Genomic DNA, 230062 nt, shown 5'->3' with positions numbered 1-230062 from the left:
TCAGAGGGGCAATGCGACCGCAGCCGATTCCAGCCGCCGCTGCCCCGGGGAGCCTGACCATTGACCAGCCTACCATTTTATCAAGCCCGCGGTGGCGGTGGCGGAAACAGCCACCGTTGCCGCCGCCGACAAGGCGGAGGCCATCACGGCGGTAAAGATCGTAACCGAGACATCGACGCCGCCGGCCACCTTCTCCAGATCCTCGTCCGACAGCTCGTCCAGATCGATTTGCGGCTTGGCCGGGATGACGAAGTGGATGGCGTCGGCGGTTTCCTCGTGCGCCGTCATCACCAGCGTTTCGGGGAGCTTGGTGCCCAGATGCTCCTCGAACATCGCCTTGGGGTCGGCGAGGAACTTCGCCTTGAACTCGTCGTCCGACCAGGCGCGGGCGACGATCTTCGCCTCCAGGTCGCGCCGGGTCATCGGGGCGGAAGATGGCGTTTGAGTTGTCATCGGCGGATCAATCCATTTCGTTGGGCAGGGCTGGTCAATCGACCCTTGCCTGCGTTGATGACGAAGAACGACGGCGGGCGCGATGCGTTGGCGCTCTGCGGCATAGTTGGCGGAAACAGCCCACGTTACTGTTGTCGCAAACGCGGTGGTGAAGGCAGAGAGGGGCACGGCGGAGAGGATCTCAACCGGAGCATCCACTCCGCGACATCCACGCCGCCCGCCACCTTCTCGAGATCCTCGTCCGACAGCTCGTCCAGATCGCTCCACGGCTTGGCCGGGATGACGAAGTGGAGGGCGTCGGCGGTTTCCTCATGCGCCGCTATCACCAGTGTTTCGGGGAGCCTGGTCCCCAAATGCTCCTCCAACATCGCCTTGGGGTCGGCCAGGAACTTCGCCTTGAAGTCCTCGTCCGACCAAGCGCGGGCGACGATCTTCGCCTCCAACTCGCGGCGGGTCATGGATGTGGACTGGGTTTGGTCTGTCATGAGCGGTACCGTCCATTGTCTTGAGCAGGGAGACCGGGTTGTGCGGCACCTGCGTCGACAGCGATGGGAAAAGCTGGCAGAAGGCGTCCTGCGCGACGATCAAAAGCGGGCTCGGGCAGCTTGGCGTACTAGCCGGGAAAATTCATGAGGGTTGGCGGGTGTAGCGGCATCCGTTGAGCGGCCGTAGGATTTGGGTGCTGACGCCAACTCCTGCCGTTTCCGGAGCGCCCACCCGCCATGGTTGATCATACCCTGCCGCTGCCCGGCCTGTCACCCGTTGCTGGAAAGCCGGTGATCGGGCGCTTTGATGGCGGCCGCCTGTCCTCCGATGGCGGGCTGCTGGTGCTGCGGGAGGTGGCGAAGCGGCTGCGGATTGCCGATCGGCTGGCCGCCTGTATTGAGGACCCGCGCGATCCAACGCGCACCGTGCATTCGCTGGCCGACATCATCGGCTTTCGCCTGCTGGCCATCGCGGCGGGCTACGAGGACGGCAACGACGCCGGCAGCCTACGCTCCGACCCGCTGTTCAAGATGGCCCTGGAACGCCTGCCGTCCGAGCGTGACCTTTGCTCGCAAGCCACCATCTCGCGCCTGGAGAACCTGCCGGATACCCGCGCACTGCTGCGCATGGGCCGAGCCATGGTCGATCTCTACTGCGCGTCCTTTCGCCAGGTGCCCAAGCGCATCGTGCTGGATGTAGACGACACCTTCGACACGGTGCATGGCGGTCAGCAGTTGCGCCTGTTCAACGCCCATTATGACGAGTACGGCTTCCAGCCCATCGTTGTCTTCGACGGCAACGGCCGCTTTGTCACCGCTGTGCTGCGCCCAGCCAAGCGGCCCAAGGGGACGGAGATCCGGACCTTCCTGCGTCGCCTGCTCCGCGCCATTCGGGCAAACTGGCCCAAGACCGAGATCCTGCTGCGCGCCGACGGCCATTACGCCTGCCCGGAGGTGCTGGACTGGTGCGAGGCGGAGGGGCTCGACTACGTGCTCGGTCTGCCGACCAGCAGCACACTGCGCCGTCACGTCACCACGCTGGAGGCCAGCACCGCGGCGCGCTTCCAGGCCATGCCCGGAGCCGACAAGGTGCGCCGCTTCAAGGAATTCTATGACGGGGCCAGCACCTGGAGCCGGGTCCGCCGCATCGTCGCGCGCGTCGAGGCAGGAGACCAGGGCACCGACAGCCGCTTCATCGTCACCAACCTACGCCACGGCACGGGTCGCTGGCTGTATGCCGGCCTGTATTGCGCGAGGGGACAGGCGGAAAATCATATAAAAGCCTGGAAATCCCACCTTGCCGCAGACCGGACCTCCTGCACCAAGGCGACGGCCAACCAGTTCCGCCTGTTCCTGCACGCCGGGGCGTACTGGCTGCTGTGGAGCCTGCGCTCGCTGATGCCGAAACGCTCCCGCTGGCGCACGGTGCAATTCGACACCTTGCGGCTGCGCTTGGTGAAGACCGCCGCGCGTATCGTGGAGATGAAGACGCAGATCAAGGTGCACCTGCCGACCAGCGCGCCTGATCAGGCGATCATCCACCTCGCCCTCGGCCGCATGCCCCGGCTCATCTGCTGAGCACCGGGGCAGCGTGCCCCAGCCGTCACCCAATCCCCTCCACCACCAACTCCGACACCGTCACGCCGCCGTCAGCGCGGCGGCCGACGACGCGCGCCCATACAGCCCAACGTTGATCATCTCAACGCGGCGACCAGACCGCTCGCCACCCTGGTGAATAAAGGCGGCTAGCCCTTCTCTAGCATGGCATTCACAGCCACCCGCGGCGTTCCGGGCGAATGGGTTTCGACCCGCCTACCATTTTCTGGGAATGGCCAAGCCTCCGAGGAGCGATCCAATTGATGCCACCCCGGCACTCAGTCCGGCGGTTATCGCGACGGTTGCCACAAATACGGTAAGCGAGACATCCACGCCGCCGGCCACCTTCTCCAGATCCTCGTCCGACAGCTCGTCCAGGTCGATCTGCGGCTTGGCCGGGATGACGAAGTGGAGGGCGTCGGCGGTTTCCTCGTGAGCGGTCATCACCAGCGTCTCAGGAAGCTTGGTGCCGAGATGCTCCTCGAACATCGCCTTGGGATCGGCCAGGAACTTCGCCTTGAAGTCCTCGTCGGACCACGCGCGGGCGACGATCTTCGCCTCCAGTTCGCGGCGGCTCATCGGGGCGGTTTGCGTTTCGGTTGTCATGGGCGGATCACTCCATTGTCTTGCACAGGGCGACCGGGCTGTTCGTTGCCTGCGTCGGCAACGATGAAAAAAGCTGGCAGGAGGCGTCCTGCGCGACGACCACAAGCGGTTCGGGGAGTTTGGCGCCCCAGTCCTTTTTCAACCATGGCTTTCACAGCCACCTGCCTCGCTCCGGGAGCAGGAGCATCCGCCCGCCTACCACGGCTTTTTATTTAATTTTAAGTCGAGATACATCGATATCTGCATCGCGCTGAGGGTGGCTAGCATGCCGGCGGCAGTAGCGACGATGGAGACGGCGCAAGCCGTCACCACGAGATCCACGCCGCCGGCCACCTTCTCCAGATCCTCGTCCGACAGCTCGTCCAAGTCGATCTGCGGCTTGGCCGGGATGACGAAGTGGAGGGCGTCGGGGGTTTCCTCGTGCGCGGTCATCGTCAGCGCCTCAGGAAACCTGGTGCCCAGATGCTCCTCGAACATCGCTCTGGGGTCGGCCAGGAACTTCGCCTTGAAGGTGTCGTCCGACCAGGCGCGGGCGACGATCTTCGCCTCCAGTTCGCGGCGGGTCATGGGCGTGCCGGCCAAATCATTGCTCATGCGGGTTCCCCTGTCGCTGCGAATCCCAAGGATATTGTAAACAAAAATACCTATGGTCAAGGACAGATTTGATCTGTACCATTGAAATCAACAATCATCAAGGCAAATATCCCGCTCAACTTTCTCGTTTATTGTCGGAAACGATCATGATAAATCTGTTTAACCATGGATAACAGGACTACTAGTTTCAAAATTTCAGGCAATACCTGAAACTATGTTTGAGATTCCGTGCAGGGTTTTTGAGATTCTGTGCAGGTACGCAGGCAGCAGTCCAAGGGAACGGGGGCGATGCGCATAACCGATATTTTGCGAAAAATGCCGGGCGATACCGAATGGACGGCGATGTTCGACCTTTCGGAAATTGACAAAATTGCTGATCCGACGATCGGACAGGCAATGTTCTTCCTGCCGGAGCCCCCGTCGGCGGCTCGGTTCAGCCATGTGGCGCTGACACCGGCAGGCCCCATTCTCGCTCCGTCGGAGGAAGGCGCGCTGACCGCTGCCGACGGCTCGGCGCTGGCGGAACCCGACGGGCCGACGCTGGCCGACGCCTATGGGCCGCGTCTCGACCACCTCGACCACCAGGGAACGGTGTGCGTCGGTTTGGGTCGCCTCGCGCCGTTCGGGCCGGTCGTCCTGGCGGTGACGGGCGACGCAAGCGGCGAGGTCGTGGGCGCGGCCCTGTTCGACGCCATCCCCACCGGCCGCCATTTCGAGCTGCTGGGCGCTTGCGGCGTCCGCTTCCTTGGGGCGGAGCGGCGCGATGGGCAGGTCGTCGCCCGGTTCGGCAACACGCTGTCGCGCCATGTGCTGAGCGGTCTGCTGGCGGGGTTTTCGCGAACCGGCGCCTGCAACCGCTTCTTCCTGCGGCACGCCGACATCGACGCGGATCTGGAGCGTGGTCTGGTCGCGGCCGGGCATGCGCGGGTGGGGGCCGGACGGCGCACCGCGCTGGCGACGCTGATCGGCATGGCCGCGACCGCCCGCCGCTCGCCGCTCGCCATGACCTGCCGGCCGCCGCCAGCCGAAGCGCCCCATCCCTATGGCGATCTCGTTCCGCTCGGCTTCGCGGCCTGCGCGCTGGCCGCGGCAGCGGAGCCGGAGCCCCGCGCCGCCGCGGAGCTGCTGCGCCGTCATCTGAACGCGCGCCGCCAAGATGGGCTGTGGGCCTTCCACACCGGACGACTGGTCACCGCCACCGATTCCGCGCTGATCCTGATGGGCATGAACGACCCGGCGGCGGTGGGCGCGGTGGATCGCTTCACCGACGGGATGGGCGGCATCCTGCCCCAGCTGTCCAGTGACGACGATCGCCCCGGCCATATGCGCCGGAGCCCGGAGACCCGCCACTGGTGTCAGGCCGATTTCGGGACGACGGCGCTGGTCCGCGCGCTGCGCCGCCGCGCCGGTCTCGCGGAGACCACACCGCTGTCCTGGATCGCGGAGCGGTTCGCGACGCGGGGCAGCCTCTATTTCGCCAACCCCTACCTGACCGACTGGGTCACCGCGCTCGCGCTCGCCGATGTGCCGGGAGAGGAGGCCGAGGCCCTCCGCACCCGGCTCGCCGACGAGGTCGCCGCCTCGATGGACGACCGGCACGGGTTCGGCATGTTCGACCCCGCCTTGTCAACCGCGCTTGCCATCCTGACCCTGGCGGCTGCCGGACGCAGGGGGCGGCTGGTGCGCTGCGCCCAGATCCGGCTGCTGGATCTGGTGGGGGATGCCGGACAATGGCCGGCGAGCACGCCCTTCTACTCGACCCTCGATTTGGGCGGGCGGGGCATTCTGGCGCCCGGACTGATCCGGGCCGGCGGTTCGTGGCACGCGCTGTCGCTGTACGAGGACAGCCATGGCCTGATCGGAACCGCGCTGGCCGCCATGGCCCTGTCCCAACCCTGCGATCCGATGCGGGCGGATCTCCCCGACGCGGCGGAGCGGGCGGCGGCGCACCCCCGCTACCGTACGCGGGGACTTGCCGATTACGTCGCGCGGTTCGCGCTGGCTCCCTACACGAACGGCACGATCATGGAGAATCCGCGATGAACGCCCCGACCTTGGCCCCCCATGCCGAGGCCGCGCTTCTCGCCTTGCGTGAGCCGGGTTTGGTCGGCGCCGAAGCCCGTGCCCGCATCCGGACGGTCGCGGAGCAATTGCCCGCCGCATGCAGCCGATTCTTCGGGTTTGAATGCAACCTGGGGCGGGAGGAGGAGACGGCCGATTTCCTCGCCTGCATCATGGGCGAGGAGCCGTACCGGACGGCTTGGCTGACCGCGCTGTCCGACGCGGTCTCCAACGGCGGGCTGGCCGGCGAGGGGGGCGCCGCCGCCGTGTGGACCCGGCTTGCCCGCTTCGTGCGGCGTTGGGCCGATCCCGGCGATCCGCTGCACAGCCGCGTGCGCAACATGTGGGTGGAGTTCGACCTGGACCGCCCGCCCGAACGGCCGGCGGTGCCCAGCCTTTTCATCGGCGCGGAGCGGCTGGGCCGTGGAGACGCCGCGCCGCCCGAGCATGCCTGGCTGATCGGCGCGGTGGAGGACCTCACCGGACTGGCGATGGATGACGGACGCCGGGCGGGTCTCGCGGCCTGTCTGGAGGCCCTGCCCGAGGGGGCGGAGCTGTTCCAGATCGGCATGATGCTTTCGCGCCCGCTCCCCCTGCTGCGGCTATGCGCGACGGGCCTGCCGGCCGAGGCCATCCCCGCCTATCTGGACGCCGCCGGCTGGCCGGGCGACCGGAACCGGCTGCGCGGCCTGCTGGACGATCTGACGCCGCTGGCGGAGCATTTCGCCGTCGATATGGACGTATCGACCGGCCTGCACGCCAAGCTCGGCCTGGAATGTTATCTGGATGCGGGGCCGGATCTGGGCGTGCGGATGACCGCTCTGCTCGACCGGCTGGCGGCCGATGGGCTGTGCGTGCCGGCCAAGCGGGCGGCGCTGCCGGCGTGGTACGGCCTGACGCACGAGAAATGGCGTCGCGACGCGTGGCCCGCCGACCTGAAGGCGGCCGCCGACCGTCCCGGCCCCGGCCACAGCGGCGGCTTCCTGCGCACGGTCAACCATATCAAGATCGTTCTGGACCCGCCCGCTCCGCTGTCGGCCAAGGCCTATCTGGCGGCGCGGTTCTGCTGGATCGACGACCGGGCGCTGAAGCGCGCGCTGTCCGGAGCGACCGGACCATGAGCGACCGGACCATGAGCGCGCCGATGACCGCGACCGCCCCGAAACCCGCTCGCCCCGTGGTGTTCCTTGGCCCCAGCCTGCCGCGCGACGACGCGGCCGCCATCCTGGACGCCGACTGGCGCCCGCCGGCCCGGCGCGGCGACATCCACCGCGCCGCACGCGACGGCGCGCGGGTGGTGGTGCTGATCGACGGCGAGTTCCACGGGTCTCCCTCCGTCTGGCCGCGGGAAATCGTGGATGCGATGGCCGACGGCGTCGCGGTTCATGGCGCGTCCAGCATGGGCGCGCTGCGCGCGGCGGAACTCCATACGCTCGGCATGGTGGGCCATGGCCGCATCTTCGAATGGTACCGCGACGGCGCGATCGAAGCGGACGACGAGGTGGCGCTGACCTATGGCCCGGCCGAACTGGGCTGGCCCGCCCTGTCGGAACCGTTGGTGAACCTGCGCGCGACCCTTGCCGCGGCGTTCACCGGCGCGGCTCTGACCGGCGCGGCGGACCCGGACGATCTGCCATCGCGGACCGAGGCGGACGCGGCACTGGCCCACGCCATCGCTCTTCCCTTCGCCGAGCGCAGCATGGACGCGGTGGCGCGGGCGGTCGGCTCTCCCCGGCTGGCCCGCTGGCTCACCGCCCGCCGCATCGACCAAAAGCGCCTGGACGCGGAAGAGGCGTTGCGCACGGTCGCCGCCGCCTCTCTCGCCCCGCCCCCGCCAAAGATCCGGCGCGCTCCGGATCCGTGTTCTCCCTGGGCGCGTCGGCGTCTCGCGGCGGAGCTGGGGATCGACCGGCCGGATGGGCTCGAGCTGGAGACGGTGGCGCGGCGGCACGGCGTGACCGGCGCGGAGCTGCCGGAGCTGCGGCGACGCCTGTCCCGCCGGTTCTTCGAGGACCGCGCGAGGGCGGAGGGCGCCGCCGATCTCGGCGCATGGATCGCGGACGCCGGCATCCGCCGGTCGGGGTTGGCGGGCGACGCGCTCGCCGATTGGCTGGTTGCCGCCGGACCGGCCCATTTCGGTTATGCCGGCTGGTGCGAGGCCGCGGCGCTCGACGAGCTTCTGCGCGGAGAGCGCCCATGAGCCCGCAAGCCTCGACCGCCCTGACGGTCCGGCACGCCGAGGGCGCCCAGCGCCTCGTCTCGCCGGAGGAGACCCTGGCCCGCGTCATCCCACATCTGCCAACGATCGGCGTCACACGGGTCGCCGACATCACCGGGCTGGACCGCATCGGCATCCCGACCTTCTGCGCGGTCAGGCCGCTGGCCCGGCTGGTCCAGGTGACCAACGGCAAAGGGCTGACCCCGATCGCGGCCCGTGTTTCCGCCATCATGGAGGCGCTGGAGCACGCGCACGCCGAAGATCCGCCGGCCGCGCCGCGGCGGGCGTCCATGGCGGAGCTGACAGCCGAACGCGCCGCGTTCCTGCCGGCGCAGGCGCTGCCGAATTACGTGCCGGGCCTGCATCTCGACGACCATCTGCGGCTTCCCTGGCTGGAAGCCCGCTCTCTCGGGCCGGCGGACAGCGGGGCCACGGTGCTGGTTCCCGCCTGCTCCGCCGTGCCGGTCGAACCGCTGCACGCGATGGTGTCCACCAACGGACTGGCGTCCGGCAACCACATCGTGGAGGCCACGCTCCACGCCCTGTACGAGTTGATCGAACGCGACGCGGTCACCCGGTTCAGCCGGGCCGGGCTGCGCAAGAGCGTGGACGGGGCGTGCATGGTGGATCTCCGCCGGCTGCCGCCCGGCCCGGTGGCGGAACTGGCTGGCAGGGTGGCCGCCGCCGGCGTCGAACTGGTGCTGATCCGGGTCGCGTCGACGGGACCGGCGACGACGATGTGGGCGGTGTTCCTCGATCCGCTCGCGGATCAGGCGTGCTCGCGGGTCAACATGGGCTATGGCTGCCACCTCAGCCCCACCGTGGCCGCCGTCCGCGCGATCACGGAGGCGGCGCAGAGCCGGCTGACCTACATCCATGGCGCGCGCGAGGATTTGTCGGCCGACTCCTACATCCTCACGCCGGCGCACGAGCGGCTTGCCCGCTTCTTCACCGGCCGGCGGGGGGAGCTGGCGTGGGACGAGCTGCCGGATCGGTCCTCCGGCGATCTGGGCCGCGACCTCGACCTCGTGCTGTCGGGGCTGGCCGGGGCCGGGTTCGGCCGGGTGCTGCGGGTCGATCTGACCCGCGCCGCGGTGGGCGTCCCGGTCGTCAAGCTGATCGTTCCAGGGCTGGCCTATCTGGGCGGCTTCCTCGCCAACCACCACGCCCGATAGGCCGCCCCATGCCGTCACATTTCCGATCAATCGTAGCGGAACACCACCTTGCCCAGCCGGTCGCGCGCCAGATAGGTGCGCTCCAGGAAGGCCGCGGTATCGGTCCCCGACAGCACCCGGTCGATCCGCACCGGCAGCCGCCCCGCCGCATGGTCGGCCAGGGCGCGCTCCAGATCGTCGGTCGATCCGATGCAGTTGCCGATGATGGACAGGTTCCTCATCATCACCGTCATCATCAGCCAAGGGCCGACCGGCACCGCGCTGCGCGGAGCCTCGCCGCCCACGACGTCCATGTACTGATCGTAGAGGCCGCAGGTGACGTAGCGCCCGCCGGCCGCCATCAGCAACGGCATGTGCGGAAGATAGAGGTCGAAGTACGGGTCGATCACCCCGTGAAAGCCGCCGGCCTGCGCAACCTGCCGGATGACGGGATGCTCGACCAGCGGCGCTACGGTGGGATCGGCGACCACCAGCGCCCGGATGCCCAACCCTTCAAGCTCCGCGGCGAAGCGGTCGGAGGTGCTCTGGGCGTAGACCTCGTAACCGCGGCCGGCAAGCGCCGCCAACGCGAACAGCGAGGTGTTCGACTTCGCCGCCGTCACCAGGACCCGCGCGCCGGCGGGAAGCTCCAGCTTGCGGATCATGCTGTAGGTGGTCTGCCCGCCGATGCTGAAGGCCGCCGCCGCCTCGTCGGTCATGGCGTCGGGCACGCGCGCGACCTTGCAGCGGTGCAGCACCTGCCGCTCGCGCGAACCGTGGTTGGACGGCACGCCGGCGGCGATGCCCGGCACGCCGGACTCCGGATAGGCGTTGTCGCCGATCACCCGGTCGCCGGGCGCGAGGTCCGTCACGTCGGCGCCCACCGCCTCCACCACCCCGCAGAATTCCGAGCCGATGGCATAGACGGCGCGCGGGCGATCCGTCGTGGCGGCCCGCAGGATCAGGCTCTTGTCCCGATAGTTGCAGGAGAAGGCGATGACCCGCACCAGGACATGCCCCCGATGTTCGGCGTCGGGCAGAAACACCGGATCCGGCCGCTCCAGGATGCCGCACCGCACGGTCACCCCTTCGATGGTGACGGCGCCGAAGCTCCTGTTCCCCGGCTGAGAAGACGCTACATCAGGCCCACATATAAAAAACCCTCTCATGTCCACTCCAGGAAACAAAATATCATGAATTCAGCGATAACACAAAATATTGATGAAATCAAAACAAATAATATTTATGATTTTTGATTGAAGGGAAGAGAATGTCTGGGCGGATAATTACTGAAAATTTGGCATCTCCATCCATTTTCTCGGATGGAGATCTTCGTATCATGGCCGCCCGGGCAAGCCGTCCGGACGAACGGGGCGATCCCTGCTGGCGCGCGGAAGACGTGGTCGGCGCGCCGGATCGGCTGGCGCTTTGGCGCGACGCGGTCGCCAAGGGCAACGAGGGCGTGTTCCGCACGGTAACGGGCTGGCGCGGCATCGACGTCGAGATCCAAGCCGCCCGACTGGCCCCCGTCCGTCTCGTCGAGGGCGCGCCGCTTCCGGACTGGGTGCATCGGTTCCTGGCTCTCCTGGACGATTCGGGCGTGCTCGCCGCGGAGACTCCGTCAGAGATCGTCGAGCGTTTGGCCGCCCACGCCTGCCGTCGGATCGAGGCGCAGAGCGCCGTAGCCGGTCTTGCCGCGGACGCCGTCGCCTGCTTGAGACGGCAAGCGGCGGCCGGCATCGACAGCCTGTTGCGTCCCTCCGCCCAGAGCGTTCAGCCGCCGCCGGGACCGGACGGGTTCGGCGTGCTGTTCCGGCGCTGCCCGGTCCTGGCGCGGCTTCTGGTCGAGTTTCTGGAGCGCTGGACCACCGCCACGGCGGAGACGCTGGATCGGCTGGCGGCCGACCGGCCCTCGATCGTCGCCACCCTGTTCGAGGGCCGGGATCCCGGCCCGGTGACGGCGGTGTCCGACGACAACGCCGACCCCCACGACGGCTGCCGCCGGGTTCTGGCGATCACCTTCGCGGATGGGCGCCGGCTGGTCTACAAGCCGCGCTCGCTGGCGGTGGACGTCGCGGTCGCGGCGCTGGTGGAGTGGTTGGCGGCGCGCGACCGCGGCTTCGACCTGCGCGTGCCCCGCGCCCTGAACCGCGGGACCCATGGCTGGTGCGCCTTCATCGCCCACCGTCCGGCCGCGGATTCCGAGGAGGAAGGCGCGTTCTACCGCCGCTGCGGGCGGCTGCTGGCGCTGTGCTACGCCATCGACATCAACGACCTGCATTACGAGAACATCATCGCCCAGGGCGGCTGGCCGGTGCCCATCGACCTGGAGACCGCGCTGACCCCGCTCCTCGGCGGACCCGACGCGCTGGCGGCGGAGGAGAAGATCAATGAGGCGCTGGGGGCGCTGGCGTTCGGCGTGCTGCGCACGGGTTTGCTGCCGAGCTGGATGACGGCGGGGAGGATGCCCATCGACATGGGCGGCATCAGCGACCCCCGCGACCCCGCCGCCGCCCGCCTGCACCGTCCCACGGCCGGACGCATCGAACCGATTCTCGCCCGGCATGCCCGCGCCATCGCCGATGGATTCCTGGCCGGCTGCCGCACCATGCTCGACCGCCGCGCAGAGCTGCTGGCCCCGGATGGACCGCTGGCCGCGCTGTCGGACGCGCCGCTGCGCTTTCTGTTCCGCAACACTCAGCTCTATGCGCAGCTCCTGCGGCGGTCGCTGATGGTCGACGCCACCGGCGACGCCGCCGATCGCGACATCGTGCTGGAGAAGGTGGCCCGCGCGCTGTGCCTCAGCGTGGAGCGTCCGGCGCATGCCGGGCTGGTGGACGCCGAGAAGCGCGCGCTCGAGGCGCTGGACGTGCCGCGCTTTCAAATTCTGGCGGATGGCCGGACGCTTTTCGATCACACCGGGCCGCTGGGTGAGGTGCCGGTCGCGGCGACGGCGCTGGAACGCGCCCGCACCCGCCTGCAACGCATGACGGAATCGGCCGTCGCCCGGCAGGAGCGGATCCTTGTGCTGGCCCTTCAGGCGCGGGTGGCGGCGACGGCGGACGCGCTGCCGCCGCTTCCGGTGCCCCAGACGGACGAAGCACAGGCGGACCAAGCGCCGGCGGACGCCCGCGTCGCTGCGGCCGTCATGCTCGCCCGTCGCACCGAGGCGGACGTCTTCTTCAAGAGCGACGACGGCATGGTCTGGACCAGCCTGTTTCATTGGGCGGAGCACGATCTGTTCCTGCCCCGCGGACACGATTCCTCGCTGGGATATGGCGGGATGGGAACGGCGCTGCTGTTCGCGGCGCTCCATCCGCTCGACGCTGGCCATCCCTGGGCGGATCGGTGTCGGGCGGCGCTGCGTCCGATCATCGCCGGCCTGGACCTTCCCGCCGCGGCGGAACGCTACCGCAAGGTGCGGCACGATCCCGGATTGATCAGCGGCGTCGCCGGGATCGCCGGCGGGCTGGCGCGGGCGGGCGCCCTCATCGCCTGGCCCGAAGCGACGGACGCGGCGGAGCGTTTGGCGCGGCGTCTTCTCGGCGACAGGGCGCTCGCGGACTACGACGCTCTCGCGGCGCGCGACGGGCTGGCCGGCGCGGTGCTTGGCCTGTCGATGCTGGAAGACGCGCTGCCCGGTCGCGGCTGGCTGGAGGCGGCGATCGGAGCCGGGCAGGTCCTGGACGCCCGCGCCACGCCCGTCGGGCTCGCCGCGCTTGCGACCGCGCGTGGCCGCGCCTCGGCAGGCGTGCCGGACGGGCCGGCGGGGGTGGCGCTGGCAGCCCTGGCCCTTTTGAAGCGGACGGGCGAAGCGGTCTGGGGCGATCTGGCCATACGCGCGCTGAAGGCCGCGCCGGCGGCGGATGTCCTCGCCCGCTGGGACCGCGGCGGCGGCGCATTGGCGGTGCGCGCCATGGCGGTCGATGCCGGTCTTCCCGTCTCGCCGCCGGAGGAGGCCGCTCTGGCCGGACTGGTCGCGGTGGATACGCTGGCCGATCCGGTTCTCCATGGCCGGGCCGGAGCCGCGGCGATTCTGGAAATCGTCGGCGCATCCATGGCGCGACCCGATCTCTCCGCCAGGGCCGCCGCTATCGACGCCGATCTGGCGGCCCGCGCCATGGCCGATGGGCTGCGCCTGTTCCGTCACGATATCCAGGGCGGGGCGCCGGCGGGGCTCTGCCATGGTCGCGCCGGAATCGCGCTCCGCCTCCTGCGCCACGTGCCCGGCGGCATGCCCGACCCGCTTTTCGGGTCCGCCTTTGCCTTTGCGCCGGCCAACCCGAGGGACCATCGATGATCGACACGCGGTTCGCGCGCCATTCCGGCGCGATCGCTGCGGGCGCTTGCGCATTGGCGCTCTGGCTGTGCGCCGCCCCGGCTCCGGCGACCACCATTCAGGAGACGCTGACTGAGGCGTATCGCACGAATCCCGAGTTGAAGGCCGCCGTGCAGACGCTGCGCGCCACCAACGAACTGCATCCGCAAGCGTTGGGTTCGTGGCTTCCCGACGTCAGCGCCAGCGGCGACGCGACCCTGCGCCAGGTGACCCAGCCGCAGGGCAGCGCGACGCTGCGCTATGGCCAGGCTTCCCGCGGGGCTCAGGTGGGGTTCACCCAGCCGATCACCCGGGGCGGCGCCGAGTTCGCGCAGTTGCGGCAAGCCGAGAACCGTATCCGCCAGCAGCGGGCACTTCTCGTCTCCACCGAACAGCGGGTTCTCCAGCAAGCCGCGGAAGCTCATGTGACGGCGCTGGCCAACCGCCAGATCGTCGAGGTCCGGCGCGGCTACCGAAACGCGCTTGGCCAACTGATCGATCTGGCGCGCCGCCAGCTCAATCTCGGTGACCGCACGCTGGCCGACGTTTCCCAGGCCGAGGCGCGGGCCGCCCAGGCCGATGCCGAGCTGGCCGCCGCCGAGGCCGATCGCGACAACGCCGAGGCCCTCTATCGCCAGGTCGTCGGAACCCGGCCCGACCGGCTCCGCCCCGCTGGACCGGCGGTCAACCTGCCGCCCGGATTGGACGCGGTGGAGGATCTGGCGTGGCGGTCCAGCCCTCCGGTGATTGCCGCCGCCTTCGGCCTTGAAGCGGCGGCGGACGAGGTGGACGTGCGAACCGGCGGATTGTTGCCCCGCCTGTCGCTGGAGGGGACCGTGCGCTGGGACGAGCAGCGCTACACGCTGGACGGCTTCCCGTCCGCAGGCCACCAGCGCAACGCCAGCATCGGCATGCGCCTGACCATTCCCCTGTACCAGAGCGGCATCGCCGAATCCCAGGTGCGCGCCGCCAAGTATCGGGCCGGGCAGGCGCGCATGGACCTGGACGCCGCGCGGAGCCAGGCGATCCGCACCGCGGTGGACGCCTACAACCGCCACCGCTCCGCCGCCGTCGCGCTGAAGGCGGTGCGCGCCCAGGTCGCCGCCGCCACGGTGGCGGTGAACCAGCTCCGCCGCCAGGTGGACGCCGGCTTCAGCACCATCCCCGAACTGCTCACCGCGCAACGCGATCTGATCGAATCGCAGGTGTCGCTGGCCCGGACCGAAGGGGCGCTGGTCACCACCAGCTATGAGGTCCTGGCGGCCGTCGGCAGCCTGACCGCCCGCTCGCTGGAACTTCCGATCGCCTATTACGACGTCGAAGGCGAGTACACGCGCACGCGGTGGCGGTTGTTCGGATTGTCGGTGGAGTGATCCCGATCCTGATCGGTCACGGCAGGGCGAGGTTGCGGACCCAATGCCCCAGCCTGAGATCCTCAACGTCCTGAAACGACGCGAAGGCGGGACCATTGACCCCGGCGCGGAACTCGCTGGGCGAAAGTCCGTATACGGCACGGAAGGCCCGGCTGTAGGACCCTTCCGACCGGAACCCCCATTTGAGGGCGATGTCGGCGATCCGCTCCGCTTCCAGCGGCGCCCGCAAGTCGGCCAGGCTCCTGACCAGCCGACGCTTGCGGATGTACGAGGCCACGCCGCCCGCCGCTTCGTACATGCGGAACAAGGTCGCGCGCGACACGCCCAGCGCGGCGACGATGATTTCCGGCCCAAGCTCCGGGTCGTGCAATTGCTGCTCGATAAACCGGCGAACCTGGATGGATAGAGCCGCCCGAACCTTCCGCCGCTCGCCGCTGCGGGACGCGGCATCCTGAAGGCAACCGGCGACAAAGGCCATCGACCGGCCGCCGACCGCCATCGCCTCGTCCGCCCGCAATCGGCCCGCGGCGCGGAACAAGGAAAGCAGGTGATCGGTCAGCAGAATCCCGGCGGCCGACTGCGCCGGCAGCACCAGACCATGCAACGCCTCGGGATCCTCGACCAGCGGTTCCAACGCCGAGCGCGGAAGGCAGAAGGTAACGTTGCTGAACTCGGTCGACAGGGTCGCGCACGGCCTCGACAGGTCGAAAATGCAGATGTCGCCGGCGCCGATCTCGAACTCACGCTCGTCGGCCGCGCCGCGAAAGCCGCCTTTGGCATGCGCCTGGATCAGAAAATGGTCGATGCCGCTGCGGGCGATGGTGCGGTGGGTGCGGGTGAACCTCTGCCGACCCGACACCGTTTTCGTCAACAGCAAGCCGCCGAGATGAAAGGTCTCCAGGCTGCCGCGGAAACGCCGCTCGAAATCATAGTTATCGACGGTTGTGTCGAAGACCACCGACAGTTCTTCCCGCCAACGGAAAAACGCCTGTTCCGGCGCCAGGGCCGCGCTGTCGAATTTCAGTGAGTTTAGCGTCTGACCCAAGGCAGATTGTTCTGTAAGGTGATGACCGTCCATAGCCAGACCGTAATCCGAAAAGAAGGGCTATATCCTTTGGAATGTAGTATCCACACCTCGGCGACTGCAACAGCTCTGTTGCAAAGTTGGCCGGCAGGCGCGAGATGATGGTTACGGGCATCACCGCCGACGCTATGCGTCCTGGAAGTTCGAGCCGCTGGCTGATGAGCTGAACGGCCTCGGCGAGCACGCAGGGTCCGACATTGAAGCCGGGTTCGCTGATTCCCACCAAGGGCGCGGTGATTCCGGCGGCGGTCGGGGTGGATAGCCCCCCTTCACGTAGCACCCAAGGAGAACGAAGGTGATCGAGATCGATGGCGTGGAAGGTGAGGGCGGCGGGCAGGTGCTGCGCACCGCCCTTGCCCTGTTGCTGGCCGACGGCCCGTCGCGTCTGGTTCTGGACGGCGGCACCGACAATCCGCACGCGCCGCCGTTCGACTTCCTGGACCGCAGCCTGTTGCCGCTGCTCGGGCGCATGGGCGTGCCGGCCGAGCAGGTCGGCGGCCGGGCGGCGACGCGTATGGCGGGCTACCTGGCCTCAGGCGCCTTCGCCGGCCCCTAACCGGCCGACCAATTGCTGGTGCCCATGGCCTTGTCCGGCGGTGGCCGTTTCACTACGGTCAAGCCACCACGCCTCGGGACACGATCGGCTGGATCGTGGGAGGCTCAATCATCCGCTCTGGTGATCGGCTCATATCTGCGGGTTTGACGGATCAGCCAATCGCGGAACAGAATGACGTTGGGCTGGTGGGCCTTGCGCTCCGGATAGACCGCATAATAGGAGTCGCCGGAGCGGATAGGCTCGCCAAAGGGCATGTGCAACTCGCCTCGCGCCACTTCCCGCTCGATGTAGCAAACCGGGATTACGGCAATGCCGATGCCGTGGACGGCTGCGTTGATCAGCATGTCGTTGTGGGCGAAGCGGTTGCCTTGGATCCGTCCATTATAGTCCAGCCCGGCCACGCGCAGCCAGTGCAGCCACAGGCTGGGGCGGCTGGCGTTCTGGAGCATCGGGAATTTGGCGAAATCCAGCGGATCCAGCCTTTCACCCGCCGCGATCAGGGTGGGTGAGGCGACGACCACCAGCTTTTCCTCGAACAGCTCGATGGATCGGGTGTGCAGCCAGGTGCCGGCACCGCGCAGGATGGTGATGTCGAGCCGCGTCGTGTCGAAATCCGTGGTCGGCGGTGCCGGCGAGACCTCGATCGGTATATCGGGGTGGGCGGCAATGAAGGAGCCCAGCCGCGCCGGGAGCCAGCGCGAGGCAAGCGTGTGGTGGGTTCCAATCATCAACGAGGACTCTATGCTGCGCCCACGCACGGCGTCGATCGAGATTTCCTGGAGCTTGTCGAGCGCCAGTGCCAGATCGCGGTAATAAGTGGCGCCGACCTCCGTCAGAACCAGGCGGGGGCCGGATCGGTGGAATAGGGTAACACCAAGAAAATCCTCGAGATTCCGTATCTGCCGGCTGATTCCGCTCTGGGTCAGACCAAGATCCTCGGCCGCCTTGGTGAAGTTCATGAACCGCGCCGCCGCTTCGAAAGCGTGCAGTGCCGAAAGGGAGGGAAGATATCGCCGCATGGTCGCCCGCCTGCCAGAGCATGAATAAAAATCATGATAGACCTATTTTTCAATGTTTTTTCCAGCGTGCGTTCTGCGTCATCAAATAGTCTTATCAACGGAACGTCCCGCCCGATGGAAGATGGCCAGGACTGCGGAAAGAAAGCCAGTCCGCTGCCCGGCTGCCGCCTCTGGTTGAATGGATTCCGGCAATATTGAACGGACAGGGGATCGAGATGGTCAGCAGACGGGAGTTCGCCGGACTTGTCGGGATTGCCGCCGCCGGAGCGGCCACGCTGGGGGCGGGCACACTGGCGCTTTCCACGCCGGCCCTGGCCCAACAGCCGGCCGCCGGATCGACCTTCGACCGGGTCCGCGGCACGAAGAAGCTGCGCGTCGCCGGCATCGTCGGGACGGAGCCCTATTATCACAAGGACATCGCCACCGGCGAATGGTCCGGCTTCTGCATGAGCATGGCGCGCGATCTGGCCAAGTCGCTGGAGGCGGAACTGGAGATCAGCGAGACCACCTGGGGCAACGCCGTCCTGGATCTGCAAGCCAACAAGATCGACATCATGTTCGGCCTCAGCCCCACGCCGTCGCGGGCGCTGGTGGTGGAGTTCACGCGGCCGATCATGCAGAACACCTTCACCATCATCACCAAGAAGGGGTTGGAACCGAAAAGCTGGGAGGAGCTGAACAAGCCGGACATCCGCGTCGCGGTGGACATCGGGTCCACCCATGACCTGTTCGCCCGCCGCGTTCTGCCGAAGGCGACGCTGGTCGCCCTGAAGACCCCGGACGAGGCCACGCTGGCCGTCCAGACCGGCCGCGCCGATCTGGTCATCCAGGTCGCCATGCTGTCGCTGGTGACGGTCAAGAAGAACCCGAATGTCGGGAAGATCGTCATCCCCGGCCCGGCCATCCGCCAGCCGACCTGCGCCGGCGTGCGGGCCGAGGACAGCCCGCGTTTCCGCACCTTCGTGGACAATTGGCTGGAATACAACCGCTCCTCCGGCGTGGTCACCGACTGGATCACCTCCAGCCTGGAACTGGTCGGGGTGCGCAAGGAGGACATCCCGTCCGAACTCCAGTTCTGACGGCGGCTGCGGCCTTCCCGCCCCCTGTGGGCGGCTTTCGGCGAGGAGATCAGGGAATGGCCCGACCGCTTGGCATCATCATGCTCGACACCGCTTTCGAGCGGCCGGTCGGCGATGTCGGCAATGCCGGCAGCTGGCCCTTTCCCGTTCTCTATCGGACGGTCTCCGGCGCATTGCCGCGCGATGTGGTCGATGGACGCGAGGGCGGGCTGATGGATGCCTTCGTCGCGGCGGGCGAGGAGCTGATCCGCCAGGGAGCGGGAGCGCTTCTGACCTCCTGCGGCTTTCTGGTGCTGCGCCAGCGCCCGCTCGCAGCCCGGCTGTCGCGGCCGCTGGCCACATCGAGCCTGCTGCAACTGCCGCAGATCGCCGCCATGCTGCCGGCCGGCCGGAAGATCGGCGTCGTCACCTATGACGCCGGCTCGCTGACGCCCGCCCATTTCCACGAGGCCGGCGTGACGGAGTCGTCGGGCCTGCCGCCCGTCGCCGGCCTGCCCCGGGGTGGCGCCTTCCATCGGCTGATCGAGAAGAACGAGCCTTACGACCGGCCGCGCCTGGAGGCGGAACTGATGGCGGCGGTGGAGGCGTTGGTGCGGCGGGAGCCGGCCATCGGCGCCATCCTGCTGGAATGCACCAACCTGCCGCCTTTCTCGGCCGCGATCGCCGCCCGCTTCGGGCTTCCGGTCTTCGATGTCCTGACGCTCGGCCGCTGGCTGCATGCCGGAATCCCGGCGGGCTGACTTCGGAACGGCGGAATTCCGGCCGGACCTCACACACGGGATCGATAGATGCAGTATCAATGGGATTTCGGTTTCCTGCTGCAATACAAGGGTCTGATCGGGGTCGGCGTCCTTTATACGCTTGCCTTCACCATCGGCACGGCGGCGTCCGGACTGGTGGTGGGATGCATGATCGCGCTGGCCCGGCTGTCGAACATGCGCATCGCCACGGCGGTGGTGACCGGCGTCATCGAGATCTTCCGCTGCACCCCTGTTCTCGTACAGCTGGTCTGGGTCTATTATGCGCTGCCGATCCTGACCGGTATCGAACTGAGCCCGTCGGTCGCCGCCTTCATCACGCTGACGCTCTACGGCGCCTCGTTCTTCGGCGAGATCATCCGGGGCGGCATCATCTCCGTCGATATGGGGCAATGGGATGCCGGCCGGGCGCTGGGCATGCGCCGGCACCAGCTGATGGGCGGGGTGATCCTGCCGCAAGCCTTCCGGCGCATGGTGCCGCCACTGGTCAACCAGACGGTGCTCCAGTTGAAGAACACCTCGCTGCTGTCGGTTCTGGCGGTGCCGGACCTGCTCTATCAGGGGCAGTTGATCACGTCGGCAAGCTACCGGCCGCTGGAGACCTACACCATGATCGCCGTCATCTATTTCATCATCCTGTTCCCGCTGACCCGCTTCGCCCACCGGCTGGAAGCGCGGATGAGCCACTGACGGCACGCCACCTGTTGCGGGAGTGAAGAAGACATGTCCGCCCAGAAAATGATCGAGCTTGTGGGGGTTCGCAAATCCTTCGGTAAGGTCGAGGTGCTGAAGGACATCACGCTCAGCGTCGCCAGGGGCAGCGTCGTGGCGCTGATCGGGCCGAGCGGATCGGGGAAATCCACCCTGTTGCGCAGCGTCAATTTGCTGACGGTGCCGGATCAGGGCTTCATCCGGGTCGGCGAACAGGCCCTGGATTTCACCCGCGGGCACCGGTTGCCGGGCGACCGTGAACTGTCGGCTTTCCGCGCCAGGACCGGGATGGTCTTCCAGACCTTCAACCTCTTCCCGCACATGAGCGTGGAGGAGAATGTGATGGCGGGCCCGGTGAAGGTCCTGCGCATGCCCAAGGCCGAAGCACGGACCATCGCCCATGGACTGCTCGCCAAGGTCGGGCTGGCCGACAAGGCCACGGCCCGTCCCGACACGCTGTCGGGCGGGCAACGGCAGCGGGTCGCCATCGCCCGCGCCTTGGCGATGAAGCCGGAGGTGATGCTGTTCGACGAGGCGACCTCGGCGCTCGACCCTGAACTGGTGGGCGAGGTGCTGGCCGTCATCCGCTCGCTCGCCGCGGAGGGCATGACCATGCTGCTGGTGACGCACGAGATGGCCTTCGCCCGCGATGTCGCCGACCGCGTGGTGTTCATGCGCGACGGCTGCGTCATCGAGGAAGGCCCCGCCCGGCAGGTGATCGAGACCCCGTCCCAGCCGGCGACACAGGCGTTCCTCAGCCATTTCCACAACGGGCTGGGGCCGTCCTGATGGCGGTTCCCCTCCCGTCGGGCTGAGCGGCCCGCTTTCTCTTCATCGCGACCATCCGGCTCCGGCTCGTTCACGGGCTGCGGTGAAGGGCGTCCCATGCCCGGTGATCGGTCGCGCGCACCATCGAATTGTCTCAAGACCTGCCTCGGAGGAGGCGCGAAAGGGCGGCAATGCACGTAGTTGTCTCAGGGGCGGGGATCGTCGGCGCCAGTTGCGCGCTGGAACTCGTCCGTGATGGTCATCGGGTGACGATCCTCGAACCGGCTACCCCAGGCGGAAGGCAATCGGCCAGCTATGGTCACGGCTGCTGGATCAGCCCGGCCTCGGTGGTGCCGATGTCGATGCCCGGTCTGTGGCGGCAGGTGCCCGGATATCTGTTCGATCCGCAGGGGCCGCTGGTCATCCGCTGGGGTCATCTGCCGCGGCTGGCCCCCTGGCTGTTCCGCTTCATGATGGCGGGTGCCACCGTCGGCCGGGTCGAACGGACGGCGGCGGCGCTGGCGTCGATCCTGGCCGACAGCCCCGGCCGGCATCTGGCGCTTTCCAGCGAGGTGGGGTGCGGCGAGTTGATCCGGCAGGACGGGCTGCTTTACGCCTATCCCGACCGGCGGGCGTTCGAGGCGGAGGCGCTGTCCTGGCGACTGCGGCGCATGACCGGCTTGAAATGGCGCGAACTCGACCGTGCGGGGTTGGAAGCCCGTGAACCCGGCTTGTCCGACGTCTACCGCTTCGGCGTGCTGGTGGAGGAGGGCGCGCATTGCCGCGATCCGGGGCGCTACGTGTCGGCGATCGTCGCGCATGCGGTGGCGTTGGGCGCCCGGCTGGTGCCTGCCCGTGCCACCGGTTTCGCCTTCGATGGCAGCCGGCTGGCGGCGGTGGAGACCGATGGCGGCCCCATTCCCTGCGATCGGGCGGTGATCGCATCGGGCATCCGATCCAAGGCGCTGGCCGTTGCGGCCGGCGACCCTGTCCCGCTGGAGGCCGAGCGCGGCTATCATGCCGTCGTGGAGGACGGGTCGGCCGGCCCTCTCCATCCGGTGATGCCCAGCGACGGCCGGATGGCGAACACGCCGACCGCCGATGGATTGCGTCTGTCGGGGCAGGTCGAACTGGCGTCCATCGACGCCCCGCCCAACTGGAGGCGCGCCGACATCCTGGTCGACCATGCCAAGAGGACCTATCCGGGACTGCCGGGCGGGGCGGAGGCGGTGCGCGATCGCTGGATGGGACATCGCCCCTCGACGCCGGACGGCCTGCCGGTGATCGGTCCGGCGTCGCGTTCCTCCGACATCATCCATGCCTTCGGCCATGGCCATGTCGGCTTCGCCAGCGGGCCGATCACCGGCCGCATCGTCGCCGATCTGATCGCCGGCGCCAGTCCGGTCCGCGATGTGGCTCCGTTTGCCGCCAGCCGTTTCGCCTTTGGCCGGACCTAGGTCCCGCCCTCACCCCTCAAGATAGATTTCGCTTCCAAGGAGAAGATCACGATGCGTGGCGCGGATATCCTGGTGGAGATGCTGATCGCCTATGGGGTCGATGTCGTGTTCGGCGTTCCGGGCGACACCAACGTGCCGTTCTACGAGGCGCTGCAAGAGCGCGAAGGGCGGATCCGCCATGTCATGGCGCGTGACGAGCGGTCCGCCGGATACATGGCCGACGCCTATGGGCGCTTCACCAGCAAGCCGGCGGTGTTCGAATGCCCGTCGGGCGCCGGCGCCATGTATTCCCTGCCGCCCGTCGCGGAATCCAACGCCTCGTCCGTGCCGGTGATCCTGCTGACCATCGACATTCCCCTGCCGGGAGAGGGGCGCGGCGTCCTGACCGAACTTGACTGCGCCCGCCTGTTCGAGCCGATCACCAAGATGTCGGTGCAGGTGAAATCGGCCGAGAAGCTGCCGGAAATCCTCAGGCGGGCCTTCCGTGTCGCCTGTTCCGGCAAGCCGGGCGCCGTCCATCTGCAAATCCCGGAGGACATGCTGCGCGCCGAGGTCGATCCGGCCCGCGTGTCCTTACATGTCGAAGAAGAGTGCGCCAGCTTCCCGGCCTTCCCGACACTGCCGACTCCGGACACGCTGCACCGGCTGATGGCGCTGTTGTCGGCCAGCGAGCGGCCGCTGATCGTCTCGGGTGGCGGGGTGAACCGGTCCTGCGCCGGGCCGGAGGTGACGGCGCTGGCCGAGCGGTTGAACATTCCGGTCTGCACCACCATGACCGGCCAGGGCACCATGCCGGACGATCATCGTCTGGCGGTCGGGGTGATTGGCGACAACGGCTTCCATCCTCATGCCAACTGGGCGCTGGAGCATGCCGACTTCGTGCTGTTCGTCGGCTCGAAGATGGGATCGGTGGTGACCATCGGCTGGACTTTCCCGAAGATCACGCTGAACAAGCGCGTCGCCCAGATCGACATCGATCCGGAGATCATGGCGAACAATTACGAGAATGTCCTGTCGGTGCCGGGCGACGCCAAGCTGACGCTGGCGCAGCTGATCGACCTTGCCCCGGCCGACCACGATCGCGGCAAGACCCAGCCCTGGGTCGATGAACTGAACGGGCTGCGCGCGGAGTTCTGGCGCAACGCCGAACCGCTGCTGAATTCGGACTCCCTTCCCTTGCGGCCGGAGCGGGTGGTGCGCTGCTTCAACGAGGCGCTGGAGGCCCATGGCAAACCGGCGCACATCTATTCCGATGCCGGAACGCCGACCCCTTACATGACCCGCTTCCTGAAACTGAAGGACCGCCGCACCCGCTTCGCGATTCCGCGCGCCTTCGGCGGCCTCGGCTCCGCACTGCCGGCCACGGTCGGTGCCTGGTTCGCCGACAAGGAGCGCCGTCCCATCGGCATGTTCGGCGACGGTTCCTTCGGCATGGCGGTGGGCGAGCTGGAAACGCTGGTCAGGTTGCAGGTGCCGGCGATCCTTCTGCTGTTCAACAATGGCACCTTCGGCTGGATCAAGGGGCTTCACCGGCTGCGCGGCCACAACCAGTGCTTCAGCGTGGATTTCATGCCGCCGCAAGGTCAGGCCATCGCCGAAGCCTTCGGGGTCAGGGCGTGGACGGCCCGGACATCGGTGGAATTGGACAAGGCGCTGGCGGAAGCCTTCGCCTACGACAGCGGCCCCTGCCTGATCGACATCCATGTCGAATCCATCGCCGATCGGGTGCCGCCGGTCTATTCCTGGCTGTCCAAGCGCGGCCGGGATCCGCTCGCGGTCGAAAGCGAGGAGGTCCGGTACGCCTGACCATTCATGATGTCCTGTTCCGGCGCTGTCCCGTGGCACGGGTCAGCACCGGTACCAGTCTTGGGCGCCCGCGTTCTTCGCCCAAGCCGCCGATGTCGAACCAGGGCGGGTTGCTTACGCTGGCGTTCCTCTCCGCACTCAGAAGCCGGAGTCGGGCCGGGCCTTGGCGGCAGTGAGGGTGTTGCGCAGCAGGCAGGCGATGGTCATAGGGCCGACGCCGCCTGGAACCGGCGTGATGTGGCCTGCCACGCCCAGTGCGGCATCATAGTCGACGTCTCCGACCAGACGCGACGTGCCGTCCGGACCCGCGGCGCGGTTGATGCCGACATCGATCACGGTGGCGCCCGGTTTGATCCAGTCGCCCTTGATCAAGCCAGGACGGCCAACCGCGGCGATCAGGATGTCGGCCTGCCGGCATTCCTCGGCGAGGTCGCGAGTGTGGGAATGGGCGATTGTGACCGTGCAGTTCTCCTGCAGGAGAAGCTGTGCCATAGGCTTGCCGACGATGTTCGAACGGCCCACCACCACGGCTCGCAGACCGGACAGGTCGCCGAGGACGTGCTTCAGCATCAGCAGGCAGCCCAGCGGTGTGCATGGCACCAGTGCGTCAAGTCCGGCGGCGAGGCGGCCGGCGTTGACGACGTGGAAGCCGTCGACATCCTTGGCCGGATCGATGGCGTCGATGACGGCATTCGTATTTATGTGGGCAGGCAGGGGCAACTGCACGAGGATGCCATCAACCGCCGGATCGGCATTCAGCCGCCTGACCAGCGCGATGAGGTCGGTCTCCGCGGTGTCGGCAGGCAACCGGTGCTCGAAGGACCGCATGCCTGCGGCAATGGTCTGCCGGCCCTTGTTGCGGACGTAGACTTGGCTGGCGGGATCTTCGCCGACCAGGACGACGGCGAGGCCCGGTGCCCGTTTGCCGGCGGCGCTCAGACCGGCCACCTCAGCGGCGATGGCTTCGGTAAGGGACGCTGCGAAGGCTTTGCCGTCGATGATCGTGGTTTCAGGTTCCGACACGGTCGGTGCCATGGACATGCGCATGGTGATCCCCATCGCTTTTACGGTTGGGCGTCTATGGGAAAGCCGGTTCGCCGCGACGCCGCTGCGGGGGCCCGGCTGCGCGACCGGCGGACCACTATCCCGGCGGCATCGGCATTGGCGATGGCTTGGGGTTTCTCGATGCGGATGCGGACGGCCAGGATACGGGTGTCCAACAGCAGATCCCCGGCAATCTCGTGTGCCAAACGCTCCACAAGGTTGATATGGCCACGCGCAACCACCGTCCGCACCCTGTCGGCCACCGCCGCGTAGCAGACGACCTGCGCAAGATCATCGCTTGCGTCGCCCCGGTCGGCGACCGTCAGGTCGAGGTCCAAACGAATTGGTTGGCGCCGACCTCGCTCCTGCGGCCAAGCGCCGATCTCCGCTTCGATGACGAGCCCGCGGATGAACAGGCTGGCGCAATGTCCGTTGTCGCTGGTCAAGGCGCGGAGTGGGCGGTGGTGCATGGATTTGGCTCCGCCGGTCAGTCGCGGAAGACCACGGTCTTGTGGCCGTTGGGAATCACCCGGTCCTGGAGATGCCAGGCGATGGCGCGGGCGAGGACGCGGCGTTCGATGTCACGGCCCTTGCGCACCAGATCCTCGGCGGAATCATGGTGGCTGATGCGCTCCACATCCTGTTCGATGATCGGGCCTTCGTCGAGGTCGGCGGTGACATAGTGCGCCGTGGCGCCGATCAGCTTCACGCCCCGCTTGTGCGCCTGGTGATAGGGCTTGGCGCCCTTGAAACCGGGCAGGAAGGAATGGTGGATGTTGATGCAGTGGCCCGCCAGCTTGGCCGACAGATCGTCGGACAGAACCTGCATGTAGCGGGCGAGCACGATCAGCTCGGTCCCGGTTTCCCGCACCAGCCGCCAGATCTGCGCTTCCTGTTCGAGCTTGCTGTCCTTGGTGACCGGCAGATGATGGAAGGGGATGTCGCCGAAATCATGGTCGGCATAGGTCTCGCGCGGGTGGTTGGAGACGATGGCGGTGATGTCCATCGGGATCTCGCCGATGCGCCGGCGATAGAGCAGGTCGGCGAGGCAATGGTCGAACTTCGACACCAGCAGCATGACGCGGCGGTGCTCGCCGGCCGGGCGCATGGTCCAGTCCATGCCATAGGTCGCGGCGATGGCGGCGAAGCCCTCGCGGATGGCCGGAAACAGGCAGGTCTCGTTCACCTGATTGAAGACCAGGCGCATGAAGAAACGGCCGGTTTCGACATCGTCATACTGGTGCGCCTCGCCGATGTTGCACCCTTGCTCGAACAGGTAGGTCGAGACGCGGGCGACGATCCCCGGCTGGTTGGGGCAGGACAGGGTCAGGACGGCTTGGGTGACGGGCATGCTGGGGATTCCTGAAGGCATGGGGGGCCGGCCGCGGTCTTCGCCGCGGGGGCACGCCGGTCGTTGGATTGGGGTTCCGTGGTGGAGGAAGGTGCTGGCCGCGCTGCCGGTCAATCTCGGCCGGCGGCCATCACCTCGACGCCATATTCGGCGGCGCTCGCCAGAAGCCAGTCGATGAAGCTGGCGGCATAGCTGCGTGCCACGGCGAACCGGTAGACGGGTGCGTCGCCAATGTCGTCAATCCGCCAGAAGCTGGCGCCGATATGGCCGACCGGCGTGGTCGCGGCGTCGCCGATGCGGAAGACGCCGGGGTGCAGGTCCACCGCCACTCCCTTGGCCAGCGCCCGGCGCACCTGCGGGCCGGACAGGTCGAACAGCAGGAAGGCGTCGCTCTGGTCGCTCACCGCGCCGAGACCGGCCGCCGCCTCGCGCAGCATGGCCTCGAAGGCGGCGCCATCGGCGCCGTCGCCCAGAACCAGCCAGCGCCCCGGCCCGACGCCGATGAAACCGATGCCGGCGCCGGTGGCGTGGCCTGGCCGCAGCGGCGGGCGCACACCGAAGCGGCGGTCCAGCGCGTCGGCAAGCGCGTCGGCCCGGTGGCGGCCGGCGACCAGCGTGGCGAGGGCACTGGGGGCGGCCGGCGCGACGGTCACGCCCGCCGGGCCGGTGGCGGTGCCATGGGCGGCGCCATGGCGGCCGGGTTTCAGCAGGGTGTCAGACACGGAGCTTCTCCCCTTGCGGATCGACGAAGACGGGGTTGCAGATCTCGACCTCGATGTCGGCGCCGCGCAGCAGGTCGACGGCGCGCACCCGCTCGCCGAGGCGGCTCTGGCCGTTGGCGAGGAAACCGAGGCCGATGGAATGGCCGAGCGTCGGCGACCACGCGACGGAGGTGAGGTATCCCTGGTCGTTGGCCGCCTCCGCCACCGCGCCCACCGGGATGAGATGGGCGCCGGCCCGCAGCTGCTGGGCGCGGTCGAGCGGGCGGAAGCCGACCAGGACCGGGCGCGCCGGATCGGTCAGGCCCGGCCGGTCGCTCATCACCCGGCCGATGAAGTCCTTCTTGGTCGACATCATGCGGCCGAGGCCGAGGTCGCGCGCCGTGGTCTGGCCGTTCAGCTCGTTGCCGGCGGCGTGGCCCTTCTCGATGCGCAGCACGCCCAGCGTCTCGGTGCCGTAGGGGGTGATGCCGAAGTCGGCCCCCGCCTCCATCAGGGCGCGGACCAGCCGGTCGCCCTGGCCGGCGGGGACGGCGAGCTCATAGGCCAATTCGCCGGAGAAGGAGATGCGGAACAGGCGGGCGCGCAGGCCGCCCAGCACCGTCAGCTCGCCCGCCGCCATGAAGGGAAAGGAGTCGTTGGACAGGTCGAACGGCGCGTCGACGATGCGGGCCAGCGTGTCGCGCGACTTCGGCCCGGCAACCGCGATCTGCGCCCACTGGTCGGAGACGGAGGCGATCTGGGCGTCGAGATCCGGCCACAGCACCTGGAGCGCGTGTTCCAGATGTTGGAAGACCTTCACCGCGTTGGCGGTGGTGGTGGTCATGACGAAATGGTTCGGACCGAGACGCGCGGTGGTGCCGTCGTCCATCACCATGCCGTCCTCGCGCAGCATGACGCCGTAGCGTGCCTTGCCGACGCCCAGCGTCGACCAGGCGTTGATATAGAGGCGGTCGAGCAGCGTGCCGGCGTCCGGCCCCTGGATGTCGATCTTGCCCAGGGTGGAGACGTCGCACAGCCCGACGCCGGTGCGCACGGCGGTCACCTCGCGGTTGACGGTCTCCAGCCAGTCGCGCTCGCCGGGGCGGGGGTAATATTGCGCGCGCAGCCAGGGGCCGGTCTCGACGAAGACGGCGCCCCGCTCGGTCGCCCAGGCGTGGGTCGGCGTCAGGCGGGTCGGGCGGAAGTCCTTGCCGCGATGATGGCCGGCGAAGGCGCCGATCGCCACCGGGGTGTAGGGCGGTCGGAACATCGTCGTGCCGGTCTCGGGGATGCCCTTGCCGGTCAGCGCCGCCATGATCGCCAGCCCGTTGACGTTGGCGGTCTTGCCCTGGTCGGTCGCCATGCCCAGGGTGGTGTAGCGCTTCAGATGCTCGACCGCGCGGAAGCCCTCGCGGTGGGCGATGGCGATGTCCTTGGCGGTGACGTCGTTCTGCTGATCGACGAAGGCGGCGCCCTTGGACTCCGCGACATGCCAGAAGGCGGTGACGCGCGCCGGCTCGTCGTCCGCCTGCGGCAGGGCGGGGGTAGGCACCGCGAAGCCGAGGTCGCCAAGCGCGGCGGCGGCGCATTCCGCGCCGTCCCTCAGGCAGGCGGCGAGGCCGTAGTGGCCGGCGGCGGCGCCGGCCACCCGCAGGCCGGGCGGCAGGGCCGCGCCGGGCACGAAGGCGACGAGGGCCTCGTTCCACACCGGGCGGTTGCCCATGTGGCAGGTCAGGGAGACATTCGGCGACCAGCCGCCCGACATCGCCAGCGTGTCGACGGCGAGCGTGGTCCGCTTGGAGCCGGTCATCACCTCGATGGATTTCAGCCGCTTGCCGGCGGTCTCCACCACGCGGGAGCCGAGGAGGACGCGGGCGCCGGCGGCGTGCAGCGGGGCGGTCAGCGCCGGATCCACGCTGTCGCGGACATCAATCACCGCCTCAACCCGCACCCCGGCGCGGAGCAGATCCCGTGCGGCGCTCCAGGCGCCGTCATTGTTGGCGAAGACGGCGACGGCGCGGCCGGCGGCGGCGGCGAAGCGGTTGGCGTAGGCGCGCACCGCCCCGGCCATCATCACGCCGGGCCGGTCGTTGCCGCCGAAAACGATGGGACGTTCGATGGCCCCGGCGGCCAGCACGGCGCGGTGGGCGACGATGCGCCACAGGCGCTGGCGCGGCGCATGGGGCGGCGGTTCGGCCAGATGGTCGGATACCCGCTCCACCGCGCCATAGGTGCCGCCGTCATAGACGCCGAACACGGTGGTGCGCGGCATCAGCGTGACGTCGGGGAAGCTCGCCAGCTCGGTCACGGCGGCGGCGGCCCAGTGGATGCCGCCGGTCCCGCCGACCTCGCACGCCTCGGCCAGCAGCCGGCCGCCCAGGCGGAAATCCTCGTCGGCGAGGATGACGCGAGCCCCGGCCCGCGCGGCGGTCAGCGCCGCCATCAGCCCGGCCGGACCGGCGCCGATGACCAGCAGGTCGCAATGGGCGGTGGCCTTCTCATACTGGTCGGGATCGGCGGCGTCGGCGGCGCGGCCCAGCCCGGCGGCGCGCCGGATCATCGGCTCGTAGAGCTTTTCCCAGAACGCCGCCGGCCACATGAAGGTCTTGTAGTAGAAGCCGGCGCCGAACAGCGGGGCGGCCAGCCGGTTGACCGACAACAGGTCATGCTCCAGCGACGGCCAGCGGTTCTGGCTGGCGGCGGTCAGGCGGTCGTACAGCTCCACCATGGTGGCGCGGCTGTTCGGCTCGCGCCGGGCGCCGCTGCGCAGCTCGACCAGGGCGTTCGGCTCCTCAGAGCCGGCGGTCAGGATGCCACGCGGCCGGTGGTACTTGAAGGACCGCCCGACCAGCGTCACCCCGTTGGCCAGCAGGGCCGAGGCCAGCGTGTCGCCGGCGAAGCCGGTATGCTCGCGGCCGTCGAAGGTGAAGGACAGCGGGCGGGCGCGGTCGATCAGCCCGCCGCCGGACAGGCGCGGCGGTGCCGTGGGGGAAAGGGGGCCGCTCATGACGGATCCTTGGCGACGCTGGGGGCGGAAACGCTGGAATCGGCGGCGAAGCGCGCGCCGGTGATGGCGTGGGTCAGGGTGTCGCGCGTCACCCGCAGCCAGCCGCGGCAGCCGCCGCCGTGGTACCACAGCTCCTCGTGTGGGCCGGCGGGGTTGTCGCGCAGATGCGCATAGGCGTGGAAGGCCGCCGCCGCGTCGGGCGCCGCCGGGTCGGGGCGGGTGACCGTGGCGTCGCCGAGATAGGTGAATTCGTGGGCGTCGCGGGGACCGCAATAGGGGCAGGGAATGCGCATGTCAGTGCAGATTCGGCTGGGCGCCGACCCCCTTCTCGTTGATCAGATGGCCGGTGGCGAACCGGTCGAGGCGGTAGGCGGCGGCGGCCGGATGCGGCTCGTCCTTCGCGATGGCGTGGGCGAAGCACCAGCCCGACGCCGGGGTCGCCTTGAACCCGCCATAGCACCAGCCGGTGTTGAGGTAGAGGCCGGGCAGGGGGCTGCGGTCGATGATCGGGCTGCCGTCCATCGACATGTCCATGATGCCGCCCCAGCCGCGCAGCAGCCGCAGCCGGCCGATCAGCGGCATCAGCGCCATGCCCCCCTCGCACACATCCTCCACCACCGGCAAATTGCCGCGCTGGGCGTAGGAGTTGTAGCCGTCGATGTCGCCGCCGAAGACCAGCCCGCCCTTGTCCGACTGGCTGACGTAGAAATGCCCGGCGCCGAAGGTGATCACGCCGGGGATCAGCGGCTTGATGCCCTCCGACACGAAGGCTTGCAGGACGTGGGATTCGATCGGCAGCCGCAGCCCGGCCATGGCGGCGAGGCGGGAGCTGTTGCCGGCGACGGCCAGCCCGACCTTGCCGGCGCGGATGGGACCCAGCGTGGTCTCCACCCCGGCGATGCGGTCGCCGTCGCGGATGAAGCCGGTGACTTCGCAGTTCTGGACGATGTCCACGCCCAGCCGGTCGGCGGCGCGGGCGTAGCCCCAGACCACGCCGTCATGCCGGGCCGTGCCGCCGCGCCGGTGCAGCAGCCCACCCTGGATGGGGAAGCGGGCGTTGTCGAAATCAAGGAAGGGCAGCATCTCCCGCACCTGCTCCCGGTCCAGCAACTCGGCGTCAACCCCGTGCAGACGCATGGCGTTGCCGCGCCGGGCATAGGCGTCGCGCTGGGGATCGGAATGGTAGAGGTTCAGGATGCCGCGCTGGCTGACCATCGCGTTGTAGTTCAGCTCCCGCTCCAGCCCTTCCCACAGCTTCATCGACCATTCATAGAAGGGGATGTTGCCGGGGAGGCCGTAATTGGAGCGGATGATGGTGGTGTTGCGGCCGGCATTGCCCGATCCGATCCAGCCCTTCTCCACCACCGCCACGTTGCGGACGCCATGCTTCTTGGCGAGGTAATAGGCGGTCGCCAGCCCATGGCCGCCGCCGCCGACGATGACCGCGTCGTAGGCCGGCTTCGGTTTGGCGTCGCGCCAGGCCGCCGACCAGAGTTTCTGGCCGGTGACGGCGTTGGCGAGCAATGAGAGGAACGAGTAGCGCATGGCTCCGCTCGGTAGTCGAAGGAGGAAGGGGCGGATCGGTTATCCCTGGATCGGCAGGGCCCGGATCAGCAATCCAGGGTGTTGTCCCGCTCCCACTGGGTCAGGTGGCGGGCGTAGGCGTTCCACTCGCCTTCCTTCAGCTTCAGGAAGGCGGCGATCACCGCGTCGCCCAGCCGCGCGCGCAGCACGTCGGAGCGGTCGAGGACGCGCAGCGCGTCCAGCAGGTTCAGCGGCAGCTTCCGGCCATCGGTGACCTTGTAGCCCTCGGTGTACATGTTGATGTCGAGGCGCGGTCCCGGATCGGCCTTGCGCGCGATGCCGTCCAGCCCGGCGGCGAGCACGGCGGCCGGCATCAGGTAGGGGTTGGCGGCACCGTCGGGCAGGCGGAATTCGAAACGGTTGCCGTTGGGGATGCGGATCATGTGGGTGCGGTTGTTGCCGGTGTAGGTGACCGTGTTGGGCGACCAGGTCGACCCCGACACCGTGACCGGCGCGTTGATCCGCTTGTAGGAATTGACCGTCGGGTTGGTGAGGGCGCAGAGCGCCGTCGCCTCCGCCAGCAGGCCGGCGATGAAGTGGTAGCCGATGGCCGACATTCCCAGCGCGCCCGTCGGATCGCGGAACAGGTTGACGCCGTCGCGCCACAGCGACAGGTGCATGTGGCAGCCGCTGCCGGTCAGGTTGATGAAGGGCTTGGGCATGAAGGTGGCGCGCAGGCCATGCTTCTCGGCGATGGCGCGGGCCATGTATTTGAAGAAGGCGTGGCGGTCGGCGGTGACCAGCACGTCGTCATACTCCCAGTTCATCTCGAACTGACCGATCGCGTCCTCATGGTCGCTCTGGTAGGGCTTCCAGCCCAGTGCCGACATGGCGTCGGAGATCTCGGCGACCACGTCGAAGCGGCGCATCAACGCCTGCTGGTCGTAGCAGGGCTTGGTCGCGGTGTCGGCGCTGTCGGCGATGCCCTTGCCGTCGGGGGTGGTCAGGAAGAATTCGCATTCGACGCCGGTCTTCAACTGGAAGCCCTGCTCGGCCGCCGCCGCGATCATCCGCTTCAGCGTGTTGCGCGGCCCCTGTTCGACCGGCTGGCCGTCCATCCACAGATCGGCGGCGACCCAGGCGACCTCCGGCTTCCATGGAAGCTGGATCATGCTGTCGGGATCGGGCATGGCGAGCAGGTCGGAATCGGCGGGCGACAGGTCGAGCCATGTCGCGAAGCCGGCGAAACCAGCGCCATTCTCCACCATTTCGGCGATGGCGGCGGCGGGAACCAGCTTGGCGCGCTGGGCACCGAACAGGTCGGTGTAGGACACCAGAAAGAATTTGATGCCGCGCTCTTTGGCGGCCTGCTGGAGGTCGATGGCCATCGGAAACCCCTGTTCTGGGTAAAAGCCGGTTTTGGTCTGGTGGCTTTTTTCTTATGGTCGCGTTTTTTTGGTCTTTTGGGGACGTCCGCCCGGACGCCGCCTCGTTGGACGGCGTGTCGGGCATAGACGCTCAGTAGGTGCTGCGGCCGGGGATCCAGTCGGTGCCGGCCAGCGGAACCTTCGCCATGGCGGCGGCCTCGATGGTCAGGGAGACCAGATCCTCGGGTTCCAGATTGTGAACGTGGCTCTTGCCACAGGCCCGCGCGATGGTCTGCGCCTCCAGCGCCATCACCGATAGATAGTTGGCGAGCCGGCGCCCGGCCTTCACCGGGTCGAGGCGGGCGGCCAGCGCCGGGTCCTGGGTGGTGATGCCGGCCGGGTCACGCCCGTCCTGCCAGTCGTCATAGGCGCCGGGAACCGTGCCGAGTTCGGCGTATTCCGCCGCCAGCGCCGGGTCGTTGTCGCCCAGCGCCACCAGCGCGGCGGTGCCGATCGACACCGCATCGGCGCCCAAAGCCAGGCATTTCGCCACGTCGGCGCCGTTGCGGATGCCGCCGGACACGATCAGCTGGACCTTGCGGTGCATGCCCAGATCCTGCAACGCCTGCACCGCCGGGCGGATGGCGGCGAGCAGCGGGATGCCGACATGCTCGATGAAGACCTCCTGCGTCGCCGCCGTGCCGCCCTGCATGCCGTCCAGCACCACCACGTCGGCGCCGGCCTTCACCGCCAGCGCGGTGTCGTAATAGGGCCGCGCCGCGCCGACCTTCACATAGATCGGCTTTTCCCAGTCGGTGATCTCGCGCAGCTCCTGGATCTTGATCTCAAGATCGTCCGGGCCGGTCCAGTCTGGATGGCGGCAGGCGGAGCGCTGGTCGATGCCTTCCGGCAGGGTGCGCATGCCGGCGACGCGGGCCGAGATCTTCTGGCCCAGCAGCATGCCGCCGCCGCCCGGCTTGGCGCCCTGGCCCACCACCACCTCGATGGCGTCGGCCTTGCGCAGGTCGTCGGGATTCATGCCATAGCGGGAAGGAAGATACTGGTAGACCAGCTTGGAGGAATGGCCGCGCTCCTCCGGCGTCATGCCGCCGTCGCCGGTGGTGGTGCTGGTGCCCATCGCCGAGGCGCCGCGCCCCAGCGCCTCCTTCGCCTGGGCCGACAGCGAGCCGAAGCTCATGCCGGCGATGGTGATCGGGATCTTGATCTCGATCGGCTTTCTGGCGAAGCGCGAGCCGAGGACGACATCGGTGCCGCACTTCTCGCGGTAGCCTTCCAGCGGGTAGCGGCTGATCGAGGCGCCGAGAAACAGCAGATCGTCCAGATGCGGCAGCTTGCGCTTGGTGCCGGCGCCGCGGATGTCGTAGAGGCCGGTGGCCGCCGCGCGCCGGATCTCCGACAGGGTGTAGTCGTCGAAGGTCGCCGACTTGCGGGGCAGGGTGCGCGGGATGTTGGTCTGGTCCATGGTGGGCGCTTCCCCGGTCAGTAGACGTTGTCGACGTGGAAGTGATAGAGGCTGCGGGCCGAGCCGTAGCGGCGGAACTCCGACACATCGACCTCCCCGGCCAAGCCGGCGGCCTCCAGCCGGGCGTGCAGCAGCGCCTTGTGCTCGTCGCGCATCTCCTTCTCGACGCAGTCGGCGCCGAGGCTGGCGACCGAGCCGCGGATGAACAGCCGCGCCTCATACAGCGAGTCGCCCAGCGCCTCGCCGGCGTCGCCCAGCACGGTCAGGGTGCCGGCCTGCCCCATGAAGGCGGCCATATGGCCGATGGAGCCCTTCACCACGATGTCGACGCCCTTCATCGAGATGCCGCAGCGGGCCGAGGCGTTGCCGTCCACCACCAGCAGGCCGCCATGGGCGGTGGCGCCCGCCGCCTGGCTGGCGTCGCCGCGGACATGGACGACGCCCGACATCATGTTCTCGCCGACGCCGACGCCGGCGTTGCCGTTGATCAGCACGGTCGCGCTCTTGTTCATGCCGGCGCAGTAATAGCCGACATGTCCGTCGATCTCGACGGTGACCGGAGCGTTCAGCCCAACCGCGATGGCGTGCTCGCCGCCGGGGTTCAGCACCCGCCACAGCCGCTCCCGCGTGTCGTGGTCAAGGCCGTGCAGGGCCTGGTTCAGGTCGCGCACCGCGGCGGTGGCGAGGTCGAAGCTGCGGGCCGTCGTGGTCATGCCGGGCGCTCCCAGGAATAGACGGTGGCGGGTTTGGGCTCCCAGACCTTGGCTTTGGCGATGCCGGGAAGGTCGGCCAGCGCGCGGTATTCGGAACCGAAGGCGACATAGTCGTCGGTTTCCGCCATCACCGCCGGCTTGCAGGCGATGGGATCGCGCAGCACGGCGAAGCCGGATTCGGTGCCGACCACGAAGGTGTAGAAACCGTCCAGCGCGTCGAGCGAGCTGGTCAGCGCCTCCTTCAGCGTCTCTCCCTGCCGCATCCGCCAAGTGAGATAGCCGGCAGCCACCTCGCTGTCGTTGTCGGTGGTGAAGCGGATGCCGTCGCGGGCCAGCGTCCGGCGCAGAACGTTATGGTTCGACAGCGAGCCGTTGTGGACGAGGCACTGATCGACGCCGGTCGAGAAGGGATGAGCGCCGGCCGTGGTCACCGCCGATTCCGTCGCCATGCGGGTGTGGCCGATGGCGTGGGTGCCGGCCATGCCGGCAAGACCGAAGCGGCGCGCCACGTCGGCGGGCAGCCCGACCTCCTTGTAGATCTCCATCCGCTGGCCCGACCCGACCACCGCGATGTCCGGATGCTTTGCCGCCAGCGCCGCGCGCACAGCCGCCTCGCGCGCCACCGGAACCGCCAGGATGGCGTGGCTGGAGCGGATCGTCAGAGGGATGGTTTGTCCAGCGTCGGAGGCGAGGCTGGAAGCAATGGCGGCAAAGTCGGTGTCTTCATTTCCACGAATGGAAACCTTCACGCTGGAGTCATCGCCATGACCATAGATAGAAAAACCGGCGCTGTCCGGTCCCCGCCCAGTCATGACTTCGAGCATGCTGGACAGCATATGTCCAAGATCTGATTCTATTTTCGGATTTTTGATGAACAATCCGACGATGCCGCACATATGGGGCTCCGGGGTTCAAAGTCTGTGTGTCTCTTCTATACCTCCGATCTTTCTGCGTCGTCAACTTGTAAGAAATATATTTTCGTAATAGGAAACTTCTGCGCGGCCGTTCCGCCTCCACCGCAAAGCGCGGGCCAACAGCGGGCGGGCATGAAAAAACCCGCTCCCCTGAAGGAGCGGGCTTCGCGAAAATCCACCCGTCCGCTGGGCGTTCAGCGTTCCTCGCGCGGATAGATGATGATCGACAGATAGACTGCCGGCAGCGAGATCAGCTTTTCCGGTCCATGCGGGGCGCCGCTGTCGAACATCATCGAATCCCCCGGACGCATCTCATAGCTGCGGTCGCCGTGGCGATACAGCAACTCGCCCGACAGCATATAGAGATACTCGACCCCGGCATGCTGGAAGGCGGTGAAGGGGGCCGCTCCCTCGCGCAGGGTGATCAGGAACGGCTCGACCCCGATGTCGCCACCCAGGGAATGGCCGAGCAGTTCATATTGATGCCCGCTCTTGGTGCCGCGCCGTTCGATGCCCACCCCCTGGCCGGCGCGGACATAGGAACAGCCGCGCTTCTCCTCGAACGACGCGAACAGGGCGGTGATCGGTACGTTCAGGGCGCCGGCCAGGGCCTGGAGCGAGGCGAGCGACGGTGAAATCTGGCCGTTCTCGATCTTGGACAGCATGCCGGTGGAGATGCCGGCGGCGGCGGCCAGATCGGCGACGGTCAGGTCGAGATGCCGGCGCAGCGAGCGGATCTGTACGCCGAGCGCCTGTTCCAGCGTCCGGGACGCGGCGCCGGGCGCGCTGGAGCCGGTGACGTATTCTTCCGCGGGCTGCTCCTCCGTCGCCGGGGGATGCTTGTCTGTGCTCTTCACGGTCGGCGATTCCTCGATGTCCGCCTTTGGGTCCGCCTCTGGTGATGACGGGCGGTGATCTTACCAGCTCCCCGGCGGCGACATGGAGAATTTCGCGGAGTTGCGGATTTCGCCGCAGGTGTCGGCCTTCCGGGTTGCGGCCATTTTGCGCGCAAGATCATCAGACTGTGCAAACTGATCGAAATTTAAGCAATTCACCGTCCCGATGCTCCACCCGCCTGCGGGATTTTCCGCCGAACTGGTAGGCGGCACGCATCCTGCATAAAAAATATTTCCTGACACGAAAAGTTATGGCGGCCGACTTCGAAGGGCCGCCGCGTATCGTCCAGCCTCGCCAGTCCATCCGGTCGCGTGCCCCAATCGCGGAATCCAGCCGCAAAATCCAATCGTAAAGCAAGGAGGGTTGTTGATGGGACTCCCGCGTCGTTCAGCGCTTTCACTCGGTGCCGCCTGTGCCTGGGCGGCCACCACCTCAACCGCCTTCGCCCAGGCGGCGCCATCCGTTCCGGAACTCAGCGGGGCTGACACGGCGTGGATGATCACCGCGTCGATGTTCGTGCTGATGATGTTCGTGCCGGGGCTCGCCCTGTTCTATGGTGGCATGGTGCGCAAGAAGAATGTGCTGTCGATGCTGATGCAGAGCTTCTTCAGCGCCGCCTTGCTGACCGTCCTCTGGGTGGCCGCCGGCTACAGCCTGACCTTCACAGAGGGCAACCCGGTCATCGGCGGCGTCGGCAAGCTGATGCTCGCCGGCATCAAGGTGGACGGCCTGTCGGGGACCATCCCGGAGCTGGTCTTCGCCATGTTCCAATGCACCTTCGCCATCATCACCCCGATGATCATCATGGGCGGCCCGGCCGACCGGATGAAATTCTCCTCGGCGATGGTGTTCCTCGCCATCTGGATGCTGCTGGCCTATGTGCCGGTGGCGCATATGGTGTGGGGGCCGGGCGGTTTCCTGATGAATGCGGGCGTGCTCGACTTCGCCGGCGGCACGGTGGTGCACATCAACTCCGGCGTCGCGGGGCTGGTCGCCGCCATGGTCGTCGGCCGTCGCCGGGGCGCGGGGGCGGAGCCGATGGCGCCGCACAATCTGGTGCTGACCATGATCGGCGGTTCGCTGCTGTGGGTCGGCTGGTTCGGTTTCAACGCCGGGTCGGCGCTGACCGCCGGGCCGCTGGCCGGTCTCGCCCTGATCAACACCCAGATCGCCGCCGCCGCGACGGTGTCGTGGGTGGCGGCCGAATGGATGGTGAAAGGGCGGCCGAGCCTGCTGGGGGCGGTGTCCGGCGCCATCGCCGGTCTGGTCGTCATCACCCCGGCCTGTGGCTTCGTCAGCCCGGGCAGCGCGATGATCATGGGGCTGGCCGGCGGTGTGGTCTGCTATTGGGGCGCCACCGGGCTGAAGAAGTTGATGGGGGTCGATGACGCGCTGGACGTGTTCGGCGTCCATGGCGTCGGCGGCATCCTCGGCGCCGTGCTGACCGGCGTTTTCGCCAGCGCCGCCTATGGCGGCGAGGGCAAGTCCGGCTGGCTGGACGGCAATTTCGCCCAGGTCGGCCTTCAGATCGAAGGCGTGGTTGTCACCGTGCTGTGGACCGCCGTGGTGACGGTCGTGGCGCTGAAGGCCATCGACATCGTCATGGGGCTGCGGGTCGATCAGGACGTCGAGGTGGACGGCCTGGATCTGGCCCTGCATGGCGAAACCATGCACAGCTGAACGGAGTAATGGCGATTCCCCTCCGATTTTCGGAGGGGACATCCCCGGATGGGTAGGAATTCATCCAAGGCACCATTCGGATTCCGGGATAGGCTGAGCCAATTGCAAAATAATATTTCTGGCGGCCTGCCTCCGATGTTTCACTTGGCACGGCCCATATTCGCCGGATCAGGCTTTGGGATATGAGGTTTCGTTGAGCTTGGGGGCAGGCGCGCCGAATTTCAGGTGAATCATGACCTGCGGTTGCGGATTTCAACCGAAGAAGCGGCCAATACGCCGCTGGGGACTACCGCAAGGCACTGACGAACAACGCTGTCGTGCAATCGAGGAGCCGCAAAGGCAACTGCGGGGAATCCGAAGGGGCGGCGCAGCTACAACGCCCCGATGGAAAGCTTCTTCGGCAGTTTGAAAGCGGAACTCGTCCATGGCGCCCGCTATCCAACGCGCGACGCCGCTCGCAGGGACCTGTTCGCCTACATCGAAGGCTATGACAATCGCCAGAGACTGCACTTGGTTCTCGGCTGCATCACCCCGGACCAGGCCGAGCTTCGAGCCGCTTAACCCGGTGTCCTTTCCGTCGGGGGAAGGTCAGTCATGGCTTTGTCCATTGGAATTTCCTGGCGAAGCACTTGAAGCGCGATTGTTCCGGCTTCCTTGACATGTGCCAAGCAGGTCGCCTCGGCCTGGTCGGCATCCCGCGCTCGCAGGGCGGCGAGAATGCGTTCCAACTCCGTAGGGCCGTTCTTGTTGCGGCCGGTCGAACTGATCGTCATAGCCCGCAGATAGGTTATGCGCGCGTTCAGCGTCTGCACGATGTCCCATGCGACGTCCTTCCCGCCGCTGAGGAACATGATCTCGTAAAAGCGTGTGGTGGCGTCGAGGATCTGTTTGATATCGTGCCGTTCATACCCTAGCCGGATGTCCTGCAAGGCCGCGTCAAGGCGTACGAAGTCGTGGTCCGATGCGCTTTCGGAGCAGGCCCGGGCCGCCGCCCCTTCGAGAATTGACCGCAGTTCATAGATTTGCCGCGCGGTCGACTCCGTCAGGCGGGCGACCATCGGACCCTGATGCGGAATATTCTCGACCAGACCCTCTGTTTCGAGGTGCCGCAGCACCTCGCGGACGACGGTCCGACTGACGCCCAACTGCTCGACCAGCGCGCGCTCGACCAGGCGGTCGCCCGGCTTGAATTGCATGCTGACGATGGCGTCCCGCAGCTTTTCAAGGGCTAGCGTGCGCAGCGTCCGGATCTCGCGGTCAACTTTAAGGGACGGCGATGCATCGCTCATCGGGTTGTTCTCTCGTCTGTCCAGCCACGCTGCCATAACACGGAATCCATGCCTCGTTCAAAAAATGGCTGAGGCGGTCGGGAAGCCGTCGCTTTTCGGAATACCATAATACCATAATATCAAATTACAAGGATCTGCTGGAAGGCAGGGGGGCCCTCTGGCTGGATCGTTGGGGCTTCGATCCCTCCGCTATCTCAGTTTGGGTGCCTGAAACTCCAGCGGTTGGACACTTCGCGAATCCAGCTTGAACCACGCTCCAGTATGATGGTATACCATAATACGAGATGACGAAGATCGACGCGCGACGTTAGGCCTTCATGGAGACCGACATGGTTTTGGAAGTTCGAAAGACCGTCCTTTATGTGGAAAACACGCTGATCGAAGGCGGACGCAAGGCCGAGAAGCCCCTCACGCTGATCGCAGCGGCGGCCGTCCTGAAAAACCCATGGGCCGGTCGCGGGTATGTTGAAGATCTGAAGCCGGAAATCCACGCGATGGCGCCGGTGCTGGGCGAACTCCTTACCTCAGAGATTCTGAAGGCCGCCGGCGGTGGCGAGGTGGTGGAAGGCTACGGCAAGGCGGCGGTCGTCGGCACGTCTGGTGAGATCGAACACGCCTCGGCCCTGATCCACACCCTGCGCTTTGGCAATCACTATCGGAACGCGGTCGGGGCGAAGAGCTATCTCAGCTTCACCAACACCCGGGGCGGTGCGAACTGCCCGGTCGTGATCCCGCTGATGCACAAGCATGACGAGGGGATGCGCTCGCACTACCTGACCATACAGTTCTCGATCCTCGACGCCCCCGCCCCCGACGAGGTGGTGGTGGCGCTGGGCGCATCCATCGGCGGCCGTCCACATCACCGGATCGGCGATCGCTATCAGGATCTCAAGGACCTCGGCGGCACCAGTGCCTGACCCGGTCTGGGAGAGGGAGGCCGTCGGGACGGCGGCCCCCCCGGCGGCGAACTCCCCGATGGCTGGAGTGACCGCCTACCGTGACATCGGGCAAGGGGGCGGGCAAGGGGGCGGGCAGAGAGCGCCGCTCGTCTTCATTCACGGTGTCGGCCTGTGCAAGGAGGTGTGGGAACCTCAGATCGCCGCCTTCGCCGGCACCCGGCGGGTCATTGTCTACGATATGCTGGGCCATGGCGCCAGCGGGCTGGAGGCCACCGATGGCGGGCTGGACTCCTTCGTCGCCCAGCTGGCCCGGCTGCTCGATGATCTTGGCATCGATGCCGCCGACATCGTCGGCCATTCGATGGGCGCGCTGGTGGCTCTTGGCTTCGCCGTCGCCCATTCCAAGCGGGTCCGCCGGCTGGTCGCCCTGAACGCCGTCTATGACCGCTCCGACGAACAGCGGGTCGCCGTGCTCGCCCGCGCCGCCGAGATCGACCGGGTCGGTCCGCGCAGCGCCGCCGATCGGGCGCTCGGCCGCTGGTTCGGCGACACTCCGGCCCCCGATCTGGTCGCGAAGGTGGAGATGGTGCGGGATTGGCTGGAGAATGCCGATCCGGTCGGCTACGCCCGCGCTTACCGCATTTTCGCGTCGGGCGACCGCGCTCATGTCGGACGGCTCAACACACTGACCATGCCCGTCCTCTACCTGACGGGCGATCTCGACCTGAATTCATCCCCGGCCATGTCCCGTCGCATGGCGGCTGAAACGCCGGACGGGCGCGCGATATCGCTGCCCGACGAACGTCACATGATGGCGCTGGTGTCGCCGGACCGGGTCAACGCCGTGCTGCGCGACTTCCTCGACGCCGCCGTTCCATGAACCCGTGCGAAGCCCGACATGCATCGAGGCGCCCAACACGCCAGAGGAGGAAAGTCTGCCCATGGACAGCATCGATGTTCGCGAACTGCGCAACGTGCTTGGCGCCTTCGCCACCGGCGTGACAGTCGTCACCACCATCGACGGCGGCGGCCAGCCGCGTGGTTTCACCGCGAACTCCTTCACCTCCGTGTCGCTGGACCCGCCGCTGGTGCTGGTCTGCCTCGCCAAGACCGCCGCGACCCGCCCGGTGTTCGAGGCCGCGGCGGGATACGCCGTCAATGTCCTGGCGGAAGACCAGCGCGACGTGTCGCGGACCTTCGCGTCCAAGGTCGAGGACCGGTTCGCGACGGTGGATTGGCGGCCCGGCCCGGCCGGGAACCCGGTCTTCGCCGGAACCTCCGCCTGGCTCGACTGCTCGATGCATCAGATTGTGGATGCCGGCGACCATGTGATCCTGATCGGCCGTGTGCGCGGCTGCGGCCATGCCCCCGTGAACCCGCTGGGGTATTGCCGGGGCGCCTATGTCACCTTCGGCCTGGAGCAGAAGGCGATGGAGACGCGCGGCCGGCAAACGCTGGTGGGCGCGATCCTGGAACGGGACGGTGAAATCCTGCTGGTCGAGACCGCTGACGGCGGCTTCGCCTTGCCGACCGCCGAGACGCTGGGCAAGCCTGGCCGTTCCGACGGGCTGCTGCATCGGCTGGCGGGGCTGGGCGCCACCGCCGATCTCAGTTTCCTGTTCGCCGTCTTCGACGAGGACAACGACCGCCGGGTGTCGATCTATTACCGCGGCAAGCTGCTGGACGGGCCGTCGATGGGGCAGGGGGCGGGGCAGGGGGCGGGGCAGGGGGCGGGCGCGCGGCTGGTCGGCTTTGACGAAATTCCCTGGGCGAAGCTTCCCGGCGACGCGGTGCGCAGCATGTTGCAACGCTATGTCGCCGAACGGCGCGAGGACGAGTTCGGCGTCTATGTCGGGGACGAGGTGTCGGGAACCGTCCAACCCCTGTCGCGCGCCGTCTGACCGAGACCGAAGAACGCGCCAAACACCATCCGAACAGCGAGAGCCGATATGAAATTCTCTCTCTTCCTTCATATGGAGCGGAACGACACCGCCAAATCATACAGCCAGCTCTTCGACGAGCTGACGGAACTGGTCCAGATCGCCGAGGAGGGGGGATTCGAGACCGCCTGGATCGGCGAGCATCACGGGATGCAGTTCACCATCGCGCCCAACCCCTTCATCAACATCGCCTATCTCGGCGCCAGGACCAGCCGCATCCGGCTGGGGACCGGCACGGTGATCGCGCCGTTCTGGCATCCGATCAAGCTGGCCGGCGAGGCGGCGCTGGCCGACATCGCTACCGGAGGCCGGCTGGATGTCGGCATCGCGCGCGGCGCCTACTCCTTCGAATATGAGCGGTTGATGCCGGGCCTGGACGCCTGGGGCGCCGGCCAGCGCCTGCGCGAAATGGTGCCCACCGTCCGCAAGCTGTGGGAGGGCGATTACGCCCATGAGGGTGAATTCTGGTCCTTCCCGTCGACCACCTCGGCGCCCGGACCGGTGCAGAACTATCCGCCGCTGTGGATCGCGGCGCGAGACCCCAATTCGCATGATTTCGCGGTGTCCAACGGCTGCAACGTTCAGGTCACGCCGCTGGCCGCCGGCGACGGCGAGGTCGCCAGCCTGATGGAGCGCTTCAACACCGCCTGCGCGGCGCATCCGGAGATCCCGCGCCCGCAGATCATGCTGTTGCAGCACACCTTCGTCGCCGATTCCGCCGAGGAGACCGAGCGGCTGTCGCGCGATCTGAGCGACTTCTATTGCGCGTTCGGCGCCTGGTTCAAGAACCAGCGGCCGATCCGCCAGGGCTTCATCGAACCGCTGAGCGCCGAGGAAAAGGCCGAGATGCCGATGTACTCGCCGCAGAACATGCGGGAGAAGCTGGTCATCGGCCAGCCCGACGAAGTGATCGCGCGTCTGTCCGGTTACAAGGCGCTGGGCTATGATCAATACAGCATGTGGATCGATGCCGGCATCAGCCATGAACGGAAGAAGAAATCGCTGGAACTCTTCATCCGCAACGTGATGCCCGCCTTTGCGTAAGGCAACCTGTGGGGGAAAGATCATGCCGCTGCCGCGCTTCCAAGCCTATATCGACGGCGTGTTCGAACCGGGCGAGGCGACCTTCGACAGCATCGATCCGTCCACGGGATCCGCTTGGGCCGTGATGCCGGCGGCGACGGCGGCGGAGGTCGACCGCGCGGTCCGCGCCGCCCACCGTGCCCTGACCGATCCGGCCTGGGCCGGCCTGACCGCGTCGGCGCGTGGCGCCCTTCTCAACCGGCTGGGCGATCTGGTGGCCGAACACAGCGGCCGTCTCGCCGAGCTGGAGACCCGCGACACCGGCAAGATCATCCGGGAAACCAGCGCGCAGATCGGCTATGTCGCCCAGTATTACCGCTATTACGGCGGGCTTGCCGACAAGGTGGAGGGGGCGTATCTGCCGGTCGACAAGGCCGACATGGAGGCCTTCCTGCGCCGCGAGCCGATCGGTGTCGTCGCCGCCGTGGTGCCGTGGAATTCGCAGCTGTTCCTCTCCGCCGTGAAGCTGGGGCCGGCGCTGGCCGCCGGTTGCACGGTGGTGCTGAAGGCGTCCGAGGATGGCCCGGCGCCGTTGCTGGAATTCGCCCGGCTGGTGGAGCGGGCCGGCTTTCCGAAGGGCGTGGTCAACATCGTCACCGGCTTCGGCGACGAGTGTGGCCGGACGCTGACCAGCCATCCGCTGGTCTCGCGCGTCGCCTTCACCGGCGGGCCGGCCACCGCCCGGCACGTGGTGCGCAACACGGCGGCGAATCTCGCCTACACCACCCTGGAACTGGGCGGCAAGTCGCCGGTCATCGTCTTCGGCGACGCCAATCTGGAGAGCGCGGCGAACGCCGTGGTGGCGGGCGTCTTCGCCGCCTCCGGGCAGAGCTGCGTCGCCGGCTCGCGCCTGCTGGTGGAGCGCACTGTCCACAGCCGTCTGCTCGAGGTCCTGACGCGCAAGGCCAAGGAGATCCGCATCGGCAACCCGCAGGATCCGGTCACCGAGATGGGGCCGCTGGCGACCGCGCGGCAGATCGCGCATATCGAAGACGTGGTGGCCCGCAGCCTGGAGGCCGGAGCCCGGCTGGTCACCGGCGGGCGGCGGCATGACGGACCGGATGGCGCCCCGGGCGACGGCTTCTACTATGAGCCGACTATCCTGGCCTGCGCCGACCAGAGCGTCGCTTGCGTGCGGGAGGAGCTGTTCGGCCCGGTTCTCAGCGTCATTCCCTTTGATGGGGAGGAGGACGCGGTGGCCAAGGCCAACGACAGCGAGTTCGGTCTGGCGTCCGGCGTCTTCACCAACAACCTGACCCGCGCCCACCGGATGATCCGGCGCATCCGGGCCGGCGTGGTCTGGGTCAACACCTACCGCGCCGTGTCGCCGATCGTGCCGTTCGGCGGCTACGGACTGAGCGGCCTGGGTCGGGAGGGCGGTCTGGAGGCGGTGCTGGATTACACCCGCACCAAGTCGGTGTGGATCCGCACCTCCGACGAGCCGATCGCCGATCCCTTCGTGATGCGCTGAGGAGGGCGGCGATGATCTACGAGATGCGGACCTACCGGCTGAAGACGGGGACGGTTCCGGCCTATCTGAAACTGGTCGAGGAAGAGGGGATCGCGATCCAGCGGGGCCATCTTGGCACGTTGGTCGGCTATTTCTTCTCGGAAATCGGCCGACTCAACGAGATCGTGCACATCTGGGCCTATGCCGATCTCAACGACCGCGAGGCCCGGCGCGCTGCCCTGGCGGCCGACCCGGCCTGGCAGACCTTCCTGCCCAAGATCCAGGCGCTGATCGAGGAGATGGAGAACAGGATACTGAAGGCGGCGCCGTTCTCGCCGCTTCGTTGACCCGTACGCGTCCGAAAGTCTGGTTGAACGGCCGGAAACACCGGTACCGCTCATCGAAAACAGGGAGAAAAAGAAATGAGCAAGCTTTTGTCCGTGGGCGCTCTGTTCGGCGCCGCCATTCTGTGGTCCACACCGCTGCTCGCCAAGGACATGGTGTTCACGAGCTGGGGCGGCACTACCCAGGATGCCCAGAAGGATGCCTGGGCCAAGCCCTTCGCCAAGCAGTCCGGCATCAACGTGTTGCAGGACGGCCCGACCGACTATGGCAAGCTGAAGGCGATGGTCGAGAGCGGCAAGCCGGCCTGGACCGTGGTCGATGTCGAGAACGACTTCGCCGTCAAGGCGGGCAAGGACGGGTTGCTGGAGCCGCTGGATTTCTCCGTCATCGACAAGAGCAAGCTCGACCCGCGGTTCGTCACCCCCTATTCGGTCGGCAGTTTCTATTACTCCTTCGCGCTGGGCTACAACCGTGACCAGTTCAGGAAGAAGACGCCCAAGAGCTGGAGCGACCTGTTCGACCTGACTGGCTTCCCCGGCAAGCGCACCCTCTACAAATGGTCGGCGCCGGGCGTGCTGGAACTGGCGCTGTTGGCCGACGGCGTGGCGCCCGACAAGCTCTATCCGCTCGATCTCGACCGCGCCTTCAAGAAGCTCGACACCATCAAGCCGCAGATCATCTGGTGGTCGGGCGGGGCGCAGTCGCAGCAGCTGCTGGCTTCGGGCGAGGCGCCGATCGGCATGTTCTGGAACGGCCGCATCGACGCCATCCGGCGCTCCGGCGTCGATGTCGGGATTTCGTGGGACCAGAACCTGACGGCGGCCGACGCGCTGGTCGTGCCCAAGGGGACGGTCGACAAGGAAGCCGCGATGAAGTTCATCGCCTTCGCCACTGGCGCCCAGGCCCAGGCCGACTTCGCCCTGCTGACCGGCTATGCGCCGACCAACACCGGGTCGAAGGATTTGCTGAAGCCCGATGTGCGGGCGACCCTGCCCGACGAACACACCCAGGGCCAGGTCAATCTGGACATGGCCTATTGGGCGGAACACCGCGATGAGATCGCCAAGCGCTGGTACGACTGGCAAGGCAAATAATGCGTCGCGTCGACCGTGGGGAAAGGGACGGGGGAACTGGAAGCCGGCGCGCCCGGCTTTCCGGTTCCCTCGCCGGATGCAAGCCGGCCGGATGCGGCCGGTCAGGGTGCGTATTCGGCCAGACGAGGAATTCGGTATGACCTCAGTGTCCATCGTGGAACGTGGCGGCGGCCCTCCCCAGCGCCGACGACGCGGCGGCGGCGGTTTCTCCCACGTCCTGCCGGCGCTCGTCCTGCTGCTGCTGGTGTTCGTCCTGCCGGTTCTGCTCCTGCTGTTGCGCAGCGTCACGGAGCCGGCGCTCGGGTTGCAGAATTATGCCGAGCTGGTGGAATCGGCGACCTATGGCCGCGTTTTCCTCAATACCTTCCTGGTATCTGCGGTGGTGACGGCGATCACGGTCGTGATCGGCTATCCCATCGCCTGGCTTCTGGTCATTCTGCCCCGGCGCTGGGCCGACCTGCTGTTCGGGATCATCATCCTGTCGATGTGGACCAACCTGCTGGCCCGCACCTATGCCTGGATGGTGCTGTTGCAGCGGACCGGCGTCATCAACAAGACGCTGATCGGGCTTGGCATCATCGACGAGCCGCTGACGCTGGTTAACAATCTGGTCGGCGTCACCATCGGCATGACCTACATCATGCTGCCCTTCATCATCCTGCCGCTGGTGACGACGATGCGCGGGATCGAGCCTGATCTGCTGCGCGCGGCGGCACTGTGCGGGGCCGGGCGGCTGGACGCCTTCCGCCGCGTGCTGCTGCCGCTGTCGCTGCCGGGCATCGCAGCGGGCGGGCTGATGACCTTCGTGATGTCGCTCGGCTATTTCGTCACGCCGTCGCTGCTCGGCGGCACGTCGAACATGATGGCGGCGGAACTGATCGCCCAGCTGATCCAGTCGCTGCTGAACTGGGGCATGGGCGGAGCGGCGGCCTTCGCGCTTCTGGTCCTGACCCTGGCGCTCTACGCGCTGCAACTGCGGCTGTTCCGACGCGCACAAGCGGGGAGGGCGTGACATGTTGCTGGATTTCCACCGGCTGGGCGGGCTGAAATGGGTGCTGGTCGGCATCGGCCTGTGCGTCGCCGCCTTCCTGCTGCTGCCGATCCTGTTCACGGTCGCGCTGTCCTTCGGCTCCTCGCAATGGCTGGTCTTCCCGCCGCCGGCCTGGACGCTGCGCTGGTACGAGGAGCTGTTCGCCGATCCGCGCTGGATCGACTCCACCCTGACCAGCCTGCAATGCGCGGTTCTGGTGACGATCCTGTCGGTCGGGCTCGGCCTGCTGGCCAGCTTCGGTCTGGTGCGCGGCAGCTTTCCCGGACGCGAGGCGGTGCGGGCGATGTTCCTGATGCCGATGATCATGCCGGTGATCGTGGTGGCGGTGGCGCTCTACGCGTTCTTCCTGCGCATCGGTCTGGGCGGCACGCTGGTCGGTTTCGTCCTGGCCCACACGGTCATCGCGCTGCCGCTGGCGATCACCTCGATCTGCAACGCGCTGGAACGCTTCGACAAGGCCATCGAGGATGCCGCCATCCTGTGCGGGGCCAACCCGTGGGAGGCCAAGCTGCGCATCACCATCCCGGCGATCCGCGAAGGCCTGTTCGGCGCCGCCGTCTTCGCCTTCCTCACCTCGTGGGACGAGGTGGTGATCGCCATCTTCATGGCCAGCCCGACCTTGCAGACGCTGCCCGTCCACATCTGGGGAACGTTGCGCCAGGATCTGACCCCGGTGGTCGCGGCGGCCTCGACCCTGCTTCTTCTGTTCACGCTGGCGCTGATGCTGGTCGCCGCCTGGTTTCGTGGGAGAACGAAATGATGCCATTCCTCGACATCCGCAACATCAAGAAGTCCTATGGCGGCACGGTCGCGGTCCATGACGTGAACCTGACGGTCGGGCGCGGCGAGTTCATCACCTTCCTGGGGCCGTCGGGCTCCGGCAAGAGCACGACGCTCTATGTCATCGCCGGCTTCCTCGACCCGACCGAGGGCGACGTTCTTCTTCAGGGGAGGTCGATCCTGTCCGTGCCTTCGCACAAGCGCAACATCGGCATGGTCTTTCAGCGCTACACCCTGTTCCCGCACCTGACGGTGGCGGAGAATGTGGCCTTTCCGCTGCGGGTCCGCCGGATGGCGTCGGCCGACGTCCAGGCGAAGGTTGCCGAGATGATCCGGCTGGCGCGGCTGGAAAAGGTCCAGGACCGTCTGCCCAGTCAGCTGTCCGGCGGTCAGCAGCAGCGTGTCGCGCTGGCCCGCGCGCTGGTCTACAATCCGCCGGTGCTGCTGATGGACGAACCGCTGTCGGCGCTGGACAAGAAGCTGCGCGAGGAAATTCAGTTCGAGATCAAGCGCATCCACCAGGAAACCGGCGTGACGATCCTCTACGTCACCCATGACCAGGAGGAATCGCTGCGCCTGTCCGACCGGATTGCCGTGTTCAGTCAGGGGCGGATCGACCAGATCGGCACCAGCACGGAACTGTACCAGAACCCGGCCACCCAGTTCGTCGCCGGCTTCGTCGGCAATTCCGACTTCCTGTCCTGCCGGATCGACCGGGTGGACGGGCATCACGCACAGATCGTTCTGCCCGACGGCGCCATCGTCGGCGGCGTCCGTTCCCACGGCAGCGTCAAGGCGGGTGCTGCCGGCACCCTGATGCTGCGGCCCGAGCGCGTCCGCATCCGTGCCTGCACGGGCGATGGCGGCGATGCCGGCATGGCGGTGACCATCCGCGACATCACGTTCCTCGGCGACAACACTCACTTCTCGGTCGAGACCGACTGGAAGCAGAGCATGGCGATCCGCGTCCCTTTCGGCCGCTCCGGCGCCGAGGGGCTGGCGGTGGGCGGACGGGCGCGCATCGACTGGGTGGCCGAGGACGCGCATGTGTTCGACAGTGCGGCGCAGGCGTGAAGAACCGGATTGATCCTGCCCCAACCAACCGGGGCAAGATCAATCCGCGTCTTGGATTTGCCGCTGGGTGGCAAGCGGTCTAGCCGGATCGGCGGTCTGGGGGCCTGCCGGGTGAGATCCTTCAGGCGGGCCTTTATGTCGTTCAACGTCTTTTTGGCGGCGAACAGCCGCTCGTCTGTGAATCGGCTCGGAAGCGGGCGCCCAGATCGTGCCCCTGAGCGTGGTGTAGGACCTGGGTTGCTCATCATGTTCTCCGCCCATTCCTTTCGCCTGTCCAATCCACAAGCCGCCAATCCCATAAAATGAAACGACGTTGCATTATGCGCGGGCCACCTCTATGGTTCGCCTCAACGAATGTCGCGTCATGACACAAAACAAGGATGGGAGAAGGCGCATGGGAAGCGCGTCCGCTGCCGCAACGGCACCGGCGATCGACATCGAGCCGACGATGAAGAGGGTGATGCGGCGCATCATTCCGTTCATTTTCGTCTGCTACGTCGTCAGTTATCTCGATCGCATCAATGTCGGCTTCGCCGCCCTGCAAATGAACCGCGATCTCGGCCTGACGCCGTCGCAGTTCGGCTGGGGAGCTGGTCTTTTCTTTCTGGGATATTTCCTCTGCGAGATTCCCAGCAACCTGATGATGCAGCGGGTCGGGGCGCGCCTGTGGATCGCCCGCATCATGATCACCTGGGGCTTGCTGTCCACGCTGACATGCCTCATCACCGGGCCGGTGAGCTTCTCGGTGATGCGCCTGCTGCTCGGCATGGCGGAGGCGGGCTTCACGCCGGGCGTCTATCTCTATTTCACTTACTGGTTTCCCGGCGCCTGGCGCGGGAAGGCGACCGCGGCCTTTCTTGTCGGTATTCCTGTCGCCAACATGATCGGTTCGCCGATCTCCGGCGCCTTGCTGACGATGGATGGCTTCGGCGGTCTTGCCGGATGGCAATGGCTGCTCATCATCGAAGGATTGCCCGCGGTTCTGCTGGGAATCGCCTGTCTTTTCGTCCTTTCCAACGGACCAGCCGACGCCAAATGGCTGGAGGACCAGGAACGGCGGGCGCTTGGTGAGCAGTTGGCGGCCGAGCAGTCGCTTCTCGCGGCCCGCCATGGAAACAAACTGCGCGACGCCTTCGCCAATCCGAAGGTCTTCGTGCTCGCCCTGGTCAATTTCTGCGGCATCGGCGGCTCGCTCGGGGTTGGGCTCTGGATGCCGCAGATCGTGCGCGGCTTCGGCGTCAGCTATGTCGCGGTCGGCTTCATCTCCGCCGCACCCTATGCGCTCGGCGCCGTCTGCATGCTGCTGTGGGCGCGTTTCGCCAACCGGTCGAACCACCGGCTGTGGTTCGTCTGCGGCGCGTTGGCGGTGGCCGGTCTGGCACTGTCGGTCAGCGCGACCTTCACGGCGCCATTGCCGGCCATGCTGGCATTGACCGTGACGGTGGTCTGCATTCTGTCGTTCCAGGCGACCTATTGGGCGATCCCGTCCAGTTTCCTGACCGGACGGGCCGCTGCCGCCGGTCTGGCCCTCATCGTATCCATCGGCAATCTCGGCGGTTTCGCCGGCCCCTACATGATCGGTTACCTGCGCGAGGCGACCATGAGCTTCTCGACCCCGCTCTATGTGCTGTCCGCCATTCTTCTCACCGGGGCGGCGGTCATGGCCGTTCTCGGCGATCCCGGCAGCGACAAGTCCAGCCCGAAGGAGGCGGCATGATCACCCGGCGCACTCTCATCGTCGGCGGCGTCGCAGGGGGAGCCTGCGCGTTCGCCGCCACCCGCTCCTCGGCTCTGGCCCAGACCGTTCCGAACTCCGCTGGGACCGAGCCGCCGGCCCTGAAGGCCCCGGCGAACGCCTGCGACAGCCACCATCACATCTATGATGCCCGCTTCCCGGTGTCGCCGCACTGGCGCGGCGGCCGGCCGGCCGGGGCGACGGTCGCCGACTACCGGTTGTTGCAGAAGAAGCTGTCGATCACCCGCCATGTGATCGTGCAGCCGTCGACCTATGGCGTCGACAACCGCTGTCTGCTCGATGCGCTCGAACAGTTCGGAAGCGAAGCCCGCGGCATCGTCGTCATCGACGAGAACACGACGGATGCGGAACTGCGGCGGATGAACGATCTCGGCGTGCGCGGCGTGCGGGTGAATTTCCTCACCCCGCAAAGCTGGGGCGTCACCACGCCGGAGCGTCTGGTCGAGACCGCCGCCCGTATCGCCCCTCTCGGCTGGCATGCCCAGCTTCTGATGTCGGGCGACCAGATCGCCCGTTTCGAAGACGTGCTGACCGGCTTGCCGGTTCCGGTGGTGTTCGACCATCTCGGACGCATTCCGCAGCCCGATGGCCTGTCGCATCCGGGGGCACAGGCAATCCTGCGCATCGTCGGCAAAGGCCGCGGCTGGATCAAGCTGTCCGAACCCTATGCCGACACCAAACTGGGTCCGCCGGCCTATGCCGATACCAGCGCGCTCGCCCGCGCCTATGTGCAGGCGGCCCCCGAGCGGGTCATCTGGGGAAGCGACTGGCCCCACCCGACCGAAAAGGAAAAGCCGGACGACGCCGTGCTGTTCGACCTGCTGACGGGCTGGGCGCCGGATGCTGCGACGCGCGAGCGGATTCTGGTCGCGAACCCGGCCACCCTCTTCGGCTTCACCTGATCGCCGGCCTGCCTTTCGGGCGTGACGCCGGCATTCTTGCTGCCAACAAAAAAGGAGTGACCACGATGGTCACTCCTTTTTCATGAAAGCCGCGGCGGGTCAGGCGTGGGAGTACATCGGCAGGCCCGGCGTTTCGAGATCGGCGCGCAGGATCGTGCCGGTTCGGCTTTCGGTGATGAACAGGCTGCGGTTTCCGTCACCGCCGAAGGCGAGGTTGGTGGTTCCCACCCCGGCACAGGACACGATGCGGTCGAGCGGCTCGGCAACCGGCGACACGCGCCAGACCGAGCCGAACCCCGTGTGGCAGATCAGCAGATTGCCGTCGCGGTCCAGCGCCAGACCATCCGGCCCGCCCGGCCCGCCATGCAGGTTCACGAACACGCCCACCTTGGTGATGAGGCCGCTTTCGGGCAAAGGAATGCGCCAGACCTGGTTGGCCCGTGTCACCGCGACCAGCAGGAAGGTCTCGTCGGCATCGACGACGATGCCGTTCGGGCTGGGGATGGTATCGACGAGGCAGGTCAGCCGCCCGTCGGTTCCCAGCCGCCAAACCCGGCCGGTCGGGTCGTGCATGCCGGTCTGGCCCTGGTCGGTGAAGTAGATCGCGCCCGACCGTGCGAAGACGAGATCGTTGACGCCCTTGAAGCTTTCGGTCGCCGCCGTCTCCAGCAGTGGCGTCACCCGCCCGCTGTCCGGGTCGAGCAGCATCAGCCCACGCTTGTAATCGGTGATGACGATCCGGCCGTCGGCATGAATCTTCAGGCCGTTCGGCCAACCGTCATACTCGGTCACCTGTGTCCATTCGCCGTCCGGATCGATGCGGAACACCCGTCCATAGGGAATGTCAGTGACATAGAGGCGGCCGGCGCGATCGAAGGACGGCCCTTCGAGGAAGCTGTCGATCTGTCGGCCGCCTTGGTTGCCATCGGCCCAGGCGGTGCGCCGCGCCTGCCGGAAGCGATCCGGAAGCCGGGTGAACACGCTGGTCTCGACGCGGCGGGGAGGGGCAAACCAGCTCATTTCGGGAATCCGTAGAGGTCCGCGGGATTGTCGACCAGGATCCGGTGCAGTGTAGCCTCGTCCGGCATGGCATGCGCCATCAGATCGAACAGCTCGGCATCGTCCGGCTTGTCGTCGGGCTTGCGGGTCGGGTGGGGCCAGTCGCTGCCCCAGACCATCCGTTCCGGTGCGGCCCGGACATAGGCCGCCGTGATCGCCGCGCTTTGCGTGTAGGGCGACCGGCTGGTGAGATAGGCGCCGGACAGCTTGACCCACGTATTGCCCTTGTCGAGCAGCCGGCGGATGATCGCATAGGAACCGCTTCCCAGGCCCTCCGCCGGCAGCGCGCCCAGATGGTCGATCACGATGCGCGACGGCAGGGCCATCAGCAGATCCCGCGTCTCGGCCAGTTGCTGCGGCCGCATGTTGATCTCGCAATGCCATCCCAGCGCGGCGAGCCGGGGCGAAAGCTTTTCGAGCGAAGACACCGACAGCGGTCCGGGGAAGGGCAGGTTGAACCGCACGCCGCGCACCCCCAGCGCGTCGAGCCGTTTCAGCTCCGCATCCGCAACATCCTCGGCGACGACGGCGACCATCCGGAAATTGTCGGGTCCGAGCGCCTGCATGGATGCCAGTTGCAGGCTGTTGTCGGTGCCGTAGGTCGACGGCGTGACCAGAACGCCGCGCGTCGTCCCAAGGCGTCGTTGCAGCGCCTTGTAATCCTCCGGCAGCGCGTCGGGCGGGGTGAGGGACGCGCCGGGAGCGGTCGGATAGCGGGAGTCGTAGGTGTGGAAATGGCAGTCGGTCGCATTGGCCGGCGCCTTCGCCGCCGGTCGCGCCGTACCGGCGGACCAGCGAACGACATCTTCGGACTGTGCCGCGCCCTGGGCCGCGCCCTGGGTCGCGCCTTGGGCCTTCGCGATTGCGGGCAGCACCGGGAGCGCCGCCGCCGCGGCGGCGCTGGCCAGCAGTGTCCGGCGCGTCATCCTGTCGTGTCGCGGCATTTCAGGCCTCCTTCGCGGTGGCCGCGGTCGCCGTGGCGTTGGTCTTCTGACGGCTGATCACCAGAACCAGCACCGCGCCGGTGACGGCGACCAGGGCGACCGGCAGCAGCGCCAGCGCATAGTTTCCGGTCGACTCCAGAACGGCGCCGTAGACATTGACCATCAGACCGCCGCCGATCAGGTTCGACACGGCGTTGATCATGGCGAGTCCGGCGGCGGCCGACCCGGCGCCGAGCCAGCCCGACGACAACGCCCAGAACGGTCCCTTGAAGGCATAGGCGCCGACCAGCACCATGCTGAGCAGGACGACGGTACCGATCAGAGACTGGATGGCGAAGGCGCCCAGGAAGCCGGTGGCGATCAGCAACAGCGTCAGCGCGGTGTGCCAGCGCCGCTCCTTCGTCCGGTCGGAATGGCGGCCCCACAGCACCATCAGCACGCAAGCGACGCCGTAGGGAACCGAATTGATCAGGCCGGTCTCGAAATTCGTCAGACCAAAGGATTTCAGCAGCTGCGGCTGCCAGACGCCGAGCACCGACCCCGCCGCCGACGCGCCGGAGCAGGCGAGCGCCATCGCCCAGACGGTGGGGTTGCGCAGCAGTTCCGCGAAGGACCCCCAGCCGGTCTTCCGGGCTGCGGCCGGGCGGCCGGCCTTCTCGCGGTCGAGTTCACCACACAGCCAGGACCGCTCGTCATCGCGCAGCCAATGCGCCTGTTCGGGCCGGTCGGTCAGGAAGAAGAAGCAGACGACGCCGAGCAGGATGGTGGGGACGCCCTCCATCAGGAACAACCACTGCCATCCGCGCAGGCCGAGCATGCCGTCGAGACCAAGCAGGATGCCACCCAGCGGGGAGCCGATGAAGGTCGCCGCCGGGATGGAGATGCCGAACAGGGCGATCAGACGGCCGCGATAGCCGGCCGGCAACCAGTAGGTCAGGTAGAGCAGAACGCTGGGGAAGAAGCCGGCTTCTGCCGCGCCGAGAATGAACCGCATGACGTAGAAGGAATTCTGCCCCTGGACGAACGCCATGCCGGCCGAAACCAGACCCCAGGTGACCATGATGCGGGCGATCCAGCGCCGCGCGCCGAAGCGCTGGAGGGCCAGGTTGCTCGGCACCTCCATCAGGAAGTAGGAGAAGAAGAACAGGCTGGCGCCGAAGCCGAACACCGCCTTCGACATGCCGAGATCCTGGACCATCTGCAAGGACGCCATACCGACGTTGCCGCGATCCAGGATCGCGAACAGGTAGCAGATCATCATGAACGGCATGATGCGCCACGCCACCCGGCGCATGGTCCTCTGTTCAAGCGCGTTGGGCGCTTCGTTCGCTTGCGGCATTGGTTCCTCCCGGAGCTGTTGTCTTGGATGGCGCGTCGGTCAGGCGACGCGGAGTTGCGGCGCGTTGACCATCGCGCGCGGATCGGCGCCCTTGCCTTCGAGCACGTTCATGACGTGGTCGAGCGCGATGAGGCCCATCGCGTCGCGCGCGGCCTGGGTGCTGGCGCCGGCATGCGGGGTGGCGATCAGGTTGGGAAGCGTCAGCAACGGATTGGCCGGGTTCACCGGCTCCTCCGCGAAGGTGTCGAGACCGGCGCCGCCGATCCGGCCGTCGCGCAGGGCCTCGAACAGCGCCGCCTCGTCGATCAGGCCGCCGCGCGCCGTGTTGATCAGGATGCCGCCCGGCCGCATGGCGGCGATCTGTTCGCGGCCGATCATGTTGCGGGTCTGCGGGGTCAGCGGGCAGTGCAGACTGATGACGTCGCTGGTGGCGAGCAGCTCGTCCAGGTTCGCCACACGCTCCGCCCCCTCGATCCGGATGTCGGCGGGCATGTAGGGGTCGAAGACGCGCACGGTCATATGCAGGGGCTGCACCAGCCCGACGAGAATGCGGCCGATCTCCCCGAAGCCGACGATGCCGAGGCTGCGCCCGCGAAGCTGCAGGCCGGACGTCGTGGCCTTGTCCCAGAAGCCGGCCTTCATCCGTTCGTGAAGATGGGCGAGATGGCGTGCGACCCCGAACATCAGCGCGAAGGCGAGCTCCGCCACCGATTGCGAGTTGGCGCCACGCGCGACCAGGACCGGAATGCCGCGACGGGCGGCGGCTTCCGCATCGATGTTGTCGTAGCCGACGCCATGCTTGGCGATCGCCCGGAGCTTGGGCGACGCGGCGATCACCTGTTCCGTGATCTTGCCCTGGCGCACGATGATGCCGTCGATCGCTTCCTTCGCGGCGACCGTGGCGAGCTCCTCGGGGCTCGCATAGGCGGCGCCGATGGAAACGAGGCGCGCGCCGCGCCGTTCAGCGACTTCGGCGGCTTCCGGCGTCAGCGCCGGGCCGGTGACCAGGATCGTATAGGGCATGCCTGTCCCTTTCTGATTTCAAGCAAGCGCCTGCCGGTGCCGGAGCATGACGGTGCACGCTGCCAGCCTGGGCCGTGGCGGGTCGGTGGTGTCGCCAACCGTTGCTTTTTAAAATTGCAACGGCGTTTCATTTTTTGGTACCTATTGCATCGGCGGCTCGGATTGTCAACCGTGCGTCGGATGGTCCGGCCGCAGAACCAACGTCAGAGAATCAACGCCAGTCAGGCAGGAGCGCCCAGATGACCGCCGGTTTCCGCATCTATCCGAACCCGAAGCAAAAGGCGTCGCCAGACCTCGTGGAGCGCTTCCGCAAGCTCCCGGTCGCCAATGTCAGCGACAGCATGTCGCGCATGGCGGCGGCCGGACCGCGGCTGCGCCCGATGCATGGCGGCGGCGTGCTGGCCGGCCCGGCCATCACCGTGAAGTCGCGTCCCGGCGACAATCTCATGCTGCACAAGGCCATCGACATGGCGGAGCCGGGCGACGTCATCGTCGTCGATGCCGGCGGCGATCTCACCAACGCGCTGATCGGCGAGTTGATGGTCGCGCATGCCGAGCAGCGCGGCGTCGGCGGCATCGTCATCAACGGTTCGATCCGTGACGCCGCGACATTGCGGGAGGGCCGCTTCCCGATCTTCGCCGCGGGCGTCACCCATCGCGGCCCCTACAAGGACGGCCCCGGCGAGATCAACGTGCCGATTTCCATCGACGGCATGATCATCACGCCCGGTGACCTGATGCTTGGCGACGATGATGGCTTGGTCTGCGTCGCGCTTGCCGATGCGGAGGCGATCTACGCTGCGACCAAGAAGAAGCATGATGCGGAAACCGCCCAGATGGACGCGATCCGGGCCGGGCGCAACGATCGCTCCTGGGTCGATGTCGAACTGGCGAAGCGGGGCGTCGAGTATATGGGCTGACGACAAGCGATCCGGCGGATGAAATTCGCGCCGGGTGCCTGTATATCGTCCTGAAATGGCCGCCCGACGGGCGGCCTCTTCAGGAAGCCGGATGTGACGACCGATCAGACCAAGACCAAGAAGTCCGCCAAGGCCGAGGCGCCGTCCGGATTGCAGGGCGTTTCAGCCGTCGAGCGTGCCTTGACCCTGTTGACCGCCTTCCAGCGTGGCGATGGTGTGGTCAGTCTGGCCGAACTCACCAAGCGCACCGGCTTGGTCAAGACGACGGTCATGCGCATGGCCTTGTCGCTGGAGAGCTTCGGGCTGATCAAGCGCGTTGACGACGGCGGCTATCGTCTCGACGCCGAGGTGATGCGGCTCGCCGCCTGCTATCAACATGCCTTCGGTCTGGCCGACCATGTGACGCCGGTGCTGGAGCGGCTGGCGCGCTCGACCGGGGAGACGGCCTCCTTCTACACACGGCGCGGCGAACAGCGGCTTTGCCTGTTTCGCGTCGAAAGCGCCAGCCCGATCCGCATGCATGTGCAGCCCGGCGACCTCCGCCCGATGGACAAGTCAGCGATCGCCCAGGTGCTCCGCCATTTCGACGTCGGTCGCGCCGCGCCGAAGATCGATGTGCCGATCTATACCTGTGGCGTCACCGATCCTCATGCCGCGGCACTGGCGACGCCGGTATTCGGCCCGGGTGGCAGCCTTCTCGGAGCTCTCGCATTGTCGGGGCCGGTTACCCGGCTGACCGCGGACTATGCCGGAAAAATCCGGTCGGACCTGAAAGCGGCCGGGGATGAGCTGACAAAGTCCTGCGGCGGTTGAGCTCCGGTTCCGGACCTGAGCAGCATGTCCCTGCCACCTTGTTCAGCGCATTAAAAATAAAAATGCGTCCACTTGGTGTTTGTTTCTTCGTATCACCTATAATCTATTGCGCAACCGCTTTGCCGGTAGCACCATGGACCGATCACCCGCTCCAGAGAACCGGCCTGAGGGCGAGTTGATCAGAGCCCTTAAAGGCTTGTCAGGGGCGGGGACTCTGTCGGTTCCGAATGGTCGGCTTTGGCTTTCGTGACGTCAGAACGGCCGGTAGCGGTTCATTGGCGAATTCCACATTCGAGGAAGAAGAACTCAGCGCCGTGCGCTCAGATCAGCTGTGAGATGTCCGTGTGAACCGGAGGGCAGGCATGCCGATTGCGGTCAAAGCTCGTGCCAACGCCGATGACGTAATGCTCGCCTGGAAGCCTGATCCCTGGTCGGACGACTGGGCTGGCTTTGCGATCGAGCGACGGGACGAGGCAACCGGCCAAGTCGCGATGCTCGCCAATCGGATCCCGCCCCAACCCGGCTCCGGGCCAGTGCGACCGGGCGGGGTATCGTCCGCCCTCTCCCCGATTCGGCGCTGCATCTGGATCGACCACGGCGTGCCGGCTGCCTCGAGGATGTCGTACCGTGTCACTCCGGTGCGGCGTGCCGCCGCTGGAGGATTCTCGCTCGACAAGGATGGAGCCTCGGACTGGAGCGCGACGGTGATGATGTCCGGTGATGCCGGAGATGGGCTCGCCGCCTACTTCAACCGTGGGACCCTGATGTCGCAAGTCGTCAGCCGCTTCGTCAGGGGCGACATGAGCAGGGAGTCGTTGCACCGGTTCCTGGCGGATCTCGCGAATCCGGGCTTCGCGGCGCGACGCTACCTCTCAGGCGAGGCGCGGCATGAGATCCTGAGCTTCATCGCCGAAGCCGACCGCCGCGGCAGCACGATCCACATAGCCATCTATGAGATGAATGACCGCGAACTGGTCGAAAGCTTGAAGCCTTTCGGTGCCCGCGGACATGTCCTGCTCGGCAACGGCGGCGCGACGGAGGACTGGGTCGAGCGCGAGCTTGCCGACGCCGGCCTCGACGTGCGCCACCGCGACCTGTCGCATGCCGGGCGGTCGAGCCCAAGCGTACACAACAAGTTCGTCATCGAGAGCGATCCGGCCGGACGGGCGCTTCGCGTGCTGACCGGCAGCATGAACTGGACGACCACGGGACTTTGCACCCAGCTCAACAACGTGCTGATCATGGATCGCCCGACAATCGCCGCCCGCTACCTCGACCAGTGGGAAAAGCTGGTTGCCGCCGGTGACGCCATGCCAACCAGCCTAAAGACGTCAAACGGTTTCCCGACCAAGGACGGTGGTATTGCCCTCTTCTTCGCTGCGACGCAGGGCGAGGCGGAGTTTCAACCGGTTCTCGAACTGATCCGTGGAGCGGAGCACGGCGCGCTCTTCCTTATGTTCACGCCGGGCCAGTCGCCGCTGCTCGGCGCCCTGCTGGACCGGGCCCGCGAGAATCGGATCTATTTGCGTGGCGTCGTGTCACGCATCCAGGCGTCGGAAAGCGGGGACATCGTCCGTGTCGGCGGTGAGGTGGTGAAGTCCGGAGCCTCCCCGGACGAGTTCCACCACGACGTCGTGCTTCCGGCCGAAATCAGCGAGGCGCGGCGCCCCAGTTGGGCGGAAGCCGAATTCAACGTCCGTGAAATGCTTTCGGAGCACCTGATGGCCATCGTCCACTCGAAGGTCATCGTGGTCGATCCGTTTTCCGACAAGTGCGCGGTTGTGACGGGATCGCACAACTTCTCTCCGGCCGCTTCACAGAAGAACGACGAGAACCTCGTCATTGTGCGTGGCAACAGAAAGCTCGCACAGGCCTACGCCTTGCACATCAATACTGTCTACGATCACTACTCCTGGCGCGCGTTCCTGGCCGCAGGCGGCAATCCGGATCAGATCTATAAGCCGCTGGACGGCTGGAAGCCTGGCGGTTCCCGTGCGAGGGAATTGGATTTCTGGATGAGCTAGCCGCCTTTATTCACCAGGGTGGCGAGCGGTCTGGTCGCCGCGTTGAGATGATCAACGTTGGGCTGTATGGGCGCGCGTCGTCGGCCGCCGCGCTGACGGCGGCGTGACGGTGTCGGAGTTGGTGGTGGAGGGGATTGGGTGACGGCTGGGGCACGCTGCCCCGGTGCTCAGCAGATGAGCCGGGGCATGCGGCCGAGGGCGAGGTGGATGATCGCCTGATCAGGCGCGCTGGTCGGCAGGTGCACCTTGATCTGCGTCTTCATCTCCACGATACGCGCGGCGGTCTTCACCAAGCGCAGCCGCAAGGTGTCGAATTGCACCGTGCGCCAGCGGGAGCGTTTCGGCATCAGCGAGCGCAGGCTCCACAGCAGCCAGTACGCCCCGGCGTGCAGGAACAGGCGGAACTGGTTGGCCGTCGCCTTGGTGCAGGAGGTCCGGTCTGCGGCAAGGTGGGATTTCCAGGCTTTTATATGATTTTCCGCCTGTCCCCTCGCGCAATACAGGCCGGCATACAGCCAGCGACCCGTGCCGTGGCGTAGGTTGGTGACGATGAAGCGGCTGTCGGTGCCCTGGTCTCCTGCCTCGACGCGCGCGACGATGCGGCGGACCCGGCTCCAGGTGCTGGCCCCGTCATAGAATTCCTTGAAGCGGCGCACCTTGTCGGCTCCGGGCATGGCCTGGAAGCGCGCCGCGGTGCTGGCCTCCAGCGTGGTGACGTGACGGCGCAGTGTGCTGCTGGTCGGCAGACCGAGCACGTAGTCGAGCCCCTCCGCCTCGCACCAGTCCAGCACCTCCGGGCAGGCGTAATGGCCGTCGGCGCGCAGCAGGATCTCGGTCTTGGGCCAGTTTGCCCGAATGGCGCGGAGCAGGCGACGCAGGAAGGTCCGGATCTCCGTCCCCTTGGGCCGCTTGGCTGGGCGCAGCACAGCGGTGACAAAGCGGCCGTTGCCGTCGAAGACAACGATGGGCTGGAAGCCGTACTCGTCATAATGGGCGTTGAACAGGCGCAACTGCTGACCGCCATGCACCGTGTCGAAGGTGTCGTCTACATCCAGCACGATGCGCTTGGGCACCTGGCGAAAGGACGCGCAGTAGAGATCGACCATGGCTCGGCCCATGCGCAGCAGTGCGCGGGTATCCGGCAGGTTCTCCAGGCGCGAGATGGTGGCTTGCGAGCAAAGGTCACGCTCGGACGGCAGGCGTTCCAGGGCCATCTTGAACAGCGGGTCGGAGCGTAGGCTGCCGGCGTCGTTGCCGTCCTCGTAGCCCGCCGCGATGGCCAGCAGGCGAAAGCCGATGATGTCGGCCAGCGAATGCACGGTGCGCGTTGGATCGCGCGGGTCCTCAATACAGGCGGCCAGCCGATCGGCAATCCGCAGCCGCTTCGCCACCTCCCGCAGCACCAGCAGCCCGCCATCGGAGGACAGGCGGCCGCCATCAAAGCGCCCGATCACCGGCTTTCCAGCAACGGGTGACAGGCCGGGCAGCGGCAGGGTATGATCAACCATGGCGGGTGGGCGCTCCGGAAACGGCAGGAGTTGGCGTCAGCACCCAAATCCTACGGCCGCTCAACGGATGCCGCTACACCCGCCAACCCTCATGAATTTTCCCGGCTAGCCCGGCTTCGTCACGGCAACTGAGGCGGCAAGTGGAACTGTTCCCGTGACAATGCCAGCCGCCCCTATACCCGCCCGCCCACCCTCCGGACCGGCACCGGCCGGGCCTTCTTGCTCCAGCGCTGTGCAGCGGGGCTTGAGCAGGACGCTGGCCAGGACGGCGATGCCGGCGCAAACCACCATTGCGGCGGGTACCGCCTGCTCCACCGGCACGCCGATCGAAGGTGCGATCAGCGAGCCGGCAGCCCCGCCCAGAAGCTGCACGATGCCGATCATCGAGGATGCCGCCCGGCGCGGTCGCCGAAATCGCTCATCGCCTGGGCCGTCACCACGGGAAGAACCAAGCCCAAACCGGTGTTGAACAGGATCGTCGCTCCCAGGATATAGGGCGCCGAGATCGGAACCTGTGCCATCATGACCGCACCCAGCACGGCAATGACCGCGCCGAGCAGGACCAGCCGATGCCGCGGCATGCGTCCTGAGAGGGAGCTCGCGCCGATGGTGCCGAGAAGCAACCCAACGTCAGGGTGGGGAAGGCACCGACCAGGACCGGACTGAGCTTGAGAAGCCCGACGGGGCCGGCGATTTCCTCCAGTTGCGGATGGCGGTATTGAGGCCGGCAGCCGATGCCCGCGTGCCGGCCTGTTTCCGAAGTGGGATAGCTCCGCCGGTTGACGCCTCGCGGATAGCGTTCCGGTTGTCGGCGAGGCGTCGGGTCCGGCTGATCGATGCCCCTGGGATGGTCCTGAACGGCAAAACGGATGCAGGTCCCTCAAGACCGGACTATCTACATATCATTGAAAATTATATGGAATACCTATATTATCGGGATTGTTGTGGAATCATTGTCGCCTTTTGGATTGAGCGGGATGGTGGGAAGGCAAGGTCTCCTTTCGAGGCTGGATAAGGATCGAGAGTGATATGAGACGGAAACCCCTGTGTCTGTCGGGCATGACAACAATTGAACGGCATCGCGCCATCGCCGCCGTTTCCGATGCGATCTCCGCCGGTGGTGGGTGGATAGTCGATCACACCCTGTTTTCGAACATCATGGCGACGATCCGTTTCGCCATCCCGTTCGAGGGGCTGGAAGTGCTGAAAGAGCGCTGCAACGCCGCGGGAATCAAATTGGATGCCGACACGCCTGCCGAATTGGAGCAGGCCGGTACCGCAAAACCGCGCGCCCAGGGGGAGATCAACGCGTCGCTGACTCTCACCTTCGTCCACAATGAACCAGATCTTCGCATCGAGATTCCAGCCGTTCCAGGCTGAGTGGCGCCCATCTGATGCTCATGTGGCGCCGATGCGCAATTCGCATGGCCCCGCCGTCATGTCCGGAAACCTTGACGACGGGCCGATGGGCCTATTCGGACAAACAGCCAGTTCTCTTGGCTGCCCCAGCAGCGGCGTGGCAGGCGGCATGTGAAAGTGAAAATAGGGGCGGCTGGCTGGCCGCCCCTTTGCTGGTAGACAACGCGCTCTTATCGCGTCTTGCTCCTGCTCCGGTCCCGCAACCGCCTCAGGCCGGATCGCCGATGGTCAGCGCGATGGTGCCGACTGAGGCGATGGAGCCTTCGATCCGATCGCCGGCCTTGACCGCGCCGACACCTTCCGGCGTGCCGGTATAGATCAGGTCGCCGGGTTGCAGGTGATACAGCGTGGAGAGGTGGGCGATCAGCTCCGGGATCGACCAGATCAGCAGGGTCAGGTCGGTGGACTGTTTCGTCTCGCCATTGACGCGCAGCTCCAGCCTGCCGCTGGTCGGGTGGCCGCACTGCGCCACCGGAACGATCTCGGCCAGGACGGCGGACTCCTCGAAATCCTTGCCGATGTCCCAGGGCCGCTGCTTGGCGCGGGCGGCCAGCTGCAAGTCGCGCCGGGTCATGTCGAGGCCGCAGCCATAGCCGTAGACCACGTCGAGCGCCTCTTCCTTGGCGATGCGGAAGGCCGGCTTTCCGATGGCGACGACCAGTTCCATTTCATAGTGATAGTTCCCGGTCGCCGGCGGATAGGCGACGGTCGCGCCGGTCGGGACATAGGTGCCGGGCGATTTGGTGAAGTAGAAGGGCGCCTCGCGGTCGACCTGCACGCCCATCTCACGGGCATGGGCCTCGTAATTGCGGCCGACGCAGAAGATGCGGTTGATCGGGAAGCGGGCGTCGGTGCCGCGCACCGGGGCGGCGGGGATGGCGGCGGGGGCGAAGACGTAGTCGGTCATCTCAGGGGTTCCTCCGATGTTGAAAGCGGTCATTCGGCGTCGGGCTGGCGGCCGGGCTCCGCGGCCTGGAAGGCGGGCAGGGCGCCCGCCGCCGCGGCGATGCGGCGGATGGTGGGGTAGTCGTCGAGCGGGCAGCTCATCCGGGCGGCGTTGAAGACCTGCGGGACGAGGCAGATGTCGGCCAGCGTCGGTTCGTCGCCGAAGCAGAAGACGCCGACGCGGTCGTCGCCGGCCAGCATCGTCTCCAGCCCGCGGAAGCCTTCCGCCACCCAATGGGCGTACCAGCCGTTGCGGGCTTCTTCGTCCTGGCCCAGCGCGTCACGCAGGTGATTGAGGATGCGCAGGTTGTTGACGGGGTGGATGTCGCAGGCGACGGCCAGCGCCAGCGACCGCACCCAGGCGCGGTCCAGCGGATCGCGCGGAAGCAGCGCCGGGGTCGGATGGGTCTCGTCCAGATACTCGATGATGGCGAGCGACTGGGTCAGCGTCCGGCCATCCACCTCAAGCGCCGGCAGCAGCCCCATCGGATTGACCGCGAGATAGCCGGGCGCGCTTTGCTCCTTGCGGCGCAGATGGATGAAGTGCCTTTCGGCTGTGAGCCCCTTCAGGTTGAGGGCGATCCGCAGCCGGTAGGCCGCCGAGGACCGGAAGTAATCATAGACCTTCACGCGGGTGTCCTCCTCAGAGTCGGTTCTTTTGCGGAATGGGTGTTCCGTGACCGGCCGCCGCGCTATGGTGCGGCCCCTCCGGTCGATCGGGGATCGGGCCGATCGGGCACGGGGCATAGCGATCGGGGCGACGGACGGGACGGGTGGCATGACGGCGAAGCGCAAAGGCATCCAATCGGTGGAAATCGGCATGGGCGTGCTCGACGCCCTGGTCCGGTTGGGACGGCCGAGCAGCCTGACCGAGATCGCCAAGGCCAGCGACATGTCGGTCAGCCAGGCCCATCGCTATCTCGCCAGCTTCGTCAACACCGGCTTCCTGCGGCAGGATCAGGCGACCTCCCTTTACGATCTGCACAGCGGAGCGCTGCGGCTCGGGTTGGCGGCGATGGCGCGGCTCGACGTGTTCGAACAGGCCAGCCAGATCGCGCAGTCCCTGGTCGAAGCCACCGGCCGCACGCTGCAACTGGCGGTTTGGGCCGATCTCGGGCCGACCATCGTGCGCTGGTATCCCGGCTCCCCGCCCATCTACACCACGCTGACCATCGGCTCGCGCCTGCCGCTGACCCAGTCGGCGACCGGCAAGGTCTTCCTCGCCTTCCAGAACGAGACCTTCGTGTCCGACGTGCTCCAGCGCGAACTGGTGCGCGACCGCACCGACGGCCCCGTCGACATCGACGCCATCCGCCAGCAGGTGCGGCGCGATCTCGTCGCCGGTGTCGACGGCACCACCGTGCCTGGGCTGCGCGCCTTCGCCGGGCCGGTCTTCAACCTCCAGGGCCAGCTGGTGATGGTGGTGTCGGTCATCGCCTCGCAGGCCTTCAAGACCGGCGAGGACGCGGCGGTGCGGGGCCAGCTGCTCGACGCCTGTCGCGAGATCACGCATCGACTGGGCGGGCGCTGGCCGCGGACGGCGTGAGCAGCGCGCGGGCGGCCCGCGCGTCGAACTGCGCGGAGTCCAGCAGGGCGGCGGGCAGCCGGACCCCGGCGGTGACCAGCCGGCGGCAAATGCTCATGTCGCGGCCGGCGTTGATCGCCGCGGCGCCGACCAGCCGGTCACCCGCGAGCATCAGATAGAGCCGTCCTTTGCCGCCCGCCCCGGTGCCCGCCGTTCGCTGTTCCACCACCCGGCCGTTGTCCAGTCCGCCGGCCATGGTGTTGCCGGTCAACTGCACGTTCAGGTCATACTGGTCGGTCCAGAACCAGCTCGCCTCTCCCGCCGGAATGGCTTCGCCCAGGATGGTGGCGACCGCCCGTTCGGCGGTGACGTTGGCGTTCTGCCAGGTCTCGCACCGCATCGGCCGCCCGTCCGGACCCGGAATCGCCGCCATGTCGCCGACCGCCAGGATGGCGGGATCGGAGCTGCGCATGTCGGCATCCACCACCACGCCATCGTCGGTCACCAGCCCGCAATCCTGGGCCAGCACCGTGTCGGGCGTGATGCCGATGCCGACGACCGCGAAGTCGGCGGTGACGGTGGAGCCGTCGGACAGGGTGGCGTGCAGACCGCCGGCATCCTCCTCGACCTTGCGGATCCGGACACCGGTCCGCAGCACCACCCCTTCCGCCGCATGGCGTTCGGCGATCACCGCGGCGACCGGCTCCGGGAAGTTGCGGCCGAGAAGGCGTGAGCCGACCTCCACCACCGTCACCGCCAGTCCGCGTTTGCGCAGGGTGGCGGCGGCCTCCAGCCCGATGACGCCGCCGCCGACGACAAGGACGCTGGAAGCCGTCTCCGCCCGCGCGGCGATGGCGCGCACATCCCCGATGCTGCGCAAAACCTGAAGGGATCGCAGCGCGAACGGCAGCTGTCGCGGCCGTCCGCCGGTGGCGAGCACCAGCCGGTCATAGGGCAGGGTGCCACCATCGTCCATCGTCACCCGCCGGCGGCCGCGATCGATGGCGGTGACGCTGCAGCCCAGCCGCAGCGAGATGCCGAGCCGCTCGTACTCCTCGGTCGGCGCCAGCACCGGCAGCGGGTGCGACGGGTCGGCCAGCATCTCCTTCGACAGGGGCGGGCGCTCATAGGGGGGGAGGGGCTCCGCGCCGATCAGCGTCACCGGGCCGTGATAGCCGCGCTGGGCGAGCAGCAGGGCCACCCGTCCTCCGGCCTGTCCGGCGCCAACGATGACCACGCCCGCATTCGTGCCTGCATCCATGCCCGCGTCCTCCTTCCTGCTGCGGGATCCCGTCGTCCGGGGGCGGTGGGATCCTCGTTCGGGCGAACTGTCAATAACGCTGATCATTCGCGCTTGACGCATCGTCCTTATTGCGCAATATACAAATCATCGCACGATATGCAATACGCATTGCCAACGAGATGCGCGGAGGAGCGATGATCCCCGACACCACACAGCTCGAACGCCCGGCCGCCGATCGGCAGGAGGCTGGAGCCAAGCAGGCCGGACGGCGCTGGGCCGCCGATGGAGCCTCCCAGGTTCCCTATTGGGTCTATTCGGACGAGGAGACCTACCGGCGGGAGCTGGAGCGGATCTGGTATGGCCCGCACTGGCTCTATTGCGGGCTGGAGGCCGAGATCCCGGCGGTCGGCGACTTCAAGACCACCACGCTGGGCGAAAAGCCGGTGATCGTGGTGCGCAGCGCCGAGGATGAGATCAGCGTGGTGGAGAACCGCTGCGCCCACCGCGGCGTGAAGTTCTGCCAAAGCCGCTCCGGCCGCACCAAGGACCTGCTCTGTCCCTATCACCAGTGGGCCTACGACCTGCGCGGCGAGCTGATCGGCGTTCCCTTCCGCCGCGGCGTGCGGCGCCAGGGTGGCATGCCGGCCGATTTCGACCCGGCGAAGCACGGGCTGCGCCGCCTGCGGGTCGAGGTGGTCAATGGCGTGGTGTGGGCGACCTTCTCCGACGACACGCCGCCCTTCCGCGAATATCTCGGCGAAAAATTCTGGAAGCACTACACCCGCGTCTATGACGGCCGGAAGCTGGAGGTGCTCGGCTACAACCGTCAGCACATTCCGGGCAACTGGAAGCTGATGATGGAGAACATCAAGGACCCGTACCATGCGGGCCTGCTGCATGTCTTCTTCGTCACCTTCGGCCTGTTCCGCGCCGACCAGAAATCCGCCGTCGACATCGACGAGACCGGCCGCCACGGCATCCTGATCAGCCGCAAGGGGGCGCAGGAGGTCAACGACGTCACCGCCGACATGCGCAATTTCCAGGGTGACCTGACGCTGGCCGATCCGCGCATCCTCGACGTGGTGACCGAGTTCCCCGGCGATGAGACGGTCGGCATGATCACCGTCTTTCCCAGCGTCATCCTGCAACAGCAGGTCAATTCGCTGACCACGCGCCAGATCGTGCCGACGGGGACCGGCGGCTTTGATTTCCACTGGACCCACTGGTGCTACGCCGACGACACGCCGGAGATGAGGCTGCGCCGCACCCGGCAGGCCAACCTGTTCGGCCCGGCCGGCTTCGTGTCGGCCGACGACGGCGAGGTGATCGAGATGTGCCAGCAGGGTTTCACCGCCTCGCCCGACGCCGAGGCGCTGGTGACGATGGGCGGGCACGGCATCGCACCCACCGACCACATGGTCACCGAAACCGCGATCCGCGGCATGTACCGCTACTGGCGCGAGGTGATGGGGCTATGAGCGCGCTGACGATGGACCGCACCGATAGGGCTGTGGACGCGGCGCTGCGCGCCCGTGTCCGCGATTTCTACGACGCCTATTACGAGGCGCTCGACGATGTCCGCCTGGAGGAATGGCCGGACTTCTTCACCGAGGAGTGCCTGTACCGCGTCATCCCGCGCGAGAACCATGAACGCGGCTACATGCTCTGCACCATGCAGGCGGAAAGCCGCGGCATGTTGCGGGACCGCGTCACCGGCCTGCTGAAGACCCAGATGTACGCCCCGCGCTACTACCGCCGCTTTCCCGGTCCCCTGCGGGTGACCCAGGGCGCCGACGGCATCCGCGCCCGCCACAACCTGCTGATGGTCCAGACCCTGATCGACCAGCAGCCCAACATCGTGCTGTGCGGTGTCTGCCATGATCGGCTGGTCGAGGCCGATGGGCCCCCGCCTCTGGCCGGCCTGCGTCTGGTGGAACGGGTGGTCGTCTTCGATTCCGAGATGATCGCCAACAGCCTGATCTACCCGGCCTGAGGAGCATTCCCATGACCGTGACGAACTCTGAATCGGCCCTCTGGTACAAGACCATCCCGGCGGCGGACGTCGAGCGGGACGGCGTCGCCCGCGCCCAGGCCGGCGGCCGGCGCATCGCGCTCTATGCCGTGGAGGGGGAGTATTTCGCCACCTCCGACGTCTGCACCCATGGCCAGGCCTTCCTGTCGGACGGCTATCTCGACGGGCATCTGATCGAATGTCCGCTGCACCAGGGCCTGTTCGACGTCCGCACCGGTGCCGCGGCCGGCGCCCCCTGCACCGTGCCGGTCCGCAGCTTTCCGGTGAAGGTCGAGGACGGCGTTCTCCACGTCCAGATCGAGGAGGCGTGACGCCATGGCACCCGACACCCAGACCCTGCTGAGCAACGATGCCGACAGCCAGTTGCGTCAGCTCTACGAGGACATGCGACCCCGGCATCTCTATCCCTTGTGGGAGGTGCTGGGCGCGCTGGTCACCCCGACGCCGCGCGGGCCGGCGCTGGCGACGAAATGGGACTATGCCGGCGCGCGGGCCCATCTGATGCGGGCCGGCGACCTGATCAGCGCGGAGAAGGCCGAGCGTCGCGTGCTGATCCTGGAGAATCCGGGAACGCCCGGCACCGCCGGCATCACCACCAGCCTCTATGCCGGGCTGCAACTGATCCTGCCCGGCGAGGTGGCGCCCTGCCATCGTCACAGCCAGTGCGCGCTGCGCTTCGTGATGGAGGGGCACGGCGCCTACACCGCGCTGGACGGCGAGAAGGCGGTGATGGCTCCCTTCGACCTCGTCCTGACGCCGAACTGGCAGTGGCACGACCACGGCAATACCACCGACAAGCCGATGATCTGGCTCGACGGGCTGGACATCCCGACCGTGCGCCATTTCGACGCCAGTTTCGCCGAGCATCTCGGCCAGCCCGCCCATCCCGAGACGGTGCGTCCGGGTGACAGCCTCGCCCGTTACGGCCACAACATGCGGCCGATGCGCGGCACCGCCGCCGACCGCCGGCCGGCGCATCAGCCGCTGTTCCACTATCCGTACCCGCAATGGCGGGCCGGCCTCGACGCGCTGGCGGCGGCGGAGACGCCGGATCCGTGGGTCGGCCACGCGCTGGAATTCATCAATCCGGCCGATGGCGGGGCGGTGATGCCGACCATCTCCGCCCATGTCCGCCTGCTGCCGAAGGGGTTCGAGACCAGGCCGCGCCGCTCGACCGACGGCACCGTCCTCGTCGTGGTCGAGGGTCACGGCCATGCCCGGATCGGGGACAAGGAGTTCACCCTGTCGGAGCGTGATGTCGTCGTCGTGCCGAGCTGGCACGAGGTGACGATCCAGGCCGGCGGCGATCTGGTGCTGTTCGGCTATTCCGACCGCACCGCCCAGGAGAAGCTGGGCCTCTACCGCGAATTGCGCGCCTGACCCGTCACGGCGCGGCCAAGCCCTTCAGCGAAAGGGCGAACGGCCGGCGGTCCCGAGACAGCCGCCGGCCGGCCGGACAACGATCCGGACCGGACACCGAACATCATTGGGAGGGGCACATGCCCGGACAGCAGCACGTCATCGACGTGACCGCGGCGATCGAACGCGCGCGGTTTGGCCGGTTCCAGTTCCTGATCACCGCGCTGTGCGCGCTGATCGCGCTTCTGGACGGCTTCGACACCCAGGCCATCGCCTATGTGGCGCCGGTCATCGCCGAGCAATGGGGGATGAACGTCGCCGGCTTCGGCCCGATCTTCGGCGCCGGCCTCGCCGGCCTCACCGTCGGCGCCTTCATCCTCAGCCCGGCCGCCGACCGTTTCGGGCGCAAGAGCATCATCCTGCTCTCCATGCTGATCTTCGGCGTCTTCTCGCTGGTGACCGCCTGGGCCGGCACGATGAACGAATTGCTGCTCTATCGTTTCCTGACCGGCGTCGGGCTGGGCGGGGCGATGCCCAACATCATCGCGCTGACCTCCGAATATGCCCCGGCACGGCTGCGGGCGACGCTGGTCACCGTGATGTTCTGCGGCTTTCCCTTCGGCTCCACCGTCGGCGGCGTCATCAGCGCGCCGCTGATCGGTGCCTTCGGCTGGCCGTCGGTCTTCATCATCGGCGGCATCGCCCCGTTGGCCGTGCTGATGGTTCTGATCGCCTTCCTGCCGGAGTCGGTGCGCTATCTGGTCGCCAGCAACGCCCCGCGGGAGCGGATCGCCGCGATCCTCCGGCGTCTCGACCCGGACAACGTCCCGCGCATCGAGGCGGCCAGCGGCTTCGTCCTGCATGAACCGAAGGCCGCCGGCTTCACCGTCGCCAAGCTGTTCCAGGATGGGCGGGCCCGCACCACCCTCCTGCTGTGGGCGGCCTTCTTCATGAACCTGCTGGTCATGTATTTCCTGGTCAACTGGCTGCCGTCGCTGCTGCGCGCCAGCGGCATGCCGATCGGTACCGCGATCCTGTCGACCGCCGTGCTGAATCTCGGTGGTGTGGTCGGTGCCATAGCATTGGGCCGCATGATCGACCGGATGAACCCGTATCTGGTGCTGGGCAGCGCCTATGCCGCCTCGGCCCTGTTCATCGTCGGTGTCGCCTTCGGCGCGCATGACCTGTGGCTGTTGATGCCGGCGGTCTTCCTGGCGGGGTTCGGCGTCGTCGGCGCCCAGATCGGCATGAACGCGCTGGCCGCCGGCATCTATCCGACGGCGATCCGTTCGACCGGCGTGGGTTGGGCGCTCGGCATCGGCCGCATCGGGTCGATCATCGGCCCGGTCGCCGGCGGCGTGCTGCTCGGGGCCGGCTGGAGCGCCCAGGGCGTCGTGCTGGCCGCGGTCGCGCCGGCCCTTCTGGCGTCCCTGGCGGTCTTCGCCCTGCGCAGACACCGGATGCCGATGGGCGCCCTGGCGGTGTCCGCCACTCTGGCGCACTGAACGACGATCCTCCCCGATCGAAGCGATGGACGGCCGCCATCGGCGCGGCCGTCCATCTCATCGCCTCGCCTGGAACGTTCGGCGCGTTCCGGTCATGACTGTCGGCGGCTTTCCAGCGCCGCCAGGACCGCGGCGCTGGGAGCGGTCCAGCCGACGATGCCGCCCTGGGCGCGGATCATCGCCAGGGTCGCCGCCTTGAAGGCCGGGAAATAGCTGTCGGTGGCGTCTTCGACCAGCAGGCAGTCGAAACCACGGTCATTGGCCTCGCGCATGGTGGTCTGCACGCAGACCTCGGTGGTGACCCCGGCGAAGACGAGATGGCTGGTGCCGAGTCCGGCCAGCACGTCCGCCAGCGGCGTGGCGTAGAAGGCGCCCTTGCCGGGCTTCTCGATCACGATCTCGCCCGCCAACGGGGCCAGTTCCGGGATGATGTCGCTGCCGGGCTCTCCCGCAACCAGGATGCGGCCCATCGGCCCGGCATCGCCGATGCGCAGCGGCCCGCCGCCGCGGTTGAGCTTGGACGGCGGGCAGTCGGACAGGTCGGGCCGATGGACCTCCTTGGTGTGGATGACCGGCAGCCCATGGGCGCGGAAGGCGTCGAGCAGCGCGCGGGTCGGCGCCACCGACGGGCGCAGTTGCGTCACGTCGTTGCCCAAAGCCTCGCCGAAGCCACCGGGCTCCAGGAAATCGCGCTGCATGTCGATGACGATCAGCGCCGTCCGCGCCAAGGGAAAGCTGAAGGGGCAGGGCTGGGCGGGGAGCGTCAGCATGGCGGCGGTTCCATCCATAGTCAGTCCGTCATATCATCATCATGCTCAGTGGCCGGCCATGCGGCGTCCGATCACCGTCAGGTCGGCCGCGGCCGGGGTGGTCTCATGGACGATGGCGCCATGCGACATCACCACCAGCCGGTCGGACAGTTCCAGCAGCTCGTCGAGATCCTCGCTGACCAGCAGCACGGCGGTGCCGCGGTTGCGCGCCTCGACGATCTGGGCATGGATGTCGGCGACCGCGGCGAAGTCCAGGCCGAACACCGGATTGGCGGCGATCAGCACATCGACCTCGCGCGACAGCTCACGGGCCAGTACGGCGCGCTGGACGTTGCCGCCGGACAGGGTGGCGATCGGCGCATCCGGCCCGGTGGTCTTCACCCGGTAGCGGGCGATCAGGTCGAGCGCCGCGCGGCGCATCGCCGCCGGATCGAGCCACCAGCCGCCCAGCCAGCCGCCACCCCGGGTGATCGGCGGCTCGTCGAAGCTGCGGAAGGCCATGTTCTCCGCCACGCTCATGCCGGGCACGCAGGCGTTGCGCAGCGGCTCCTCCGGCAGGCAATGGACCTTGTGGCGCCGCATCTCCTCCCGCGTCGCCCGGTAGGGCTCGTCACCGACCTCCACGCTGCCGGCGGTGGCGGCGCGCTGGCCGGCCAGCACCTGCACCAGCTCGACCTGCCCGTTGCCGGACACCCCGGCGACCCCGACGATCTCGCCCATGCGCACCGTCAGATCGACGCCATGCAGCGCCGGCAGGCCGCCGTCGTCGTCGGCGCGCAGGCCGGATATCCGCAGCCGCGCCGCGCTTCCGGGCGGGCCGCGGCGTTCGACCGGCGCCGCCGTGCCGCCGTCGCCGATCATCAGCCGGGCGAGGCTGTCGGGCGTGTGGTCGGCGACCGCGCCCGCCCCGGCGAGCCGGCCGCGCCGCAGCACGGTCACATCGTCGGCGAAGGCCATCACCTCGCGGAACTTGTGGGTGATGATCAGCACGCTGAGCCGTCCGGCCAGCGCCATGCCGCGGATCAGCCCCAGCGTCTCGTCGGCCTCGTCCGGGGTCAGGACCGAGGTCGGCTCGTCGAGGATCAGCACGCGGGCGTCGAGGTAGAGCTGCTTGACGATCTCCGCCTTCTGCTTGTCGCCGGCGGCGAGCGTGGCGACCGGCGCGTCGACGTCGATGGTGAAGGGCATGGTGTCGAGGAAGGCGGCCAGCCGCCGCCGCTCCGCCCGCCAGTCGATCACGGCGGGGACGCTGGCCCGCGCCATCACCAGATTTTCCAGCACCGTCATGCGCGGCACCAGGGTGAAATGCTGGTAGACCATGCCCAGCCCGTGGATCTGGGCGGCGCGCGGGTCGCCGATCACCACCTCGCGGTCACCGACCACCACCGCGCCCTCGTCCGGCCGATGGAAGCCCATGATGCACTTCACCAGCGTGCTCTTGCCGGCGCCGTTCTCGCCGAGAAGGGCATGGACGGTGCCGGGGCGCAGCTTCAGTGACACGGTGTCGAGCGCGGTGAAGGCGCCGAACCGCTTGGTGATCGCAACCGCCTCCAGTCCGGGTGCCGGCGGGCCGTCGCTGGCAAGGCCAACGGGGATGGCGGGCGGCGACGGGACGATCCGGGACATCACGGTCATGGCAGCGCCTCGATCAAATCGCGGGAGTTGGCGACGGCGCCGAAGACGCCGCCCTGCATCGTCACCATCCTGACCGCCGCCGCGTGGTTGCCGGGATCGGTGGCGCCGCAGCAATCGGCCAGCAGCAGGCATTCGAAGCCGCGGTCGTTCGCCTCGCGCATCGTCGTGTGGACGCAGACATCGGTGGTGATGCCGGTCAGCACCAGATTGCGGATGCCGCGCGTCGTCAGGATCAGCTCCAGGTCGGTGGCGCAGAAGCTGCCCTTGCCCGGCTTGTCGATCACCGGTTCACCGGGCAGCGGCGCCAGGTCGGGGATGATCTCCCATCCCGGTTCGCCGCGGACCAGGATGCGGCCGCAGGGGCCGGGGTCGCCGATGCCGGCGCCGATCCGCCGCGACCGCCAGCGCTTGTTCGCCGGCAGGTCGGACAGGTCGGGCCGGTGCCCCTCGCGGGTGTGCAGGATGTGATAGCCGCCGGCCCGCATCGCCGCCAGCAGCGCCCGGATCGGCTCGATCGGCGCGCGGGTCAGGCTCAGATCGTAGCCCATGCTGTCGACATAGCCGCCGGTGCCGCAGAAGTCCGTCTGCATGTCGATGACGATCAGCGCGGTGTTGGCCGGCGTCAGGTCGCCGTTGTAGGGCCAGGGATAGGGGGCGGCCGGCACGAAACGTTCGGTCATGGCGGGTCTCCTATCGGGTGACGGACAGTTCGGCCGGCGCGCCGGCCAGCCGGTGGCGCGAGGACGAGGTGGCGATCATGATGGCGAGCGTCAGGACATAGGGTGCGGCATTGAACAGGTGGTAGCCCTGCGTCACCCCGACCGATTGCAGCGCAGGCCCCAGCGCCCCGGCTCCACCGAACAGCAGGGAGGCCCAGATGCACAGCACCGGGTCCCAGCGGGCGAAGATGACCAGCGCCACCGCGGTGATGCCCTGGCCGCTCGACAGCCGTTCGTTCCAACTGCCGGGGTAGGACAGCGACAGGAAGGAGCCGCCGACCCCGGCGAGGAAGCCGCCCGCCGCCGTGGCGAGCAGGCGCACCCGGTTGATCGGATAGCCCATGGCGCGGGCCGCCTCGGCGCTCTCGCCGACGATGCGCAGCACCATGCCCCAGCGCGTGGTGCGCAGCCCCCACAGCAGCAGCGGCGCCAGCGCCAGACCGGCCAGGAACAGCGGGTTGATGTCCAGCGCGGATCGCACCTGCGCCGAGCTGCTCCACCAGCCGAACGGGATGGACGGCAGTTGCGGCGCCTGTGGCTGGATGAAGGGCTTGCCGAGGAAGAAGGCGAGCCCGGTTCCCAGCAGCATCAGGGCGATGCCGACCGCGATGTCGTTCACCCGCTCCAGCGCGCAGATCGCCGCGTGCAGCGTGCCGAGCAGGGAGCCGGCCAGCCCGGCGACCAGCACCCCGGCCCACGGGTTGCCGGTCAGGTAGGCGGTGGCGTAGCCGCTCATGGCGCCCATCACCAGCGTGCCCTCCAGGCCGAGATTGATGCGGCCGCTCTTCTCCGTCAGGCATTCGCCGAGGCTGACGAACAGGAAGGGGGTGGAAACGCGGATGGCCCCGGCCAGCACCGCCAGCGGCACCCCCCACCATCCCAGCGACACTTGGTCCATGCTCAGGCCTCCTTGGGGGTGGGGTTGGCGGTGCCGGTGGGAAGGGCGAACAGGCGCAGGCGGCCCCGCATCGCCTCGCTCGCCAGCAGTACGACGAAGATGATGCCCTGAAGCACCAGGACCGAGGCGTCGGGCAGATCCAGCCGGCGTTGCAGCAGGCCGCCGCTGGCGCCGATGCCGCCGAACAGCACGGCGACCGGAATGACGGCCAGCGGGTTCTGCCGGGCGAGGAAGGCGACCAGGATGCCGGTGGAGCCGTAGCCGGCGACCAGCGAGGCGCTGGCCCGGCCATGCACCGCCGCGACCTCCACCATGCCGGCCAGCCCGGCCGCCGCCCCGGCCAGCGCGGTGGTGACGACCAGCAGCCGGCCGACCGGCAGCCCGGCCATCCGCGCCGCGCGCGGGTTGCCGCCGACCATGCGGGCGGCGAAGCCGAAGGTGGTCCGCCGCATCAGCACCCAGGCCGCCACCGCGCAGACGATGCCGACCACCAGCCCCCAATGGACGCTGCTGCCCGGCAATGTGCCGATCATGTAGGCGTCGGCCAGCGGCGGGGTGGAGGGCTTGTTGAGGCTGGACGGGTCCTTCAGCGGCCCTTCCACCATGTGGTTCAGCACGGCGATGGCGATGTAGGTCAGCAGCAGGCTGGAGATCGTCTCGTTGACGCCGCGCCACTGGCGCAGCGCCCCGGCCCCGCCGATCAGCAGCGCGCCGCCGGCCATGCCGGCCAGCGCCATCGCCGGCAGCACCAGCGCCGCCGGCGCGCCGTTCAGCGCCATGCCCGTCGCCGCCGCCGCCAGCGCCCCCAGCACCAGCGCGCCCTCGCCGCCGATGATCACCAGCCCGAGCTGGGCCGGCAGCGCCGTGCAGAGCGCGGCCAGGATCAACGGTGCCGCGCGGGTCAGCGTGTTCTGCCAGGAGAACCAGGTGCCGAAGGCGCCCCGGTACATCAGCTGGTACATCTCCACCGGATCGACCCCGGCCAGCGCCACGAAGGCGCCGAACAGGGCGAGCGACACCGCCACCGCCGCGACCGGCACCGCCAGGGCTGACAGGGTTGCGGACAGTCTGGTCACGGCACCGTGCAGGAACGGTCGCATCGGCGGCACTCCCGGCTATTCTGCTGCGGTCAGGAGAGGGCGGTCAGGAGATCGAGCCGGTCACGCCCTCGACCAGCCAGTTCATCGATTCCAGCGCGATGTCGGTCTGGCCGTGGCTCTTTCCCTCGGCGATCACGCTGTTGCCCTTGTTGTCCTTGATCGGTCCCTTGTAGATGACGAAGCTGCCATCCATGAATTTGGCCTTCACCTCGTCGGCGTGCTTGCGCGCGGCGTCGGACACCGCCGCACCATAGGGGGAGGTCTTGATGATGCCCTCCTTCAGCCCGCCGCGCACGAGGTTGGGCGGCGCGATCCCGCCCTGCGCCATCTTCACGAAGTCGGTATAGACCTTGGCCCAGTTCCATTCGGCGCCGGTCAGATAGCCCTTGGGCGCCAGCGTCGCCTGGCTGGCATGGTAGCCGGTGCAGAAGACGCCGCGCTTCTCGGCGGTCTCGACGATCACCTTGGGGCTGTCGACATGGCAGGTCAGAACGTCGGCGCCCTGGTCGATCAGGCTGTTGGCCGCCTCCGCCTCCTTGACCGGCATCGACCAGTCGCCGGTGAACACCACCGCCGTGGTGATGGCAGGGTCGACGGAGCGGGCGCCCAGCGTGAAGGAGTTGATGTTGCGCAGCACCTGCGGGATCGGCTTGGCGGCGACGAAGCCCAGCTTCTTCGACTTGCTGGCATAGGCGGCGACGATGCCCGACAGATATTCGGCCTCGTCGATGTAGCCGAAATAGCTGCCGACGTTGGTCGGGTGCTTGCCCGGCGTCCACAGCCCGCCGCAATGCAGGAAGGTCAGGTCGGGATGCTTCTTCGCCTCCTTCAGAACATAGGGGTCGAAATAGCCGAAGGAGGTCGGGAACAGCAGCGAGGCGCCGTCGAGGTTGATCATGCTCTCCATGCTGTTCTCGACGTCGATGGTTTCGGCGACCTTCTCCTCCTCCAGCACCTTGACGCCGGGCATCGCCTTGACGGCGGCGGCCCCTTCGGCATGGGCCTGATTGTAGCCGTAATCGTCGCGCGGGCCGACATAGAGGAACCCGATCACCAGGGTCTTCGCCATCGCCGGCGTCCAGGGCAGACCGGCGCCGAGCGCCCCCAGCCCACCGGCCGCCGTCATCGTCTTCAGGACGGAGCGGCGGGAAAAGCGCAATGCGTTGCCCATGGTGCATACCCCTTGTCGTGTGGTGCAGGTTTGCCGGGAGCATCCGCAAAACCTGTGCCAGGGGAGGGCGGGGCGGTGACGGTGGCTGGAATCCGGCCAGATTGCATTCAAGAACGCTGTTTGGTCAGCCTATGGACGCGTTCGCCTGCCTGTTTTTAACGTCTTTACATCGGAATCTGCCTGCAAAACGATCAGTACCGTCCCATTCCCATTATCATCGGGCAGTGTTGCAGGCAGTGACGAATCCATATAATGTTGATTTATATTGATATTTTCTGGGTTATCACTCTGTCTGGTTTGCATGCATTCGTGCATGCAAGATGGCGTATACACCGCCCGGTCAGCCGGCCGATCGTCCGACATATCCGGCCGAGGCGTCGCCGACCGTGGTGACGTGCAGGCGCAAGGCGTGATAGGCCGCCTCGCCGTCGCGATGCAGGATGGCGCGCACCACCGCATCATGCTCCAGCCAGGACAGCGACAGCCGGCCGGTGACGCGGAATTGGGCACGGCGGAACGGGCGCAGGCGCTGGCGGATCGCCTGGGCGGTCTCCTGCATGTAATCATTGTGCGCCCCGGCATAGATGGCGGAATGGAACCGGGTGTTCATGCCGTCATAGCCCTCGCGGTCGCCGGCGCGGGCCAGTGCCCCGGCCTCGGCATGCAGGGCGGCCAACCGCCCGCGCTCCTCCTCCGTCATCCGCAGTGCCGCGAACCGGGCGCAGGCCGCCTCGATCTCGCCCATCACCTCGAACATCTCGGCCAGCCGTTCCGGGGTGATGGAGGTGACGACGACGCCCTTGTTGGGGCGCACCTGGACCAGCCCGGTCGCGGCCAGCAGCTTGAACGCCTCGCGCACCGGGGTGCGGGAGACGCCGAAGCGGGCGGCCAGTTCATGCTCGTCCAGGCGGATGCCGGGCAGCAGGCGGCCATCCAGGATGTCGTCGGCCAAGTGCCGCCGCAGGGTTTCCGCCAGCGTGCCGCGCGACTGGCGGTCCAGCGGCTCGGCGGCATCGTCCTGTTCCAGGCGTAAACCGGGTTCAGCCTGCAAGCTCATGACTGGGTGTATCCTCGTCCCGCGGATCCGGCGCCCGGACGCCGTCGTCCGGGTGCGCCGCCGTGGTATACATGGGATGCGCGCGATGGTTCCAGCCTTGCGTATCGCCGCAGCCAGTCCGTGCGGCGCAGGGGACGGCGCAGGGGGCGGCGCGGTGCCGGAGGCCGGGCCGTCAAGGCGCCGGTTCCAGGCTGACATGGGCGGCGACGATCCGCCAGCCCTCGGCCATCCGCACCCAGCTCTGGCTCTGCCAGCCGACGCGGCCGGTGGCGGTGCGGCGATAGGCGCACAGCGCGGTGGCGAAGCGGTCGCCGAAGCTGGTGATCACCACGCTCTCCAGCACGCGGGCGAGGCCCGATACGTCGCGCCCGCTGCGGAAGGCGGCGATGGCGTCGAAGCCGTAGGCCGGACCGTCGGCGCCGAAGCGTACCGTGCGCGGATCCCGCCAGAACAGCGCGTTCAGGGTGGCGACGTCGTTGGTCATCAGCGCCGCCTCGTAACGCTCGAACGCCGCCGTCACCGCGGCGACCACCTCGGGCCGGTTGACCTCCATATCGTCCATCGCGCTGTCCTGCGGATCCATGATCATTCGTCCTTTCCATCAGCAAACAGGTGGCGTCCCGCCATATTGCATGCAAGACTGCATGCAAGCCAGCTTCGGCCACCCCACTCATCGCATTTGTCCCAGCGCTCTTTCGACGGGAGTCCCTGCCGCATGACCGATCCCGAGTTCGACCCGCTTCGCCATATGGAGACGATGGCTCCCGCCTGCGGGCTGGTTATCGCCGACGCCCACAAGCCGGGGGTGGCGGCTTTCCTGACGCTGGCCCGCGGCATGGCCGCGGCGCTGATGGCCGCCCCGCTGGCCGACGACGCGCTCGACCCCGCCCCGGTGTTCCGGCCCGGCCCCGCGGCGTCGGGTGACGCATGAGCGCCGGCATCCTGGCGCGGCCCGCCTGGGAGATCGCCGCGGCGGTGCGTGGCGGCGGCCTGTCCGCCACCGCCGTCACCGAGGCGGCGCTGGACCGCATCGCGCGGCTGAACCCGGTGCTGAACGCCTTCACCGACGTCACCGCCGACCGCGCCCGGCGGGAGGCGGCGGAGCTTGACGCGCGCATCGCCGCCGGGGCCGATCCCGGCCCGCTCGCCGGGGTGCCGGTGGCGGTCAAGAACCTGTTCGACATCGGCGGGCTGCCGACCCGCGCCGGCTCGCGCATCAATCGGGACCGTCCGCCGGCCACGGCCGACGCCGTGCTGCTGCGACGGCTGACGGCGGCCGGCGCGGTGCTGGTCGGTGGCCTCAACATGGGCGAATACGCCTATGACTTCACCGGCGAGAACGCCCATGACGGCGCCTGCCGTAACCCGCATGACCCGTCGCGGATGGCCGGCGGCTCGTCGTCGGGTTGCGGCGCGGCGACGGCGGCCGGGCTGGCGCCGCTGTCGCTGGGGTCCGACACCAACGGGTCGATCCGGGTGCCGTCCTCGTTCTGCGGCATCTTCGGGTTGAAGCCGACCTACGGGCGGCTGACCCGGCATGGCAGCTTCCCCTTCTGCGACAGCCTGGACCATCTCGGTCCCTTCGCCCGCTCGGTGCGCGATCTGGCGCTGGCCTATGATGTGCTGCAAGGGCCGGCCGAGGGCGACCACGCCTGCGCCGGCCGGCCGGTGGAGCCGGCGCTGCCCGCGCTCGACGCGTCCGGCCTGGATGGGCTGCGCATCGCCGTCGCCGGCGGTTATTTCGCGCGCGGCGGCCAGCCGGAGGCGCATGACGCCGTGGCGCGCGCCGCCCAAGCGCTCGGCACCGACCGGGTGGTCGAGTTGCCGGGGGCGGAGCTTGGCCGGGCGGCGGCCTACATCATCACCAACGCCGAAAGCTCCGCCTTCCATCTGGAGCGGCTGCGGACGCGGGCCGGCGACTTCGATCCCGACACCCGCGACCGCTTCCTCGCCGGCGCCTTGCTGCCGGCGGCCTGGTACGTCCAGGCGCAGCGGGTGCGGCGCTGGTATCATGACCGGGTGATGGCGCTGTTCCGCGAGGTCGACGTGCTGCTGGCCCCGGCCACCCCCTGCACGGCGCCGCTGGTCGGGCGGAAGACGATGGTGCTGGACGGCCGCGAGATGCCGGTGCGCCCGCATCTCGGCCTGTTCACCCAGCCGATCTCCTGCATCGGCCTGCCGGTCTGCGCCGTGCCGATGGCGCCGCCTGGCGCGCCGCCCATCGGCATCCAGGTCATCGCCGCCCCCTGGCGCGAAGAGACCTGCCTGAGGGTCGCCGCCGAACTGGAACGGCTCGGCCTTGCCCAGGCACCGCTGGCCGAGCCTGTCGGCCTCTGAACCGTCACCTGTCCGCCCACCGATCCAGGAGCTTTCCCATGTCCACGCTCGCCCCCAGCGCCGCCGACGGTCGCGGCCCCCTCCGTCTCGATCTCGCCTCGCTGGGCGCGGCATACCGTGACGGGACGCTGACACCGGGCGTCGTCGTCCGCGCCGTGCTGGACCGCATCGCGGCGGCGGGCGAGGATCATGTGTGGATTTACCGGGTGCCGGACGCCGACCTGCTGGCGCGGGCGGCGGCGCTGGAGGCGCTGACACCGGCGGAGCGGGCGGCGCTGCCGCTCTATGGCGTTCCCTTCGCGGTGAAGGACAACATCGATGTCGCCGGCCTGCCGACCACCGCCGCCTGTCCGGAATACACCTACACCGCGACCGACACGGCGACGGCCGTGCAACGCCTGCTCGACGCCGGGGCGATTCTGGTCGGCAAGGCCAACCTCGACCAGTTCGCCACCGGGCTGGTCGGCGTCCGCTCGCCCTACGGCGTCGCGCGCAACCCGATCGACCCGCTGTGCGTTCCCGGCGGCTCCAGCTCCGGATCGGCGGTGGCGGTGGCGTCGGGGCTGGTCGGCTTCGCGCTGGGCACCGACACCGCAGGGTCGGGCCGGGTCCCGGCCGCCTTCACCAACATCGTCGGGCTGAAGCCGACCAAGGGGCTGGTCAGCACCGCCGGGGTGGTCCCGGCCTGCCGTTCGCTGGATTGCGTATCGGTCTTCGCCCTGACGGTGGAGGACGCGATGGACGTGCTGGCGGTGATGGCGGCACCCGATCCGCTCGACGCCTACAGCCGGGCGGCGCCACCGGTCCCGGCCGCCCTGCGCGCGCCCTTCCGCTTCGGCGTTCCGCAGGCCGACCAGCTCCGCTTCTTCGGCAACGTGGAGGCCGAGCGGCTTTACCGCGAGGCGCTTGACCGGTTGACGGGGCTGGGCGGCGTGGCTGTGCCGGTCGACTTCGCCCCCTTCGCCGAGACGGCGGCCCTGCTCTACAGCGGCCCCTGGGTGGCGGAGCGTACGGCGGCGGTGGGCGAGTTTCTGGCGGATTACACCGATGCCGGGCTCGCGGTGACCCGCGGCATCATCGAAGGCGGCCACAAGCACGACGCGGTGGACTGCTTCCGGGCCATGTACCGGCTGGAGGCTCTGCGCCGCGACACCGCGGCGGTGTGGGACGCCATCGACCTGCTGGCGGTGCCGACCACCGGAACGATCTACACGGTGGCGGAGGTGATGGCCGATCCCGTCGCGCTCAACACCAACCTCGGCACCTACACCAACTTCACCAATCTGCTGGACCTGTGCGGCATCGCCATTCCCAGCGGCTTCCAGGCGGATGGCCGGCCGGCCGGGCTGACGCTGCTCGCCCCCGCCTTCCGCGAAGCCGCCGTCGCCACGGTGGCGGCCGCCGCGCACCGGGCGGCGGGGGTGGCGATGGGGGCGACCGGGCTGCCGCTGCCGCCGGCCCGGCCGCCGTCCCATGGTGGGGCGGGGCTGCTTCCGTTGCTGGTGGTGGGAGCGCATCTGAGCGGCCAGCCGCTGAACCGGCAACTGACAGACCTCGGCGGACGGCTGGCCGGGACGGTGACGACGGCGCCGCACTACCGCCTCCACGCCCTGCCGGGGGAGCCGGCGCGGCCCGGCATGCTGCGGGTGGCGGCCGGCGGCCGGGCCATTGCCGGCGAGCTGTGGGAGTTGACGCCGGAAGCTTTCGGCCGCTTTGTCGCCGGGCTGCCGCGGCCGCTGTGCATCGGCTCGGTCGAACTGGCCGACGGCCGCAAGGTCAGCGGCTTCCTGTGCGAGGCGGCCGACATCGCCGATGCCCCGGAGATTTCCGAATATGGCGGCTGGCTGGCCTATCTGGCCCGGTGATCCGGGGCCGGTGGCATGCTTATGTCAGCGGCCGGAACCGCGGCGGGCCAGCGTGATGCCGGCCAGCGCCAGCCCGCCGCCGAGCCACTGGAGCGGACCCAGGGCCTCGCCGAACAGCATCCAGGCCAACCCTGCCGCCGCGACCGGTTGGATCAGCAGGCCGATGGAGGAGAAGGTGACCGGCAGATGGGCCAGCGCATGGGTGATCAGGCCCTGGCCGATGACATGGCAGGCGACGCCAAGCGCCAGGACCACGGCCCAGCCCCAGGCGGTGGCGGGCAGCAGCGGGCCGCCTTCGATCCAGGCGGCGGCCGCCAGCACCAGGGCGGCGGCGGCGCTCGATCCCGCCATGATGACGCTGGTCGAATGGCCGGCCCGCAGGCGCTTCACCGCCATCAGGTAGACGGCGTAGAAGGCGGCGGTGCCGACCGCGACGGCGTCGCCGCGCCATTGCCCCTCCGCCGCACTTCCCACCGGCGCGACCAGCCCGCCCTCGACCAGCCCGCCCCCGATCAGCAGCGCCATGCCGGACAGCGACACCGCGAGGGCGACGATCAGGCCGAGGCCGATCCGCTCGCCGAACAGCAGCCAGCCGAACAGGGCGACGAAGACCGGCGCGCAGTTGTTGAACAGCGTCGCCTTGGCCACCGAGGTCATGGTGATGCTGAGATGCCAGAGTGCCAAATCTCCCGCCAGCATCATCCCGGCCAGCCCCATCAGCGCCATGTCTGCGGGGGTGACGGGCCTGCCTGCGGCTGGTGTGCCTGCGGCTGGTTTGCCTGCGGCTCTGGGCGCCTCGCGTTCGGCGAGCATGCCGAGCCAGAAGAAGGGCAGCGCGATGACCAGACGGTGGAAGGCGGTGGCGACCGGCTCCAGTTCGCTGACCCGCACCAGGATGGGGGCGAGCGCGATGGCGAGCGCGCCCGCCAGCAGGGACGCCAGCGCCGGGTTCGTCCCGGCGCGCGACGGACCGGCGGTCACGATGGAAGTGGTGGGCATCGAAAACGCTCCTGCGTCTGTCCTGGTCAGGGGCGCGCATCCACCGGCCCGATGGGGATGGTCGGGTCCTGTTTTGAAACCATGGGCGGGGTGGAGCGGTTCACTGCGTCGTGGTGAGCGGACTGTAGCGTCATTCGGGTGGTCTTAAATTTCTAATTCCGCCACCGGATTTGCCATGATGGAAAATTGACGATGGGAGGCGCGCCCCCCATAAGTGTGAAATCGCTTCGCACGGGCAATCGCCTCATGCCGGACATCGAACTCGACCGTATCGACCGCAAGATCATCAAGCTGCTTCAGGGGAACAGCCAGATCACCAACCTGGAGCTTGCCGACGCGGTCGCGGTGTCGCCGCCCACCTGCCTGCGCCGGGTCCGGCGGTTGCGCGAGGCCGGGGTGATCACCAGGGATGTCGCGATCGTCGATCCCGGCAAGCTCGGCGGCCATATCCAGCTGATCGTCAGCGTCGAGCTGAAGGGTGATGACCGGGTGTTGATGGATGCCTTCGAGAAGACCATCCACGCCCAGGACTGCGTGATGCAGTGCTATCTGGTCACCGGATCGACCGACTATGTTCTGGTGCTCTGCGTCAGGAGCATGACCGAATTCGAGGAATTCGCGCGGACGGCGCTCTACGCCAGCCCGCTGGTCCGGCGCTTCATCACCCACACGGTGATCAGCCGGGTCAAATACGAGACCAGAATCCCCATCGACGACTGATCGGGGGCTGATTGGTGGTGCCGATCGGGGTGGCCTGACGCCGTCGCCGACGGATGGTGTCGGCCGCCGCACAAGGCGAAACAAGACGAAGCAAGGCGGGCGTGAAGCCTGACATGTCAGACTTCACGCCCGATGGTTCGGCGCGGAACATGGTCCCTGGAGACCGGGGCCTCGGGCGTCCGCTCTTACGCCTCGGTCAGGACCATCGGCTGCCGGGCCTGGACTTCGCCGGAGAGATCCGGGCGGGTCGGCCGTTCGACCCAGGAGATGCGCAGGATGTTGGTCGATCCCGGCATGCCGAACGGCACGCCGGCGGTGATGACCAGCCGCTGCCCCTCCTCCGCCAGCCCATGGACATAGGCCAGCCGCGCCGCCTTGTGCACCATGTCGGAGAAGTTCTGCACATCCTCCGTCAGCACGGCATGGACGCCATAGGCCAGCACCAGGCGGCGGGCGATGGTGGGCCGTTCGGTCAGGCAGAGGATCGGCACTTCAGGCCGCTCGCGCGCCGCCCGCAGCGTGGTGGAGCCGCTGGTGGTATAGGTGGCGATGGCCGCCGCCTTGACCGTGTGGGCGACCTGACGGGCGGCGGCGGTGATGGCGTCCGAGTCCGTCTGTTCCGGGTCGGCATGCTGGGCGTCCATCATGGTGCGATAGAGCGGATCGCCCTCCACCCGCCGCGCGATGCGGTCCATGATCGACACCGCCTCAACCGGATAGTCGCCCGAGGCGGTCTCCGCCGACAGCATCACGGCATCGGCGCCGTCGAACACGGCGGTGGCGACATCCGACGCCTCGGCCCGTGTCGGGGCGGGGGCGGAGATCATCGATTCCAGCATCTGGGTGGCGACGATCACCGGCTTGCCGGCCAGACGGGCGGACCGGATGATCCGCTTCTGGATCGACGGCACATCCTCCGGCGGCATCTCGACGCCCAGATCGCCGCGCGCGACCATGACGCCGTCCGACATCTCGACGATGCGGTCCAGATGCTGGATCGCCTGCGGTTTCTCCAGCTTCGACATCAGGGCGGCGCGGCCGTCGATCAGCTTGCGCGCCTCCGCCACATCCTCCGGCCGCTGGACGAAGCTGAGCGCCACCCAGTCCACCTCCTGGCCGAGGGCGAAATCCAGGTCGGTGCGGTCCTTGGCGGTCAGCGGCGACAGCGGCAGCACCACGCCGGGGACGTTGACGCCCTTGCGGTCGGACAGTTTCGTCCCCGAAACCACCACCGTCTCGGCGAAATCGGCGCCGCAGGCGGTCACCCGCAGCCGCACCTTGCCGTCGTCCAGCAGCAGTTCGGCATCGGGCACCAGGGCGGCGAAGATCTCCGGATGGGGCATGCCGACGCGGCGGGCGTCACCCGGCTCCGCCAGCAGGTCGAGGCGGAAGGACTGGCCCGGGGTCAGCGTCACCGGCCCCTCGGCGAAGCGGCCCAGCCGCAGCTTCGGCCCCTGCAGGTCGGCCATGATGGCGACGGGGCGGCCGGTCTCCTCCTCCAGCGCGCGGATGGCGCGGACGCGCTCGCCATGGTCCTGGTGGCTGCCATGGCTGAAATTCAGGCGGAAGACATCGACGCCGGTCTCGAACAGGCGGCGGATCATCTCGGGCGAGGAGGAGGACGGACCCAGCGTGGCGACGATCTTCGTCTGCCGGTAACGGCGGATCGGCTTGGCGATGCTCATGACGGAAGGGACTCCGGGGGGAAGAGGAAGGGGAGCGTGCGGGACGGGCAGGGGGAGGGTGGCGGGCGCGCCGCCCTATCAGGCCACCCCGAAGCGGTAGACGATGGACCCGGTGGTCCATTGGCCGGGACGCAGCACGGTCGAGGGGAAGGAGGTCCAGAAGGAGGGAATGTTGACGGAATTCGGGAATTTCGACGGTTCGGCGCAGAAGCCGCTGTGTTTGGTGTAGAGGATGCCGCCCTTGCCGACGTCGCGTGGGGCTTTGCCCTCCAGGAAATTGCCGGTGTAGAGTTGCAGGCCGGGTTCGGTGGACAGCACCTCCAGCGTCCGGCCGCTGGCCGGGTGCAGGAAGCGCGCCTGCAGGACCGGCGCCTGTCCGGTGGCGCCCTCCGCCGGCCCGTCGGTCACGTAATGCAGGTCATAGCCGTGGCCCTGCCTCAGCATGCGGTCGTCGGCGCCGATACGGGCGCCCAGCGCCGTCGGGGCGCGGAAGTCGTGCGGCGTGCCGGCGACCTCCACCATCTCGCCGGTCGGCACCCCACTGTCGGACAGCGCCAGATAGCGCCGGGCCGGGATCGTCGCGACATGGTCGAGGATCGACGACCCGAGATCGCCCGACAGGTTGAAGAAGGTGTGGTCGGTGAAGTTGGCGATGGTGGTCCTATCGGCCGCCACTGCGGTCCAGGCGATGGTCAGGGCGTCGTCGTCGCCGAGGCTGTAGACCAGCCGCAGCGGCAGGGTGCCGGGAACGCCCTCCTCCCCATCCTGGAAGACATAGGTCAGTTCCAGGCTGGCGCCGTCGATCTGGCGGGCGTCGAAGACGCGGAAGCGCGATCCGCGCTGGCCGCCATGCAGGGTGTTGGGCGGACTGTTCACCGCGGCCTGATGGGCCACCCCGTCGAGCGTGAAGCGCCCGCCGTCGATGCGCCCGCAATAGCGCCCGATGAAGGACCCCATGGAGGCCTGCCCGCCCATCACGCCGGCGATCCCGTCATAGCCCTGGACTACGTCGCCCAGCGCGCCGTCGCGGTCGGGGACCAGGATCTGTTCGATCTTGGCGCCGTAATTGGTGATGCGCGCCACCATGCCGCGCCCGTTGCGCAGGGTGAACAGATCCACCGGCTTGCCGTCGATGGTGGCGGAGAAATCCTCGCGCCGGAGGTCGGTATGGGTCACCATGGTCCAGGCAGTCCTGTGGGAAAAAAGTTAGCAAAAGCCGAGAAGCAGCAGCCCCAGGATCAACACCGCGCGCAGGAGCAGCGCCGTCTCCAACGGGTCCGCGGTCATGGCTCGGCCTCACCGGATGGAAGATGAGGTTATTATATTAATATATCAGAAGAAGCGCAAACTGGTTCGGGGGAGCGCGGGGGGTGCGGACAGTATGCCGCAGGGCGTGTGGCCCGGATGCGGACCGGCGCCGACAGGCGCGAAGCCTGTATGGAACGCGGCGGTCAGACCTTTTCCGACAGCGTGTGAGTGGTTCGGCGGACATGGTGCTGCCGTCGTCCAGCGGGTCGTTCTGTCCGAATTCCGATAATAAATTGCTATAATGCAGGGGTTTTTGTTTTTTTATGGCGGATCCTTTGCTACCCCCGCGCAATTGTTGAAGAGTCTGAAACATTCAATAAGTTATGCGACTGATTCTTGCTCGGGGCGGGCTATGGATATCCTTCTTGCTACCAATCATCTGCATGACTTTACCGGATCCGAAGTCATAATTCTTGAATTTGCTGAATATTTTCAGTCTCTCGGCCATCGCGTGCGGTTATTTGCCAATTGGGTCGGGCAGCCAATGCAGGGGGAGCTCGAACGTCGGCTGGGTGTCACGGTGGAAAACGAGCCGGCGCGAATCTTTCCGTTCGATTATGATCTCGCCTACATGCAGCATCAGGTTGCTGGTCTCTTCAATTATCGATTACATGGTGAGTCCAAGGAAAAGACATCCTTTGTGTTCGGCCGTCTCTCGCGTCGTTCGTTTCTTGAAAGCGGCGGGTGGCTGCACGATCGTCTTCTTGCCGACCGCATCCTCGCCAACTCTGTTCTGACGGCGGAGCATCTTCGGCTGACCGGGGGTCAGATTCCGGTGTCGACCTTCCATAACGCGGCTCCGGCGGCGTTCTTCCGCGATCGCCCCTCCGCCTCCGGCACGCTGAGGACGATCACGATCATCACCAACCACGCGGACCCCTCACTGATGGCCGCGGCTGGAATATTGTCTTCGCGTTTTCAGGTGCGCCATATCGGCAAGTCCGGATCGGAACAGCGGCTGGTGACGCCGGAGATGGTGCATGGCAGCGATCTGGTGATATCGATCGGCAAATCGGTCCAGTACGCGCTTGCCGCCCGAACGCCGGTCTTCGTCTACGACCATTTCGGCGGGCCCGGCTATCTCGACGGGTCGAACTTTCACAACGCGGCGTCCTTCAGCTTTTCCGGGCGCTGCTGTTCCCGCAAGCTGGATGCCGATGACCTCGCCGAAGAGATCGTACGCGACTATGCGAAGGGGATTGCGTTCGCCAACGCGGACAACGATGCGATGTTGCGAACCTTCTATCTGCCGGACCATCTCGACCGCTCGTTGACCCTGGAGCCCATGTCCAACCGGGAACGGCAGGGCCTGATGGGACGAAACCTGTTCCTGATTCAAGAGCGCATGATGGCGGAGTATGTGCGCAGCACCTACATCGAGAAAATCATGCTGCTCGATGCCATACGGTGTGGTGAGTGAGCCTTCGGGGTGAAGCGCCGTCCGCGTTCCTTTGTCGGGATTGACCAAAGCGCCGAGCGACATCGCCTTCGGCCACTCGATCGACCGCCAGTCTCATGGTGACGCGATCTATCAATTATCTGATGCGTAATATCAAGACAGAGACAATCTTCAGCTATATGAACAATCGGTTGCGCGCATCGGATGTCATGCGACACACTGATGGCATGATGCATGCAGTGGGATGTCGGCCTTTCCGGCATGCCGGTTGGTGTGTCCCTGCAAATCCCCGCTTTGCCGGCCTGTGAAGCGGGCCTGCGGACCGATTGAGATCCATTTGTCTGCTGGAGGGGCTTCTTTGCTGAACATCCCGCCCAATCCTTCGGCAACGGAGCCTTTTCCGTCGCAAGCCCGGCAGCAGGATCATGCCCGATCCCGGGTGACGACGGTCCGCTCGTCCGACGCCGGCGAACATGCGGGCAAGGCGCGCGGGTGGACGATGGAGTTCGCGCAGCTGTCCGCCGGCCGTTTCGACGGCAGGCTGGTCGATGTCCAGCTCGATCGCCTGCAAATCCTGCGCGATGTCGCCAATGCGGCGCTCGCCAAGCGGGGGCGGGTCTGGGATGGCGCCGTGCTGTTCAATCTGCCGATGAATGCCGAGGGCGATGGCCGCTTCGCCGGACGGCCGCTGACCTTTCCCGCCTGCCTGGTGTCCGATGGCCGCGAGTTGCCGGAGCTGTGCACCCCACGCTCCCTCGATCTCGCCTGTATCGCGGCGGATCGGCAATGGCTGCTGGAAATGGCTGAAACCCAGGGGCGCGACTTGGCGTTCCGCCGGCTGCGCACCCTGCGGCCGAGGCTGTACGACTGCACCCCGGAGATGATGAGACTGAAGGACGCCATCGCCAACATCTTCGAAAATTTGCCGTTCCTCTCCCGCGCCATGGATCAGGACGGCAGCCGGAGCGCGCTGGAAAGCGAGATCGCCGACCTGCTGCTCGACGCCCTGGTGGCGGACGAGGGGGAACCGCTCCACGCCACCCCGCCACAGAAGAAGGTGGCGGACAAGGCCCGCAGTTTCGTGCTCGACCATGCCGAAGGGCAGCCGACGGTCGACGACATCTGCCGGCATGTCGGCGTCAGCCGTCGCAAGCTTCAGAACTGTTTCCAGGACAGCTTCGGCTTCAGCCCGACCCAGTTCCTGCGCATCACGCGCCTGAACGGGGTGCGGCGGGATTTGCGCGCCGCGCGGGAAACGGCCGCCGCCGGGCCGGTGTCGATCGGCGACATCGCCGCGCGCTGGGGCTTCTGGCACTGGAGCCGGTTTTCCAGCGAGTATCGCGCCCTGTTCGGGGAACTGCCGTCGGAAACGCTTCGCCGCCCGCGCGCCTGAGCCCGGGCGGCGAAGCCGCTTTCACAAACCTTGGAGCGCGTTGATCGGCGGCACCCGGTCGCGCCAGGGCTGGGCATCCTCCAATTGTCCGGCCAACGCGAACAGCAGGGATTCCTCGCCGAAGGGGGCGGCGAACTGCGTGCCGATCGGCAGGCCGGCGTCGTTCCAGTGCAGCGGGACCGACATCGCCGGCTGTCCGGTCGCGTTGAACAGCGGGGTGATCGGCGAGAAGCTGTGGAACAGGTCGATCAGCTCGGGCAGCGTCTGCGTGTCCTCCATGTCGAGCGCGCCGATGGTGACCGGCGGCTTGGCAAGGGTTGGCGTCAACAGCACGTCGAACCTGCCGAACAGCCCGGCCATCCGCCGTCCCAGCGCATGGATCGAATCCACCGCGGCGGCATAGGCCGCACCGCTGACCCCGCCTTTGGCGCGCAGCAGGACGCGGGTGCGCGGTTCCAGCACGCTCTCGTCCGCCGGGCGGCCGGTCATGGCGCCGACCACCTCCAGCAGATGGCGGGTCTGGGCGCCGATGATGGTGAAGATGGCGTCGTAGAAGTCGGCGGCGCTGACCGGCAGTTCGGTCTCCTCCACCCGGTGCCCCAGGCTTTCGCACAGGCGGACGCTGTGGTCGACGGCGGCGAGGCAGTCGGGATGGGTCGGCCAGGGGGCGAGCGACCGCACCAGACCGATGCGCAGCGGCTTCGGCGGCCGCGTCACCGCGTCGAGGAAGCGGCCGTCCGGCGTCGGCGCGGCATAGGGATCGCCGGCGCTGTAGCCGGCGGTGGCGTCCAGCAACGCCGCGCTGTCGCGTACCGACAGGGTGATGGCGTGGGTGACGCCCATGCCGGCCCAGCCCTCGCCGATCATCGGCCCGAGCGGAACCCGCCCGCGCGTCGGCTTCAGACCGAAGACACCGCAGCAGGAGGCGGGGACCCGCAGCGACCCGCCGCCGTCATTGCCATAGGCGAAGGGCACCACCCGCGCCGCCACCAGGGCCGAGGCGCCGCCGCTCGACCCGCCGGGTGTGTGGTCGGGCGACCAGGGGTTCCGCGTGGCCCCGAACAGCTGGGATTCGGTGGCGAAGGAGGTGCCGAACTCCGGCGAGGTGGTGGTGCCGGCGATGACGATGCCGGCTTGGCGCAATCTTTGGACGAAATCCGCGTCGACCGGCGCCCGCACGGGCTCGAACAGGCGCGAGCCGTTGGTCATGCGCGCCCCGGCCACCGGCATGAACAGATCCTTGATGAAGGTCGGCACCCCGGCGAAGGGGCCGTCGCCGGACGTCCGCCGGCTGGCGGTTTCGCGCGCCGTTTCGAACAGCGGTTCGACGACGGCGTTCAGTGTCGGGTTGACCCGCTCCAGCCGCGCGATGGCATCATCCAGCGCCTCCAGCGGGGTGACCTCCCCGGCTTGGATCCGCTCCGCCAGATCGAGGCCGTCGCGCCACGAGTCGTGCCATGGGGCAATGGATGTCGTTTGTCGCATGGGATGAACTCCAGGAAACGATGGGAAAAGTGAAGAGACCGAATTGATGGGGTCAGGCCGGTCCGGCCTCGCCGGCCGGCACGCCGCGGCGAAGGCCGACGACGAACCAGACCGCGGCCACCGCCAGAAGGGCGAGGCTGAAGATGCTGATCGCCGCCGGAACGCCCTGAGCCGGCCCGGCGATCGCCGCGATCACCAGCGGGCTGCCGAACTGGCCGAGATAGAGGCAGGAGGTGAATCCGCCGACTCCGCGGGCACGGGCGACCTCCGGCAGATGTTCCAGCAGCGGGGCGAGCGCGTTGGGCACCAGCAGGCCGACGCCGGTGCCGCCGATGACCACGGCGACCAGAACCAGCTCATAGCTTTGGCCATGGACCAGAATCCACAGCCCGACCGCCATCAGCGCCAGCAGCAGGGCGTTGACCATCCGGGTTCCGATCAGCCGGCGCAGCGGCGGCCACAGGATGGACCCCAGCAGCGAGGCGAGGAGCCCAAGCCCAGCGGCCAGACCGATCAGCGTCGAGGAGGTGATGCCGAGGGCGACGACGATGCCGGGGGTCTGCACCGGCACGACATTGGCGCCGAGCATGCCGACGAACACCAGCGTGCAGGCCACGACCATCATCCGCCGGCTTTCGCGGTCGAACGCCATTTTCGGACGGTGCGAGCGTGACGCGCGCACCGGCTCCCACAGCACCAGCGCCATCGCCGGCAGCAGCAGAAGCGGCAGCAGATAGAGCAGGAAGGGAGCCCGCCACGAGCTTTCACCGGCCGCACCGCCGATGACGAAGAACAGCGATCCGACCACGCCGATGGTCACCACCTGCCGGCCGATGTAGCGGGACCGTTCCGTCCCGCTCCAGTAATCGCCGACCAGCGTGGTGCAGCAGGTCATCACCATCGCCTCGGCGCAGCCGAAGACCAGACGGGACAGCAGGATCAGCGACAGGTCGTCCAACTGGCTGGGCAGCGCGCCGAACAGGGCGTAGAGCAGCGTGCCCAGCATCAGCATCGATTTGCGCCCGACATGGTCGGCCAGCCAGCCGGCGACCGGCGCGAACAGGGCGATGGCCAGCGCCGGCCCGGCGACCACCAGCGGCACCAGCGCGTCGGCCTGCGGCGTGACCGGTCCGAATTCGGCACCGATCTTGGGCAGAACCGGGGCGACCATCACCGCGCCGACGATGGTCAGGCTGCTGCCCAGCAGGATCACCGCCCCTTGCCGCGCCGTGGCGCGGCGGGGTTGCTGGGGCAGGGGAGTGGAGTGGGACGATTCGGTCATTGTTTCAGCGCCCCTCAGAACGAGTAGCCGATGCGCAGCGCGGTGGCATAGCCCTGCGCCCGGTTCCGCGCCCCGAATTCCTTGTAGGCGTGGAGGGCGATCAGCGGCATGCCGGGTTCGAAATAATTGACCGCCGGTCCCAGTCCGAAGACGCGGGCCCGCCGGCCGTCGCCCGACCCCGGCCCGTGATCGTCGCTGACCTGTTGGTACCAATAGCCGCCGAGACCGGCCACCACCGGGCCGAAATGCTGGCCGGCGGCGAATTCATGCTTGAACTCCATGCCGCTGCGATAGTCGGTCTTGTGGTTGGTGGTGTTGATGTCGAGTTCGAAATTGGACGAGACCTCGAACCCGCTGTCGGTGATGTAGGTGGCGGCGACCACCGGGGCGAAGGACCAATGGTTCGATCCCGGATTGAACAGCCGTTTCACGTCATAGGAACCGGTCGGCGCCTGGACCTGGGCGTAGGCGTTGACGAACAGCGATTTCGCCTTCCATTGCAGCATCAGCGGGTAGACCTGGATATCGCCCAGCTTGAAGGTCTGGCTCTTCAGCGTCAGCGGCCCGCCCGGCGTCGGCACGGTCAGGTGGCCGCCCATGTCGAGGAAGGGCAGGACGCCGCCGAAGCCGACATTGGCGCCCAGCAGTTCCAGGTCGGTCATCTTGACGTAGGCGCCGGCGATCGACAGCACATGCATGCCGAAATCCGACGTCCTGGTGTTGCCGGCGCCATCCTTGACGGAGCTGGCGGAATAGAAGTTGGTGCGCAGGCCAACCGTGCCGTAGGGCGTCGGTGGCGGCAGGATGCCGGCCCCGAATTCGAACACGCCGAACGGGGTGGTCGGCCCGCCATTCTCGGTGGCGAGCGCCGGAGAGGCGGCCAGGCCGGCCAGGATGGTCGCGGCGGCGGCAATGGGTCTCCAAACCCGGTCCATCGACTGGGAGATGATCATGATGCTTCCCTGTATTTTTTGGATTGCTTTGTAGGGAAAGCGTAACCATCCGCCCCACGGCGCGGTTATCCGGATTCGGCACAAATCAGCGTGCCGGCCACACCATCGGCGTGATCGGGCAAGCTGTTGATATTGAATATGAAAACAGCGAAAAGCCGCCCCGGGGCGGGACGGCTTTTCGGCAGGTGGGGCGGTTTCCGCCCCCCTTGTGGATGTCGGTATCGAGGTGGCGGCGGACCGCCTGTCCGTCGCCTCTCCGCCGTCCGGTCAATCGAAGACGCGGCCGAGATTCTCGTACAGATCGGGCTTGCACAGCCGGATCACCCGGGCCAGCACCAGCCCGCCCAAGCCGAAGGCCAGCACGATGACGGGGAAGGACTGGACGATGTGGCTGTCGCTGCCGGTCAGCAGTTCCAGATTCTCCGTCACCAGGAAGAAGGCGCCGATCAGGCCGACCAGGGCGAGGATTGGCATGATGAACGTGGTGACCAGGCTGTGCTCGCCCCGATGGTTGCGTCGGAAATAGGCGACGATCGCCATCGACACCAGGATTTGCACCGCCAGGATCCCCAGCACCGCCAGGGCCGACATCCAGGAGAACACCACGGCGAAACCGTCGGCGCCGCCCAGGACGAAGGCCGCCATGATGGCGCCGGCGGACAAGGTCTGGAGGTTGCCGGCGACGTTCGGCGAGCCGTGGACCGGATGGATCGATGCCAGCTTGTGCCACGCCACGCCCTCACGGCCGAGGGCGAAGAAGTAGCGGTTCAGCGTGTTGTGGAAGGACAGCACGCAGGCGAAGAAGGACAGCACCAGCAGGCCGTTCATCAGGGCGACCGACCAACCGCCGAGCACCTTCTCGGCGGCGACGAAGAAAAGGGCCTCCTTGTTGTTCATCGCCTCCTGCTGGATTTGCGCGGCGCCGTAATATTGCGCGATGGCCCAGGTGGAGAAGGCGTAGAACACGGTGATCAGCAGCACCGCGAGATAGGTGGCGCGCGGGATGGTGACGGCCGGATTGCGGGCCTCCTCCCCGAAGATCGCCGTCGATTCGAAGCCGATGAAGGAACCGACGACGAAGACCAGCGCGATGCCCAGACCCGGACCGAACACCACCGAGGGGGCGAAATTGTGCAGGCTCAGCCCGTCCGGCCCGCCGCCCTGGATCACGATGCCGACATCCAGCATCGCCAGGATGACGAATTCCAGGATCATCGCGACGCCGAGAATCTTGCCGGAGAAGGAGATGTTGCGCTGGCCGCACAGATGCACCAGGAACAGCATCACGAAGGACCAGACGAACCAGGGCAGGCTGACGCCGAAACCCTCCATCGTTCCGGCAATGAACACGCCGGCCAGGGCATAGACGGCGATCTGCACCGAACTGTAGGTCAGCAGCGAGATCAGCGCGCCGCCGACGGCGAGATGCCGGCCGAGCCCCTGGGCGATGTAGACATAGAAGGCCCCGGTTCCGCCGACATGATGGCTCATTGCGGTGAAGCCGGCGGAGAAGATGATGTAGAGCAGCCCGGCCAGCACGAAGGCGCCCGGCACGCCGGCGCCGTTGCCGAAGGCGAAGGCGGCGGGGGAGGCGCCGACCACCGCGGTCAGCGGGGCCGCCGCGGCGACGACGAAGAAAACGATATGGGCGAGGCCGATGGAATTGCGCGACAGGCGCTCTCCATTCGGCGCGTGCGCCGTTGCGTCGAGGGACATGAGATTGACTCCCTGCGTAGGTTTTTTTGTATGTCTGAACTATGACGGTATTTTGCCGCACACCCATTGTATTTGGCGCCATAATTCCGATAAAATGCGCCAAACACTTTCCTTGGTGGACCGACCCATGGCCTCCTCCAATACTCTACCACCAAAGCGGAGAGCCGCCCTGATCCGGGCGTCTGCACTTGCGCCGCTCTTCAGCCACCTGTCCCGTTACAAGGTGGATCTAGCTGGTTTTTTAAGCAGGCATGGCCTGAATCAAGGCACCGTGACCAATCCCTATTCAATGCTGCCGCTGGCGCAATATGTCAGGTTGTTCGAGCGGGCGGCCGCCGAATTGAACGAGCCGAACCTGGGCATCCTGCTGGGGCAGAAGATCAGGCCGGCGGATATCGGTCCAATGGGGGTGCTGTTCTCGTTATCTCCCACTGTGAGGGTCGGATTCGAACGGCTGTCGAGCTATGTGAAGGCCCTGCAGGGCGGAACCCAGTCGACCCTGTTCGAGGTGGGGGAGGATCTGGTCTGGAGCTACCGCATCGCCGATGCCGAACTTTGGCCGCGCCGCCAGGACGCCGAATACACGCTGGTGGCCAATTGCCAGCTCGTCCGCTCCTGCTTCGCGTCGGACTGGCGGCCGGTCGAGGTGCATTTCGAACATGCCGAAGATGGCGACACCGCCCTTCTTCAGCGGATCTTCCGCGCGCCGGTGCTGTACCGGCAATCGGGAAACCGCTTCGTCATGCGGCGCGAGGACGCCTCCCAGGTTCATCGTACCGAGGATCGCGGGCTGATCACCATCCTCGAACACCACATCGCCGACCTGATCGGGCAGGACAACGACGAGGATTCGATCACCGATCAGGTGCGCGCGCTGATCGGTCTTTACATCGGACAGAAGGCGATCACGCTGGAAACGCTTGCCCGTGATCTGCGGATGTCGCCGCGCAGTCTCCAGCGCCGGCTTGGCGAGGAGAACACCAGCCTGCGCGAGTTGCTGACCCAGCACCGCCGGGAGATGGCGCGCGTCTATCTGACCCAGAAGGGCGCGCGCGTCTCCGAGGTGGCGAGCGCGCTGGGATATTCCGATGAAACCGTGTTCTGGCGCGCCTTCCGCGGCTGGACCGGAATGGAGCCGAGCGCGTTCCGCCGTCTGGCGCTCGCGACCGGATCGATGCCGGACGATGTTGCCGCCGAGGCCGATACGGAGACCGGTTCCCAGGCCGGAGTCCGGGGCGATGACCCCTCTCATCCGCCGGACTGAGCGGCGTGCGTGCCGCCATCCAGCGAGCGCATGAACTCCTCGGTGTGGCCGCCCAGCGCATCGACCTTGGTCTTGACGTCGGTCACGTCGCGCACCAGTCCGGTGACGGCGTCACGGGTGGAGCCGGTCAACGCCTCGCAGGCGCCGATGCGGTCGGCGGCGCTGGCGGTCTGGCCGGCGACATGCTGGATGCCGCGTGAAATCTCCTCGGTCGCCGCCCGCTGCTGTTCGATGGCGGCGGCGATGGCGGCCATCACCTGTCCGACCGTTCCGATCGCCGCCGCCAGATTGCCGGTCGAGTCCGCCGCCTCGCGCGCCACCGTCTGGATGCGCGCGACCTCGCCGCCGATCTCCTCCGTCGCCTTGGCGGTCTGGCCGGCCAGCGCCTTGACCTCCGTCGCCACCACGGCGAAGCCACGGCCCGCCTCGCCGGCCCGCGCCGCCTCGATGGTGGCGTTCAGCGCCAGAAGATTGGTCTGGTTGGCGATGGAGCGGATGAGATCGACGATGCCGACGATCCGCTGGGCCGCGGCGTCGAGACGCTCGCCGATCAGCCGCGCCTGTTCCGCCTCGCCGTCCGAGCGATCCGTCACCTCCAGCCCCGATTGCAGCTGACGGCTGATCTCGCTGATCGAGGCGGAGAGTTCGATGGCCGCCGCCGCCACCCCGTCGGCGGCGGCATTCGCCGAGGACGCGGCGTCGAGGCCGTCACGCGCCAGCTTGCTGGCGTCCACCGCGAGCCCGGACAGCCGTCCGGCTTCGCGCTCCGCCGCCTGCGTCTTGTTGGACAGGTCGGTCTCGACCGTTCTGACGGTGTCGCTGAAGCGGCCCGAAAGCTTGTGCAGAAACTCCGCCAGGTTCCGCTGGCTGCGTTCCTCCGCCGCCCGTGCCGCGACCAGCGCGTCGATGTTCTGCCAGAAGCTGAGCATCACCGGATAGCCGGCGATCTCACAGGTCATCAGGGTGATGACGACGTGGAACAGCGTGCCGTCCCGGCGGCGGTGCTGCCATTCGAAGCGGTGGTGGCCGTTGCGCTGGGCCTGTTCGACGATGTCCAAACTGAGATCGGCCGACCGCCGGCCGTCCGGCTGGAATTCCGGATCGAAATCGTCGGGCGAGACGCCGACGATCTGTTCCTTGCTGTCATAGCCCAGCATCCGCAGGGCCGCGTCGTTGCAGTCGACGACGACATCCCGATACACCAGCATGAAGGCGTCGGGGGACGCCTCGAAAATGTGACGGAACAGATGTGGCCGGAAGCGCCGGCTTCCCGGCCTTCCCGCGATGATCGCATCCAGCATGTCTCTACTTCCCTTTTTAAAGATCAGGCATCGGAATTCAAAGAAATCAAAGGAAGTTAGAAACAATCCTACGCAAAAATCGGGCCACGGGTTTGGCGGGGTGGGATGAAGCCCCTTGGAATCCCCCTCCCCCCTTGGGGGAGAGGGAGTTCGCCTTGGTGGCGGGCGCGTCCCGCCCCCATGCGGTCAGCGGAAGGCGACGCAGACCGACTTGGTCTCCAGATAATTGTCGAGCGCGCCGCGGCCATGCTCGCGGCCGACGCCGGACTGCTTGAAACCGCCGAAGGGCATGTTCTGGTCGGGCAGATTGTGGGCATTCACCCACACCGTTCCCGCCTGAATTTTCGGCACATAGCGCATCATCTTGTTGATGTCGGTGGTCCAGATCGAGGCACCCAGACCGAAGCGGGTGTCGTTGGCCAGCCGGATCGCCTCGTCGGGATCATCGAACGGCGTCACGGTGACGACCGGGCCGAAGACCTCCTCCTGCATCAGCGCCATGTCCTGGCGAACATCGACGAACAGTTCCGGCGCCACATAGAAGCCGTCGGCGGGCGCGCTGCCCTTGATCACCGGCTTGGCGCCGTCCTCGATGCCGCGGGCGATGCAGGAGCGGACATGGGCCTGATGGCGGGCCGACACCAGCGGGTTGATCTGGTTGCGGGGATCGAGGCCGGAGCCGATCGACAGGCTGCGCGTCACCGCGGCGATGGTGTCGAGCACCCGGTCATAGACGCCCTTCTGCGCATAGATGCGGACACCGGCGCAGCAGGTCTGCCCGGTGTTGAAGAAGCTGCCGATGCCGGCGGCGACGCCGAGGAGATCGAGATCCATGTCGTCGAACATGACCATCGGCGCCTTGCCGCCGAGTTCCAGCGTCACCCGCTTCATGTCGCGCATCGCCTGGATGCCGATCAGCTTGCCGGTCTCGGTGGAGCCGGTGAAGCTGATCTTGGCGATGCCGGGATGGGCGACCAGCGGCGCGCCGGCCGCCTCGCCCAGGCCGGTCACGACATTGACGACACCTTCTGGAATGCCGGCCTCCAGGCAGAGCTGGGCCAGCCGGATCGAGGTCAGCGGCGTCTCCTCCGCCGGCTTCAGGACCACGGTGCAGCCGGCGGCAAGCGCCGGGGCGACCTTCCAGGCGGCCATGGTCAGCGGGAAGTTCCAAGGGGTGATCGCCGCCACCACGCCGACCGGCTCCTTGCGGGTGTAGGCCTGATAGCTCATGCCCGGCGGGATCGGGATCGACACATCCAGCGTCGCCCCTTCGATCTTGGTCGCCCAGCCCGCCATGTAGCGGAAATATTCGGCCGCCCCCTGCGCTTCCAGCAGCCGCGACATCATGATCGACTTGCCGTTGTTCAGCGTCTCCAGCTGGGCCAGCTCCTCGCCGTTCGCCTCGATCAGGTCGGCCAGCCGCAGGATCGCCGCCTGGCGCTGGGTCGGCAGCATGCGCGACCACGGCCCCTCGAACGCCGCCTGCGCCGCCTTGACGGCGGCATCGACATCCTCCGCCGAACCGGCCGGCACCTCGGCCAACGGCTTGCCGGTCGCCGGGTTGTAAACGCTGTAGGTGCGTCCGCTCTTCGCCGGTACGGAGGCGGCGCCGATCACCATCAGCGGTGCCTTGAGGAAGTCGGCCACCGCCGGTGCTTGCTGTTCGACGATGCTGTCGGGTTGTGCGATCTTCATGATGCCTTCCTGTTCAGGCCCGGCGGCGAGGCTGCGGGCCGGTCTTGTCGTTCGCGCCGCACGCTCGCGTCGGAGGGCGGCGCGGTTGTGGAGCCGGAATCACCGAATTGGGAATCACCGGGACTGGCGGACCAGGACGAAGTCGTAGTCGGCCAGCCAGCGCTCGGTCGGGCTGTCGACCGGCTTGAAATCGACGATCAGCGTTTCCTTGACCCCGAACACCGCGTCGGAGGTCAGATATTGGTCGCCGGCAACAAAGATGTGGGTGATCAGCCGCTCGAAGCCGGGCGCCGTGATCAGGAAATGCATGTGCGCCGGCCGCCAGGGATGACGGCCCAGCGCCGTCAGCATCTGTCCGACCGGCCCGTCATACGGGATCGGATAGGACACCGGCCGGATGCCGCGGAAGGCATAGCGGCCCTCCGCGTCGGTCCGGAACAGGCCGCGATTGTTGAAGGGCGGCTGAACATCCGGCTGCTGCACGTCGTAGAAGCCGTCGGCATTGTCGGACCAGACGTCGATCAGGGCGTTGGCCACCGGATTGCCGTCGGTGTCGAGGACGCGGCCGCGGAACAGGCAAAGCTCGCCCTTGCCGTCGAGGCTGATCGACTCCCCCGCCTGCCGTTCGGGCGCGCCATCGACATGGAACGGGCCGAAGACGGTGCTTTGCGTCGCCGGGGCCGGGGCGCGGTGGTTGATCGCGTCGACCAGCATCGAGACGCCCAGCGTGTCCGACAGCAGGATGAACTCCTGGCGGGTGCCGCTGCACAGCTGGCCGGTGCGGGTCAGGAAATCGATGGCCTGTTCCCATTCCCGTTCGGTCAGTTCGGCGTCCTTGATGAAGCCGTGCAAATGGGTGATCAGCGACGACATGATGCGCCGCAGACGGGGATCGGTCGCCGGGCCGATGCGGTCAATGACCGTTTCGGCGGAGCGGGAGTCGTCGAAATAGCCGGACATCGTCCCTCCTCAACAGGGCAGCGGTTCGGCACCGTCCCAGGCCCGCGCGATCAACTCGCGCAGGGCCGGACGTTCCAGCGGCCGCGGGTTCCAATAGGGGTTGGAGAGCGCCAGATCGACCGCGCGGTCGATCCCTTCCTCGGGCATGCCGAGCGTCTTCAAGCCGGCGGGCGCGCCGACGGCGCGGCCGATGGCGAACAGCGCCCGCGCCGGATCGGGGCCGAGCACGCCGGCCAGCTTCGCCATCACGCCCGGAATCGCCGGCGCGTTATAGGCCAGCGCGTGGGGCAGCACGATGGTGTGGGTTTCGGAATGGGGCAGGTCGAAGCTGCCGCCCAGCGTGTGGCACAGCTTGTGATGCAGGGCCATGCCGACCGAGCCCAGGCAAATGCCGCACAGCCAGGCGCCATAGAGCGCGCCGCTGCGCGCCTCCCGGTTCTTCGGATCGGCGGCGATGGCGGGAAGGGCGCGGGCCAGCGCGCCGACCGCCTCCAGTGCCAGCGCGTCGATCACCGGGTTGCTGTCGCGGGCGTAAAGCGCCTCGACCGCATGGGCGATGGCGTTGATGCCGCTGGTGCCCGACAGGCCGGCGGGAAGATCCATCGTTAGATCGACGTCGTAGATCACCACCTCCGGCAAGATGCGCGGCGAGGATTGCGTGCGCTTCTGCCCGCCGCTGGTCTCGCCCAGGATCGGCGTCATCTCCGACCCGGCATAGGTGGTGGGCAGCACGATCTGCGGCAGGTCGGTGCGCAGCGCGATCGCCTTGCCGAGCCCGGTGGTCGACCCGCCGCCGATGGCGACCAGCACGTCGGCCTTCAGACTGCGCGCGCGGTCGGTGGCGAAGTCGCTGATCTCCACCGGGGTGTGCATCGCCGCCCCCGGAAACACGCCGGCGGCGGACGGCCCCAGCAGCCCGGCCAGCCTTTCCGCCTCGGCATGCTGGGCCGGGGTGGACAGGATCAGCGCCCGCTTGGCGTTCAGGCGGGCGACCTCCTCGGGCAGGCGGTCGATGGTGCCGGAGCCGAAGATGACGCGGGCGGGATTGCCGACATAAGTGAAGCCACGATGGTCCATGGTCAGTGCTCCCCGGCGGGCGAAAGCGTGTAATCCACCTGATGGCGGTCGATGCGCAGCCCTTCCAGCGCGGTGCGGACGCGGGCATGTTCCGGATGGGTGGCGTAGCGGTCCAGCGCCTCGGCGTTTTCAAACTCCGTCACCAGCACCACGTCGCAGGCATAGGAAATCCGGCTTTCGTCGATGCCGATCTCCAGATGGGTCATGCCGGGAATGACGCCGCGCAGGGATTCGAAGCCGCGCTTCACCTTGTCCATGCTGGCCCGCTTTTCCTCGGCCGTCGCACCGGCGACACGCCACATCACGATATGGCGGACGGGGCGTCGGGCGGCTGCGTGATCGCTCATCGATTGCTCCTTGGGCGCGGCGCCCTGGGGACGTGCGCCCCGCGGCCTGTTCGGCCATATTTGCGTGGCACACAAACAAAATTATACACTGATCGTTTGAGGCTGCCACCGGATCGTTACGGGATAAATCACGTAACGTGAGAAAGAGCGTTGCGGATTTTGCAAGAATGAGTGACGATTCCCTTACATCCACGCCATCCTCACCTGTTTTGAGATGGAAGGATGTATGAATTTTCCCGTAATCCCTCGCAAACGGCGCAACAATGGATCGCTTCACCGAACTGGAGGTGTTCACCAAGATTGCCGAGGAGGCCAATCTCAGCCGGGCCGCCGATGCCCTGGGCATCTCGGTGTCCGGGGTCAGCCGGCATCTGGCCAGTCTGGAAAACCGCCTTGGCGTCCGTCTGGTGCAGCGCACCACCCGGCAACTGTATCTCACCCCGGAGGGCGAGAGCTTCGCCGCCAATGCCCGCGAGATCCTCTCCACCATGCGGGAGGCGGAGGCGAGCGTCAGCATGGTGGTGGCGCAGCCGCGCGGAACGCTGCGCATCGGCGCCTCGCTGTCCTTCGGCCTGCTGCACCTGATGCCCGTCATCCGCGAATTCCGCGCCCGCCATCCGCTGGTCCAGATCGACCTGAAGATCTCCAACCGCTATCAGGATCTGGTCGAAAGCGGCCTGGACATCGCGATCCGCACCCGCCGGGTCGAGATGGACAGCAGCGTCACCATCCGCAAACTGGCCGAGACCAGGAGGCTGATCGCGGCAAGCCCCGACTACCTGCGCGAACGCGGCATGCCGGCGGAGCCCAAGGATCTGTCGAAGCATGACCTGCTGCTTTACAGCCTGGCCGACGATCCCGACCATCTCAGCCTCGCCCGCAACGGCGAACTGGTGCGCATTCCCCTGACCGGCCAGATGATCTGCAATGACGGCCAGATCCTCCGGCAGGCGGCGCTCGACGGGTCGGGGATCATCATCCAGCCCGCCTATATCGTCCATGCCGACATCAAGGCGGGCCGGCTGGTGCGCGTTCTGCCCGACTGGGAGCTGCCGCGCCTGACGATGAATCTGGCCTTTCCGTCGCGCACCCATCTGCCGGCGCGGACCCGCCTGTTCATCAACGCCCTGGTCGAGCATTTCGCCCGCCACGATTTCGAGGCGGACTGGAATGCCCTGCCGGGCGCGCCCTGACCGTTACGGCTGCATCAGCACCGACTTGGACGGATAGTCCGAAGCCCAGGTGGCGGGCAGCGGGGCGACGAACACATTCTCGGTGCGGGTGCGGGTCAGCCGCCATTTGCCGTCCGGCTCCTTGCGGAAGCCGTTGTTCAGGCGGGAGGAGCGCAGCAGCGCCTTGCCGTCGGAGAACAGCCAGGGCTGCATGTGGACCCATTGCCCGTCCGCCGTGCGCCCATCCTCATGGACATGGATCTGTTCGGTGGTCAGGTAGTGGCAGTTCAGGATCAGGGCGGGATCGCGCCGGCTGCCCCAGAAATTCTGGAAATGCTTGCGCAGGCCGTCCTTGCCTTCGACCCGGCCGAACTGGTTGGTGTAATATTCGCCGACCCCTTCCCACACCGCGTCTTCGGTGTAGAGTTCCAGGATCAGCTCGATGCGCTCGTTGTCGTCGGCGACGCCATATTCCGGAATGGGGGTGTCGCACAGGAACATGTAGCGCGCTTCCAGGCGCCGGATTTCGGCTTCCGCCTCCAGCACTTCGATGCGCCGGACCAGCGCTGCGATATCGGTGGGGGTCGTCATCGCGTTCAGCCTCGCTATCGGGGGGTCGTGACGGATCGCCGGTGGGAACTGCTGCCGGCCGATCGGGATCGCCATCACGGTAGCGGTTGCGTCCTTTCGGTCAAGCGGTAATATTCACGTAATTTTGTTGCGCCAATCGGGAGTGACAAGGAAAAAGCGTTGCCATTCCGGGCTTTTCGCCCTGCCGCGCGGATTCCCATGCGTCGCAAATGAGTTTTTCGTTTCCTGCAAATATATTCCCGGAAAAATCATGTTATTGTCATATCTGTCCTCAAGATAGTGCGCCCATCGCACAATCTTTCAAAACCGCCCGCCTCTCGATGAAGTGCTGGCGGCCTTTTGGCGTTCAAATTTCATCAAGCCATTGATAGTCAAAAGTTTTTTCTCCGCCCTTCAGAATTTCAGTTGACCATCCGCCGTTTTACGGTAATTTTCACGTAACAGCCCGGCGCGGACAACCCGGAAGACCCAACCAGTCCGGCCCGCGGCCGGTGCCCGGTTGAAGATCGCCGGACGCAAAGATCGACGCCTCCAAACTCTCCGCGCCATCGCTGACCGGTTCCGCATGGCCGCACCGAAACCCCAGGCGAAGGACCCTTTCCATGAGTTCACGCAGCCCCTCCGCCGCGACGGCGCTCGACAGCCTGAAGGCGGAGATCCGGTCGCGCCGCGACGAGTTCCAGAAGCTCCGCCATATTCCCATCGAGATCGTGCGCCGGTTCCAGGGCGTCGGCGTCTACCGCGCCTTCGTGCCGACGCGCTTTGGCGGCGACGCCCGCTCCCCCGCCGAGTTCTGCCGGCTGGTCGAGGAGATCTCCACCGCCGACGCCTCGGCCGGCTGGGTGGCCAGCTTCGGGGTTTCGGCCACATATCTGGCGGCGCTGCCGGTCGAAACCTACGCCAAGATTTATGGCGCCGATCCCGACACCGTGTTCGCCGGCGGCATGTTCCCGCCCCAGCCGATCCGCAAGGTCGCCGGCGGGCTGGAGGTGTCCGGCCGCTGGCCCTGGTGCTCCGGCGTGATGGGGGCGTCGATCGTCGGCGCCGGCGTCAAGGTGGAGGGGGAGTCCAGCCCGCTGCCCCGCATCGTCGTCATGCCGCGCGCCAAGGTCACGGTGCATGAGACCTGGGACACCATCGGCCTGCGGGCCACCGGCAGCCACGAGGTGAGCGCCGACAAGGTCGTCGTGCCGGAGGAGTGGAGCTTCATCCGCGGCGGCAGGCCGTCGATGGACGACGCCATCTTCCGCTATCCCGCCATGGCTCTGGCCTCCCAGGTTCTCGCCGTGGTGGCGCTGGGCACCGCGCGGGCGGCGCTCGACTGGGTCAGCGAGGATGCGATCGGCCGCAACTCCATCACCGGCGCGCCCAGTCCGGCGGCGCGCGGCTATGTCCAGATGGGTGTGGCTCAGGCCGAAGGGCTGCTGCTCGGCGCGCGGGCGGCCTTCTACGACACCATCGAACAGGCCTGGGACCAGATGCTGACCAAGGGTGAGGTCGACCGGCCGACCCTGCTGCGCCTGCGCCAGGTCGCCTCCAAGGCGGCGCAGGATGGCGCCGAGGCGGCGCGCATCGCCTTCGTGCTGGGTGGATCGGATTCGATGAACAGCGGCCATCCGCTGGGCCGCTGCATGGTCGACGCCGCCTGCGTGGCGCAGCATGCCTTCATCGGTGCCGGCAGCTGGCAGATGGCCGGTGCCGCCCTGCTGGGCCAGCCCGCGGCACCCGGCTTCCCGTGACGACACCAGAACCGAACAACAGGCCAGAATCGACAAAGGGGTTGAGAGAATGAGCGAGAAAAAGCCGATCCGCACGCTGCTGTGCATTGCCGTCCAGCAGAACTTCTTCGATCTTCCCTTCGATCAGACCGGCCCGGTGTGGACGGCGACGAAGCAGTTCCTCGCCACCGTCTACAAGATGCCGGGCGTCACCGTTCTCGGCACGATGGATGACGACGAGACCATGGTGGGCACCTCGCCCACCGGTTACCCCTGGACCTGCTACCTGCTGGGCGATTTCCCCGACCGGGAGTCGGTGGTGGCCGCCTGCAACCTGTTCCGCACCATCGAGGTCGGCGATCAGGGTCATCGCCTGTGGCGCTACATGCGCATCGAGGCGCGTCTGGGCCGGCCGCTGCCGACGCCCGAACTCTGATCTCCCGGCCCGCCGAAAGGAAAAGCCATGTCTCTCGACCACAGCCAACCCCATCAGTGTCAGGCCCGACCGCAGGATCTTGTCGAGCATGACCGGGTCCAGACGCCGCTCTACGAGGATGCCGCCCTCTTCGACGAGGAGATGGAGAAGATCTTCGCCCACACCTGGGTGTTCGTCGCCCATGGGTCGGAAGTGCCGGAAAAGGGCTCCTTCATCCTGTCCTGGGTCGGTTTGCAGCCGGTCATCGTGGTGCGCGACCGCAAGGGCGACATCAATGTCCTGGTCAACCGCTGCCGCCACCGCGCCGCCACGGTGTGCGAGGTGAAGAAGGGCAAGACCTCCTCCTTCCAGTGTCCGTATCACGGCTGGGGCTACGGCCTCGACGGCTCGCTGCGTGGTGTTCCCTATCCCGAGCAGTATGGCGAGGATTTTGACAAGGCGGCGCTGTCGATGAAGCGCCTGCGCGTCGACTCCTACCAGAACATGATCTTCGCCACGCTGGACGAGAGCATCGAGCCGCTGGCTGAATTCCTCGGCCCGGCGAAGAAGTGGATCGACCTGTTCATGAAGCAGGGCGGCGGCTATCCGGTCAAGGTGCTGGGCGAACATCAGTTCACCGTGCCGATGAACTGGAAGATCCAGCTGGAGAACACCACCGACGCCTATCACTTCCCGGTGGTCCACAAGTCCTTCATCCAGAGCCTGGACAAGGAGGCGGAGGCCACTTTCAACTTCTTCGACAAGGCCGGCTTCGTCGAGGATTTGGGCAACGGCCATTCGGTCGCGGTCATGATCCCGGAACTGATCGATCTGGACGAGAATCTCGACGATCCGATCCCGGAACGCTTCGCCGAGCTGGCCCAGGCGCTGCGCGACGAGGGCTTCGAGGAACAGAAGGTGCGCAAGATCGTCCGCGCCACCGGCGGCGCCGGCTTCAACCTGAACCTGTTCCCCAACGTGTCGCTGTCGCTGGCCTTCTTCCGCGTGCTGCGGCCGGTCAGCGTCAAGGAGACCGCCATCCGCCATGTCTGCCTGGGCATGGATGGCGGGCCGGCCGCCGCCAACCGCATGCGCATGCGCTTGCAGGAGCATTTCCAGGGCCCGATGGGCTTCGGCACCCCCGATGACGCCGAGGTGTGGGAACGCGTCCAGCGCGGCACGCTCGGCGGCAAGGAGCTGCCGATCCTGGTGAATCGCGGCCTGGTCGACGAGGTGCCCGGTGTCGATGGCCCGCGCGGCCATCTCAGCGCCGAGACCGGCATGCGCGCCTCCTATCAGATGTGGAAGAGGATGATGGCCCAATGAGCGGGATCAAGACGATGGAGCGCCCCTCCGACCTCAACAGCATCGGTCTCCAGGAGCTGACGGCATTCGTCTGGCGGGAAGCCGATATCCTCGACCGCTGCGACTATGACGCCTGGCTGGCGCTGTGGACCGACGACGGCCATTACATCGTTCCGATCGGCCCCGGCGAGAATTACGAGGATCAGGTCAACGTCTGCTATGACGACGCCAAGATGCGCAAGATGCGCATCGAGCGTTTCCAGCAGGGCTTCTCGATCTCCTCGGCGCCGCCGGCCGACACCGTGCGCACCGTCTCGCGCTTCGTGCTGGACAGGGTGGATGGGGACGAGATCGTCCTGCGCTGCGCCGAGCATGTGGTGGAGAACAAGTTCGGCCGCCAGCGCCTCTATGCCGCCAACCTGACCTACACCCTGGTCCGGACCGACGGTGGGCTGAAGATCCGCGACAAGGTGGCGCGTCTGCTCAACTCTGAGGGGGAGCTGACGGCGTTCAGCTATCTGTTCTGATGGGCGCGCCGCTTCCTGAAACCATTCAGACGGCGGTGGTCACCGGCGGGGCGAGCGGCTTCGGCGCGCTCGCCGTCCGCGCCCTGCACCGCGCCGGCTTCCGCGTCGTCATCACCGATCTCGCCACCGATGCCGCCACCGAGGCGGCCGAGGCGCTGGCCCGCGAACTCGACCTGTCGGGCGAGACCGCGGTCAGCGGCACGCTCGACGTGTCGAAGCCGGAGGATTTCCAGCTGATCCTCGACCGCTGCGTCGAGCGCTGGGGATCGGTCGAGGTGCTCGTCAACAACGCCGCCCGCACCGCCGTCAAGCCGGTGCTGGAGATCGACGTCGACGAGTTCAACGCGGTGATGGCGACCAATGCCGGCGGCACCTTCGCCGGCTCGCAGATCTTCGGCCGGCATTTCAAGCAGCGCGGCTATGGCCGCATCATCAACATGGCGTCGCTGGCCGGCCAGAATGGCGGGACCGCCACCGGGGCGCATTACGCCGCCTCCAAGGGGGCGATCCTGACGCTGACCAAGATCTTCGCCCGCGATCTGGCCCCCTTCGGTGTCACCTGCAACGCCATCGCACCGGGTCCGATGGACACGCCGATGGTGCGGTCGGTGCTGACGCCGGACCGGTTGCCGGCGGCGCTGGCCGGGATCCCGGTCGGGCAACTCGGCGACCCCGCCTTCGTCGCCGATCTGGTCGCCCTGCTGGCCAAGCCGGATTCGGGTTTCGTCACCGGCGCCTGTTGGGACGTCAACGGGGGGATTTACATGCGATGAGCGGCGACACGCAAAGCCAGTCCCGCATCCTGACCGTCATCGAACGGATCGAGGAGCCGGGCGACATTCTCCGGGTCAAGCTGGCGGCGCCCGATGGCGCCGCCCTGCCGGCCTTCACCGCCGGGGCGCACATCGACATCCGTCTCGTCGACGGCGGTACCGATCTGTGGCGGCAATATTCGCTGTGCTCCGACCCGGCCGGCAGCGACCATTACGAGATCGGCGTGCTGCGCGATCCCAACAGCCGCGGCGGCTCGGTGGCGCTCCACCGTCTCGCCAAGCTCGGGGCCGCCTTCACCGTCGAGGGGCCGCGCAACCATTTTCCGCTGACGGAGGACGCCGGCCGTTCCATCCTGTTCGGCGGCGGCATCGGCATCACGCCGATGCTGGCGATGGCCCAGCGGCTGCACGCGCTGGGGCGGGACTTCACCCTGCATTACTGCACCCGCCGGGCCGACGCCACCGCCTTCCGCGCCCTGATCGCCGAAACCCCCTGGCGGGAGCGGGTGGTGTTCCATCACGACGACCAGCCGGCGGCGCAGCGCCTCGACCTCGGCCGCGACCTGCCGGCGCCGGATGGCGGAACCCACCTCTATGTCTGCGGCCCGCAGGGCTTCATGGACTGGGTGATCGACACCGCGAAGGCGGCGGGGCATGCGCCGGCCAACATCCACCGGGAATATTTCTCGGCCCAGGTCGACAGCTCCGGCGACAGCTTCGAGGTGACGGCGAGCCGGTCCGGCGTGACCGTCAGCGTCGGCGGCGACGACACCATCGCCAAGGCCCTGGCCCGCGCCGGCATCTCGATCCCGGTGAAGTGCGAGGAAGGGGTGTGCGGCACCTGCGTCACCGACGTGATCGACGGCACCCCCGACCACCGCGACCAGTTCCTGACCGACGAGGAGCGTGCGGAAGGAACCATGATCTGCGTCTGCTGCTCGCGCGCGAAATCCAAATCGCTCGTTCTGGACATCTGACCCGTTCTGGACATCTGAAAGGAAGCGCCACCATGTCCGCCACCGCCACCACTCCCCCGCTGCCGCCCGAGGCGCAGGCCTTCCGCAACGGCATGAGCCGCCTGGGTGCGGCCGTCAATCTGGTGACGACCGACGGCCCCGCCGGCCGCCACGGCCTGACGGTGTCCGCCGTCTGCTCCGTTACCGACACGCCCCCGACGCTGCTGGTCTGCATCAACGCCAACGCCTTCGCCCATGACGCCTTCCTTCAGAACGGCGTGCTGTGCGTGAATGTGCTGAACGCCGAGCATGAGGAACTGTCGCGCTCCTTCGCCCGCTGGACCGGCGAGGACCGCTTCGCCGGCGGCGCCTGGACCCAGGACGGGACCGGCGCCCCGGTGTTGTCCGGCGCCACCGCCTCCTTCGATTGCCGCATCGTCGACCACCAGCGCAAGGGCACCCACACGGTGCTGTTCTGCGAGGTCCAGGCCACGACCCTGTGCGACGGCCCCGGCGGCGGCCTGATCTGGTTCAACCGCGGCTTCCACGCGCTGCCGGCATCGGCGTGAGCGCTCAGACCTCGCCCAGCCGGTTGAACACCTTCTCCAGCAGGCCGTTGAGCGCCGCCATCTCCTCGGCGGAGATGCCGACGAAGGATGCGGCCAGGATGCCGTCGGCCTCGGCCATGGCCAGTTGGCGCATCCGGTCGCCGTGCGGGGTCAGGGTGACCTCCGTCGCCCGTCCGTCGGTCGGCCGCGCGCGCGTCGCCACCAGCCCGTCGGCGAGCATCCGCTGCACGATCTTGGTCGCGGTGTTCAGCTTCAGCACGCTGAATTCGGCGATCTCCGAGATGCTCTGATGCTCGTCCTCATACAGGCACATCAGCACGCGCCAGCGCGGCATATCCAGGTTCAATGGCTTCAGACGCTGTTCCAGCGCCTGCACATAGCGGCCATTGACCCGCGAGATCCAGTAGAAGGGCCAGTCGCGGCGCATGCGCTTGCGCGAGAACCCCTCCGGCTGCGGCAGGTCCGATGTCTGGGTTGAACTGGAGCCGCTCATGCCATGCCCTTCGTGGAAGAAAATCGTGAAACCAAATCGTGAGGCCCCGGTGGGATCGCTGACAATGTCGACCATATCCTCGCCGGAACCGGATGTCGATCTTGAATGAATAGCTGAAAATTGGAGTGTGCGCAAGATTTGAAAGAGAGAATCCTCCAATTTTTGATGTTTTGCTTTTGAGATCAGGCGCCATGGTCATGGAAATCATTCCGTGATCTGGGAGACTTCTGGATATTATTTCCTTATTTTCTGGAAAACTCCCGCTCATATCCTGAATTTTTTCTCCGGAGACCCCCAGCTCGCGGGGGAATGTCGTCAATCCGCCACGCCGTTACCGCCGTCCGGCGCCGGCGATGGGGCGGATCTTTCGTCTTGATCCGGCCGAATCGCCCATTCGATAGTGACGGCCTGGACCGCAGCCGCCGGACTGTCACGATGCCGAAGACCCATTCTTCCGCCGACGAGCCCAAAATCTGGGCCATGGTGACGCAGAGCCTGATCGATGCGCTGAAAAACAAGGGGCATGCGCCGGATACGCTGCTCGGCCGTTTCGGCCTGTCGGAGGCGACGCCGGCTGATCCCTACCGCGAGATCCCGCTGCGCAACTACGTGTCGGCGTTCGAAGCGGCGGCGACCCATGTCGCCGACAGCAATTTCGGGCTGTCCGCCGCGCGCAACCTCTCGCCGCTCACCCTTGGTCCGGTCGGGCTGCTGTTCACCAGCGCGCCCACGCTGGGCGCCGCACTGAAAGGCTTCATCGAGTATAATTGGCTGGTGCAGCAGGGAACCACCTGCGCCATGGCGCGGGACGGCGGCAGTTGCGTCTTCCGCTACCGGATCGAGGACCGGCGGATCTTTCCCCGCCGCCACGACGCGGAATTCTCGCTGGCGATGGTGGTGGAGATGATCCGCGCGCTGGCCGGCGGCGCGTGGCGGCCCCAGGAGGTCCATTTCGAGCACGCCGCCCCGGCCAACCTCCAGGCGCACAACGCCTTCTTCAAGGCACCGCTCTACTTCAACCAGCCGGCCAACGAGCTGATCTTCCCGGCCGCTGATCTGGCGATCGCCGGGAGCGGGGTCGATCACCGGGTCAGCGGGCTGGTCGAGCATTATCTGGGAATGCTCCGCCAGCGGTCGGTCCCGACCCGGTCGCTGGAGGACAAGGTCCGCCGCATGGCGTCCGACCATTTTCCCGGCGATGGCGGCTTTGGCGTGGCCTCGACGGCGCAGGCGCTCGGCGTGTCGCCCAGCACGCTGCAACGCTCGCTGCGCAAGTCGGGAGAGAGCTTCTCCGCCATCAAGCAGGACCGGAGGCGGGCGTTGACCGAGAATTATCTGGTCCAGTCCGACCTTTCGATCACCGAGATCACCCACATCCTGGGATATGCCGACGGCGCCTGCTTCACCCGCGCGTGCCGCCGCTGGTTCGGCATGACGCCGTCGATGTACCGCAAGCTTCACCGTAAGGACAATCCGGCGGCGGACGGCGAGCCGGCAAGCGGCGCCTGACGATCACGCAAGAAAATCCTCCTGTCTTCTGACTGACCAGGGCCCGATCCGGCCGGGATCGGCTAGGCTGGCTATAATAATGGCAGATTGCCTTCTGCGGCGGCACATGGGCGCTGGGGTATGCCGGGCGCGGAGTTCTGTGTCGGAAACGGCTTCCGCCGGCCGTTCAGCCTGCCGGGACAGGGTGTCATAAAGCTGTCCGAAACGCTCATGTGACCTGAAATATCAAAAGATTGACCGATTTTATCAAGCGGAGGGACGCCTTTTCCCAAATCTTAGTCAGGCGTCCAATTCATCGGCAGCAGCAGTAATGACGCTCACGAAATGAGCACTCACCAGGAAAGAGCCTCAAGGTCCCCTGTCGATGCCAAACAGAGAGGTGAGTAAAATCTGAGCGTGCCGAAATATAGGATTGCAGAAATCAAAATGGCTTGATACACTGATGATTTTTAAAATAGATTATACGTAACCGGCTTGAGTAAGCCGCGCGAGCGGTCCTGGCGGACTTGCTCATTTTCATTTGGCGATTTCTTCCGGATTTTTTGTCGAAAAGAAAAAGCCGCGATCCCGTCTTCCGGATCATCAGCGGCAAGACATGCGTCCGAACGCCCCCATCCCACGGCCCCCCCAATGCACCGCGTCGGGACCGACCGGGGATCAACGACCCAACGCGCCCACAGGAAAGAGACACCCCAATGAGCCAGCTGCCCCGGATCGACTTCATCTATCTCTCCGAACAGGACATGGTCAAAGCCGGCGTGACCGACATGGCCGCCTGCGTCGACACGATGGAGGACATGTTCGTCCTTCTCCATACGGGCGACTACCGGATGGCCGGGGCGAACAATGACAGCCATGGCGCGATGGTCGTGTTCCCGGAGAACTCGCCGTTCCCGGACATGCCGAAGCCGACCGCCGACCGCCGCTTCATGGCGATGCCGGCCTATCTCGGCGGCAAGTACCGTACCGCCGGCATGAAATGGTACGGCTCCAACATCGCCAACCGGGAGAAGGGGCTGCCGCGCTCGATCCTGATGTTCATCCTGAACGACGCCGACACCGGCGCGCCGCTGGCCTTCATGTCGGCTAACCTGCTATCGGCCTACCGCACCGGCGCCGTTCCCGGCGTGGGGGCGCGGCATCTGGCCCGCAAGGACTCCAAGGTGGTCGGCGTCCATGGTCCGGGCGTGATGGCCAAGACCTCGCTGGCCGCCTTCATGGCGACCTGTCCCAACATCGACACGCTGAAGGTGCAGGGCCGTGGGCAGAGGAGCCTCGACAGCTTCCTGTCCTGGGTGAGGGAGACCTATCCCCGGATCACCACCATCGAGGTCGTCCACGACATCGAGGCCATCGTCCGCGGCTCCGACATCGTGACCTATTGCGCGTCGGGCGAGACCGGCGACGTGTCCAAATATCCGGTGGTCAAGCGCGAGTGGGTCAAGCCCGGCGCCTTCCTGTCGATGCCGGCCTCCTGCGAGATCGACGCCGGGATGGAACGCTCCGACGTCCGCAAGGTGCTCGACAACACCGGCCTCTATGAAGCCTGGTTCGAGGAACTGCCCAAGCCCGCCCATGTCCATGTGCCGGTGATCGGCGTCCGTTTCATGGACATGCTCCATGAGGGCAAGATCTCGCGCGACGAGCTTGAGGATCTGGGCGCCATCTGCGCCGGCGCCGCGCCGGGCCGCCGCAATGACGAGGAGATCATCATCCTGTCGGTCGGCGGCATGCCGGTGGAGGATGTGGCCTGGGGCACCGTCGTCTACCGCAACGCCATCGAGAAGGGGATCGGCGTTTCGCTGAACCTTTGGGAAACCCCGGTTCTGCGCTGATCCCAGGCGGTCCGCGCAATCCCCGCGCGGACCGGCACGCGCAATCCCCGTTTCATGGAGAGAACAGACAATGGCCAGGATCACCAAGGTCAAGACCGGCGCGAAGCTGGAGGAACTCAGCAGCTATTCCCGCATCGTCGCGGTGGATGATTGGATCTTCGTCTCCAACACCGCCGGGCGGAATCCCGAGACGAAGGAAATCCCCGAGGACGTCAGCGAACAGACCCATCAGGTGTTCAGGAACATCGACCGCGCTTTGAAGGCGGTGGATTCCGGTCTGGCCGACGTGATCTCCGCCCGCGTGTTCATCCAGACCCCGGAGGACACGCCGACCGTCATGGGCATCTTCGGCGACATGTTCCGTGGCGTCGATCCGACCCTGACCGTGACCTGCCCGCCGCTTGGTTCGACCGTCTACAAGGTGGAGATCGAGGTCACCGCCTATCGCGGCGCCGGCAAGGCCGAGGTGGAGCGCATCACCGCCTCTTCCTGACGCATCTCCTGACCCGTCGCCCAGCTTCGCCAGCTTCCCTCCGCCAGCCCTTCGCCCGCCCCCCGCAACGAGGACACGCCTCATGGCACCGGTCATCTCCCCCGTCCAGACATCGACGGTCATGCCCAAATCCACCACCGTCGTCGTCATCGGAGGCGGCATCGTCGGACTGATGACGGCGCTGACGCTCAGCGAGCGCGGCATCCCGGTGGTGGTTCTGGAAAAGGGGCGGCTGGCGGGGGAGCAGTCGTCGCGCAATCTCGGCTGGGTGCGCAAGACGTCGCGCGCGGTGCGCGATCTGCCGATGGCGTTGGAATCGGATCGGCTGTGGGCGGCGATGAACGAGCGGGTCGGCGGCGATGTCGGCTACCGCCAGGCCGGCATCATGTTCCTGTCCCGGACCGAGGCCGAGCTCGAGGTCCATCGCAAATGGCTCGCCTCCGCGCAAGCCCTGTCGCCGACCTCGCGCATGATCACCCCGGCCGAGATCGACGCCCTGGTGCCGGGCGGAAGCGGGGGATGGGTGGGCGGCATCTACACCCCGACCGATGGACGGGCCGAGCCGACGCAGGCCTCCAGCGCCATCGCGCGGGCGGCGATGGCGAAGGGGGCGGTCATCCTGGAGAATTGCGCCGTCCGCGAACTGTCGCTGTCCGGCGGGCGGGTCGGCGGCGTGATCACGGAGAAGGGAGAGATCGCCTGCCAGCAGGTGGTTCTCGCCGGCGGGCTGTGGTCGCGCCGCTTCCTCGGCAACATGGGCATCTTCCTGCCGACTTTGCCGCTGATCTGCTACGCCATCCGCACCGCCCCGATGGAGGGGCCGACCGACATCGCCGTCGGCGGGCCGGATTTCTCCTTCCGCAAGCGCGCCGATGGCGGTTTCACCATCTGCCAGCGCGGCGCCGTCGGTTCTCCGCTGGTGCTCGATCACGCCCTGCTCGGCCTGCGCTATCTGCCGATGTTCCGCGAGGGGCGCAGCCAACTGCGCATCAGCTTCGGCAAGGAGTTCTTCAGTGATCTGGCGCTGGCCCGCCGCTGGAGCCCGACCGCGACGACACCGTTCGAGAAGGTCCGGACGATGGATCCGCCCGTCCATCACGGCATCAACGCCGAGGCGATGGCCAACATCCGCGCCGCCTGGCCGGCCTTCACCAAGGCCGACATCCAGGAGGTCTGGGGCGGCACCATGGACATCACGCCGGATTCCCTGCCGGTGGTCGCCAATGCGGCGAAGATCCCCGGCCTGACGCTGGCCACCGGCTTTTCCGGGCATGGCTTCGGCACCGCACCCGCCGCCGGCCATCTCGCCGCCGACCTCGTGACCGGCGACACGCCCATCATCGACCCGGCGCCCTATCGCCTGGAGCGCTTGCAATAAACCGCCATCGGCCTATTGATCGACTGAATGGAGCAGGACCCGGCCCGCCGTAGCGGGCTGGAGTCTTCCCAGCTCAGCATGTCAGCCATCATGCCGGAGTCCGTCAGGCGCCGATCGGGAGCGCCGGGCGGAGTCCGGCTTTTTGTTTTTCCGCATATGACACGGCTCATGCCTGGGCGAGGCATGGTTGTTTCAGACAGCGTCGCGGATAGATTCGATATCCATGAATGAAATATTTCGCCATGCGCCGATATTTTTCTTCCGAGCGCATTAAATCGCTGTGAAACCAGCGTTGGGGATCTCCCGAATTTCGAATTTGACACCAACGGGAGTAGAAAAACTGCCTTAGCCGTCTTGCGGTAATTTGATGAAGTCGGTGGACGCGAATGGAAGATCTTCGCGAAAGCGTTGTTGTGGATTGCTCTGGTCCGATGACACTCGCGAAAGTGGATGAAGCGCGCGATCGAATTCGGGATTCGATGAAGTCGGCCAGGCGGATCGACATCGACTGTGCCGAGGCCGTCGAGACATCGATCTGCTTCATTCAACTTCTCCTGGCGGCGCGCAAGAGCGCGGCCGGACGTGGGGTTGCCCTGCATGTCCGGCAGCCGATTTCCGCGGCGCTGCGTGACGCGCTCGAACGGGGCGGCTTCGTCGGCGCGGCGGGATCGCCGCGCGAGGCTGAGGAATTCTGGATTGGGGAGCCCTGACATAATGGCCAAGACAATACTCACCGTCGATGACTCCGCCAGCATGCGCCAGATGGTCAAGCTGACCCTGTCGACCGCCGGCTATCAGGTCGTCGAGGCGGCAGATGGGCGCGAGGCGCTGGCCAAGGCGAAGGGCGGCGTCTTCAACATGGTGCTGACCGATCTGAACATGCCGAACATGGATGGTCTGACGCTGATCCGCGAGTTGCGGACGCTGTCGACCTACCGCGGTGTTCCCATCGTCTTCCTGACCACCGAATCCGGAGCCGACAGGAAGGCCGAGGCCAAGGCGGCCGGCGCCACCGCCTGGATCGTGAAGCCGTTCCAGCAGGACCAGCTGCTGGGCCTCGTCCGAAAAGTCATCGGCGCATGACCGGCGCCGATCCGGGCCAGATCTTCCGCGAAGAGTCGGCGGAACTGCTGGCGGACCTTGAAACCGCGCTGCTCCATCTGGAACAGAGCCCCACCGACCGCGAGCCGCTCGACACCGCCTTCCGCGCCCTGCACACGATCAAGGGCTCCGGCTCGATGTTCGGGTTCGAGGCGGCGGCGAGCTTCACCCATCATCTGGAAAGCGCCTTCGACCGGATGCGCAAGGGCGAGCTGGCGGCGACGCCGGCGATGATCGGCATCGCGTTGGCCGCCAAGGACCATATCCGCATCCTGATCGACGACCCCGCGAGTGCCGACGCCGCCATCGGCGACGGCATCCTGGCCCGTCTGGCCGAACAGAGCGATGTCGCGGCTGCGCTGCCGGCAACCGCGTCGATCAATCGCGACGGCGCGGACGACCGCGCCCGCTGGCGCATCCGGTTCCGCCTCGCCCCCGACGCGCTGGAGCGCGGGACCAATCCGCTCTTGCTGCTCGACGAGTTGCGCGGGTTGGGCGACGCCGAGGTCGTCGCCCTGACCGACGCCGTGCCGCCGCTGGAGGAGCTGGAGCCGACCCATTGCCATGTCGCGTGGGAGGTGACGCTCGCCACCGACCATCCGCGCTCGACCATCGAAGACGTGTTCATCTTCGTCATCGACGAGACCGAACTGACCATCGAGCCGGTGACCGGGGAGCCGGCAACCGGGAAGCCCATGGCGGCGCCCGTTTCGGAAGCGGCGCCGCTCGCAGCACCGCCCCATGTGAAGGTGCCGGCTGTTCAGAAGAGCGGGGCGGCGAATTCCACCCCGGCAAAGCCGGAAGCCGCCAACGAGAAGGGTGCCGAGAAGGGGAGGGCGCAGCCGGCGGCCAATTCCATCCGCGTGCCGGCGGAACGTCTCGACGATCTGATGGATCAGGTCGGCGAACTGGTGATCGCGCATGCCCGTCTGAAGCAGCTGATCTCCGACAGCGTCGATCTTCAGATCAAGTCGGTCACCGAGGAGATCGAGCGGCTGTCCAACGGCCTGCGCGACATCACCATGGGCATCCGCATGATGCCGGTGGAATCGCTGTTCGGCCGTTTCCGCCGGCTGGTCCGCGACCTGTCGCAGGATCTCGGCAAGGAGGTGGTGCTGACGATGTCCGGCGAGGAGACCGAGCTGGACAAGACGATGATCGAGCGGCTGAACGACCCGCTCGTCCACATCATCCGCAACAGCCTGGACCATGGGCTGGAGCCCGCGGCCGAGCGTGTCGCGGCGGGCAAGCCGCCGCAGGGCCGCATCCATCTGTCGGCCCGCCATGCCGGAACCCGCGTGCTGATGTCCATCCGCGACGACGGGCGCGGGCTGGACCGCGAGCGCATCCGCGCCAAGGCGGAGGAGCAGGAGCTGATCCCGCCCGGCGCCAGGCTGTCGGACGCCGAGCTGTTCCAGCTGATCTTCCATCCCGGTTTCTCGACGGCGCGGACGCTGACCAGCGTGTCGGGGCGCGGCATCGGCATGGACGTGGTCAAGCGCACGATCGACTCGCTGCGCGGCACCATCGAGGTCACCAGCACCCCCGGCGGCGGCACCGAGATCACGCTCGGCCTGCCTTTGACGCTGGCGATCATCGACGGGCTGCTGGTCCGGGTCGGGCAGGGGCGCTACGTCATCCCGCTGTTCGCGGTGGAGGAATGCGTGGAGTTGCCGGCGGACATCGAACGCCGCCACGCCAACCGCAATTTCCTGAACATCCGCGGCGCGCTGGTGCCGTTCCTGCGCCTGCGCGACAGCTTCGCCGTCCGTCATCCGCCCGATCCCTACCAGAAGATCGTCATCATCTCCTCCGGCGAGAAGCGGGTCGGTCTGGTGGTCGATCAGGTGCTGGGCGATCACCAGACCGTGATCAAATCGATGTCGAAGCTGCATGCCGACGTCGCCAACTTCTCCGGCGCCACCATCCTGGGGGACGGATCGGTGGCCCTGATCCTCGACATCGCCCAGATCGTCGCCTCCGGCCAGGCGCAGGACCAGCGGCGCGAGGCCTGCTGAGCGGCCTTCGACCGGACCCGATTCAACCGACTGACGTCACAGGGAGGCCGCCATGGCCGTCACCGAGACCGAGACCTTCGAAGCGCTGACCCTGGGGCTCGGCGGAGAGCTCTTCGCCATCGACGCCCATGCGGTCCACGAGATCCTGGACATCGTTCCCCAGACCGAGGTTCCGGGCGCGCCGCCCCTGGTCGGCCATCTGATCAATGTGCGGGGCAAGGTGGTGCCGCTGGCCGACCTGCGCATCCGCTTCGGCATGGAACGCACGCCGCCGACCATCGACACCCGCATCGTCGTCGTCGAAATCCTGCTGGACGACGAGCCAACGGTGGTCGGGCTGCTGGCCGACAAGGTGCACGAAGTGACCAGCATCGCCGGCGCCTCGATCGAAGAGACCCCCGACATCGGCATGCGCTGGAATTCCAGCCTGATCAAGGGAATCGGCAAGCGCGGCGACGACTTCATCATCATCCCCGACATCTTGCGGCTTTTCACCACCCACTGAAATCCAGCCACTGAAATCCGGCCGGCGGAATCCGGACCGGCCGGCAACAATGTTCAGGTCCGCGGAGCAAGGAACGACCATGCGCATCTCCATCAAAGCGAAAATCATCGCGGCATTCGGCACGGTCATCCTGCTGAGCGCCGCCACCGCCGGCATCGCCCTGAACGGCCTGTCGGACCTGAACGGGAAGGTCCAGCAACTCGTCGATGTGTCGGCGGAGCGGATCAACATCGCCCGCCAGATTCCGACGATGGTCTACATGATCCAGAAGGAGGAGAAGAATTTCCTGCTGGCTCGTTCGCATGATGAGATGGAGCGTTTCGACAAGTCCATCGACGCCCGTCGCGAAGAAATGAAGGGGGTGATCGAGCAATATCGCCGGATCGCCGACGCGGAGGCTCTGCGCAAGATCACACTTGTCGACAGTCTGATCGGCGATTTCCACGTCGCCCAGGATAAGGTCCGTGTCCTCGGCCGCATCCGGGCGAACGCCAAGGCCACCGACCTGCTGACCGGCCGGGCCACCGAGATGACCAACGACGCGATGAACAGCTTGTCCCCTCTGCTCGACCGGGTGGAAAAGGGTACCGACGCGACGATGGAGCAGCTTGTCATCGCCCACCGCATCCGGCGGATGATGGTGGACTGGTCGCAGATCCGCGTCCTGCTGCGCAACGGCCTGCTGGCTCCCGACGACGAGGGGACCGAGGCGGCGCTGAAACCGCTGCCCGGCCTGCTGAAGACGGTGAACCAGGAGCTGGATCAGATTCGCGCACTGCTGACCTCGGCGGAGGATCAGCGCCTCTTCGCCAACTTCCTCGGAAAATTCCGCGATTATGAACGGATGACGGAGGAGGCTGTCGGGCTTGCCCGTCAAAACAGCGAGAACAGGGCGCTGGCGGTCTCCGTCGGAGAGGTTCGCACCATCGCCGGCAAGCTGGCGCAGGCCGCCAACGACCTGGTCGCCGAGGCCGAGAAGGGCATGGCGGCGGACAGGCAGGCGGCCGAGTCCACCTACACCCAGATCCGGGCGCTCACCATCGGCGCCGTGGCGCTCGCCCTGCTGATCGCCGCCGCCGCCGGGTCCTATATCGCCATCTCCATCGCCCGTGGTCTCGGCAAGGCGGTCGGGCTGGCCGACGCGGTCGCCGTCGGCGATCTCAGCCGGAAGGTCGAGGTGTCGAGCGATGATGAGATCAAGGACCTGGTCACGGCACTGAACAGCATGACCGCCAACCTGAAGGCGACCGCCGACGTGGCCGACGAGATTTCCCGCGGCAACCTGACCGTCCAGGCCCGTCCGCAGTCCGACAAGGACATGCTGGGCCTGGCGCTGGAAACCATGCTTGAGAAGCTGCGCGGTGTCGTGACCGACGCTCTCACCGCCGCCGACAATGTCGCGGCGGGCAGCCAGGAATTGTCGGCCAGCTCCGAACAGCTCTCCCAGGGCTCCACCGAGCAGGCGTCGGCGGCCGAGCAGGCGTCGGCCTCGATGGAGGAGATGGCCGCCAACATCAAGCAGAATGCCGAGAACGCCACCCAGACCGAGAAGATCGCCCGCCAGTCGTCCAAGGACGCCCAGGCGTCGGGCGACGCGGTGAACAAGGCGGTCCAGGCGATGCAGACCATCGCCGAGAAGATCAGCATCGTGCAGGAGATCGCCCGCCAGACCGACCTGCTGGCGCTGAACGCCGCGGTGGAGGCGGCGCGGGCCGGCGAGCATGGCCGCGGCTTCGCCGTGGTCGCCTCGGAAGTGCGCAAACTGGCGGAGCGCAGCCAGGGTGCTGCGGCGGAGATCAGCGCCCTGTCGGCGGAATCGACCAAGATCGCCCAGGAGGCCGGGCAGATGCTGGCCCGTCTGGTCCCCGACATCCGCAAGACCGCCGAGCTGGTGGAGGAGATCAGCGCCGCCTGCCGCGAGCAGGATGTCGGCGCCGAGCAGATCAACCAGGCGATCCAGCAGCTCGACAAGGTGACGCAGCAGAACTCCAGCGCGTCCGAGCAGATGGCCGCGACCTCGGAGGAGCTGTCCTCGATGGCGACCCAGCTTCAGGACACCATCTCCTACTTCACGGTGGAGGAGAGGGCCGCCGCCCGTTCCGCCGCCCGCGTCCCGGCTCCGCCGGCCGCCTCGGCCAGGCCCGCGCAGTCCCAATCCCCGGCCCCCCGCCGCCCGGCGACGACCATCACCCTGTCGCACAAGCCGGCCGCCAAGCTGAATGGCAAGGACCGTGGCGTGAAGATCGCGCTGGAGGGCGGCAGCGGCCCCGACGATCTCGACGGCCGCTATACCGCCTTCTGATCATCGGGCCGTCTCCCACCCCCGAGGGGATGGCGCTTCCCGGCGCCATTCCCGCCGCTCCGTCCTTCAGAACCGGAAACCGCAGATGACCAGCGCGACCGCACCGCGCGAACCGGTGCAATATGTGACGATCGGCATCGATCGCGAGGTGTTCGCCATAGAGGTCGCCATCGTGCGCGAGATCCTCGATCTCCAGCCGATCACCCGCCTGCCGCACGCGCCGCCCTTCCTGGTCGGCATGATCGACGTGCGGGGGCAGGGGGTGCCGGCCGTCGATCTGCGGGTCAAGCTGGGCCTGCCGGCGGTGCAGGCCACCGCCCATACCCGGATCATCGTGCTGGACGTGCCGCAACAGGGGGGGGCGATGACCGTCGGCGTCATCGCCGACCGCGTCTTCGAGGTCACCTCGCTCGACGAGCGCGGGCTGGAAACGCCAACCCAGGTCGGCGGGCGCTGGCGATCGGACTGTATCCAGGCCATCGGCCGCGCCAACGGCACCTTCGTCATCATCTTCGACATCGCCCGGCTGTTCGCCGAGGATGACGTGGCTCTGCTGGACAGGGCGGAAGGGGTGTCATGACCATCTCCGACGACTGGCGGTCCGGCGACGGGATGGCGTCGATCCACCAGGACGGCCTGTCGGCGGGGGACTTCGCCCGGCTCGCCGTCATCATCGAACAATATGCCGGCATCCGCATGCAGCCGAGCAAGCGGACGATGGTGGAGGGGCGGTTGCGCCGCCGGGTCCGGCTGCTCGGGCTGGCGGATTTGAACGCCTATTGCCGCCATGTGCTGGACGAGGGCGGGCTGAACGAGGAGCTGGTCGATCTGATCGACGCCGTCACCACCAACAAGACCGACTTCTTCCGCGAGATCGAGCATTTCCGCTATCTGGTGGGCACCGCCATCCCGGCCCTGTCCCGCCTGCCGCATCATCCCGGCCGCGACCGGCCGATGAAGGTCTGGAGTGCCGCCTGTTCGACCGGGGCGGAGCCCTACACGGTGGCGATGCTGCTGCTGGATCAGGCGCGCGGCGGGACGCCGATCCGTCACGAGATCATCGGAACCGACATTTGCACCGAGGCGCTGGCGGCGGCCAAGGCCGGCGTCTACCCGTTCGACATGGCGAGGATGGTCCCGGCCCCCTTCGCGTCCCGCTACCTGATGCGGTCGCGCGACGACGACACCCCGACGATCCGGCTGGTGCCGCCGGTGCGCCAGGCGGTCCGGTTCGGCCGCCTCAACGTGATGGACCCTTCCTATCCGGTACCGACGGACATGGATGTGATCTTTTTCCGCAACATCCTGATCTATTTCGACAAGACGACCCAATACAAGGTGCTGACGAAGCTCTGCGGTCATCTGCGTCCCGGCGGCTATCTGTTCGTCGGCCACAGCGAGACCATCAACAACATGGATTTGCCGCTGAAGCAGGCGGGATCCGCCATCTTCGTCCGGAGCTGAACGATGAGCCAAAAGATTCGCGTGCTGATCGTCGATGATTCCGCGACCGTCCGCCAGACCCTGACCGACATCCTGTCGTCGGATCCGATGATCGAGGTCATGGGGACGGCGGCCGATCCCTACGCCGCCGTTCGCCGCATCGCGAAGGAGGAGCCGGACGTCATTACGCTGGACGTCGAGATGCCGCGCATGGACGGCATCACCTTTCTGCGCAAGCTGATGAGCCAGCATCCGATCCCCGTCGTGATGTGCTCCTCGCTGGTGGAGGGCGGCAGCGAGACGCTGATGCAGGCGCTGGAGGCCGGCGCCACCGACGTGATCCTGAAGCCGCGGATCGACACCCGCCAGAGCCTGCTCGACGCCCAGGTCCGCATCTGCGACACGGTGAAGGCGGCGGCCCACGCCCGCCCGCGCCAGCGCGCCACCACCGGCCCGGCATCCGCGTCCGCCACGCCCGCCGCCACTCCGGCCATCACCCCTCTTGGCCGCACCCGCGCCCCGGAACCGAAACTGAGCGCCGACGTGATGTTGCCGGCCCCCAGCGGCGGGGCGATGGCCCGCACCACCGAGCGTGTGATCTGCATCGGCGCGTCGACCGGCGGAACCGAGGCGCTGCGCGAGGTGTTGCAGGCGCTGCCCGCCGACTGCCCCGGCATCGTCATCGTCCAGCATATGCCGGAAAGCTTCACCGCCGCCTTCGCCCGCCGGCTCGACAGCCTGTGCGAGGTGACGGTGCGCGAGGCGCGCGACGGCGATACCGTGCTGCGCGGGCAGGTGCTGATCGCGCCGGGCAACCGCCATATGCTGTTGCAGCGCAGCGGCGCCCGCTATCTGGTGGCGGTCAAGGAGGGGCCGCTGGTGTCGCGCCACCGTCCGTCGGTCGACGTCCTGTTCCGCTCCGCCGCCCATTGCGCCGGCGGCAACGCGGTTGGTGTCATCATGACCGGGATGGGCGACGACGGCGCCACCGGGATGCGGGAGATGCATCAGGCCGGCGCCTTCACCGTGGCCCAGGATGAGGAGAGTTGTGTCGTCTTCGGCATGCCGAAGGAGGCCATTGCGCGGGGCGGGGTGGACAAGGTGGTCGGACTCTCATCGATCACCCGCGAGATCCTGCGTCATGACCGTTCGTGACCCTTTCCGCTCACCCTGACGCATCCGATTGGAAAAGGCTTCCGGCATGGACAGCTTCATTGACGCGGCGGCCTTCGGAAACACGCCCCCCGCCGGTCCCGCGCCTGTCGCGCCCGGTCCAGATGCCGGGCTGATCCGCTCGCTGAAGGCCGACCTGCGCGACGCGTCGGCGCCGATCGAGGCGACCTTCCTCACGGTCGGCGAAACGCTGTCGCGGACGCTGGAGCATATGAGGGCGATCGGCGAGCGCTTCCGCGCGCTTTCCCTGCTGATCGACAACGAGGACGGCGTCCAGGCGACCAGACGGCTGGGCAATGTCCGTGAGGTGACCGACGGGCTGGCCTCCAGCCTGCGGCGGACGCTGACCGAGCTGACGGAGTTGGACAAGGCGGGAACCGACATGGCCGGCCTGCTCGGTTCCCTGTCGCAGATCATCGGCGAGATCACCGCCCTGGCAATCAACGCGAAGGTCCAGTCGGTCCAGATCCGCTCCGGCAGCGACGATTTCAGCGTCTTCAACCGGGAGATCGACCGGCTCCACCGGTTGGCCGAAACAGCGGTGACGCAGGCAACCGGTCGTCTCGCCTGCCTGCGCGAGACCATGACGGCGGCGAAGAACGACGCCGACGCGTTCCAACGCGACAATCTGGCCCGCCTGGGCGATGTCGGGCGCCGTCTGCAAGGCAGCCTGGATCGGCTGACGGCGTACCGCGGCTCCGCGCAGACCGCCGCGCAACGCTTCGTCCACCGTGTCGACGAGATCGGCCGGCGGATCGCCCGCTGCATCAGCGATCTTCAGGTCGGGGATTTCACCTGCCAGCGGCTGGCCCATATCGCCGAAGCCGTTGATGTGCTGGCGCTGCTGGCCGATCCTTCACCGACCTCCGCGTTGCCATCGGATCTGCGCTGGCTCGCGGAGCTGGAGCAGGGCCGCAGGGCGGACCTGTCGGCGGCGGTCTGTCGCCTCCAGATCCACCAGTACAGGGAGGCGAGCGACGATTTCGGCGCTCAGGTGGCGTCGCTGAAGGGCAACCTCGACGCGCTCGCCCGCGACGCGGACATGATCGCGCGGGAAGCCACCGAATTGTTCGGGTCGAGTGACGGCGCTCCGCACGGTGAAAGGCCGGGTGGCGAAAGCCCGGCCGCAGGTCGCTCCGTCCTGCATGACGTCGCGGGCGAGGTCGATCACGCCCTGGAACTGCTGCATCACTATCGCCGCTGCGACGACATGATCCGCAAGCGGGTGGTGGAGATCTCCAACGGCTTCGCCGTCATGGACAGGGATGTGCTCGCCATTCGGTCCGTCGACACCGACATGCGGCTGATGGGGTTGAACACCACCCTCAAATGCGCGCGCCTGGGAATGGCGGGACGGGCGTTGAGCGTGGTGGCGCAGGAACTGCGCGCCTGTAGCCGGCGGACCGAGGATGTATCGCAGGCGATCACGCAGGCGATCGGGGCGGCCGCCGAACAGGCGAATGGTCTGGATCGCCGGTCGGGCAGCAACCATCAGCTCGCCATGGACCTGGTGGACGCGATGGGCAAATCCATGGACTGCCTGAAGCGGGTCCATGCCGGCCAGATGCGTGACCTGTCGGCGATGACCGGCGATTGTCTGGAAGCGTCGAAGATGCTGACCGTCACCGTCGGCCGGCTCGACATCGAACGGCGTCTCGGCGGCTTCGCCCAACGCTTCGCCGAACGGATGCAGCCTCATGCCGGAGATGGCGCGGACAGCCTGTCCGGCCTTTCCGACGACATGGCCCGGCTCTTCGCGAAGCTGTACACCGGCGACCGCGAAAGGGAGATCCATGCGGCCCTCTTCGGAGGCGGCGTCCCGCCGGCCGGACCGAGCCGGGCTGCGGAGGTCGACGAGTTCTTCCTGTGACCGCCGTCGGCGCGGCGCCGGGGAAAGCGCCGCGTCCGGCCAGGGCGTCATTGCGGGGGAGGGGCTGGCGGCTTCCTTCCCTCGGCAAGCTGTTTGGCCGCGAGGGCCGCGACCGGCGAGTCGAGGGCGGACAGTCGCTGGTAGGCTTCGAGAGTCCAGGCACCGTCGTCGCTGGCGGCCAATCGCACGGCATCGACGATCCCACGCACCTTGGCATCGGCGGGGTTGTCCGGCCGGTCCGGATTGAGGACCGGCACCGCGTTCGGAGCGTAGGTCCGGATATCGATGGTGCGTTCGTCAGTCTGCCATTTGATCGTCAGGCGGTAGAGCCGGTTCGCCTCGAACGCGCCTTCGCTGTTTTCAAGCGTCGCCTTGCCTCCTGTTATGCCGGCAAGATGCGCAAGCGTCCGGTTCCTGTCCGATCGGAGGGTCAACTCGACGGGGCCGGGGATGTTGCTCCAGGCGAGGGCGAGCCTCCTGCCCCCCGCCACGAGATTGTTGTTGAGTCTCCATCTCACCGGGGCCGTCGCCCCGTCATCATCCGGGCCCCGGGTGATGTTCTGCATCGTTTCCGGCAGCGCCGCCGGCCTGAGCCAGGCCGTCAGGAAGCGGAACATGTTGTCGGACACGGTCGAAGGAACACCTTGTCCGGCGACGGGGAAGGGCCGATTCTGATCGATCGTCACCTCCTCGTCCCTGTCGCGTGACAGGGCGATTTTCACGGTCGTCCGAACCGACGCGCGGATGACATCGCCCTGTTGGACCCGGAACATGCTGTTTGCGGGGATTCGCTCCAGCGAGCCGCTGGCTCCGCGTTGCACCTCCACCGGCTGGTTGCCGGAGAGCGCGACGAAGCCGCTTTCGATGACGAGGGCCAGTGATGGCGTCGTCCACCCCATCGCCAGACCGCCCAGGATCGTCGCGAGCAGTCCTTTTGCCGACAGGCTGCTTCCGGTCTTTCCTGACATGTCTTTTGCTCCTTAGAGTTGGGTCGTCGAAATATCCGCTTTTTCCGGGCTTGTGGTCACCGGCCGCACCTCTGCCGGGGCGGGCAACGGAGGCTTCGGGGAACTCGCGCCGTGAGTCCGATGCCTGAAGCGATGGAGCACGGCGTGGAGAATCTTATGGTGGATGAATGCGCTGATCGCCGGCGCCGTCACATCCATCCAGAGACCGGCGCCCCAGATATAAACCGCGGCTCCAGGAATGATGACGCAACAGGAAACGATGATCACGGCATTGACGAAAAACGCTCTTCTGGCGAATTCCGCCAAGAATACGGCGCCGACCGATGCCAGGAAGCTGATGAACAGCTCAAGTGCCAGAATGCCTTTCTTATCCAATATCCGGAATTCCGGTAAATTGATCTGCGAGTGGAGGGCGTTGATGATGACCATCGTCCCCGGCATCCAGCCGAGGGGAGTAACCTTGATATCGCCTGATCCTTGATCAGCCGCTCCGATCACCACGATGCGTCCCCGGAACATGGTCTGTGACGACGGCTGGGCTTTAAGGGTCTGGTCATCGATGAACTTGCGATCGACCACTGGTACCCTGTCGGGGCCGTACATGGCCGGCAACTCGCCCTTTTCCAACAGCCAGGGCAACGTGAAACGGATCCAGTTTCCTGTCCGGCACGGGCTCTGGTCCAACAGGATGGTCCGTCCGTTGGCAAGAGAGATCGGTTCCGGCGCCTCCTTCGAACAGAAGGAGTCTTGGGGGATATGGCGTTCGACCGCTTTGGTCAGTTTTTCTGTCAAATCGGCCAAAGCCGCCGCCGGGGTTTCTGCCGGACCGTTTCCATTGGCGTCGATCAAGGCGCTCATCGCCAGAAAGACCGATGGCGTGATGCGGGGAACCGTGTCGGTGCAGACCCGCTCATATTGCGTCAGGTATTGTGCGGTCAGGAAACGCGGATTGCCGCCGATGGTCGCGGTTACCCAGTGGATCTGCGAAGTTTTACTATCCATTTTGCTATCCAGCGCGCTGAACATGGTCCTCCGGGCCATGCGGCAGCCGCCGGCTTTGCCGGCCTCTTTCCGGCTGGGCTCATCGAGCAGCAGATCGCGGACGAGGAACACCGGTGTGCCGGCCGGATTATTCAGGCTTGCGAGATACTCGTACAGCTCGTTGTTGCCGGGCTCCTCGCCATCCAGGCCGACATCAAGGACGACCGCCGTCGCCCCGCCATCGACGGCGATCCGGACCAGATCCTTCAGCCGGTCGCGCCGGATCCTGGGTGACGGCTGTTCCCAGCCATCGATGGTTTCACGGGTGACGCCGAACAGGGTGAAGGCGACATTGAGGTTCCCGACCGGCACATTCCGCCAGAATGAGCTGTAGACCCCGAATGTGTAGTCTTCGATCTGCCTTTTCAGGGCAGTGTCCTTTATCAGATATAGCGCGCCGACGGGAACGAGGCCGAAAAAAGTCAAGAGGAAAACCCAGAATACTTTGCTGATTATGATTTTTTTGTGCCTGATCTTTCTTTCTGGAAGATATTTTTTCAGCCAATCAGATGCGGTTATCCTGGGTTTATTCAGCATAATGATCTTTCTTCGGTATGAATTTCCAAAAATTGCTTTATATGCGTATGTCGGAGCCGATCTGGACAAAGGCCGCCCAGTAATAAGGGTGGCTATATTGCTTGTCCTGACTGAGGCGCATCTGGGCGATGCGCAGGGCCGTCGCCGCCGTGTTGCCATCGCGCAATGCTGAATAAAATGCCTCCATGAGGGGTGTCGTGGCGATGTCGTTCACCTTCCACAGGCTGGCCACCACCGATTGGGCGCCGGCGCTGAGGAAGCCGTCCGCGATGCTGGTCAGATCCTGGTCCTGGTCGTCGCCACGGATCGCCGAGACACAGGCGCTCAGCACCGTGAGCGTCGTCGGTATTTGCGTGGTGTGGAGTATTTCCACCGTCAGTTCGCCCTTGCCCGCCAGATCCGACAGCTGCAATCCGGCTTGCAGTGGTTTGCGTGGTTCGAATTTGCCATGCGCCGCGATGTGAAGAATGCGTGTGTTCGGCCCCTCGTTGAGGACCCTTTCGATTGTGGCGTCCTTTTTCTTATAAACCGATGTCTCGTAGCCGGCCGTGCGGGGAAAGAGCTTCTCCAGCATATCGACCTCCCGTTCGGCGGCTTTCAACGGCGGATTTTTCTTATCTTCGCGCAGTTCCGGATTGCCAAGCGCCAGGACTCTGGGCGGCTGCTGCCGCTCGTCCCGCCGCAGGGTGGCGAGGGCGGTCAGGCTGGGAACGATGCGAATCTGCCTCGATTGAATAAGCGGCCCTGAGCCGTCGTCGAGTACGCCGAACGGAACGGCGAACAATTCACCATGCGGCACGATGAGCAGCTTGCTTGTCCGCGTGGAGGACAGCAGCGGCTCCAGGAAATGCCGGTAGAGTCGTCTTGCCGATTCCCGGTAGCTGTCATCCTGCGCGCTCTGGATCTCCGTGACAAAGGATCCAAGGGGTACGGGAGAGGAGCCGAGAGTGTGATGACTGCGGATCGCGCCATTTTCGATCAGCAGGGCATGCCATTGCGGGGCATCGGTGCCGCTCCGGATCGGAAAGAAGACGATCGTGGCCTCATCGCCGTCGGACCGTGGCTGGAACTCGGAGAAGGTCAGCGGTCTGGCGCCACTGACCACGGCCAGGGCCGGGGCGTCCCGTGCGATGGCGTCGGATGCCTCCCGGGCGGCTTGGGCGGCCTTCAAGGCTTCCGAGCCGGACGGCTGGAGGTTCAGGAACTCGTCGGATTGAAGCAGTTTCGCTTGATTGGCGGCCACCCGTGGTCGGCTGGAATCATGGGTCTTCTTGCCCTGCACGCCGACCAGCCGCTCCACCAGCAGCCGGGACCGCGCCCGTTCCATATATTCCAACGCTTCCGTGAAGGCGCCGCGATCGAGAAGCAGCGCGACCAATTCCTGATAGGCGGCATAGCTGCTGGCGGAGAAGGCGAGGCGTCCGATATCCGACGCGATGGACGAGCGGCTTGCCTCGATCAGGTCGATGGCTTGCTTGAAGCGGTCCACCGCCGCGGCGGGATTGTCCGGACGTTCCAGGCGCCCCATCAATTGCAGGGACTGCCAATGCACCGTTCTGTAGGAGGCGATGTCGGGATAGGACAGCAGCCTGTCGAGATGGCGGCGGGCATCGGCCGTACGGTTGAGCGTGGCCATGCATTTCGCCGCCAGGAACTCGACATGGACATTTCCCGCCGGTGCGATCGAATGATTGCCGAGGATGCCGATATCGAAGGCTTTCACCAGGTCGAGCCGGAAGGTCGGCCGCGCGGCATTGGCCGAAGCCGGCTGTGTTCCCAGGCCGTAATCCGCCAGCAGCCTGCGGTTCGGGTCCTCGAGCAGGGCGAGGGTCCTGTCGCATCGTCCGACCTCCGCGAACAGGGTCGCGGCCCAGAAGGATGGCTGCGGCTGCTTGCTGCGGGCCCGCAACTCGATCTCGGGGATCATGAGGTCCAGGTTCGATGGATTGACGCGTAGCGAAATCAGCTTTCCCAAGATCACGCCGTTGTCGCTCTCGTCGCCTTTGATATAGTTGTACGCCTCTTCATATCGACCCTGGGCCAAGTGCAGCAGGGCCTCGCGGCGGTTGGTGATCGCCCGCGCGGCCGGGGTCGCCCCGGCCTTCTTCAGGAATTTCTCGTTGCAGGCCTCCGCCTCGCCCAGCGCATCGGCCCGCAATTCCAGTTCGCACAGCAGATTCAGGCTCAAGACGCTCTGCCGTTCGATCGGAACAGCGCGCAGGCGCTGCCGCAGGTTGCCCAGACGGCCCGCCGCGATGTCGTCGAAATCCTCAGGCGAGATCCCGTCGCGTTCCGTCCCAAGCCTGGTCAGCTCATATTCGGGAACGAACAGGACGGGACCGCATGCGGTCAGCAGGATCATCAGCGACGCGACCATCGCGCGCAAAGCCGTCTCGGGCATCCGGGCAACTCCACGGTGAAGGGCGAAGGAGGGTCAGAAGCGGTAGCCGGCGTTCAGCTTCAGCGCGTTGTAGTTCCGTCCGACCGTGTAGGTCAGGCCGAGACGGAAGGAGTCCCACATCTGGTCGCCGTCCGCATGGCGTGTGCCGACGACCAGCCCCAGTTCATTGTAATGCGGAACGTAAAGCCGGTCGCCGAAGGCGTAGGTGTCGGTGACATAGGCCTGCCAGCTGATCGGCCGCTCGAACAGGGCGCCGTCCAGCGGACCCTCGATGCTGATCCCGTTTTTCGTGATCGCGTTGCGCAGCTTGTAATCGAACGAATAGCCGCTGACCGAAAAACCGCCGGTCTTGTAGAAGCCGATGCCATTGCCGATGCCGATCTTCAAATCCGGCGTGGCGTGGAATGTGTAGAAGCTCGTCAGGTCGGCCGAATACATCAGCGCGGCGGAACCGAGATCGATCGATCCGGCGGCGCCGGCGCGGACCGAGGGCGAAAGATACCAGCGCTCCGCCACCAGAGGCACCCGCAGCGAGGCGCCGAAGGAGCCGATCCCCGACTGCGCCCCTTCGGTCCGCACATAGGTCAGGGGCAGATCGAAGGTCAGCGCATAGTCGGGATCGGGAAAGGAGATGGTGTATTTCAGCGGCAGATGAACCGATGCGGTCGTATATCCGCCGGATCTTGCGAGGCCGGCATCGCCGCCCGCGGAAAAGAGGTTCGGGTTGTTCGGCCGCTCCGAGCTTCCCGGAGCCTGCGGTGACGGCTTATCGCTCAACACGCCGAAGCCGGTGGCCGTGCTGAAGGAGGTGGCGTTCATCTGCGCCTGTAGGCTGTTCGGATTGCCCGCCACCGGGTCGACCGGCGATGTCGCCACCAGTTCCCGCATCAGCCGCGCCAGGATATCGCCGCCGTTCTTCAGCAGGAAATCCTTGAACTGCGATTGGCTGTCCTTTCGTGTCGTGCCGGTGAAGGTCAGATCGATGCCGATGGACGGAACATTGAAACGGAGCGCGGTCGAATTGGCGCCATAGGAAGCCGTCGTCGAAAGCCCCCTGATGAAAAGATTCGTGGTGACGGCCGAGTTGTCCGTATAGAGATTGACGTAATTCTTCAGGTTCTGGCCGGACAAGGCATCGACCAGATCGGAGATCTTGTTGAAGGACACGCTGGCGGACTGGGTATTCCCGGAAATCTGGTTGGTGATGTTGGTCTGCGGCCGGCTTGTTGGGAGTGTTCCCGTTCCCGATCCGCTTCCCGCGCTGGTGGTGGCTCCGAGAGAGGTGGCGGATTGCAGGGTCAGATAGGCGTCCAGCCGGAACAAATCTTTCGCTTCGGAAGCTGAACCAGCGAAGAGGATTGTCGCAGGCACCGTAAGAGTTGTAAATTTCACAACTAAAGATTTGAACTTATTTTGCATACAAAGATTGTTCACGATGCCCTCTATCTATCCGTTCCGGAATAAGAGAAATTTATTTTCTTTGTAAGATTGAGTCAACGTTGCCAGCGCTCTTTTTGAGATTCAAATTATGGTTTACTGTTTCCTAAAAGGGTGGAGCGAAATCGAAATCTCCAATCCAGGGATGCTGCCGGTGCCGTCATGGCTGGGAGTCCTCCCCTGCGGGAAAATGCCGCTGAGCCCGACCGCGGCATTTCGGATAGTGTGCCGCGCCCACCGCGTGCCGGACATTCGCCGGTGACGGGGGCAGACGGAGCGGCATGAAGGCGGCCAGAGACGACAGGATGCGATCCACGGGACGATCCGGCCTTGCGGCCGGCGCGGTCGCGTTGCTGTTGCAGATCGTCGCCTGGGCGTGGATGCCCGCCATGATCGCCTCCGCCAATGCGGCCGACAGCGGCCGGATCGTCATCTGCACGCCGGATGGGTTCAAGACCCTGCTTGTGGACGATCGCGGAACGGGCGGTGGTCCCGAGGCCGGCAAGGGCGAACCGGGCCTGTCGGTCGGTTCCTGCCCGCTCTGTCCATTGGTCGGCGGGCTGTCCATGCCGCCGCCGGACCTGCGGATCGCCCCGGCGGCGATCGGGCGTCACGGCCCGGACCTGTTGCCCGGTGACCTGGTGGCCGCCGGCTGGTTCCTGTCCACCCTCCAGGCCCGCGCGCCACCGGTCTAAGGCCGGGATCTCGGGATCACCGCGCGAGGGATTCGCGTGGCCGCCCGCCCGCCCTTACCAGCCGTCAAACCGTCCCTCCTTCCAGCTTCGCACGTTCTCCGCGCCGACGGCGCGGTGCCGTGCCCGGCTGGCCTCAGATCGAGATTCGTCATGCCGTTGCGTTTCGCCACGGCCGGTGCTCTGCGCGCCGGCCTGCTGTCCGGTGCCGCCCTGGCCGGGCTGGTTCCCACTGTCGCTTTCGCCCAGTCCTCCGTCACCGCCCTCGCCCAGTCGCTTCCCGCCATCTCGGTGGTCGCGAGCCCGGATGACGCGCTGCCCGCCGGCAGCGGCCTGGGTGGGGAGGGGCTGAGCGGCCGCCGGCTCACCACCAACGACGTCGCCGTCCTGCTGCGCGGCCTGCCCGGCGTCAGCCTCTATGGCAATGGCGGGGTGTCGAGCCTGCCGGCGCTGAACGGGCTGGGCGCCGACCGCGTCAATGTGCTGGTGGATGGCGCGCCGGTGGCCCCCGCCTGCCCGAACCAGATGAACCCGGCGCTGTCCACCATCACGCCGACGCGGCTGTCCAGGGTGGAGGTGATGGCCGGCATCACGCCCGTCAGCGCCGGTGGCGACAGCATCGCCGGCACCATCGCCGTCGAAAGCGCGCCGCCGGTCTTCGCCGCCCCCGGCGAGCCGCCACGCACCGAGGGCAAGCTTTCGGCCTCCTACCGCTCCAACGGCCGGGGGGTGACGGGAGCGGCCGAAGCGTCCGTCGCCGACGATCGCTTCAGCCTCGGCTACAACGGCTCCTGGAGCCGGGCCGGGAATTACAAGGCCGGCGGCGGGCGCACCGTCCGCTCGACCCTCTATGACGTGCAGGACAATGCCGTCACCTTCGGGGCACGGCGCGACGGGCATCAGGTCACGGTGCAGGGCGGCATCCAGACCATGCCCTACCAGGGCTTTCCCACCCAGCGCATGGATCTGACCGACAACAGCACCCTCTTCCTCAACGGCCGTTACGAGGGGACCTTCGACTGGGGAACGCTGGATGCGCGCGCCAACTGGCGCCGCACCCGCCATGCCATGAATTTCCTGGAGGACAAGGGCGGCACCGCCAAGGGCGGCATGCCGATGGACACGCTGACCACCGATGCCGGCTATTCGGTCAAGGCGACGCTGCCGCTGTCGGCGCGCGACACCCTGCGCGTCGGCAGCGAGTTCCGCCATACCCATCTCGACGACTGGTGGGATCCGGTGGCTGGCGTCGCGATGATGAGCCCGCTGACCTTCTGGAATGTCAAGGACGGCAGCCGCGACCGTCTCGGCACCTTCGCCGAATGGGAGGCCGCCTGGTCGCCGGCCTGGACGACGCTGCTCGGCGTGCGCAACGACGTGGTGTGGATGGACACCGGCGCGGTGCAGCCCTATTCCTGGCAGAACAGCGTCGGCATGATGCGGATGGCCAATCCGGACGCCGCCGACGCCCGCGCCTTCAACGCGCGCGGCCATGCCCGCACCGACGTGAATGTCGATGTGACGGCGCTGGTCCGCTACACCCCCTCCGACACCAGCGCCATCGAAGCCGGCTATGCCCGCAAGACCCGCTCGCCCAACCTGTATGAGCGCTATGCCTGGGGCACCGGCGGCATGTCGAGCAGCATGAATGGCTGGTTCGGCGACGCCAACGGCTATGTCGGCAATCCCGGCCTGAAGCCGGAGGTCGCCAACACCGCCAGCGCCACCCTGTCGCTGCACGACGCCACCCGCAAGGCGTGGGAGGTGAAGCTCACCCCCTATTACACCTATGTGCGGAACTATATCGACGTCGAGCGGATCGGCACGCTCGGCAACGGCTTCGTCAAGCTGCGCTTCGCCAACCATGACGCCGTCCTTGTCGGCGCCAACCTGTCGGCGGCGGCCAGGGTCTATGAGGATGGGGAGATCGGCAGCTTCCGCCTGTCCGGCGTGGCCGGCTGGGTGCATGGCCGCAACCTCGACAGCGGCGAGTCGCTTTATCACATGATGCCGCTCAACGCCCAGGTGACGCTGGAGCACCGGCTGGGCGGCTGGAGCAATGCCATCGAGGTGCAGGCGGCGGTCCGCAAGGACCGGGTGGAGGCCGCCCGCAACGAGCCGAAGACGCCGGGCTACGCCCTGGTCGCTCTGCGCACCGGCTATGAATGGGGCGGCATCCGCGTCGATGCCGGGGTCGAGAACCTGTTCGACCAGCGCTATTACCTGCCGTTGGGCGGCGTCGACTACGCCGACTTCAAGGCCGGTGGAAACCAGGGCGCCATCGGGGCGTTGCCGGGACCGGGCCGCTCCTTCATGGCCGGTTTGACGGTGAAGTTCTGATCCAAGGCGCCGGCCCGTTTCACGCCGGCCCGTCTTACACCGTCCGGGAAGCGGCGGGCGGTGTCGAGCGGGTCGGCGCGCCCGTCGTGCCGCGCGGGATCAGGGTCGGCACCAGCGGCGGGATCGCCGCCGGCTCGTCCCCGTCCAGGCAGGCGAGCAGGTAATCGGCGGCGCGGCGGCCGATCCGGTGATTGTCGACCTGCATGGTGGTCAGCGGCGGATCGAGCTGGCGGCTGATGGCGACATCGTCGAAGCCGGTGATGCTCAGGTCCCGCGGCACCGTCAGCCCCATGGCCCGCGCTTCCAGCAGGGCGCCGATCGCCAGATAATCGTTGCCGCAGATCACCGCGCTCGGCGCCGGATCACTCGCCAGGATGGCGCGCACGCTCCGCCGGCCGAAATCGATGCTCCATTCCCCCTCCCGCAGATGCTGCGGCCGGATGCCGAGCCCGCGTTCGGCCAGCGCCTCCCTTATCCCGTCCAGGCGGGCGGTGACGCGGTCATTGCCGGCGGTCGGCTGGATGATGACGCCGATGGTCTCATGGCCGAGGTCGAGCAGGTGGCGGGTGATGGCGTGGAAGGCTTGCCGGTTGTCGAAGCCGACGCAGACATGCGGGCTGTCCGGCCGATGGGTATAGGTGACGACATAGGGAATGCGCCGCGCCTGGATGCTGCTGAACAGCTCCGGCCGGTGGGCCTCGCCGACGATGGCCAGCGCCTCCACCCCGCGGGCCAGCATGGCCTGCACGTCGTGCACCGCCTGATCCTGGTTGTAGTTGAAGCAGCTCAGCAGCAGCGTGATGCCGCGTTCGGCGAAGGCGGCCTGCATCGCCCCGACCTGGGCGGCGAAAACCTCGTTGTCGAGGGTGGGAATCACCGCGCCGACGATGGAACTGCGCCGCCGCGCCAGCGCGCTGCCGGCGGCATGCGGCATCCAGCCCATCGCCCTGGCGGTGGCCAGCACCCGCTCGCGGATCGCCGGGGCGACCTTCTCCGGACTGTTGAAGACGCGCGAAACGGTCGCGGTCGACACCTCCGCCGCCGCGGCGACGTCCACCGCGCGGGGCGCGCGGGGCGCATGTGCTGGCTTCGGCTCGCGCTTCGACATCGCTGGCATCTCCCTGGGGCGGCCCGGAAGCCGAGATTTTGAAAGCGGTTACATATCGTCAATGGTGCGTCAAGTTTGTTGTTGCATCAGTCCGCCCAGCGATCTATGTAAGCGCTTACATCGGCGGTGCCGGCCAGTATTCCCGCCCCGCTTCCCACGGCAATCCGCGAAAGGCCCGCCTTCCGAACGGGCCGCAACAGGAGGAATGGTATGCGCAACGGTCTTCAGGCATTTCTGGCGGGCGCCGTCACGGCGGGCATGCTGCTGTTCAGCGGCGCCGGCAACACGGCGGAGATCGGCGCACGCACCATGAAGCTGGCGAGCACCGGGGCCGACGGGTCGCCGCTGGCGCTGGGCATGGCGAAGTTCGCCGAGATCGTGAAGGAGAAGAGCGGCGGCAAGATCAAGGTCCAGCTCTTCACCAACGGCGTGCTGGGCGGCGACGTGCAGATGATCTCGGCCCTGCAGGGTGGCATCGTCGAGATGACGGTGCTGAACGCCGGGCTGCTGTCCAGCCTGGACGACAATTTCGTTCTGGTCGATCTGCCCTTCCAGTTCGACTCGCCCAAGGTCGCGGACGCCGTGATGGATGGCGCGGTGGGCAAGACCCTGCTGGACAAGCTGTCGCCCAAGGGTCTGGTCGGGCTCGGCTATTGGGAGCTCGGTTTCCGCCAGCTGACCAACAGCCGGCGTCCCATCACCTCGGTCGAGGACATCGCCGGTCTGAAGATCCGCGTCGTGCAGTCGCCGATCTATCTCGACCTGTTCAACACGCTGGGCGCCAACGCGGTGCCGCTGCCCTTCCCCGAGGTCTACACCGCGCTGGAGAGCAAGGCGGTCGACGGTCAGGAGAACCCGGCCCCCAGCATCCTGACCGCCAAGCTGAACGAGGTGCAGAAGTACCTGACGCTCAGCAACCACATGTACAACCCGCAGGCCGTGCTGGTCGGCGCCAAGTTCTGGGCCAAGCTGAACGAGGACGAGCGCAAGCTGATCCAGGACGCCACGCTGGAGGCCCGCGATTACGAGCGCCGGGTGTCGCGCGAGCAGGCTGGCAAGGCGGTGGAGGAACTCAAGGCCAAGGGCATGACCGTCACCGAGCTGGCCCCGGCGGAGCTTGAGAAGTTCCGCGCCAAGATCCGACCGGTGGTCGAGAAGTTCGCTCAGAAGGTCGATCCCGCGCTGATGGCCCAGGCCCAGGCCGAGATCGCCAAGGCGCGCGCCGCCCAGTGACGGCGTCCCTGTCCGGCGGGCGGGCTGGTTCGCCGGGCAGGGCCGTCTCCCAGTGATTCCCGCATTCCCTCCCGATTGGAAGACTCCCCATGGCGCAGCGCATTGACGGCATCATCCCGGTGATGCTGACCCCCTTCACCGATGCCGGCGAGATCGATCGTCCGGGGCTGGCCCGCCTGATCGACTGGTATCTGGCCAATGGCGCCGATGCCCTGTTCGCCGTCTGCCAGTCGAGCGAGATGCAGTTCCTGTCGCTGGAGGAGCGGGTGGAGCTGGCGAAGTTCGTCGTCGAAACCGTCGCCGGCCGCGTGCCGGTGGTGGTGTCGGGCCACATCAGCGACGATCTCGACGCCCAGGTCGCGGAGCTGGCGGCGATGGCGGCCACCGGTGGGGACGCTCTGGTGCTGGTGACCAACCATCTCGACCCGAAGAACGAGGGGACGGCGGCGTTCCGCCATCACCTGACCCATCTGCTGGAGCGGCTGCCGCGCGACATCCCGCTGGGGCTCTATGAATGCCCGGCGCCCTACCGCCGGCTGTTGAGCGACGAGGAGCTGCGGCTGTGCATCGACACCGGCCGCTTCGTCCTGCTGAAGGATGTCAGCTGCGACCTCGACACGGTGAAGCGCCGTCTGGCGATCGCCGAAGGTTCCGGCCTCGCCATCATCAACGCCAACGCCGCCATCGCGCGCGACGCCATGCGGGCGGGGTCGCCCGGCTTCACCGGCGTGTTCACCAACATCCATCCCGATCTCTATCGCTGGATGCGGCTGTCGGGCGACCGCCATCCCGAACTGGCGGAGGAGCTGGCGACCTTCCTGGTGGTGGCCGCGGTGTCGGAAAGCCTGGGCTATCCGGCCTTCGCCAAGATGTATCACCAGCGGCTCGGCACCTTCGGGTCGATCCGCTGCCGGGTGATCCAGTATGACGTGCGCGAACGCTTCTGGGCGCTCGACGCCGTGCTCGACAAGGTCGTCGCCGGCACCGACGCCTTCCGCGCCAGGATCGCGGCCCTGCCGGCCGCCTGAGCCCCCCCGCGAGGGGGCGGACAAGAAACCACAGGGGAGGGCCGGATGGGCCGCTTCATCGACGGGTATGTCTTCGTTCTGAAGGTCATGATCGTGGCCTGTCTGGCCGGCATGCTGGTGCTGGTGTTCGGCAACGTCGTGCTGCGCTACGGCTTCAACAGCGGCATCACGGTGTCGGAGGAGCTGTCGCGTCTCCTCTTCGTCTGGATGACCTTCATGGGCGCGGTGGTGGCGCTGCACAGGCACGGCCATCTCGGCATGGACACCATGGTCGCCCTGCTGCCCCGCGCCGGCCGCCTGGTCTGCTTCTGCGTCAGCCATCTGCTGATGATCTACGCCACCGGCCTGCTGCTCGGCGGCAGCTGGGACCAGACCTTGATCAACCTGTCGGTGGCGGCGCCGGCGACCGGCCTGTCGATGGGCTTCTTCTATGGCGCCGGCGTGCTGTTCGGCGTGCTGGCGCTGGTGATCCTGGCCGTCAACCTCGTCCGCGCCCTGGCCGGCCGCCTCGGCGACGACGAGCTGATCATGGTGACGGAGTCCGAGGAGACGATCGACGCCCCGCACACCGCCTCCGGCCGGCCCGCCTGATCGGCCGCCTGACCTCCAAAGCCCGATTCCGGACGCCCGAGCGCCAAGGAGCCTTCTTCCATGACCGTCACCGTCTTTCTCGGCTCGCTGCTGGGGGCCATGGCCATCGGCACGCCGATCGCCTTCGCGCTGCTGCTGTGCGGTGTCGCGCTGATGTTCCATCTCGACCTGTTCGACGCCCAGATCGTGGCGCAGAACGTCGTCAACGGCGCCGACAGCTTCCCGCTGGTCGCCGTGCCCTTCTTCATGCTGGCGGGCGAGGTGATGAATGCCGGCGGCCTGTCGCGGCGCATCGTCGCCGTGGCGATGGCGCTGGTCGGCCATATCCGCGGCGGGCTCGGCTATGTCGCCATCCTCGCCTCCTGCATCCTCGCCAGCCTGTCGGGGTCGGCGGTGGCCGATGCCGCCGCCCTGTCGGCGCTGCTGGTGCCGATGATGGTGCGGGCCGGTCATGACAAGGCGCGCTCCTGCGGGCTGATCGCCGCCGGTGGCATCATCGCGCCGATCATCCCGCCCTCGATCGGCTTCATCCTGTTCGGCGTGGCCGCCAACGTGTCGATCACCAAGCTGTTCCTGGCCGGCATCATGCCGGGCCTGATGCTGGGCCTGGGGCTGGTCGCCGCCTGGTGGCTGGTGGTCCGCAGCGAGGATCTGACCCCGTCGCCGCGCGCGACGAGGAGTGAGATCGCGGCGGCGGTGAAGGACGGCTTCTGGGCGCTGATGCTGCCGGGCATCATCATCTTCGGCTTGAAGTTCGGCATCTTCACCCCGACCGAGGCGGCGGCGGTGGCCGCGACCTACGCGCTGTTCGTCGCCGTGGTGGTCTATCGCGAGTTGAAGCCTTCCCAGCTGTTCGATCTGTTCGCCGCGGCGGCCACCACCACGGCGGTGGTGATGTTCCTGGTCGCCGCCGCCATGGTGTCGGCCTGGATGATCACCATCGCCAATCTGCCGGCCCAGGTCGGCGACCTGCTGGAACCCTTCATGGGCAGCCCGACCCTGCTGATGGCCGCCATCATGGTGCTGGTGGTGATCGTGGGAACGGCGATGGACATGGCGCCGACCATCCTGATCCTGACGCCGGTGCTGATGCCGGTGATCAAGCAGGCCGGCATCGATCCGGTCTATTTCGGCGTCCTGTTCATCATCAACAACGCCATCGGCCTGATCACGCCGCCGGTCGGCACCGTGCTGAACGTGGTGGCCGGCGTGTCGAAGATCAGCATGGGCAACCTGATGCGCGGCGTCTGGCCCTTCATGGCCGCCCAGTTGATCGTGCTGGCGCTGCTGGTGCTGTTCCCGTCGCTGGTGCTGGTCCCCGCCCGCTGGTTCGCCGGCTGAGTTCGCCGGGGACGTCCGCCGGGGACATCCGCCGTATCGAAGACCCGCTTCCCGATGGGAAGCGGGTTTTTCGCGTCACATCAAGAGAGCGAGCGCTCGTTTTTTATGGCGGCGGTCTTCGCCGGCGGCGGTCTTTTGTGGTAAGGGCGGAGATCACGGGCGCATGCCCGGAGGGACGGGCGTGACGGCGAGGATGAGATGAACAGCTTTCAGGAATTCCAGGCGCGGTTCGATCTGTCGATGGAGGCCCTGTGCGCCCGCATCCTGGAGCGCCACGCCGCCGCCATCCGCGTCAAGAAGCCGGCGGTCGCCATCGCCAATCTGGTCCGCATCGTCGAGACCACCCTGACGCTGTCCAACCGCAAGGGCTTCCATTCCATGGGCCTGCGCGACCTCGCCGAGCAGTCGGGGTTGAGCATGGGCGCGCTCTATGCCCATTTCAACGGCAAGGACACGCTGTTGATGATGATCCTGGGGCAGGTGGTCGGCGCGGTCGACGAGGTGCTGTGCCGCCCGCCGGAGGCGTTGGCCGGGGATCCCGCCGGCCGGCTGCGCTGGCTTCTGTCCACCCACATATACCTGACCGAGGCGATGCACCCCTGGTTCGTCTTCGCCTATATGGAGGCCAAGGCGTTTTCCAAGGAGGGGCGCGATCTCGCGGTGGCGAACGAGCTGGCGACGGAAAAGCTGATCGCCGACACGCTGGACGACGGGATGCGGGCCGGGCGGTTCCGGGTGGCGAACGTCGAGATGACGGCGGCGCTGATCAAGCCGCTGTTGCAGGACTGGTACGTCAAGCGCGCCAAATATCGCCGCCGCGGCGTGACCCCGGACTATTACGCCGGTGAGGTGATCGACTTCGTCGAGGCGGCGATCGGCGCCTGAGCCGCCAGGGAGCCGTCGGGCCCGCGTCCGCCGACAGGTCTTTGACAGGTGGCGGGGATTACTGTGGAGGCCGGCACGATGTCGGTGGGCCCGCTGTCGCGTGGCGCGATCCGGCGGTCGGCTTCCGCCGGCGCCATCGGGTGGCCGGCCTTCTCCACAGTCGAGGTGGTATCATGATTGGGGTCAATGCCGTGCTGGACGGCGAGATGGTTTTCGACCGCGCGGTCGAGGTTCTCGGTACGGCGGAACGCGCCGTGGAGTGGATGGGCTGCAAGGACAGCCTGCTGGGCGGCAAGCCCGGCGAACTGGTCAAGACCGGTGACGGCATGGCCCAGGTCCTGCACTGCCTGCGCCGGATCGAGTTGGACCAGCCCGTCTGACGGGGGGCGGGGATCGGCGATCCGGGGCGGTGATCCTTCGCCGGGATTCACTGCGGCGGGATGCCGCGCTCGCGGGTTCCGGCGTATAGGCTTGACACAGGACAGGGTGGCGGCGGCCATCCCCTTTCCATAGTGTCGTGACGGGCGGGACCCTCTGCCGACGGAGGCGGGAAGCATGCGCATACTGGTCGTGGAAGACACCGAGGATCTCGCCGACGCGATCATCCAGCGGCTGCGCAAGCATGGCTACGCCATCGACTGGGCCGCCGACGGCTATCAGGCGGAGGAGCTGCTGGCGGGCGAGGAATACCAGCTCGTCATCCTCGACCTGATGCTGCCCGGCCCGGACGGGCAGACGCTGCTGCGCCAGCTGCGCCGCAAGGGCGACCAGACGCCGGTCCTGGTGGTCACCGCCCGCTCGCGCGTCGACACCAAGGTGGACGCGCTCGACCTCGGCGCCGACGATTACGTCGTCAAGCCCTTCGACTTCCGTGAGCTGGAGGCGCGTTGCCGCGCCCTGCTGCGCCGCCATCACGGCATCGCCACCTCCGAACAGGTCTTCGGCAATCTGGTCTTCGACACCGCCACCAAGAAGGTGACGGTCGAGGCCCAGGCGGTGGATCTCAGCGCGCGGGAATTCCGCCTGCTGGAGCTGTTCCTGTCGAACCTGAAACGGGTGATGACCAAGGACACGCTGATCGACCGGCTGTGCAGCCTGGACCAGCCGGTGGCGCCCAACGCCATCGAACTCTATGTCTCCCGTCTCCGCCGCAAGCTGGACCGCGCGTCGGTGGTGATCCGCACCGTGCATGGCCAGGGCTATGTCGCGGAACGTCAAGATGCCGCCTGACGGCCGCACCGCGGGGTCGTTGCAGAAAAGGCTGATGGTCCGGCTGGCGCTGGTGCTGGCGCTGGTGGCCGGCTGCCTGTTCCTGCTGATCCGCACCGATGCCCGCCGCGCCGCCGACGGCGCCTATGACCAGTTGCTCCTCGCCTCCGCGCTGGCCATCGCCGATGCGGTGCGGGTGGAGGATGGCGCCGTGGTGGTCGATCTTCCCTATTCGTCGCTCGGCATCCTCGCCATGGCGCAGCGCGACCGCGCCTTCTACAAGGTGCTCGATACCGACGGCGGCCTCGTCATCGGCTATCAGGATTTGCCGGGAGAGGTGCGGCGCGACGATGCCGCCAGCTTCACCGACACGGTCTATCGCGGCGAGCCGGTGCGCGTCGTGGCGCTGGGGCATCTGATCGTCCAGGCCCGACGGGCCAACTGGGTGACCATCGTCGTCGCCCAGACGCGCGAGGAGCGCGACACGCTGGCCCGCGGCTTCTTCCTGAATTCCTTCCTGCCGGTGATGCTGATGATGCTGGTCAGCATCGGGCTGGTGTGGTTCGGCGTGCGGCAGGCGCTGGCGCCGCTGGGCTTTCTGGAGCGGCTGATCCATGCCCGCCGTCCCAACGACTTCAGTCCCATCGACGTGTCGGCCCCGGTGGAGGTGGGCCAGCTTCTGGGCGCCATCAACACGCTGATGGCGCGGTTGCACGGCAATCTGGAATCGACCAAGACCTTCCTGGCCGACATGGCGCACCAGATCCGCACGCCCTTGGCGGCCCTGCGCTCGCAGTCGGAACTGGCCTCGGAGGAGACCGACCCCGCCCGGCTCCAGCGCATCGTCGGCCGCATCCACCGCAACGCCGTCGAGGCCAGCGAGCTGACCACCCAACTGCTCAGCCATGCCATGGTCGTCCACCGCAGCGAGGCGCTGCACCCGGATTTCGTCGATCTGACGGTTCTGGCCCGGCAGGTGGTGCAACGCGCCGCCGCCATCGCCGAGGACACGACGCTGCGTGTCGAGCAGGAGGGTGACGACAACATCGCCGTCTGCGGCGACGGGGTGATCCTGCGCGAGGCGCTGGTCAATCTGGTGGACAACGCCGTCAAATATGGCGGCGACGCCGGCGCGGTCGAGGTACGGCTGCGGCCCGCCACCGGCGACCGCGGCCCGGTGATCGAGGTCGCCGACCGCGGCTCCGGCGTTCCCGACGAGGAGAAGCCCAAGGTGCTGAGCCGTTTTGGCCGCGGCAGTTCGGCGGCGGGCACGGTGGGCAGCGGGCTGGGGCTCGCCATCGTCGCGGCGGTCGCCGATGGGCACGGCGCCGCCTTCTCGCTGAACGACCGTCCCGGCGGCGGCCTGATCGCCCGCATGGTGTTCCCGCTCGACCACCGGTGCCATGCCTGCCGGACCGGTGACGGGACGGAAGGCCGGGGAGGGCATGGCGGGGGAGGGCATGGCGACAGGGATGAAACGGTGGGGAAGGCGGAGCGCTGCTGGCTGCCGTCGCTTCTGCTGCTGCTCGTCCCGCTGCTTGTGCTGTGGCCGGCGGAGGGGCAGGCCAAGCGCACCATCTATGCCGCGCAGGGGGCCGCCAATGCGACGCTCGTCATCGCCTCCACCACCGACCGGCCGGTGATGGAGGGGCTGATCCGGGATTTCCAGCAGCGCAATCCCGGCATCGCCATCCAGTATGACGAGCTGACGGCGGTCGAGCTGTATGACGGCATCGTCCATCCCGGCGAACGGCTGCCCGATCTGGTCATCAGCTCTTCCGCCGACCTCCAGGTGAAGCTGGTCAATGACGGTTACATGCAGCGCCACCTGTCGCCGGCGACGGCGGCCCTGCCGCGCTGGGCCAACTGGCGCGACGAGGCGTTCAGCTTCGCCCAGGAACCGGCGGTCATCGTCTACAACCGTGACCGCATGCCGGAGGCCGACGTGCCGCGCACCCGCGACGACCTGATCCGCCTGATCCGCGCGAAGGAAATCTATGACGGGCGCATCGTCACCTACGACATCACCCAGAGCGGCATCGGCTATCTGCTCGCCACCCAGGATTCGGTGCTGAACAGCCAGTTCTGGCAACTGGTGGACGCGATGGCCGACCGCCACATGGATCAGCACTGCTGCACCGGCGAGATGCTGGACCAGATCGAGCGCGGCGAGCGGCTGATCGGCTACAATCTGCTCGGGTCCTACGCGCGGGCGCGGCAACTGGCCGGCGCCCCCATCGGCATCGTGCTGCCCAGCGACTACACGCTGGTCACCTCGCGCGTCGCCTCCATTCCCAAGGGGGCGGCGCTCGCCGGTCTCGCCGGCCTGTTCATCGATTATCTGCTGTCGGAGGAGGGGCAGACCCAGATCGCCAACAGGACGCCTTTCTACGCCATCTCGCCGACGGTGGACGGCCCCTTCTCGGCGGCGCATCTGCTGGCCGAACTGAACGGGCCGCTCCAGCACACCACGCTCAACCCCGGCCTTCTCGTCTTTCTCGACGACAGCAAGCGCGCCCGCTTCCTGCGACAATGGCGCATGATAACCAACCGCTACTGACAGGCTTCTGACAGATCCGGCCCCTATAACCCCAAGACTTGGTCAAGAAGCGGACAAGCAAGCCGCGGAAATGCCGCTCTCGGCATCGACATGCGTCCGCGAGACACGAAATATTGGGGAATGCCATGTCGGGCGATTTGAAAGAGCGCGCACTTGAGTACCACCGTCTGGGCAAGCCGGGGAAGCTGGCGATCGTGCCCACCAAGCCGATGATGACCCAGCGCGATCTGGCGCTGGCCTATTCGCCGGGGGTCGCCTTCGCCTGCACCGACATCGTCGCCGATCCGGCCAACGCGGCGGAGGTGACGGCGCGCGGCAATCTGGTGGCGGTGATCTCCAACGGCACGGCGGTGCTCGGGCTGGGCGACATCGGGCCGCTGGCCTCCAAGCCGGTGATGGAGGGCAAGGCCGTCCTGTTCAAGAAGTTCGCCGACATCGACGTCTTCGACATCGAGGTCGACGAGAAGGACGTCGATGCCCTGGTCGACACCATCGCCCGGCTGGAGCCGACCTTCGGCGCCATCAATCTGGAGGACATCGGCGCCCCCGCCTGCTTCGAAGTCGAACGCCGGCTGAAGGAGCGGATGAAAATCCCGGTCTTCCATGACGACCAGCATGGCACCGCCATCGTCGTCGCCGCCGCCGTCTACAACGCCTTGCAGGTCGTCGGCAAACGCTTCGAGGATGTGCGCGTCGTCTCCACCGGCGGCGGGGCGGCGGGCATCGCCTGCCTCGACCTGCTGGTCGGCATGGGGGTGAAGCGGAGCAACATCATCCTGGCCGACCGCGAGGGCGTGGTCTATCAGGGGCGCAACGCCGGCATGAACCCCTACAAGGACCGTTACGCCACCGCAGGATCCGTGCGCGGCCTGGACGAGGCGATGGCCGGCGCCGACATCTTCCTCGGCCTGTCGGGGCCGGGCGTGCTGACCGGCGCGATGGTCAGGACGATGGCGGCCAGACCGCTGATCCTGGCGCTGGCCAACCCCGATCCGGAAATCACGCCCGAGGAGGCGCGCGCCGCCCGTCCCGACGCCATCATCGCCACCGGCCGCTCCGACTATCCCAATCAGGTCAACAATGTCCTGTGCTTCCCCTTCATCTTCCGCGGCGCGCTGGATGTCGGGGCGACCACCATCAACGAGGCGATGAAGATCGCCTGCGTCAAGGCGATCGCCGACATGGCGCGGATCGAGGCGTCCGACGTGGTCGCCGCCGCCTACACCGGCGAACAGTTGCGCTTCGGCCCCGACTATATCCTGCCCAAGCCCTTCGACCCGCGCCTGATCGTCGATGTGGCCTCGGCCGTCGCCCAGGCGGCGATGGAGAGCGGCGTCGCCACCCGGCCGATCGCCGACCTGCGCGCCTACCGCGAGCGGCTGGGGCAATATGTCTTCCGCTCCGGTCTGGTGATGAAGCCGGTCTTCCACAAGGCGGCCCAGGCGCCCAAGCGCGTCGTCTATGCCGAGGGCGAGGATGAGCGCGTGCTGCGCGCCGCCCAGGTGGCGGTGGACGAGGGCATCGCCCGGCCGATCCTGCTCGGCCGTGACGAGGTGGTGGCGCGGCGGATCGAACAGCTCGGGCTGCGGCTGGCCTCCGGCCGTGACGTCACGGTGGTCGATCCGGTGCGCGACCCGCGCTGCCACGAATATGCCGACGTCTACCGGCAGGTGATGGGCCGGCGCGGCGTGTCGCCGAATTTCGCCGCCACCATGGTGCGGGCCGACGCCACCGTCTTCGCCAGCCTGATGGTGCGGCGCGGGGCGGCCGACGCCATGGTCTGCGGCACCGCCGGGCGCTATGCCGAGCATCACCGCCACATCCGCGACCTGCTGGGCCGCCGCGGCGACGCGCCGGTCTCCGCCGCGATGACGCTGCTGATCCTGGGCAAGGGCACCTATTTCCTGACCGACACCCATGTCAATCCCGACCCGAGCGCGGAGGAGATCGCCGAGATCGCCGTGCTGGCGGCGGAGAAGGTCCGTCATTTCGGCATCGAGCCGAAGGTGGCGCTGCTGTCGCACTCCAATTTCGGCAGTTCGGATTCCCCGTCGGCGCTGAAGATGCGGGCGGCCTGCGAGCTGCTGCGCCGGCGGGCGCCGGAGCTGGGGGCGGATGGCGAGATGCAGGCGGGTGCGGCGCTGTGCGAGGCGGTGCGCGACGCCGCCCTGCCCAACGGCCGGCTGCGCGGGCAGGCCAACCTGCTGGTGATGCCGACGCTGGACGCCGCCAACATCGCGTTGGAGATGCTGAAGGTGTTGAGCGACGGCCTGTCGGTCGGCCCGATCCTGCTCGGCGTCAGCGCCCCGGCCCACATCGTGACGCCGGAGATCACCACCCGCGGCATCGTCAACGTCACCGCGCTTGCCGTCGTCGACGCCCAGATCGACACCACCCCGGTTCCGCTGCGCCAGGCGGCGGAGTAAGGGGAATCACATTCGGCGGTAATTGCCCTCTCCCGTCCCGGGAGAGGGAGGGGACCCGCGCCGCAGGCGTGGGGAGGGTGAGGGGCAAGGCAAGGGTCCAGAAGCGCATGGTTTCTTGTGCTACCCCTCACCCTTCCCATGGCGATGCCATGGGCCCCTTCCCTCTCCCGGGGCGGGAGAGGGAGTCGAATGCGATCGTGCTGGAAGCAATGAGCCGCGACAAAATGGACCATGAGGGGAAGCGGGCCTGACAGCGATTTGACAGAAGTCCGGTCCACACTGGGTCATATCGGACGCCCGCGAGGCGTCGCTACCGGCGCGGGGGAAGGGAGTGCCCGACCCATGAAACACCGCGACCACCCTGTCGGAAGCTCCAGAAGGAGCATGAATCCGTGACTGACGAATTCGACTTCTACGCCGTCGATCCGGCGACCAGCGCCCGGGAGCGCCGGGACATCAGAGCGCTGCTGGGCAGCTGCGGGCTGGATTACGAGGAGCATATCCAGGTCTTCGTGGTCTGCCGCGCCGCCGGGCGGCTGGTGGCCTGCGCCGGGCTGGAAAGCAACATCGTCAAATGCTGCGCCATCGATCCGGACCTGCGCGGCGGCTCCCTGAGCCTGACGCTGCTGAGCGAGATCGTCCATCTCGCCTATGAGCGCGGCCATTCGCACCTGTTCCTCTACACCCGGCCGGAAAACGTCTCCTTCTTCCAGGGCTGCGGCTTCTACGCGCTGGCCGAGGTGCCGGGCTACGTCACGCTGATGGAGAACACCCCGGTCGGCATCCGCTCCTACTGCGACCGGCTGCGCGCCCTGCGTCCGCAGGGACTGCCGCCGGGCGCGAAGATCGGCGGCGTCGTCATCAACGCCAACCCCTTCACGCTCGGCCACCAGTATCTGGTCAGGCTGGCGGCGGCCCAATGCGACTGGCTGCACCTTTTCGTGGTCAGCGAGGATGTCTCCTTCGTCTCCTACCGCGACCGCTACGCGCTGGTCGAGGAGGGGGTGCGCGGGATCGAGCGGCTGACCCTGCATCACGGCTCGCAATACATGGTCTCGCGCGCCACCTTCCCCGACTATTTCTTCAAGGAGAAGGGGGTGGTCGGCGATTGCTGCACGGCGATCGACCTGCTGCTGTTCCGCAACCACATCGCACCGGCGCTCGGCATCACCCATCGCTTCGTCGGCACCGAGCCCTTCTGCGAGACCACGCGCAAATACAACGCCGACATGAAATTCTGGCTCCAGGGGGCCGGCAGCACGGCCCCGGCGGTGACGGTGATCGAGGAGGCGCGCACCCGCTCGGGCGGCACGCCGATCTCGGCGTCGGAGGTGCGGCGCCTTCTGCGCAGCCGCGACCTCGACCGCATCCGCGCCCTGGTGCCGGCGCCGACCTTCGAGCTGCTGCGCGAGAAATACCTGTCGAAAATCCTGCCGTTCGCCCCCGACCCGACGGGTCATGGCGGCGAGCCCGACGCGCTGGCGCGCCGGGCCCTGGCGGCCGGCATGTGAACCGGCCCGGCGGTGTGACGCTTGGTGCGTCCGCCGCCGGGTCCTCTGGAGTGGGACCGATGAAGATCGTCAAGGAGGCCCTGGCGGGCACGCTCGAATCGAGCGACCTGCTGGTCAAGGTATCACCCGGGCCGGGCACCGGGCTGGAAGTCGTCATCAGCAGCGAGGTCATGCAGCAGTTCGGTCACCAGATCGACCATGTCGTGCGCGACACGCTGGACCGGCTCGGCGTCACCGCCGGGCTGGTGGTGGTTGAGGACAAGGGCGCGCTCGACTGCGCCATCCGGGCCCGCGTCCAGACGGCGGTGATGCGCGGGGCCGAGGCCCAAACCATCGACTGGAGTGCGCTGTCATGAAGCTCCGCCGCAGCATGCTTTTCCTGCCCGGCGCCAACGCCGCCATGCTCAGCACGGCGTTCGTCTACAAGCCGGACTCGATCATGTTCGACCTGGAGGACGCGGTCTCGCTGCGCGAGAAGGATTCCGCCCGCATCCTGGTCTTCAACGCCCTGCGGCTGCCGGTCTATCGCGAGATCGAGACGGTGGTCCGCATCAACCCGCTCAACACTCCCTTCGGTCTTCTCGACCTGGAGGCGGCGGTGCGGGCCGGTGTCGATGTCGTCCGCCTGCCCAAGACAGACTGCGCCGAGGATGTCGAGCTGCTGGAGCGCGAGGTCGAGCGCATCGAGCGCGCCTGCGGCCGGGAGGTCGGCTCGACCAGGCTGATGGCGGCGATCGAAAGCGCCAGCGGCGTCATCAACGCGCTGTCCATCGCCAAGGCGTCGCCGCGGCTGATCGGCATCGCGCTGGCCGGCTTCGACTATGTCATGGACATGCAGACCGAGCGCGGCGACGGCACCGAGCTGTTCTATGCCCGCTGCGCCGTGCTGCACGCCGCCCGCGCCGCGAAGATCGACGCCTTCGACGTGGTGTGGTCCGACCTGAACGACGAGGCCGGCTTCCTCAAGGAGGTCGACCTGATCAAGCGGCTGGGCTTCAACGGCAAGTCGCTGATCAACCCGCGCCAGATCGAGCTTCTGCACAACGCCTACGCCCCGACCGAGGAGGAGGTCGAGTATGCCGGCCGCGTCGTCGCGGCGGCGGCGGAGGGCGAGCGCAAGGGGCTCGGCGTCGTTTCGCTGAACGGAAAGATGATCGACGGTCCCGTCATCGACCACGCGCGCCGGGTGCTGCAGCGGGCCGAGGCGTCGGGAACCCGCAAGTGAACTGGAGTGCTGTGCCGTGACCGACCTCGCCATCCCCCTGCTGGACCGGCTGCCCCGTTTCGAGGGCTTCGCCAGCAAGACCCCCTATCTGAAGGATCCGGAGCTGAAGCGCTCCCGCAAGGTCTGCCCGTCGCTGGAGGACGCCATCCGGCGCTCCGGCCTGAAGGACGGGATGACCATCTCCTTCCATCACGCCTTCCGTGAAGGCGACAAGACGATCAACACCGTGGTCGAGCTGCTGGCCCGCATGGGCTTCAAGGATCTGACCCTGGCGCCCTCGTCGCTGCTCAGCTGCAACGCGCCGCTGATCGAGCATATCCGCAACGGCGTCATCAGCCGCATCTACACGTCGGGCATGCGCGGCAAGCTGGCCGAGGCGATCAGCCATGGGCTGATGGCGCATCCGGTCAACATCCACTCGCATGGCGGGCGGGTGAAGCTGATCCAGGACGGCGAGCTGAAGATCGACGTCGCCTTCCTCGGCGTGTCGACCGCCGATTGCTTCGGCAACGCCAACGGCATCAGCGGCCGCTCGCGCTGCGGCTCGCTCGGCTATGCCAAGGTGGACGCCCGCCATGCCGGCACGGTGATCCTGCTGGCCGAGGAGATCGTGCCCTTCCCCAACGCGCCGGCCAGCCTGTCGCAGGACGAGGTCGATTATGTGGTGAAGGTCGAGCAGATCGGCGACCCGTCGAAGATCAGCGTCGGCGCCGCCCGCATAACCACCAACCCGCGCGAGCTGCTGATCGCCCGGCTGTCGGCCGAGGTGATGGTGCATTCCGGCTATTTCGAGCAGGGCTTCTCGATGCAGACCGGCTCGGGCGCGTCGGCGACGGCGACGACACGCTTCCTGGAAGGCTACATGCGCAAGAAGGGGATCACCGCCAGCTTCGCGCTGGGCGGCATCACCGGCGGCATCGTCGACCTTCATAAGAAGGGCCTGATCGAACGGGTGATCGACACCCAGAGCTTCGACGGCGACGCTGCGGAATCGCTGCGGACCTCGCCCAACCACATCGAGATCTCGACCAACGAATACGCCAATGCCGGGTCCAAGGGCGCCTATGTCGACCAGATGGATCTGGTGATCCTGAGCGCGTTGGAGATCGACGTCGATTTCAACGTCAACGTCATCACCGGGTCGGACGGGGTGATGCGCGGGGCGTCGGGCGGCCATTCCGACGTGGCGGCGGCGGCCAACCTGTCGATCGTGGTGGCGCCGCTGATCCGCAGCCGCATCCCGACGGTGGTGCGGCGGGTCACCACGGTGGTGACGCCGGGCGAATGCGTCGGCGTGCTGGTGACCGACCATGGCATCGCCGTCAACCCGCGCCGGCCGGAGATCGCCCAGCGGCTGAAGGCCGCCGGCCTGCCGGTGATGACCATCGAGGAGTTGCAGCAGCGCGCCGACTCCCTGACCGGCGAGCCGCGGCCCATCGAGTTCCTCGACAAGGTGGTCGGCATCGTCCGCTACCGCGACGGCAGCGTGATCGACATCGTCCGCCAGGTGAAGGGCTGACGGTCATGGAATCGGCGGTCATGGCGGGGATGGCGATCTCCCTTGCCGAGATGCTGGAGGCGCGCGACCGCCGCGCCGGGCGCCAGCAGGCTTTGTTCGCCCGCCATGGCCTGCCGCTGCTGTCGGTGACGCTGGTGGCGCCGGGGCCGGTCAAGGTGACGGAGAGCGGCCGTTTCGTGATGGAGACGGCGGAGAATGAGCTGGATCGGCTGTTCCGCCGAACCGGCTGGCCGGTCGCGGCCCATCTGGCGGTGCGGGAGCGGACCGGCTTCGAGGCGCTCTATGCCGTCGATACCGAGGCGCGGGTGCTGAAAAGGGCGGTCGCCACCCTGGAGGACGACCATCCGCTGGGCCGGCTGTGGGATCTGGACGTGCTGTGTCCGACGCGGGGCGGCCTGTCCCGCACAGCGTTGGGGCTGGCGCCCCGGCGTTGCCTGGTGTGTGGGGAGCCGGCCCATGCCTGCGCCCGTTCCCGCCGTCATCCGCTGGACGAGCTTCTGGCGGCGATCGAGGAGAGGGTCAATGCGTATCGCGCCGCGTGAGGACAGGGGCGGGGCTGCCGGGCTGCTGCTTGCGGGGTCCGTTCCCGGCGGGACCGCGAGCGAGCGCTCGCTCGATTTCTCTCCCGGCCACCATCTGGCCCGTCTGGCCCACCGCTCGCTGTTGCGCGAGGTTCTGCTGACGCCGAAGCCGGGGCTGGTGGATCGCCGCAATCGCGGGTCGCACCGCGACATGGACCTGACGAGCTTCCTGGCGTCGGCCGCCGCCATCGCCCCCTGGTTCCGCCTGTTCTTCGCGCGCGGGCTGGAGGGCTGCGCGGTGCCGGCCGACCTGTTCCTGACGGGGATCCGGGCCGACGGCATGGCGTGTGAACGCGCCATGCTGCGCGTCACCGGCGGGGTCAACACCCACAAGGGCAGCATCTTCGCCTTCGGCCTGCTGTGCGCCGCCGCCGGCCGGCTGGCCGGGCGGGGTGAGCCCGTCACCCGCTGGCCGCTGTGCGACGAGGTGGCGGCGGTGTGCGCCGGCGTGGTGGAGGAGCTGCGGCGTCCGGGCGAGGCCGGCACGGCGGGGGAGCATCTGTTCCGCCGTCATGGCCTGACCGGGGCGCGCGGCGAGGCGGCGTCCGGCTTCGCCACCGTGCGGACCCACGCCCTGCCGGCCTTCGAGCGGTTGCGGTCCCAAGGAACGCGCATGGCTCTGCATGCGGCGCTGCTGGAGTTGCTGGCCTTCAACCGGGACACCAATGTGGTATCGCGCGGCGGGCTGGCGGGGTTGACCTTCCTCCAGGGCGAGGCGATGCGGCTGCGCCGGGACGGCGGGGTGGCGGCGCCGGACTATCTGCGCCGGCTGGCCGCGCTCGACGACGAGGCGATCCGCCGAAACCTCAGCCCCGGCGGCAGCGCCGACCTGCTGGCGGTGACGTGGTTCCTGGCCCATGTGCCGGTGGCGGCGCCCTGCCGGGCTTCGTGCCTCTGAGCGTTGTGGACAAGAAGGGGGCGGGGCTGACGACCGCCGGGGGGCCGATGGAATTGGATCACCATATGCGCGAGGTTGATGCGGCCCTGCTGGAGGCGTCGGCGCGCTACAGCTTCGTGCTGGTGCCGGGGCTCTACGACAGCGGTCCGGAACATTGGCAGAGCTTCTGGCAGGCCCGCCATCCCTTCTGGCTGCGCATCGCCCAGAGCAATTGGAACATCCCCGACATCGAACGCTGGGTCGGGGCCATCCGCCGTCTGCTCGCCCAGCGGGGCCGTCCCGCCATCCTGGTCGGGCACAGCTTCGGCGCGCTGGCGTCCTGCTGCGTCGCCAGCGACCGCAGCCATGACATCGCCGGTCTGATGCTGGTCGCCCCGGCCGAGCCCTCCCGTTTCGAGGCCGAGGAGCGGGTGCCGGAACAGGCGCTCGGCGTGCCCGCCGTGGTGGTGACGAGCCATAATGATCCGGTGATGCGCTTTTCCCGCGCCATCCATTGGTCCGGCGTCTGGCAGGCCGATCTCGTCGACCTCGGCGAGGCCGGACACATCAACGCCGAAGCCGGTTTCGGCCCCTGGCCCTATGGTCTCCAGGTGCTGCGTAGCCTGGTCGCCCGCATCGAGCGGCGGTGAGGTCGTCCGCATTCCTCCTTTTCAGATTTTCATCAGGGCGCTCCACGCTGACAGGCTTCTGACAGTTCCGAATGATAGAAAATATATCGGTGGGGAATTGAAGATGAACGGAGTAAAAATCGTTAAGTAAAAAGTAAAGATCAACTCATTGAAATATCAATAAAGATAAAATCATGGAAAACGCGCCGGCCACGGTGGCTTCCGGCTTGGTGCTTGTTTCCTCTTTTTCGGCCATCGGATCGCAGCGCTGCGAAAGCGGCATGGATCGGATGTCCGGAGCCACCCGATCCAGGACCGGACCCCGGCAGCGTCCCGTCCTTTTCCCCCTGCTGCCGGAGCGCAAACAAAACCGAATGTCCGGAGGACACCATGCCCAGTGAAGTCTCTCTCGCCTCCATCGCCCTTGACGAGCCCAGCTCGTCCGCGCGGGCCATGCGCCGGTCCTGGCGCGAGGTCTGGTGGGGGCTGCTCGACCAGCGCATCGGCATCGTTCCGATCCCGGTGTTCGTGATCCTGATCGCGGTGTTCGCCGGGGCGGTCGCCACCGGCTCGCTGACCCACGAGATCAACATGATGATCGCCGTGCTGGCGGTCTGCGGCTTCAGCTGCGGCGAGCTGGGCAAGCGTCTTCCGGTGTTCCGCCATATCGGCGCCGCGGCGATCTTCGCCACCTTCATCCCCTCGGCCATGGCCTATTATCATGTGCTGCCGACGCCGATGCTGAAGGCGGTGGTCGACTTCACCAAATTCACCAACTTCCTCTATCTGTTCATCGCCTGCATCATCGTCGGCAGCGTGCTCAGCATGAACCGCGACGCGCTGGTGAAGGGCTTCTTCAAGATCTTCGTTCCGCTCGCCAGTGGCGCCGTCTCGGCCGCCTGCGTCGGCACGCTGGTCGGCACCCTGCTCAGCCTCGATCCGAAGCACACCTTCTTCTACATCGTCGTTCCGATCATGTCGGGCGGCGTCGGCGAAGGGGCCATCCCGCTGTCGATGGGCTATGCCGAAATCCTGAACGGCAACCAGGGCGAGATCTTCGCGCAGGTCCTGCCGATGGTCATGCTGGGCAGCCTGATGGCGATCCTGATGTCCGGCCTGCTGAACTTCATCGGCAAGCGCATGCCGCACCTGACCGGCAATGGCCAGCTCCAGCCCGGCGCCGCCGATTTGACCAAGGTCACGGCCAAGAGCGGCGGTCCGGTCGACGCCAACACCGTCGCCGCCGCCGGCCTGTTCGCCGTCACCCTCTATCTGATGGGGGTCATGGCCCAGAAGATCGTCGGGCTGCCGGCCCCGGTGGCGATGCTGTTCATCGCGGTGGTGGTCAAGGTGTTCCAGCTCGCCTCCCCCTCGCTGGAGGCCGGCGCCGGCGTCGTCTACAAATTCTTCCAGGTCGCCGTCACCTATCCGCTGCTGTTCGCCATGGGTGTCGCGGTGACGCCGTGGGACAAGCTGATGTCCGCCTTCACGGTTCCGAACCTGATCATCATCTTCTGCACGGTGGCGACGCACATGACGATGGGCTTCCTCGTCGGCCGGATGGTGAAGATGTACCCGATCGAAACCGCCATCATCAATTCGTGCAACTGCGGCCAGGGCGGCACCGGCGACGTCGCCATCCTGACGGCGGCCAACCGGATGCAGCTGATGCCCTTCGCCCAGGTCGCGACCCGGATCGGCGGCGCCATCACCGTCACCCTGTCGCTGATCGCGATGGCCAACCTGATGTGATTGTCGGCCGCATGGCGCGACCTTCCGCGAACGCCCCGTTCCGCAAGGAACGGGGCGTTCGTGTATCCGTTGGTAAATTACGTCATCGCCGCGCGCGATAAGTGCCGATCCTGAGTATGCGGCGGGGCGGGAAAGCTCCATTGTCCCAACCATTCCAGCAAGCCGCCGCAATGACCAGGGACGTCCAGGATGAAGACCCTCCTTCTCGCTTCGACACTGTCGTTCGCCATTCTGTCCGTCACGGGAGCTGCCGCGCAGACCAAGCCGACGGCCATCACCATCGCCACCGAAGGCGCCGACGAGCCTTGGAACTTCACCACCGCCGATGGGAAGCTCGACGGGTTGGAGATCGATCTCGCCAATGACCTGTGCGCCCGGATGTCCGTGCGCTGTACCATCGTGGTCCAGGATTGGGATGGGCTGATCCCGGCGCTGAACGCTCGCAAGTTCGACGCCATCATGGCATCGATGATCATCACCGAGAAGCGTCTGGCGCTGATCAACTTCAGCCAGCCCTACGCCCCGACCGCCGCAGCCATGATCGTCGAGAAGACCAGCCCGCTCGCCAGCCTGCCGGGCGCCGGCACCACGGTCGATCTCGGTGGCGATCCCGCACAGGTGAAGGCTGCCCTGGCTCCTCTCGAGGCTCAACTGAAGGACAAGGCGATCGGTGTTCAGGTCGCGACAAGCAATATGGCATTCATGGACACTTATTTTAAGGGTGTTGCAAAAATTCGTGAATACAAGACAACCGAACAGCATGACCTTGATCTTCAGGCGGGTCGTATCGACGGTGTCGTTACGCAGAAAAGTACGCTGGGCGCGCTGCTCCTCAAGCCGGAATACAAGGACTATACGATGACAGGACCGACCTTTGTCGGTGGCGTCTTCGGCAAGGGGGTTGGCGTCGGCCTGCGCAAGGACGACACCGTGCTGAAGGAGATGTTCGACAAGGCGATCCAGGACGCCAAGGCTGACGGCACCATCGAAAAGCTGGCTCAGAAATGGTTGAAGACCAGTTTGAATTGAGATCTCCGTTCGGTGCTGAAGGGGTACGGCAAGGCTGTGCCGTACCCCTTGCGGACTCCGCGCCGGAAGGAGGTGACGATCTTCGTCGTTCCGCTTGTCCCGTCTTTGCTGTGACTGCGGCAGCTCAATTTCTGGGCACCAGCACTGTTGATCATGGAGTCCGGGTCGGAGAAATACTGTCCTCAAGCCGTAAGTCATAATAGCATCACGCTTCCAAAATCGTATACAATATTGCATACCAAGTGACATGGTGTGCTGGTCGGGCGGGCTCTCCCGTCGCGATGCCGGGTATCTCAAGGATCGCCGTTTCCGCGGTGATCGATGGAAAGACGCTTTTCGGACTGGTGGACGCTCCGAACACTGAAGCAACTGGAGGTGATATGATCGGCTGGTTCGTCAATCAAAGGCTTTTCGTCAAGATCCTTGTGCCGATCTTCCTGTTGCTGGGGATTGCCGCCACCGTCGGAATCACCGCCATGGTGCATCTGGCGACGCTGAAGACCGTGGCGCAGGAGGCGCTGACCGTCGAGGCCGAGCGGCGGGTGCGGCTGCTGGAGGTCAGCCGCCACCTGAACGCGGCGATCATCGCCGAGAAGAATCTGTTGCTCGACACCCGTGCCGACGAACAGAAGGCGTATGCCAGCCAGTTCGAGGGGCAGATGGCCAGGGTGGATGACGGCATCGCCTGGCTGACGGCGAAGGCCGACACCGACGCGGCGCGGGAGCGGGCCGTGGCGCTGAAGGGGCTGATCGACGCCTACCGTCAGTTGGCGGCGAAAACACTGGATTTCGCTCTCCAGGCCCGTGTTCGCTACGCCTTCGCCATCAGCACCGGGGACGGGGCGAAGGCCGCCGCCGCCGCCGCCGACCATATCAACGAAAGCGCCGATCTGAGCCGGCGCAGCCTTGATCGCACCGTGCTCGACATGGATGAGCTTGCCGCCGAAACCCGTGTCATCCTGCTGTCGGTGATGCTGGTCGGGCTGGTCGTCGGGCTGGCGCTTGCCATCGGCATCGTCCTGCTGACCATCACCCGGCCGATGCGCAAGATCACCGACGCCATGGGCCGCCTGTCCCAGGGCCAGATCGACATCGAGCTGTCCGGCGAGACCCGCCGCGACGAGGTGGGGATGCTGGTCCGGGCGCTCGGCGTGTTCAAGACCAACGCGCTGGAGGTCCGCCGGCTGGCGGAGGAGCGGACGCGCCAGCGGGCCGAGGCCGAGGCGGAGCGCAAGGCCGAGCTGGACCGGCTGGCGGTCAGCTTCGAACAGAGCGTGCGCGGCATCGTCGAGCATGTCGCCGCTTCGGCCGGTCATATCGAGGGGGCGGTCTCGTCGCTGTCGTCAACGACGGAGCGCGCCTCCTCCGCCGCGACGGCGGTCGCCAACGCGTCGGAACTGTCCTCGTCCAATGTGCAGACCGTCGCCGTCGCGACCGAGGAGCTGTCGGCCTCGGTCCTGGAGATCGGCCGCCAGGTCGAAGCGCAGCAGCGGATCTCCGACGCGGCGGTGCGGCAGGCCGACGTCACCAACGCCTTGACCATGACCCTGGTCAAGGCCGCCGACGAGATCGGCACCGTGGTCAGCCTGATCAACTCCATCGCCGGCCAGACCAACCTGCTGGCCTTGAACGCCACCATCGAGGCCGCCCGCGCCGGGGAGAGCGGCCGGGGCTTCGCCGTGGTGGCGAACGAGGTCAAGCGGCTGGCGAGCCAGACGGCCAAGGCGACCGAGGAGATCCAGGCCAAGGTCCGGGAAATCCAGGACGCCACCTCGGGAACCCGGACGGGCATGGCCGAGATCGCCGAGATCATCGGCCGGATGAGCAGCATCTCCGCCGCCGTGGCCGCCGCGGTCGAAGAGCAGAACGCGGCGACGGCGGAGATCGCCGGCAGCGTGTCCCAGGCGGCGCGCGGCACCGAACAGGTGACCTCCAACATCGCCGACGTCAGCCGCATGACCGGCGAAACCGGCGAGGCGGTCACCGACGTGCTCCGCTCCGCCGGGGATCTGGTTCAGGAGGCGGGCCGGCTCAAGACCGAGGTGGCCGGCTTCATCGCGACGATCCGGGTGGCCTGACCGCAAGCGCGATCCCGCCGCCGCCGGCGTCCGGTCACATGCCGGCGGCGGGAAACATCCGCAGGCCGAGATACAGCCTGACGCAATCCTCGGTGCTGCCGAGGTCGACGCCACAGACCTCCTCGATGCGCCGCATCCGGTAGTCCAGCGTGTTGCGGTGGATGTTCAGCGCCTTGGCGGTCGGCGGTCGCTGCATGCCGTTTTCGAACCAGGACGACAGGGTGCGCATCAGCTGGCCCTGCCGGTCATGCCGGACCAGCGGCTGGAGCGGCGCCGTCAGCTCCTCCGCCTGCCAGCTCTGCTTCAGGCTGTCCAGCAGCACCGGCAGCATGACATCGCCATAGAGATGGACCCGCGAGTCCGGATGGAGCCTCTTGCCGATCGCCATCGTCGTTCGCGCGGTCTGATAGGAGCGGGGCAGGCCGCCGGCATCCGGGAAATACCGCCCGAGCGCGATGCGGACATCGAGCGAACCGCCATCGCGGATGCGGGCGAGCAGAGCCGCGGTCCTGCGGCGTTGCGCCTCGGGGTCCCAGCCCCCCGCCCCGGTCAGCGCGGGCATCAGCACGACCAGTTCGCCCAGCGAGACGGTGGCGATCAGGGCGGCGGGACCGGCCTTGTCCCGTGTCGGAATGGCGAGCAACGCATGCAGCCGCCGCAACTCGGCCAGCACCGCGTCGACCGCCATCGACCCGCTGTCCAGTTCGATGACCGCGACGACGCGCGGCGTCGCGAGGTCGATGCCGAGGCGCTCGGCCCAGCCGGTCAACGCCGGGGTGGGGCGGTCGTCGCGGATGAGGCCCAGCACCAGCTCCTCGCGCAGGCGGGCGTCCTGGGCTAGCAGGCGCAACAGTTGCGCCTGTTCCAGCATGGTTTCGGCCGCCATCCGCACCAGTTCGGCATGTTGCCGGATGTCCCGTGGCTCGCCGCTCAGCCCGACGCAACCGATGACGCGGCCCTCCGCCCGCAGGGGAAGATTCACGCCGGGCCGGGCGGCGCCGAGCGTCCGCGCCAGGGCGCCGTCGATCTCCACCGCCTCCTCGCGGGCGAGGACCAGCAGCGCCCCCTCATGCAACTGCCCGACCCGGCTCCGGTCGCCGCTGGCGACGATGATGCCGTTCCGGTCCATGACGTTGATGTTGCAATCGATGATCGCCATCGACCTGTCGACGATCGCCTGGGCCAGGGCGCGGTCGATATGGAGCATGGCGGAAGGATCGGTCATGGCGGGTTGGGGGCGGGGCAGGGGCGCGGTTGGGGGCGGGGCGGGGGCTGTCAGCCGGCCCGCAAGCCTATCCCCAATTGCAGCGTCTTCGCCACGTTTCGCGCGCTGCGACGGACATTGTCGGCTCCGGCGGCCAGCGCCTCCTCCACCGTGCAGGGGATGTTGAGGATGCTGAACACCGCCTCGATCCCATGGCCATGGACGGCGGCGGCATCGGGGCTGAGGCAGCCGGCGATGGCGATGACCGGCTTGCCGTGGTGTTTGGCGACGCGGGCGACGCCGACCGGAGTCTTGCCATGGACGCTCTGGCTGTCGATGCGGCCCTCGCCGGTGATGACGAGGTCGGCATCGGCGACGATCCGGTCCAGTTCCAGGGCGGTCGTCACGATGTCGACGCCGGGGCGCAGATCGGCGTCGAGGAAGGCGCGCATCGCCGCCCCCAGGCCGCCCGCCGCCCCGCCACCCGGCAGGGTCGACACGTCGATGCCGAGCTGCCGCCGGATCACCCCGGCGTAATGGGCGAGATTGGTGTCGAGCAGGCGGACCATCTCCGCCGTCGCTCCCTTCTGCGGCCCGAAGACGGCGGAGGCGCCATGGGGGCCGATCAGCGGATTGTCGACGTCGCAGGCCACCTCGATCCGGCTCTGCCGCAGGCGCGGGTCGATGCGGTCGAGGTCGATGCGTTCCACCCGGTCCAGCGCCCCGCCGCCGATATGGCCGCCCTCGCCGCCCTCGCCGATGTCGCGGCCGCCGCCGTCGAGGAAGCGCACGCCCAGCGCTTGCAGCATGCCGGCCCCGCCATCATTGGTGGCGCTGCCGCCGATGCCGATGATGAGGTGCCGCGCCCCGTCGTCGAGGGCGGCGGCGATCAGGTCGCCGACGCCGCGGGTGGTGGTCAGCAGCGGGTTGCGGCGCGCCGGCTCGACCAGCATCAGGCCGCTGGCCGCCGCCATCTCGATCACCGCCGTCCCGCCGTCGCCGGTCATGCCGTAAAAGGCCTCCACCGGTTCGCCCAGCGGCCCGGTCACCATCTTGCGGATGATCCGACCCTTGGTCGCGGCCACCATCGCCTCGACGGTGCCCTCGCCGCCATCGGCGACGGGCACCTTGACATAGTCCGCCTCGGGGAAGATCTCGCGGAAGCCGAGCTCGATCTGGGTGGCGACCTCGAGGGCGGACAGGCTTTCCTTGTAGGAATCCGGGGCGATGACGATCTTCATGGCTGCCTTCTCTCGTGACGCTGTCCGTCAAACGGAACGGTGCCAGTATAGACTGGGCGGAGGGCCGAACGCCTCGTGCCGATCCGACAAAAATCAGCCTGCCCGCAATGGCGACTTTGTGCAAATCTCCAAAAAGGAGGCGGCGTGTTTTCCTTCCGCCCTCTCCCGTGTCCGGCCCGATCCCATCCCGGCGCGGCCGGCGCCCCTTGAAGACCGCCTGACGGAGCCTTGTCGCCATGCCCGCCTTCGCCGCCAACCTGACGATGATGTTCACGGAATGGCCGTTCCTCGACCGCTTCGATGCCGCCGCCGATGCCGGCTTCCGCGCGGTGGAGTATCTGTTCCCCTACGACCATGCGCCGGACGCCATCGCCGCGCGGCTGGAGCGCAACGGCCTCACCCAGGCGCTGTTCAACCTGCCGCCGGGCGACTGGGCGGCGGGCGAGCGCGGGCTGGCCGTTCTGGCCGAACGCTTCGACGAGCTGTGTTCGGGGGTGGAGCGGGCGCTGGACTATGCCGGGGCGACCGGCTGCCGCCGGCTGCATCTGATGGCCGGGCTGGGCTCCGCCGCCGACCCGGCGGCGCTGGCCTCCTACCGCCGGGCGGTGCGCCATGCCGGCGAACGCCTGGCCGAACGGGGGATCGAGCTGCTGCTGGAGCCGATCAAAGGCCGCGACATGCCGGGCTATTTCCTGACCGATTTCGCGCTGGCCGAACGGATCATCGCGGAGAGCGGCCTGCCGACGGTGCGGCTCCAGTTCGACATCTACCACCGCCAGATCCTGCATGGCGACGTGACGATGGCGCTGCGTCGGCTGCTGCCGCTGATCGCCCATGTCCAGATCGCCTCGGTCCCGTCGCGCAACGAGCCCGACGGTGAGGAGCTGAACTGTCCCATCCTGTTCGCCGAGCTGGACCGGCTGGGCTATGGCGGCTTCGTCGGCTGCGAATACCGGCCGCGCGGCGCCACGCTGGACGGGCTGGGGTGGCTTACCGGCCGGTGAATTCAGGCCGGTGAACCCTGGCCGATGAACTGCGGCTCGGAGGCGGGTGCCGTCTTCCCCCGCACGGGAGACGGCGCCCGCCGTCCGTCAGGCCACCCGCTTCCCGCGGAAGGCTTCGATGGTGCGCATCACGCCGCGCAGTTCGGCCAGCCCCTTCAGGCGCCCGACGAAGGAATAGCCGGGATTCATCGTCTGGCCGATGTCGTCGCCCAGCAGATGGCCATGGTCGGGACGCATCGGAATCCGCGCGTCGGCGCGTCCGGCCCGCCGGCGGCGGGCCTCCTCGTCGATCATCACCGCCGCCACGCCGATCAGGTCGGTGTCGCCGCCGAGATGGTCGGCCTCGTAGAAGGAGCCGTCCGGCTCGTGGGTGGTGTTGCGCAGATGGACGAAATGGATGCGCGGGGCGAACTCCTTCGCCATCGCCACCAGATCATTCTTCGGGTTGGAGCCGAAGGAGCCGGTGCACAACGTCAGCCCGCAGGCCTCCTGCGGCACCGCGCCGAACAGCGCCCGCACATCCTCGGCGGTGGACATCACCCGCGGCAGGCCGAAGATGGGGAATGAGGGATCGTCGGGGTGGATGCACAGCCGCACCCCCTCCTCCTCCGCCACCGGCGTGATCTCGCGCAGGAACTCGATCAGGTTGGCGCGCAGATCCTCGACGCCGATCTCCTGGTACAGCTCCAGCATGCCGCGGAAGCTGCCACGGTCATAGGCGAAGTCGCGGGCCGGCAGCCAGTCGATCAGGTTGCGCTCCAGCTCCGCCACCCGCTCCACCGTCATCGCCTCGAAGCGCGCCTTGGCGGCGGCGATGTGGGCGGGGTCATAGCTGGCCTCGGCGTTGCGGCGCTTCAGCACGAACAGATCATAGGCGGCGAAATCGACGCTGTCATAGCGCAGGGCGTAGCCGCCGTTCGGCAGCCGGTGCATCAGATTGGTGCGGCTCCAATCGGTGATGACCATGAAATTGTAGCAGATCACCGGGATGCCGGCGCGGGCGACGTTGCGGATCGACTGCTTGTAATTGTCGATCTTGGCGCGATAGTCGCCGGTGCGGGTCTTGATCTCCTCGCCGACGCCGATGCTCTCCACCACCGCCCAAGTCAGGCCGGCGGCCTCGATCATGGCGCGGCGCTTCTGGATTTCCTCGGGCGTCCAGACGCTGCCCTGGTTCATGTGGTGCAGCGCCGTGACGATGCCGGTGGCACCGGCCTGACGCGCCTTTTCCAGGGTGACGGGATCGTCCGGGCCGAACCAGCGCCAGGTTTCCTGCATGATGGGGGTCCTTTCAAAATCGGGTGCGCGGGCCGAGGCGGCCGGGTCTCACGGAGTGGCGAGGAAGCCGGTCAGGGTCTCACGGACACCGCCGCGCATCAGGCTGTCGAGATGGTGGACGACGGCGCCGCGGAAGGCGTCCTCGGCGACCAGTTCAGGGGCGAAGATGTCCTCGACGGCGAACAGCGCCGCCGCCAGCGCGCCGGCATCGTCGCCATGGACGCGGGCGATGCGGGCGATGCGGGTCAGCGTCGCCGCCATCGGATCGGCGACCGCATAGGCGCCGCCGGCCTCGTCCCTCTCCATCAGGAAGCGCATCCAGGCGGCGACGGCCAGCGGGACCACCCTCGGGGCCTTGCCGGCCGCGAGCAGCTCGCGCGCCGGTTCCAGCAGGCGCGGCGGCAGCTTCTGCGAGCCGTCCGACGAGATCTGGAGGGTGCGGTGGCGGATGCCGGGGTTGCGGAAGCGCGCCTCCAGCGCCGCGGTGTAGGCGGGGATGTCGGTTCCCGGCACCGGCGGCAGGGTGGGGATCAGGTCCTCCGCCCACAGGCGCCGCATGACGGCGGGCAGAAGCGGGTCGGCCATGGCGTCGGCGATGGTCTCGATCCCGGCGATCACCGACAAATAGGCCAGCAGCGAATGGGCGCCGTTCAGGCAGCGCAGCTTCATCAGCTCGAACGGGTGGACATCCTCGACCAGGATGGCGCCGGCCCTTTCCCAGGCCGGACGGCCGAGCGGGAAGCGGTCCTCGATCACCCATTGCTTGAAGGGTTCGCACACCACCGGCCAGGCGTCCCGGCAGCCGGTGGCCTCCTCCACCGTGGCGCGGTCGGCCTCCTGGGTGGCGGGGGTGATGCGGTCGACCATGGTGCAGGGAAAGCCGACCTGCCCGGCGATGTAGGCGGCCAGATTCGGATCGCACAGCTCGGCGTAGCGCACGGTGATGCCCCGCACCTTGATGCCGTTCTGGGCGAGATTGTCGCAGACCAGCACGGTGAAGGGGGCCACCCCGGCGGCGCGGCGGCGGCGGATCGCCTCGCAGAGCAGGCCGGGCACGCTGCGTGGCCGGGCGGGATCGGCGAGGTCGGCGCGGATCAGCGGGTGGGCCTCGTCCAGCGCGCCGGTGGCGGCGTCCTGGCAATAGCCCTTCTCGGTCACCGTCAGGGTAACGATGCGGATCTCCGGCCTCGCCATCAGCGCCAGCACCTCGTCCAGCTGGTCGGCGGTCGCCATGGCGTCGAGGAAGGAACCGACGACGCGCAGCCGGTCGCGATCCTCCCCGCGCACCAGCAGGGTGTAGAGGCCGTCCTGCGGCTTCAGCGCGTCGCGGATGGCGGGGGACAGCGGATCGACGCCGACGATGCCCCAGCTCTTGTCGCCGGAGGCCAGCACGTCGTCGGTGTAGGTGGCGAGATGGGCGCGGCAGAAGGCGCCGAGGCCGATATGGACGATGCCCGGCGTCACCGCGGCGCGGTCATAGGCGGGCCGCTCGACGGCGGGCGGCAGACCGTCGAGGGATGCGGTCGACAGGCGGGTTCGGGAAGGGCGGGCCGCCGGCAGGGCGGTGTTCGCGTCGGGCATGATGGGCTCCGGGTCGCGGCGGTCGCTGCGGTCCCCCCGTCCGCCGCCGGGGGCGGGGTGGGGCCGGTGCACCGTCATTCGGTGGAGATGTCGTTTGTCGGGACGGGCTCCGGGGCGGGGTGCCCCGGAGCATGGGGACGCGATGGGCGCGAGGTCAGACCTCGATGCCGGCCGGGGTCTTGCCCGACCCGGTCTTCGGCAGGATCAGATGCATGATCGCCAGACCGACGAGGTAGAGGACCGAGGCGATGCCGAACAGCACCTGATAATTGCCGTTGGTCGCATCCAGCAGGCGGCCGACGCCCATCGACACGAACATGCCGACGAAATAGGCGCAGAAGCCGCCGATGCCGACCACCGAGCCCACCGCGTTGCGCGGCATGGTGTCGGAGACGATGGTGTAGACGTTGGCCGAATAGCCCTGGTGGGCGGAGGCGGCGATGCCGATCAGCAGCACGGCGACCCACATGTTGGAGACGGTGGAGGCGAAGAACACCGGCAGCACGCACAGGCCGCAGACCAGGAAGGTCAGCTTGCGGGCGCGCAGCGGTTTCACGCCGCGCTTGATCAGGTGGGAGGAGAACCAGCCGCCGCCGACGCTGCCGAAATCGGCCATGGTGTAGATGATGATCAGCGGCAGCATCGCCCCGAACAGGTTGACGCCATACTGTTTGCTGAGGAAGCCGGGAACCCAGTTCAGGTAGAACCACCACACCGGGGCCGAGAAGCAGGTGCCGACGATGTTCGCCCAGGTGCCGCGATAGCTCAGCAGCTTGATCCAGGGAATATTCTCCTGCGGCAGCACCGGGTCGCTGCGGATATAGGCAAGCTCCTCCGCCGTCAGCTTCGGATGGTCTTCCGGCTTGCGATAGATCAGCAGCCAGGCGATGACCCAGAAGAAGCCGATGCCGCCGGTGACCAGGAAGGCGGCCTGCCAGCCATAGGCGACCAGCAGGATCGGCACCAGGATCGGCGCCACCACTGCGCCGACGTTGGAACCGGCGTTGAAGATGCCGGTGGCGAGCGCGCGTTCCTTGGCCGGGAACCACTCCGACACCGCCTTGATCGAGGCCGGGAAGTTGCCGCCCTCGGTCAGGCCGAGCCCGGCGCGGGCGATCTTGAAGCCGAAGACGCTGCCCATGAAGGCGTGGACGCAGGCGAAGAAACTCCAGCCGGCGACGGCGGCGGGCAGGCCGATGCGGATGCCGATCTTGTCCATCAGCCGGCCGCAGCCGATGTAGCCGAAGGCGTAGGCCAGCGAGAAGGCGGCGACGATGTCGCCGAAATCCGACTCGGTCCAGCCCATGTCGCCCATCAGCGTGGATTTCAGCAGGCCCAGAACCTGCCGGTCCATGTAGTTGATGGTGGTCGAGAAGAAGAGCAGGCCGCAGATGGTCCAGCGGTAGCGGCCGATGGCCTTGCTCACCGTGACCGCGGCGCTGCCCGCCGCCTTGCCCATGGTGGTGCCGATACCGCCGGCCCGGCGGGCCGGTTCCGCCGACTGTCCGGGGGCGGCGTCGGCGATGATCTGTTCGCTCATGATTGGCGTCTCCAGCCAGGACGCACGTCACCGGCGGCGGGCCGGGGGGTCCGGGCCGCGGTTCGGCGGTGCCGCACGTTTCAGCACTGTTTCCCGGAGCGGTCGGCCATCGTCGGAAGCGGTGCCGCTGGGGACCGTTCGTGGCGTCGCATACTACCATTCCAGTTGCTGGTATGGTAGTTGCGCGCCTCATCGCCGGTCAACCGCGGCGCCTGCGGCATATCGTCAGCCGCCCGTCCTCCGTGGGCCGGTCGCGCCGCCTTGTTCCCGGTCCGAAATCGGGTATTCGGGACAAACCCAATGTACAATGGCGGGATATCCGCTTGAGGATGGCGTTCGGAAGGTCCGGCAACCGCACACTCAACGGAGGGCGGCAGGGTGGAGGCACCGAACGCCACGGCGGCGATCATGACGGCACTGGCGGGCGGCGTCGGTCTGCTGGCGCTGATGACCCTTCTCTATGGAACCGTGCTGTATCGGCTGGGGGATCGGCCGATGTTGCGCCAGCTTTGCCTGGGGCTGCTGTTCGGCGCCGGCGGCGTGGTGGCGATGGCGCAGGCGGTGCCGATCCTTCCTGGTATCAATCTCGATGTCAAAACGGTGCCGGTTGCCCTGGCGGGGCCGTTCGGCGGGCCGCTGGCCGCCGTCCTGGCCGCCGGGATCGCATCGGTCGCCCGGACCGCGGTGGGGGGTGCCGGCTTGCTGCCGGGGGTGGGCGGGATCCTGTTGGCCGGTGCGGTCGGTCTGTTGTTCCGCCGTCTCGTTCCCGCCGCCGAATGGAAGAATGCGAGGCCGCTGTTCTTTCTTGGCCCGGTCGCGGCGCTCCATTCCCTCAGCATCTTCGTCCTGCCATGGGAGGTCGCGCTGCCGACCTTCCTCAATGGCGGGCTGCCCGTCGCCCTGTTCACGGCGGGGGGGATCCTGATGCTGGGCACGATGCTGGCGCGCGAACGCCGGCGGGTCGACACCGAACGGATGCTGCGCGACGCGGCGTTGAGCGACCCGCTGACCGGGCTGGCGAACCGCCGGGCCTTCTTCGCCGCCATCGACCGGGCGGTCGCCGGCGGGCTGCGCCATGACATGCCGGTGTCGCTCCTGATGCTGGACATCGACCATTTCAAGGACATCAACGACAGCCATGGGCATGATGCCGGCGATGCGGTGCTGGTGGCGCTCGGCCGTCTTCTCCAGGGCGGTGTGCGGCAGAGCGACCTCGTCGCCCGCTTCGGCGGGGAGGAATTCGCCATCCTGCTGCCCGGTGCGCCGGCCGACGGCGCCTTCATCCTTGCCGAGCGTCTGCGCGGTGCCGTGCGCGACCTTTCCATTCATGCGGATGGCGCGATCCTGGGGGTCACCGTCAGCATCGGCTTGTCGAGCCTGGGCCCCGACCTCTGCCGCGCCGACCTGTTGATCAAGACGGCGGACATGGCGCTCTACCGCGCCAAGCAAGGCGGCCGGGACCGGGTCTGTCGCCACCGGGCAAACATCAGCCCGATGGAGCCGGTTCCGGTGTCCTGAAAGGCTGGAGACCGGACATGGTCGGCCCGCCGGGTCAGTAGATCAGTTCGTTCTCGCCGCTGCCTTCGGACAGGACCAACTCGCCGCGGGCGGCCAGATCCTTGGCCAGCTGCACCATGTACATCTGCGCCTCGTCGACGTCGCGGACGCGGACCGGACCCATGGCGGCCATGTCCTCGCGCAGGATCTTGGCGGCGCGTTCCGACATGTTGGAGAAGAACAGGTCCTTCAGCGACTCCGACGCCCCCTTCAGCGCGGTGCCCAGCTTCTGCTTGTCCACCGTGCGCAGCATGGTCTGGACGCCGCTGGGGTCGAGCTTGGACAGATCCTCGAAGGTGAACATCAGCGACTTGATGCGCTCGGCGCTGTCGCGGTTGCGCTCCTCCAGCGCCGCCATGAAGCGGTGCTCGGTGGTGCGGTCCAGGCCGTTGAAGATCTCCGCCAGCATCTCGTGGCTGTCGCGCCGGCTGGTGCGGGCGAGGTTGGTCATGAACTCGGTGCGCAGCGTGCGCTCGACGTCGTCCAGAACCTCCTTCTGCACCGCCTCCATGCGCAGCATGCGCATGATGACCTCCATCGCGAAGCTTTCCGGCAACTGGGCCAGCACGCGGCCGGCATGGTCGGAGCGGATCTTCGACAGGACGACGGCGACGGTCTGGGGATATTCGTTCTTCAGATAGTTGGACAGCACCGACTCGTTCACGTTGGTCAGCTTGTCCCACATGGTTCGACCGGCCGGACCACGGATATCCTCCATGATCTGGTCGACCTTGTCCTTGGGCAGGGTCTTCAGCAGCAGGCGTTCGGTCGAATCGAAGGAGCCGACCACCGTTCCGCTCGACGACATCTGTTCGGCGAACTCGACGAACAGCCGTTCGATCAGGTTCGCCGACACGGTGCCCAGGTTGGCCATCACCTGGGACAGCTCCTTGATCTCCTCATCGTCCATCAGCGAGAACAGCTTGGACGAATGCTCCTCGCCGAGCGCAAGCATCATGATGGCGGCCTTTTCCGGGCCGGTGAGGGTCCGGTAGTCCTCACGAACCTTTTGAGCCATTGCTACCCTTCATGATGCGCGTGTCCGATGAAGCCCCGATGATTGCGGCAAACATCGTTAACAAACGATAACGGAAGCCTTAGGGAGTTTCGCCGCGAGACGGAACCGCCGCCATGCAAAGCCCGCCGGCTTCGGCGGGTTGTCGTCATACCACTTCATATGAAAATAGATTTACAGAAATATGCCTTTCCTGTAAATCTAGACGCATAATCGCCGTACCGAGCTTGCCAGGAGGAACGGGGGGATGGAGCCGCCCATTCAGACGGGATCGCTGCTGATCCGCATGCGGAACTGCCAGCAGCAGCTTCCGGGGGCGCTCGCCAAGGTCGGGGCCTGGGCGCTGGCCTATCCGTTCCGCACCGCGACGCTGAAGATCGGCGAGCTGGCGGCGGCGGCCGAGGTGTCGGTGGCGTCGGTCAACCGCTATGCCCGCTTCCTTGGTTATGACGGCTATCCGGAATTCCGCGACGATCTGCTGCGCGCCTTCGAATCTACCTTCGCGCCGGTGGAGAAGCTGCGCGTCGCCGTCCAGCGCGACAGCTCGAATGCCGAGATCATGCGGGAATCGCTGGCGAGCGACGCCGGCAACATCACCCGCACCATGGAGCTGTTGCAGCCGGAGCAGTGCGAGGCGGCGATCCGCCTGATCCGCGAGGCGGGGCGCGTCGTGGCGCTCGGGCTGGGTGACAGCGCCTATCTCGCCCTGTTCCTGGCCGACGTGCTGGAACCCTATGTCGAGAATGTCCGCGAAGCCATCGAGTTCGCCGGGACCGAGCGCAACATCCGCCGGCTGATGACGATGAGGCCGGGCGATCTGGTGATCGCCATCACCTCGCCGCGCTATTCGCGCCGGACCATCGAGCATCTGCAACTTTGCCGGGAGCGCGGGGCGAAGGCCATCGCGCTGACCGACGCGCCGGACAGCCCCATCGTGCCGCTCGCCGACGTCACGCTGCTGGCCGGCTGCGACCATGGCGTCCGCCACAGCTCGCCCACCGGGCTGATGGCGCTGATCGTCGCCCTGGGCACGGCGCTGTCCCGGTCCGGTCCCGACAGCGTCGGCCAGGCCGCCGACGTCGCCGAGCGCATCCTGCCTTACCTGCATGTCGTGCCGAAGTCGAACCGGCAAGCCGAGTGACCCGGCGGACTGGTCCGGGTTCCTTCCATCCACGCGCCGAAGAAGTTGGAAAGCGATGACGATCTCCTATTGGAACGGGCGTTACCTGCCGCTGGACGAGGTCCATGTGTCGCCGCTGGACCGCGGTTTCCTGTTCGCCGACGGCCTCTATGAGGTGACCGCCGCCTACAATGGCCGCCTGTTCGAGCCGGAGGCCCACATCGCCCGCCTTCGGCGCGGGCTGTCCGAACTGCGCATCGGCTGCACCCTGTCGGCCGGCGACTGGATGGGCATCATGGAGCGGCTGGCCGCCGACTCCGGCATCGACGGCGACCTGACCGTCTATCTCCAGGTCACCCGTGGTGCCGCATCCAGCCGCGGCCACGCCTTCCCCGCCGGCGTCACCCCGTCGGTGTTCGGCATGGCCAGCCCGCTGAAGCGCCCGCCCGCGGCGTGGCGCGACCAGGGCGTCGCCGCCATCACCATTCCCGACATCCGCTGGGGCCGCTGCGACCTGAAGACGGTGGCCCTGCTCGGCAGCGTGCTGGCGCAGCAGGCGGCGACCGATGCCGGCGTCGTCGATGCGCTGCAACTGCGTGACGGTCTGGTGACCGAGGGCGCCGCCACCAACATCTTCGTGGTGAAGGACGGCGTCATCGCCACCCCCCTCAACGACAATCGCATCCTGGAGGGCATCACCCGCACCGTCGTCCTGCGGCTGGCCGCCGAGGCCGGGCTGCGGTTGGAGGAGCGCGACATCCCGGCGGCGGAACTCGATGCGGCCGACGAAATCTGGATCGCCAGCACCACCAAGGAGATCACCCCGGTCACCAGCCTGAACGGCAAGCCGGTCGGCAGCGGTGCGCCCGGCATGCTGTGGCGCCGCCTGTTCGCCCTGTTCGCCGAGAGGCTTGGGCGATGAGCGGTGCCGCCGCCACGAGGACGGCCGACATCCCGCCGGCCCTGCTCGCCGTCGAGGGGCTGAGCGTCGCCTTCGATGGCGAGCATGGCCCGATCCGCGTCGTCGATGATGTCAGCTTCACCGTGGCGCCGGGCGAGACGGTCGCCATCGTCGGCGAGTCCGGCTCCGGCAAGTCGGTGACCTCGCTGTCGCTGATGCGGCTGGTCGATTATGCCGGCGGCCGCATCGTCGGCGGGCGCATTCGCTTCAAGGGGCGCGACGGGCGCGAGCGCGACCTGGCATCCCCGCCGGCCGAGGCGCTGACCGGCATGCGCGGCAACGACGTCGCCATGGTCTTTCAGGAGCCGATGACGTCGCTGAACCCGGTCTTCACCATCGGCGACCAGATCGCCGAGGCGGTGATGCTGCACCAGGGGCTCGACCGCAAGGCGGCGCGGGAGGAGGCGCTGCGCATGCTGGAGAAGGTTCGCATTCCCGAACCGGCCCGGCTGCTCGACCGCCACCCGCACCAGCTGTCGGGCGGCATGCGCCAGCGCGTGATGATCGCGATGGCGCTGTCCTGCCGCCCCTCGCTGCTGATCGCCGACGAGCCGACCACGGCGCTCGACGTCACCATCCAGGCCCAGATCCTGCGGCTGATCCGCCTGTTGCAGGACGAGATGGGGATGGGCGTCATCTTCATCACCCATGACATGGGCGTTGTGGCCGAGGTGGCCGACCGCGTCGTCGTGATGTGGCGCGGCCGCAAGGTGGAGGAGGGGCCGGTCGAGCGCATCTTCCAGGCGCCGCGGCATCCCTACACCAAGGCGTTGCTGTCCGCCGTGCCGAAGCTGGGCGCGCTGCGCGGCCAGGATCTGCCGGTGCGCTTCCCGCTGCTGGTGGTGGACGACGCCAAGGCCGATCCTGCACCGGCGGTCCCGCCGGTGCAGGACACCGTCCGCGCCACTGACGCCCCGCTGCTGGAGGTGCGCGACCTCACCACCCGTTTCGACGTGCGCAAGGGCATCTTCGGCTCGCTCAAGGCCCGCGTGCATGCGGTGGAGAAGGTCAGCTTCGCCGTCCGGCCGGGCGAGACCCTGGCGCTGGTCGGCGAATCCGGCTGCGGCAAGTCGACCACCGGCCGCACCATCATGGGGCTGCAATCGGCCACCTCCGGAACCATCCGCTTCGACGGCACCGACACCGCGACCCTGGATTCCAACGGCCAGGCCAAGCTGAAGGAGAAGATCCAGTATATCTTCCAGGATCCCTTCGCCTCGCTGAACCCGCGCATGACCGTCGGCTTCAGCGTCGCCGAGCCGATGCTGGTCCATGATTATGCGCCGACGGCCAAGCCGGGCGTGTCGCGCCGCCGCGCCATCGAGGAGCGGGTGGCGGAGCTGCTGACCCAGGTCGGCCTCAAGCCGGAGCATGCGCGCCGCTACCCGCATGAATTCTCCGGCGGCCAGCGCCAGCGCATCTGCATCGCCCGCGCGCTCGCCTGCGATCCCAAGCTGATCATCGCCGACGAGGCGGTGGCGGCACTCGACGTGTCGATCCAGGCGCAGATCGTCAATCTGCTGATGGAGCTTCAGGCCCGGCGCGGGCTGTCCTACCTGTTCATCAGCCATGACATGGCGGTTGTGGAGCGGGTCAGCCACCGCGTCGCCGTCATGTATCTGGGGCAGATCGTCGAACTCGGCCCGCGCCGCGCCGTGTTCGAGAATCCGCAGCATCCCTACACCCGCCGCCTGATGGCGGCGGTGCCCGTCGCCGATCCCAGCCGCCGCACCCGCGACCTGCGGCTGTTGACCGGCGAGATCCCGAGCCCCATCCGCGCCATCGGCGACGAGCCGGCGGTGCAGCCGCTGATCGCCGTCGGCGACGATCATTTCGTCGCCCGCCACGCCATCGGCGGCGATTTCTGAATCAAAAAAAGGGAGACATCACGTGACGCGCTTCGCCCTTCCCCTGCTCGCCGGCCTGCTCGCCGGCACCGCGCTCGCCGGTCCGGCCTTCGCCGCGAAGGATCTGGTCGTCGGCATCCCCGACAACATCACCACGCTGGACCCGGCCGACATCAACGACACCCTGTCGCAATCGGCCAGCCGCACCATGCTCCAGGGCCTGTTCGGCTTCGACAAGGACATGAAGCTGGTCCCGCTGCTGGCCGAGAGCTTCACCGTCAACGACACCGCCACCGAATACACCTACCGCCTGCGCAAGAACGTCACCTTCCATGACGGCACGCCCTTCAACGCCCAGGCGGTGAAGATCAATTTCGACCGCCTCGCCAACCCGGCCAACCGGCTGAAGCGCCAGAGCCTGCTGGCGATGCTGGCCGAGACGGTGGTGGTCGACGACACCACCATCACCCTGAAGCTGTCGCAGCCCTTCGGCGCGCTGAACAACAACCTCGCCCACCCCGGCGCCATGATCCACAGCCCGAAGGCGCTGGAGACCTTCGGCAAGGAGATCGGCCGCCACCCCGTCGGCACCGGCCCCTACAAGTTCGTGAGCTGGGAAGCGGACACGCTGAAGGTCGAGAAGAACGACAAATACTGGAAGCAGGGCCTGCCGAAGATCGACCACGTCACGCTGAAGAGCGTGCCGGAGAACGGCAGCCGCATCGCCATGCTCCAGACCAACGAGGCGCAGTTCATCTATCCGCTGCCGCCGGAGATGGTGAAGATGGTCGAGGCCAATCCGGCGTTGGAACTGATCGACGCGCCGTCGATCATCGCCCGCTATGTGGCGATGAACACCATGAAGAAGCCGTTCAGCGACCCGCGCGTCCGTCAGGCGCTGAACTACGCCATCGACAAGAACGCCTACGCCAAGGTGGTCTATCGCGGCTATGCCGGCCCGCTCGATTCGGCGATCCCGTCCAAGCTGGGCTTCCATGTCGCCCAGCCGAACCAATACGGCTATGACCTCGCCAAGGCGAAGGCGCTGCTGGCCGAGGCGGGCTATCCGAACGGCTTCGAGGCCGAGATGTTCGGCCGCAACAGCACCAACTTCATCCGCGGCATGCAGTTCGTCCAGCAGCAGCTGGCCCAGGTCGGCGTCAAGCTGACCGTCACCCCGCTGGAATCCGGCGTCGAGACCGCCCGCGTCTGGGGCGTCGAGAAGCCGGAGGATGCGACGGTGCAGATGCAGTATGGCGGCTGGTCGGCCTCGACCGGCGACGCCGACTGGGGCCTGCGCCCGCTGTTGTGGGGCAAGGGCTTTCCGCCGAAGTTCTTCAACGTCGCCTACTACAAGAACGACACGGTCGACGCCGCCATCGAGACCGGCATCGCCACCGCCGACACCGCCAAGCGCGCCGAGGCCTACCGCGTCGCCCAGGAGCAGATCTGGAAGGACGCGCCCTGGCTCTTCCTCGGCGTCGAGAATCTGCTGGCCGGCAAGTCGAAGAAGCTGACCGGCTTCTATTACGTCGCCGACGGCGGGTTGCAGATGGAAGAGGCCGATTTGCAGTAACTGCTAGACGCCCTCTCCCGTCCCGGGAGAGGGAGGGGACCCGCCGAAGGCGGGGAGGGTGAGGGGTAGGGCAAAAATCCAGAACCGCATGGTTCCTTGGATCACCCCTCACCCTTCCCATGCTGCGCATGGGCCCCTTCTCTCTCCCGGGGCTCTCAGCGGATCTTCGATCCGCCTGACGCCGTCAGCACAAACGGAGTTTGTGCGAGAGGCGGGAGAGGGGACTTCTTATTTGCCCCCCAGGACCTCCACCAGGACCTCCGCACCATGCTGAAATATCTCGTCGGCCGTCTCGCCGGCATCCTGCCGGTTCTGCTGGTGATCTCCGTCTTCGTCTTCGGCTTCGTCCATCTGCTGCCGGGCGATCCGGCGCGGCTGGTCGCCGGGCCGGACGCCACCCAGCGCGACGTCGAGCTGGTGCGCCAGGATCTCGGCCTCGACCAGCCGCTGTGGGTGCAGTATGGCCGCTTCCTCGGCAACGCGGTGCAGGGCGAGTTCGGGCGGTCGATGAAGTCCAAGCGGCCGGTGTCGCAGGAGATCGGCGAACGCTTCCTCCCCACCCTCTACCTCACCATCGTCGCCATGGTCTGGGCGACGCTGGCCGGCTTGCTGATCGGTGTCGCGTCGGCCACCAAGCGCGGGCGCTGGCAGGACCATGTCGGCATGGTGGTGGCGGTGTCGGGCATCGCCTTTCCCTCCTTCTGGCTCGGCCTGCTGATGATCGACCTGTTCTCGGTCAAGCTCGGCTGGCTGCCGACCAGCGGCTATGGCACCTGGCAGCATTACGTCATGCCGTCGCTGACGCTCGGCCTCGGCGTCGCCGCGGTGATGGCGCGCTTCACCCGCTCCGCCTTCATCGAGATCGCGCGCGAGGATTACGTCCGCACCGCGCGGGCCAAGGGCGTCCCCGCCCGGCTGGTGGTGTGGAAGCACACGCTGCGCAACGCGCTGATCCCGATCATCACCATGGTCGGCCTGCAATTCGGTTTCCTGCTCGGCGGGTCGATCGTGGTGGAGACGGTGTTCTCCTGGCCGGGGCTGGGCCGGCTGCTGGTGGATAGCGTCAATTACCGCGACTACACCGTCATCCAGGCCGAGATCCTGCTGTTCTCGCTGGAGTTCATCGTCATCAACCTGCTGGTCGATGTGCTGTACGCCCTCGCCAACCCCGAGATCCGCTACTCATGACCACGACCGATGCAACCGTGGCTGTGAGCCACGAAGCCGTCCGTTCGCCGCTGCGCGAGTTCTGGCGGAAGTTCCGGCGCAACCGCACCGCCATGGCCGCGGGATTCTGTCTGCTGGCCCTGGCGCTGGCGGCGGCGGCGGCGCCCTGGATCGCCCCCTTCGATCCGGCGGCCTTCGATTACGACCGCATCCTGGAAGGCCCGTCGGCCGACCATTGGGCCGGCACCGACGCCTATGGCCGCGACATCCTGAGCCGCATCCTGTGGGGGGCCCGCATCTCCCTGTCGGTCGGTCTGCTGTCGGTGCTGCTCGGCGGGGTGGCCGGCGTGGCGCTGGGGCTGGTCGCCGGCTTCCGCGGCGGCTGGATCGACAGCCTGATCATGCGCGTGTGCGACGTGCTGCTGGCCTTTCCCGGCATCCTGCTGGCGATCGGCATCGTCGCCATCCTCGGGCCGGGCATCGAGAACGTCATCTATGCGGTGGCGATCTTCAGCGTGCCGGTCTTCGCCCGTCTGGTGCGTGGCAGCACCCTGTCGCTGAAGCGCGCGGTCTATGTCGACGCCGCCCGCGCCATCGGCGTGCGCGACCGGCTGCTGATGGTCCGCCACATCCTGCCGGGCACGCTGCCCAGCGTGATCGTCTATGTCTCCATGCGCATCGGCACCTCGATCCTGACGGCGGCCAGCCTCAGCTTCATCGGCCTCGGCGCCCAGCCGCCCAGCCCGGAATGGGGGGCGATGCTGGCCGACGGACGCAGCTACATCGGTGTCGCCAGCCATGTCACCTTCTATCCCGGCCTCGCCATCTTCCTGACGGTGCTGGCCTTCAACCTGCTCGGCGACGGATTGCGCGATGCCCTCGACCCGAAACTCCGTTGAGCGGGGCTCCGTTGACGCCATACGGCGCGCGCGGGCCCTCGGGCTCGCCTGCGGCCGGCTGAAGCCGGGACCGCGCAACGCCATCACCGATGTGCCGGGCGTGCGCGTCGGCCACCACACCTTGGCGGAGGGCGTCCTCCAGACCGGCGTCACCGCCATCCTGCCCCATGCCGGCAACCTCTACCGCGACAAGCCGATCGCCGCCGCCGAGGTGCTGAACGGCTTCGGCAAGAGCGTCGGGCTGATGCAGGTGGAGGAGCTGGGGACGCTGGAGACCCCGATCCTGCTGACCAACACCCTGTCGGTCGGCACCGCGGCGACGGCGCTGGTCCGCCACGCCATCGCCGCCAACCCCGACATCGGCCGCAAGACCGCCACGGTCAACCCTGTGGTGATGGAGTGCAACGACGGCCCGCTGAACGACATCCAGGCGCTGGCGGTGACCGAGGCGCATGCCGCCGCCGCGCTGGCCGCCGCCCTCGACCAAGCGGACGGGGCGGAGGTCGCGGTCGGGTCGGTCGGCGCCGGGCGCGGCATGTCCTGCTTCGGCTTCAAGGGCGGCATCGGCACCTCCTCGCGTCGCCTCAAGCTCGACGGCAAGCGCCATCACCTGGGGGTGCTGGTGCTGGCGAATTTCGGCCGTCCGGGGGAGCTGCGCCTGCCAGATGGCCGCCGCGTCGCCGTCCCGGACAAGGATGAGTCGCCCGAGAAGGGCTCCGTCATCGTCATCGCCGCCACCGATGCGCCGCTCGACCATCGCCAGCTGCGCCGGGTGATCCGCCGCGCCGGGGTCGGGCTGGCGCGGGTGGGCTCCTTCTGGGGCCATGGCAGCGGCGACATCGCGCTGGGCTTCACCACCGCCAACCGCATCGACCATGACGAGCGGGCCGACATCCTGGCCCTGCGCATGCTGAACGAGCGCCGCATCGACGCCCTGTTCGAGGCGATGGCCGACGCCACCCAGGAGGCCGTCCTCGACGCGCTGGCCGCCGCCACGCCGGTGGCCGGGCGCGATGGGTCCAGCCGGCCCTGCCTGTCCGACTTGCTGATCTCCGGGAGCACAGAGTGAAGATCTACATCTCCGCCGACATCGAAGGGGTGGCCGGCGTGGTTTCCCAACAGCAGGTGACGCCGGGCAATGCCGAGTATGAGCGTGCCCGCCGCCTGATGACCGCCGAGGTCAATGCCGCCATCGAGGGCGCGCTGGCCGGCGGGGCCAGCGAGATCCTGGTCAACGACAGCCACGGCCCGATGGTCAATCTGCTGCCGGACGAGCTGCACCCGGCGGCCGAGCTGATCCTGGGCCGCCCCAAGCCGATCGGCATGTTCGCCGGGCTGGAGCCGGACACGGCGGGGGTGATGTGCGTCGGCTTCCATAGCTCGGCGCGCCAGTACGGCATCCTCGCCCACACGACCAACAGCTTCGCCTTCGGCCGGGTCCGGGTGAACGGGCTGGAGCTGGGGGAGGCCGGCAATTACGGCGCCTATGCCGGCGAGATCGGCGTGCCGGTGATCCTGCTGAGCGGCGACGATCATTTCGCTACCGAAATGGGACCGCTGTTCCCGCAGGCCGAGCGGGTGGTGGTCAAGCGGGCGCTCGGCCAGCGCGCCGCCCGCGCGGTGGCGCCGTCCGTCGCCCGCGACCGCATCCGCGAGGCCGCCACCCGCGCCGTCCGCCGGGCGGCGGACATCCCGCCCTTCCGCGTCCCACCGCGTGGGCAGGGGGCGCCATACCGGCTGGAGATCGAGATGAACAGCCCGGCGCTGGCCGATCTCGGCGCGTTGATTCCGGTTGCGGAACGATCCGGTCCCGTGACAATCAGTCTGCCCGCCGACAGCATGGCCGCCGTTCTGGGCTGGATCAACACCCTGTCGGCCATGTCGGCCACCCTGCGCTGAGACCCGTGACCATGAGCTTCTCCCACCCGCAGCCCTTCGCGCTGGCCGTCCATGGCGGCGCCGGCACCATCAAGCGCGGCGCCCTGACCCCGGCGCTGACCGAGGGCTATCATGCCGGCCTGCGCCGGGCGCTCGCCGCCGGGCATGCGGTGCTGGCCGATGGCGGCGGCGCGCTCGACGCCGTGACCGCCGCGGTGATGGCGCTGGAGGACGAGCCGCTGTTCAACGCCGGCCGCGGCGCCGTCTTCACCGCCGAGGGCACGCAGGAGATGGACGCCGCCATCATGGACGGCCGCGACCGGTCCGCCGGCGCGGTGGCCGGGCTGTTCGGCCCGCGCAACCCGATCCTGGCCGCCCGCGCGGTGATGGAGCGGACCGAGCATGTGCTGCTGGTCGGCGAGGGCGCGCTCGACCTCTGCCGCCGCCAGGGGCTGGCGATGGAGGAGCCCGCCTATTTCTTCACCCAGCCGCGCTGGGATGCCCTTCAGGCCGAGCTGGAGCGCCGCCGCTCCGGCGCCGCCGACGACGGGGACGAGCAGCGCCGTCACGGCACCGTCGGCGCCGTCGCCCGCGACCGTGACGGCAACCTCGCCGCCGCCACCTCGACCGGCGGCATGACGGCCAAGGCCAGGGGGCGGGTCGGCGACAGCCCGGTGATCGGCGCCGGCACCTTCGCCGACAATCTGACCTGCGCGGTCTCCGCCACCGGCCATGGCGAGCATTACATCCGCCGTTGCGCCGCCCACGAGATCGACGCCCGCATGCGCTGGGCCGGGCAGAGCCTGGAACGCGCCGCCGCCGATCTGGTGGACGAGCTGAGCGTGATCGGCGGATCGGGCGGGCTGATCGCCATCGACCGCGACGGCCGGGTGGCGCTGCCCTTCAACTGTTCCGGCATGTATCGCGGCGCCATCGGAGCGGAGGGGCTGGCGATGACCGCGATCCACCGCGAGGAGTTCCGCATCGGCTGAGCCGCCGCCCCCGCCGGTCTTGCCGATGGGGTGGGGGCGACTGGAACATTTGAAACACCGTGAAACGCTTTTCCGGGGTGTGTTCACCGTTCCATCCGTCCATGCCCGGCGGATGGGGGATCGGCGGAAGAGGGTGGGCATGCGGGGAGGGGCATCGGACGGCTCCGGGGGTGGCGGTTCGCATCCCCCTATGTGAGCGCGAAACCGGGATCGCGGTAGGATAATTTTCATAATCCATGCCATGGGCTCCTCCGCCCGCCTTGGCCCCGGCGCGATCCTGGTATAGTCGCCGCCGGTGGGGGCTGGGCGGAGGCCCGGCCCCGCGTTACCCGGCCCGGCGTTGGCGAAGGAGCGATGGTGGATTACATCTGGATCATCGGGCTGCATGTCACGGCGGTGACGGTTTGGCTGGCCGGCATGTTCGTCGCCGCCATCCTGATCAGCGCGCTGGCCCCGGCGACCGCCGTCGAAACGACCGTCGCCGAATCGGGGTCGGCCCGCCTGCTGCGCGCCGCCGCCCGCTGGGACCGCCGCGTCACCACGCCGGCGATGGGGCTGGCGTGGCTGCTGGGCCTGACCCTGGTGGTGGTCGGCGGCTGGGGGCTGGAGCCGTGGCTGGTGGCGAAGCTGGCCATCGTCGTCCTGCTGTCGGCGCTGCATGGCAAGCTCGCCGCCGGGCTGCGCCGGCTGGCCGAGGCGGAGGGCCGTCCCGGCGCCCGGCCGGTCTCCCGCCTGCTGCGCTTCTCCCCTTTGGCCATCATCGCCGGGGGTATCGCCATCGTGACACTCGTGGTGGTAAAACCCTATTGAACCGCATGGAGCGGTTGGGGGGCGGACCCGGTTCCGCCGCCGGGTCCAGGGTGAAGGGCCCAGCGTGAAGGGTCCAGCGCGAAAGGACGGGACATGGCCGCCACCAAAGCCACGATCTGCCTCTGGTACGACAAGGATGCCGAGGCCGCCGCGCGATTCTATGCCGCGACCTTTCCCGACAGCGCGGTGACCGCCGTCCACCGCGCCCCCGCCGATTATCCGTCGGGCAAGGCGGGCGACGTGCTGACGGTGGAGTTCACCGTCGCCGGCCTGCCCTGCCTCGGCCTGAACGGCGGCCCGGCCTTCCGCCACAGCGAGGCCGTCTCGATCCAGATCGCCACCGACGACCAGGAGGAGACCGACCGCTATTGGACCGCCATCACCGGCAACGGCGGCCAGGAGAGCGCCTGCGGCTGGTGCAAGGACCGCTGGGGGATTTCCTGGCAGATCACGCCGCGCGTGCTGACGGATGCGCTGGCGGCGGGCGGCGAGGAAGCGAAGCGGGCGTTCCAGGCGATGATGGGGATGACGAAGATCGACGTGGCGGCGATTGAGGCGGCACGGCGGGGGTGAGGGGGGCTGTTTGGATGCGGTGGAATAGTGTCGGCTCGGGGGCTGAAGTCAACGTCTTGCCTGCATTACGGAACCCTTGTTCCCTATATCCATCTCGTTTCCTTACAAAAATCGGATTGATTGCGCTCTTGGTGGTTGATAGAGTTTATTTATTCTCTCCACGGTAATATAATGATAGGCTGTCATGAGATCCCCTCGTTTTGATATTCGCGCTGCAAAGCTCCGTGCCATTTTTTCTCCTTCTAATATAGAGAGAATTTGGAAGGATAAAGTTCGACAGCATATGAAGGATCAGTTTATAAATGACGGGATAGAGAACTTTGATTTTCATGTTGGGCGAAAATTGGAGAGCAAAAAATTATCCCAAATCATACTTTCTGGAGATTATCTTCCTCAGAAGGCGCAGAGAATTCTGCTGGAAAAAAGTAAAGGACTGTGTCGCCAGCTTGTTATCCCAGCTGTTCAAGATGCAATTGTTCTTCAATGTCTTTCTGACGCGCTCTATAGCGAAATTAAAGGAAGAGCGCCAACAAAAAAATCGTTCTTTGAGCCAAAAGACCACAAATTCTCTTCTGATCAAACAGGTTATGGATCCTTCTCTGCATGGCTTAATTTTCAAAAGGCACTGTTCAATTTCTCAAAAACAAGGAACTTCGTTGTTGTAACAGATATCGCAAATTACTACGATAGCATTTCATATGTTCATCTTCGTAATGCCATTTCTTCTATAAGCGGAGTTGAAGAATGCATAATAGATATGCTGATATATGTTTTGAGTGATCTTCTGTGGCAGCCTGACTATACGCCTAGGATTGAGATTGGGCTCCCGCAAATTAATTTAGATGCTCCGCGTCTACTGGCTCATTGCTTTCTTTACGAACTCGACTCATTTCTTGCGAGTGACCCAGCCATAGATTTTGTCCGCTTCATGGATGATATTGATATAGGCGTGGATAGTATCGTGGAAGCAAAGAAGGTGCTGAGATCAGTTGACCTTGTTTTGCAGACGAAGCAGATACGCTTGAATAGTGGGAAGACAACTATATTGACCAGAGATGAGGCGATTAAACATTTTCGTGTGCTTGAAAATGCCCGTATAGATAGCTTTAAATCGAGTGTAAAGCATCGTATAAAAAGCGGGTTATCGCTTGCCCGACATAGGCGTGTGGTTGAGCTTCGAATAAGTAGAGGCATTAGAAACAAATTATTCGATAATGGAAATGGAGAGAAAATCCTTAAGCGCTGGTTAGGATTGGCTTCTCAAACTGATGCAAAAATAAAGCCAGAGATGCTTGAGAGTTTAATTAAGTTAAGGCCTTCAGTTCGTGACAGCGTCTATGGCTTAATCAGGAGTCGACCACTTACGCCTTCTATTGCTAAAATTCTAGCGCGTTCTGCCTCGTCAGGTCTACTAGTTGATGATGCGGCAATGGTTTCTATGGCAAATAATTTGGTAGAGACGCTTGTTGAAAGCAAGCGTTGTCACCTGTATATTAAGGATATTATAGAAAGCAACGACCAAAAGCAATATTTTGGGCTATACTCGAAGCTTTGGTTGCAATCAAAGTATGGGACCACAGATGAGCTCTTAATGACCTTGAGAGATACTGAATTTTTTTGGGTTCCACATCAAAGGCTTGGAAGATTGGTGGCCTCATTCTATCCTTTGTTCCAAAATTCAGCAGAGGAAACGGCTTTCAAGGAATTGCTCGGTAGGACATTCAACCCTGGAGTTCGCGAGGTGTATAAATTTCATGCCAGCCTCTTAAAAGAAAAAGATGTATTTAACCATATGTTTGATGCGTTGAAATCTCCAAATACGACGCGTGGTACCGGTATAACTCACGCTAAATTTCTTTGTTTACTTTCTGCGCTCCGCAATATGTCAGCAACTAGCCACCAGATAACTGTTCTAAAAACTAAAAATTACCTTGTTTTCAAAGATTGTTACTATAAATCTATCGCAAAGAGACTAAAGATTATATGAAATTATGTTTTTATACATTGTTTCTATAGGCGCGGGTAAGCTCGCCTCCGGCACAATAGGCCCCCTCACCCCACCCCCACATCATCCCGAACACACGCCACCGAATGCCCCGGCGCCACCTCACGCAGCGTCCGGGCTTCCGGTTCGGCGCAGGCGGGCAGCGCGAACGGGCACCGCGTCCGGAAGACGCAGCCGGATGGCGGGTTCATCGGGCTCGGCAGGTCGCCCTCCAGCAGCAGGCGCCTCTTCGGCGCGTCGGGGTCCGGGGCGGGGGCGGCCGACAGCAGGGCCATGCTGTAGGGGTGGCGCGGGCGCTCATAGAGCGTGTCGCTCGGCGCGATCTCCATCAGGCGGCCGAGATACATCACCGCCACCCGGTCGCTGATGTAACGCACCACCGCCAGGTCATGGGCGATGAACAGCACCGCCAGCCCCAGCTCGCGCTGCAAATCGCCCAGCAGATTGACCACCTGGGCCTGGACCGAGACGTCGAGCGCCGACACCGGCTCGTCGGCGACGATGAAGTCGGGTTCCACCGCGAGCGCGCGGGCGATGCCGATGCGCTGGCGCTGGCCGCCGGAGAATTCATGCGGGAAACGGTCCATGGCGTCGGCGCCCAGGCCCACCTTCTCCAGCAGGGCGGCCACGCGGTCGCGGCGGTCGGCGCGGGTGCCGATGCCGTGGATCGTCAAGGCCTCGCCGATCACCTCGCGCACGCGCTGGCGCGGGTCGAGGCTGGCATAGGGGTCCTGGAAGACGATCTGCATGCGGCGGCGCAGAGCCCGCATCCCCGCCTTGTCCAGGCCGGTGATCTCCCGGCCGTCGAAACGGATGGAGCCGGCGGTCGGCTCGATCAGCCGCAGGATGCCGCGCCCGGCGGTGGTCTTGCCCGACCCGGATTCGCCGACCAGCCCCAGCACCTCGCCGCGGTTCAGGTCGAAGGACAGATCGTCCACCGCCTTCACCCAGCCGACCGGCCGTTGCAGCAGCCCGCCGCGCACCGGAAAGCGCTTCTCCAGATTGCGGACGCTCAACAGGGGCTGTCCGGTCACGGCATCGGTGACGACATCGCTGCTCATTGCACGTCTCTCCAGCGGCGGCAGCGCACGGCATGGCCGGGGCCGACCGGTTCCAGAACGGGTTCGGCGGCGGTGCAGGCCGGTTCGGCCAGCCCGCAGCGCGGGGCGAAGCTGCAACCGGGCGGGCGGTTCATCGGGCTCGGCACGCTGCCGGGGATGGCGTGCAGCCGGCCGCCGTCGCCGCGGCGCTGGCCCGGATGCGGCATGCAGGCCAGCAGCCCGCGGGTGTAGGGGTGCCGGGGCGATTTCAGCAGGGAGCGGACGTCGCCCTCCTCGACGATGCGGCCGGCATACATCACCACCACCCGGTGCGCCACCTCCGCCACCACCCCCAGATTATGGGTGATGAACAGGATCGAGGTGCCGGTCTCCTCCTGCAAACGCCGCATCAAATCGAGGATCTGCGCCTGGATGGTGACGTCGAGCGCGGTGGTCGGCTCGTCGGCGATCAGCAGGGTCGGGCGGCAGGCCAGCGCCATGGCGATCATCACGCGCTGACGCATGCCGCCCGACATCTGGTGCGGATATTCGTCCAGCCGCCGCTCCGCCGCCGGGATGCCGACCTTCCGCAGCATGGCCAGCGCCTCCGCCCGCGCCGCCCGGCGGTCGAGGCCCCGGTGGTGGCGCAGCGCCTCGCCGATCTGGTCGCCGACGGTGTAGACCGGGTTCAGCGAGGTCATCGGCTCCTGGAAGATCATGCCGATCTCGTTGCCGCGCACGCCGCGCATGGCGCGCTCGCCGAGGCGGGCGAGGTCGCGCACCCGCCCGTCACGGCCGCGGAACAGGATCTCGCCGCCGGCGATGATGCCCGGCGGCGAGGGGATCAGCCGCATCGCCGACAGGCTGGTCACCGACTTGCCGCTGCCGGATTCGCCGACGACCGCCAGCGTCTCGTTGCGGCGCACGGCGAAGGAGACGCCGTCCACCGCCTTCGACACGCCGGGATCGGCGGTGAAGTGGGTTCGCAGGTTGCGGATGTCGAGCGTGAGGTCAGCGTCCATGACGGGATCCTGGATTTGATGTCAGCGGGTGCAGCCGCGCGCCGGAACCGGCCAGTTGCCGACGACCTCGCCGTCGCGGCTGACCACCATGCGGTCATGCAGGTTGGTCACCACGCAGACATGGTTGGGCAGGATGCGGACGCGGTCGCCGATCTCCGGCTTCGTCGCGCAGTGGCTCAGATCCACCACTGCATGCTCCTCGTTGACGCGGACGATCACCGCGTCGGGGTAATCGAGGATCAGGCCGTAGCCTTCCCCCACCGACGGGGCGACGCGGTCGCTCGACAGCGTCTTGCTGCCGCAATCAAGAACGGCGCGGTCGGGGGTCGGGCGGCTGACCACGGTGGCCCGGACATGCACGGCGCATTCGTCCAGCGTCGCCACCCCGGCGCCGACGGTGGCGCGGTCGTGATAGATGTAGGTGCCGACGCGCAGCTCGGTCACGCCCGGCAGCTCGTGGGTGTCCCAGCAACCGGGGGTGCCGCCGACCGACACTGTCTCCACCGCGATGCCGGCGCCGTCGAGCAGGCTGCGCGCCTCGGCGATGAAGGGCACGGTGCGGGGGCCGCGCGGGTAGGTCATCAGGCCGCGGAAGCGGGTCAGCCCGTTGCCGGCGGCGCGGCGGGCCAGCGTCAGCACCTCGTCGGCGGTCTGCACGCCGCAGCGGCCGTCGCCGCTGTCGAACTCCACCAGGATGCCGATCTCGACGCCGGCCCGCGTGGCGGCGGCGGCCACGGTGTCGAGGGCGACGGCGTTGTCGAGCGCCACCGTCAGTTTGGTCTTGCCGGCCAGCTCGGCCAGCGGCGCCACCTTGCCGGCGCCGACGATGGGGTAGGTCAGCAGGATGTCGGTGCAGCCGGCGTCGGCCATCACCATCGCCTCGCTGATCTTCTGGCAGGTGATGCCGACGGCGCCCAGCTCGATCTGGCGGCGGGCGAATTGCGGCAGCTTGTGGGTCTTGATGTGCGGGCGCAGCGCCAACCCGTGCCGGTCGCAGTAGGCCTGCATCTTGGTCAGGTTATGCTCGACCCTATCGAGGTCGATGACGGGGACGGGGGTGTCGAGTTCGTCGACGCGCATGGAACCGCTCCGGAACGCAGATGTGGGAAAGGGGCCGACCCCGGCCGTGAGGGGCGGGACCGGCCATGGGACCGCGATCTTACGCCGCCGGCAGCACCGCGACGCAGTCGATTTCGACCTGGATGTTGTTCAGCTGACAGCCGATGGTGGTGCGGGCCGGCGGCTCGGTCGGGAAGAACTCCGCATAGATGGCGTTGTATTCCTGGAAGCGGCCGAGGTCGCTGAGATAGCTGTTGACCTTCACCACATGGGCGAGGTCGGTGCCGGCGGCCTTCAGGATGATCTCGAGGTTGCGCAGGGTCTGGCGCACCTCGCCGGCGAAATCCTCGGGCAGGGCGCCGGTTTCCGGATGGTGCGGCCCCTGGCCCGACACATGGACGAAGCCGTTCGCGACGATGGCATGGCTGTACTGGCCGGCGGGCTTCACCGCCTTTTCGGCGAAAATCGGCTTGCGGTTGGTCATTCGGTCCTCGCTGATTGGAAAGGGTTGTTCCGGACGGGTCGGTTGCGGGTCAGGGTCCTGCCCGGCCGCGCCCCGGTATGTTCGCCGCCGCGCAGGACGGGCTGTCCGGCGACCAGCACGTCGGTGATGCCGTGCGGCGGCAGGGTCGGGCTCTGGAAGGTCGCGCGGTCGGCGACGTCGGCGGTGAACAGGGTCAGGTCGGCCACCATCCCCGGCCGGACCAGCCCGCGCTCGGACAGGCCGAAGCGCTGGGCCGGGACGGCGGTCATGTGTCGCACGGCATCCTCCAGCCCGAGCCTGCCCTCGCCGTTCAGGGCACGGGCGAGATAGCGCGGGAAGCTGCCGAAGGCGCGGGGATGCGGCTTGCCGGTCTCGCGCGGCAGCCCGTCGGATCCCAGCATGTGCAGCGGGTGCGACAGCGCGGTTTCCAGATCGGCCCCGTCCAGCTGGAACATGACGATGTTGGTGCGGCCACGGTCGGCGCGGACCAGCCGGACCAGCGTGTCGAAGGGCTGCTCCGTCGCGACCTCGGCGATCTCGGCCAGCGACAGCCCTTCCAGGGTGCGCAGGTCCGGCTCGCCGACGCCGCCGATGCGGACATTCTCCCAGCCGATCAGGCGGATCTTGGATTCCCAGCCGGCGTCACCCGGCGCCTCGCCGTCCTCCACCGCGCGGCGCAGAGCCGCCAGCCCGTCGGCATCGGCCATGCGCGCCAGCAGGGCCTCTACCCCGCCCGCCAGCGCCGAGGGCGGCAGCAGTTGCAGGATGGTGCTGGAGCCGGCCGGGTAGGGGTACATGTCGAAGCTGACGTCGGTGCCGTCCCGCCGCGCGATCTCCAGCCGCTCCACCGCCCGCGGCAGGCTTCCCCAATAGGGCCGTCCGGCGGCTTGCAGGTGGGAGAGCAGGCCGCTCGCCCCGCCGGCCTTCAGCAGGTCGAGGAACTCGTCGACCGAGGCGATCAGCCCGCCCTCGTAGGAGCGGACATGGGCGGTCAGCAGCGCGCCATGCGCCGCCACCACCTCGGCCAGCCGCACCAGCTCGGCGCGGTCGGCCCAGGCGCTGGGCGGATAGACCAGGCCGAGCGACAGGCCGTGCGCGCCCTGGCGCAACTGCTCGGCCAGCAATGCCGCCATCGCCTCGCGCTCCTGCGCCGTGGCGGCGCGGTTTTCCCAGCCCATGACGGCGAGGCGGAGTGCCGCGTGGCCGACCAGCGAGACGAGGTTGATGGCGGTGCCACGCCCGTCGAGGGCGGCGCGGTAGGCGGTGAAGTCGGCGAAGCTCTCCTGGTCCGACACCGTGCCCAGCAGGTTGCCGAAATGCTCGCGCAAGGGGCCGGCGCTGTCGGGGCTCCGCGGGTAGAGTCCGAAGGAGCAGTTGCCGACCACCACGGTGGTGACGCCCTGCGCCACCTTCTCCGGCCGGCCGGGCTGGCGCAGCTGGATCAGGTCGTCATGGCAATGGGCGTCGATGAAGCCGGGGGCGAGGAAGCGGCCTTGGGCTTCCAGCGGTTCGGCGTCGGGCGCGTCGAGCATCGGGCCGATGGCGGCGATGCGCCCGCGCTCCACCAGCACATCGGCCGGGAACCAGGGGGCGCCGGTGCCGTCGATGACGCGGGCGCCCTTGATGAGGAGGGAGGCGCTCATCTCATTTCGCCTTCTGGAGCCGGGGGTCGAGCGCGTCGCGCAGCCCGTCGCCGACGATCTGCAACGACAGCACGGTCAGGACGATGGCGCAGCCGGGGAACAGGATCAGCCAGTCGGCCTGCTGGAAATATTGCTGGGCGCCGGCGATCATGTTGCCCCAGGTCGGCGTGGTCGGCGGCACGCCGACGCCGAGGAACGACAAGGCCGCCTCGGTCAGGATGGCGTAGGCGAAGATGAAGGTGGCCTGCACCAGGATCGGCGAGATCAGGTTGGGCAGGATGTGCAGGAAGACGATGCGCGGGGTGGAGGCGCCGAGCGCGGTCGCCGCCTCGATGAAGGGCATCTCGCGCACCACGAGGCAGGCGGCGCGCACCACGCGGGCGACGCGCGGGGTGTAGACGATGCCGAGCGCCAGCACGACATTGTAGAGCGACGGCCCCAGCGCCGCCATGAAGGCGATGGCGAGCAGGATGTCCGGGAAGGCCATCAGCGCGTCGGTCAGCCGCATCAGCAGCCCGTCCAACGGCCGGACATAGCCGGCGGCAAGCCCCAGCAGCGTGCCGAGCAGCGTCGCCACCACCACGACCAGCAGGCCGACCAGCAGCGACAGCCGGGCGCCCAGCATCACGCGGGACAGCACGTCGCGGCCATACTCGTCGGTGCCGAACCAGTGGGCGGCGGAGGGCGGCTTCAGCCGGCCGAGGATATCCATCTTCATCGGGTTGAAGGGGGTGATCCACGGCGCCAGCAGCGCCACCGCCAGGATCGCCAGCATGATCAGGACCGACAGCACCACCAGCCGGCGGCGGAACAGCTGGCGCAGCAGCAGGGCGGCCGGCGAGCGGCTGTTCCGGCCCTTTGCGGAGGAGGGACGGGGAACGCCGCCGTGACCGGCCAGGGCAATCGCTTGACCGACGTTAGCCGCGCTGCCGGATGACGGTTTCGAGGTAGTCGGCGTTCCAGGACATTTTCTTACGCTTGACGGTCAGGCTCTGTTTGCCTGGGGCCTTTCGGATGAGGTTTATGGCCATGTGCCGGATGGCGGCCATGTTTTGAGGGCCGAAGCCGGACCGCAAGCGGGAGAGGTCGTCGTGGAAGACGACATCAAGCACCCAGTGCAGGCGGTTCTCGACATGCCAATGGCAGCGGACAGCGTGGGCCAGGAGACGGGCGTCGAGGCGTGCCGAGGAGAGAAAGTAACGCCGTTCTCGGCTGGGCTTACCCTCCCGCTCGACGTCGGCCTCGACCATGGCGATGCTGGTCAAGGCGGGGAAGCGGGGCTCGCCCGGGAAGCGGCGGTCGGTGGACAGCCAGTCGACGTCGTGGCTGACGACATGGTGGCGGACTTCGATCCGGCCATGGTCGCCGTCGGTGGTGGTGAACGTGTCGGATACGCCGTCGCGTGCCTCGCTGAAGTAGCGCTCGATTTCCCCGCACAGGATCGGCCAGTTGCCCTTCACCGCCAGCAGATAGTCGGCACCCTTGTCGAGAATGGCTTGGGCGATCTTGGTCTGGCACCCCATGGCATCGATGGTTACCAATGCTCCGGTCAGGGCCAAGCGCTCCAGCAGCAGTGGAATGGCGGTGATCTCGTTCGACTTCGCCTCGCAGGCTTGCTGGCCCAGCACCAGCCGCTGTCGGCTGGCCCAGGCGGAGACGAGATGCAGCGGGTTGCGCCCCTGAGCCCGAGCGTGAGCGCGCCGGGAGGTCTTGCCGTCAATGGCGACGATGTCCGGCTCGCCCTCGCGCAACCCGTCCACCCACGCCGTGAAGCAGGACGAAAACAGCTCGCCATCAAGCGCGTTCATCACGTCGTTGAGCGTGTCATGGCTGGCGATGCCTCGCCGGTAGGGCAGGAAACGACGCAGAAAGTCCAGGCGATCCTCGCCCCACTCCTCGATCTCGACAAAGTTCTCCGCCCCACCCAGGGTGGCACACAGCACCAGGAGCAGGATTTCCGGCAGCGGATATACGACCTTCCATGCCTGACGCGGATCCTCCAGCGCCGAGAAGTGATCCAACAGCGACTTGCCAGCCCCTTCCGCCATACCTGCCTCCCATCAATGGAGGCTCCTATGAATCATGCCCGCCCTTCAGAGGGAATCCACAACCGCGTTTAAACTCGATGCGTCAAGCGCCGCTTCAAGCGATTGCCCTGCGTGACCGGCGGGGACGCTTGCCATGGAAACCCTCCCTCTCAATAACGGACCCTGGGATCGACAACGGCATAGAGCAGGTCGACCGTCAGGTTGATCAGCACATAGATGGCGGACACCACCAGCAGGGCGCCCTGGATGACCGGATAGTCGCGGCGCAGCACGGCCGACACGATCAGGTTGCCGACGCCGGGCAGGCCGAACACCGTTTCCGTCACGATGGCGCCGGCGATCATCACCGCGGTGGTCAGGCCGATCACCGTCAGGATCGGGATCATCGCGTTGCGCAGCGCATGCTTCAGCACCACGACCAGCGGCGGCAGCCCCTTGGCCCGCGCGGTGCGGACATAGTCATGGCTCATCACGTCCAGCATGCTGGTGCGGGTGAAGCGGAGGATCAGCGCCGAATTGGGGATGCCCAGCGCGATGGCCGGCAGCACCAGATGGCGCATGCGTTCCAACAGGTCGGCGTCGGGCGGGCCATAGCCGGCGACCGGGAACCAGGCATGGTCGACCGCCAGATACTTGATCAGCGTCAGCCCGATCCAGAAGCTGGGAATGCTCGCCGCCAGCATGGCGAGCCCGACCGCGGTCTGGTCGATCAGCCCGCCGCGCCTGGCCGCCGACAGGATGCCGACCGGCACGCCGATCAGCATGGCGATCCCCACCGACATCAGCGTCAGCAGGCCGGTCAGCTCCGACCGCTCGGCCAGAGCCTGCGCCACCGGGCGGTTGAGGAAGATGGAGGAGCCGAGGTCGAAGCGGACGATCTGGCCGAGATAGAGCAGGAACTGCGTCAGCAGCGGCTCGTCGAGCCCGAGCCGGCCGCGCAGAGCCGCGATGTCCTCCGGCGTGGCGGAGGAGCCCAGCATGACGGCGGCGGGATCGCCCGGCACCACGCGGGCGATCACGAAGACCACCATGGCGACGAGCAGCATGACGACCATCATGCCGGCGATCCGGCGGACGATGTAAACGAGCATGGTTGCGGTCCCAAAGAAAATCCCCTCTCCCCCCCGGGGAGAGGGTTAGGGTGAGGGGGACGCGCGGTGAGGATTCTTGGGAAGGCACGCGGTGCATCCCCCTCACCCCGGCCCTCTCCCCGGGGGGGAGAGGGGGGCTATCCGGAGAGGGAGCTATCCAACCGCCCTCAGCCCTTCAGGTCGGTGTTCCAGAAGAACGGCCAGGGCGTCGGGGTGTAGCCGGTCAGCTTGTCGCTGCTGGCGGCGAGGTTGTAGAACTCGCCGACCTTGACGCTCGGCACCTCGCTGTAGAACAGAGTCTGCAATGCCACCCATTTCGTCTTGCGGGCCGTCGGATCCATCTCGCGGTTGAAGGCGGCCAGCGCCTCGCGCTTGGCCGGGCTGTCCCACCAGCCGGGATAGCTGGGGTTCAGCACGGTGATCAGCGACGGCTCCGGCACGAAGGTGTGGTAGGTGAAGAAGGCGTCCCAGGCCTTCTCGTCGCCGCGTCGTTGCAGCAGCGTCGCCCAGTCCAGCACCTGGAGATCGACCTTGAAGCCGGCGAGTTCGAGCTGGGCCTGCGCCACCATGCTCATCTTATAGAGGAACTCGTACTGGACCGAGGTCATGATGCGGATCGGCTCGCCGTTGTAGCCGGCGGCCTTCAGCAGTTCCGCCGCCTTTCCGGGGGTGTGGTCGGCGTAAGCCTTGGCGCTGGCCGCGTCGAAATAGGGCGTGCCCTGGGCGTAGATCGACCCCTCGGCCTGGACGAAGGCGGGATCGCCGAGGCCCGCCAGCAGCATGTCGCCCGGCTCCAGCGCCGCCAGCACGGCCTGACGCACCTTCTGGTTCGCCATCACGCCGGTCCTGGTGTTCATGATCATCAGCGGGAAGCCGAAGGGCTTGACGATCACCGGCTTGACCCCGGCGGCGCCGGTCAGGCGCGGCAGGGTTTCCGCCGGCAGGCTGTCGGCGAACTGGTACTGGCCGGCGAGAACGCCCGACACGCGGGTCGCCGCGTTCGGCACCGGGACGAAGCGCACCTCGCCGATGACGGCCTTGCGGCTGCCGGCATAGCCGCTGGGCGTGCCGGCGGGGGAGGCGTAGCCGTCATGACGGACCAGCCGGATATACTGGTCGGGCTTGTGTTCCAGCAGCTTGTAGGGGCCGGTGCCGATCAGCGACTTCAGGGCGCCCGGCCCGTCGATGACCGATTTCGGCACGATGGCGGCGGCGCCGTTGTTCATCGCCAGGAGCGCGGTCAGCGGCGCGAAGGGCTCCTTCAGCGCGATGACGACGGTGTCGGCACCCTTGGCGGCGATGCTCTCCACCAGCGGGGCGACGGTCTTGCCGCGCGGCGAGGCCTTGGTCCAATGGTCCAGCGAGGCGACCACGTCGTCGGCGGTGACGGTGCCGCCGTCATGGAAGGTGACGCCGCCGCGCAGCGGGATGGTGTAGGTCCGGCCGTCCGCCGATACCTGCGGCAGGGCCGACGCCACCAGCGGCGCCAGCTTCCAGTCGCCGTCGAAGGTGAACAGCGTCTCGAACATGTGCTGGGTGATGATGCTGACGAGGTCGGAGGTGGTGCCGACCGGGTCCAGCGTCGGCGGCTCGCCGATGGTGGCGACGGTGACCACCGAGGCGCCGCCCTGCTGGGCCCGCGCGGCGGTGCTCCAGCTCCCCAAAATGCCGGTCGAAAGCCCGCCGGCGGTCAGCGTCGTGCCGAGGGCGGTGTTGAACAGACGTCGCGTGATCCCTGTCATTTCCGTCTCCCGAACCGTTTGTCCGAAATATCGGACGTCGGTCTTGTATTCCAGACAAACGAACGGTATATCGGACAAAGACCGCTGGCAAGCCGAAAATCCGCGTGCTAATCGGTTGTGCGGAGACGAGGGAGCGCGGATCAGATGAAGAACGGCGAAGCGGCGGTGAAGCAGGCGGAGGAGAAATCGACGGGCCGCGCCCGTGGCATCGACCGCGTCATCGCGCTGATGGAGCATCTGCACAGCCGGCGCAGCCCGACGCGCATCGCCGACATCGCCCGCGATACCGGCACCCCGCGTTCCACCATGTATGAGCTGGTCAACACGCTGGTCGAGGCGCGCTGGCTGGAACTGCGCGACGGCGACGGCACGGTCTATTTCGGCCCGGCCATGCATTATTACGGCAGCGACTATCTCGACAGCGTCGATCTGATCCGCAAGGCGCGGGTGGAGGTCGCCCACATCGCCGAGACGGTGGGGGAGACCGCGCAGTTCTGCACCCTGGACGGCGACAAATATCTGGTGGTGCTGAACGAACCGGGCCGCCGCATGTTCCGCATCAGCTCGGAGATCGGCATCAAGGTGCCGATCCCCTGGACGGCGTCGGGCCGGCTGCTGGTCGATCACATGGATGCCGACGAGATCCGCCGCTTCATCCCCCCCGATGATTTCATCCTGCCCGACGGCCGCCGCATCGCCGAGGACGAGTTCCTGGAGGACATCCGCCGCGCCCGCACCCAGGGCTATGTCCGCACCACCGCCCTGGTCGACCGTTTCACCACCTGCCTTGCCGCCCCGGTCCGCGATCCGGCCGGACGCTGCATCGCCACCATCTGTTTCGTCGTCCCCGCCGACACGACGGAGGAGGCGCAGCGGGAGATGATCGAGACGCTGAAGGCCAGCGGCGAACGGCTGTCGCCGGGGCGCTGATGCTGCGGTCCCCGGTCTTGCCATTTGACGAAGCCGTACCAGATGTTTTAAATCAGGTCAGGCGGCACACAGTAATAGCGCTGCGAAAGGTCCATATTTCCTCATAGAGCGCTGCGAAAGGGGCGGTCCGGTCCAGATGAATGCCGGATGATGTCTTTCGTAGCGCTATGCTGCGATGCAAAATGGCAAGAACAGCAATGTGATGTCTCCGCTTTCGCGCATGCGGGAACGTGGCAATATCTTCCTCAACAGGCCGCGACACCGGCCGTCGGAACTTGAAACCGAATTTGAAGGAAGACCGCCATGACCACGCTCGACGCTGACTCCGCCGTGTTCGCCGCCAAGTTCGCCGTCATCCGCATCGTCGTCTGCTTTGCCCTGTTCGGCGCCTTTTCGCTGCTGTCGATGACCAACCCGAACGCTATCCTGGCCGCCGACGAAGCCACCGCCGCCGTCGCCATGGAAATGGTGAAGTCGATGCCGGTAACGGTCGCCGACGCCGCCCGCTGATCGAGGATACGGAACGGCGCGGGCCATGGCCCGAACCGTTCCAGTGCCCAGTCCAGTTGCTGTTCCCTTTGCTGAATCCATCTTTCCGTCGCCACGGGCGATCGCCCGGACGCCGTATGGCCGGCTGGAACGGGGATGGTGCGGAGTAACGCCATTCCGTCCGCAAATACCGGTATCTCCTTGACCGGCCCCAAAATTGCGGACCGGGATCCGGTATTTTCCATCATGCGGAAAGCCCGGTCCCGAATTGCTGTAGATCAATCGCCCTCGACTGTTCATCTCCTAGGCTCCGTTGGTCAAACGACATCACGGCCAACGACCTCAAGGGGAGAGAAACGATGAAGGCTATCGATCTGATGACGCCGCGGGTCATCACCATCGGCCCGGAAGAAACCATCGCCGAAGCCGCCCGCAAGATGCTGGCGAACAACATCAGCGGCATGCCGGTCGTCGATGCCGCCGGCAAGGTGGTGGGGATCATCAGCGAAGGCGACCTGCTGCGCCGGGTCGAGCTGGGGACGGAACGTCACCGGTCCTGGTGGCTCGGCCTCGTCTCCGGCGGCACCGTGCCGGCGGAGGATTTCATCAAGTCCCACGCCCGCCGGGTCGCCGACGTCATGACCAGCCATGTCGTGACGGTGGATGAGAACGCCACGCCGGACGAGGTGGTGCGGGTGATGGAGACGCGCCGGATCAAGCGCGTGCCGGTGGTCAGCCGGGGGGCGCTGGTCGGCATCGTCAGCCGCGCCAACCTGCTGCGCGCGCTGGCCAGCGTCTCGCCGGAAACCCCCGCCGCCGCCCTGGACGACCGCGTCCTGAAGGAGCGGGTGGCCGCCGCCGTCAAGGAGCTGTCCTGGGACTCCCGCTCGCATGACGCCATCGTCGTCCGCAACGGTGCCGTCCAGCTCTGGGGCTTCGTCAGCAGCGAATCCCAGCGCGACGCCCTGCGGGTCGCGGCGGAGGGCGTTCCCGGCGTCAAGGCGGTGGAGAACAACATCCAGGTCGTCGATCCGGCCGAAAGCGGCGCCTGGGGGCTCTGACCCACTGCGGCGGCGGGATCAGAACCGCCCCGGCAGCCGCGCCCCGACCAGATGGGTGGCCTGCGCCCCATACGCATAGACGGCCTCGCGCAGCGCCCGGCCCGGCACCGTATCGGGTGCCGTGTCGGGCAGCGGCATGTCGGCGTCCGGCAGCCGGCCGGTGATGTGCTCGGCCAGGCAGCGGCCGAGCACGGTGCCGGGGGCGATGCCGCGGCCGTTGTAGCCGCTGAAGGCGATGACGTTACGGTCCAGCCGGTGGAAGCGGGGCAGATTGTCCCGCGTCATGCCGATCTGGCCGTACCATTCGGCTTCGAAACGCACCGGTCCCAATCGCGGGAACAGGGCGGCCAGTGACCGCCGCGCCCAGGCCCGATGGATCGCGCCGCCGGTCCCGCGCAGCGCGCCGACGCTGCCGAACACCAGCCGGCCCTGGCGGTCGAAGCGGTAGGAACTCAGCACCTGCCTGGTGTCCCACACCCCCTGCCGCTCCGGCAGGATGGCCTTGCTCATGGCCTCGGACAGCGGCTCCGTCGCCAGATTGAAATAGGGCAGATGGACCTGTTCGGTGCGCAGCCGGGCCCAGGGGCCGACGCTGTAGGCATCGGTGGCGACGACCACCCAGTCGGCGGTCACCGATCCGCCCGGCGTCCGCACCATCCATTTGCCGCCGCTCCGGTCGGCCGACCGCACCGGACTGGCGGTGAAGAGGCGCGCACCGGCGGCGATCGCCGCCGCCGCCAGCCCGCGGGCATAGGCCAGCGGCTGGATGGTGCCGGCGCGCAGATCGAGCAGCGAGCCGCTATAGGCCTCGGTCCCGACCTTCTCCGCCGTTTCCCTGGCGTCCAGCAGGCGGACCGGGGCGCCGCGCTTGCGCCAGATCGCCGCCCGCTGCTCCAGTTCGCGCAGGCCCGCCGTGCCGACACCGCAATGGAGCGTGCCGTTGCGCTCATCCTCGCAGGCGATGCCATGCTTGGTGATCAGGTCGAAGACGGAGCGAGGGGCGTCGCCCAGCAGCTCGATCAGCCGCTCGCCATGGACCGGTCCCAGCGTGCTGACCAGCTGGTCCGGCATCACCCACATCCCGGCATTGACCAGCCCGACATTGCGTCCGGCCCCGCCGAAGCCGATCTCCACCGCCTCCACCAGCACGGTGTCCACACCGCTTTCGGCCAGATGCAGGGCGGCGGACAGGCCGGTGTAGCCGGCGCCGACGATCACCACGTCGGCCGTGAGCGGGCCGGTCAAGGCGGTGGTCGGCGGTGCGGCCGGCGCGCTGCGTTCCCAAAGCCCGTGCGACCGCGGATCGTTCTGCATCCCTTGTCGTCCTCTTGTCCCTGTCGTTCCTGCTCTTCGGCCGCCGATCATTCCCGGCGGGAAACACCCCGCCGCCGCGAACATCGGCCGAACAGGCCGCCTCCGCCCCGATGATGACGGGAATGATTGACTTGCGACCGCCCTCCGGCCAAGTGATGTTTCCTCAACCAGTCATTCCGTGTGAGAATGAGATGCGGAGTCCCCGCCGCTTCCTTCCTTCCCTGGCGCTGCTTTCGGCGTTCGAGGCCGCGGCCCGCACCGGCAGCATCACCGCGGCGGCCAGGGAACTCTCCCTGACCCAGAGCGCCGTCAGCCGCCAGATCAAGGCGCTGGAGGAATTGCTGGAGGTCGAGCTGTTCCATCGCGAACGCCAGACCATCCGCCTGACGGCCGGCGGCGAGTATTATGTGCGCGAGGTGCGCGACGCCCTGCGCCGGATCAGCACCGCGTCGCTGAACCTGCGCGCCAACCCCTTCGGCGGCACGCTGAGCATCGCCGTCCTGCCGGCCTTCGGGGCGCGCTGGCTGGCACCGCGCCTGCCCGGTTTCCTCGCCGGCAATCCCGGCATCACCATCAATCTGGTCACCCGCATGGCGCCCTTCGATTTCCGGCTGGACCCGGTGGACGCGGCGATCCATTGCGGCAAGCCGGACTGGCCGGGCGGCGAGATGGCCTTGTTGCGCCGCGAGACCGTAAGTCCGGTTTGCAGCCCGGCCTTGCGCGACCGTTTCGCCTTCCGCCAGCCGGCCGAGCTGCGCCTCGCCCCGCTGTTGCATCTGACCGGCCGACCCGACGCGTGGGAGCGCTGGCTGGACCGTCATGACAGCCCGGCCGACGGCGTCCATGGCATGCTGTTCGACCAGTTCGCCACCGCCATCCGGGCCGCCGTCGCCGGGCTGGGCATCGCCCTGCCGCCGCTGTTCCTGATCGGCGAGGAGTTGCGGTCGGGCCAGCTGGTGCCGGCGCTCGACCTGCCGATGGAGAGCGGGAACGCCTATTACCTCGTCTGGCCGGCGGAACGGGCTGGCTATCCGCCGCTCGCCGCCTTCCGCGACTGGATCCTGGCGGAGACGGCGGAGTGCCGCCTATCCCAGGGTCATGAGCTTTCCTCATGAAGTCGGGAAAAACAATCGCAATCCATCGCCGCACGCCGTTGCTATAGCTGGAGCCTGGAAGGGACCGGACCGGTCCGGCAAGCCAACGCGAGCGAGATTTGGAATGAGCGTCCAGACGATCCTGAGCCCCGATGCGATCCGCAGCCTGTTCTCCGGCGCCATGTCGGAGATGTATCGGACGGAGGTGCCGGCCTATCAGACGCTCGTCGAGCTGGTGTCGGAGGTGAACGCGGCGGTGCTGGCCGCCGATCCGGCGGAGCGCCATCGCCTGGAGGCCGGCGGCGGCCTCGACCGCATCACCGAGGAGCGCCACGGAGCCATCCGCCTCGGCACCGCGGCGGAACTGTCGACCATGCGCCGGCTGTTCGCGGTGATGGGCATGCGGGCGGTCGGCTATTACGACCTGTCGGAGGCCGGGGTACCCGTCCATTCCACCGCCTTCCGTCCGGTGGACGAGGCGGCGCTGAACCGCAACCCCTTCCGCGTCTTCACCTCGCTGCTGCGGCTCGACCTGATCGCCGACGCGGCGTTGCGCGGGGAGGCGGAGCGGGTGCTGGCGGCCCGCAGCATATTCACCCCCGGCTGTCTCGCCCTGATCGAACAGGCCGAGGCCGAGGGCGGGCTGGACGAGGAGGACGCCGCCCGTTTCGTCGCCGAGGCGCTGGAGACCTTCCGCTGGCACAGCCGGGCCAATGTGCCGCTGGAGCTCTACAAGCGCCTGCATGACGCCCATCGGCTGATCGCCGACGTGGTGTCCTTCAAGGGGCCGCACATCAACCATCTGACGCCGCGCACGCTCGACATCGACGCGGTGCAGCGCCTGATGCCGGAAAAGGGCATCGCGCCGAAGGCGGTGGTGGAAGGCCCGCCGACCCGGCGCTGCCCGATCCTGCTGCGCCAGACCTCCTTCAAGGCGCTGAGCGAGCCGGTCGATTTCCAGGCCGGCGCTGGCGGCGGCGACGGCTGGCGTCCGGGTGTCCATACCGCCCGCTTCGGCGAGATCGAACAGCGCGGCATCGCGCTGACGCCGAAGGGGCGGGCGCTCTATGACCGGCTGTTGCAGGAGTCCCGCCGCATCGTCGCCCCGGCCGCCGACGGCTCCAACGCCGCGCGGTACATGGCCTCCCTCGGGGAGGTCTTCGCCCCCTTCCCCGACAGCTGGGACGAGATCCGCCGCCAGGGGCTGGGCTATTTCAGCTATACGCTGACCGAGGCCGGACGCAAGGCCCCCCCGGCGCCGGGGAGCGATCTGGAAACGCTGATCGAGGCCGGTCTCGTCCGCTTCGACCCGGTGGTGTACGAGGATTTCCTGCCGGTCAGCGCCGCCGGCATCTTCCAGTCCAACCTGGGCGATGACGCCCGGCAGGATTTCGCCGCCAGCCCGAACCAGCAGCGCTTCGAAGCCGATCTCGGCATCCCGGTGCTGGACCCGTTCGACCTCTACGCGGCGGTCGAACGCGCCTCCATCGCCGCCTGCCGCGCGGCGGCGTGACGCCAGGCATGTGATCTTCCGTCGGATCGCACGTCAGGCCGGCAGGGCGGCGGGACGGAAGGCCCCCGCCGCCAGCCAGTCCTCCAAGGCCGACGGCGCCAGTGGCCGGGACATCAGATAGCCCTGGCCGAAATCGCAGCCGTGCCGGCGCAGCCACTCATAGGCCTCCCGCGTTTCCACCCCTTCGGCGACGACGAGATAGCCCAGCTCATGGGCGAGATCGATGGTCGAGCGGACCATGATCTGGTCGTTCCGCTCGGTGGCGATCGAGCGGATGAAGCGCTGGTCGATCTTCACCGCCGTCGCCGGAATGTCCTTCAGGTAGGACAGGGCGCTCTGCCCGGTGCCGAAATCGTCGATTTCGACCGCGATCCCCATCCGGCGCAGGGCGAGGAGTTGGCGATCGACCTCCGCCCGGTCGGTCATCAGGGCGCTTTCCGTCACCTCGAAATCGATCCAGTCCGTCCGCACGCCGTGGCTGTCCAGCATGGCCGCCACCCGGTCGGCGAAATCGCCGGCGCCGAGGTCCAGCATCGAAATGTTGATCGACACCGGCAGGGCGATTCCGCGCCGGCGCCAACCGGCTACCTGCGCCAGCACCGCGGCGATCACCCATTCGGTCAGGGGGCGCATCAGCGCCGTCCGTTCCACCAGCGGCACGAATTCCGCCGGAGAGACCGGCCCCAGCTCCGGATGGGTCCAGCGCAGCAGCGCCTCCGCGCCGATGCACCGGTCGGTGCGCAGGTCGATCTTCGGCTGATAGGCCATATGGAGCTGGCCGTCCCCGCCCATCGCCTCGGTCAGGCTGCGCAGCAGCAGGAAGTTGCGGTGGGCGGCGCGGTCCCGCTCCGCGTCATAGGCGCACCAGGGCTTCCGCGTTTCCAGGGACTGGTGGGCGGCGCTGGTCGCCGCCCGCAGCAACTCGACGCTTTCCGCCGGCCGCTCCGGGCGGGAGACGAAGCCGATGCCGGCCGATGTGGTGATCGGCACGCCGTCATAGAGGAACGGGTTGTGCAGCGCCGCGCCGATGCGGCCGAGCATGGCGGGGAGAGCGTCCGCCGCCGCCCCGCCGCCCGGCCGCTCCGGCAGGATGCAGGCGAAACGGGCCGGCGACAGGTGATAGAGCCGGGTCCGTACCGGCAGGCCGGCGGCGATGCGGCGGGCGCAATCGATCTCGAAGGCGTCGGCGCAGGTCTGCCCCAGCACGCGGGTCAGTTCGGCGAATTGCTGGGAGGCCGCGGTGTCGATCACCACCACCGTTCCCAGCGCATCGCCCCCCGCCGGAGCCGCCAGCAGCGCATCGAGGTCGGCCAGGAAGCGGAAGCGGTTGGACAGCGAGGTGACCGGATGCAGGTAGCCGACGGCGCGCCGCGCCTCGATATGCGCCATCGTCATCGCCGACAGGTCGCGCAGCGCCTCCTCCTCCTCCGGGGTCAGGGCCGGGCGGGGCTGGTCGTCCATCACGCAGATGGTGCCGAGCGCCAACCCGTCGGCTGTGCGCAACGGTGCTCCGGCATAGAAGCGGATGTTGGGGTCGCCGGTCACCAGCGGGTTGCCGGCGAAGCGATCGTCCCGCCGGGCATCGCCGACCACGAACAGCGCATCGGAGGCGAGCGCATGGGCGCAGAAGGCATGCTCGCGCGGCGTCTCCCGCACCGGCAGCCCGATCCGCGATTTGAACCATTGCCGGTCGTGGTCCACCAGCGAGATCAGCGCCACCGGCACCTTCAGCAGCTTGGCGGCCAGACGGGTGATCTGGTCGAAGGCCGGCTCCGCCGGGGTGTCGAGCAACTCGTATCGCTGGAGTGCCGCGAGCCGTTCCGCCTCGCGGGCGGGGATCGGCGGCGCGGTCGGGGCGGGCGTCATGGGTGTCGTCATCGCGATCCGCGCATCATCGTCTTCGAGCAATCCTGGTACCTGTCCCGCAACCGATTCTTTCAATCAGCCTAGCCGACCGCCGCGGCGCGGCATAGGGGGAGCCGGCGCGGTTCAGCCCTGCCTCTGCCGGAGTCCCACGGCTTTCCATCGCGCCGGCGCGGGGGCGTTGCCGCGGTCGCGGATCGGGAGGTGACAAAGACCCCAGCCGCGGCGGGCGTGGACGGCCGATGCCGTCAGTCGTCGTCCGCCGGCATCGGGATCATGGAGCGGAGCTGGTTCCTGGCCTCCTCGTCGCTCAAGGCCGGCGCGGCGTTGGGATCGTCCGCCGGCTCCATCACATGGACGAAGGAGGGGACCGCCAGCGTCACCCCCAGCACCACGGCCTGTGCGGCCAGATAGGGGGCCAGGGCGCGGATCAGCCCGCGCATCATGTCGCCGGCCCCGGCCCCGGCCCCGGCCCCGGCCCCGGCCCCGGCGGCGCCGCGCACCATCATCACCGCATAGCCGAGCGGCGGGATGAGGAAGCTGACCTGGAGCGTCAGCAGCACCAGCACCGACACCCATACCGCGTCGGGCACCCGGACCAGCAGCGGCGGCATCAGGACCGGAATGACGACGAAGATGATCTCGAAGGCGTCCAGCACGAAGGCGCAGGCGGCGATCATCGCCATGACGCCCAGCGTCGCCCCGGCCCCGCCGCCGGGAAGGGCGGCGACCAGCCCGTCGAGCAGCCGGTCGGTGCCGAAGCCGCGGAACACCAGGGTGAAGGTGGTGGCGCCGACGAACAGGGCGAACAACGCCCCCGTCACCGCCATGGTGTCGTGCAGCACCGCCTCCATCGCGGCGCGGTCCAGCGACCGGCTGGCGAGGCCGAAGACGAGCAGGGTCACCGCCCCCATCGCCGCCGCCTCGACCGCATAGAGATACCCCGCCGCCACCGCCGCCAGCAGCCCGCCGACGAACAGCAGCGTCGCCAGTGCCGTCACCCAGCCGACGAGGCCCAGCGGCGGCTCGGCCGGGGCCTGCCCGTCCGGCGCCGCCGCCGGCCGGCGCCGCCGCCGGCCGGCGCCGCCCGCTCCACCAGGACAGGACGAGGCACAGCGCCAGGAACAGTCCCGCCGGGGCGAGCGCGCCGCGGAACACGTCCTGGGTGTTGATGACCCGGACGACATGTCCGGCGGCCGGGCCGATCGCGTTCGCGGCCTCGGTGTGGGCGCGCATCATCGCGTCGCCCAGCAGGATCAGCACCAGCGACGGCGGTACCACGACGCCCAGCGTGCTCGCCACGCAGACCACGGCCAGCCCCTGGCCATTGGGGACGCCATGGGCGCGCAGACGCGGCAGCACCACCCGCGACAGGGTGGCGACGCTGGCGGCGACCGACCCGTTCATCGGCGCCAGCAGCGCCCCCAGCCCCATGGCGGAGACCAGCGGCCCCGACCGGTGGCCGCCCATCGCCGCCGTCCCGGCCCGGAACAGGATCCCGGCCAGCGGCAGGCGGTTCAGCAGCGCGCCCATCAGCACATAGAGCGGCAGCGCCTGGAGCAGGTCGTTCTCCAGCAACCCGACGAGACGCGGCGCCAGCGCCATCAGCAGCCCGCCATCCAGCCCGCCGGCCGCCACCCCCAGCGCCGCTGCGGACAGGGACACCGCGATCAGCACCACCCAGGCCGGCAGGCCGGTCGTCAGCAAGGCCGCGACCAGCACCAGCATCACCAGGCCCGCCGCCTCCATGCTCAACTCCTCCCGCGCGCGGTGTCGAGCAGGGCCTGGAGCAGGGTCAGCAGGGCCATGAGCCAAGCGCTGGCCTTTACGATGAAGTATCCCGGATTGAAGGTGTCGGGAAAGGTTTCCAGTTGCAGGACGGAGCGGGAGACCATCCCCCAGCCGGTGACCAGGATGAACAGCGACCAGGGGAGCAGCACCAGAAGGGCGCCCAGCCTGTCCAGCCTCGCCCGCAACGCCCGTGGCAGCCGGTGCCCGAGGCTGTCGGCGGCGAGATGCGTGCCGGCCCGCGTCGCATAGGGAACGGCCATCGAGACATAGAGCGCGAACAGCCACTGGGCGAGGTCGTTGGCCTCGCGCGAATAGGCTTGCAGCAGGTCGCGCAACGGCCATTGCAGGAACAGCAGCAGGGTCACGGCGAAGACCAGCCAGCGTCCGGCCCCGACGATCCGGCCGAGCAGCCGGTCGGCGCGGCGAAGCGGGGGTGGAAGCCGGGGGGCGGAGGCCAGGGGAAAAGCGGGCAAAGGGGAAGAGGACGGAGGGACGCGGTCTGAGGACATCGGCGGGCGCCAGGGCTGCGGAACCGGGGTGGGAAGCGGGAACGGGGTGGAGGGCCGGGGCGACGGCGTCCGGCCACCCAGACCTATCAGATAGTCCGCATCTTCAGCAATGTGTCGATCCCGTGTTTTCCCCTTATGCCGGCATGCGCGCATGGAAACGGGGCGGGATGCCGTCGCACCCCGCCCCGCTCCGTTCTCCAGGGGACCGGCGTCGCCGCCGTTCCCCTCCCGTGTCAGAGGTCGCCCAGCGAGCGCTCCATCTCCCACACCAGCCGGTCGGCCAGCTTGATCGACTGGTGCAGGTCGGCGGGGCTCATGCCCAGGCCGGGGTCCTCGACCACCGGAAAGCTCTCCGCCCGGCCAATTCCCAGACCCTTGGCCCCCAACCCCTTGGCGGAGACCAGCACCTCGTAGCTGCGGTTGTCCTCGTTGAACAGGCATTCGGTTTCAAAACCGCGGGCATCGGCTTCGGCCCACATGATCGCTTTGCTCATGATCCCGGTCCTCGATATGAAGGATTGTTATTTGGCCGTCGCCGCTTCCTTGCGGGCGGCTTTCGCGGAAGGCTTGGCCTCGACCGGTGCCGCGTCCTGGGCCGACGGTTCGGCATAGGCGCGGCCGTAATAGCTGTCGAGCAGCAGCTGCCGGATCTCCGCCACCAGCGGATAGCGCGGGTTGGCGCCGGTGCACTGGTCGTCGAAGGCCGCCTCGGCCAGCGCGTCGACCTTGGCGAGGAAGGCCGCCTCCGCCACGCCCGCCGCCTGGATCGAGGCCGGGATGTCCAACGCCCGCTTCATCTCCTCGACCCACTGGATCAGCTTCTCGACCCGCTCATGGTCGCGGCTGCCGCCGAGATCGAGGTGGCGGGCGATCTGGGCATAGCGCGCCACCCCCTTGGGCCGGTCATACTGGCTGAACGCCGTCTGCTTGGTCGGGATGTCCGCCGCGTTGTAGCGGATGACGTTGGCGATCAGCAGGGCGTTGGCGATGCCGTGCGGGATGTGGAACTCCGCCCCCAGCTTGTGCGCCATCGAATGGCAGACGCCGAGGAAGGCGTTGGCGAAGGCGATGCCGGCCAGCGTGGCCGCATTGTGCACCAGCTCGCGCGCCTTCGGGTCCTGCGCCCCGTTGCGGTAGGCCGAGGGCAGATGCTCCTTCAGCAGCTTCAGCGCCTGGAGCGCCTGGCCGTCCGAATATTCGTTGGCCACCACCGAGACATAGGCCTCCAGCGCATGGGTCACCGCGTCGATGCCGCCGGCCGCCGTCAGCCCCTTGGGCATCTCCATCACCAGATTGGCGTCGACGATCGCCATCGTCGGCGTCAGCTCGTAATCGGCGATCGGATATTTGGTTCCGGTGCGCTCGTCGGTCACCACGGCGAAGGGGGTGACCTCCGACCCGGTGCCCGAGGTGGTCGGCACCGCCACCAGCTGCGCCTTCACCCCCAGCTTGGGGAAGGTGTAGATGCGCTTGCGGATGTCCATGAAGCGCAGGGCCAGATCCTCGAACGCCACGTCGGGCGCCTCGTACATCACCCAGATGATCTTGGCCGCGTCCATCGGCGAGCCGCCGCCCAGCGCCAGGATGACGTCGGGCTGGAAGGCGTTGGCGAGCGCCACGCCCTTGCGCACCACCGCCAGCGTCGGGTCGGCGCTGACCTCGAAGAAGGTCTCGACCTCAAGGCCCAGCGATTTCAGGACGCGCACGCTGTCGTTGACATGGCCGTTCTCGAACAGGAAACGGTCGGTGACGATCAGGCAGCGCTTCTTGCCGCGCAGTTCCTCCAGCGCGAAGGGCAGGCAGCCGCGGCGGAAATAGATCGATTTGGGCAGCTTGTGCCACAGCATGTTCTCCGCCCTCTTCGCCACCGTCTTCTTGTTGATCAGGTGCTGCGGCCCGACATTCTCGGAGATCGAGTTGCCGCCCCACGACCCGCAGCCCAGCGTCAGCGACGGGGCCAGACGGAAATTGTAGAGATCGCCGATGCCGCCATGGGAGGAGGGCGTGTTGATCAGGATGCGGGCGGTCTTCATCCTGTCGCCGAAATGGCGGACGCGGTCCTGTTTCTGGTCCTGGTCGGTGTAGAGGACCGAGGTGTGGCCGATGCCGCCCAGCGCCACCAGGGCGGCGGCCTTGTCGCAGGCCTCGGCGAAGTCCTTGGCGCGGTAGAGCGCCAGGGTCGGCGACAGCTTTTCATGGGCGAAGGCCTCGGCATCGTCGATGTCGGTGACCTCGGCGATCAGCACCTTGGTGGCGAGCGGCACGTTCAACCCGGCCATGCCGGCGATGGCGTGGGCCGGCTGGCCGACGATGTCGGCGTTCAGATGGCCGTCGGTCAGCAGGACCTTGCGCACGGCGTCGGCCTCGCGCGGCGACAGGATGTAGCCGCCATGATGGGCGAAACGGTCGCGCACCGCGTCATAGACGGCGTCGACCACCACCGCCGACTGTTCCGAGGCGCAGACGACGCCATTGTCGAAGGTCTTGGACATCAGGATGGAGGCGACGGCGCGCTTGATGTCGGCGAACTCGTCGATGACCGCCGGGGTGTTGCCGGCGCCGACGCCGATGGCGGGCTTGCCCGACGAATAGGCGGCCTTGACCATGCCCGGACCGCCGGTCGCCAGGATCAGGTTGATGTCCGGGTGGTGCATCACCGCGTTGGACAGCTCCAGCGACGGCGCGTCGATCCAGCCGATGATGTCGTCGGGCGCGCCGGCCTCGACCGCGGCGGCCAGCACCAGGCGGGCGGCCTCGCAGGTCGATTTGCGGGCGCGGGGATGGGGGGAGATGACCAGGCCGTTGCGGGTCTTCAGCGCGATCAGCGCCTTGAAGATGGCGGTCGAGGTCGGGTTGGTGGTGGGGACGATGCCGCAGATCAGGCCGACCGGCTCGGCGATGGTGAGGATGCCGGCGTCGTTGTCCTCGGAAAGGACGCCGCAGGTCTTGTCGTCCTTGTATTTGTTGTAGATGTATTCGGCGGCGAAATGGTTCTTGATGACCTTGTCTTCCATCACGCCCATGCCGGTCTCCTCCACCGCCATCTTGGCAAGCGGGATGCGGGCGTTGGCGGCGGCCAGGGCGGCGCTGCGGAAGATCAGGTCGACCTTCTCCTGCGGATAGTCGGCGAAGCGCTGCTGCGCCGCCTTCACACGCGCGATCAGGGCATTGAGGTCGGCAAGGGTCTTAACGGTGGTGACCATGATTGGGCGTCTCCCGTCGGGTGTCGCCATGCGGCCGGTTTCCCGGCCCGGAACTCCCGAATCTCTCGGTTCCATGCGATATGTAGGAAACCTACATCCGCCCCGATCGCCGCGCAAGAGTGGTCCTACCACTTGCCGTGAGAATTGATCTAGATCAGTTGGCGAGAGTCGGCGCCGCAGGGATTTCCTTATAAATTCTCTAGTTTTCTGGATATCTCCTCGAACAAGTCGCGCTACACATAAAATGTAGTTTAGCTACATCATGAGGCGTTGTGGGGAATGACCGAAGAAGCCACCAGGGCGCGCCATGAACAGGCGGGGATCACGCGGTCGTTCGTCCTTCATACCAAGGTCTGGTCTTCTTGACGATCCGCACCACCGACAGCATCACCGGCACTTCGACCAGAACGCCGACCACGGTGGCGAGGGCCGCTCCGGAGCCGAGCCCGAACAGGCTGATGGCGGCGGCCACCGCCAGTTCGAAGAAGTTGGAGGCACCGATCAGCGCCGCCGGCGCCGCCACGCACCACGCCACCCCAAAGCGGCGCGACAGCCAATAGGCGAGGGCGGCATTGGCATAGACCTGGATCAGGATCGGCGCCGCCAGCAATAGGATGACCAGCGGCTGGGCCAGGATTTGCTCTCCCTGGAAACCGAACAGCAGCACCAGCGTGCACAGCAGCGCCAGCAGCGAAACCGCCTGAATGCGACCGAGCACGCGCATCAACGACGCTTCACCGCCGCCCGCCAGCAGGCCGCGCCGCCAGAGCTGGGCCGCGACCACCGGGATGACGATATAAAGCAGCACCGACAGCAGCAGCGTGCCCCACGGCACGGTGATCGACGCGACGCCCAGCAGCAGCCCGACGATGGGCGCGAAGGCGAAGACCATGATCAGGTCGTTCAGCGCCACCTGGCTCAGCGTATAGTGCGGCTCGCCCTCGCACAGGTTCGACCACACGAAGACCATGGCGGTGCAGGGCGCCGCCGCCAGCAGGATCAGGCCGGCGATGTAGGAGGGGATCTGCTCCTGCGGCAGCAGCGGGGCGAACAGATGGCCGATGAACAGCGTGCCGAGCAGCGCCATCGAGAAGGGCTTGACCGCCCAGTTGATGAACAGCGTCACCCCGATGCCGCGCCAATGCTCCTTGACCCGCCCCAGCGCGCCGAGGTCGATCTTCAGCAGCATCGGGACGATCATCAGCCAGATCAGCACGGCGACCGGCAGATTGACCTGGGCGATCTCGGCCGCCGCGATCGCCTGGAACAGGCCGGGGACCAGATGGCCGAGTGCTATGCCGGCGACGATGCACAGCGCCACCCAGAGGCTCAGATAGCGCTCGAACGTGCCCATGGCGGGACGGGGTGCCGGAGGAGGCTGGATGTTGGCGCTCATGGACACTCTCCCCGCTTCACGGCTCGGTCCGCGCCATGTCGTCCATCCTCCGCTTCAGCGCCATGCGGTCGAGCGACGCGACCGGCAGGCTGACGAAGGCCTGGATGCGGCGCTGGATCTGGCCGAACACCGTGGCGGCGAAGGCGGCCTTCTCCGCTTCGCCGCCCTGGGCGCCGGACGGATCGGGGAAGCCCCAATGGGCGGTGATCGGCTGTCCCGGCCAGATCGGGCAGACCTCGCCGGCGGCGTTGTCGCAGACGGTGACGATGAAATCCATGTGCGGGGCGCCGGGGGTGGCGAACTCATCCCAGCTTTTGGAGCGCAGTTCGGCCGTCGGGAAGCCCAACCGCTCCAGCAGGTCGCCGACCTGGGGATTGATGCGTCCGGAGGGCTGGCTGCCGGCGCTGAAGCCACGGAAGCGCCCCTTGCCCTCGCGGTTCAGCAGGCATTCCGCCATGACGCTGCGGGCGCTGTTGTGGGTGCATAGGAACAGCACGTTGTAGACGTGACCTTCGGTCATTCCCGGCTCCATTTTTCGTACCGTCAGCAGCCGCGGCGTGGGGCGGCGGTGTTTTCCGTGTTGGCGGCCTCCATACCCCCCGGCGCGCAGACCGGAAGGCAGGCGGTGGGATTGGTCGAGCGGCCGCAGCAGTTTTCCGACAGGAAGCCGACGATGCCCGTCATGCGGTCGAAATCGGCCGAATAGATCAGCGACCGGCTTTCGCGCCGCTGCATGATCAATCCCGCCTGGGTGAGATTGGACAGGTGGAAGGACAGCGTGGCGGGCGCCACCGCCAGCGCCTCCGCGATCGCCCCGGCGGCGCGCCCCTCCGGCCCCGCCTCCACCAGCAGGCGGAAGATGTCCAGCCGGGTTTCCTGCGCCAGGGCCGCCAGCCCGGCCAGGACGTCCTTCTTTTCCATGGCGACACACAGGATTCCATATTTCGACAATAGTCAAAATGACGAATGGTAGGTTGGCCGTCAAGGATATTTCGATGATTATCGAAATAACCGCCGGCGGCGTCCGTCCGGCGGATCGGGTGGCGCGGAAAAGCCAAGGGCCTCCGCGGCGTTGTCGCCGGCGGAGGCCCTGGTGGGAGGGAAGCGGTCAAACCGGAAGAATCAGAAGCCGATGACTCCGGTCATCCAAAGCAGGATCACGATGATTCCGGGAACGCCCAGAAGCCAAAGCAGGATAGGCATGTGTCGTCTCCATGATCGGATGGACAGGGTGCAAGAGCGATGCTCTCGGATGCTGCCGATTCAACGAAACGACTTGCGCATCTGTTCCATCGCTTTCCGGCGATGGTCACGCTTCTCCGGGAAATTCCCCGATCGACGCCGGGGGGGTGTCCGTCACGATCGCGCCGCCGTGGCAGCCGCTCCTCGCGGCGCCAGCCATTTCTCCATGGCGTAATTGTGGATCTGCACGTCGCCGATCCGCAGTTCCCGCCGGGTCAGCAGGGTGAAGCCGTGGCGCAGCAGGAAGGGGCGGGCGGCCTCGCTCGCCTCCACATGCAGGCGGGGGTGGCCGAGCGCGCGGGCCCTCGCCTCCAGTCGCGCGACCAGGGTCGAGGCGACGCCCCGTCCGGCCGCCTCCGGCGCGCAATAGAGGAAGTTGATGTGGCCGTCCGGCTCGACGTCGCTGAAGGCGACCGGCCGATCCTCCCCGTCCACGGCGACCAGGGCGACGCGCCCGTCGCCATAGGCTTCCCGCACCCGTTCCACCGTCGGCGCCGTCGCGGCCCAGGCCTCCACCTGCTCCGGCCCATAGAAGCGGGGGCCGATGCCACGGACGGAGCGGGCATAGAGAGCCGCCAGCGCCGGGGCGTCCGACGGTCGGTAGTCGCGGATCCTCATCGGTCCAATCTTTCGGGATCCCATCTTTCGGGGCCCATCTTTCGGCGGTCATTTCGCCGGCGCCAGCCGCAGGACCGCGCCGTCCGGTCCCTGTGCCACATCGTGGATGCGCGCGTCGAGCGGAATGCGCTCCACCTCCGTCGCGGCGGTCCCGTCGATGGCCGCCGATTAATCTGCATCAATGCGGCGTCGTCCCCGGCGGCGCTACCCTGGCCGGCGTGAAGCACAGCGCCGGCCGAGGGCCGTTTGCGATGGTTGCGCCAAACAGCTCCGGAACCGGCGGCCACCAGAATGGGAGGACGCCATGGTCATGATGAAAGCGGCGGTGTTCGCCGAACCGGGCCGCATCGTGCTGGACGACAAGCCGATCCCCGATGTCGGAGCGCTCGACGCGCTGATCCGCATCACCACGACGACGATCTGCGGCACCGACATCCATATCCTGAAGGGCGAATATCCGGTCGCGCGCGGCCTGACCATCGGGCATGAGCCGGTCGGCATCATCGAGAAGCTCGGTTCCGCCGTCACCGGCTACCAGGAGGGTCAGCGGGTGATCGCCGGGGCCATCACCCCCAGCGGCCACAGCAACGCCTGCCTGTGCGGTTGCCATTCCCAGGACGGCGCCGGCACCCGGCATGGCTGGAAGCCGCTGGGCGGCTGGCGCTTCGGCAACAGCATCGACGGCTCGCAGGCGGACTATCTGCTGGTGCCCGATGCGATGGTCAACCTCGCCCCCGTTCCCGATGGTCTGACCGACGAGGAGGTGCTGATGTGCCCCGACATCATGTCCACCGGCTTCGCCGGGGCGGAGCGCGGCGACATCCGCATCGGCGACACGGTGGCGGTGTTCGCGCAAGGTCCGATCGGCCTGTGCGCCACCGCCGGGGCCAAGCTGAAGGGGGCGACGACCATCATCGGCGTCGACACCGTGCCGGCGCGGCTGGAGATGGCGCGGCGGATGGGCGCCGACCATGTGGTCGATTTCCGCGGCGTCGATCCGGTGGAGGAGATCATGCGGCTGACCGGCGGCCGCGGCGTCGATGTCGCCATCGAGGCGCTGGGCACCCAGGCGACCTTCGAGGCGGCGTTGCGCGTGCTGCGCCCCGGCGGCACGCTGTCCAGCCTGGGCGTCTATTCCGGCGACCTGCGCCTGCCGCTGGGGCCGTTCGCCGCCGGTTTGGGCGACCACACCATCGTCACCTCGCTCTGTCCCGGCGGCAAGGAGCGGATGCGCCGGCTGATGGGGGTGGTCGCCTCCGGCCGGGTCGATCTGAAGCCGCTGGTCACCCACCGCTTCCCGCTGGAGCGGATCGAGGAGGCCTATGACCTGTTCGGCCACCAGCGCGACGGCGTGCTGAAGGTGGCGATCACGCCCTGATGCCGAAACCAAAAGAAGCCCCTCTTCCGGAGGGAAGAGGGGCTTTCCAAGGTCACGCGCAACACCAGGAAAAGAGAGGCACGCCGGGAAGGAGACTCACTTCGCCAGATCGACCGCTTCGGCCAGACGCTTGACCGCGTCCTGCGAAGTCATGGTCGAATTGAAATGGGCGGTGACGACGTCGAGGAAGGCGCCGCGGACGGCGCCGGGCACCGCCATCTCATGCGCCATCGACGGCACGGCGCTGTTGGTGTCGATGGCGGTCTTCAGGTCGTCCATCGACTTCACCGCGCATTCGTCGAAGCTGTCGCGCGCCATGTCCTGGCGGGCGGGGATCGAGCCCTTCAGCACGTTGAAGGTCTCCTGGAACTTCTTGCCCAGGATCAGCTTGGCCAGCAGCTTCTGGCCGGCGGCGCGGTCGGCGTTGGCCGAGCTGAACATGACGAAGCTGTCGGAATTGACGATGTAGCCGAACTGGCCCGGCACGTGGGCGCAGACGAAATCCTTGCCCGGCACCTTGCCGGCGGCGGTCAGCTCGCCCTTTTCCCAGTCGCCCATGATCTGCATGGCGGCCTGGCCGTTCATCAGCAGGCCGGCGGCGAGGTTCCATTCGCGGCCGGGGAAGCCGTCATCGACATAGCCGCGCAGCTTGCGCATCTGGTCGAACACCTTGACCATCGTATCGCTGGTCAGCGACTTGGCGTCCAGCTCCACCAGGGCCTTGCGGTAGAAGTCGGGACCGCCGAGGCCGAGAACGACATCCTCGAACAGGGCGCCTTCCTGCCAGGGCTGGCCGCCATGGGCGAGCGGGATGATGCCGGCGGCCTTCAGCTTGTCGGCGGCGGCGTTGAACTCGTCCCAGCTCTTCGGGATGGCGACGCCGGCCTTCTCCATGACCTTCGGGTTGACCCACAGCCAGTTGACGCGGTGGATATTTACCGGAACGGCGTAATAATGGCCCTTGTAGGTCACCACGTCGCGGATCTGCGGCGGCAGGATGGCGTCCCAGTTCTCCGCCTTGGCGACATCGTCCAGCGTCGCCAGCTTGTCCTGCGCCGCCCAGTCCTTGATGTTCGGACCCTTCAGCTGCACGGCGTTCGGCGGATCGCCGGCCAGCACGCGGGAGCGCAGCACGGTGCTGGCCGCGTCGCCGCCGCCGCCGGCGACCGGCGCGTCGATCCACTTGCCGCCCGCCGCCTCGAAATCCTGGCGCAGCGCGCCCGCGGCCTTCGATTCGCCGCCGGAGGTCCAGTAATGCAGAACCTCGACCACCGGCTCGGCCTTGGCGGGCGTGGTCAGCAGGGCGCCGGCCATCACGGTGGCCAGGGCAACCATGCTGGTCGCGGTCATGCTGAGGACGGATGTGCGCAGAGTGGACATTTTGGGCATTTCCCCCTGTTCCCTATCTTCGTTCAGTCTTCGAGTTGGCTGTCTTCGAGTTGGTCCCGGCTGCGGGCCGCCGGGCCGCTGGAGGAACTCTATCCCGCGTGCAATTCGATGCCCGGACTATTTGGTAACAACGCCTTTTCACGGCCCCGCCGCTGTTACGCAACCGTTACATTCGCGCCTCGGCGCCGGGCTGTACCCGGACCGTCCGGGGAGGCTACACTGCGCGCCAACAAAGAAGAATGCCAGGGATGGAGAGGGAAGGGACGCCATGGAGCGCGCGCGCCATCTGCTGATCGTCGACGACGATCCCGAGATCCGGGACATGCTGCATGATTTCCTGGTCAAGAGCGGCTTCCGCGTCTCCACCGCCGGCGACGGGCGCGAGATGGCGCGGGTTCTGGCGCAATGGCCGGTCGATCTGATCATCCTCGACCTCATGCTGCCGGGGGAGGACGGCACCAGCCTGTGCCGTTCGCTGCGCGCCAAGTCCGGGACTCCGGTCATCATGCTGACCGCCATGGGCAGCGAGGTCGACCGCATCGTCGGGTTGGAGGTCGGGGCCGACGATTATCTGGTGAAACCCTTCAGCGCGCGCGAACTGCTGGCCCGCATCCGCGCCATCCTGCGTCGCTGCGGCGGGCCGGAGCCGGCGCGGGAACGGCCGCGCGTGCTGGGTTTCGCCGGCTGGTCGCTCGACCAGGGACGGCGGGAGCTGCGGACGCCGGACCGGGTGGTGGTGCATCTGAGCCAGGGCGAATATGCCCTGCTCGGCACGCTGCTGGAACGCGCCCCCCAGGTGGTGGAGCGCACCGAGCTGCTGGAGAAGCATCGCGGCGACACCTCGATCCCCTTCGACCGCAGCATCGACATCCAGATCAGCCGCCTGCGCCGCAAGCTGGAGGAGGGGCCGGGCGGTTCCGGGCTGATCAAGACGGTGCGCGGCATCGGCTATCAGTTCACCGCGACGGTGGTCGACCAGGGCGAATCCGTTTCCTCCGGGATAAGCCGTGGCGCTTGAGCGTCTGTTGCCGGCCCGGCTGTATGCCTCCCGCCTGGGCGCCGCACGGCTGCGCCACCGCATCCTGGCGGCGATGGTGGCGTTGCTGGCGCTGACCCATGGCGGGGCGCTGGTCGGCATGCGGCTGGTGGACGACCGGGCGCGGGAGCTGCTGACCGCCCACCGGCTGGGACCGGCGATGGCGGCGGCGGTGGAGGCGGCCGACCGCGCCGTGCTGGACGGGGTGGCCGCCGGGCCGGGGCTGGCGCTTGGTGGGCTGCCCGACCTGTCGGTATCCTGGCAGGGACCCGGCACCCCGGCCGTGCCGTCCGGCTGGGTGCTGGACGGGGTGGCCGACGCACCGCGACCGGTGTTCGTCGCCGCCCCGCGCGCCCTGCTGGCGCTGCGTTCCGCCCGCGCCCAGACGCCGGCGGGGACGCTGGCGGAAGCGCTGTCCCTGGTGGCGGAGGACACGGCGGCCCAACTGCGCGACGCCCGCGTCTATGTCCAGCTTGCCGGCGGCGGCTGGCTGGAATTCGCCAGCCCGCGCTTCTGGCGGCCGCGGACCACGCCGTTCGAAATGGTGCTGGCCGGGCTGGCGGCCCTCGGGCTGGCGCTGGCGCTGCTGCTGTGGCTGCCCGGCCGGCTGGTCCGTCCGCTGGAATCGCTGGCCGAGCAGGCGACCCGCCCGCACGACCGCCTTCACCCCCGGCCGCTGCCGGAGGATGGGCCGGAGGAGGTCGCCTCGCTCGCCCGCGCCTTCAACCAGGCGCGCAACGCGCTCCGCGACCTGATGGAGGGGCGCACCCATCTGCTGGCGGCGATCAGCCATGACCTGCGCACCCCGGCGACGCGGCTGCGGCTGCGCGCCGAATATGTCGATGACGACGCGCTGCGCGCCAAGATAATGGCCGACATCGACGAGATGGCGGCGATGGTCACCGCGACGCTGGAGTTTCTCGGCGACGACGTGCTGCGCGAGGAGGTCGAGGTGGTCGCCTTCGCCAGCCTGTTGCAGAGCCTGTGCGACGATTACGCCGACACCGGTGCCCCGGTGACCTATCATGAGCCCCCGCCGTTGCGCTTCGCCGCCGTCCGCACCATCTTCGGCGGCGGGGGCGGTGAGGAGCGCAGCGACCGCTTCGACCAGCCGCGCCAGCTCCGCCTCGCCGGCCGTCCGTCCAGCCTGCGCCGCGCCTTCGCCAACCTGATCGACAACGCCATCAAGTACGGCGAGCGCGCCACCGTCTCCGTCGATGCCGACGCCGACGAGATCGTCGTCGATGTCTGCGACGAGGGGCCGGGCATCCCGGAGGCGGAGATCGCCAACGTCTTCAAGCCCTTCGTCCGGCTGGAAGGCTCCCGCAACCGCAAGACCGGCGGCAGCGGGCTCGGCCTGTCCATCGTGAAGTCGATCGTCGAGGCGCATCAGGGACGGATCGAGCTGAGCAACCGCGCCGGCGGCGGGCTGCGGGTCAGGGTGACGCTGCCACGGATGCTGTGAGCGTGCCGGTTGCGTTGGAGTGGTTGCGGCTTGATTTGCATCTCGCTCATGCGCATCCTTCATGCGCATTGTCATGGAGGCTTTGGTGGCCGGCGAGCGCTATTCCTTCGATGTGTCCGCGCCGCGGCGGGCGACGAACGTAAGTCTCAACAGCGATTTGCTGGAGCAGGCGAAGACCCTCGGCATCAACGTGTCGCGCGCCTGCGAACGCGGATTGGCGCAGCAGATCGCCGAACTGCGCGACAGGCAATGGCTGGAGGAGAATCGGGAGGCCATCCAGTCATCCAATGCCTATGTCGAGGCACACGGCCTTCCGCTGGCGAAGAGCCGGCCGTACTGATGGCTCGTTTCGACATTCATCGCCGGTTGGATGGGCCGGGCTATCTGCTGGACCTTCAGGCCGACATCCTGCGTGACTTGAACACGCGCTTTGTTGCTCCGCCGCTGCCACCTGAAATGGCTCCGCTACCGGCTGCGCGCCTCAATCCGGTGTTCTCCGTCGAAGGTCGGCCGCATGTGATGGTCACTCAGTTCGCTGGCGCGGTGACGCTTTCGGAGCTAGGCGCTCAAGTCGGTAACTTGCTGGCTGAGGACACGGCCATCGTCGCCGCTTTGGACATGCTGATTGGCGCCTGAGCCGATCCGCCGCAATTCATTACTTTTGGATGCGGACATAAGGCGGAAGAGGCGACCCGGAAACCGCCTCTCCCGCACCATCACTTGTGACCCGAACTCACGGATGGGCCGCTCAGATCCGCTGTTCGGTCTTTGGGTCGAACAGGTTCGCCCGCGCCATGTCGATCATGAAGTCGGCGGTCCCGCCTTCCGCCACCCGGTCGCTCGGCTTGATGCGGGCGACCACCTCATGGCCGTTCAGCTCGACATAGGTGATGGTGTCGGCACCGGTCGGCTCCAGCACATTGACGCCGCAGGCGACCTTGACCAGCGCCGGGTTGCCGGCGGCGATCGCCGGGTCGTGGCAGGTGATGGCCTCCGGACGGATGCCCAGGATCACCTCCTGGCCCAGCCAGTGGCCGGCCTGCTCCGGCGCCTGGAACAGCGGCAGGAAGCCGCCACGCTCGCGCCCGACGCTGACGCCCAGCCGGTCGCCCTCGGCCGACAGGGTGCCGCGCACGAAATTCATGGTGGGGGAGCCGATGAAGCTCGCCACATACATGTTGGCCGGGCGCTCATAGACCTCCTGCGGCGGGGCGAATTGTTGGACCACCCCTTCCTTCATGATGGCGATGCGGCTGGCCAGCGTCATCGCCTCGATCTGGTCGTGGGTGACGTAGACCACGGTGGTGCCGAGCCGCTGGTGCAGCTTCTTGATCTCGGTGCGCATGTCGACGCGCAGCTTGGCGTCGAGGTTGGACAGCGGCTCGTCGAACAGGAAGACCTTGGGGTCCCGGACCAGGGCGCGGCCCATGGCGACGCGCTGGCGCTGGCCGCCGGAGAGCTGCGCCGGCTTGCGGTCGAGCAGATGCTCGATCTGCAACAGCTTGGCGACGCGGCGGATGGCGCCCTCGCGCTCCGCCTTGGCCTGCCCGCGCATTTCCAGCGAGAAGCCGATGTTCCGCGCCACCGTCATGTTGGGATAGAGCGCGTAGGACTGGAACACCATGGCGATGTCGCGGTCCTTGGGATGGACCTCGTTGACGACGCGCTGGTCGATGCGGATCTCGCCGGCGCTGATCGTCTCCAGGCCGGCGATCATGTTGAGCAGGGTGGATTTCCCGCAGCCGGAGGGCCCGAGCAGGACGAGGAATTCGCCGTCCGTCAGGTCCAGGTCGATGCCCTTCAGGACCTCGACGCTGCCATACTGCTTGCGGACATTGTTGATGCTGAGAGTCGCCATCGGAAGATCACCCCTTGACGGAGCCGGCGGTCAGACCGCGGATGAAGTATTTGCCGGCGAGCACATAGACGACGAGGGTGGGCAGGCCGGCGATCATCGCCGCCGCCATGTCGACGTTGTACTGCTTCACGCCGGTGGTGGTGTTGACGAGGTTGTTCAGCGCGACCGTCACCGGCTGGGCGCCGCCCGCCGCGAAGGACGCCCCGAACAGGAAGTCGTTCCAGATCTGGGTGAACTGCCAGATGATCGTCACCACCAGGATCGGCAGCGACAGCGGCAGCATGATCCTGGTGAAGATCTGGAAGAAGCCGGCGCCGTCGATGGTCGCGGCCTTCACCAGATCATCCGGGATGCTGACATAGTAATTGCGGAAGAACAAAGTGGTGAAGGCGAGGCCATACACCACATGCACGAGGATCAGTCCGCCGGCGCTGCCGGCCAGCCCGAGGAAGCCCAGCGTCTGCGCCATCGGCAGCAGGATCACCTGCGAGGGCAGGAAGCTGCCGAACAGGATCATGCCGAAGACGATGTTGGCGCCGCGGAAGCGCCACTTGGTCAGGGCGTAGCCGTTCAGCGCCCCGAACAGGGTCGAGATGACCACCGCCGGCCCGACGATGACGATGGAGTTGAGGAAATAGGGCGCCATGCCGCGGCAGTCGGCGCCGATGCAGGCGCGGTTCCAGGCATAGCTCCAGGCATCCAGGCTGAAGTCGCGCGGCAGCGACAGCAACGACCCGGTGCGGATCTCCTCCGGGCTCTTGAACGATGTGGTGATCATCAGCAGCAGCGGCAGCAGGTAATAGGCCGCGAACAGCAGGAGGATCAGGTACAGCCCCCAGCGGGCGAGGCGGGCGCCGGTGCCCTGCGCCGGCGGCAGGGCGGAGGTCAGGCTAGACACGCTTGCCTCCCTTCAGTTCGGAATAGAGGTAGGGCACGATGATCGCCACCACGGTCGCCAGCATCATCAGCGCGCTGGCCGAGCCGATGGCGATCTGGTTGCGGCGGAAGGTCATCTCGTACATGAAGGTCGCCGGCAGGTCCGACGCGTAGCCGGGACCGCCGCCGGTCAGCGCGACGACGAGGTCGTAGCTCTTGACCGCGAGGTGGGCGAGGATGACGAAGGCGCTCATGAACACCGGCCGGATCGACGGCAGGACGATGCCCCAATAGATGCGCGGCAGGCTGGCGCCGTCGAGATAGGCCGCCTTGATGATCTCCTGATCGACACCGCGCAGGGCCGCCAGGAACAGCGCCATCACGAAGCCGGAGCTTTGCCAGACCGCGGCGATCACCAGCGTGTAGACGGCGGTGTCCTGCTGGACGATCCAGTCGAAGGTGAAGCCGGGAAAGCCGAGGTCGCGGACGAATTGCTGGATGCCGATGCCGGGATTGAGGATCCATTTCCAGGCGGTGCCGGTGACGATGAAGCTGAGCGCCATCGGGTAGAGATAGATGGTGCGCAACACCCCTTCGCCACGGATGCGCTGGTCGAGCAGCACCGCCAGCAGGATGCCGATGACCAGGCTGACGCCGATGAACAGCCCGCCGAAGATCAGCAGATTCTCGATGGCGACATACCAGCGCTCGATCCGCCACAGCTTGGCGAAGGCGTCGGCGCCGACCAGATCGTAGGACGGCAGCATCCTGGAGTTGGTGAAGCTGATATAGACCGTCCAGACGATGAAGCCGTAGACGAACAGCAGGATCGCCGCGAAGGACGGGGCGACCACCAGCTTCGACAGATGCCGCTGCGCCAGGGCGCGCAGCCCGCCCGCCTGCGGCCGCGCGGCGCTGCCGGGAGCGGCCCCCGCCTCCCCGGCGGCGGGCCGGTAGGATGAGTTCTGCAAGGTCATGGTGCGGGTCTCGCCGGCTTGCGGGACCGATTTGGGGCCGGCGTCGCACACGGATGCAGGTCGCGCATGTGGTTCCCTCCCGTGACGGGTTGCTGTTGCGCCGCTGCGGTGGAATTGTTCCCCGAGCGGCCGTCCGCTTGGCGGTCACTGTACGCCGCCGATGATGGATGGGGCGGACAATTTGGTAACGCGGCGCTTTCCCGGCTCCCGCGTTGTTACGCAACCGTTACACTGGGGTCGGCCCGGCCCAGGTCGCCAGGAACCAGGAAGAGGATACGCGACGATGAAAAGCCTGTCGGTCGGTCTGCTCGGCTTCGGCCTTGCCGGGTCGGTGTTCCACGCGCCGCTGATCCTCGGCGAACCGCGCCTGCGTTTGACGGCGGTCGCCAGTTCGCGCACCGACGACATCCGCCGCGGCGTACCGGGGGCGCAGGCGACGACGGTGGAGGCGGTGATCGCCGACCCGGCCATCGACCTCGTGGTGATCGCCACCCCCAACACCAGCCACGCCCCGCTGGCCCGCGCGGCGCTGCTGGCCGGCAAGCATGTGGTGCTCGACAAGCCGATGGCGACCACCGCCGCGGAGGCCGATGGGCTGATCGGGCTTGCCGAGCGGCAGGGCCGGCTGCTGACCGTCTTCCACAACCGGCGCTGGGACAATGATTTCCTCACCCTGCGCGCCTGCCTGGAGACGGGGGAGATCGGCCGGCCCTATCATTACGAGGCGCATTACGACCGCTTCCGCCCACAGATCAAGCAGGGCTGGCGCGAACAGACGCTGGCCGGGTCGGGTGTGCTGTTCGATCTCGGCGCCCATCTGATCGATCAGGCGCTGACCCTGTTCGGCATGCCCGACCGCATCCTCGCCGATGTCGGCGCCCAGCGGCCGGACGCGCGGGTCGACGATTGGTTCCATATCGTGCTGGGCTATGGGCCGATGCGGGCCATCCTGCATTGCGGAACCGTGGTGTGTCGGCCGGGGCCGCGTTTCCAGCTGCATGGCGACGGCGGCAGCTTCCTCAAGCATGGCATGGATGGACAGGAGGAGGCTCTGCGCGCCGGCCGGATGCCGACGGAGCCGGGCTGGGGCCGGGATGATCCGGAGAACCATGCCCTGCTGGTCCGGGCCGACGGGACGGAGCGGCGGGTGGCGACCATCCCCGGCGACTATCCCGCCTTCTACCGGGGCGTCGCGGCGGCCATCCTCGACGGCGCGCCGTTGCCGGTGACCGCCGAGCAGGCGCGCGACGTGCTGACCGTGCTGGAGGCGGTGCGCAAGGCGGCGGGTCTGCCGGACTGACGCCGGTTCGCGGTCCCCGTCATCCCCGCCAGGGCAGCACGCCCGGCGGCAGGCGGCGGCCGAGCAGCCCGGCGGCGAGCATGGCGGCCAGCACGACCAGGATGGCGACGACGCCCAGTGCCGCCCCCAGCGTCGGGCTGCCGCCCTCCTCCAGCGCATAGACGACGACGCCCAGCGTCTCGCGCCCCTGCGACCATAGCAGGATGGAGACGGTCAGCTCGTTGAAGCAGGTCAGGAACACCAGCAGCCCGCCGGCCGCCGCCGCCGGGGCGACCAGCGGCGCCACCACCGTCGCCAGCCGGCGCAGCGGCCCGGCGCCCAGCGCGCGGGCCGCCTCCTCGACCATCGGATCGAGCGCCGCGCAGGCGGCCTGCACCGGGCGCAGGGCCAGCGGCAGGAAGCGGACCAGATAGGCCGCCAGGATGATCCACAGCGTGCCGTACAGGCCGATGCCCAGCCCCGGCAGCGGCTTGAGGAACAGCAGGATGCAGCCGATGCCCAGCACCACCCCCGGCACGGCGTGCGGCAGTTCCACCAGCACCCCGACCGCCAGCGCGATCCGCCCGGTCTTGCCGGTCAGCGCCATGGCATGGGCCAGCGGCACCGCCAGCAGGGCGAGCAGCGCCGCCGCCGCTCCCGACAGCAGCATCGAATTGGAAAAGGCGCGGCCGACCTGATCGAGCGCCAGAACCTCGCGGTAATGGGCCAGCGTCAGGGTGCCGAGCCCGATGGGCAGGCCATAGACGCTGACGAGGCTGGTCGCCAGCAGCGCCGCCAGCGGGGCGGCGACCATCAGCGCCAGCACGCCCCAGGCCAGCAGTTCCACCGGCGCGCGGGCCGGGCCGAGCGGCACCGCCGCCAGCGGCCGGGCGCCGCCGGGCAGGCGGCTGGCGATGCGGGCCTGGAGGATGGTCTGGAGGGCGATGCCCAGGCAGGCGACGAGGCCGATCACCGCCGCCAGCACCGCCACCTCGGGCAGGGCCGACGGCCCGAAACCCGCCAGCCGGCGGTAGATCAGCGTCGGCAGCATCGGAATGCCGGCGGGTACGCCCAGCAGGGCAGGCACCCCGAAATTCCCGAGCGCCGCGACGAAGGCCATGGCGAGGCCGGCGACCAGCCCCGGCAGGCAGAGCGGCAGCACCACGCCGCGCACCGCCCGCCACGGCCCGGCCCCCGACGCCCGCGCCGCCTCCAGCACATCGCCGGGAATGGCGCGCAGCGCCGCGCGCAGGGCGAGGAAGACCAGCGGCGCATGTTCGATCCCCATCACCAGGATCATGCCGGCGGACGACTGCGCCGGGTTCGCCGTTCCGACCGGCGGGGCGAGGCCGAGCGGCTTCAGGATCGGGCTGCCGGATCCGGCGAGATGGGTCCAGGCCATCGCCACGATCTGCGGCGGGATCATCAGCGGCAGGATCAGGGCGAAGCTCATCGCCGTGCGGGCGCGCAGGTTCGTCAACCCGACCAGCAGGGCGAAGGGGCCGCCGATCAGGGCGGCGGCCAGCGTGGCCCCGGCGGCGATGGCGAGGCTGTTGGTGGTGGCCCGCCACGTCGCGGGGGAGTTCAGCACGCGGGCGAGCACCGTCGCGTCACCGGCCTCCCACAGCAGGCGCAGGACGGGCAGAAGAACCAGCAGGCCGAGGAGAAGGTAAAGGCCCTCTCCCGTCGCGGGAGAGGGAGGGGACCCGCGCCAGAGGCGTGGGGAGGGTGAGGGGTGATTCAAGGAACCGGAAGCGGATGGATTCTTGGACCATCCCTCACCCTTCCCATGCTCTGCATGGGCCCCACAGTCGTTCGCAAGTCTCACGACAGCGCTCCGCCTACGATCACCTTCGGTGTTCGTCCGGCCTGCGGCCGTCGGCTACACGCCCTCTCCCGGGGCGGGAGAGGGATGTTTCGCGTCATCCCACTCACCCGCCGAACAGGTCGGCGAAGGCGCGCTTGTTGGCGTCGTCCTCGGCCAGCGCCTTGGCGGGGTCGTAGGGCAGCAGGGTGATGGACGCCGGATCGGGGAAGCCCGGCGGCGGGTTCACCCCCGGCAGCGCCGGCAGGAAGCCCTGGGCCGAGGCCAGCTCCTGCCCCTCGCGGCTCAGCAGGAAGTCGATGAAGGCCTTGGCCGCCGCCGGGTTCTTCGCCGTGCCGAGGATCGCCACCGGCTCGCTGACCGCACTGACGCCCTCCTTGGGAAAGACGAAGGCGACGGGGGCGCCCTTCAGATGCTCGCGGATCGGCAGGTAATCGACGACCATGCCGTAGAGCTTCGCCCCACCGGCGACATCCTTCAGGATGCCGCCATTGCCCTTGGCCGCGGTGGTGCCGTTGCGCTGCAACGCCTCGTAATAGGCCAGGCCGAGCGACGGCTGCGCCTTGATCGCCGCCATATGGATGGCGGCGGCGCCGGAATAGAGCGGGCTCGGCATCACCGTGCTGCCCTTGGCCTCCGGCTTCAGCAGATCCTGCCAGGAGACCGGCTTCATCGGGGCGGCGGTGTTGTAGACGATGCCGGTGGTGATCAGCTTGGTGCCGAACCAATAGCCCTGCGGGTCATGGGTGCCGGGGCGGTAGCCCGCCACCGGGGCGCCGTCATAGGGTTGCAGCCGCTTCTCCGCCTTCAGCGATTCCATCGTCACCGCGTCGGCGATCAGCAGCAGGTCGGGCTGCGGCGCCCCGGCGGTGAATTCGGCGCGCAGCTTGTTCATCAGCTCGGTGGTGCCGTTGCGGATCCATTCCACCTCGACGCCGGGGTTCTTCGCCTTGAAGGCCTCCACCGTCTGGCGGGCGTCCGGCTCCAGCTGCGAGGTGTAGAGCACCAGCTTGCCGGTGGCGCCATCGGCCTGCGCGGCCCCGGAAATGGCGGCGGGGCCGAGCGCCAGCGTCAGCACCGTGGCGAGGGTGGCGAGCAACGCCTTCATCTCTGTCATCTCCGTTGGACCGGGAGCCCTGTCTTACGCCAAGCCCATGACAGGCGCGTGACAGCGACCCGCATGACCGGGTCAATCGATCAGCTTTCCGTCCTTGAAGAAGGGATAGGGGCCGTCATAGGCGCCGATCACCGCGGTGTGGCTGACGACGCCGGTGTCGGCCCGCCACATGTGGATCTGGTAGCCGGGCGGCTCCATCACGAAGGCCGACGGCGCGTCGTCGCGCAGGTCGAGCGCCACCTGATGCGCGGTGGAGGGGGCGGTGGAGGCGATGGTGCCGGCCCAGCGCACCTGGATCGGCCGGTGCAGATGGCCGCAGAGCACCCGCTCCACCTGCGGATGACGGCGGACCACCGCGGCCATCTCGGCGGAGCCGCTCAACCCCAGCCGGTCCATATGGCCGATGCCGGTGTCAAAGGGCGGATGGTGCTGGAAGATGATGGTCGGACGCTCCGGCTGTTCCGCCAGCCGGGCGTCGAGCCAGTCGAGCCGTTCGGCGCAGACTTCGCCGGCGCCGGAGCCCGGCAGCACGGTGTCCATGGCGATCAGGCGGATCGGCCAGTCCTCCACCGTGTAGTGGAAGAAGCGGCCGCCGCCGACCCGCGCCGCCAGATCGGGGAAGGCGCGGGCGAGGCCGGCGCGCTCGTCATGGTTGCCGGGCACCGCGAAGAGCGGGATGTCGAGCGGGCGCAGCAGGCCGAGCAGCCGCTCATACTCCTCGGCATGGCCGGCATCGACGAGGTCGCCGGTGGCGAGGATGACGTCCGGGCGCGGATCGAGCGCCAGCAGGGCGGCGACGGCGCGTTCCAGGAAGGGTGCCGTGTCGACGCGCCGGTAGGCGAGGCGGCCGTGGGGCTTGATGTGGGTGTCGGTGATCTGGACGATGATCATGGGGGAGCCTGGACTTGAGTGTTTGATTTTTTGGGGGCCAGCCCGGCGTTGCTGGAACTCACGGCATCGCCAGCAGCCTCGCCGGATCGACGCGCAGCCACACCCGGTCGCCGCGTCCCAGGTCGCTGCGCCCGGCGGTGTCCACCGTCAGCGCCGGGCCGTCCGCCGGCTCCACCACCAGACGGGTGCGGTCGCCCAGGAACACCGCGGCGGCGACGGTGCCGCCCAGATGCCCGTCGGCCTCGCCGGCCAGCGCCAGATCCTCCGGCCGCACCAGCAGCTCGACCGCGCCATCCGCCCCGGACCAGGGCAGCAGGGCGGTCCCGAGCGACAGCATGCCGCCGCGCACCGTGCCGCCCAGCCGGTTCATCGTGCCGATGAAGTCGGCGACGAAGCCGTCCGCCGGCTGATAATAGATCTCGCGCGGGGTGCCGACCTGGGCGACCCGGCCCTTGGCCATCACGACGATGCGGTCGCCCAGCGCCATCGCCTCGCCCTGGTCATGGGTGACATAGACGGCGGTGATGCCCAGACCGCGCAGAAGCCGGTCGATCTCCAGCCGCAGGCTGTCGCGCAGCTTGGCGTCGAGCGCCGTCAGCGGCTCGTCCAGCAGCAGCACGCGCGGCCGCACCACCAGGGCGCGGGCCAGCGCCACCCGCTGGCGCTGGCCGCCGGAGAGTTGGTCGATCCGCCGCCCGGCGAACTCGCCGAGATGCATCAGCTCCAGCATCTCCTCGACCCGGCGGGCGCGTTCGGCGCGGGGCAGTTTGCGCACCTTCAGGCCATAGGCGACGTTTTCGGCCACCGTCATGTTGGGGAACAGGGCGTAGCTCTGGAACACCATGCCGACATTGCGCCGCTCGATCGGCAGGGCGGTGACGTCATCCTCGCCGAACAGCACCCGGCCGCCGGGATCGGGGCTTTCCAGCCCGGCGATGATGCGCAGCGTCGTGGTCTTGCCGCAGCCGCTCGGGCCCAGGAAGACGACGGTCTCGCCGCCGCGGATGGTCAGGTCCAGCGGCTCCAGCGCGCGGGCGCCGCCGGCGAAGGTCTTGCCGCAGCGCTCCAGGCGGATCGGCACGGCGTCGAGATGGAAGCTGTCGGGCATCTGGGCATCGGGCATCGGAGGGGGCCTCAAACGGACGGACGGCCGCGGCGGGCCAGACCCTGCATCAGGATCAGGCTGGGCACGATCATCAGGAAAAAGACGAGGGTGTAGGCGCTGCCGATCTCGATCCGCAGCGAGGCGTAGCTGTCGGCCAGCCCGACCGGCAGCGTCTTGGTCAACGGCGTGTGCAGCAGCCAGGTCAGGTTGAACTCGCCGACCGACAGGGTCAGCACCATCAGCGACCCGGCGAGGATGCCGGAGCGGCAGTTGGGCAGCACCACCGTGGCGAAGCGGCGCGCGAAGCCGGCGCCCAGGCTGGCCGCCCCCTCCTCCAGCGTCGTCAGGTCGATGGAGCCCATCACCGCCAGCACGGCGCGCACCATGAAGGGCAGGGTGAACAGCACATGGCCGATCAGGATGAACAGCCAGCTGCCGCGCAGATCGCCGACGCCGCCATAGGTGACGATCAGCGCCAGCGCGGTGGCGAGGCCGGGAATGGCGACCGGCATCATCAGCAGCTCCTCCACCAGCCGGGCGATCCGGCCGGGGCGGCGCGTCAGCACATAGGCCGCCGGCACGCCCAGCGCCAGCGTGCAGGCCAGACAGGCGAAGGCGATCTGCAAGGACAGCAGGATGGTGCCGGAATAGACCCGCCACACCTCCTCGACCCAGCGCAGGGTCAGGCCGCTTTTCAGGCCGATGAAATAGTTGGCGGTCAGACCGGCCAGCATCGACATCACCATCGGCACGGTCAGCAGGGCGCAGACCAGCAGGGTGAAGCCCAGTTGCAGCCAGAAGCCCCAACCCCGGCGGTTGGAAAGATCATGGTTTGATAGGCTGCGCATCGCCCTCACCCCGCCGCCGCGACGGAGGTGCCGGCGACGCTGCGCGCCACCGCCAGCGCCGCCCAGGTGATGACGCCGAGCAGGACGCTGAGCGCCGCCGCCGCCGCGATGTTCGCCTGGAGCGTGAATTCGGTATAGATCGTCATCGGCAGCACATTGATCCGGGTGGCGAGGGTGAAGGCGGTGCCGAAGGCGCCCATCGAGGTGGCGAAGCACAGGGCGCCGGCCGAGATCAGCGCCGGTTTCAGCGCCGGCAGGATGATGTCGGCCACCACCCGCCAGGGCGACGCCCCCAGCGAGCGCGCCGCCTCCTCCAGCCGCGGGTCCAGCTTCTCCGCCGCCGCCATCACCGTCAGGATGACGCGCGGGATCGAGAAATAGACATAGCCGAGGAACAGGCCGGCCATGGAGTAGGCGAAGACCAGCTTGCCGGCGCCCAGCGCCTGGGTGATGGTGCCGATCAGCCCCTGGCGCCCGGCCAGCATGATGACCATGAAGCCGATGACCACGCCGGGAAAGGCCAGCGGGAAGGTCAGCAGCGCCACCAGCAGGGCATGGCCGGGAAACTGGTTGCGCACCAGGAACAGCCCGGCGATGGTCGAGACCGCCAGCGTCACCGCCGTCACCCCGGCCGACAGTGCCAGCGTGGAGACCAGGCTGTCGAGATGGCCGGGATCGGCCAGCGTGGTGACATAGGCCGACCATCCCTCCGCCCCGCCGGCGCCGATCAGGATCAGGCGGACCAGCGGCAGCAGGAAGAAGGCCGCGAACACCGCCGCCGCCGGCGCCAGCAGGGCGGCCAGCCGCAGCGGCTCGCCGGTCATCCCCGGACCGGTCCGCGGCGGTGCCGCGGGCCGGTTGGGAAGACGGGCATCGGGCGCGCAGGCGCTCACTTCACCTCCGCCTGGTAGCGGTCCATGAAGGCCTTCTGCGCCTCGGCCATGCGGACCATGTCCACCGGGCGGGCGCGGGCGTAGTCGGCGGCGGGCAGGAACTTGGCCGCCGTCTCCGGCGACATCGCCTCGGCCCGGACCGGGCGCATGAAGGCGTTGGCCCACAGGGTCTGGCCCTTGTCGGACAGCACATAGTCCAGCACCTTCTTCCCGTTGTCCGGGTTCGGGCCATTCTTCACCAGCGCCATGACGTAGGGCATCGACACCGTCCCCTCCGCGGGGATGACGAAGGCGACCGGGGCCTTGTCGGTGTATTTGGCGCGGTAGGCGTTGAAGTCGTAATCGATCAGGATCGGAATCTCGCCCGACAGGACGCGGGCGTAGGAGGTCTGCTTCGGCACGATGGGCTGGTTCCTCTGGAGATCCTTGAACCAGCCGATCGCCTTGTCGAAGCTGGCGTAATCGCCGTCCAGCGCCAGATTGACCGCCACCGCGCCGACATAGCCGACGGCGGCGCTGGTCGGGTCGAGATAGCCGACCATGCCGGAATAGTCGGGCTTCAGCAGGTCGGCCCAGCTCTGCGGCACCGGCTTGCCGCCCAGCGCCTCGGTGTTGACGAAGAAGCCCAGCGTGCCGCTGTGGATGGCGAACCAGCTGCCGTCGGCGTCCTTCATCCCGTCGGGGATCCCGGCCCAGCCCGCCGGCTTGTAGGGAGTGACGATGCCGGCGGCCTTGGCCTGGATGCCGACCGGCCCGCCGAGATAGACGACGTCGGCGACCGGCTTGTCCTTTTCCGCCAGCATGGCGGCGATCGCCTGGCCGGAATTCTTGTTGTCGAACGGCACGGCGATGCCGAGATCGGCCTTGATCGCCTTCAGCTGCGAGGCCCAGTCCGCCCATTCCGGCGGGCAGTTGTAGCAGATGGCGGTCGGTTCGGCCGCCGTGGCGGGCGTCACCATCGCGGCGAAAGCGGCGGCCAGCGAGACGGCACCGAGGGCGGCGCCGAACAGGAACGGCTTGATCATGATGGCGGAAGTCTCCGGTGGGAAGGCGTTCGGATCAGGTCGAGGGTGGTGATGGCGCAGGGTCGAATGGCGCAGGTCCGAGCGATTCGCCCGGCCGCAGGGTGAAGGGCAGCATCACGGCGCGGCTTTGCGGTTCGCCGGAAAAACCGGTGCGCAGATGTTCGAAGGCGGTGGCCCCCATGGCACGGGCCGGCTGCACCAGGGTGGCGAGGCTGGGCGTCATCAGCCGGCCGACCTCGATCCCGTCGAAACCGCAGACCGACACATCGTCGGGCACCGCAAGGCCGAGGTCGCGCAGCGCCCGGATGGTGGCGAGCGCCAG

General features: G+C 67.5%; 205 protein-coding genes and 2 pseudogenes (1 of these 207 cut by a window edge). 112 read left to right on the top strand and 95 right to left on the bottom strand.

The window, feature by feature from the left end:
• Positions 1 to 69: 69 nt before the first annotated feature.
• Positions 70 to 453 carry an NHLP leader peptide family RiPP precursor gene (locus tag AZL_RS20550; protein ID WP_042444363.1) on the bottom strand — a complete coding sequence of 128 codons (384 nt, stop codon included), beginning with the start codon at positions 451 to 453 and terminating at the stop codon, positions 70 to 72.
• A gap of 125 nt (positions 454 to 578) precedes the next feature.
• The gene (locus AZL_RS20545) at positions 579 to 938 is read right to left on the bottom strand and encodes an NHLP leader peptide family RiPP precursor (protein ID WP_012976388.1); all 360 of its coding nucleotides are present in this window, start codon (positions 936 to 938) and stop codon (positions 579 to 581) included.
• 237 nt (positions 939 to 1175) lie between these two features.
• On the opposite strand from AZL_RS20545, the gene AZL_RS20540 reads away from it, so the two are divergent.
• Positions 1176 to 2516: an IS1380-like element ISAzs3 family transposase gene (locus AZL_RS20540; protein WP_012973088.1), complete on the top strand. Its 1341-nt coding sequence runs from the start codon at positions 1176 to 1178 to the stop codon at positions 2514 to 2516.
• 234 nt (positions 2517 to 2750) lie between these two features.
• Here the strand turns inward: AZL_RS20540 and AZL_RS20535 are convergent, their stop codons facing one another.
• Complete coding sequence (locus tag AZL_RS20535) at positions 2751 to 3140, bottom strand: NHLP leader peptide family RiPP precursor (RefSeq protein ID WP_012976387.1); 390 nt, start codon at positions 3138 to 3140, stop codon at positions 2751 to 2753.
• A gap of 195 nt (positions 3141 to 3335) precedes the next feature.
• A complete protein-coding gene (locus AZL_RS20530) occupies positions 3336 to 3734 on the bottom strand; it encodes an NHLP leader peptide family RiPP precursor (RefSeq protein WP_012976386.1) in 399 nt (132 codons plus the stop codon).
• 396 nt (positions 3735 to 4130) lie between these two features.
• Here AZL_RS20530 and AZL_RS20525 point away from each other — a divergent pair, with 396 nt between their 5' ends.
• Genes AZL_RS20525 through AZL_RS20510 form a run of 4 tightly spaced genes read left to right on the top strand, consistent with a single transcriptional unit; the run spans position 4131 to position 9188 of the window.
• Entirely contained in the window at positions 4131 to 5777 is a 1647-nt protein-coding gene (locus AZL_RS20525) for a hypothetical protein (protein ID WP_148219511.1), read from the top strand.
• Positions 5774 to 6916: a hypothetical protein gene (locus tag AZL_RS36375; protein WP_012976384.1), complete on the top strand. Its 1143-nt coding sequence runs from the start codon at positions 5774 to 5776 to the stop codon at positions 6914 to 6916. The genes AZL_RS20525 and AZL_RS36375 overlap by 4 nt, the downstream gene beginning before the upstream one ends.
• Entirely contained in the window at positions 6913 to 7995 is a 1083-nt protein-coding gene (locus AZL_RS35710) for a TfuA-like protein (protein ID WP_052293718.1), read from the top strand. Before AZL_RS36375 ends, AZL_RS35710 begins: the two co-directional genes overlap by 4 nt.
• On the top strand, positions 7992 to 9188 hold the full coding sequence (locus tag AZL_RS20510) for a YcaO-like family protein (RefSeq protein WP_012976382.1): 1197 nt from the start codon (positions 7992 to 7994) through the stop codon (positions 9186 to 9188). The genes AZL_RS35710 and AZL_RS20510 overlap by 4 nt, the downstream gene beginning before the upstream one ends.
• Before the next feature lie 26 nt (positions 9189 to 9214).
• Here the strand turns inward: AZL_RS20510 and AZL_RS20505 are convergent, their stop codons facing one another.
• A complete protein-coding gene (locus AZL_RS20505; RefSeq protein ID WP_158306000.1) occupies positions 9215 to 10246 on the bottom strand; it encodes a quinone oxidoreductase family protein in 1032 nt (343 codons plus the stop codon).
• Positions 10247 to 10506: 260 nt separating this feature from the next.
• Here AZL_RS20505 and AZL_RS33545 point away from each other — a divergent pair, with 260 nt between their 5' ends.
• Together AZL_RS33545 and AZL_RS20495 are read left to right on the top strand one after the other, a co-directional pair.
• Complete coding sequence (locus tag AZL_RS33545; protein WP_052293716.1) at positions 10507 to 13467, top strand: DUF4135 domain-containing protein; 2961 nt, start codon at positions 10507 to 10509, stop codon at positions 13465 to 13467.
• A complete protein-coding gene (locus AZL_RS20495; protein ID WP_012976379.1) occupies positions 13464 to 14858 on the top strand; it encodes a TolC family outer membrane protein in 1395 nt (464 codons plus the stop codon). The genes AZL_RS33545 and AZL_RS20495 overlap by 4 nt, the downstream gene beginning before the upstream one ends.
• A 16-nt stretch (positions 14859 to 14874) precedes the next feature.
• Here AZL_RS20495 and AZL_RS20490 read toward each other — a convergent pair whose 3' ends face one another.
• Complete coding sequence (locus tag AZL_RS20490) at positions 14875 to 15936, bottom strand: helix-turn-helix domain-containing protein (protein WP_012976378.1); 1062 nt, start codon at positions 15934 to 15936, stop codon at positions 14875 to 14877.
• A 301-nt stretch (positions 15937 to 16237) separates the two neighbouring features.
• Between AZL_RS20490 and AZL_RS37680 the strand changes: the two genes are divergently transcribed.
• Positions 16238 to 16498: an RNA 3'-terminal phosphate cyclase gene (locus AZL_RS37680; RefSeq protein ID WP_012976377.1), complete on the top strand. Its 261-nt coding sequence runs from the start codon at positions 16238 to 16240 to the stop codon at positions 16496 to 16498.
• A gap of 104 nt (positions 16499 to 16602) precedes the next feature.
• Here the strand turns inward: AZL_RS37680 and AZL_RS20480 are convergent, their stop codons facing one another.
• Complete coding sequence (locus AZL_RS20480) at positions 16603 to 17517, bottom strand: LysR substrate-binding domain-containing protein (protein WP_012976376.1); 915 nt, start codon at positions 17515 to 17517, stop codon at positions 16603 to 16605.
• Between the two features lie 215 nt (positions 17518 to 17732).
• Here AZL_RS20480 and AZL_RS20475 point away from each other — a divergent pair, with 215 nt between their 5' ends.
• The 6 genes from AZL_RS20475 (at position 17733) to AZL_RS20450 (ending at position 24096) form a co-directional block, all read left to right on the top strand.
• Complete coding sequence (locus tag AZL_RS20475) at positions 17733 to 18596, top strand: transporter substrate-binding domain-containing protein (RefSeq protein ID WP_012976375.1); 864 nt, start codon at positions 17733 to 17735, stop codon at positions 18594 to 18596.
• A gap of 26 nt (positions 18597 to 18622) precedes the next feature.
• Positions 18623 to 19336, top strand: a complete 714-nt coding sequence (locus AZL_RS20470; protein ID WP_012976374.1) for an aspartate/glutamate racemase family protein — start codon at positions 18623 to 18625, stop codon at positions 19334 to 19336.
• A 48-nt stretch (positions 19337 to 19384) separates the two neighbouring features.
• On the top strand, positions 19385 to 20044 hold the full coding sequence (locus AZL_RS20465; protein WP_012976373.1) for an amino acid ABC transporter permease: 660 nt from the start codon (positions 19385 to 19387) through the stop codon (positions 20042 to 20044).
• A 33-nt stretch (positions 20045 to 20077) separates the two neighbouring features.
• On the top strand, positions 20078 to 20854 hold the full coding sequence (locus AZL_RS20460; RefSeq protein WP_012976372.1) for an amino acid ABC transporter ATP-binding protein: 777 nt from the start codon (positions 20078 to 20080) through the stop codon (positions 20852 to 20854).
• Between the two features lie 170 nt (positions 20855 to 21024).
• On the top strand, positions 21025 to 22290 hold the full coding sequence (locus AZL_RS20455; RefSeq protein ID WP_012976371.1) for an NAD(P)/FAD-dependent oxidoreductase: 1266 nt from the start codon (positions 21025 to 21027) through the stop codon (positions 22288 to 22290).
• 51 nt (positions 22291 to 22341) lie between these two features.
• A complete protein-coding gene (locus AZL_RS20450; RefSeq protein ID WP_012976370.1) occupies positions 22342 to 24096 on the top strand; it encodes a thiamine pyrophosphate-binding protein in 1755 nt (584 codons plus the stop codon).
• A 138-nt stretch (positions 24097 to 24234) separates the two neighbouring features.
• On the opposite strand, the gene folD is transcribed toward AZL_RS20450, so the two are convergent.
• From folD to AZL_RS20390, 12 genes are all read right to left on the bottom strand, one after another.
• Positions 24235 to 25131 (bottom strand): bifunctional methylenetetrahydrofolate dehydrogenase/methenyltetrahydrofolate cyclohydrolase FolD, encoded by an 897-nt coding sequence (folD, locus tag AZL_RS20445; RefSeq protein WP_012976369.1) that lies wholly within the window; start codon positions 25129 to 25131, stop codon positions 24235 to 24237.
• Between the two features lie 29 nt (positions 25132 to 25160).
• Positions 25161 to 25586, bottom strand: coding sequence for a dihydroneopterin aldolase (folB, locus tag AZL_RS20440; protein ID WP_158305999.1), 426 nt, complete (start codon positions 25584 to 25586; stop codon positions 25161 to 25163).
• Positions 25587 to 25627: 41 nt separating this feature from the next.
• Positions 25628 to 26491: a formyltetrahydrofolate deformylase gene (gene purU, locus AZL_RS20435; RefSeq protein WP_012976367.1), complete on the bottom strand. Its 864-nt coding sequence runs from the start codon at positions 26489 to 26491 to the stop codon at positions 25628 to 25630.
• Between the two features lie 110 nt (positions 26492 to 26601).
• Entirely contained in the window at positions 26602 to 27213 is a 612-nt protein-coding gene (locus tag AZL_RS20430; RefSeq protein ID WP_012976366.1) for a sarcosine oxidase subunit gamma, read from the bottom strand.
• Positions 27206 to 30199, bottom strand: a complete 2994-nt coding sequence (locus AZL_RS20425; RefSeq protein ID WP_012976365.1) for a sarcosine oxidase subunit alpha family protein — start codon at positions 30197 to 30199, stop codon at positions 27206 to 27208. The genes AZL_RS20430 and AZL_RS20425 overlap by 8 nt, the downstream gene beginning before the upstream one ends.
• Entirely contained in the window at positions 30196 to 30492 is a 297-nt protein-coding gene (locus tag AZL_RS20420; RefSeq protein ID WP_012976364.1) for a sarcosine oxidase subunit delta, read from the bottom strand. The genes AZL_RS20425 and AZL_RS20420 overlap by 4 nt, the downstream gene beginning before the upstream one ends.
• A 1-nt stretch (position 30493) precedes the next feature.
• The gene (locus AZL_RS20415) at positions 30494 to 31744 is read right to left on the bottom strand and encodes a sarcosine oxidase subunit beta family protein (RefSeq protein WP_012976363.1); all 1251 of its coding nucleotides are present in this window, start codon (positions 31742 to 31744) and stop codon (positions 30494 to 30496) included.
• Positions 31745 to 31809: 65 nt separating this feature from the next.
• Complete coding sequence (gene glnT, locus AZL_RS20410; protein ID WP_012976362.1) at positions 31810 to 33111, bottom strand: type III glutamate--ammonia ligase; 1302 nt, start codon at positions 33109 to 33111, stop codon at positions 31810 to 31812.
• Between the two features lie 130 nt (positions 33112 to 33241).
• The gene (locus AZL_RS20405; protein WP_012976361.1) at positions 33242 to 34573 is read right to left on the bottom strand and encodes an FMN-binding glutamate synthase family protein; all 1332 of its coding nucleotides are present in this window, start codon (positions 34571 to 34573) and stop codon (positions 33242 to 33244) included.
• A 17-nt stretch (positions 34574 to 34590) separates the two neighbouring features.
• Positions 34591 to 35286: a protein glxC gene (locus tag AZL_RS20400; protein WP_012976360.1), complete on the bottom strand. Its 696-nt coding sequence runs from the start codon at positions 35284 to 35286 to the stop codon at positions 34591 to 34593.
• The gene (locus AZL_RS20395) at positions 35283 to 36182 is read right to left on the bottom strand and encodes a class II glutamine amidotransferase (RefSeq protein WP_012976359.1); all 900 of its coding nucleotides are present in this window, start codon (positions 36180 to 36182) and stop codon (positions 35283 to 35285) included. Before AZL_RS20395 ends, AZL_RS20400 begins: the two co-directional genes overlap by 4 nt.
• 212 nt (positions 36183 to 36394) lie before the next feature.
• Entirely contained in the window at positions 36395 to 37057 is a 663-nt protein-coding gene (locus AZL_RS20390) for a helix-turn-helix domain-containing protein (RefSeq protein ID WP_012976358.1), read from the bottom strand.
• A 409-nt stretch (positions 37058 to 37466) separates the two neighbouring features.
• Here AZL_RS20390 and AZL_RS20385 point away from each other — a divergent pair, with 409 nt between their 5' ends.
• Entirely contained in the window at positions 37467 to 38777 is a 1311-nt protein-coding gene (locus AZL_RS20385; RefSeq protein ID WP_012976357.1) for an ammonium transporter, read from the top strand.
• Positions 38778 to 39037: 260 nt separating this feature from the next.
• A pseudogene (locus AZL_RS37675) lies at positions 39038 to 39338 on the top strand (IS3 family transposase); the annotation flags it as partial.
• Here the strand turns inward: AZL_RS37675 and AZL_RS20380 are convergent.
• Positions 39335 to 40066, bottom strand: a complete 732-nt coding sequence (locus tag AZL_RS20380; protein WP_042444679.1) for a GntR family transcriptional regulator — start codon at positions 40064 to 40066, stop codon at positions 39335 to 39337. The pseudogene AZL_RS37675 and the gene AZL_RS20380 overlap by 4 nt on opposite strands.
• Positions 40067 to 40395: 329 nt before the next feature.
• Here AZL_RS20380 and AZL_RS20375 point away from each other — a divergent pair, with 329 nt between their 5' ends.
• The 12 genes from AZL_RS20375 (at position 40396) to AZL_RS20320 (ending at position 52440) form a co-directional block, all read left to right on the top strand.
• Positions 40396 to 40983, top strand: a complete 588-nt coding sequence (locus AZL_RS20375) for an amino acid synthesis family protein (protein ID WP_012976354.1) — start codon at positions 40396 to 40398, stop codon at positions 40981 to 40983.
• A gap of 58 nt (positions 40984 to 41041) precedes the next feature.
• Complete coding sequence (locus AZL_RS20370) at positions 41042 to 41845, top strand: alpha/beta fold hydrolase (protein ID WP_148219508.1); 804 nt, start codon at positions 41042 to 41044, stop codon at positions 41843 to 41845.
• A gap of 61 nt (positions 41846 to 41906) precedes the next feature.
• Complete coding sequence (locus AZL_RS20365) at positions 41907 to 42866, top strand: flavin reductase family protein (protein WP_042444352.1); 960 nt, start codon at positions 41907 to 41909, stop codon at positions 42864 to 42866.
• Between the two features lie 48 nt (positions 42867 to 42914).
• Positions 42915 to 43949, top strand: a complete 1035-nt coding sequence (locus AZL_RS20360; protein ID WP_012976351.1) for an LLM class flavin-dependent oxidoreductase — start codon at positions 42915 to 42917, stop codon at positions 43947 to 43949.
• A gap of 22 nt (positions 43950 to 43971) precedes the next feature.
• Positions 43972 to 45459: an aldehyde dehydrogenase gene (locus AZL_RS20355; protein WP_012976350.1), complete on the top strand. Its 1488-nt coding sequence runs from the start codon at positions 43972 to 43974 to the stop codon at positions 45457 to 45459.
• Positions 45460 to 45470: 11 nt separating this feature from the next.
• The gene (locus AZL_RS20350) at positions 45471 to 45785 is read left to right on the top strand and encodes an NIPSNAP family protein (RefSeq protein ID WP_012976349.1); all 315 of its coding nucleotides are present in this window, start codon (positions 45471 to 45473) and stop codon (positions 45783 to 45785) included.
• A gap of 75 nt (positions 45786 to 45860) precedes the next feature.
• Entirely contained in the window at positions 45861 to 46877 is a 1017-nt protein-coding gene (locus AZL_RS20345; RefSeq protein WP_012976348.1) for an ABC transporter substrate-binding protein, read from the top strand.
• Positions 46878 to 47013: 136 nt separating this feature from the next.
• Complete coding sequence (locus tag AZL_RS20340) at positions 47014 to 47889, top strand: ABC transporter permease (RefSeq protein WP_012976347.1); 876 nt, start codon at positions 47014 to 47016, stop codon at positions 47887 to 47889.
• A 1-nt stretch (position 47890) separates the two neighbouring features.
• Positions 47891 to 48688 (top strand): ABC transporter permease, encoded by a 798-nt coding sequence (locus tag AZL_RS20335; protein ID WP_012976346.1) that lies wholly within the window; start codon positions 47891 to 47893, stop codon positions 48686 to 48688.
• Entirely contained in the window at positions 48685 to 49782 is a 1098-nt protein-coding gene (locus AZL_RS20330) for an ABC transporter ATP-binding protein (RefSeq protein WP_012976345.1), read from the top strand. Before AZL_RS20335 ends, AZL_RS20330 begins: the two co-directional genes overlap by 4 nt.
• 394 nt (positions 49783 to 50176) lie before the next feature.
• Positions 50177 to 51499, top strand: coding sequence for an MFS transporter (locus AZL_RS20325; RefSeq protein ID WP_042444349.1), 1323 nt, complete (start codon positions 50177 to 50179; stop codon positions 51497 to 51499).
• Positions 51496 to 52440, top strand: coding sequence for an amidohydrolase family protein (locus tag AZL_RS20320; RefSeq protein ID WP_012976343.1), 945 nt, complete (start codon positions 51496 to 51498; stop codon positions 52438 to 52440). The genes AZL_RS20325 and AZL_RS20320 overlap by 4 nt, the downstream gene beginning before the upstream one ends.
• A gap of 99 nt (positions 52441 to 52539) precedes the next feature.
• Here the strand turns inward: AZL_RS20320 and AZL_RS20315 are convergent, their stop codons facing one another.
• From AZL_RS20315 to AZL_RS20300, 4 genes are read right to left on the bottom strand one after another with little or no spacing between them, the layout of a single operon-like run.
• Positions 52540 to 53460, bottom strand: a complete 921-nt coding sequence (locus tag AZL_RS20315; RefSeq protein WP_012976342.1) for an SMP-30/gluconolactonase/LRE family protein — start codon at positions 53458 to 53460, stop codon at positions 52540 to 52542.
• Positions 53457 to 54443: an amidohydrolase family protein gene (locus AZL_RS20310; protein ID WP_012976341.1), complete on the bottom strand. Its 987-nt coding sequence runs from the start codon at positions 54441 to 54443 to the stop codon at positions 53457 to 53459. The genes AZL_RS20315 and AZL_RS20310 overlap by 4 nt, the downstream gene beginning before the upstream one ends.
• Before the next feature lies 1 nt (position 54444).
• The gene (locus AZL_RS20305; protein WP_012976340.1) at positions 54445 to 55782 is read right to left on the bottom strand and encodes an MFS transporter; all 1338 of its coding nucleotides are present in this window, start codon (positions 55780 to 55782) and stop codon (positions 54445 to 54447) included.
• A 39-nt stretch (positions 55783 to 55821) separates the two neighbouring features.
• Positions 55822 to 56805 carry a hydroxyacid dehydrogenase gene (locus tag AZL_RS20300; protein ID WP_012976339.1) on the bottom strand — a complete coding sequence of 328 codons (984 nt, stop codon included), beginning with the start codon at positions 56803 to 56805 and terminating at the stop codon, positions 55822 to 55824.
• Between the two features lie 239 nt (positions 56806 to 57044).
• Here AZL_RS20300 and AZL_RS20295 point away from each other — a divergent pair, with 239 nt between their 5' ends.
• From AZL_RS20295 to AZL_RS20285, 3 genes are all read left to right on the top strand, one after another.
• Entirely contained in the window at positions 57045 to 57725 is a 681-nt protein-coding gene (locus AZL_RS20295) for an RraA family protein (RefSeq protein WP_012976338.1), read from the top strand.
• Between the two features lie 93 nt (positions 57726 to 57818).
• On the top strand, positions 57819 to 58538 hold the full coding sequence (locus tag AZL_RS20290) for an IclR family transcriptional regulator (protein WP_012976337.1): 720 nt from the start codon (positions 57819 to 57821) through the stop codon (positions 58536 to 58538).
• A 362-nt stretch (positions 58539 to 58900) separates the two neighbouring features.
• Positions 58901 to 60562 carry a phospholipase D-like domain-containing protein gene (locus AZL_RS20285; RefSeq protein ID WP_148219507.1) on the top strand — a complete coding sequence of 554 codons (1662 nt, stop codon included), beginning with the start codon at positions 58901 to 58903 and terminating at the stop codon, positions 60560 to 60562.
• A gap of 167 nt (positions 60563 to 60729) precedes the next feature.
• Here the strand turns inward: AZL_RS20285 and AZL_RS20280 are convergent, their stop codons facing one another.
• The 3 genes from AZL_RS20280 to AZL_RS20270 form a co-directional block, all read right to left on the bottom strand.
• Positions 60730 to 62070 carry an IS1380-like element ISAzs3 family transposase gene (locus tag AZL_RS20280; RefSeq protein ID WP_012973088.1) on the bottom strand — a complete coding sequence of 447 codons (1341 nt, stop codon included), beginning with the start codon at positions 62068 to 62070 and terminating at the stop codon, positions 60730 to 60732.
• Positions 62071 to 62175: 105 nt separating this feature from the next.
• The gene (locus AZL_RS20275; protein WP_042444347.1) at positions 62176 to 62454 is read right to left on the bottom strand and encodes a hypothetical protein; all 279 of its coding nucleotides are present in this window, start codon (positions 62452 to 62454) and stop codon (positions 62176 to 62178) included.
• A complete protein-coding gene (locus AZL_RS20270) occupies positions 62451 to 62693 on the bottom strand; it encodes a multidrug effflux MFS transporter (RefSeq protein ID WP_148219506.1) in 243 nt (80 codons plus the stop codon). The genes AZL_RS20275 and AZL_RS20270 overlap by 4 nt, the downstream gene beginning before the upstream one ends.
• 406 nt (positions 62694 to 63099) lie before the next feature.
• Here AZL_RS20270 and AZL_RS20265 point away from each other — a divergent pair, with 406 nt between their 5' ends.
• Positions 63100 to 63450 (top strand): hypothetical protein, encoded by a 351-nt coding sequence (locus AZL_RS20265; RefSeq protein WP_012976335.1) that lies wholly within the window; start codon positions 63100 to 63102, stop codon positions 63448 to 63450.
• A gap of 247 nt (positions 63451 to 63697) precedes the next feature.
• On the opposite strand, the gene AZL_RS20260 is transcribed toward AZL_RS20265, so the two are convergent.
• On the bottom strand, positions 63698 to 64396 hold the full coding sequence (locus AZL_RS20260; protein ID WP_042444341.1) for a fumarylacetoacetate hydrolase family protein: 699 nt from the start codon (positions 64394 to 64396) through the stop codon (positions 63698 to 63700).
• A 29-nt stretch (positions 64397 to 64425) separates the two neighbouring features.
• Entirely contained in the window at positions 64426 to 65064 is a 639-nt protein-coding gene (gene maiA / locus AZL_RS20255; protein ID WP_012976333.1) for a maleylacetoacetate isomerase, read from the bottom strand.
• A 148-nt stretch (positions 65065 to 65212) separates the two neighbouring features.
• On the opposite strand from maiA, the gene AZL_RS20250 reads away from it, so the two are divergent.
• Positions 65213 to 65980: an IclR family transcriptional regulator gene (locus AZL_RS20250; RefSeq protein WP_012976332.1), complete on the top strand. Its 768-nt coding sequence runs from the start codon at positions 65213 to 65215 to the stop codon at positions 65978 to 65980.
• On the opposite strand, the gene AZL_RS20245 is transcribed toward AZL_RS20250, so the two are convergent.
• Positions 65940 to 67220, bottom strand: coding sequence for an NAD(P)/FAD-dependent oxidoreductase (locus AZL_RS20245; protein ID WP_012976331.1), 1281 nt, complete (start codon positions 67218 to 67220; stop codon positions 65940 to 65942). The two genes, AZL_RS20250 and AZL_RS20245, sit on opposite strands and share 41 nt — an antisense overlap.
• A 176-nt stretch (positions 67221 to 67396) precedes the next feature.
• Between AZL_RS20245 and AZL_RS20240 the strand changes: the two genes are divergently transcribed.
• The 5 genes from AZL_RS20240 (at position 67397) to AZL_RS20220 (ending at position 72098) form a co-directional block, all read left to right on the top strand.
• On the top strand, positions 67397 to 68680 hold the full coding sequence (locus tag AZL_RS20240) for an aromatic ring-hydroxylating dioxygenase subunit alpha (RefSeq protein ID WP_012976330.1): 1284 nt from the start codon (positions 67397 to 67399) through the stop codon (positions 68678 to 68680).
• A complete protein-coding gene (locus AZL_RS20235) occupies positions 68677 to 69195 on the top strand; it encodes an aromatic-ring-hydroxylating dioxygenase subunit beta (protein ID WP_148219505.1) in 519 nt (172 codons plus the stop codon). Before AZL_RS20240 ends, AZL_RS20235 begins: the two co-directional genes overlap by 4 nt.
• Before the next feature lie 11 nt (positions 69196 to 69206).
• The gene (locus AZL_RS20230) at positions 69207 to 69545 is read left to right on the top strand and encodes a non-heme iron oxygenase ferredoxin subunit (RefSeq protein ID WP_012976328.1); all 339 of its coding nucleotides are present in this window, start codon (positions 69207 to 69209) and stop codon (positions 69543 to 69545) included.
• 4 nt (positions 69546 to 69549) lie between these two features.
• Complete coding sequence (gtdA, locus tag AZL_RS20225; protein WP_012976327.1) at positions 69550 to 70614, top strand: gentisate 1,2-dioxygenase; 1065 nt, start codon at positions 69550 to 69552, stop codon at positions 70612 to 70614.
• Between the two features lie 119 nt (positions 70615 to 70733).
• Entirely contained in the window at positions 70734 to 72098 is a 1365-nt protein-coding gene (locus tag AZL_RS20220) for an MFS transporter (protein ID WP_012976326.1), read from the top strand.
• Between the two features lie 92 nt (positions 72099 to 72190).
• Here the strand turns inward: AZL_RS20220 and AZL_RS20215 are convergent, their stop codons facing one another.
• The 8 genes from AZL_RS20215 to hpxZ all read right to left on the bottom strand — a co-directional run bounded on the left by AZL_RS20215 (position 72191) and on the right by hpxZ (position 80010).
• Positions 72191 to 72868 (bottom strand): cysteine hydrolase family protein, encoded by a 678-nt coding sequence (locus tag AZL_RS20215; protein ID WP_042444339.1) that lies wholly within the window; start codon positions 72866 to 72868, stop codon positions 72191 to 72193.
• 45 nt (positions 72869 to 72913) lie between these two features.
• Complete coding sequence (locus tag AZL_RS20210; protein ID WP_247894424.1) at positions 72914 to 74494, bottom strand: ABC transporter ATP-binding protein; 1581 nt, start codon at positions 74492 to 74494, stop codon at positions 72914 to 72916.
• Positions 74495 to 74499: 5 nt separating this feature from the next.
• Positions 74500 to 75183: a biuret amidohydrolase gene (locus AZL_RS20205; protein ID WP_012976323.1), complete on the bottom strand. Its 684-nt coding sequence runs from the start codon at positions 75181 to 75183 to the stop codon at positions 74500 to 74502.
• 10 nt (positions 75184 to 75193) lie between these two features.
• Positions 75194 to 76120 carry an ABC transporter permease gene (locus AZL_RS20200; protein WP_012976322.1) on the bottom strand — a complete coding sequence of 309 codons (927 nt, stop codon included), beginning with the start codon at positions 76118 to 76120 and terminating at the stop codon, positions 75194 to 75196.
• A gap of 2 nt (positions 76121 to 76122) precedes the next feature.
• Positions 76123 to 77220, bottom strand: coding sequence for an ABC transporter permease (locus AZL_RS20195; RefSeq protein ID WP_042444337.1), 1098 nt, complete (start codon positions 77218 to 77220; stop codon positions 76123 to 76125).
• Positions 77221 to 77263: 43 nt separating this feature from the next.
• The gene (locus tag AZL_RS20190) at positions 77264 to 78391 is read right to left on the bottom strand and encodes a BMP family ABC transporter substrate-binding protein (RefSeq protein ID WP_012976320.1); all 1128 of its coding nucleotides are present in this window, start codon (positions 78389 to 78391) and stop codon (positions 77264 to 77266) included.
• Between the two features lie 340 nt (positions 78392 to 78731).
• Complete coding sequence (locus tag AZL_RS20185) at positions 78732 to 79448, bottom strand: GntR family transcriptional regulator (RefSeq protein WP_012976319.1); 717 nt, start codon at positions 79446 to 79448, stop codon at positions 78732 to 78734.
• Positions 79449 to 79620: 172 nt separating this feature from the next.
• Positions 79621 to 80010, bottom strand: coding sequence for an oxalurate catabolism protein HpxZ (gene hpxZ, locus AZL_RS20180; protein ID WP_012976318.1), 390 nt, complete (start codon positions 80008 to 80010; stop codon positions 79621 to 79623).
• 153 nt (positions 80011 to 80163) lie between these two features.
• On the opposite strand from hpxZ, the gene AZL_RS20175 reads away from it, so the two are divergent.
• The 3 genes from AZL_RS20175 to atzF are packed head-to-tail and all read left to right on the top strand — an operon-like array spanning position 80164 to position 83650.
• Positions 80164 to 80379 (top strand): AtzG-like protein, encoded by a 216-nt coding sequence (locus AZL_RS20175; protein WP_042444335.1) that lies wholly within the window; start codon positions 80164 to 80166, stop codon positions 80377 to 80379.
• A complete protein-coding gene (locus AZL_RS20170; RefSeq protein WP_012976317.1) occupies positions 80376 to 81785 on the top strand; it encodes an AtzE family amidohydrolase in 1410 nt (469 codons plus the stop codon). Before AZL_RS20175 ends, AZL_RS20170 begins: the two co-directional genes overlap by 4 nt.
• Positions 81786 to 81823: 38 nt before the next feature.
• The gene (atzF, locus tag AZL_RS20165; RefSeq protein WP_012976316.1) at positions 81824 to 83650 is read left to right on the top strand and encodes an allophanate hydrolase; all 1827 of its coding nucleotides are present in this window, start codon (positions 81824 to 81826) and stop codon (positions 83648 to 83650) included.
• A 24-nt stretch (positions 83651 to 83674) separates the two neighbouring features.
• Here atzF and AZL_RS20160 read toward each other — a convergent pair whose 3' ends face one another.
• Positions 83675 to 84649: a DMT family transporter gene (locus tag AZL_RS20160; RefSeq protein WP_012976315.1), complete on the bottom strand. Its 975-nt coding sequence runs from the start codon at positions 84647 to 84649 to the stop codon at positions 83675 to 83677.
• 246 nt (positions 84650 to 84895) lie between these two features.
• Between AZL_RS20160 and AZL_RS20155 the strand changes: the two genes are divergently transcribed.
• Positions 84896 to 85369 carry an Lrp/AsnC family transcriptional regulator gene (locus tag AZL_RS20155; protein WP_042444669.1) on the top strand — a complete coding sequence of 158 codons (474 nt, stop codon included), beginning with the start codon at positions 84896 to 84898 and terminating at the stop codon, positions 85367 to 85369.
• Between the two features lie 185 nt (positions 85370 to 85554).
• On the opposite strand, the gene pyk is transcribed toward AZL_RS20155, so the two are convergent.
• Both pyk and AZL_RS20145 read right to left on the bottom strand, forming a co-directional pair.
• Complete coding sequence (gene pyk, locus AZL_RS20150; RefSeq protein ID WP_012976313.1) at positions 85555 to 87054, bottom strand: pyruvate kinase; 1500 nt, start codon at positions 87052 to 87054, stop codon at positions 85555 to 85557.
• 78 nt (positions 87055 to 87132) lie between these two features.
• Positions 87133 to 88233: an aldose epimerase family protein gene (locus AZL_RS20145; protein WP_012976312.1), complete on the bottom strand. Its 1101-nt coding sequence runs from the start codon at positions 88231 to 88233 to the stop codon at positions 87133 to 87135.
• Between the two features lie 481 nt (positions 88234 to 88714).
• Here AZL_RS20145 and AZL_RS20140 point away from each other — a divergent pair, with 481 nt between their 5' ends.
• Positions 88715 to 89782 carry a hypothetical protein gene (locus AZL_RS20140; protein WP_042444333.1) on the top strand — a complete coding sequence of 356 codons (1068 nt, stop codon included), beginning with the start codon at positions 88715 to 88717 and terminating at the stop codon, positions 89780 to 89782.
• Positions 89783 to 90200: 418 nt separating this feature from the next.
• On the top strand, positions 90201 to 91154 hold the full coding sequence (locus AZL_RS20135) for a helix-turn-helix domain-containing protein (protein ID WP_042444332.1): 954 nt from the start codon (positions 90201 to 90203) through the stop codon (positions 91152 to 91154).
• A 21-nt stretch (positions 91155 to 91175) separates the two neighbouring features.
• On the opposite strand, the gene AZL_RS20130 is transcribed toward AZL_RS20135, so the two are convergent.
• The 4 genes from AZL_RS20130 to AZL_RS20115 all read right to left on the bottom strand — a co-directional run bounded on the left by AZL_RS20130 (position 91176) and on the right by AZL_RS20115 (position 96590).
• Positions 91176 to 92639, bottom strand: coding sequence for an amidase (locus AZL_RS20130; protein ID WP_012976309.1), 1464 nt, complete (start codon positions 92637 to 92639; stop codon positions 91176 to 91178).
• A 52-nt stretch (positions 92640 to 92691) separates the two neighbouring features.
• Positions 92692 to 93921, bottom strand: a complete 1230-nt coding sequence (locus AZL_RS20125; protein WP_012976308.1) for an MFS transporter — start codon at positions 93919 to 93921, stop codon at positions 92692 to 92694.
• Positions 93922 to 93935: 14 nt separating this feature from the next.
• Positions 93936 to 94874 carry a SphA family protein gene (locus AZL_RS20120; RefSeq protein ID WP_012976307.1) on the bottom strand — a complete coding sequence of 313 codons (939 nt, stop codon included), beginning with the start codon at positions 94872 to 94874 and terminating at the stop codon, positions 93936 to 93938.
• Positions 94875 to 95141: 267 nt separating this feature from the next.
• Positions 95142 to 96590: an APC family permease gene (locus AZL_RS20115; RefSeq protein WP_012976306.1), complete on the bottom strand. Its 1449-nt coding sequence runs from the start codon at positions 96588 to 96590 to the stop codon at positions 95142 to 95144.
• 127 nt (positions 96591 to 96717) lie between these two features.
• On the opposite strand from AZL_RS20115, the gene AZL_RS20110 reads away from it, so the two are divergent.
• Entirely contained in the window at positions 96718 to 97854 is a 1137-nt protein-coding gene (locus tag AZL_RS20110) for an AraC family transcriptional regulator (protein ID WP_012976305.1), read from the top strand.
• Here the strand turns inward: AZL_RS20110 and AZL_RS37535 are convergent.
• From AZL_RS37535 to AZL_RS20085, 5 genes are all read right to left on the bottom strand, one after another.
• The gene (locus AZL_RS37535; RefSeq protein ID WP_012976304.1) at positions 97839 to 99155 is read right to left on the bottom strand and encodes a methyl-accepting chemotaxis protein; all 1317 of its coding nucleotides are present in this window, start codon (positions 99153 to 99155) and stop codon (positions 97839 to 97841) included. The two genes, AZL_RS20110 and AZL_RS37535, sit on opposite strands and share 16 nt — an antisense overlap.
• Before the next feature lie 186 nt (positions 99156 to 99341).
• On the bottom strand, positions 99342 to 100850 hold the full coding sequence (locus AZL_RS20100) for an aldehyde dehydrogenase family protein (protein ID WP_012976303.1): 1509 nt from the start codon (positions 100848 to 100850) through the stop codon (positions 99342 to 99344).
• 114 nt (positions 100851 to 100964) lie between these two features.
• Positions 100965 to 101810 (bottom strand): intradiol ring-cleavage dioxygenase, encoded by an 846-nt coding sequence (locus AZL_RS20095; protein WP_012976302.1) that lies wholly within the window; start codon positions 101808 to 101810, stop codon positions 100965 to 100967.
• Between the two features lie 9 nt (positions 101811 to 101819).
• Positions 101820 to 102887 carry a maleylacetate reductase gene (locus tag AZL_RS20090; RefSeq protein ID WP_012976301.1) on the bottom strand — a complete coding sequence of 356 codons (1068 nt, stop codon included), beginning with the start codon at positions 102885 to 102887 and terminating at the stop codon, positions 101820 to 101822.
• A gap of 2 nt (positions 102888 to 102889) precedes the next feature.
• Positions 102890 to 103234, bottom strand: a complete 345-nt coding sequence (locus AZL_RS20085) for a Dabb family protein (RefSeq protein WP_012976300.1) — start codon at positions 103232 to 103234, stop codon at positions 102890 to 102892.
• Positions 103235 to 103497: 263 nt separating this feature from the next.
• On the opposite strand from AZL_RS20085, the gene AZL_RS20080 reads away from it, so the two are divergent.
• The gene (locus AZL_RS20080; RefSeq protein WP_012976299.1) at positions 103498 to 104427 is read left to right on the top strand and encodes a LysR family transcriptional regulator; all 930 of its coding nucleotides are present in this window, start codon (positions 103498 to 103500) and stop codon (positions 104425 to 104427) included.
• Positions 104428 to 104430: 3 nt separating this feature from the next.
• Here the strand turns inward: AZL_RS20080 and AZL_RS20075 are convergent, their stop codons facing one another.
• On the bottom strand, positions 104431 to 104997 hold the full coding sequence (locus AZL_RS20075) for a nuclear transport factor 2 family protein (protein ID WP_012976298.1): 567 nt from the start codon (positions 104995 to 104997) through the stop codon (positions 104431 to 104433).
• A gap of 602 nt (positions 104998 to 105599) precedes the next feature.
• Between AZL_RS20075 and AZL_RS20070 the strand changes: the two genes are divergently transcribed.
• Genes AZL_RS20070 through AZL_RS20040 form a run of 7 tightly spaced genes read left to right on the top strand, consistent with a single transcriptional unit; the run spans position 105600 to position 111260 of the window.
• Positions 105600 to 106736: an acyl-CoA dehydrogenase family protein gene (locus AZL_RS20070; protein ID WP_012976297.1), complete on the top strand. Its 1137-nt coding sequence runs from the start codon at positions 105600 to 105602 to the stop codon at positions 106734 to 106736.
• A gap of 49 nt (positions 106737 to 106785) precedes the next feature.
• Entirely contained in the window at positions 106786 to 107151 is a 366-nt protein-coding gene (locus AZL_RS20065) for a hypothetical protein (protein WP_012976296.1), read from the top strand.
• Positions 107152 to 107178: 27 nt separating this feature from the next.
• Positions 107179 to 108456 (top strand): aromatic ring-hydroxylating oxygenase subunit alpha, encoded by a 1278-nt coding sequence (locus AZL_RS20060; protein WP_012976295.1) that lies wholly within the window; start codon positions 107179 to 107181, stop codon positions 108454 to 108456.
• The gene (locus AZL_RS20055; protein WP_012976294.1) at positions 108453 to 108962 is read left to right on the top strand and encodes an aromatic-ring-hydroxylating dioxygenase subunit beta; all 510 of its coding nucleotides are present in this window, start codon (positions 108453 to 108455) and stop codon (positions 108960 to 108962) included. Before AZL_RS20060 ends, AZL_RS20055 begins: the two co-directional genes overlap by 4 nt.
• The gene (locus AZL_RS20050; protein WP_012976293.1) at positions 108962 to 109735 is read left to right on the top strand and encodes an SDR family NAD(P)-dependent oxidoreductase; all 774 of its coding nucleotides are present in this window, start codon (positions 108962 to 108964) and stop codon (positions 109733 to 109735) included. Before AZL_RS20055 ends, AZL_RS20050 begins: the two co-directional genes overlap by 1 nt.
• Positions 109732 to 110712 (top strand): PDR/VanB family oxidoreductase, encoded by a 981-nt coding sequence (locus AZL_RS20045; RefSeq protein ID WP_012976292.1) that lies wholly within the window; start codon positions 109732 to 109734, stop codon positions 110710 to 110712. The genes AZL_RS20050 and AZL_RS20045 overlap by 4 nt, the downstream gene beginning before the upstream one ends.
• 32 nt (positions 110713 to 110744) lie before the next feature.
• Positions 110745 to 111260: a flavin reductase gene (locus AZL_RS20040; protein ID WP_012976291.1), complete on the top strand. Its 516-nt coding sequence runs from the start codon at positions 110745 to 110747 to the stop codon at positions 111258 to 111260.
• A gap of 4 nt (positions 111261 to 111264) precedes the next feature.
• Here the strand turns inward: AZL_RS20040 and AZL_RS20035 are convergent, their stop codons facing one another.
• On the bottom strand, positions 111265 to 111753 hold the full coding sequence (locus tag AZL_RS20035; RefSeq protein WP_247894370.1) for a MarR family winged helix-turn-helix transcriptional regulator: 489 nt from the start codon (positions 111751 to 111753) through the stop codon (positions 111265 to 111267).
• Between the two features lie 435 nt (positions 111754 to 112188).
• Here AZL_RS20035 and AZL_RS20030 point away from each other — a divergent pair, with 435 nt between their 5' ends.
• The 13 genes from AZL_RS20030 (at position 112189) to AZL_RS19970 (ending at position 127380) form a co-directional block, all read left to right on the top strand.
• Complete coding sequence (locus tag AZL_RS20030) at positions 112189 to 113262, top strand: AraC-like transcriptional regulator QhpR (RefSeq protein WP_247894369.1); 1074 nt, start codon at positions 112189 to 112191, stop codon at positions 113260 to 113262.
• A gap of 695 nt (positions 113263 to 113957) precedes the next feature.
• Positions 113958 to 115097 (top strand): tyramine oxidase subunit B, encoded by a 1140-nt coding sequence (locus AZL_RS20025; RefSeq protein WP_012976288.1) that lies wholly within the window; start codon positions 113958 to 113960, stop codon positions 115095 to 115097.
• 70 nt (positions 115098 to 115167) lie between these two features.
• Entirely contained in the window at positions 115168 to 115590 is a 423-nt protein-coding gene (locus AZL_RS20020; RefSeq protein WP_012976287.1) for a Rid family hydrolase, read from the top strand.
• Between the two features lie 82 nt (positions 115591 to 115672).
• On the top strand, positions 115673 to 116968 hold the full coding sequence (locus AZL_RS20015) for an NAD(P)/FAD-dependent oxidoreductase (protein WP_012976286.1): 1296 nt from the start codon (positions 115673 to 115675) through the stop codon (positions 116966 to 116968).
• A gap of 386 nt (positions 116969 to 117354) precedes the next feature.
• The gene (locus AZL_RS20010; RefSeq protein WP_012976285.1) at positions 117355 to 117678 is read left to right on the top strand and encodes an STAS domain-containing protein; all 324 of its coding nucleotides are present in this window, start codon (positions 117355 to 117357) and stop codon (positions 117676 to 117678) included.
• Between the two features lie 4 nt (positions 117679 to 117682).
• Positions 117683 to 118051, top strand: coding sequence for a response regulator (locus AZL_RS20005; protein ID WP_012976284.1), 369 nt, complete (start codon positions 117683 to 117685; stop codon positions 118049 to 118051).
• On the top strand, positions 118048 to 120087 hold the full coding sequence (locus AZL_RS20000; RefSeq protein ID WP_012976283.1) for a chemotaxis protein CheA: 2040 nt from the start codon (positions 118048 to 118050) through the stop codon (positions 120085 to 120087). The genes AZL_RS20005 and AZL_RS20000 overlap by 4 nt, the downstream gene beginning before the upstream one ends.
• A 52-nt stretch (positions 120088 to 120139) precedes the next feature.
• The gene (locus AZL_RS19995) at positions 120140 to 120592 is read left to right on the top strand and encodes a chemotaxis protein CheW (RefSeq protein ID WP_012976282.1); all 453 of its coding nucleotides are present in this window, start codon (positions 120140 to 120142) and stop codon (positions 120590 to 120592) included.
• Between the two features lie 79 nt (positions 120593 to 120671).
• Entirely contained in the window at positions 120672 to 122894 is a 2223-nt protein-coding gene (locus AZL_RS19990; RefSeq protein ID WP_012976281.1) for a HAMP domain-containing methyl-accepting chemotaxis protein, read from the top strand.
• An 85-nt stretch (positions 122895 to 122979) separates the two neighbouring features.
• Positions 122980 to 123474, top strand: a complete 495-nt coding sequence (locus AZL_RS19985) for a chemotaxis protein CheW (RefSeq protein ID WP_012976280.1) — start codon at positions 122980 to 122982, stop codon at positions 123472 to 123474.
• Entirely contained in the window at positions 123471 to 124358 is an 888-nt protein-coding gene (locus AZL_RS19980; protein ID WP_247894368.1) for a CheR family methyltransferase, read from the top strand. Before AZL_RS19985 ends, AZL_RS19980 begins: the two co-directional genes overlap by 4 nt.
• Before the next feature lie 3 nt (positions 124359 to 124361).
• Entirely contained in the window at positions 124362 to 125492 is a 1131-nt protein-coding gene (locus AZL_RS19975) for a protein-glutamate methylesterase/protein-glutamine glutaminase (RefSeq protein WP_012976278.1), read from the top strand.
• A gap of 46 nt (positions 125493 to 125538) precedes the next feature.
• Positions 125539 to 127380, top strand: coding sequence for a hypothetical protein (locus AZL_RS19970; protein ID WP_012976277.1), 1842 nt, complete (start codon positions 125539 to 125541; stop codon positions 127378 to 127380).
• 47 nt (positions 127381 to 127427) lie between these two features.
• Here AZL_RS19970 and AZL_RS19965 read toward each other — a convergent pair whose 3' ends face one another.
• Genes AZL_RS19965 through AZL_RS19950 form a run of 4 tightly spaced genes read right to left on the bottom strand, consistent with a single transcriptional unit; the run spans position 127428 to position 133650 of the window.
• Positions 127428 to 128348 (bottom strand): hypothetical protein, encoded by a 921-nt coding sequence (locus tag AZL_RS19965; protein WP_012976276.1) that lies wholly within the window; start codon positions 128346 to 128348, stop codon positions 127428 to 127430.
• A 12-nt stretch (positions 128349 to 128360) separates the two neighbouring features.
• The gene (locus AZL_RS19960; protein ID WP_012976275.1) at positions 128361 to 129926 is read right to left on the bottom strand and encodes a CHASE2 domain-containing protein; all 1566 of its coding nucleotides are present in this window, start codon (positions 129924 to 129926) and stop codon (positions 128361 to 128363) included.
• A 37-nt stretch (positions 129927 to 129963) separates the two neighbouring features.
• Positions 129964 to 132327 (bottom strand): CHAT domain-containing protein, encoded by a 2364-nt coding sequence (locus tag AZL_RS19955; protein WP_012976274.1) that lies wholly within the window; start codon positions 132325 to 132327, stop codon positions 129964 to 129966.
• Between the two features lie 33 nt (positions 132328 to 132360).
• Positions 132361 to 133650: a hypothetical protein gene (locus tag AZL_RS19950; protein ID WP_042444327.1), complete on the bottom strand. Its 1290-nt coding sequence runs from the start codon at positions 133648 to 133650 to the stop codon at positions 132361 to 132363.
• A gap of 419 nt (positions 133651 to 134069) precedes the next feature.
• Here AZL_RS19950 and AZL_RS19945 point away from each other — a divergent pair, with 419 nt between their 5' ends.
• Positions 134070 to 134459: a DUF2946 family protein gene (locus AZL_RS19945; RefSeq protein ID WP_052293713.1), complete on the top strand. Its 390-nt coding sequence runs from the start codon at positions 134070 to 134072 to the stop codon at positions 134457 to 134459.
• Between the two features lie 150 nt (positions 134460 to 134609).
• On the top strand, positions 134610 to 136796 hold the full coding sequence (locus AZL_RS19940) for a TonB-dependent receptor (RefSeq protein ID WP_148219502.1): 2187 nt from the start codon (positions 134610 to 134612) through the stop codon (positions 136794 to 136796).
• A 34-nt stretch (positions 136797 to 136830) separates the two neighbouring features.
• Here the strand turns inward: AZL_RS19940 and AZL_RS19935 are convergent, their stop codons facing one another.
• Positions 136831 to 137913 (bottom strand): LacI family DNA-binding transcriptional regulator, encoded by a 1083-nt coding sequence (locus AZL_RS19935; RefSeq protein WP_012976270.1) that lies wholly within the window; start codon positions 137911 to 137913, stop codon positions 136831 to 136833.
• 201 nt (positions 137914 to 138114) lie between these two features.
• On the opposite strand from AZL_RS19935, the gene AZL_RS19930 reads away from it, so the two are divergent.
• From AZL_RS19930 to AZL_RS19840, 19 genes are all read left to right on the top strand, one after another.
• Positions 138115 to 139137, top strand: coding sequence for a TRAP transporter substrate-binding protein (locus tag AZL_RS19930; protein WP_012976269.1), 1023 nt, complete (start codon positions 138115 to 138117; stop codon positions 139135 to 139137).
• An 89-nt stretch (positions 139138 to 139226) separates the two neighbouring features.
• Complete coding sequence (locus AZL_RS19925) at positions 139227 to 140165, top strand: dihydrodipicolinate synthase family protein (RefSeq protein WP_012976268.1); 939 nt, start codon at positions 139227 to 139229, stop codon at positions 140163 to 140165.
• A 45-nt stretch (positions 140166 to 140210) separates the two neighbouring features.
• A complete protein-coding gene (locus AZL_RS19920; protein ID WP_012976267.1) occupies positions 140211 to 140756 on the top strand; it encodes a TRAP transporter small permease in 546 nt (181 codons plus the stop codon).
• A gap of 60 nt (positions 140757 to 140816) precedes the next feature.
• Complete coding sequence (locus AZL_RS19915; RefSeq protein WP_012976266.1) at positions 140817 to 142097, top strand: TRAP transporter large permease subunit; 1281 nt, start codon at positions 140817 to 140819, stop codon at positions 142095 to 142097.
• Positions 142098 to 142295: 198 nt separating this feature from the next.
• Entirely contained in the window at positions 142296 to 142982 is a 687-nt protein-coding gene (locus tag AZL_RS19910) for a TetR/AcrR family transcriptional regulator (protein WP_012976265.1), read from the top strand.
• Positions 142983 to 143155: 173 nt separating this feature from the next.
• Positions 143156 to 143362, top strand: a complete 207-nt coding sequence (locus AZL_RS19905; RefSeq protein WP_042444323.1) for an antitoxin Xre/MbcA/ParS toxin-binding domain-containing protein — start codon at positions 143156 to 143158, stop codon at positions 143360 to 143362.
• 175 nt (positions 143363 to 143537) lie between these two features.
• Entirely contained in the window at positions 143538 to 144212 is a 675-nt protein-coding gene (locus AZL_RS19900; RefSeq protein WP_012976263.1) for a response regulator transcription factor, read from the top strand.
• A complete protein-coding gene (locus AZL_RS19895; protein ID WP_012976262.1) occupies positions 144202 to 146751 on the top strand; it encodes a sensor histidine kinase in 2550 nt (849 codons plus the stop codon). Before AZL_RS19900 ends, AZL_RS19895 begins: the two co-directional genes overlap by 11 nt.
• A 125-nt stretch (positions 146752 to 146876) precedes the next feature.
• Positions 146877 to 149177: an NADP-dependent malic enzyme gene (locus AZL_RS19890; RefSeq protein WP_012976261.1), complete on the top strand. Its 2301-nt coding sequence runs from the start codon at positions 146877 to 146879 to the stop codon at positions 149175 to 149177.
• Between the two features lie 392 nt (positions 149178 to 149569).
• On the top strand, positions 149570 to 150688 hold the full coding sequence (gene citC / locus AZL_RS19885; protein ID WP_012976260.1) for a [citrate (pro-3S)-lyase] ligase: 1119 nt from the start codon (positions 149570 to 149572) through the stop codon (positions 150686 to 150688).
• A gap of 59 nt (positions 150689 to 150747) precedes the next feature.
• Positions 150748 to 151044, top strand: a complete 297-nt coding sequence (gene citD / locus AZL_RS19880; RefSeq protein WP_012976259.1) for a citrate lyase acyl carrier protein — start codon at positions 150748 to 150750, stop codon at positions 151042 to 151044.
• Complete coding sequence (gene citE / locus AZL_RS19875; protein WP_012976258.1) at positions 151041 to 151913, top strand: citrate (pro-3S)-lyase subunit beta; 873 nt, start codon at positions 151041 to 151043, stop codon at positions 151911 to 151913. Before citD ends, citE begins: the two co-directional genes overlap by 4 nt.
• Before the next feature lie 16 nt (positions 151914 to 151929).
• Positions 151930 to 153432 carry a citrate lyase subunit alpha gene (citF, locus tag AZL_RS19870; RefSeq protein WP_012976257.1) on the top strand — a complete coding sequence of 501 codons (1503 nt, stop codon included), beginning with the start codon at positions 151930 to 151932 and terminating at the stop codon, positions 153430 to 153432.
• Between the two features lie 5 nt (positions 153433 to 153437).
• Positions 153438 to 153974 (top strand): citrate lyase holo-[acyl-carrier protein] synthase, encoded by a 537-nt coding sequence (gene citX / locus AZL_RS19865; protein WP_012976256.1) that lies wholly within the window; start codon positions 153438 to 153440, stop codon positions 153972 to 153974.
• Complete coding sequence (gene citG / locus AZL_RS19860) at positions 153955 to 154911, top strand: triphosphoribosyl-dephospho-CoA synthase CitG (RefSeq protein ID WP_012976255.1); 957 nt, start codon at positions 153955 to 153957, stop codon at positions 154909 to 154911. Before citX ends, citG begins: the two co-directional genes overlap by 20 nt.
• 65 nt (positions 154912 to 154976) lie before the next feature.
• A complete protein-coding gene (locus tag AZL_RS19855; protein ID WP_247894367.1) occupies positions 154977 to 155540 on the top strand; it encodes an RBBP9/YdeN family alpha/beta hydrolase in 564 nt (187 codons plus the stop codon).
• Positions 155541 to 155972: 432 nt separating this feature from the next.
• On the top strand, positions 155973 to 157271 hold the full coding sequence (locus tag AZL_RS19850; RefSeq protein WP_247894422.1) for a 2-hydroxycarboxylate transporter family protein: 1299 nt from the start codon (positions 155973 to 155975) through the stop codon (positions 157269 to 157271).
• Between the two features lie 189 nt (positions 157272 to 157460).
• Positions 157461 to 158300 (top strand): transporter substrate-binding domain-containing protein, encoded by an 840-nt coding sequence (locus AZL_RS19845; RefSeq protein ID WP_012976252.1) that lies wholly within the window; start codon positions 157461 to 157463, stop codon positions 158298 to 158300.
• Between the two features lie 380 nt (positions 158301 to 158680).
• Entirely contained in the window at positions 158681 to 160378 is a 1698-nt protein-coding gene (locus AZL_RS19840) for a methyl-accepting chemotaxis protein (RefSeq protein WP_042444318.1), read from the top strand.
• 34 nt (positions 160379 to 160412) lie between these two features.
• On the opposite strand, the gene AZL_RS19835 is transcribed toward AZL_RS19840, so the two are convergent.
• Positions 160413 to 161585 (bottom strand): sugar diacid recognition domain-containing protein, encoded by a 1173-nt coding sequence (locus AZL_RS19835; RefSeq protein WP_012976250.1) that lies wholly within the window; start codon positions 161583 to 161585, stop codon positions 160413 to 160415.
• 68 nt (positions 161586 to 161653) lie between these two features.
• Complete coding sequence (locus AZL_RS19830) at positions 161654 to 162823, bottom strand: glycerate kinase (protein WP_012976249.1); 1170 nt, start codon at positions 162821 to 162823, stop codon at positions 161654 to 161656.
• Positions 162824 to 163059: 236 nt separating this feature from the next.
• Here AZL_RS19830 and otnI point away from each other — a divergent pair, with 236 nt between their 5' ends.
• On the top strand, positions 163060 to 163827 hold the full coding sequence (otnI, locus tag AZL_RS19825) for a 2-oxo-tetronate isomerase (protein WP_012976248.1): 768 nt from the start codon (positions 163060 to 163062) through the stop codon (positions 163825 to 163827).
• A gap of 87 nt (positions 163828 to 163914) precedes the next feature.
• Here the strand turns inward: otnI and uxuA are convergent, their stop codons facing one another.
• The 3 genes from uxuA to AZL_RS19810 all read right to left on the bottom strand — a co-directional run bounded on the left by uxuA (position 163915) and on the right by AZL_RS19810 (position 168226).
• Positions 163915 to 165105, bottom strand: coding sequence for a mannonate dehydratase (gene uxuA / locus AZL_RS19820; protein WP_012976247.1), 1191 nt, complete (start codon positions 165103 to 165105; stop codon positions 163915 to 163917).
• A gap of 48 nt (positions 165106 to 165153) precedes the next feature.
• Positions 165154 to 166686, bottom strand: coding sequence for a mannitol dehydrogenase family protein (locus AZL_RS19815; RefSeq protein ID WP_012976246.1), 1533 nt, complete (start codon positions 166684 to 166686; stop codon positions 165154 to 165156).
• A 154-nt stretch (positions 166687 to 166840) separates the two neighbouring features.
• Positions 166841 to 168226, bottom strand: coding sequence for an MFS transporter (locus AZL_RS19810; protein ID WP_012976245.1), 1386 nt, complete (start codon positions 168224 to 168226; stop codon positions 166841 to 166843).
• 378 nt (positions 168227 to 168604) lie between these two features.
• Here AZL_RS19810 and AZL_RS19805 point away from each other — a divergent pair, with 378 nt between their 5' ends.
• Positions 168605 to 169744 (top strand): GGDEF domain-containing protein, encoded by a 1140-nt coding sequence (locus AZL_RS19805; protein ID WP_012976244.1) that lies wholly within the window; start codon positions 168605 to 168607, stop codon positions 169742 to 169744.
• 34 nt (positions 169745 to 169778) lie between these two features.
• Here AZL_RS19805 and fliG read toward each other — a convergent pair whose 3' ends face one another.
• On the bottom strand, positions 169779 to 170801 hold the full coding sequence (gene fliG / locus AZL_RS19800) for a flagellar motor switch protein FliG (RefSeq protein ID WP_012976243.1): 1023 nt from the start codon (positions 170799 to 170801) through the stop codon (positions 169779 to 169781).
• A gap of 244 nt (positions 170802 to 171045) precedes the next feature.
• Between fliG and AZL_RS19795 the strand changes: the two genes are divergently transcribed.
• The 12 genes from AZL_RS19795 (at position 171046) to AZL_RS34550 (ending at position 184608) form a co-directional block, all read left to right on the top strand.
• Positions 171046 to 171939, top strand: coding sequence for a MurR/RpiR family transcriptional regulator (locus AZL_RS19795; RefSeq protein ID WP_012976242.1), 894 nt, complete (start codon positions 171046 to 171048; stop codon positions 171937 to 171939).
• A gap of 55 nt (positions 171940 to 171994) precedes the next feature.
• On the top strand, positions 171995 to 172840 hold the full coding sequence (locus AZL_RS19790; protein WP_012976241.1) for a D-amino acid aminotransferase: 846 nt from the start codon (positions 171995 to 171997) through the stop codon (positions 172838 to 172840).
• Positions 172837 to 174747 carry an ABC transporter ATP-binding protein gene (locus AZL_RS19785; protein WP_012976240.1) on the top strand — a complete coding sequence of 637 codons (1911 nt, stop codon included), beginning with the start codon at positions 172837 to 172839 and terminating at the stop codon, positions 174745 to 174747. Before AZL_RS19790 ends, AZL_RS19785 begins: the two co-directional genes overlap by 4 nt.
• Positions 174748 to 174769: 22 nt before the next feature.
• The gene (locus AZL_RS19780; protein WP_012976239.1) at positions 174770 to 176302 is read left to right on the top strand and encodes a glutathione ABC transporter substrate-binding protein; all 1533 of its coding nucleotides are present in this window, start codon (positions 174770 to 174772) and stop codon (positions 176300 to 176302) included.
• Positions 176303 to 176569: 267 nt separating this feature from the next.
• Positions 176570 to 177490, top strand: a complete 921-nt coding sequence (gsiC, locus tag AZL_RS19775) for a glutathione ABC transporter permease GsiC (RefSeq protein WP_012976238.1) — start codon at positions 176570 to 176572, stop codon at positions 177488 to 177490.
• Positions 177487 to 178368, top strand: coding sequence for an ABC transporter permease subunit (locus AZL_RS19770; RefSeq protein ID WP_012976237.1), 882 nt, complete (start codon positions 177487 to 177489; stop codon positions 178366 to 178368). Before gsiC ends, AZL_RS19770 begins: the two co-directional genes overlap by 4 nt.
• The gene (locus AZL_RS19765) at positions 178343 to 179437 is read left to right on the top strand and encodes a P1 family peptidase (RefSeq protein WP_012976236.1); all 1095 of its coding nucleotides are present in this window, start codon (positions 178343 to 178345) and stop codon (positions 179435 to 179437) included. Before AZL_RS19770 ends, AZL_RS19765 begins: the two co-directional genes overlap by 26 nt.
• Entirely contained in the window at positions 179434 to 180267 is an 834-nt protein-coding gene (locus AZL_RS19760; protein ID WP_012976235.1) for a M55 family metallopeptidase, read from the top strand. The genes AZL_RS19765 and AZL_RS19760 overlap by 4 nt, the downstream gene beginning before the upstream one ends.
• Before the next feature lie 11 nt (positions 180268 to 180278).
• Positions 180279 to 181238 carry an isoaspartyl peptidase/L-asparaginase family protein gene (locus AZL_RS19755; protein WP_042444314.1) on the top strand — a complete coding sequence of 320 codons (960 nt, stop codon included), beginning with the start codon at positions 180279 to 180281 and terminating at the stop codon, positions 181236 to 181238.
• Between the two features lie 354 nt (positions 181239 to 181592).
• A complete protein-coding gene (locus AZL_RS19750; RefSeq protein WP_012976233.1) occupies positions 181593 to 182048 on the top strand; it encodes a CopD family protein in 456 nt (151 codons plus the stop codon).
• 93 nt (positions 182049 to 182141) lie between these two features.
• On the top strand, positions 182142 to 182621 hold the full coding sequence (locus tag AZL_RS19745; protein ID WP_012976232.1) for a VOC family protein: 480 nt from the start codon (positions 182142 to 182144) through the stop codon (positions 182619 to 182621).
• 184 nt (positions 182622 to 182805) lie between these two features.
• Positions 182806 to 184608, top strand: a complete 1803-nt coding sequence (locus AZL_RS34550) for an RNA-directed DNA polymerase (RefSeq protein WP_012976231.1) — start codon at positions 182806 to 182808, stop codon at positions 184606 to 184608.
• Positions 184609 to 184673: 65 nt separating this feature from the next.
• Here the strand turns inward: AZL_RS34550 and AZL_RS19740 are convergent, their stop codons facing one another.
• The 9 genes from AZL_RS19740 to AZL_RS19700 all read right to left on the bottom strand — a co-directional run bounded on the left by AZL_RS19740 (position 184674) and on the right by AZL_RS19700 (position 194755).
• The gene (locus AZL_RS19740) at positions 184674 to 185687 is read right to left on the bottom strand and encodes an ABC transporter ATP-binding protein (protein WP_012976230.1); all 1014 of its coding nucleotides are present in this window, start codon (positions 185685 to 185687) and stop codon (positions 184674 to 184676) included.
• The gene (locus tag AZL_RS19735; RefSeq protein ID WP_012976229.1) at positions 185684 to 186688 is read right to left on the bottom strand and encodes an ABC transporter ATP-binding protein; all 1005 of its coding nucleotides are present in this window, start codon (positions 186686 to 186688) and stop codon (positions 185684 to 185686) included. Before AZL_RS19735 ends, AZL_RS19740 begins: the two co-directional genes overlap by 4 nt.
• 21 nt (positions 186689 to 186709) lie before the next feature.
• Positions 186710 to 187768, bottom strand: a complete 1059-nt coding sequence (locus AZL_RS19730) for a D-TA family PLP-dependent enzyme (RefSeq protein ID WP_012976228.1) — start codon at positions 187766 to 187768, stop codon at positions 186710 to 186712.
• Between the two features lie 79 nt (positions 187769 to 187847).
• Entirely contained in the window at positions 187848 to 188231 is a 384-nt protein-coding gene (locus AZL_RS19725) for a RidA family protein (protein WP_012976227.1), read from the bottom strand.
• Positions 188228 to 189874, bottom strand: a complete 1647-nt coding sequence (locus tag AZL_RS19720; RefSeq protein WP_012976226.1) for an N-acyl-D-amino-acid deacylase family protein — start codon at positions 189872 to 189874, stop codon at positions 188228 to 188230. Before AZL_RS19720 ends, AZL_RS19725 begins: the two co-directional genes overlap by 4 nt.
• A 1-nt stretch (position 189875) precedes the next feature.
• Entirely contained in the window at positions 189876 to 190703 is an 828-nt protein-coding gene (locus tag AZL_RS19715) for an ABC transporter permease (protein ID WP_086935429.1), read from the bottom strand.
• Positions 190704 to 190791: 88 nt separating this feature from the next.
• The gene (locus AZL_RS19710; protein ID WP_012974918.1) at positions 190792 to 191922 is read right to left on the bottom strand and encodes an ISAs1-like element ISAzs15 family transposase; all 1131 of its coding nucleotides are present in this window, start codon (positions 191920 to 191922) and stop codon (positions 190792 to 190794) included.
• 149 nt (positions 191923 to 192071) lie between these two features.
• On the bottom strand, positions 192072 to 193013 hold the full coding sequence (locus tag AZL_RS19705) for an ABC transporter permease (protein ID WP_012976224.1): 942 nt from the start codon (positions 193011 to 193013) through the stop codon (positions 192072 to 192074).
• 167 nt (positions 193014 to 193180) lie between these two features.
• On the bottom strand, positions 193181 to 194755 hold the full coding sequence (locus tag AZL_RS19700) for an ABC transporter substrate-binding protein (protein WP_012976223.1): 1575 nt from the start codon (positions 194753 to 194755) through the stop codon (positions 193181 to 193183).
• Between the two features lie 144 nt (positions 194756 to 194899).
• On the opposite strand from AZL_RS19700, the gene AZL_RS19695 reads away from it, so the two are divergent.
• The 3 genes from AZL_RS19695 to AZL_RS19685 all read left to right on the top strand — a co-directional run bounded on the left by AZL_RS19695 (position 194900) and on the right by AZL_RS19685 (position 197235).
• Positions 194900 to 195685 carry an IclR family transcriptional regulator gene (locus tag AZL_RS19695; protein WP_012976222.1) on the top strand — a complete coding sequence of 262 codons (786 nt, stop codon included), beginning with the start codon at positions 194900 to 194902 and terminating at the stop codon, positions 195683 to 195685.
• A 303-nt stretch (positions 195686 to 195988) separates the two neighbouring features.
• A complete protein-coding gene (locus tag AZL_RS19690) occupies positions 195989 to 196195 on the top strand; it encodes a hypothetical protein (protein ID WP_042444310.1) in 207 nt (68 codons plus the stop codon).
• 338 nt (positions 196196 to 196533) lie between these two features.
• Complete coding sequence (locus tag AZL_RS19685) at positions 196534 to 197235, top strand: CBS domain-containing protein (protein WP_012976221.1); 702 nt, start codon at positions 196534 to 196536, stop codon at positions 197233 to 197235.
• 18 nt (positions 197236 to 197253) lie between these two features.
• On the opposite strand, the gene AZL_RS19680 is transcribed toward AZL_RS19685, so the two are convergent.
• A complete protein-coding gene (locus tag AZL_RS19680; RefSeq protein WP_012976220.1) occupies positions 197254 to 198549 on the bottom strand; it encodes an NAD(P)/FAD-dependent oxidoreductase in 1296 nt (431 codons plus the stop codon).
• Positions 198550 to 198740: 191 nt separating this feature from the next.
• On the opposite strand from AZL_RS19680, the gene AZL_RS19675 reads away from it, so the two are divergent.
• Complete coding sequence (locus AZL_RS19675; RefSeq protein WP_012976219.1) at positions 198741 to 199664, top strand: LysR family transcriptional regulator; 924 nt, start codon at positions 198741 to 198743, stop codon at positions 199662 to 199664.
• A 103-nt stretch (positions 199665 to 199767) separates the two neighbouring features.
• Positions 199768 to 201156: a 2-oxoadipate dioxygenase/decarboxylase HglS gene (locus AZL_RS19670; protein ID WP_012976218.1), complete on the top strand. Its 1389-nt coding sequence runs from the start codon at positions 199768 to 199770 to the stop codon at positions 201154 to 201156.
• A gap of 33 nt (positions 201157 to 201189) precedes the next feature.
• Here AZL_RS19670 and AZL_RS19665 read toward each other — a convergent pair whose 3' ends face one another.
• The 10 genes and pseudogenes from AZL_RS19665 to AZL_RS19625 form a co-directional block, all read right to left on the bottom strand.
• A complete protein-coding gene (locus AZL_RS19665; RefSeq protein WP_247894365.1) occupies positions 201190 to 203022 on the bottom strand; it encodes a bifunctional diguanylate cyclase/phosphodiesterase in 1833 nt (610 codons plus the stop codon).
• Positions 203023 to 203267: 245 nt separating this feature from the next.
• Positions 203268 to 204206 carry a TRAP transporter large permease subunit gene (locus AZL_RS35705; protein WP_012976216.1) on the bottom strand — a complete coding sequence of 313 codons (939 nt, stop codon included), beginning with the start codon at positions 204204 to 204206 and terminating at the stop codon, positions 203268 to 203270.
• A pseudogene (locus AZL_RS37670) lies at positions 204160 to 204747 on the bottom strand (TRAP transporter large permease subunit); the annotation flags it as partial. The gene AZL_RS35705 and the pseudogene AZL_RS37670, both read right to left, overlap by 47 nt.
• Before the next feature lie 23 nt (positions 204748 to 204770).
• Positions 204771 to 205283 (bottom strand): TRAP transporter small permease subunit, encoded by a 513-nt coding sequence (locus tag AZL_RS19655; RefSeq protein ID WP_247894363.1) that lies wholly within the window; start codon positions 205281 to 205283, stop codon positions 204771 to 204773.
• A 269-nt stretch (positions 205284 to 205552) separates the two neighbouring features.
• Entirely contained in the window at positions 205553 to 205813 is a 261-nt protein-coding gene (locus AZL_RS19650; RefSeq protein WP_012976213.1) for a hypothetical protein, read from the bottom strand.
• Between the two features lie 27 nt (positions 205814 to 205840).
• On the bottom strand, positions 205841 to 208522 hold the full coding sequence (adhE, locus tag AZL_RS19645; protein WP_012976212.1) for a bifunctional acetaldehyde-CoA/alcohol dehydrogenase: 2682 nt from the start codon (positions 208520 to 208522) through the stop codon (positions 205841 to 205843).
• Positions 208523 to 208844: 322 nt separating this feature from the next.
• Positions 208845 to 209876, bottom strand: coding sequence for an ACR3 family arsenite efflux transporter (gene arsB, locus AZL_RS19640; RefSeq protein WP_012976211.1), 1032 nt, complete (start codon positions 209874 to 209876; stop codon positions 208845 to 208847).
• Positions 209877 to 209934: 58 nt separating this feature from the next.
• Positions 209935 to 210438: an arsenate reductase ArsC gene (locus tag AZL_RS19635; protein WP_012976210.1), complete on the bottom strand. Its 504-nt coding sequence runs from the start codon at positions 210436 to 210438 to the stop codon at positions 209935 to 209937.
• A gap of 23 nt (positions 210439 to 210461) precedes the next feature.
• Entirely contained in the window at positions 210462 to 210839 is a 378-nt protein-coding gene (locus AZL_RS19630) for an ArsR/SmtB family transcription factor (protein ID WP_012976209.1), read from the bottom strand.
• A 435-nt stretch (positions 210840 to 211274) separates the two neighbouring features.
• Entirely contained in the window at positions 211275 to 211778 is a 504-nt protein-coding gene (locus AZL_RS19625; protein ID WP_042444308.1) for a GNAT family N-acetyltransferase, read from the bottom strand.
• Positions 211779 to 212082: 304 nt separating this feature from the next.
• Here AZL_RS19625 and AZL_RS19620 point away from each other — a divergent pair, with 304 nt between their 5' ends.
• Entirely contained in the window at positions 212083 to 213156 is a 1074-nt protein-coding gene (locus tag AZL_RS19620; protein WP_012976207.1) for an NAD(P)-dependent alcohol dehydrogenase, read from the top strand.
• Positions 213157 to 213252: 96 nt separating this feature from the next.
• Here AZL_RS19620 and AZL_RS19615 read toward each other — a convergent pair whose 3' ends face one another.
• Positions 213253 to 214536 (bottom strand): ABC transporter substrate-binding protein, encoded by a 1284-nt coding sequence (locus tag AZL_RS19615; RefSeq protein ID WP_247894361.1) that lies wholly within the window; start codon positions 214534 to 214536, stop codon positions 213253 to 213255.
• Positions 214537 to 214813: 277 nt separating this feature from the next.
• Here AZL_RS19615 and AZL_RS19610 point away from each other — a divergent pair, with 277 nt between their 5' ends.
• The 4 genes from AZL_RS19610 to AZL_RS19595 all read left to right on the top strand — a co-directional run bounded on the left by AZL_RS19610 (position 214814) and on the right by AZL_RS19595 (position 217682).
• Positions 214814 to 215563 carry a response regulator gene (locus AZL_RS19610; RefSeq protein WP_012976205.1) on the top strand — a complete coding sequence of 250 codons (750 nt, stop codon included), beginning with the start codon at positions 214814 to 214816 and terminating at the stop codon, positions 215561 to 215563.
• Entirely contained in the window at positions 215553 to 217046 is a 1494-nt protein-coding gene (locus tag AZL_RS19605; protein ID WP_012976204.1) for an ATP-binding protein, read from the top strand. The genes AZL_RS19610 and AZL_RS19605 overlap by 11 nt, the downstream gene beginning before the upstream one ends.
• Positions 217047 to 217107: 61 nt before the next feature.
• Positions 217108 to 217386, top strand: a complete 279-nt coding sequence (locus AZL_RS19600; protein ID WP_012976203.1) for a type II toxin-antitoxin system CcdA family antitoxin — start codon at positions 217108 to 217110, stop codon at positions 217384 to 217386.
• Positions 217386 to 217682: a CcdB family protein gene (locus AZL_RS19595; protein WP_012976202.1), complete on the top strand. Its 297-nt coding sequence runs from the start codon at positions 217386 to 217388 to the stop codon at positions 217680 to 217682. Before AZL_RS19600 ends, AZL_RS19595 begins: the two co-directional genes overlap by 1 nt.
• A 112-nt stretch (positions 217683 to 217794) precedes the next feature.
• Here AZL_RS19595 and AZL_RS19590 read toward each other — a convergent pair whose 3' ends face one another.
• From AZL_RS19590 to AZL_RS19580, 3 genes are read right to left on the bottom strand one after another with little or no spacing between them, the layout of a single operon-like run.
• Positions 217795 to 218904: an ABC transporter ATP-binding protein gene (locus AZL_RS19590; RefSeq protein WP_012976201.1), complete on the bottom strand. Its 1110-nt coding sequence runs from the start codon at positions 218902 to 218904 to the stop codon at positions 217795 to 217797.
• Positions 218905 to 218911: 7 nt separating this feature from the next.
• Positions 218912 to 219793, bottom strand: coding sequence for a carbohydrate ABC transporter permease (locus AZL_RS19585; protein WP_247894421.1), 882 nt, complete (start codon positions 219791 to 219793; stop codon positions 218912 to 218914).
• Between the two features lies 1 nt (position 219794).
• Positions 219795 to 220757 (bottom strand): carbohydrate ABC transporter permease, encoded by a 963-nt coding sequence (locus tag AZL_RS19580; RefSeq protein WP_086935443.1) that lies wholly within the window; start codon positions 220755 to 220757, stop codon positions 219795 to 219797.
• Positions 220758 to 221040: 283 nt separating this feature from the next.
• Between AZL_RS19580 and AZL_RS19575 the strand changes: the two genes are divergently transcribed.
• Positions 221041 to 222057, top strand: coding sequence for an oxidoreductase (locus AZL_RS19575; protein WP_012976198.1), 1017 nt, complete (start codon positions 221041 to 221043; stop codon positions 222055 to 222057).
• A 19-nt stretch (positions 222058 to 222076) separates the two neighbouring features.
• Here AZL_RS19575 and AZL_RS19570 read toward each other — a convergent pair whose 3' ends face one another.
• The 8 genes from AZL_RS19570 to AZL_RS19535 all read right to left on the bottom strand — a co-directional run.
• On the bottom strand, positions 222077 to 223780 hold the full coding sequence (locus AZL_RS19570; protein WP_247894360.1) for an ABC transporter permease: 1704 nt from the start codon (positions 223778 to 223780) through the stop codon (positions 222077 to 222079).
• 187 nt (positions 223781 to 223967) lie between these two features.
• Positions 223968 to 224969: an ABC transporter substrate-binding protein gene (locus AZL_RS19565; RefSeq protein ID WP_042444304.1), complete on the bottom strand. Its 1002-nt coding sequence runs from the start codon at positions 224967 to 224969 to the stop codon at positions 223968 to 223970.
• Between the two features lie 81 nt (positions 224970 to 225050).
• Positions 225051 to 225869 (bottom strand): phosphodiesterase, encoded by an 819-nt coding sequence (locus tag AZL_RS19560; RefSeq protein ID WP_012976195.1) that lies wholly within the window; start codon positions 225867 to 225869, stop codon positions 225051 to 225053.
• Positions 225870 to 225927: 58 nt separating this feature from the next.
• Positions 225928 to 226977, bottom strand: coding sequence for an ABC transporter ATP-binding protein (locus AZL_RS19555; RefSeq protein WP_012976194.1), 1050 nt, complete (start codon positions 226975 to 226977; stop codon positions 225928 to 225930).
• Between the two features lie 26 nt (positions 226978 to 227003).
• Positions 227004 to 227822 (bottom strand): ABC transporter permease, encoded by an 819-nt coding sequence (locus tag AZL_RS19550; RefSeq protein ID WP_012976193.1) that lies wholly within the window; start codon positions 227820 to 227822, stop codon positions 227004 to 227006.
• Positions 227823 to 227827: 5 nt separating this feature from the next.
• Positions 227828 to 228646 (bottom strand): ABC transporter permease, encoded by an 819-nt coding sequence (locus AZL_RS19545; RefSeq protein ID WP_012976192.1) that lies wholly within the window; start codon positions 228644 to 228646, stop codon positions 227828 to 227830.
• A gap of 65 nt (positions 228647 to 228711) precedes the next feature.
• Positions 228712 to 229740 (bottom strand): extracellular solute-binding protein, encoded by a 1029-nt coding sequence (locus AZL_RS19540; RefSeq protein ID WP_012976191.1) that lies wholly within the window; start codon positions 229738 to 229740, stop codon positions 228712 to 228714.
• Positions 229741 to 229774: 34 nt separating this feature from the next.
• A protein-coding gene (locus AZL_RS19535) for a LacI family DNA-binding transcriptional regulator (RefSeq protein ID WP_247894358.1) crosses the window boundary here: on the bottom strand, positions 229775 to 230062 show its 3' end. 768 nt of this gene lie beyond the right edge of the window; the window shows 288 of its 1056 coding nt (coding positions 769–1056); its start codon lies beyond the right edge, outside the window — the gene reads right to left on this strand; its stop codon occupies positions 229775 to 229777.

This window comes from Azospirillum sp. B510 (assembly GCF_000010725.1).
Classification (GTDB): Bacteria; Pseudomonadota; Alphaproteobacteria; order Azospirillales; family Azospirillaceae; genus Azospirillum; species Azospirillum lipoferum_B.
Note: the sequence above shows the minus strand (reverse complement) of the source record. Positions and strands in the feature narration are given on the sequence as shown.

Coding starts and splice junctions, on each gene's coding strand:
- AZL_RS20535 (WP_012976387.1), bottom strand. CDS start 3,140: ATGACAACCGAAACGCAAACCGCCCCGATGAGCCGCCGCGAACTGGAG.
- AZL_RS20335 (WP_012976346.1), top strand. CDS start 47,891: ATGTTGCTGGATTTCCACCGGCTGGGCGGGCTGAAATGGGTGCTGGTC.
- AZL_RS19790 (WP_012976241.1), top strand. CDS start 171,995: ATGACGATCTCCTATTGGAACGGGCGTTACCTGCCGCTGGACGAGGTC.
- AZL_RS20330 (WP_012976345.1), top strand. CDS start 48,685: ATGATGCCATTCCTCGACATCCGCAACATCAAGAAGTCCTATGGCGGC.
- AZL_RS20230 (WP_012976328.1), top strand. CDS start 69,207: ATGACCGTGACGAACTCTGAATCGGCCCTCTGGTACAAGACCATCCCG.
- AZL_RS19695 (WP_012976222.1), top strand. CDS start 194,900: ATGAAGAACGGCGAAGCGGCGGTGAAGCAGGCGGAGGAGAAATCGACG.
- citX (WP_012976256.1), top strand. CDS start 153,438: ATGGAATCGGCGGTCATGGCGGGGATGGCGATCTCCCTTGCCGAGATG.
- pyk (WP_012976313.1), bottom strand. CDS start 87,054: ATGAGCATCGCCAAGCCGATCCGCCGTTACCGGCAGACGAAGATCGTC.
- AZL_RS19905 (WP_042444323.1), top strand. CDS start 143,156: ATGATTGGGGTCAATGCCGTGCTGGACGGCGAGATGGTTTTCGACCGC.
- AZL_RS20095 (WP_012976302.1), bottom strand. CDS start 101,810: ATGTCCGGCTATTTCGACGACTCCCGCTCCGCCGAAACGGTCATTGAC.
- AZL_RS20525 (WP_148219511.1), top strand. CDS start 4,131: ATGTTCTTCCTGCCGGAGCCCCCGTCGGCGGCTCGGTTCAGCCATGTG.
- AZL_RS34550 (WP_012976231.1), top strand. CDS start 182,806: ATGAGATCCCCTCGTTTTGATATTCGCGCTGCAAAGCTCCGTGCCATT.
- citG (WP_012976255.1), top strand. CDS start 153,955: ATGCGTATCGCGCCGCGTGAGGACAGGGGCGGGGCTGCCGGGCTGCTG.
- adhE (WP_012976212.1), bottom strand. CDS start 208,522: ATGGTCACCACCGTTAAGACCCTTGCCGACCTCAATGCCCTGATCGCG.
- AZL_RS20085 (WP_012976300.1), bottom strand. CDS start 103,234: ATGAGCGATCACGCAGCCGCCCGACGCCCCGTCCGCCATATCGTGATG.
- AZL_RS19720 (WP_012976226.1), bottom strand. CDS start 189,874: ATGAGCGCCTCCCTCCTCATCAAGGGCGCCCGCGTCATCGACGGCACC.
- AZL_RS19675 (WP_012976219.1), top strand. CDS start 198,741: ATGCGGAGTCCCCGCCGCTTCCTTCCTTCCCTGGCGCTGCTTTCGGCG.
- AZL_RS19555 (WP_012976194.1), bottom strand. CDS start 226,977: ATGCCCGACAGCTTCCATCTCGACGCCGTGCCGATCCGCCTGGAGCGC.
- gtdA (WP_012976327.1), top strand. CDS start 69,550: ATGGCACCCGACACCCAGACCCTGCTGAGCAACGATGCCGACAGCCAG.
- AZL_RS19685 (WP_012976221.1), top strand. CDS start 196,534: ATGAAGGCTATCGATCTGATGACGCCGCGGGTCATCACCATCGGCCCG.
- AZL_RS19930 (WP_012976269.1), top strand. CDS start 138,115: ATGCGCAACGGTCTTCAGGCATTTCTGGCGGGCGCCGTCACGGCGGGC.
- AZL_RS19745 (WP_012976232.1), top strand. CDS start 182,142: ATGGCCGCCACCAAAGCCACGATCTGCCTCTGGTACGACAAGGATGCC.
- AZL_RS19895 (WP_012976262.1), top strand. CDS start 144,202: ATGCCGCCTGACGGCCGCACCGCGGGGTCGTTGCAGAAAAGGCTGATG.
- AZL_RS20340 (WP_012976347.1), top strand. CDS start 47,014: ATGACCTCAGTGTCCATCGTGGAACGTGGCGGCGGCCCTCCCCAGCGC.
- AZL_RS19590 (WP_012976201.1), bottom strand. CDS start 218,904: ATGGCGACTCTCAGCATCAACAATGTCCGCAAGCAGTATGGCAGCGTC.
- AZL_RS20050 (WP_012976293.1), top strand. CDS start 108,962: ATGGGCGCGCCGCTTCCTGAAACCATTCAGACGGCGGTGGTCACCGGC.
- AZL_RS19925 (WP_012976268.1), top strand. CDS start 139,227: ATGGCGCAGCGCATTGACGGCATCATCCCGGTGATGCTGACCCCCTTC.
- folD (WP_012976369.1), bottom strand. CDS start 25,131: ATGGCACCGACCGTGTCGGAACCTGAAACCACGATCATCGACGGCAAA.
- AZL_RS19850 (WP_247894422.1), top strand. CDS start 155,973: ATGCGCCGGTCCTGGCGCGAGGTCTGGTGGGGGCTGCTCGACCAGCGC.
- AZL_RS19815 (WP_012976246.1), bottom strand. CDS start 166,686: ATGCCCGACGCGAACACCGCCCTGCCGGCGGCCCGCCCTTCCCGAACC.
- AZL_RS19560 (WP_012976195.1), bottom strand. CDS start 225,869: ATGATCATCGTCCAGATCACCGACACCCACATCAAGCCCCACGGCCGC.
- AZL_RS20240 (WP_012976330.1), top strand. CDS start 67,397: ATGATCCCCGACACCACACAGCTCGAACGCCCGGCCGCCGATCGGCAG.
- AZL_RS19945 (WP_052293713.1), top strand. CDS start 134,070: ATGCGATCCACGGGACGATCCGGCCTTGCGGCCGGCGCGGTCGCGTTG.
- AZL_RS20200 (WP_012976322.1), bottom strand. CDS start 76,120: ATGGACCAAGTGTCGCTGGGATGGTGGGGGGTGCCGCTGGCGGTGCTG.
- AZL_RS20110 (WP_012976305.1), top strand. CDS start 96,718: ATGGCCTCCTCCAATACTCTACCACCAAAGCGGAGAGCCGCCCTGATC.
- AZL_RS19840 (WP_042444318.1), top strand. CDS start 158,681: ATGATCGGCTGGTTCGTCAATCAAAGGCTTTTCGTCAAGATCCTTGTG.
- AZL_RS20280 (WP_012973088.1), bottom strand. CDS start 62,070: ATGGTTGATCATACCCTGCCGCTGCCCGGCCTGTCACCCGTTGCTGGA.
- AZL_RS19665 (WP_247894365.1), bottom strand. CDS start 203,022: ATGACGCCCGCCCCGACCGCGCCGCCGATCCCCGCCCGCGAGGCGGAA.
- AZL_RS19900 (WP_012976263.1), top strand. CDS start 143,538: ATGCGCATACTGGTCGTGGAAGACACCGAGGATCTCGCCGACGCGATC.
- AZL_RS20155 (WP_042444669.1), top strand. CDS start 84,896: ATGCCGGACATCGAACTCGACCGTATCGACCGCAAGATCATCAAGCTG.
- AZL_RS19680 (WP_012976220.1), bottom strand. CDS start 198,549: ATGCAGAACGATCCGCGGTCGCACGGGCTTTGGGAACGCAGCGCGCCG.
- AZL_RS19595 (WP_012976202.1), top strand. CDS start 217,386: ATGGCTCGTTTCGACATTCATCGCCGGTTGGATGGGCCGGGCTATCTG.
- AZL_RS20530 (WP_012976386.1), bottom strand. CDS start 3,734: ATGAGCAATGATTTGGCCGGCACGCCCATGACCCGCCGCGAACTGGAG.
- AZL_RS36375 (WP_012976384.1), top strand. CDS start 5,774: ATGAACGCCCCGACCTTGGCCCCCCATGCCGAGGCCGCGCTTCTCGCC.
- AZL_RS20215 (WP_042444339.1), bottom strand. CDS start 72,868: ATGCTGACGCTCCCCGCCCAGCCCTGCCCCTTCAGCTTTCCCTTGGCG.
- AZL_RS20070 (WP_012976297.1), top strand. CDS start 105,600: ATGAGTTCACGCAGCCCCTCCGCCGCGACGGCGCTCGACAGCCTGAAG.
- AZL_RS20385 (WP_012976357.1), top strand. CDS start 37,467: ATGGGACTCCCGCGTCGTTCAGCGCTTTCACTCGGTGCCGCCTGTGCC.
- AZL_RS20355 (WP_012976350.1), top strand. CDS start 43,972: ATGCCGCTGCCGCGCTTCCAAGCCTATATCGACGGCGTGTTCGAACCG.
- AZL_RS20400 (WP_012976360.1), bottom strand. CDS start 35,286: ATGACCACGACGGCCCGCAGCTTCGACCTCGCCACCGCCGCGGTGCGC.
- AZL_RS19890 (WP_012976261.1), top strand. CDS start 146,877: ATGTCGGGCGATTTGAAAGAGCGCGCACTTGAGTACCACCGTCTGGGC.
- AZL_RS19985 (WP_012976280.1), top strand. CDS start 122,980: ATGACCAGCGCGACCGCACCGCGCGAACCGGTGCAATATGTGACGATC.
- AZL_RS20145 (WP_012976312.1), bottom strand. CDS start 88,233: ATGGTGACCCATACCGACCTCCGGCGCGAGGATTTCTCCGCCACCATC.
- AZL_RS19970 (WP_012976277.1), top strand. CDS start 125,539: ATGGACAGCTTCATTGACGCGGCGGCCTTCGGAAACACGCCCCCCGCC.
- uxuA (WP_012976247.1), bottom strand. CDS start 165,105: ATGCAGGAAACCTGGCGCTGGTTCGGCCCGGACGATCCCGTCACCCTG.
- AZL_RS19735 (WP_012976229.1), bottom strand. CDS start 186,688: ATGGACGCTGACCTCACGCTCGACATCCGCAACCTGCGAACCCACTTC.
- AZL_RS35705 (WP_012976216.1), bottom strand. CDS start 204,206: ATGTCGTCCGGGTCATCAACACCCAGGACGTGTTCCGCGGCGCGCTCG.
- AZL_RS20475 (WP_012976375.1), top strand. CDS start 17,733: ATGGTCAGCAGACGGGAGTTCGCCGGACTTGTCGGGATTGCCGCCGCC.
- AZL_RS20420 (WP_012976364.1), bottom strand. CDS start 30,492: ATGCGCATTCCCTGCCCCTATTGCGGTCCCCGCGACGCCCACGAATTC.
- AZL_RS19610 (WP_012976205.1), top strand. CDS start 214,814: ATGGAGCGCGCGCGCCATCTGCTGATCGTCGACGACGATCCCGAGATC.
- AZL_RS20030 (WP_247894369.1), top strand. CDS start 112,189: ATGCCGAAGACCCATTCTTCCGCCGACGAGCCCAAAATCTGGGCCATG.
- AZL_RS20545 (WP_012976388.1), bottom strand. CDS start 938: ATGACAGACCAAACCCAGTCCACATCCATGACCCGCCGCGAGTTGGAG.
- AZL_RS19540 (WP_012976191.1), bottom strand. CDS start 229,740: ATGATCAAGCCGTTCCTGTTCGGCGCCGCCCTCGGTGCCGTCTCGCTG.
- AZL_RS20405 (WP_012976361.1), bottom strand. CDS start 34,573: ATGGACCAGACCAACATCCCGCGCACCCTGCCCCGCAAGTCGGCGACC.
- AZL_RS19545 (WP_012976192.1), bottom strand. CDS start 228,646: ATGACCGGCGAGCCGCTGCGGCTGGCCGCCCTGCTGGCGCCGGCGGCG.
- AZL_RS19990 (WP_012976281.1), top strand. CDS start 120,672: ATGCGCATCTCCATCAAAGCGAAAATCATCGCGGCATTCGGCACGGTC.
- AZL_RS19810 (WP_012976245.1), bottom strand. CDS start 168,226: ATGAGCGAACAGATCATCGCCGACGCCGCCCCCGGACAGTCGGCGGAA.
- AZL_RS19845 (WP_012976252.1), top strand. CDS start 157,461: ATGAAGACCCTCCTTCTCGCTTCGACACTGTCGTTCGCCATTCTGTCC.
- AZL_RS19630 (WP_012976209.1), bottom strand. CDS start 210,839: ATGGAAAAGAAGGACGTCCTGGCCGGGCTGGCGGCCCTGGCGCAGGAA.
- AZL_RS19915 (WP_012976266.1), top strand. CDS start 140,817: ATGACCGTCACCGTCTTTCTCGGCTCGCTGCTGGGGGCCATGGCCATC.
- AZL_RS20275 (WP_042444347.1), bottom strand. CDS start 62,454: ATGATCGGCATCGTGCAGCTTCTGGGCGGGGCTGCCGGCTCGCTGATC.
- AZL_RS20380 (WP_042444679.1), bottom strand. CDS start 40,066: ATGAGCGATGCATCGCCGTCCCTTAAAGTTGACCGCGAGATCCGGACG.
- gsiC (WP_012976238.1), top strand. CDS start 176,570: ATGCTGAAATATCTCGTCGGCCGTCTCGCCGGCATCCTGCCGGTTCTG.
- AZL_RS20195 (WP_042444337.1), bottom strand. CDS start 77,220: ATGCGACCGTTCCTGCACGGTGCCGTGACCAGACTGTCCGCAACCCTG.
- AZL_RS20495 (WP_012976379.1), top strand. CDS start 13,464: ATGATCGACACGCGGTTCGCGCGCCATTCCGGCGCGATCGCTGCGGGC.
- AZL_RS19765 (WP_012976236.1), top strand. CDS start 178,343: ATGCCCTCGACCCGAAACTCCGTTGAGCGGGGCTCCGTTGACGCCATA.
- AZL_RS19725 (WP_012976227.1), bottom strand. CDS start 188,231: ATGACCAACCGCAAGCCGATTTTCGCCGAAAAGGCGGTGAAGCCCGCC.
- AZL_RS19965 (WP_012976276.1), bottom strand. CDS start 128,348: ATGTCAGGAAAGACCGGAAGCAGCCTGTCGGCAAAAGGACTGCTCGCG.
- purU (WP_012976367.1), bottom strand. CDS start 26,491: ATGCCCGTCACCCAAGCCGTCCTGACCCTGTCCTGCCCCAACCAGCCG.
- AZL_RS19910 (WP_012976265.1), top strand. CDS start 142,296: ATGAACAGCTTTCAGGAATTCCAGGCGCGGTTCGATCTGTCGATGGAG.
- AZL_RS20250 (WP_012976332.1), top strand. CDS start 65,213: ATGACGGCGAAGCGCAAAGGCATCCAATCGGTGGAAATCGGCATGGGC.
- AZL_RS20265 (WP_012976335.1), top strand. CDS start 63,100: ATGAGACGGAAACCCCTGTGTCTGTCGGGCATGACAACAATTGAACGG.
- AZL_RS20490 (WP_012976378.1), bottom strand. CDS start 15,936: ATGGACGGTCATCACCTTACAGAACAATCTGCCTTGGGTCAGACGCTA.
- AZL_RS20140 (WP_042444333.1), top strand. CDS start 88,715: ATGGATATCCTTCTTGCTACCAATCATCTGCATGACTTTACCGGATCC.
- citD (WP_012976259.1), top strand. CDS start 150,748: ATGAAGATCGTCAAGGAGGCCCTGGCGGGCACGCTCGAATCGAGCGAC.
- AZL_RS19920 (WP_012976267.1), top strand. CDS start 140,211: ATGGGCCGCTTCATCGACGGGTATGTCTTCGTTCTGAAGGTCATGATC.
- AZL_RS20245 (WP_012976331.1), bottom strand. CDS start 67,220: ATGGATGCAGGCACGAATGCGGGCGTGGTCATCGTTGGCGCCGGACAG.
- AZL_RS19855 (WP_247894367.1), top strand. CDS start 154,977: ATGCGCGAGGTTGATGCGGCCCTGCTGGAGGCGTCGGCGCGCTACAGC.
- AZL_RS19980 (WP_247894368.1), top strand. CDS start 123,471: ATGACCATCTCCGACGACTGGCGGTCCGGCGACGGGATGGCGTCGATC.
- AZL_RS20550 (WP_042444363.1), bottom strand. CDS start 453: ATGACAACTCAAACGCCATCTTCCGCCCCGATGACCCGGCGCGACCTG.
- AZL_RS20425 (WP_012976365.1), bottom strand. CDS start 30,199: ATGAGCGGCCCCCTTTCCCCCACGGCACCGCCGCGCCTGTCCGGCGGC.
- AZL_RS20185 (WP_012976319.1), bottom strand. CDS start 79,448: ATGAGCTTGCAGGCTGAACCCGGTTTACGCCTGGAACAGGACGATGCC.
- AZL_RS19740 (WP_012976230.1), bottom strand. CDS start 185,687: ATGAGCAGCGATGTCGTCACCGATGCCGTGACCGGACAGCCCCTGTTG.
- AZL_RS20010 (WP_012976285.1), top strand. CDS start 117,355: ATGGAAGATCTTCGCGAAAGCGTTGTTGTGGATTGCTCTGGTCCGATG.
- AZL_RS19795 (WP_012976242.1), top strand. CDS start 171,046: ATGGAGCCGCCCATTCAGACGGGATCGCTGCTGATCCGCATGCGGAAC.
- AZL_RS20055 (WP_012976294.1), top strand. CDS start 108,453: ATGAGCGGGATCAAGACGATGGAGCGCCCCTCCGACCTCAACAGCATC.
- AZL_RS33545 (WP_052293716.1), top strand. CDS start 10,507: ATGGCCGCCCGGGCAAGCCGTCCGGACGAACGGGGCGATCCCTGCTGG.
- AZL_RS20025 (WP_012976288.1), top strand. CDS start 113,958: ATGAGCCAGCTGCCCCGGATCGACTTCATCTATCTCTCCGAACAGGAC.
- AZL_RS19730 (WP_012976228.1), bottom strand. CDS start 187,768: ATGCGCGTCGACGAACTCGACACCCCCGTCCCCGTCATCGACCTCGAT.
- AZL_RS19755 (WP_042444314.1), top strand. CDS start 180,279: ATGAGCTTCTCCCACCCGCAGCCCTTCGCGCTGGCCGTCCATGGCGGC.
- AZL_RS20285 (WP_148219507.1), top strand. CDS start 58,901: ATGCCGATTGCGGTCAAAGCTCGTGCCAACGCCGATGACGTAATGCTC.
- AZL_RS19670 (WP_012976218.1), top strand. CDS start 199,768: ATGAGCGTCCAGACGATCCTGAGCCCCGATGCGATCCGCAGCCTGTTC.
- AZL_RS20295 (WP_012976338.1), top strand. CDS start 57,045: ATGACCGCCGGTTTCCGCATCTATCCGAACCCGAAGCAAAAGGCGTCG.
- AZL_RS20415 (WP_012976363.1), bottom strand. CDS start 31,744: ATGCGCTACTCGTTCCTCTCATTGCTCGCCAACGCCGTCACCGGCCAG.
- AZL_RS20065 (WP_012976296.1), top strand. CDS start 106,786: ATGAGCGAGAAAAAGCCGATCCGCACGCTGCTGTGCATTGCCGTCCAG.
- AZL_RS19750 (WP_012976233.1), top strand. CDS start 181,593: ATGGTGGATTACATCTGGATCATCGGGCTGCATGTCACGGCGGTGACG.
- AZL_RS20170 (WP_012976317.1), top strand. CDS start 80,376: ATGAGCGCCGGCATCCTGGCGCGGCCCGCCTGGGAGATCGCCGCGGCG.
- AZL_RS19960 (WP_012976275.1), bottom strand. CDS start 129,926: ATGCTGAATAAACCCAGGATAACCGCATCTGATTGGCTGAAAAAATAT.
- AZL_RS20090 (WP_012976301.1), bottom strand. CDS start 102,887: ATGGACCATCGTGGCTTCACTTATGTCGGCAATCCCGCCCGCGTCATC.
- AZL_RS20395 (WP_012976359.1), bottom strand. CDS start 36,182: ATGTGCGGCATCGTCGGATTGTTCATCAAAAATCCGAAAATAGAATCA.
- AZL_RS20540 (WP_012973088.1), top strand. CDS start 1,176: ATGGTTGATCATACCCTGCCGCTGCCCGGCCTGTCACCCGTTGCTGGA.
- AZL_RS20510 (WP_012976382.1), top strand. CDS start 7,992: ATGAGCCCGCAAGCCTCGACCGCCCTGACGGTCCGGCACGCCGAGGGC.
- AZL_RS19705 (WP_012976224.1), bottom strand. CDS start 193,013: ATGCTCGTTTACATCGTCCGCCGGATCGCCGGCATGATGGTCGTCATG.
- AZL_RS20210 (WP_247894424.1), bottom strand. CDS start 74,494: ATGTCCCGGATCGTCCCGTCGCCGCCCGCCATCCCCGTTGGCCTTGCC.
- AZL_RS20035 (WP_247894370.1), bottom strand. CDS start 111,753: ATGAGCGGCTCCAGTTCAACCCAGACATCGGACCTGCCGCAGCCGGAG.
- AZL_RS19940 (WP_148219502.1), top strand. CDS start 134,610: ATGCCGTTGCGTTTCGCCACGGCCGGTGCTCTGCGCGCCGGCCTGCTG.
- AZL_RS19650 (WP_012976213.1), bottom strand. CDS start 205,813: ATGAGCAAAGCGATCATGTGGGCCGAAGCCGATGCCCGCGGTTTTGAA.
- AZL_RS19935 (WP_012976270.1), bottom strand. CDS start 137,913: ATGCCAGCGATGTCGAAGCGCGAGCCGAAGCCAGCACATGCGCCCCGC.
- AZL_RS20040 (WP_012976291.1), top strand. CDS start 110,745: ATGTCCGCCACCGCCACCACTCCCCCGCTGCCGCCCGAGGCGCAGGCC.
- AZL_RS19580 (WP_086935443.1), bottom strand. CDS start 220,757: ATGACCTTGCAGAACTCATCCTACCGGCCCGCCGCCGGGGAGGCGGGG.
- AZL_RS19565 (WP_042444304.1), bottom strand. CDS start 224,969: ATGAAGGCGTTGCTCGCCACCCTCGCCACGGTGCTGACGCTGGCGCTC.
- AZL_RS19830 (WP_012976249.1), bottom strand. CDS start 162,823: ATGAAGATCGTCATCGCCCCGGATTCCTACAAGGAAAGCCTGTCCGCC.
- AZL_RS20370 (WP_148219508.1), top strand. CDS start 41,042: ATGGCTGGAGTGACCGCCTACCGTGACATCGGGCAAGGGGGCGGGCAA.
- AZL_RS20300 (WP_012976339.1), bottom strand. CDS start 56,805: ATGCCCTATACGATCCTGGTCACCGGCCCGGCGCTGACGCCGGAAGCC.
- AZL_RS20175 (WP_042444335.1), top strand. CDS start 80,164: ATGACCGATCCCGAGTTCGACCCGCTTCGCCATATGGAGACGATGGCT.
- AZL_RS19600 (WP_012976203.1), top strand. CDS start 217,108: ATGCGCATTGTCATGGAGGCTTTGGTGGCCGGCGAGCGCTATTCCTTC.
- AZL_RS20305 (WP_012976340.1), bottom strand. CDS start 55,782: ATGCCGCAAGCGAACGAAGCGCCCAACGCGCTTGAACAGAGGACCATG.
- AZL_RS20045 (WP_012976292.1), top strand. CDS start 109,732: ATGAGCGGCGACACGCAAAGCCAGTCCCGCATCCTGACCGTCATCGAA.
- AZL_RS19575 (WP_012976198.1), top strand. CDS start 221,041: ATGAAAAGCCTGTCGGTCGGTCTGCTCGGCTTCGGCCTTGCCGGGTCG.
- AZL_RS19835 (WP_012976250.1), bottom strand. CDS start 161,585: ATGCTCCATATCGACCGCGCCCTGGCCCAGGCGATCGTCGACAGGTCG.
- AZL_RS20015 (WP_012976286.1), top strand. CDS start 115,673: ATGGCACCGGTCATCTCCCCCGTCCAGACATCGACGGTCATGCCCAAA.
- AZL_RS20315 (WP_012976342.1), bottom strand. CDS start 53,460: ATGAGCTGGTTTGCCCCTCCCCGCCGCGTCGAGACCAGCGTGTTCACC.
- atzF (WP_012976316.1), top strand. CDS start 81,824: ATGTCCACGCTCGCCCCCAGCGCCGCCGACGGTCGCGGCCCCCTCCGT.
- AZL_RS20345 (WP_012976348.1), top strand. CDS start 45,861: ATGAGCAAGCTTTTGTCCGTGGGCGCTCTGTTCGGCGCCGCCATTCTG.
- AZL_RS20075 (WP_012976298.1), bottom strand. CDS start 104,997: ATGACGACCCCCACCGATATCGCAGCGCTGGTCCGGCGCATCGAAGTG.
- AZL_RS20360 (WP_012976351.1), top strand. CDS start 42,915: ATGAAATTCTCTCTCTTCCTTCATATGGAGCGGAACGACACCGCCAAA.
- AZL_RS37535 (WP_012976304.1), bottom strand. CDS start 99,155: ATGCTGGATGCGATCATCGCGGGAAGGCCGGGAAGCCGGCGCTTCCGG.
- AZL_RS20080 (WP_012976299.1), top strand. CDS start 103,498: ATGGATCGCTTCACCGAACTGGAGGTGTTCACCAAGATTGCCGAGGAG.
- AZL_RS20320 (WP_012976343.1), top strand. CDS start 51,496: ATGATCACCCGGCGCACTCTCATCGTCGGCGGCGTCGCAGGGGGAGCC.
- AZL_RS20100 (WP_012976303.1), bottom strand. CDS start 100,850: ATGAAGATCGCACAACCCGACAGCATCGTCGAACAGCAAGCACCGGCG.
- fliG (WP_012976243.1), bottom strand. CDS start 170,801: ATGGCTCAAAAGGTTCGTGAGGACTACCGGACCCTCACCGGCCCGGAA.
- arsB (WP_012976211.1), bottom strand. CDS start 209,876: ATGGGCACGTTCGAGCGCTATCTGAGCCTCTGGGTGGCGCTGTGCATC.
- AZL_RS19975 (WP_012976278.1), top strand. CDS start 124,362: ATGAGCCAAAAGATTCGCGTGCTGATCGTCGATGATTCCGCGACCGTC.
- AZL_RS19770 (WP_012976237.1), top strand. CDS start 177,487: ATGACCACGACCGATGCAACCGTGGCTGTGAGCCACGAAGCCGTCCGT.
- AZL_RS19690 (WP_042444310.1), top strand. CDS start 195,989: ATGACCACGCTCGACGCTGACTCCGCCGTGTTCGCCGCCAAGTTCGCC.
- AZL_RS20160 (WP_012976315.1), bottom strand. CDS start 84,649: ATGCCCACCACTTCCATCGTGACCGCCGGTCCGTCGCGCGCCGGGACG.
- AZL_RS19785 (WP_012976240.1), top strand. CDS start 172,837: ATGAGCGGTGCCGCCGCCACGAGGACGGCCGACATCCCGCCGGCCCTG.
- AZL_RS20020 (WP_012976287.1), top strand. CDS start 115,168: ATGGCCAGGATCACCAAGGTCAAGACCGGCGCGAAGCTGGAGGAACTC.
- AZL_RS20480 (WP_012976376.1), bottom strand. CDS start 17,517: ATGCGGCGATATCTTCCCTCCCTTTCGGCACTGCACGCTTTCGAAGCG.
- AZL_RS19955 (WP_012976274.1), bottom strand. CDS start 132,327: ATGCCCGAGACGGCTTTGCGCGCGATGGTCGCGTCGCTGATGATCCTG.
- AZL_RS20190 (WP_012976320.1), bottom strand. CDS start 78,391: ATGGGCAACGCATTGCGCTTTTCCCGCCGCTCCGTCCTGAAGACGATG.
- AZL_RS20455 (WP_012976371.1), top strand. CDS start 21,025: ATGCACGTAGTTGTCTCAGGGGCGGGGATCGTCGGCGCCAGTTGCGCG.
- AZL_RS19995 (WP_012976282.1), top strand. CDS start 120,140: ATGGCCGTCACCGAGACCGAGACCTTCGAAGCGCTGACCCTGGGGCTC.
- AZL_RS20365 (WP_042444352.1), top strand. CDS start 41,907: ATGGACAGCATCGATGTTCGCGAACTGCGCAACGTGCTTGGCGCCTTC.
- AZL_RS19620 (WP_012976207.1), top strand. CDS start 212,083: ATGGTCATGATGAAAGCGGCGGTGTTCGCCGAACCGGGCCGCATCGTG.
- glnT (WP_012976362.1), bottom strand. CDS start 33,111: ATGGCCATCGACCTCCAGCAGGCCGCCAAAGAGCGCGGCATCAAATTC.
- AZL_RS20000 (WP_012976283.1), top strand. CDS start 118,048: ATGACCGGCGCCGATCCGGGCCAGATCTTCCGCGAAGAGTCGGCGGAA.
- AZL_RS19710 (WP_012974918.1), bottom strand. CDS start 191,922: ATGGCGGAAGGGGCTGGCAAGTCGCTGTTGGATCACTTCTCGGCGCTG.
- AZL_RS20450 (WP_012976370.1), top strand. CDS start 22,342: ATGCGTGGCGCGGATATCCTGGTGGAGATGCTGATCGCCTATGGGGTC.
- hpxZ (WP_012976318.1), bottom strand. CDS start 80,010: ATGGACGATATGGAGGTCAACCGGCCCGAGGTGGTCGCCGCGGTGACG.
- AZL_RS20130 (WP_012976309.1), bottom strand. CDS start 92,639: ATGCGACAAACGACATCCATTGCCCCATGGCACGACTCGTGGCGCGAC.
- AZL_RS19700 (WP_012976223.1), bottom strand. CDS start 194,755: ATGACAGGGATCACGCGACGTCTGTTCAACACCGCCCTCGGCACGACG.
- AZL_RS20350 (WP_012976349.1), top strand. CDS start 45,471: ATGATCTACGAGATGCGGACCTACCGGCTGAAGACGGGGACGGTTCCG.
- citE (WP_012976258.1), top strand. CDS start 151,041: ATGAAGCTCCGCCGCAGCATGCTTTTCCTGCCCGGCGCCAACGCCGCC.
- otnI (WP_012976248.1), top strand. CDS start 163,060: ATGCCCGCCTTCGCCGCCAACCTGACGATGATGTTCACGGAATGGCCG.
- AZL_RS20235 (WP_148219505.1), top strand. CDS start 68,677: ATGAGCGCGCTGACGATGGACCGCACCGATAGGGCTGTGGACGCGGCG.
- AZL_RS20375 (WP_012976354.1), top strand. CDS start 40,396: ATGGTTTTGGAAGTTCGAAAGACCGTCCTTTATGTGGAAAACACGCTG.
- AZL_RS20325 (WP_042444349.1), top strand. CDS start 50,177: ATGGGAAGCGCGTCCGCTGCCGCAACGGCACCGGCGATCGACATCGAG.
- AZL_RS20005 (WP_012976284.1), top strand. CDS start 117,683: ATGGCCAAGACAATACTCACCGTCGATGACTCCGCCAGCATGCGCCAG.
- AZL_RS19625 (WP_042444308.1), bottom strand. CDS start 211,778: ATGAGGATCCGCGACTACCGACCGTCGGACGCCCCGGCGCTGGCGGCT.
- AZL_RS20125 (WP_012976308.1), bottom strand. CDS start 93,921: ATGACCGAATCGTCCCACTCCACTCCCCTGCCCCAGCAACCCCGCCGC.
- AZL_RS19635 (WP_012976210.1), bottom strand. CDS start 210,438: ATGACCGAAGGTCACGTCTACAACGTGCTGTTCCTATGCACCCACAAC.
- AZL_RS20115 (WP_012976306.1), bottom strand. CDS start 96,590: ATGTCCCTCGACGCAACGGCGCACGCGCCGAATGGAGAGCGCCTGTCG.
- AZL_RS20310 (WP_012976341.1), bottom strand. CDS start 54,443: ATGCCGCGACACGACAGGATGACGCGCCGGACACTGCTGGCCAGCGCC.
- AZL_RS19550 (WP_012976193.1), bottom strand. CDS start 227,822: ATGCGCAGCCTATCAAACCATGATCTTTCCAACCGCCGGGGTTGGGGC.
- AZL_RS20205 (WP_012976323.1), bottom strand. CDS start 75,183: ATGACCGAACGTTTCGTGCCGGCCGCCCCCTATCCCTGGCCCTACAAC.
- AZL_RS20220 (WP_012976326.1), top strand. CDS start 70,734: ATGCCCGGACAGCAGCACGTCATCGACGTGACCGCGGCGATCGAACGC.
- AZL_RS20260 (WP_042444341.1), bottom strand. CDS start 64,396: ATGACCGACTACGTCTTCGCCCCCGCCGCCATCCCCGCCGCCCCGGTG.
- AZL_RS35710 (WP_052293718.1), top strand. CDS start 6,913: ATGAGCGACCGGACCATGAGCGCGCCGATGACCGCGACCGCCCCGAAA.
- AZL_RS20465 (WP_012976373.1), top strand. CDS start 19,385: ATGCAGTATCAATGGGATTTCGGTTTCCTGCTGCAATACAAGGGTCTG.
- AZL_RS19615 (WP_247894361.1), bottom strand. CDS start 214,536: ATGTCCACTCTGCGCACATCCGTCCTCAGCATGACCGCGACCAGCATG.
- AZL_RS20460 (WP_012976372.1), top strand. CDS start 20,078: ATGTCCGCCCAGAAAATGATCGAGCTTGTGGGGGTTCGCAAATCCTTC.
- AZL_RS20060 (WP_012976295.1), top strand. CDS start 107,179: ATGTCTCTCGACCACAGCCAACCCCATCAGTGTCAGGCCCGACCGCAG.
- AZL_RS20120 (WP_012976307.1), bottom strand. CDS start 94,874: ATGATCATCTCCCAGTCGATGGACCGGGTTTGGAGACCCATTGCCGCC.